Origin of the sequence: Nonomuraea sp. NPDC050733 (genome assembly GCF_040654215.1) — a bacterium.
GTDB lineage: Bacteria > Actinomycetota > Actinomycetes > Streptosporangiales > Streptosporangiaceae > Nonomuraea.
This window is the reverse complement of the sequence record NZ_JBFAHO010000003.1, coordinates 384,522-564,518: the sequence shown is the minus strand read 5'-3', so window position 1 is coordinate 564,518 and position 179,997 is coordinate 384,522. Positions and strand designations below refer to the sequence as shown.

At 71.0% G+C, this 179,997-nt stretch carries 189 protein-coding genes, 1 tRNA gene, 2 pseudogenes and 1 riboswitch (1 of these 193 cut by a window edge); of the genes and pseudogenes, 115 read left to right on the top strand and 77 right to left on the bottom strand.

The window, feature by feature from the left end; translation table 11 throughout:
- Positions 1–423 precede the first annotated feature (423 nt).
- Positions 424–993, bottom strand: a complete 570-nt coding sequence (locus tag AB0H64_RS09520) for a helix-turn-helix domain-containing protein (protein WP_357622126.1) — start codon at positions 991–993, stop codon at positions 424–426.
- A gap of 134 nt (positions 994–1,127) precedes the next feature.
- On the opposite strand from AB0H64_RS09520, the gene AB0H64_RS09515 reads away from it, so the two are divergent.
- The 4 genes from AB0H64_RS09515 (at position 1,128) to AB0H64_RS09500 (ending at position 5,600) form a co-directional block, all read left to right on the top strand.
- Complete coding sequence (locus AB0H64_RS09515; protein ID WP_357622123.1) at positions 1,128–2,039, top strand: alpha/beta hydrolase; 912 nt, start codon at positions 1,128–1,130, stop codon at positions 2,037–2,039.
- Positions 2,040–3,568: 1,529 nt separating this feature from the next.
- Positions 3,569–3,937 (top strand): hypothetical protein, encoded by a 369-nt coding sequence (locus AB0H64_RS09510; RefSeq protein ID WP_357622120.1) that lies wholly within the window; start codon positions 3,569–3,571, stop codon positions 3,935–3,937.
- Positions 3,934–4,959, top strand: a complete 1,026-nt coding sequence (locus AB0H64_RS09505; RefSeq protein ID WP_357622118.1) for a D-alanine--D-alanine ligase — start codon at positions 3,934–3,936, stop codon at positions 4,957–4,959. Before AB0H64_RS09510 ends, AB0H64_RS09505 begins: the two co-directional genes overlap by 4 nt.
- Positions 4,923–5,600 (top strand): M15 family metallopeptidase, encoded by a 678-nt coding sequence (locus AB0H64_RS09500; RefSeq protein WP_357622115.1) that lies wholly within the window; start codon positions 4,923–4,925, stop codon positions 5,598–5,600. The genes AB0H64_RS09505 and AB0H64_RS09500 overlap by 37 nt, the downstream gene beginning before the upstream one ends.
- A gap of 263 nt (positions 5,601–5,863) precedes the next feature.
- Here AB0H64_RS09500 and AB0H64_RS09495 read toward each other — a convergent pair whose 3' ends face one another.
- Positions 5,864–6,502: a helix-turn-helix domain-containing protein gene (locus tag AB0H64_RS09495; RefSeq protein WP_357622113.1), complete on the bottom strand. Its 639-nt coding sequence runs from the start codon at positions 6,500–6,502 to the stop codon at positions 5,864–5,866.
- 59 nt (positions 6,503–6,561) lie between these two features.
- Here AB0H64_RS09495 and AB0H64_RS09490 point away from each other — a divergent pair, with 59 nt between their 5' ends.
- Positions 6,562–7,230: a class I SAM-dependent methyltransferase gene (locus AB0H64_RS09490; protein ID WP_357622109.1), complete on the top strand. Its 669-nt coding sequence runs from the start codon at positions 6,562–6,564 to the stop codon at positions 7,228–7,230.
- Between the two features lie 321 nt (positions 7,231–7,551).
- Here the strand turns inward: AB0H64_RS09490 and AB0H64_RS09485 are convergent.
- Positions 7,552–7,625: transfer RNA gene (locus AB0H64_RS09485), tRNA-Pro, on the bottom strand.
- A 90-nt stretch (positions 7,626–7,715) separates the two neighbouring features.
- Positions 7,716–8,579: a metallophosphoesterase gene (locus AB0H64_RS09480; protein ID WP_357622180.1), complete on the bottom strand. Its 864-nt coding sequence runs from the start codon at positions 8,577–8,579 to the stop codon at positions 7,716–7,718.
- An 89-nt stretch (positions 8,580–8,668) separates the two neighbouring features.
- Between AB0H64_RS09480 and AB0H64_RS09475 the strand changes: the two genes are divergently transcribed.
- Positions 8,669–9,127, top strand: a complete 459-nt coding sequence (locus tag AB0H64_RS09475) for a GatB/YqeY domain-containing protein (RefSeq protein WP_357622106.1) — start codon at positions 8,669–8,671, stop codon at positions 9,125–9,127.
- A 151-nt stretch (positions 9,128–9,278) separates the two neighbouring features.
- On the opposite strand, the gene AB0H64_RS09470 is transcribed toward AB0H64_RS09475, so the two are convergent.
- Complete coding sequence (locus AB0H64_RS09470) at positions 9,279–11,534, bottom strand: transglycosylase domain-containing protein (protein WP_357622103.1); 2,256 nt, start codon at positions 11,532–11,534, stop codon at positions 9,279–9,281.
- A 278-nt stretch (positions 11,535–11,812) separates the two neighbouring features.
- Here AB0H64_RS09470 and AB0H64_RS09465 point away from each other — a divergent pair, with 278 nt between their 5' ends.
- Positions 11,813–12,109 (top strand): WhiB family transcriptional regulator, encoded by a 297-nt coding sequence (locus tag AB0H64_RS09465; protein ID WP_148036282.1) that lies wholly within the window; start codon positions 11,813–11,815, stop codon positions 12,107–12,109.
- Between the two features lie 39 nt (positions 12,110–12,148).
- On the opposite strand, the gene AB0H64_RS09460 is transcribed toward AB0H64_RS09465, so the two are convergent.
- A complete protein-coding gene (locus tag AB0H64_RS09460; RefSeq protein WP_357622100.1) occupies positions 12,149–13,297 on the bottom strand; it encodes an ArsA family ATPase in 1,149 nt (382 codons plus the stop codon).
- Positions 13,294–14,295, bottom strand: a complete 1,002-nt coding sequence (locus AB0H64_RS09455) for an ArsA-related P-loop ATPase (protein WP_357622098.1) — start codon at positions 14,293–14,295, stop codon at positions 13,294–13,296. The genes AB0H64_RS09460 and AB0H64_RS09455 overlap by 4 nt, the downstream gene beginning before the upstream one ends.
- A gap of 117 nt (positions 14,296–14,412) precedes the next feature.
- Between AB0H64_RS09455 and AB0H64_RS09450 the strand changes: the two genes are divergently transcribed.
- The 4 genes from AB0H64_RS09450 to AB0H64_RS09435 all read left to right on the top strand — a co-directional run bounded on the left by AB0H64_RS09450 (position 14,413) and on the right by AB0H64_RS09435 (position 16,698).
- Positions 14,413–14,568 (top strand): DUF4177 domain-containing protein, encoded by a 156-nt coding sequence (locus AB0H64_RS09450; RefSeq protein ID WP_217708645.1) that lies wholly within the window; start codon positions 14,413–14,415, stop codon positions 14,566–14,568.
- On the top strand, positions 14,565–15,023 hold the full coding sequence (locus tag AB0H64_RS09445; protein ID WP_357622093.1) for a RidA family protein: 459 nt from the start codon (positions 14,565–14,567) through the stop codon (positions 15,021–15,023). The genes AB0H64_RS09450 and AB0H64_RS09445 overlap by 4 nt, the downstream gene beginning before the upstream one ends.
- Before the next feature lie 74 nt (positions 15,024–15,097).
- Positions 15,098–15,910 (top strand): NUDIX hydrolase, encoded by an 813-nt coding sequence (locus tag AB0H64_RS09440; protein WP_357622091.1) that lies wholly within the window; start codon positions 15,098–15,100, stop codon positions 15,908–15,910.
- Positions 15,907–16,698 (top strand): MBL fold metallo-hydrolase, encoded by a 792-nt coding sequence (locus tag AB0H64_RS09435; RefSeq protein WP_357622087.1) that lies wholly within the window; start codon positions 15,907–15,909, stop codon positions 16,696–16,698. Before AB0H64_RS09440 ends, AB0H64_RS09435 begins: the two co-directional genes overlap by 4 nt.
- On the opposite strand, the gene AB0H64_RS09430 is transcribed toward AB0H64_RS09435, so the two are convergent.
- Positions 16,680–17,411, bottom strand: a complete 732-nt coding sequence (locus AB0H64_RS09430; protein WP_357622084.1) for a Crp/Fnr family transcriptional regulator — start codon at positions 17,409–17,411, stop codon at positions 16,680–16,682. The two genes, AB0H64_RS09435 and AB0H64_RS09430, sit on opposite strands and share 19 nt — an antisense overlap.
- Before the next feature lie 11 nt (positions 17,412–17,422).
- Between AB0H64_RS09430 and nth the strand changes: the two genes are divergently transcribed.
- Positions 17,423–18,124 (top strand): endonuclease III, encoded by a 702-nt coding sequence (gene nth, locus AB0H64_RS09425; protein WP_357622080.1) that lies wholly within the window; start codon positions 17,423–17,425, stop codon positions 18,122–18,124.
- Between the two features lie 86 nt (positions 18,125–18,210).
- Positions 18,211–18,849, top strand: coding sequence for a CoA pyrophosphatase (locus AB0H64_RS09420; protein WP_357622077.1), 639 nt, complete (start codon positions 18,211–18,213; stop codon positions 18,847–18,849).
- A gap of 22 nt (positions 18,850–18,871) precedes the next feature.
- Here AB0H64_RS09420 and AB0H64_RS09415 read toward each other — a convergent pair whose 3' ends face one another.
- Complete coding sequence (locus tag AB0H64_RS09415) at positions 18,872–19,390, bottom strand: HEAT repeat domain-containing protein (protein WP_357622074.1); 519 nt, start codon at positions 19,388–19,390, stop codon at positions 18,872–18,874.
- 81 nt (positions 19,391–19,471) lie between these two features.
- On the opposite strand from AB0H64_RS09415, the gene AB0H64_RS09410 reads away from it, so the two are divergent.
- Positions 19,472–20,662: a MarP family serine protease gene (locus AB0H64_RS09410; RefSeq protein ID WP_357622071.1), complete on the top strand. Its 1,191-nt coding sequence runs from the start codon at positions 19,472–19,474 to the stop codon at positions 20,660–20,662.
- A 4-nt stretch (positions 20,663–20,666) separates the two neighbouring features.
- Here AB0H64_RS09410 and AB0H64_RS09405 read toward each other — a convergent pair whose 3' ends face one another.
- From AB0H64_RS09405 to acs, 4 genes are all read right to left on the bottom strand, one after another.
- Complete coding sequence (locus AB0H64_RS09405) at positions 20,667–21,119, bottom strand: DUF309 domain-containing protein (protein ID WP_357622068.1); 453 nt, start codon at positions 21,117–21,119, stop codon at positions 20,667–20,669.
- Positions 21,116–22,036, bottom strand: a complete 921-nt coding sequence (locus AB0H64_RS09400; RefSeq protein ID WP_357622065.1) for an alpha/beta hydrolase — start codon at positions 22,034–22,036, stop codon at positions 21,116–21,118. The genes AB0H64_RS09405 and AB0H64_RS09400 overlap by 4 nt, the downstream gene beginning before the upstream one ends.
- Entirely contained in the window at positions 22,026–22,496 is a 471-nt protein-coding gene (locus tag AB0H64_RS09395) for a phage holin family protein (protein WP_357622062.1), read from the bottom strand. The genes AB0H64_RS09400 and AB0H64_RS09395 overlap by 11 nt, the downstream gene beginning before the upstream one ends.
- Positions 22,497–22,862: 366 nt before the next feature.
- A complete protein-coding gene (gene acs / locus AB0H64_RS09390) occupies positions 22,863–24,836 on the bottom strand; it encodes an acetate--CoA ligase (RefSeq protein WP_357622059.1) in 1,974 nt (657 codons plus the stop codon).
- A gap of 424 nt (positions 24,837–25,260) precedes the next feature.
- Here acs and AB0H64_RS09385 point away from each other — a divergent pair, with 424 nt between their 5' ends.
- From AB0H64_RS09385 to AB0H64_RS09365, 5 genes are all read left to right on the top strand, one after another.
- The gene (locus AB0H64_RS09385) at positions 25,261–26,055 is read left to right on the top strand and encodes an oxidoreductase (RefSeq protein ID WP_357622056.1); all 795 of its coding nucleotides are present in this window, start codon (positions 25,261–25,263) and stop codon (positions 26,053–26,055) included.
- 968 nt (positions 26,056–27,023) lie between these two features.
- Positions 27,024–28,064 carry a septum site-determining protein Ssd gene (ssd, locus tag AB0H64_RS09380; RefSeq protein ID WP_357622053.1) on the top strand — a complete coding sequence of 347 codons (1,041 nt, stop codon included), beginning with the start codon at positions 27,024–27,026 and terminating at the stop codon, positions 28,062–28,064.
- 258 nt (positions 28,065–28,322) lie between these two features.
- Positions 28,323–29,492 carry a TadA family conjugal transfer-associated ATPase gene (locus AB0H64_RS09375; RefSeq protein WP_357622050.1) on the top strand — a complete coding sequence of 390 codons (1,170 nt, stop codon included), beginning with the start codon at positions 28,323–28,325 and terminating at the stop codon, positions 29,490–29,492.
- Positions 29,493–29,645: 153 nt separating this feature from the next.
- Positions 29,646–30,353, top strand: coding sequence for a type II secretion system F family protein (locus AB0H64_RS09370; RefSeq protein ID WP_357622047.1), 708 nt, complete (start codon positions 29,646–29,648; stop codon positions 30,351–30,353).
- Between the two features lie 692 nt (positions 30,354–31,045).
- On the top strand, positions 31,046–31,567 hold the full coding sequence (locus AB0H64_RS09365; RefSeq protein ID WP_357622044.1) for a type II secretion system F family protein: 522 nt from the start codon (positions 31,046–31,048) through the stop codon (positions 31,565–31,567).
- Positions 31,568–31,671: 104 nt separating this feature from the next.
- On the opposite strand, the gene AB0H64_RS09360 is transcribed toward AB0H64_RS09365, so the two are convergent.
- On the bottom strand, positions 31,672–32,637 hold the full coding sequence (locus tag AB0H64_RS09360; RefSeq protein ID WP_357622041.1) for a LysR family transcriptional regulator: 966 nt from the start codon (positions 32,635–32,637) through the stop codon (positions 31,672–31,674).
- A 123-nt stretch (positions 32,638–32,760) separates the two neighbouring features.
- Here AB0H64_RS09360 and AB0H64_RS09355 point away from each other — a divergent pair, with 123 nt between their 5' ends.
- Positions 32,761–34,008, top strand: a complete 1,248-nt coding sequence (locus AB0H64_RS09355; RefSeq protein ID WP_357622038.1) for an MFS transporter — start codon at positions 32,761–32,763, stop codon at positions 34,006–34,008.
- Positions 34,009–34,416: 408 nt separating this feature from the next.
- Here the strand turns inward: AB0H64_RS09355 and AB0H64_RS09350 are convergent, their stop codons facing one another.
- Positions 34,417–35,148: an alpha/beta hydrolase gene (locus AB0H64_RS09350; protein WP_357622035.1), complete on the bottom strand. Its 732-nt coding sequence runs from the start codon at positions 35,146–35,148 to the stop codon at positions 34,417–34,419.
- 487 nt (positions 35,149–35,635) lie between these two features.
- On the opposite strand from AB0H64_RS09350, the gene AB0H64_RS09345 reads away from it, so the two are divergent.
- From AB0H64_RS09345 to AB0H64_RS09335, 3 genes are all read left to right on the top strand, one after another.
- Positions 35,636–35,926, top strand: coding sequence for a DUF4244 domain-containing protein (locus tag AB0H64_RS09345; protein WP_357622032.1), 291 nt, complete (start codon positions 35,636–35,638; stop codon positions 35,924–35,926).
- A 56-nt stretch (positions 35,927–35,982) separates the two neighbouring features.
- On the top strand, positions 35,983–36,303 hold the full coding sequence (locus AB0H64_RS09340; RefSeq protein ID WP_357622029.1) for a TadE family type IV pilus minor pilin: 321 nt from the start codon (positions 35,983–35,985) through the stop codon (positions 36,301–36,303).
- A gap of 159 nt (positions 36,304–36,462) precedes the next feature.
- Entirely contained in the window at positions 36,463–37,206 is a 744-nt protein-coding gene (locus tag AB0H64_RS09335) for an Rv3654c family TadE-like protein (RefSeq protein WP_357622026.1), read from the top strand.
- Between the two features lie 194 nt (positions 37,207–37,400).
- Here AB0H64_RS09335 and AB0H64_RS09330 read toward each other — a convergent pair whose 3' ends face one another.
- Entirely contained in the window at positions 37,401–40,001 is a 2,601-nt protein-coding gene (locus tag AB0H64_RS09330) for a DEAD/DEAH box helicase (protein ID WP_357622024.1), read from the bottom strand.
- A gap of 409 nt (positions 40,002–40,410) precedes the next feature.
- Here AB0H64_RS09330 and AB0H64_RS09325 point away from each other — a divergent pair, with 409 nt between their 5' ends.
- The 5 genes from AB0H64_RS09325 (at position 40,411) to AB0H64_RS09305 (ending at position 47,651) form a co-directional block, all read left to right on the top strand.
- On the top strand, positions 40,411–40,761 hold the full coding sequence (locus AB0H64_RS09325) for an STAS domain-containing protein (protein ID WP_101786510.1): 351 nt from the start codon (positions 40,411–40,413) through the stop codon (positions 40,759–40,761).
- Positions 40,762–41,193, top strand: coding sequence for an ATP-binding protein (locus AB0H64_RS09320; RefSeq protein WP_357622020.1), 432 nt, complete (start codon positions 40,762–40,764; stop codon positions 41,191–41,193).
- A gap of 918 nt (positions 41,194–42,111) precedes the next feature.
- The gene (locus tag AB0H64_RS09315) at positions 42,112–44,394 is read left to right on the top strand and encodes a sodium-translocating pyrophosphatase (RefSeq protein ID WP_357622017.1); all 2,283 of its coding nucleotides are present in this window, start codon (positions 42,112–42,114) and stop codon (positions 44,392–44,394) included.
- A gap of 502 nt (positions 44,395–44,896) precedes the next feature.
- A complete protein-coding gene (locus AB0H64_RS09310; RefSeq protein ID WP_355434142.1) occupies positions 44,897–45,364 on the top strand; it encodes a histidine phosphatase family protein in 468 nt (155 codons plus the stop codon).
- Positions 45,365–45,422: 58 nt separating this feature from the next.
- Positions 45,423–47,651, top strand: coding sequence for an FUSC family protein (locus AB0H64_RS09305; RefSeq protein WP_357622014.1), 2,229 nt, complete (start codon positions 45,423–45,425; stop codon positions 47,649–47,651).
- A gap of 79 nt (positions 47,652–47,730) precedes the next feature.
- On the opposite strand, the gene serB is transcribed toward AB0H64_RS09305, so the two are convergent.
- From serB to AB0H64_RS09290, 3 genes are all read right to left on the bottom strand, one after another.
- Complete coding sequence (serB, locus tag AB0H64_RS09300) at positions 47,731–48,948, bottom strand: phosphoserine phosphatase SerB (RefSeq protein ID WP_357622011.1); 1,218 nt, start codon at positions 48,946–48,948, stop codon at positions 47,731–47,733.
- 88 nt (positions 48,949–49,036) lie between these two features.
- Complete coding sequence (locus AB0H64_RS09295; RefSeq protein WP_357622009.1) at positions 49,037–50,047, bottom strand: S-adenosylmethionine:tRNA ribosyltransferase-isomerase; 1,011 nt, start codon at positions 50,045–50,047, stop codon at positions 49,037–49,039.
- Positions 50,044–50,700, bottom strand: a complete 657-nt coding sequence (locus AB0H64_RS09290) for an SDR family oxidoreductase (RefSeq protein ID WP_357622006.1) — start codon at positions 50,698–50,700, stop codon at positions 50,044–50,046. Before AB0H64_RS09290 ends, AB0H64_RS09295 begins: the two co-directional genes overlap by 4 nt.
- 123 nt (positions 50,701–50,823) lie before the next feature.
- Here AB0H64_RS09290 and AB0H64_RS09285 point away from each other — a divergent pair, with 123 nt between their 5' ends.
- Together AB0H64_RS09285 and AB0H64_RS09280 are read left to right on the top strand one after the other, a co-directional pair.
- On the top strand, positions 50,824–51,939 hold the full coding sequence (locus tag AB0H64_RS09285; protein ID WP_357622003.1) for a GAF domain-containing sensor histidine kinase: 1,116 nt from the start codon (positions 50,824–50,826) through the stop codon (positions 51,937–51,939).
- Positions 51,936–52,574 (top strand): response regulator transcription factor, encoded by a 639-nt coding sequence (locus tag AB0H64_RS09280; protein WP_357622001.1) that lies wholly within the window; start codon positions 51,936–51,938, stop codon positions 52,572–52,574. The genes AB0H64_RS09285 and AB0H64_RS09280 overlap by 4 nt, the downstream gene beginning before the upstream one ends.
- A gap of 31 nt (positions 52,575–52,605) precedes the next feature.
- Here AB0H64_RS09280 and AB0H64_RS09275 read toward each other — a convergent pair whose 3' ends face one another.
- Entirely contained in the window at positions 52,606–53,328 is a 723-nt protein-coding gene (locus tag AB0H64_RS09275; protein ID WP_357621998.1) for a hypothetical protein, read from the bottom strand.
- A 68-nt stretch (positions 53,329–53,396) separates the two neighbouring features.
- Between AB0H64_RS09275 and AB0H64_RS09270 the strand changes: the two genes are divergently transcribed.
- Genes AB0H64_RS09270 through AB0H64_RS09260 form a run of 3 tightly spaced genes read left to right on the top strand, consistent with a single transcriptional unit; the run spans position 53,397 to position 55,271 of the window.
- Positions 53,397–54,185, top strand: coding sequence for an ABC transporter ATP-binding protein (locus AB0H64_RS09270; RefSeq protein WP_310707308.1), 789 nt, complete (start codon positions 53,397–53,399; stop codon positions 54,183–54,185).
- Positions 54,186–54,236: 51 nt separating this feature from the next.
- Positions 54,237–54,992 carry a sulfite exporter TauE/SafE family protein gene (locus tag AB0H64_RS09265; RefSeq protein ID WP_310707307.1) on the top strand — a complete coding sequence of 252 codons (756 nt, stop codon included), beginning with the start codon at positions 54,237–54,239 and terminating at the stop codon, positions 54,990–54,992.
- Between the two features lie 30 nt (positions 54,993–55,022).
- Positions 55,023–55,271: a hypothetical protein gene (locus AB0H64_RS09260; protein ID WP_357621994.1), complete on the top strand. Its 249-nt coding sequence runs from the start codon at positions 55,023–55,025 to the stop codon at positions 55,269–55,271.
- 41 nt (positions 55,272–55,312) lie between these two features.
- Here the strand turns inward: AB0H64_RS09260 and AB0H64_RS09255 are convergent, their stop codons facing one another.
- The 6 genes from AB0H64_RS09255 to AB0H64_RS09230 all read right to left on the bottom strand — a co-directional run bounded on the left by AB0H64_RS09255 (position 55,313) and on the right by AB0H64_RS09230 (position 60,929).
- Positions 55,313–56,152, bottom strand: coding sequence for an NAD(P)H-binding protein (locus AB0H64_RS09255; protein WP_357621991.1), 840 nt, complete (start codon positions 56,150–56,152; stop codon positions 55,313–55,315).
- Positions 56,153–56,181: 29 nt separating this feature from the next.
- A complete protein-coding gene (locus tag AB0H64_RS09250; RefSeq protein ID WP_357621988.1) occupies positions 56,182–57,060 on the bottom strand; it encodes a Rieske 2Fe-2S domain-containing protein in 879 nt (292 codons plus the stop codon).
- Between the two features lie 63 nt (positions 57,061–57,123).
- The gene (locus AB0H64_RS09245) at positions 57,124–57,735 is read right to left on the bottom strand and encodes an HD domain-containing protein (RefSeq protein WP_310707303.1); all 612 of its coding nucleotides are present in this window, start codon (positions 57,733–57,735) and stop codon (positions 57,124–57,126) included.
- A gap of 1 nt (position 57,736) precedes the next feature.
- Entirely contained in the window at positions 57,737–59,926 is a 2,190-nt protein-coding gene (locus AB0H64_RS09240) for a molybdopterin-dependent oxidoreductase (RefSeq protein ID WP_357621986.1), read from the bottom strand.
- A gap of 137 nt (positions 59,927–60,063) precedes the next feature.
- Positions 60,064–60,717 carry a hypothetical protein gene (locus tag AB0H64_RS09235; protein ID WP_357621983.1) on the bottom strand — a complete coding sequence of 218 codons (654 nt, stop codon included), beginning with the start codon at positions 60,715–60,717 and terminating at the stop codon, positions 60,064–60,066.
- On the bottom strand, positions 60,714–60,929 hold the full coding sequence (locus tag AB0H64_RS09230; protein WP_357621981.1) for a hypothetical protein: 216 nt from the start codon (positions 60,927–60,929) through the stop codon (positions 60,714–60,716). Before AB0H64_RS09230 ends, AB0H64_RS09235 begins: the two co-directional genes overlap by 4 nt.
- Positions 60,930–61,595: 666 nt before the next feature.
- On the opposite strand from AB0H64_RS09230, the gene AB0H64_RS09225 reads away from it, so the two are divergent.
- Together AB0H64_RS09225 and AB0H64_RS09220 are read left to right on the top strand one after the other, a co-directional pair.
- A complete protein-coding gene (locus AB0H64_RS09225; protein WP_357621979.1) occupies positions 61,596–62,459 on the top strand; it encodes a helix-turn-helix transcriptional regulator in 864 nt (287 codons plus the stop codon).
- A gap of 43 nt (positions 62,460–62,502) precedes the next feature.
- Positions 62,503–62,727 carry a DUF397 domain-containing protein gene (locus tag AB0H64_RS09220; protein ID WP_357621976.1) on the top strand — a complete coding sequence of 75 codons (225 nt, stop codon included), beginning with the start codon at positions 62,503–62,505 and terminating at the stop codon, positions 62,725–62,727.
- A 106-nt stretch (positions 62,728–62,833) separates the two neighbouring features.
- On the opposite strand, the gene AB0H64_RS09215 is transcribed toward AB0H64_RS09220, so the two are convergent.
- Positions 62,834–64,240, bottom strand: a complete 1,407-nt coding sequence (locus tag AB0H64_RS09215) for an MFS transporter (protein ID WP_357621974.1) — start codon at positions 64,238–64,240, stop codon at positions 62,834–62,836.
- A 101-nt stretch (positions 64,241–64,341) separates the two neighbouring features.
- On the opposite strand from AB0H64_RS09215, the gene AB0H64_RS09210 reads away from it, so the two are divergent.
- The 4 genes from AB0H64_RS09210 (at position 64,342) to AB0H64_RS09195 (ending at position 68,904) form a co-directional block, all read left to right on the top strand.
- Positions 64,342–65,166, top strand: a complete 825-nt coding sequence (locus AB0H64_RS09210) for a helix-turn-helix transcriptional regulator (RefSeq protein WP_357621971.1) — start codon at positions 64,342–64,344, stop codon at positions 65,164–65,166.
- 92 nt (positions 65,167–65,258) lie between these two features.
- Complete coding sequence (locus AB0H64_RS09205) at positions 65,259–66,350, top strand: CapA family protein (RefSeq protein ID WP_357621968.1); 1,092 nt, start codon at positions 65,259–65,261, stop codon at positions 66,348–66,350.
- 28 nt (positions 66,351–66,378) lie between these two features.
- On the top strand, positions 66,379–68,190 hold the full coding sequence (locus AB0H64_RS09200) for an SDR family oxidoreductase (RefSeq protein ID WP_357621965.1): 1,812 nt from the start codon (positions 66,379–66,381) through the stop codon (positions 68,188–68,190).
- 69 nt (positions 68,191–68,259) lie between these two features.
- A complete protein-coding gene (locus AB0H64_RS09195) occupies positions 68,260–68,904 on the top strand; it encodes a TetR family transcriptional regulator (protein WP_357622177.1) in 645 nt (214 codons plus the stop codon).
- A gap of 39 nt (positions 68,905–68,943) precedes the next feature.
- Here AB0H64_RS09195 and AB0H64_RS09190 read toward each other — a convergent pair whose 3' ends face one another.
- Positions 68,944–69,342 carry a hypothetical protein gene (locus AB0H64_RS09190; protein WP_357621962.1) on the bottom strand — a complete coding sequence of 133 codons (399 nt, stop codon included), beginning with the start codon at positions 69,340–69,342 and terminating at the stop codon, positions 68,944–68,946.
- A gap of 163 nt (positions 69,343–69,505) precedes the next feature.
- Between AB0H64_RS09190 and AB0H64_RS09185 the strand changes: the two genes are divergently transcribed.
- Positions 69,506–70,036: a hypothetical protein gene (locus tag AB0H64_RS09185; RefSeq protein WP_310707291.1), complete on the top strand. Its 531-nt coding sequence runs from the start codon at positions 69,506–69,508 to the stop codon at positions 70,034–70,036.
- A gap of 105 nt (positions 70,037–70,141) precedes the next feature.
- Here the strand turns inward: AB0H64_RS09185 and tenA are convergent, their stop codons facing one another.
- The 8 genes and pseudogenes from tenA to AB0H64_RS09145 form a co-directional block, all read right to left on the bottom strand.
- Positions 70,142–70,852: a thiaminase II gene (gene tenA, locus AB0H64_RS09180; RefSeq protein ID WP_357621959.1), complete on the bottom strand. Its 711-nt coding sequence runs from the start codon at positions 70,850–70,852 to the stop codon at positions 70,142–70,144.
- A riboswitch (TPP riboswitch) is annotated at positions 70,844–70,939 on the bottom strand. It overlaps the preceding gene by 9 nt.
- Positions 70,940–70,953: 14 nt before the next feature.
- On the bottom strand, positions 70,954–71,541 hold the full coding sequence (locus AB0H64_RS09175) for a hypothetical protein (RefSeq protein ID WP_357621957.1): 588 nt from the start codon (positions 71,539–71,541) through the stop codon (positions 70,954–70,956).
- Between the two features lie 223 nt (positions 71,542–71,764).
- Positions 71,765–74,335 carry an ATP-dependent chaperone ClpB gene (clpB, locus tag AB0H64_RS09170; RefSeq protein ID WP_357621954.1) on the bottom strand — a complete coding sequence of 857 codons (2,571 nt, stop codon included), beginning with the start codon at positions 74,333–74,335 and terminating at the stop codon, positions 71,765–71,767.
- A 60-nt stretch (positions 74,336–74,395) separates the two neighbouring features.
- Positions 74,396–74,692: pseudogene (locus AB0H64_RS09165) on the bottom strand (helix-turn-helix transcriptional regulator); the annotation flags it as partial.
- Between the two features lie 3 nt (positions 74,693–74,695).
- Positions 74,696–75,883 carry a molecular chaperone DnaJ gene (gene dnaJ / locus AB0H64_RS09160; protein WP_357621952.1) on the bottom strand — a complete coding sequence of 396 codons (1,188 nt, stop codon included), beginning with the start codon at positions 75,881–75,883 and terminating at the stop codon, positions 74,696–74,698.
- Positions 75,884–75,926: 43 nt separating this feature from the next.
- Positions 75,927–76,553: a nucleotide exchange factor GrpE gene (grpE, locus tag AB0H64_RS09155; protein ID WP_357621949.1), complete on the bottom strand. Its 627-nt coding sequence runs from the start codon at positions 76,551–76,553 to the stop codon at positions 75,927–75,929.
- On the bottom strand, positions 76,553–78,430 hold the full coding sequence (gene dnaK, locus AB0H64_RS09150; protein WP_357621947.1) for a molecular chaperone DnaK: 1,878 nt from the start codon (positions 78,428–78,430) through the stop codon (positions 76,553–76,555). Before dnaK ends, grpE begins: the two co-directional genes overlap by 1 nt.
- A gap of 194 nt (positions 78,431–78,624) precedes the next feature.
- Positions 78,625–79,089 (bottom strand): hypothetical protein, encoded by a 465-nt coding sequence (locus AB0H64_RS09145; protein WP_357621944.1) that lies wholly within the window; start codon positions 79,087–79,089, stop codon positions 78,625–78,627.
- A 389-nt stretch (positions 79,090–79,478) separates the two neighbouring features.
- On the opposite strand from AB0H64_RS09145, the gene AB0H64_RS09140 reads away from it, so the two are divergent.
- From AB0H64_RS09140 to AB0H64_RS09120, 5 genes are all read left to right on the top strand, one after another.
- Positions 79,479–80,369 (top strand): proline dehydrogenase family protein, encoded by an 891-nt coding sequence (locus AB0H64_RS09140; RefSeq protein ID WP_357621942.1) that lies wholly within the window; start codon positions 79,479–79,481, stop codon positions 80,367–80,369.
- A 95-nt stretch (positions 80,370–80,464) separates the two neighbouring features.
- Entirely contained in the window at positions 80,465–81,259 is a 795-nt protein-coding gene (gene proC, locus AB0H64_RS09135; RefSeq protein WP_357621939.1) for a pyrroline-5-carboxylate reductase, read from the top strand.
- 259 nt (positions 81,260–81,518) lie between these two features.
- Positions 81,519–82,886 (top strand): HlyD family efflux transporter periplasmic adaptor subunit, encoded by a 1,368-nt coding sequence (locus tag AB0H64_RS09130; protein ID WP_357621937.1) that lies wholly within the window; start codon positions 81,519–81,521, stop codon positions 82,884–82,886.
- A 109-nt stretch (positions 82,887–82,995) separates the two neighbouring features.
- Positions 82,996–83,718 carry an ABC transporter ATP-binding protein gene (locus tag AB0H64_RS09125; RefSeq protein WP_357621934.1) on the top strand — a complete coding sequence of 241 codons (723 nt, stop codon included), beginning with the start codon at positions 82,996–82,998 and terminating at the stop codon, positions 83,716–83,718.
- A complete protein-coding gene (locus AB0H64_RS09120) occupies positions 83,705–84,889 on the top strand; it encodes an ABC transporter permease (protein ID WP_357621931.1) in 1,185 nt (394 codons plus the stop codon). The genes AB0H64_RS09125 and AB0H64_RS09120 overlap by 14 nt, the downstream gene beginning before the upstream one ends.
- 84 nt (positions 84,890–84,973) lie before the next feature.
- Here AB0H64_RS09120 and AB0H64_RS09115 read toward each other — a convergent pair whose 3' ends face one another.
- The 4 genes from AB0H64_RS09115 to AB0H64_RS09100 form a co-directional block, all read right to left on the bottom strand.
- Positions 84,974–85,714 carry an ABC transporter permease subunit gene (locus AB0H64_RS09115; protein WP_357621928.1) on the bottom strand — a complete coding sequence of 247 codons (741 nt, stop codon included), beginning with the start codon at positions 85,712–85,714 and terminating at the stop codon, positions 84,974–84,976.
- Entirely contained in the window at positions 85,711–86,601 is an 891-nt protein-coding gene (locus tag AB0H64_RS09110) for an ABC transporter ATP-binding protein (protein ID WP_357621925.1), read from the bottom strand. Before AB0H64_RS09110 ends, AB0H64_RS09115 begins: the two co-directional genes overlap by 4 nt.
- A gap of 80 nt (positions 86,602–86,681) precedes the next feature.
- Entirely contained in the window at positions 86,682–87,341 is a 660-nt protein-coding gene (locus AB0H64_RS09105) for a response regulator transcription factor (RefSeq protein WP_357621923.1), read from the bottom strand.
- Positions 87,338–88,495 carry a histidine kinase gene (locus AB0H64_RS09100; RefSeq protein ID WP_357621920.1) on the bottom strand — a complete coding sequence of 386 codons (1,158 nt, stop codon included), beginning with the start codon at positions 88,493–88,495 and terminating at the stop codon, positions 87,338–87,340. Before AB0H64_RS09100 ends, AB0H64_RS09105 begins: the two co-directional genes overlap by 4 nt.
- A gap of 146 nt (positions 88,496–88,641) precedes the next feature.
- On the opposite strand from AB0H64_RS09100, the gene AB0H64_RS09095 reads away from it, so the two are divergent.
- The 9 genes from AB0H64_RS09095 to AB0H64_RS09055 all read left to right on the top strand — a co-directional run bounded on the left by AB0H64_RS09095 (position 88,642) and on the right by AB0H64_RS09055 (position 95,894).
- A complete protein-coding gene (locus tag AB0H64_RS09095) occupies positions 88,642–89,805 on the top strand; it encodes an acetoin utilization protein AcuC (RefSeq protein ID WP_357621918.1) in 1,164 nt (387 codons plus the stop codon).
- Positions 89,806–89,830: 25 nt separating this feature from the next.
- A complete protein-coding gene (locus AB0H64_RS09090; RefSeq protein ID WP_357621915.1) occupies positions 89,831–90,613 on the top strand; it encodes a phosphatase in 783 nt (260 codons plus the stop codon).
- A gap of 311 nt (positions 90,614–90,924) precedes the next feature.
- The gene (locus tag AB0H64_RS09085) at positions 90,925–91,131 is read left to right on the top strand and encodes a helix-turn-helix domain-containing protein (RefSeq protein ID WP_310707275.1); all 207 of its coding nucleotides are present in this window, start codon (positions 90,925–90,927) and stop codon (positions 91,129–91,131) included.
- A 185-nt stretch (positions 91,132–91,316) separates the two neighbouring features.
- Positions 91,317–91,415 carry an AURKAIP1/COX24 domain-containing protein gene (locus tag AB0H64_RS09080; RefSeq protein ID WP_018654693.1) on the top strand — a complete coding sequence of 33 codons (99 nt, stop codon included), beginning with the start codon at positions 91,317–91,319 and terminating at the stop codon, positions 91,413–91,415.
- 24 nt (positions 91,416–91,439) lie between these two features.
- A complete protein-coding gene (locus AB0H64_RS09075; protein ID WP_357621912.1) occupies positions 91,440–92,435 on the top strand; it encodes an NAD-dependent epimerase/dehydratase family protein in 996 nt (331 codons plus the stop codon).
- 26 nt (positions 92,436–92,461) lie between these two features.
- Positions 92,462–93,340 carry a lysophospholipid acyltransferase family protein gene (locus tag AB0H64_RS09070; RefSeq protein WP_357622175.1) on the top strand — a complete coding sequence of 293 codons (879 nt, stop codon included), beginning with the start codon at positions 92,462–92,464 and terminating at the stop codon, positions 93,338–93,340.
- A gap of 100 nt (positions 93,341–93,440) precedes the next feature.
- Complete coding sequence (locus tag AB0H64_RS09065; RefSeq protein ID WP_357621909.1) at positions 93,441–94,235, top strand: SDR family NAD(P)-dependent oxidoreductase; 795 nt, start codon at positions 93,441–93,443, stop codon at positions 94,233–94,235.
- A gap of 79 nt (positions 94,236–94,314) precedes the next feature.
- The gene (locus tag AB0H64_RS09060) at positions 94,315–94,899 is read left to right on the top strand and encodes an RNA polymerase sigma factor (RefSeq protein ID WP_357621907.1); all 585 of its coding nucleotides are present in this window, start codon (positions 94,315–94,317) and stop codon (positions 94,897–94,899) included.
- 2 nt (positions 94,900–94,901) lie between these two features.
- Entirely contained in the window at positions 94,902–95,894 is a 993-nt protein-coding gene (locus tag AB0H64_RS09055) for an LCP family protein (RefSeq protein WP_357621904.1), read from the top strand.
- A 7-nt stretch (positions 95,895–95,901) separates the two neighbouring features.
- Here AB0H64_RS09055 and AB0H64_RS09050 read toward each other — a convergent pair whose 3' ends face one another.
- The 3 genes from AB0H64_RS09050 to AB0H64_RS09040 form a co-directional block, all read right to left on the bottom strand.
- Positions 95,902–96,777: an HAD-IB family hydrolase gene (locus AB0H64_RS09050; RefSeq protein WP_357621902.1), complete on the bottom strand. Its 876-nt coding sequence runs from the start codon at positions 96,775–96,777 to the stop codon at positions 95,902–95,904.
- A 10-nt stretch (positions 96,778–96,787) separates the two neighbouring features.
- Complete coding sequence (locus AB0H64_RS09045) at positions 96,788–97,453, bottom strand: DUF5667 domain-containing protein (RefSeq protein WP_357621899.1); 666 nt, start codon at positions 97,451–97,453, stop codon at positions 96,788–96,790.
- A gap of 71 nt (positions 97,454–97,524) precedes the next feature.
- Positions 97,525–98,163, bottom strand: coding sequence for a sigma-70 family RNA polymerase sigma factor (locus tag AB0H64_RS09040; protein WP_357621897.1), 639 nt, complete (start codon positions 98,161–98,163; stop codon positions 97,525–97,527).
- Positions 98,164–98,341: 178 nt separating this feature from the next.
- Here AB0H64_RS09040 and AB0H64_RS09035 point away from each other — a divergent pair, with 178 nt between their 5' ends.
- Positions 98,342–100,042: an antibiotic biosynthesis monooxygenase gene (locus AB0H64_RS09035; RefSeq protein ID WP_357621894.1), complete on the top strand. Its 1,701-nt coding sequence runs from the start codon at positions 98,342–98,344 to the stop codon at positions 100,040–100,042.
- A gap of 15 nt (positions 100,043–100,057) precedes the next feature.
- On the opposite strand, the gene AB0H64_RS09030 is transcribed toward AB0H64_RS09035, so the two are convergent.
- Positions 100,058–100,291 carry a glutaredoxin family protein gene (locus AB0H64_RS09030; RefSeq protein ID WP_357621891.1) on the bottom strand — a complete coding sequence of 78 codons (234 nt, stop codon included), beginning with the start codon at positions 100,289–100,291 and terminating at the stop codon, positions 100,058–100,060.
- 122 nt (positions 100,292–100,413) lie between these two features.
- Between AB0H64_RS09030 and AB0H64_RS09025 the strand changes: the two genes are divergently transcribed.
- From AB0H64_RS09025 to AB0H64_RS09000, 6 genes are all read left to right on the top strand, one after another.
- Positions 100,414–101,091 (top strand): redox-sensing transcriptional repressor Rex, encoded by a 678-nt coding sequence (locus tag AB0H64_RS09025; RefSeq protein WP_310707265.1) that lies wholly within the window; start codon positions 100,414–100,416, stop codon positions 101,089–101,091.
- Positions 101,088–102,344 (top strand): glutamyl-tRNA reductase, encoded by a 1,257-nt coding sequence (locus AB0H64_RS09020; RefSeq protein ID WP_357621888.1) that lies wholly within the window; start codon positions 101,088–101,090, stop codon positions 102,342–102,344. The genes AB0H64_RS09025 and AB0H64_RS09020 overlap by 4 nt, the downstream gene beginning before the upstream one ends.
- A complete protein-coding gene (gene hemC, locus AB0H64_RS09015; protein WP_357621885.1) occupies positions 102,341–103,246 on the top strand; it encodes a hydroxymethylbilane synthase in 906 nt (301 codons plus the stop codon). Before AB0H64_RS09020 ends, hemC begins: the two co-directional genes overlap by 4 nt.
- Positions 103,243–104,796, top strand: a complete 1,554-nt coding sequence (locus AB0H64_RS09010; RefSeq protein WP_357621883.1) for a bifunctional uroporphyrinogen-III C-methyltransferase/uroporphyrinogen-III synthase — start codon at positions 103,243–103,245, stop codon at positions 104,794–104,796. Before hemC ends, AB0H64_RS09010 begins: the two co-directional genes overlap by 4 nt.
- Positions 104,793–105,776, top strand: a complete 984-nt coding sequence (hemB, locus tag AB0H64_RS09005) for a porphobilinogen synthase (RefSeq protein ID WP_357621880.1) — start codon at positions 104,793–104,795, stop codon at positions 105,774–105,776. Before AB0H64_RS09010 ends, hemB begins: the two co-directional genes overlap by 4 nt.
- A gap of 137 nt (positions 105,777–105,913) precedes the next feature.
- Positions 105,914–106,543 carry a bifunctional DNA primase/polymerase gene (locus tag AB0H64_RS09000; RefSeq protein ID WP_357621877.1) on the top strand — a complete coding sequence of 210 codons (630 nt, stop codon included), beginning with the start codon at positions 105,914–105,916 and terminating at the stop codon, positions 106,541–106,543.
- Positions 106,544–106,555: 12 nt separating this feature from the next.
- On the opposite strand, the gene AB0H64_RS08995 is transcribed toward AB0H64_RS09000, so the two are convergent.
- The 7 genes from AB0H64_RS08995 to AB0H64_RS08965 are packed head-to-tail and all read right to left on the bottom strand — an operon-like array spanning position 106,556 to position 112,532.
- Entirely contained in the window at positions 106,556–107,734 is a 1,179-nt protein-coding gene (locus AB0H64_RS08995) for an ABC transporter permease (RefSeq protein ID WP_357621874.1), read from the bottom strand.
- Positions 107,734–108,408, bottom strand: coding sequence for an ABC transporter ATP-binding protein (locus AB0H64_RS08990; RefSeq protein WP_357621871.1), 675 nt, complete (start codon positions 108,406–108,408; stop codon positions 107,734–107,736). Before AB0H64_RS08990 ends, AB0H64_RS08995 begins: the two co-directional genes overlap by 1 nt.
- Positions 108,401–110,146, bottom strand: a complete 1,746-nt coding sequence (locus AB0H64_RS08985; protein WP_357621868.1) for a peptidoglycan-binding protein — start codon at positions 110,144–110,146, stop codon at positions 108,401–108,403. The genes AB0H64_RS08990 and AB0H64_RS08985 overlap by 8 nt, the downstream gene beginning before the upstream one ends.
- A 7-nt stretch (positions 110,147–110,153) precedes the next feature.
- On the bottom strand, positions 110,154–110,369 hold the full coding sequence (locus AB0H64_RS08980; RefSeq protein WP_357621865.1) for a hypothetical protein: 216 nt from the start codon (positions 110,367–110,369) through the stop codon (positions 110,154–110,156).
- A 33-nt stretch (positions 110,370–110,402) separates the two neighbouring features.
- On the bottom strand, positions 110,403–111,287 hold the full coding sequence (locus AB0H64_RS08975) for a hypothetical protein (protein ID WP_357621863.1): 885 nt from the start codon (positions 111,285–111,287) through the stop codon (positions 110,403–110,405).
- Positions 111,284–111,607, bottom strand: coding sequence for a PadR family transcriptional regulator (locus AB0H64_RS08970; protein WP_310707254.1), 324 nt, complete (start codon positions 111,605–111,607; stop codon positions 111,284–111,286). The genes AB0H64_RS08975 and AB0H64_RS08970 overlap by 4 nt, the downstream gene beginning before the upstream one ends.
- Positions 111,608–111,656: 49 nt before the next feature.
- Positions 111,657–112,532, bottom strand: a complete 876-nt coding sequence (locus tag AB0H64_RS08965) for a CPBP family intramembrane glutamic endopeptidase (RefSeq protein WP_357621860.1) — start codon at positions 112,530–112,532, stop codon at positions 111,657–111,659.
- 118 nt (positions 112,533–112,650) lie between these two features.
- On the opposite strand from AB0H64_RS08965, the gene hemL reads away from it, so the two are divergent.
- Complete coding sequence (gene hemL / locus AB0H64_RS08960; RefSeq protein WP_357621858.1) at positions 112,651–113,940, top strand: glutamate-1-semialdehyde 2,1-aminomutase; 1,290 nt, start codon at positions 112,651–112,653, stop codon at positions 113,938–113,940.
- An 83-nt stretch (positions 113,941–114,023) separates the two neighbouring features.
- Here the strand turns inward: hemL and AB0H64_RS08955 are convergent, their stop codons facing one another.
- Complete coding sequence (locus AB0H64_RS08955) at positions 114,024–114,800, bottom strand: neutral zinc metallopeptidase (RefSeq protein ID WP_357621856.1); 777 nt, start codon at positions 114,798–114,800, stop codon at positions 114,024–114,026.
- A gap of 349 nt (positions 114,801–115,149) precedes the next feature.
- On the opposite strand from AB0H64_RS08955, the gene AB0H64_RS08950 reads away from it, so the two are divergent.
- Both AB0H64_RS08950 and AB0H64_RS08945 read left to right on the top strand, forming a co-directional pair.
- The gene (locus AB0H64_RS08950) at positions 115,150–115,518 is read left to right on the top strand and encodes a DUF4267 domain-containing protein (RefSeq protein ID WP_357621853.1); all 369 of its coding nucleotides are present in this window, start codon (positions 115,150–115,152) and stop codon (positions 115,516–115,518) included.
- Positions 115,519–115,553: 35 nt separating this feature from the next.
- A complete protein-coding gene (locus tag AB0H64_RS08945) occupies positions 115,554–116,051 on the top strand; it encodes a cupin domain-containing protein (protein ID WP_357621851.1) in 498 nt (165 codons plus the stop codon).
- Between the two features lie 39 nt (positions 116,052–116,090).
- Here the strand turns inward: AB0H64_RS08945 and AB0H64_RS08940 are convergent, their stop codons facing one another.
- Positions 116,091–116,993, bottom strand: coding sequence for an EamA family transporter (locus AB0H64_RS08940; protein WP_357621848.1), 903 nt, complete (start codon positions 116,991–116,993; stop codon positions 116,091–116,093).
- Between the two features lie 183 nt (positions 116,994–117,176).
- Between AB0H64_RS08940 and AB0H64_RS08935 the strand changes: the two genes are divergently transcribed.
- From AB0H64_RS08935 to ccsA, 6 genes are all read left to right on the top strand, one after another.
- Positions 117,177–118,097, top strand: coding sequence for a LysR family transcriptional regulator (locus tag AB0H64_RS08935; RefSeq protein ID WP_357621845.1), 921 nt, complete (start codon positions 117,177–117,179; stop codon positions 118,095–118,097).
- 57 nt (positions 118,098–118,154) lie between these two features.
- Complete coding sequence (locus tag AB0H64_RS08930) at positions 118,155–118,796, top strand: histidine phosphatase family protein (RefSeq protein ID WP_357621843.1); 642 nt, start codon at positions 118,155–118,157, stop codon at positions 118,794–118,796.
- A gap of 90 nt (positions 118,797–118,886) precedes the next feature.
- Positions 118,887–119,480 (top strand): TlpA disulfide reductase family protein, encoded by a 594-nt coding sequence (locus AB0H64_RS08925; protein WP_357621840.1) that lies wholly within the window; start codon positions 118,887–118,889, stop codon positions 119,478–119,480.
- Entirely contained in the window at positions 119,473–120,195 is a 723-nt protein-coding gene (locus AB0H64_RS08920; protein ID WP_357621837.1) for a cytochrome c biogenesis protein CcdA, read from the top strand. Before AB0H64_RS08925 ends, AB0H64_RS08920 begins: the two co-directional genes overlap by 8 nt.
- Positions 120,195–121,775: a cytochrome c biogenesis protein ResB gene (locus AB0H64_RS08915; RefSeq protein ID WP_357621835.1), complete on the top strand. Its 1,581-nt coding sequence runs from the start codon at positions 120,195–120,197 to the stop codon at positions 121,773–121,775. Before AB0H64_RS08920 ends, AB0H64_RS08915 begins: the two co-directional genes overlap by 1 nt.
- Positions 121,765–122,706 (top strand): cytochrome c biogenesis protein CcsA, encoded by a 942-nt coding sequence (ccsA, locus tag AB0H64_RS08910; RefSeq protein ID WP_357621832.1) that lies wholly within the window; start codon positions 121,765–121,767, stop codon positions 122,704–122,706. Before AB0H64_RS08915 ends, ccsA begins: the two co-directional genes overlap by 11 nt.
- 119 nt (positions 122,707–122,825) lie before the next feature.
- Here the strand turns inward: ccsA and AB0H64_RS08905 are convergent, their stop codons facing one another.
- Positions 122,826–123,131: a PLD nuclease N-terminal domain-containing protein gene (locus AB0H64_RS08905; RefSeq protein WP_357621829.1), complete on the bottom strand. Its 306-nt coding sequence runs from the start codon at positions 123,129–123,131 to the stop codon at positions 122,826–122,828.
- A 185-nt stretch (positions 123,132–123,316) separates the two neighbouring features.
- Here AB0H64_RS08905 and AB0H64_RS08900 point away from each other — a divergent pair, with 185 nt between their 5' ends.
- Positions 123,317–124,354 (top strand): hypothetical protein, encoded by a 1,038-nt coding sequence (locus tag AB0H64_RS08900; RefSeq protein ID WP_357621827.1) that lies wholly within the window; start codon positions 123,317–123,319, stop codon positions 124,352–124,354.
- 10 nt (positions 124,355–124,364) lie between these two features.
- Positions 124,365–124,685, top strand: a complete 321-nt coding sequence (locus tag AB0H64_RS08895) for a hypothetical protein (RefSeq protein ID WP_357621825.1) — start codon at positions 124,365–124,367, stop codon at positions 124,683–124,685.
- A 136-nt stretch (positions 124,686–124,821) separates the two neighbouring features.
- Here AB0H64_RS08895 and AB0H64_RS08890 read toward each other — a convergent pair whose 3' ends face one another.
- Positions 124,822–125,043: a BldC family transcriptional regulator gene (locus AB0H64_RS08890; protein ID WP_026214226.1), complete on the bottom strand. Its 222-nt coding sequence runs from the start codon at positions 125,041–125,043 to the stop codon at positions 124,822–124,824.
- Between the two features lie 255 nt (positions 125,044–125,298).
- On the opposite strand from AB0H64_RS08890, the gene AB0H64_RS08885 reads away from it, so the two are divergent.
- Complete coding sequence (locus AB0H64_RS08885; RefSeq protein WP_357621822.1) at positions 125,299–125,517, top strand: DUF4229 domain-containing protein; 219 nt, start codon at positions 125,299–125,301, stop codon at positions 125,515–125,517.
- On the opposite strand, the gene AB0H64_RS08880 is transcribed toward AB0H64_RS08885, so the two are convergent.
- The gene (locus AB0H64_RS08880) at positions 125,514–126,722 is read right to left on the bottom strand and encodes a hypothetical protein (protein WP_357621819.1); all 1,209 of its coding nucleotides are present in this window, start codon (positions 126,720–126,722) and stop codon (positions 125,514–125,516) included. The genes AB0H64_RS08885 and AB0H64_RS08880 overlap by 4 nt on opposite strands.
- Before the next feature lie 77 nt (positions 126,723–126,799).
- On the opposite strand from AB0H64_RS08880, the gene AB0H64_RS08875 reads away from it, so the two are divergent.
- From AB0H64_RS08875 to AB0H64_RS08795, 17 genes are all read left to right on the top strand, one after another.
- Positions 126,800–127,516: a demethylmenaquinone methyltransferase gene (locus AB0H64_RS08875; protein ID WP_357621816.1), complete on the top strand. Its 717-nt coding sequence runs from the start codon at positions 126,800–126,802 to the stop codon at positions 127,514–127,516.
- Between the two features lie 207 nt (positions 127,517–127,723).
- On the top strand, positions 127,724–128,986 hold the full coding sequence (locus tag AB0H64_RS08870) for a geranylgeranyl reductase family protein (RefSeq protein ID WP_357621814.1): 1,263 nt from the start codon (positions 127,724–127,726) through the stop codon (positions 128,984–128,986).
- Between the two features lie 76 nt (positions 128,987–129,062).
- The gene (locus AB0H64_RS08865) at positions 129,063–129,458 is read left to right on the top strand and encodes an NADH-quinone oxidoreductase subunit A (protein WP_310707233.1); all 396 of its coding nucleotides are present in this window, start codon (positions 129,063–129,065) and stop codon (positions 129,456–129,458) included.
- Positions 129,459–129,460: 2 nt separating this feature from the next.
- On the top strand, positions 129,461–130,012 hold the full coding sequence (locus AB0H64_RS08860) for an NADH-quinone oxidoreductase subunit B (protein WP_175591133.1): 552 nt from the start codon (positions 129,461–129,463) through the stop codon (positions 130,010–130,012).
- 86 nt (positions 130,013–130,098) lie between these two features.
- Complete coding sequence (locus tag AB0H64_RS08855; RefSeq protein WP_310707527.1) at positions 130,099–130,704, top strand: NADH-quinone oxidoreductase subunit C; 606 nt, start codon at positions 130,099–130,101, stop codon at positions 130,702–130,704.
- Complete coding sequence (locus AB0H64_RS08850; RefSeq protein WP_357621810.1) at positions 130,701–132,029, top strand: NADH-quinone oxidoreductase subunit D; 1,329 nt, start codon at positions 130,701–130,703, stop codon at positions 132,027–132,029. Before AB0H64_RS08855 ends, AB0H64_RS08850 begins: the two co-directional genes overlap by 4 nt.
- Positions 132,026–132,682: an NADH-quinone oxidoreductase subunit NuoE gene (gene nuoE / locus AB0H64_RS08845; RefSeq protein WP_357621807.1), complete on the top strand. Its 657-nt coding sequence runs from the start codon at positions 132,026–132,028 to the stop codon at positions 132,680–132,682. The genes AB0H64_RS08850 and nuoE overlap by 4 nt, the downstream gene beginning before the upstream one ends.
- A complete protein-coding gene (nuoF, locus tag AB0H64_RS08840) occupies positions 132,679–133,968 on the top strand; it encodes an NADH-quinone oxidoreductase subunit NuoF (protein ID WP_357621804.1) in 1,290 nt (429 codons plus the stop codon). The genes nuoE and nuoF overlap by 4 nt, the downstream gene beginning before the upstream one ends.
- The gene (locus AB0H64_RS08835) at positions 133,965–136,352 is read left to right on the top strand and encodes an NADH-quinone oxidoreductase subunit G (protein ID WP_357621802.1); all 2,388 of its coding nucleotides are present in this window, start codon (positions 133,965–133,967) and stop codon (positions 136,350–136,352) included. The genes nuoF and AB0H64_RS08835 overlap by 4 nt, the downstream gene beginning before the upstream one ends.
- On the top strand, positions 136,349–137,650 hold the full coding sequence (gene nuoH / locus AB0H64_RS08830; protein WP_357621800.1) for an NADH-quinone oxidoreductase subunit NuoH: 1,302 nt from the start codon (positions 136,349–136,351) through the stop codon (positions 137,648–137,650). Before AB0H64_RS08835 ends, nuoH begins: the two co-directional genes overlap by 4 nt.
- Positions 137,637–138,152 carry an NADH-quinone oxidoreductase subunit NuoI gene (gene nuoI / locus AB0H64_RS08825; protein ID WP_357621797.1) on the top strand — a complete coding sequence of 172 codons (516 nt, stop codon included), beginning with the start codon at positions 137,637–137,639 and terminating at the stop codon, positions 138,150–138,152. Before nuoH ends, nuoI begins: the two co-directional genes overlap by 14 nt.
- The gene (locus AB0H64_RS08820; protein WP_357621795.1) at positions 138,145–138,903 is read left to right on the top strand and encodes an NADH-quinone oxidoreductase subunit J; all 759 of its coding nucleotides are present in this window, start codon (positions 138,145–138,147) and stop codon (positions 138,901–138,903) included. The genes nuoI and AB0H64_RS08820 overlap by 8 nt, the downstream gene beginning before the upstream one ends.
- A complete protein-coding gene (gene nuoK, locus AB0H64_RS08815) occupies positions 138,900–139,196 on the top strand; it encodes an NADH-quinone oxidoreductase subunit NuoK (RefSeq protein ID WP_310707225.1) in 297 nt (98 codons plus the stop codon). The genes AB0H64_RS08820 and nuoK overlap by 4 nt, the downstream gene beginning before the upstream one ends.
- 10 nt (positions 139,197–139,206) lie before the next feature.
- Entirely contained in the window at positions 139,207–141,114 is a 1,908-nt protein-coding gene (gene nuoL / locus AB0H64_RS08810; RefSeq protein WP_357621792.1) for an NADH-quinone oxidoreductase subunit L, read from the top strand.
- Positions 141,114–142,679 (top strand): NADH-quinone oxidoreductase subunit M, encoded by a 1,566-nt coding sequence (locus AB0H64_RS08805; RefSeq protein WP_357621789.1) that lies wholly within the window; start codon positions 141,114–141,116, stop codon positions 142,677–142,679. Before nuoL ends, AB0H64_RS08805 begins: the two co-directional genes overlap by 1 nt.
- Before the next feature lie 8 nt (positions 142,680–142,687).
- Positions 142,688–144,262 carry an NADH-quinone oxidoreductase subunit NuoN gene (gene nuoN / locus AB0H64_RS08800; RefSeq protein WP_357622173.1) on the top strand — a complete coding sequence of 525 codons (1,575 nt, stop codon included), beginning with the start codon at positions 142,688–142,690 and terminating at the stop codon, positions 144,260–144,262.
- Between the two features lie 11 nt (positions 144,263–144,273).
- Complete coding sequence (locus AB0H64_RS08795; protein WP_357621786.1) at positions 144,274–145,263, top strand: polyprenyl synthetase family protein; 990 nt, start codon at positions 144,274–144,276, stop codon at positions 145,261–145,263.
- Here AB0H64_RS08795 and rarD read toward each other — a convergent pair.
- Entirely contained in the window at positions 145,239–146,174 is a 936-nt protein-coding gene (rarD, locus tag AB0H64_RS08790) for an EamA family transporter RarD (protein ID WP_357621783.1), read from the bottom strand. The genes AB0H64_RS08795 and rarD overlap by 25 nt on opposite strands.
- A gap of 120 nt (positions 146,175–146,294) precedes the next feature.
- Between rarD and msrA the strand changes: the two genes are divergently transcribed.
- From msrA to AB0H64_RS08745, 9 genes and pseudogenes are all read left to right on the top strand, one after another.
- Positions 146,295–146,957: a peptide-methionine (S)-S-oxide reductase MsrA gene (gene msrA, locus AB0H64_RS08785; protein WP_357621781.1), complete on the top strand. Its 663-nt coding sequence runs from the start codon at positions 146,295–146,297 to the stop codon at positions 146,955–146,957.
- Positions 146,958–147,013: 56 nt separating this feature from the next.
- Positions 147,014–147,322 carry a type II toxin-antitoxin system prevent-host-death family antitoxin gene (locus tag AB0H64_RS08780; protein WP_357621779.1) on the top strand — a complete coding sequence of 103 codons (309 nt, stop codon included), beginning with the start codon at positions 147,014–147,016 and terminating at the stop codon, positions 147,320–147,322.
- Positions 147,323–147,325: 3 nt separating this feature from the next.
- On the top strand, positions 147,326–147,844 hold the full coding sequence (locus tag AB0H64_RS08775; protein ID WP_357621776.1) for a type II toxin-antitoxin system RelE/ParE family toxin: 519 nt from the start codon (positions 147,326–147,328) through the stop codon (positions 147,842–147,844).
- Positions 147,845–147,865: 21 nt separating this feature from the next.
- Positions 147,866–147,973, top strand: a pseudogene (locus tag AB0H64_RS08770) (peptide-methionine (S)-S-oxide reductase); the annotation flags it as partial.
- 73 nt (positions 147,974–148,046) lie between these two features.
- Complete coding sequence (locus tag AB0H64_RS08765; RefSeq protein WP_357621774.1) at positions 148,047–148,358, top strand: hypothetical protein; 312 nt, start codon at positions 148,047–148,049, stop codon at positions 148,356–148,358.
- Positions 148,334–148,750 carry a PIN domain-containing protein gene (locus AB0H64_RS08760; protein ID WP_357621771.1) on the top strand — a complete coding sequence of 139 codons (417 nt, stop codon included), beginning with the start codon at positions 148,334–148,336 and terminating at the stop codon, positions 148,748–148,750. The genes AB0H64_RS08765 and AB0H64_RS08760 overlap by 25 nt, the downstream gene beginning before the upstream one ends.
- Before the next feature lie 183 nt (positions 148,751–148,933).
- Positions 148,934–149,290 carry a type II toxin-antitoxin system RelE/ParE family toxin gene (locus AB0H64_RS08755; RefSeq protein ID WP_357621768.1) on the top strand — a complete coding sequence of 119 codons (357 nt, stop codon included), beginning with the start codon at positions 148,934–148,936 and terminating at the stop codon, positions 149,288–149,290.
- Positions 149,287–149,586 (top strand): helix-turn-helix transcriptional regulator, encoded by a 300-nt coding sequence (locus tag AB0H64_RS08750; protein ID WP_357621766.1) that lies wholly within the window; start codon positions 149,287–149,289, stop codon positions 149,584–149,586. Before AB0H64_RS08755 ends, AB0H64_RS08750 begins: the two co-directional genes overlap by 4 nt.
- 55 nt (positions 149,587–149,641) lie before the next feature.
- The gene (locus AB0H64_RS08745) at positions 149,642–150,574 is read left to right on the top strand and encodes a GNAT family N-acetyltransferase (RefSeq protein ID WP_357621763.1); all 933 of its coding nucleotides are present in this window, start codon (positions 149,642–149,644) and stop codon (positions 150,572–150,574) included.
- Positions 150,575–150,962: 388 nt separating this feature from the next.
- On the opposite strand, the gene AB0H64_RS08740 is transcribed toward AB0H64_RS08745, so the two are convergent.
- From AB0H64_RS08740 to AB0H64_RS08725, 4 genes are all read right to left on the bottom strand, one after another.
- Entirely contained in the window at positions 150,963–152,036 is a 1,074-nt protein-coding gene (locus AB0H64_RS08740; protein ID WP_357621761.1) for an FAD-dependent oxidoreductase, read from the bottom strand.
- Between the two features lie 26 nt (positions 152,037–152,062).
- Positions 152,063–153,454 carry a cytochrome b N-terminal domain-containing protein gene (locus tag AB0H64_RS08735; protein WP_357621758.1) on the bottom strand — a complete coding sequence of 464 codons (1,392 nt, stop codon included), beginning with the start codon at positions 153,452–153,454 and terminating at the stop codon, positions 152,063–152,065.
- 107 nt (positions 153,455–153,561) lie between these two features.
- The gene (locus AB0H64_RS08730; RefSeq protein WP_357621756.1) at positions 153,562–154,716 is read right to left on the bottom strand and encodes a methyltransferase; all 1,155 of its coding nucleotides are present in this window, start codon (positions 154,714–154,716) and stop codon (positions 153,562–153,564) included.
- A gap of 63 nt (positions 154,717–154,779) precedes the next feature.
- Positions 154,780–155,208: a nuclear transport factor 2 family protein gene (locus AB0H64_RS08725; protein ID WP_357621753.1), complete on the bottom strand. Its 429-nt coding sequence runs from the start codon at positions 155,206–155,208 to the stop codon at positions 154,780–154,782.
- Between the two features lie 172 nt (positions 155,209–155,380).
- Here AB0H64_RS08725 and AB0H64_RS08720 point away from each other — a divergent pair, with 172 nt between their 5' ends.
- The 3 genes from AB0H64_RS08720 to AB0H64_RS08710 all read left to right on the top strand — a co-directional run bounded on the left by AB0H64_RS08720 (position 155,381) and on the right by AB0H64_RS08710 (position 157,906).
- Positions 155,381–156,271 (top strand): LysR family transcriptional regulator, encoded by an 891-nt coding sequence (locus tag AB0H64_RS08720; protein WP_357621750.1) that lies wholly within the window; start codon positions 155,381–155,383, stop codon positions 156,269–156,271.
- Positions 156,272–156,401: 130 nt separating this feature from the next.
- A complete protein-coding gene (locus AB0H64_RS08715) occupies positions 156,402–156,905 on the top strand; it encodes an RNA polymerase sigma factor (RefSeq protein ID WP_357621747.1) in 504 nt (167 codons plus the stop codon).
- On the top strand, positions 156,902–157,906 hold the full coding sequence (locus AB0H64_RS08710) for a hypothetical protein (RefSeq protein ID WP_357621745.1): 1,005 nt from the start codon (positions 156,902–156,904) through the stop codon (positions 157,904–157,906). Before AB0H64_RS08715 ends, AB0H64_RS08710 begins: the two co-directional genes overlap by 4 nt.
- Before the next feature lie 69 nt (positions 157,907–157,975).
- Here the strand turns inward: AB0H64_RS08710 and AB0H64_RS08705 are convergent, their stop codons facing one another.
- From AB0H64_RS08705 to AB0H64_RS08685, 5 genes are all read right to left on the bottom strand, one after another.
- Positions 157,976–158,290, bottom strand: coding sequence for a YbaB/EbfC family nucleoid-associated protein (locus AB0H64_RS08705; protein ID WP_357621742.1), 315 nt, complete (start codon positions 158,288–158,290; stop codon positions 157,976–157,978).
- Between the two features lie 3 nt (positions 158,291–158,293).
- Entirely contained in the window at positions 158,294–158,689 is a 396-nt protein-coding gene (locus AB0H64_RS08700; RefSeq protein ID WP_357621740.1) for a YbaB/EbfC family nucleoid-associated protein, read from the bottom strand.
- A complete protein-coding gene (locus AB0H64_RS08695; RefSeq protein ID WP_357621738.1) occupies positions 158,686–159,537 on the bottom strand; it encodes a hypothetical protein in 852 nt (283 codons plus the stop codon). The genes AB0H64_RS08700 and AB0H64_RS08695 overlap by 4 nt, the downstream gene beginning before the upstream one ends.
- Before the next feature lie 10 nt (positions 159,538–159,547).
- Complete coding sequence (locus tag AB0H64_RS08690) at positions 159,548–159,985, bottom strand: hypothetical protein (protein ID WP_357621736.1); 438 nt, start codon at positions 159,983–159,985, stop codon at positions 159,548–159,550.
- Between the two features lie 243 nt (positions 159,986–160,228).
- Positions 160,229–161,074 carry a phosphotransferase gene (locus AB0H64_RS08685; protein WP_357621734.1) on the bottom strand — a complete coding sequence of 282 codons (846 nt, stop codon included), beginning with the start codon at positions 161,072–161,074 and terminating at the stop codon, positions 160,229–160,231.
- A 182-nt stretch (positions 161,075–161,256) separates the two neighbouring features.
- Between AB0H64_RS08685 and AB0H64_RS08680 the strand changes: the two genes are divergently transcribed.
- The 4 genes from AB0H64_RS08680 to katG all read left to right on the top strand — a co-directional run bounded on the left by AB0H64_RS08680 (position 161,257) and on the right by katG (position 165,542).
- Positions 161,257–161,847 (top strand): TetR/AcrR family transcriptional regulator, encoded by a 591-nt coding sequence (locus AB0H64_RS08680; protein ID WP_357621731.1) that lies wholly within the window; start codon positions 161,257–161,259, stop codon positions 161,845–161,847.
- Positions 161,848–161,896: 49 nt separating this feature from the next.
- Complete coding sequence (locus AB0H64_RS08675) at positions 161,897–162,568, top strand: Pr6Pr family membrane protein (protein WP_357621729.1); 672 nt, start codon at positions 161,897–161,899, stop codon at positions 162,566–162,568.
- A 271-nt stretch (positions 162,569–162,839) separates the two neighbouring features.
- On the top strand, positions 162,840–163,277 hold the full coding sequence (locus tag AB0H64_RS08670) for a Fur family transcriptional regulator (RefSeq protein ID WP_357621726.1): 438 nt from the start codon (positions 162,840–162,842) through the stop codon (positions 163,275–163,277).
- Between the two features lie 33 nt (positions 163,278–163,310).
- Positions 163,311–165,542: a catalase/peroxidase HPI gene (gene katG / locus AB0H64_RS08665; protein ID WP_357621723.1), complete on the top strand. Its 2,232-nt coding sequence runs from the start codon at positions 163,311–163,313 to the stop codon at positions 165,540–165,542.
- 66 nt (positions 165,543–165,608) lie between these two features.
- Here the strand turns inward: katG and AB0H64_RS08660 are convergent, their stop codons facing one another.
- Positions 165,609–166,565 (bottom strand): hypothetical protein, encoded by a 957-nt coding sequence (locus AB0H64_RS08660; RefSeq protein WP_357621721.1) that lies wholly within the window; start codon positions 166,563–166,565, stop codon positions 165,609–165,611.
- Positions 166,566–166,651: 86 nt separating this feature from the next.
- Positions 166,652–167,041 carry a hypothetical protein gene (locus AB0H64_RS08655; protein ID WP_357621718.1) on the bottom strand — a complete coding sequence of 130 codons (390 nt, stop codon included), beginning with the start codon at positions 167,039–167,041 and terminating at the stop codon, positions 166,652–166,654.
- 6 nt (positions 167,042–167,047) lie between these two features.
- Here AB0H64_RS08655 and AB0H64_RS08650 point away from each other — a divergent pair, with 6 nt between their 5' ends.
- Positions 167,048–167,194 (top strand): hypothetical protein, encoded by a 147-nt coding sequence (locus AB0H64_RS08650; protein ID WP_357621715.1) that lies wholly within the window; start codon positions 167,048–167,050, stop codon positions 167,192–167,194.
- Between the two features lie 156 nt (positions 167,195–167,350).
- Here AB0H64_RS08650 and AB0H64_RS08645 read toward each other — a convergent pair whose 3' ends face one another.
- Entirely contained in the window at positions 167,351–167,845 is a 495-nt protein-coding gene (locus AB0H64_RS08645; RefSeq protein ID WP_357621713.1) for a MarR family transcriptional regulator, read from the bottom strand.
- A gap of 68 nt (positions 167,846–167,913) precedes the next feature.
- Between AB0H64_RS08645 and AB0H64_RS08640 the strand changes: the two genes are divergently transcribed.
- Complete coding sequence (locus AB0H64_RS08640; protein ID WP_357621710.1) at positions 167,914–168,528, top strand: TIGR03086 family metal-binding protein; 615 nt, start codon at positions 167,914–167,916, stop codon at positions 168,526–168,528.
- A gap of 5 nt (positions 168,529–168,533) precedes the next feature.
- Here AB0H64_RS08640 and AB0H64_RS08635 read toward each other — a convergent pair whose 3' ends face one another.
- The 6 genes from AB0H64_RS08635 to AB0H64_RS08610 all read right to left on the bottom strand — a co-directional run bounded on the left by AB0H64_RS08635 (position 168,534) and on the right by AB0H64_RS08610 (position 172,342).
- The gene (locus tag AB0H64_RS08635) at positions 168,534–168,869 is read right to left on the bottom strand and encodes a hypothetical protein (protein ID WP_357621707.1); all 336 of its coding nucleotides are present in this window, start codon (positions 168,867–168,869) and stop codon (positions 168,534–168,536) included.
- Between the two features lie 53 nt (positions 168,870–168,922).
- Complete coding sequence (locus AB0H64_RS08630) at positions 168,923–169,387, bottom strand: nuclear transport factor 2 family protein (RefSeq protein WP_357621704.1); 465 nt, start codon at positions 169,385–169,387, stop codon at positions 168,923–168,925.
- 52 nt (positions 169,388–169,439) lie between these two features.
- On the bottom strand, positions 169,440–169,796 hold the full coding sequence (locus tag AB0H64_RS08625; protein WP_357621700.1) for a VOC family protein: 357 nt from the start codon (positions 169,794–169,796) through the stop codon (positions 169,440–169,442).
- A gap of 21 nt (positions 169,797–169,817) precedes the next feature.
- A complete protein-coding gene (locus tag AB0H64_RS08620) occupies positions 169,818–170,546 on the bottom strand; it encodes a TMEM175 family protein (protein ID WP_357621697.1) in 729 nt (242 codons plus the stop codon).
- Between the two features lie 52 nt (positions 170,547–170,598).
- Positions 170,599–171,648, bottom strand: a complete 1,050-nt coding sequence (locus AB0H64_RS08615) for an ion channel (protein WP_357621695.1) — start codon at positions 171,646–171,648, stop codon at positions 170,599–170,601.
- Between the two features lie 115 nt (positions 171,649–171,763).
- The gene (locus AB0H64_RS08610; protein WP_357621692.1) at positions 171,764–172,342 is read right to left on the bottom strand and encodes a helix-turn-helix domain-containing protein; all 579 of its coding nucleotides are present in this window, start codon (positions 172,340–172,342) and stop codon (positions 171,764–171,766) included.
- A gap of 80 nt (positions 172,343–172,422) precedes the next feature.
- On the opposite strand from AB0H64_RS08610, the gene AB0H64_RS08605 reads away from it, so the two are divergent.
- Positions 172,423–173,865 (top strand): prolyl oligopeptidase family serine peptidase, encoded by a 1,443-nt coding sequence (locus AB0H64_RS08605; protein ID WP_357621689.1) that lies wholly within the window; start codon positions 172,423–172,425, stop codon positions 173,863–173,865.
- A 17-nt stretch (positions 173,866–173,882) separates the two neighbouring features.
- Here AB0H64_RS08605 and AB0H64_RS08600 read toward each other — a convergent pair whose 3' ends face one another.
- Entirely contained in the window at positions 173,883–174,875 is a 993-nt protein-coding gene (locus AB0H64_RS08600; RefSeq protein WP_357621686.1) for a hypothetical protein, read from the bottom strand.
- Between the two features lie 116 nt (positions 174,876–174,991).
- Here AB0H64_RS08600 and AB0H64_RS08595 point away from each other — a divergent pair, with 116 nt between their 5' ends.
- The 6 genes from AB0H64_RS08595 to AB0H64_RS08570 all read left to right on the top strand — a co-directional run bounded on the left by AB0H64_RS08595 (position 174,992) and on the right by AB0H64_RS08570 (position 178,319).
- Positions 174,992–175,348, top strand: coding sequence for an MmcQ/YjbR family DNA-binding protein (locus AB0H64_RS08595; protein WP_357621684.1), 357 nt, complete (start codon positions 174,992–174,994; stop codon positions 175,346–175,348).
- Positions 175,349–175,358: 10 nt separating this feature from the next.
- On the top strand, positions 175,359–175,850 hold the full coding sequence (locus AB0H64_RS08590) for a GNAT family protein (protein ID WP_357621681.1): 492 nt from the start codon (positions 175,359–175,361) through the stop codon (positions 175,848–175,850).
- Positions 175,851–175,917: 67 nt separating this feature from the next.
- Positions 175,918–176,295, top strand: coding sequence for a hypothetical protein (locus AB0H64_RS08585; RefSeq protein ID WP_357621678.1), 378 nt, complete (start codon positions 175,918–175,920; stop codon positions 176,293–176,295).
- 53 nt (positions 176,296–176,348) lie between these two features.
- Positions 176,349–177,266, top strand: a complete 918-nt coding sequence (locus tag AB0H64_RS08580) for an EamA family transporter (RefSeq protein ID WP_357621676.1) — start codon at positions 176,349–176,351, stop codon at positions 177,264–177,266.
- Positions 177,263–177,913, top strand: a complete 651-nt coding sequence (locus tag AB0H64_RS08575; RefSeq protein ID WP_357621673.1) for a GntR family transcriptional regulator — start codon at positions 177,263–177,265, stop codon at positions 177,911–177,913. The genes AB0H64_RS08580 and AB0H64_RS08575 overlap by 4 nt, the downstream gene beginning before the upstream one ends.
- A 55-nt stretch (positions 177,914–177,968) precedes the next feature.
- Positions 177,969–178,319 carry a hypothetical protein gene (locus tag AB0H64_RS08570; protein WP_357621670.1) on the top strand — a complete coding sequence of 117 codons (351 nt, stop codon included), beginning with the start codon at positions 177,969–177,971 and terminating at the stop codon, positions 178,317–178,319.
- Here AB0H64_RS08570 and AB0H64_RS08565 read toward each other — a convergent pair.
- A protein-coding gene (locus AB0H64_RS08565; RefSeq protein ID WP_357621668.1) for a protein kinase crosses the window boundary here: on the bottom strand, positions 178,316–179,997 show its end. Its footprint extends 1,861 nt past the window's final position; only the last 1,682 of its 3,543 coding nucleotides appear in the window; the start codon falls outside the window, past its right edge; its stop codon occupies positions 178,316–178,318. The two genes, AB0H64_RS08570 and AB0H64_RS08565, sit on opposite strands and share 4 nt — an antisense overlap.

Below are 179,997 nucleotides of genomic sequence, written 5' to 3'. Positions count from 1 at the left end.
GCCTGGCCGTACCGGCCGAACAGGTCGCCCTGCGCCCGGAGACCGCCGACATCTACGGGGTCAAGAGCCTCCCGGTCACCTGGGACGTGTGACCGCGAGACAGCCACACCGGGACGCGTACGGCCGCCCGGCCACCGCTGTGGTCGCTCGTCCCTCCCGCGCCGCACCACCCTGCCGATGGCGGCGATCGCCTCCCGCCGGCGGATCTGCTCGGCGATCCGTTGCGGCGCGCCACTGGCCGGCACCTCGATTTCGCTGCCGCTGGTCAACGGCGCGCCCATCAAGTAAGAGCAAGATCGACATTCACGTGTCGTCCCGAGCTCGGCACCGTTCCCCAGGCCCTCGCCGGCGCCGGTCGCCCCACCCTGTTCACTCAGAGGGCCGCTGAGCGAGACTTTTCGTTCGCAGGCTGGTCCCCCCGGCTCAGTGATGGTCGTCGGCCTGCTGGTCTGCCCCGTGCTGAGGTGGCTCCTCCGTCGGGAACAGGATGATGCTCAAAAGGTGGGGGCTGCGGCCGGGCGCGGGTTTGTTGCCTGCCCTGGAGGCCAGGACGTCGCGTAGCTCGTCGACCATCTCGGCGAGCTCGCCTGAGGTGAGCCAGATGGTGCCCTGCCGGTAGCCGACGGAGTCGGCGGTCGGGTCGGCTCCGTCCCGGTCGAGGTAGGCGTTGAACTCGGCGTGCAGGGCGGCCATGGCTGCGGCGAACCCATGACGGTGCTCGTCCAGGGACATCGAAGCGGCCATGCCGGCGTCGATCCCCGCGCGCTCGCGACGCAGCCGGTAGTGGCGTTCGACGGCACCGTGCACACGCTGCTCGTCGACGACGTCCAGAACTCCCGCCTCGGCCAGCAGGCCGACATGCCGGTACACCGTGGTCTTGGGGACGTCGGGCAGGCCGGCGCACAGGTCGGATGTGGTGTGGGTACGACCGCCGGACATGGCGTGCACGATGCGAAGCCGGACCGGGTGCAGGAGCAGATCAAGGGTGTCCACGGTTCCTACGATCCCATATCTGGTACCTTTCCTAAAATTGGAAATGCAGGCGCCAGCGGCCTGGCGATGGGCGCGACCCCGAAAGGCGCACTCTTGCCTCCGCCAAGTCGGCGCCGACAGCGAAGGAGCCAGCGATGCAACGTCAGGCAGCCGAGGCGACGCCGTCGGTAGGACGGCACTACCAGGTCAGGGATCGGAAACTGTTCCTCCACCGTTCGGGCAGCGGGGACCCGGCGGTGGTGTTCCTGCCCGGGGCCGGCTCATCCGGAATGGACGGCTTCATCGTTCAACAGCGGGCCGCTGAACTCACCACGAGCGTGCTCTACGACCGGGCCGGAACGGGGTGGAGCGACCGGGCCGAGCTGCCACGCACCTCCACCCAGGTCACCGACGAGCTGCGCGAACTGCTGCGGATCGCCGGCGTGCCCGCTCCCTACCTGCTGGTCGGTCATTCTCTCGGCGGCCTCTACGCACGCCACTATGCGCAGCGTTTCCCCGACGAGGTGGCGGGGTTGGTCCTTGTGGAGCCCGAGCACGAGGACTACGACTCCTACATGCCCAAGGAACTGAACGAGCTGTATCAGACATGGGACCCCGACGAGGCGGTGCCTGACGAGTTGCCCGACGAAATCATCGAGTTCTATCGCGGCCTGTTCGCGCGGGAGCTGGCCGACTGGCCGCAAGAGATCCGCGAGCCGCTGATCGAACGTCACGTCAGCCCGGAATGGCTGAAGATCGGCGGCCAGGAGGCGGCCAACCGGTACCAACTCCATGACGAGGTACGCAACGCGGGAGCGATGCCCGACGTCCCGCTGATCGTGCTCACCGCCACGGCGATCGACCCCTTCAAAGAAGCGGTCACCCAGGGCATACCCACATCGCTCCTCCACGAGGAGGCCGAAGCGAAAACGCGGCTCTACACCGCGCTGGCCAAATCGGTTACTCACGGCGAGAACCGCGTTATCGACAACGCCGGCCACCTCACCGTCATATTCCGGCGTCCCGACGCCGTTCTCCAAGCGATCCAAGACCTACTCGGCAGCTGATCAGGACAGCGCCTCCACGGCGGTCACGAGATCTCGATGGTGAGGATCTTGTGGCCGTACCGCCCCTCGCCCTTGACGTGCAGCTCGGTCTCGAACTCCGAGGCGTCCGGCACCGACACCTCCACGAACATGATGGGCTCGGCGCTCCGTAGTCGGTGGTATATCCACTGTTCGCACAGCTTCTCGTTGTACTCCGCCTGGTCGCGCCTGTCGGGTTCGTTGGCGATCAGGTGGATCTCCCCGGACGCCGAGGCTTTTCCACGCGTCCATCCCCGCGCTCTCGCCCTCGCCGCCGGCCACGACCTGCACCTCGACCACGCCACGACCAGTCACGTGGACCAGACGCTACGCCCAGACGACCTGGTCGTGGCCGTCTGCGACACCGCCCACGAGCAGCTCGCCGACCTCGACCGGCTGCACCGGTCCATCCCCCACCCGGTTCCCACCGCACGCGCGCCGGGGGTCAGCGTGACCGGCTACACACCCGCGCCAGTCCTGTACGGCGGGCGCGTTGAGCTGCGATTACAGCAGCCCACGGCCCCCTTCTGGCGTATGCCGGCCGCTCCGCTCGTAGGACGTGCCGCATGCCTCGGCCGTTCGGCTCAGTCCCAGGTTGCGGAAGATCTTCGGGCAACCCATGGAGCGGGCCAAGCGTATGGATGGTCGTGACTTCGAATCCATGGACCAATCGAATGATGTTCGAGACCGCGCCGGCCCGGCGGCCGCTCCCCATGGGGGCCAACTGGCACGCCAGGGCGCTGTCGACTTCCACCCGTCTCTGGCGGTTCGGGCAGGGTGTCCGTGACCGAGCCGGCGATGGGGCTCTCCCGGTCGCGTGCCCGACCGGCTCTCGGCCGCCGGCCTGGTCGAACTCGACTGGAAAGAGGCGCAGCGTGGACGGCTGCCGCGCTGCTGCCGGCTGACCGATGACGGCGCGCCACGGCGCTCGGGGGAGAGGCCGTATCGCCAGCGTGCTGTCTCATCCTCGCGGGTCGTGCGGGACCTGCCCGGCGGGTCCGGGACCGCGCCCCTGATTTCCAAGGCCCCTGATTTCCAAGGCCGGGGAAACGCCGGGATAGGCGGCAAGGCGATCGGGTTTCCGGGTCATCTTCGCCGACCCCGGAAAACGAGATCCACGCGCCCTCCCCGCATGTCGACCGAGAAACTCAGCAACGACCAACTATGGGCTCAGACCACTTGAGAATTAAAAAAGGCTCAGTAGAGGTTCTCAAAATTTCTGACTTCGACAACTTCGACGGACGTGTGCAACGCGTATCCCGGTCATCGGGGCGCGCGGTCGCCCCCGACCTCGACGCCAGGCCCACCGCTGACGCCGCGGTCGTCGTCGCGTCGACCGGTCCGCTGCGCGGTACCGGAAGGGCGTTCGTCCACAGGGACGGCGCCCGGGTTCCAGGACCCGGGGGAGTGGTGAAGTCCGCGGCGAAGCGATGCGCCGCAGTTGTGACGGCGGACGACTTGGTGGCCATGTGCGGGGCCGGAGGATGACGTTTTCCGTTCCGATCGTTCTCGTGAGCGCGATTCCCTCATTACGAGTAACGCCCTTCCGCATCGTCGAGATCGTCACGACGGCGCAGGTGATCCAGCGGAAAGGCGAGCTGGCCGATGGCGTTCACCTCGCCCTTGTGGATCCCGGTCTGACACCCGGCGACGACGACATCATTTCCGCTCTCCATCTGCGCAATGCCGGGAAAACGGCGGTGGTGGGCAATCCCGAACTCGTTTCCGGCGACCTCGTCGAGCCGATCCATGCGTACATGGCGTCCTGTCGGTCCGCCGCGACGCCTGTTCGGACAGAGGTCCTGCTCATGGAGGACGCGCTGCCGCTGTACGGCGACATAGGCCGAATCGTGGAAGCTTTCGAAAGGCAGACAAGATGATGGACCTGTTTCCCAAGCCCCTGCGCGTCGCGCTGCTCCTCGGCGGCGCGAGCGCCGAACGTGACGTGTCGATGGCCTCCGCGGCGGAGGTCATTCCAGCCCTGCGCGGGCGCGGCCACAGCGTTGACGTCTTCGACACCGTCAAGGGCAGGCTCGGTCCTGCCGACGAGGCGCGTGTGTTGACGGCGAGGGTGGGAAGCGCGCCGCCCGACCTGGCTCTGCGACCCGTCGCGGGTATGGTGCCCCGACTGGTGGAAGAACTGCTGGGCGCGGACGTGGTCTTCCTCGCCCTGCACGGCGGAGCGGGGGAGAACGGGGTCGTCCAGGCGATCCTGGACTCGGTGGGGCTGCGCTACACCGGCAGCGGCCACCTCGCCAGCGCCATGGCCATGGACAAGCACCTCAGCAAGCGACTGTTCCGCGCAGCGGCCGTACCCACTCCGGACTGGGTGCTGCTGGAACCGGACGACGATCCTGACAGCATCCCCTTCGAGATCACCCCCAGCAGCCCGGTGATCGTCAAACCGAACGCACAGGGCTCCACCATCGGCCTGACCCTGGTGGAGAAGCCGCAGACCCTGCACGACGCCGTGAGAACCGCACGGATGCACGACACCGACGTGCTCGTCGAGCGCTTCGTAGCCGGACGGGAGTTCGTCGTCGGCATCCTCGACGGAAGACCGCTTGCCGTGGGGGAGATCAAGCTGCGCGACAAGGCGATCTTCGACTACGAGGCCAAGTACCAGGTGGGTGGCGCCCTGGAGATCTTCCCGGCCGACATCTCCGCGGCATTGACGGCCGAACTGCAGGAACTGGCGGTGCGGGCTCACGAGAGCCTCAAAGTGGGCTCCTACAGCCGCGTGGACTTCCGGCAGGACGAGGAGGGGCGCCTCTGGTGCCTGGAGGTGAACACGTTGCCCGGCCTGACCGCCACCAGCCTCTTCCCCCAGTCGGCGCAGGCAGCGGGGATCACGTTTCCCGAACTGTGCGAGCGTATCTGCCGATCGGCGTCGGGCGGGTGACGGCCGTCGAGTTCGAGCACGTCGCCATCAGGGAGAACGGGGATCCCCTGGTGGATCTGCGTTCCTACCCCTTCGATCTGTGCCCCTCCTATTTTCGCCGGGGCCTGTCACCGACCAGCGCGATGCGCCTGCGTCGCACGGTCGCCGACATGCTGGTCGGCATTCAGCGCGACCTGGCTCCGCTGACCTTCAGGATCTGGGACGGTCACCGGCCGCGGTCAGTGCAGAGCGCCATCTATCAGCACTACCTCGCGGATCTTCGAGTCGCGTACCCGGAGAAGGAAGAGGCCGAACTGAGGAAGGAGGCGGAGATCTTCGTCACCGAGCCGGCAGACCCGCGACGCGTCCCTCCGCACGCCACCGGCGGCGCGGTGGATCTGACGCTCCTGGACAGGGCCGGCCACGAGCTCGACATGGGGACGGCCTTCGATCACTTCGGCCCCGAGTCGGCGGCCCTCTATTTCGAGGAGCGCGCTGGAAGTCCCGGGATCAGGGACAACCGGCGGAGGTTACGGGACGCCATGATCGGGGCGGGCTTCCGCTGTGATGCCGACGAGTGGTGGCATTTCGACTTCGGCAACCAGATCTGGGCGGCGCACTACAAGGAGCCCGAAGCCTTCTACGGCGAGATCGACCACTGAGCTCTTTCCACCCTGACGCCGCTGGTCACGGCTGGTTTGCGCAGAGCGGTGACGGATGAGAGGAGCCTCCCATGCGAACAGCAGTCGGCCAAGATCCGATGCTCCGACCGGGAGTCTCGTCGAGGGTGGAACCGGCGTTGCCGATGGCCCACACGGCGCCGGGGAATATCCGATCGTGCACGGCCCGGTCGAGCAGCCGAGTGTCGGCCGGGTGGTCGGTCACCCAGCATTGAGGGCTGGAGGACGATCGTGGCGTCCGTCGCTCAGCCGGGATCGGCGCAGAGTTGGGAGGTCAAGGTGGTGCGGGCCCACTCTTCCCACGTGTCCGGTGACCAGCCGCGGTCGCGGACGAAGATCAGGTAGAGCTGCGGGCTGAGCAGGCCGAACAGCAGGTCTGCCGTCATCTCGATGGAGAGGCCGGGACGGGCGTCGGGCTTGCCGATCAGGGCTTCGGCCGCTGCGTGCTGCACGGTGTAACGCGGGTCGGGGCCGTCCGGCCATTGCGCGGCGATCTCGGGGTCGGTGGCCGCGGCAGCCGCGATCAGCGGGACGATCGGGGCGACCCGGCCTAGGATCTCGCGGGTGCCGTGGACGTGCGCGCGCAGCTGCCCGGCTGCGGTGGGTTCGGCGCAGGCGGCGCGAAACCATTCACGATCCATGGTGGCGACCGGCTGGGTATCCCCGGCGATGGACGTGTCGACGACGTCCTTGAACAGCGTGCGCTTGTTGTGGAAGACGAAGTAGACCGTCTGGACGGCCACGCCCGCCCGGTCCGCTACTTCCTGCAGGCTCGTCGCCCCGTAGCCCTGCGCGACGAACAGCTCGCGAGCCGCCTCGACGATCTTCTTGTGCGTGAGGCGTGAGCGCTCGGCTCGCTTGTCCGGCCGCTTGACTCTGTCCATATTGTAAGTGTATCTCTAAAGCACGTCACTAGAGTGTAACTCTATATTTGGAGGGGACGATGGACCAGTCCAGCACCACCCAGAGACCCGACCTGGACCAGACCACAACGCAGGGAGCCGAGGAAGAGGAGCTCGTCCACCGCGCGCTGGAGGGTTACTACCGCGCCGGCAAGGCGCCGTGGGACACCGGCGTGACGCCGCCCGAACTGGTCGCCTTGGTAGAGGGGCACGGCGCGCTGCCGCCCGGCCGCGCCCTCGAACTCGGCTGCGGCACGGGGACCAACGCCACCTTCCTCGCACGGCACGGCTGGGAGGTGACAGGCGTCGACCTGATCGACATCGCCGTCGGTCAGGCCAGAGAGAAGGCCGAGGCGGCGAGAGTGGCGGTACGCCTGCTGCACGGAGACGCCACCCGCCTCGACGAGCTGGACGTGCCCGGCCCCTTCGACCTGTTCTTCGACCTGAGCTGCTACTGCGGGATCCCGCTGCATCGCCGTGATGCCTACGCCGCCGGGCTCACCCTCCGTGCCGCGCCGGGAGCGCGGTTGCTGATGTTCGGGTACGGCCCCGAGCCGCTCGGCAATCCGATCTCCGAGGTCACGTCGTGGGCGGCGGGCGTCACAGCCGATGAACTCCGCGCCAGGTTCTCCGGCTGGGAACTGCTCGACGTCACACCGGGCACCAACTCGGTGCCGACCTTCTGGTTCACGCTGCGCCGCGACGCCTAGCAATCTTCGGTCGCGAGTTTCTGCAGGTGGTCTGTGGCAAGTTTCACGCCGCCCGAGCAAGCTGCTGTGTGCACCTGTGTGCGGCTGCGTTGCCACGGTCCACCACAGGGGCGAGTGCCGCCCCAGGCCTTTGCAGCACTGTTATCGCCCAGGTCGGCCATGTGGCGGGGTCCGACGTCTGAACGCGTCTCTGTCGGCCACTCCTCCAACGTGGAGATCAAGGTGCCGGAAACCCAAGGATGGCGTTCATGCGGACGGTCAAATGATCAAGGGCCTAGCTCTCAATCCTGAGAACTAGGCCCTTCACCTGCGGCAACTATGTCGGGGTGGCGGGATTTGAACCCACGACCTCTTCGTCCCGAACGAAGCGCGCTGCCAAGCTGCGCTACACCCCGGTGCACGCCGTCTTGCGCGTGCTTGGAAAGTCTAGCGGACTTCGCGGGTACTTGTGACGCCGTCGCCGCCGGAGCCCCGAGGGCGGTGGGTCAGCGGCGCGGGACGAGGGTGAGCAGGGAAGCCTCCGGGAAGCAGGCGAAGCGGGCCGGGGCGTACGGCGAGGTGCCCAGACCGGCCGAGACGTGCAGCCAGGCCGAGTCGTGCCGGCTCAGACCCTTGACGCGGGCCCGGTCGATGCCGCAGTTGGTGACCAGCGCGCCGTAGAAGGGGACGCAGAGCTGGCCGCCGTGCGTGTGGCCGGCCAGCAGGAGCTGGTAGCCGTCGGCGGCGAAGCGGGTCATGTTGCGCGGCTCCGGCGAGTGCATGACGCCGAGCCGCAGGTCGGCGTCGGCCGGGGCCGGGCCCGCCACCCGGTCGTAGCGGTCGAGGTCGATGTGGGAGTCGTGGATGCCCGCCACCGCCACGTCGAGGTCGCCGACCTTGATCCGGGCCGTGGTGTTGTTCATGTCGAGCCAGCCCTCGGCGGCCATGCCGGCGCCCAGCTCCTCCCACGGCAGCGACGGGATGTGCTGCCTGCGGTCGTTCTTGGAGGTGCGCCACAGGTAGCGGACCGGGTTCTTCGGCTTCGGCGCGTACAGGTCGTTGGAGCCGTAGACGAACAGGCCCGGGCGCGACAGCAGCGGCTCCAGGGCGTGCAGCAGGGCGGGGACCGCGTCGGGGTGGGCGATCGAGTCGCCGGTGTTGACGACGAGGTCCGGCTCCAGCGACCCGAGCGAGCGCACCCAGTTGATGAGCATGTCGCGGCGCGGCGTCAGGTGGAGGTCCGACAGGTGGAGAATGCGCACCGGTCGCCGGCCGCGCTCCAGGACCGGCACGTCGAAGCGGCGCAGCCGGAACCAGTTGCGCTCGACGACGGAGGCGTAGCCCAGCCCGGCAAGGCCGAGACCGAGCATGGACAGGGGCACAGCGACGGCTTTCCTCACGTACTCATGATGCCCGACAACGGGCACGTGCTGTCCGGCCAGACGGCAAGATGGACGTCATGAGCGCATTGAAGGACAAGCTGAAGGCCGATCTGACGGCCTCGTTGAAGAGCCGGGACGAGGTACGTCTCCGGACGGTTCGGATGGCCCTGGCCGCGGTGAACGTCGAGGAGGTCGCCGGCAAGGAGGCCAGGGAGCTCTCCGACGACGAGGTCGTCAAGGTGCTGACCAAGGAGGCCAAGAAGCGGCGCGAGGCGGCGGAGGCATTCCGCGGCGCGGGGCGGACCGAGCAGGCCGACGCCGAGCTGGCCGAGATGGCGGTGCTGGAGGAGTACCTGCCCGCGCAGCTCAGCGACGAGGAGCTCCAGGCGCTCGTCGCGGAGGCCGTCGCGGAGACCGGCGCGGCCGGTCCGCAGGCGATGGGGCAGGTCATGAAGGCGGTCAACCCGAAGGTGGCCGGGCGGGCCGAGGGCGGCCGCGTGGCCGCCGCGGTCCGCGCCCGCCTGGCTTCCCAGTAGCGCAGGGGCCCCCAGCCTCGGGCCCGCTGAAGCAGAGGCCCGCTGAAGCAAAGGCCCGCCGGCAGTGGCTCGGTGAAGCAGTGGCTCGGTGAACGCGAGAGGCCTCCGCGCGGGTGCGGAGGCCTCTGGTGAGATCAGTGTGGCGCCGGGGTCAGTGTCTGCGCCGCAGCTGGTCCTCGGTGATGGTGATCGGGCCCGTCGTGGTGTCGGTCGCCGGGCCGGTCTCGCCGCCGCGGCCCCGCCGCCGGCCGTTGCCCTGGTCGCCATGGTCGTCGGGGTTGTCGAGCTGGGTGCGCAGCTGGTCGAAGGGGTCCGTCGGCCCCTCGTCCTCCTGCTTCTTCTTGGGCTTGGGCGCGCAGTTCTCGCCGCAGCCGCCGAACCGCTCCTGGTTGACCGGGGTGAACTCGGGCGCCTCGACGCCCTTGAGCGCCCCCAGCATGGCCTGCTTCCAGATGCGGCCGGAGATCGTGGCGCCGTACACGTACGAGTAGGGCCGCCCGCCGATGGTGACGCCGATCAGCTTGTGCTTGAACGCGCCGCGCAGGTCGCCGAGGCTGACCGCGCTGGCCAGGTTCGGCGTGTAGCCGGCGAACCAGGCGGCGGTGTAGTCGTCCGTGGTGCCGGTCTTGCCGGCGGCGTCACGGCCGATGCCGCCGACCTCCTGCATCGTGCCCTTGGTGAACACGCCCGACAGGATGCCGCTGACGGCGTCGGCGACCTCCGGGTCCATGACCTTGGAGCACTTCGACTTGAACTGCTTGGCCTTGCCGTACCGGTCGGTGATCTCGGTGATGGCGAGCGGCTTGCAGTACTGGCCGCGCGAGGCGAAGACGGCGTAGCTGTTGGCCACCGTGACCGGGTCGACCTCGTTGATGCCGAGGGTGAACGTCTCGTACTCGCCGAGCTTGCCGCCGTCGGCGCGCTTGAGGCCGAGCCGCTTGGCCAGCTCGACCACCTTGCACAGGCCGACCCGCTCCTCCAGCTTGAGGAAGAACGTGTTGACCGAGCCCCAGGTCCCGGTCTGCAGGGTCTTGAAGCCGCCGCCGCCTTCGCTGGAGTTGTGCACCTCGTGGCTGGGGTCGCCGACCCGGTTGCCCTTGCAGTCGCGGAACGCGCCGTAGCTCGGAGCGCTGTAGCCGGCCGGCGACGGGAAGCCGTCGCCGTACTTGTAGCCCTCCTCCAGCGCCGCGGCCAGCGTGTACGCCTTGGCGGTCGAGCCCTGCTGGAAGCCGACGCCGCCGCCGTGCTTGGCGTCGGCGACGATGTTGTAGCTGACCTCGTTCTTCTTCTTGTTCCCGCCGAACTTGCGTGAGGCGGCCATGGCCTTGATCTCGCCCGTGCCCGGCACGATCATCGCCTGCGAGGCGGCCGGCTTGTCCTTGGTGCTGACGTACTGCTTGATCGCCTTCTCGGCGGCCGCCTGCATCTTCGGGTCGATCGTGGTCTTGATCTTGAGGCCGCCGCGCTGGAGCAGCTTCAGGCGCTCCTGCGGGGTCTTGCCGAAGCTCTCGTTGTTCAGGATCTCGTTCTGGACGTAGAGGCAGAAGTACGGGTACTTGCTCTCCTCGCAGCCGCCCGGGGCCGCGATGCCCTTGTAGCCGAGCTTCTTGGTCTTGGCCTCGGCGGCCTCCTGCGGCGTGATCTTGCCGAGCTGGGCCATCCGGTCGAGCACCGTGTTGCGCCGGTCGATGAGCGCCTTCTGGGCCTTCTTGCCGACGCTCGGGTCGGTGCGCGCCGGGTTCTGCACGGCGCCGGCCAGGGTGGCGGCCTGGACGAGGTTGAGCTCGGAGGCGGGCTTGTCGAAGAACCTCCTGGCCGCGGCCTGGACGCCGTGGGCGCCGGCGCCGAAGTACGCGATGTTGAGGTACTTCTCCAGGATCTGGTTCTTGGAGTACTTCTTCTCCATCGCCATCGCGTAGCGCAGCTCGTTGAGCTTGCGCGACACGGTCGGGGCGATGGCCGCCTGCTGCTCCTCGGGCGTCTCGGCCGCGTTGACCAGCACCTGCTTGACGTACTGCTGGGTGATCGACGAGCCGCCCTGGGTGACGCCGCCGGTCGTCATGTTCTTGACCAGCGCGCGTGCGGTGCCCTCGACGTCGATGGGGCCGTGCTGGTAGAAGCGGAAGTCCTCGATCGAGATCAGCGCCGTCTGCATGATCGGCGCGACCTTGTCCAGCGACACCGACTGGCGGTTCTCGAAGTAGAACTGGGCGATCTGCTTGCCGTTGGTGTCGTGCAGGGTGGTGCGCTCGGGCAGCGGAGGCTCCTCGAGGTTCTCCGGCTTGAGGTTGATCTCCTTCATCGCCGTGTTCGCGGTGACGCCCGCGCCACCCACCGCCGGCAGCGCGATGGCTGCCGCCAGCACGCCCGCGGCCGCACCGGCGGCTATCAGGCGCACGATGTTCACGAACGGCGAGGAATGATCTTTACCCTGAGCTTGCACAGCATCCAGGGTACGTCGAAAGGGTGACCTTATCGGTAACTCGACCCCATTTCGCCTTGACTGACGGGGGTGACTAGTCATTCCCGGTCAACGGAGCGGCGAGAAATTGGTCCTCTGGGGTCTGTCGGCCCGAACGTCTAGTTGCGTACGTTCTCCTCTGCGGCAACTGAATACGGAGGCTCGGCGCCCGCGCCCGTCGGCCCCAAATGACGACTGACCACCTAAGGGGAGTGGGGTCGAAAATGTGGATCACGGATTGGACCTCCCGTGCCGCCTGTCGTGGTGCGGACCCGGACGCGCTGTTCGTCCAGGGTGCCGCCCAGAACAGGGCCAAGCTGATCTGCCGAGGATGCCCGGTCCGTACCGAATGCCTCGCCGATGCGCTGGACAACCGCATCGAGTTCGGGGTGTGGGGCGGTATGACCGAGCGGGAACGCCGGGCACTGCTACGGCGACGGCCTGATGTGGACTCGTGGCGAGAGCTGCTCGAGTCCGCCAAGGAAGAGTACGAACGCACCAATGAGCTGATCGCGGGCTGAGCTGCCCAGAGTACGGCCGGCGTACCACGCCGGCCGTACTCATGCGCTCGCCAGGAGCTCTCCGATCTGGCGCAGACCCGTGAGATCGTGGACGTCCTCGGACATGGCGCGGACCTGGACGACCGGCACCGTGGGATGCGCGGAGACGAAGTGCTCCTGCTCCCGGTGCTCGCGGGCCACGAGTTGCATCCTGCCGGTGTGCAGCCGCAGTACGGCGGCGGTCAGCTCGTGCTCGCCACGCGACTCCAGGTCCTCGGCCGCGGCGGCGCTGCGGGCCGCGGACAGGCCGTTCGCGGGCGCGTCGTGGACCCGGTTCACCACCAGGCCGGCGAGGGGCATGCGCTCCTCGGCGAGCCGCTCCACGAAGTACGACGCCTCGCGCATCGCGTCGCGCTCGGGCGCCGCCACCACCAGGAACGCGGTGCCGGGCGCCTGCAGCAGCTTGTACGTCAGCTCGGCGCGCTGCCGGAAGCCGCCGAAGACGGCGTCGAGCGCCGAGACGAACGTCTGCAGGTCCTTGAGCACCTGCGCGCCGAGCAGCTTGGTCATGGCCCCGGCCACCAGCCCGAACCCGGCGTTGAGCAGCTTGAACGCGCTGCGCCCGCCGGCCTTGGCCGGGGCGGTCAGCAGCCGGATGAACCTGCCGTCGAGGAACCTGCCGAGCCGTTCGGGCGCGTCCAGGAAGTCGAGCGCGGAGCGGGACGGCGGCGTGTCCACGATGATCAGGTCCCACTCGTCGGAGCGGCGGAGCTGACCGAGCTTCTCCATCGCCATGTACTCCTGCGTGCCGGAGAAGCTGGACGACAGCGACTGGTAGAAGGGGTTGGACAGGATCTGCCGGGCGCGCTCCGGGTCGGCGTGCGCCTCGATGATCTCGTCGAACGTCCGCTTCATGTCGAGCATCATGGCGTAGAGCTGGCCGCCGCCCTCGGGCGAGCTGACCAGCCGGGGCGTGTTGTCCAGCTCGGTGAGCCCCATCGACTGGGCCAGCCGCCTGGCCGGGTCGACCGTGAGCACGACCGCGCACCGGCCCCGCTCGGCGGCGCGCAGCCCCAGGGCGGCGGCCGTGGTGGTCTTGCCCACGCCGCCGGCGCCGCAGCAGACGATGATCCGGGTGCCGGGGTCGTCGATGATCGCGTCGATGTCGAGGGGGGCGGGCTTGGCGGGGCCCCTCTTCACGTCCTTCACGCTGCTCCCTGGGTGCGGATGCTCTCGGCCAGCTCGTACAGGCCGGCCAGGTCGACGCCGTCGGCGAGCAGCGGCAGGTCGTAGCTCGGCAGCGCCACCTCGGCCAGTGACGCGCGCTCGTCGTGTTCGAGCGCGGCGCGATGGGCGTACTCGACGACCTCGTCGGCCAGGGCCTCGGCCACGGACGCGGCGTCGGCTCCGTCGGCCAGCCCGGCCGCCTTGAGGCCCAGCGTCAGCTCGGCGACGTCGAATCTGCCCTTGACAGCCTTGTCAAGGGCGGTCCGGGGGAGCTGGGACTCGCGCACCATGTTGATGAAGACGCCCCCGGCGGGCAGGCCGGCCTCCCGCAGCTCGGCGACGCCGTCGAGCGTCTCCTGCACGGGCATCTCCTCCAGCAGGGTGACGAAGTGGACCGCCGTCTCCGGGGACTTCACGACACCGCTGACCAGGTCGGAGTGGTTCTTGATCGGCCCGACCTTGGCCAGGCCCGCCACCTCCTGGGTGACGTTCAGGAACCGGGTGATGCGGCCCGTCGGCGGGGCGTCCAGCACGACCGCGTCGTACACCCGCTTGCCGTTCTTCCCGCGCCTGCGCACGGCCTCGCTGGTCTTGCCCGTGACGAGCACGTCGCGGAAGCCTGGGGCGACGGTGGTGGCGAAGTCGACGACGCCCATCTTGGTCAGCGCCCGGCCGGCCCGGCGCATCCCGTAGAACATCTCCATGTACTCGAGCATGGCCTCCTCGGGGTCGACGGACAGCGCGTAGACATCGCCCCCCGAGGGGGCGACGGCGATCTTGCGCTCCTCGTACGGCAGGGGCGGCAGATCGAAGATCTGCGCGATGCCCTGACGGCCCTCGACCTCGACCAGCAGCACCTTACGGCCACCGGAGGCGAGGGCGAGAGCGAGGGCCGCGGCGACCGTGGTCTTGCCGGTGCCGCCCTTGCCGGTGACGACGTGCAGCCGCACGCCGTCCCAATCGGTGTCCCGAGACTCCACGATTCGAGGCTACCGAACGGTCATTTGCGGCCGGCCCACGACCACCGTTTGAGATTGCTCACACTGTGGTGCGCCGCGTTCAGCGGTGCACCACAGGCAGCCCCTAGGGTGACCCCCATGAAGAAATGGGAGTACCTCACCGCGCCGGTGCTGATCCACAACACCAAGATGATCCTGGACAACTTCGGAGCCGACGGCTGGGAGCTGGTCCAGATCGTGCAGGGCGCCTCGCCGGAGCAGCTCGTCGCCTACTTCAAGAGGGAGAAGCAGTGACCCCGGAGCAGAAGATCGTCGATCTCGGGCTGACGTTGCCCGAGGTGGTGCCGCCGCTGGCCGCGTACGTGCCGGCGGTGCGCACCGGTGACCTCGTCTACACCTCGGGTCAGGTGCCCATGGTCGAGGGCAAGCTGGCGCGCACCGGCAAGCTGGGCGCGGAGCTGACCGTGGACGAGGGCCGGGAGCTGGCCCGGATCTGCGCGCTCAACGCGCTGGCCGCGCTGAAGTCCGAGGTGGGTGAGCTGTCGTCGGTCGTCCGCGTCGTGAAGGTGGTCGTGTTCGTGGCCGGCGACCCGGGGTTCACCGAGCAGCCGCAGGTGGCCAACGGCGCGAGCGAGCTGCTGGCCGAGGTGCTCGGCGAGGCGGGCAGGCACGCGCGCAGCGCCGTCGGTGTGGCGTCGCTGCCGCTGGACGCGCCGGTCGAGGTGGAGCTGATCGCCGAGGTCTCCTGACACCCGAGGATCGCCACAGACCTCCCGAATACGGATATGTCACGATGACCGAGTGATGTTGTGAAGGAGGTCATGTGACTGGTCTGCCGCTTCCGAGCGACCTCGCCGCGCGCGCCAGGGACGTCCTGTCGGGTCGCGTCGCCCCCGCGCCGGCACGCGACTCCGCCACCGTGGTCGTCCTGCGTGAGGGACGGGACGGCGCCGAGGTCTACCTGCTGCGGCGGAAGTCCACGATGGCCTTCGCGGCGGGCGCGCACGTCTTCCCCGGCGGCACCGTCGACCCGCGCGACACCGACCAGGCCGTCGCCTGGGCCGGGCCGTCCACCGCGGAGTGGGGGCGGCTGCTCGGCGCGGACGAGGCGGTCGCGCGGGGGCTGGTGTGCGCGGCCGTACGGGAGACGTTCGAGGAGTGCGGGGTGCTGCTGGCCGGGCCCGACGAGGGCTCCGTGGTGGCCGACACCACCGGCGACGACTGGGAGGCCGACCGGCTCGCGCTCGTGGACCGGAGCCTGGCCTTCGCCGACTTCCTGGCCCGGCGCGGCCTCGTGCTCCGGTCCGACCTGCTCAAGCCGTGGGCGCACTGGATCACCCCGGAGATCGAGCCGCGGCGCTTCGACACCCGGTTCTTCGTCGCCGTGCTCCCCGAGGGGCAGCGCGCCCGCGACGTGGGCGGCGAGGCGGACCACGCCACGTGGCGGCGCCCGGACGAGGCCCTCGACCTGGCCCGCAGCGGGACGATCTTCCTCATGCCGCCCACGTACCGCACGCTGAGCGAGCTGGCCGCCCACCACGGCGTGGACGCCGTGCTGGCCGCCCCGCGCGAGATCGTCACGATCATGCCGCGGGTCGTGGAGGTCGGCGGCGAGCTGCGGCTGGTGGTCGCGTGAGCGGCCTGCGCATCCCGATCGGCACGCCTGACGGCTCCCGCACCGAGCACGCCGAGAACCTCCTCGCCCCCAACCCGTCGGCCATGACCCTCGACGGCACCAACACGTGGGTCGTCGGCGGCCCCGACGAGGTGATCGTCGTGGACCCGGGCCCGGACGACGAAGGGCACCTGAGCCGGGTCCGGGAAAGCCTGGGGGAGCGCCGGGTCAGCGAGATCCTGCTGACCCACGGCCACGTCGACCACAGCGGCGGCGCCAGGAGCTTCGCCGGCATGGTGAACGCCCCCGTACGGGCCCTGGACCCGCGTCACCGGCTGGGCGGTGAGGGACTGGCCGACGGAGACGTGGTGAGCGCGGGCGGCGTGGAGCTCCACGTGTACGGCACGCCGGGGCACTCGTTCGACTCGCTCTGCTTCTGGTTGCCGGCCGACCGGGCGATGCTCACCGGCGACACCGTGCTCGGAAGGGGCACCACCGTCATCGCCCAGGACGGCGGCCTGACCGACTACCTGCGCAGCCTCGACCGCCTCAGGGCGGCAGCCGAGAGCCTGGAGGCACAGGCGCTGCTGCCCGGCCACGGCCCGGTGCTGCCCGACCCGATCGCGGCGCTCGACGGCTACATCGCGCACCGGCGGCAGCGCCTCGACCAGATCAGGGCGGCCATGGCGCAGGGCGCGCGCACACCGCGCGACATCGTCGCGCTCGTGTACGCGGACGTGGACCGGTCGCTCTGGCCCGCCGCCGAGATGTCGGTACGGGCCCAGCTCGACTACCTGGAGCGGTTGTAGAGCCGGTCCATGTCGAGGATGACCACGGCCTTGGCCTCGATGCGCAGCCAGCCGCGCTGCGCGAAGTCGGCCAGGGCCTTGTTGACGGTCTCGCGGGAGGCGCCGACGAGCTGGGCCAGCTCCTCCTGGGTGAGGTCGTGGTGGACGCGCAGGCCGTCCTCGGCCTTGGTGCCGAACCGCTCGGCGAGGTCGAGCAGCTGCTTGGCCACCCGTCCGGGCACGTCGGTGAACACCAGGTCGGCCAGCACGTCGTTGGTGCGGCGCAGCCGCTGGGCCAGGGCGCGCAGCAGATGGAGCGCCACCTCCGGCCGGCCGGTCAGCCAGGGCCGCAGGTCGTCGTGGCCGAGCCCGGCCAGCCGCACGTCGGTCAGGGCGGTGGCGCTGGCCGTACGCGGGCGGGGGTCGAACAGCGACAGCTCCCCGAACATCTCACTGGGGCCGAGCACGCTCAGCAGGTTCTCGCGGCCGTCCGGGGACTGGCGCGAAAGCTTGATCTTGCCTTCGAGCACGACGTAGAGCCGGTCACCCGTCTCGCCCTCGTGGAAGAGCGTCTGTCCCTTCGACAGCTGGACCTCGGTGATGCTCGTCCGCAGCGCCGCGGCGCTCTCGCGGTCGAGCGCGGCGAACAGGGGGGCCTTGCCCAGCACATCTTCGGTGTTCACTCTGCCTCCTCTGCTGCCATTGTGACGCACCCCACTGAAGGTGCCGCACATAGGCTAGGGGAATGCCCCAAGAGTCAAGGCTCGCCCTTGTCCGTCGCGCCCGCAGGATGAATCGCGTCCTTGCGGAAACCTATCCCGACGCACACTGCGAGCTCGACTTCGGTACCCCGCTCGAACTGCTGGTAGCGACGATCCTGTCCGCTCAGTGCACGGACAAACGGGTCAACATGGTGACTCCTATCCTCTTTGCGAAGTATCCCACTGTGGAGGACTACGCCGCAGCGGACCCGTCCGAGATGGAGGAGATCATCCGCTCGACCGGGTTCTTCCGGGCCAAGACCAACAGCATCATCGGCATGGCCCGCACCGTGTCCGAGCGCTACGGCGGCGAGGTGCCCGGCAAGCTCAAGGACCTCGTCACGCTGCCCGGCGTCGGCCGCAAGACCGCCAACGTGGTGCTCGGCAACGCGTTCGGCGTCCCCGGCCTGACCGTGGACACCCACTTCCAGCGGCTCGTGCGCCGCTTCGGGTGGACCGACGAGACCGACCCGGTCAAGATCGAGCACTTCGTGGGGGAGCTGATCCCCAAACGGGAGTGGACGGTGTTCTCCCACCGGCTGATCTGGCACGGTCGCCGCATCTGCCACGCCCGCCGGCCCGCCTGCGGCGTGTGCCCGCTCGCCGCGCTCTGCCCGTCGTACGGCACCGGCCCGACCGACGCCGGGCAGGCCGCCAAGCTCGTCCGCCCCGGCCCCTTCTCGTGACCGGCTCCTCCTCCGCCGCCGGGCAGCCCGGCGGCGCGAAGCCCCGCGCCGGGAAGCCCGGCGGCGGCCGGCGTGTTGGAGAAGGCGTGATCGTGGTCCCCGACTGGCTCGACAGACTGGCCGCGCAGGCCGTACGGATTCCTGTGCCCGAAGGGCTGCGCCCGCCTGAACGAGGTGGTCGGCGTGCCGCGGTGCTGCTGCTCTTCGGCGAGGGCCCGCTCGGCCCCGACGTGCTGCTCATCCAGCGCAGCACGCGTGGCCGCAGGCACGCGGGCCAGCCCGCCTTCCCCGGCGGTGGCGTCGACCCCGACGACGGCGGGCCGGTCCAGGCGGCCCTGCGCGAGGCCGCCGAGGAGACCGGCCTCGAACCCGCCGGCGTCACCGTGCTGTGCTCCATGCCCGACCTGTACGTATGGCGCAGCGACAACCGCGTCACCCCCGTCGTCGGCTGGTGGCACGAGCCCTCGGCCGTCCACGCCGCCTCGCCCGACGAGGTGGACTCCGTGGAGCGGGTGCCGATCGCCGAGCTGGTCGACGCGGACAACCGGTTCACGCTGCGGCATCCGAGCGGCTTCGCCGGGCCGGCGTTCCGGGTGCGGGGGATGCTGGTGTGGGGGTTCACCGCGATGGTGCTGGACGTGGTGCTGCGCGAGGCCGGGCTGGAGCGGCCGTGGGACCGCGACCGGGTGGAGCCCATGCCCCCGGACGTCCTCGCGCGCGGCTGACCCGTCTGGGTTCGTCCGGTGGTTACGGCTCGTCGCCGCTCGCCAGGGCCAGGCCCATCGCGGCCCAGGCCGCCACGTCGGCGTCGCCGTCCGCCGCGAGCATCCGCAGCGCGTCCAGCCCCGCCTGGTCCGGCGGGTCGCCCAGGACGTGCTGGAGCGCGTACGCGGCGCCGTACCGCACCCTGGCGTCGGGGTGAGCGGTGAGGCCGATCACCGACGACAGCGAGCGCGGGTCGGCGAGGTGGCCGAAGGCGATGAGCACCGAGTAGAGCAGCATCGGGTCGTCCTCGACGGCCGCCAGACGGCGCAGCACCGGCAGGGCCCGGTCCACGAACGGCCGCAGCATGCCCATGACGTCGACGCCCAGCAGGCGCTCCTTCAGCGAGCCGGACTCGCACAGCCGCCTGGCCTCGACGAACGACTCCAGGTCGCTCCGCTGCCACAGCTCGGAGATCACGTGCCAGCGCAGCGGCCCGTCGGGATCGGCGTCGCGCAGAGCCGTCTCGACCAGGCTGCGGACGGTCCCGTCCAGCGGCGGCATAGCGCTCAAGGTAGTCAGGAGACGACGCTGCGCTCCGGCAAGACGTGCACACTTGACCCTATCGCTGGTTACCTTTGAAGCGTGCGCGGTGATCTGCTCGACCTCATCCTGATCGGCCTTGTGATCGCCTTTGGCGTGTCGGGTTACCGGCAGGGGTTCATCATCGGCGTCATGAGCTTCGTGGGGTTCATCGGCGGGGCCGTGCTCGGGGTGTTCATCGCGCCCCCGATCTCCAAGGCCGTGGTCGACGGCGACACCCCGCAGGCGCTGCTCGCGATCGTGATCGTGTTCCTGTCGGCGACGATCGGCCAGTTCGCCTCCTCCACGATCGGCGCCGTCGTGCGCAGCCACGTCACCTGGGAGCCCGCCAAGGTGGCCGACGCGGTCGGCGGCACGTTCGCCAGCGCCCTGTCGGTGCTGGTGATCGCCTGGCTGATCGGGTCGCTGGTCGTCTCCACGTCGTTCTCGCTGCTGGTCGAGCAGGTCAAGCAGTCCATGCTGCTGAGCACCGTGGACGAGGCCATCCCGCAGGCCGCGCGCAACTGGCAGCAGCCGTTCAAGAAGTTCATCGACCGCTCGGAGTTCCCGCCCGTCTTCGACGCGATCGGCGCCGGCCAGATCATCGACGTGCCGCCCGCGCCGCGCAGCATCCTCAAGGGCGCCGCGCTCGGCCGGGCGCAGCGGGCCATCGTCAAGGTGCAGGGCAACGCCGAGAGCTGCAACAAGCACATCGAGGGCACCGGCTTCGTCTACGCCAGGGACCGGATCATGACCAACGCGCACGTCGTCGCCGGCGTGACGCGGGACCTGACCGTCATCGACTCCGCCAACCAGCGCCACGACGCGACCGTGGTGCGCTACAACCCGAAGCGCGACATCGCCATCCTGTACGTGCCCGGCCTCGGCCTGCCGCAGCTCACCTTCGAGGGCGAGGCCGACAAGGGCGACAACGCCATCATCGCCGGGTTCCCCAAGGGGCAGGGCTTCACCGCCGAGCCGGCCCGCATCCGCAGCCGCCTCGAAGCCGAGGGGCCCGACATCTACCGCGCCAGCAACGTCACCCGGCAGGTCTACGCGATCCGCGGCAAGGTGCTGCCGGGCAACTCGGGCGGGCCGCTGCTCACGGTCGACGGCAAGGTGTACGGCGTGATCTTCGCCGCCGCGGTCAGCCAGGAGGACACCGGCTACGTGCTGACCGCCGGCGAGGTCCGGCCCGACGCCGACCAGGGCCGCAACGACACCTCGCCCGCCGGCACCCAGGAGTGCGACTGAGGCGTCAGCCCGCTGCGGGCAGCTCGCCCAGGATGAGCTTGATCGCCTGATCGGGGTCGCTGTCAGGGCTCAGGGAGCAGGCACCCCGGCCCACCGCGTCGTACGGCTCGCCGTACGACTGCACCCGGGCCGCGCCCCGCTCGAACAGGGTCAGGGCGCCGCGGCCGTTGCCGCGCTGGAGGTGCGTCAGGCCCACGCAGATCTGCGCCAGCCCCTGCCACAGCTCCCGCTCCTCCTCGGGGGCGCACTTCCAGCGGCCCTCGAACACCTCGTGGGCGTTGAACGGCAGGCCCTCGCGCAGGAAGCGGCGGCCGTCGGCCAGCGCCTGCTCGGTCGTGGGGGCGTAGTCGTCGGGCACGCGCGGCATGCCGCCGGACGAGCCGTGCGGCAGCGGCCTGCCGTAGGCGTCGCGCGGCCGGGCGTTGCGCGGCCTGCCCTCGGGATCGCGATCTCTCATCGGTCGGGCTCCGGATCCGACAGCCAGCCGGTCAGCTCGGCGTCGAACAGGTCGGGGGTTTCCTCGTGGGGGAAGTGGCCGGCGCCTTCGAGCAGCCTCCACCGGTAGGGGGCGGCCACGTAGCGGCTCGATCCCTGGGCGGTGCGCGGCAGGAGGCACGTGTCGAGCGCGCCGTGGATCTGCAGGGTGGGCGCCTCGATCTCGGTGCGCATCACCCGGGCGTAGCGCCGCCCGTCGGGGCGTAGCTGCGAGCGGCCGAACCACCGGTGGTACTCCAGCGCGCAGTGGGCGACGGTCGGGATGCCGAACGCCTCGCGGTAGACGCGGGCGGTCTCGGCGTCGGGCCAGCCCGGCCGGGACCACTCGTCGAGCAGCCGCCCGACCATGGCCGCGCTGTTGCGGGTCAGCCGGTGCTCCGGCAGGAAGGGCAGTTGGAAGCCGAGGCGGTGGCTGCTCGCCCGGAGCTGGCCGAGCGGGTCGGTGAGCAGGGCGCCGCGCAGCCGTACGGGATGGGGGGCGGAGACGGTCACCAGGCGGCGCACGCACTTGGCGTCGAGCACGGCCATCGTCCACGCGAGCAGCCCGCCCCAGTCGTGGCCGACCACGACCGCGCCCGTCTCACCCAGCGCCCGGATCAGGCCCGTCGCGTCGGCCGCCAGCGTCGGCAGGTCGTAGCCGCGCGGCGGCTTGTCGCTGCCCCCGTAGCCGCGCAGGTCCACCGCGACCGCCCGGTAGCCGGCCGCCGGCAGCGACCGGAGCTGGTGCCGCCACGTCCACCAGAACTGCGGGAACCCGTGCAGCAACAGCACCAGAGGCCCCTCGCCCGCCTCCACGACGTGGAAGCGCGTGCCGCCCGCGTGGACCTGCCGGTGCTTCCAGGGACCGTCGATGTGGACGGCCGACTCGTCAGGTGCCATCGCGGCTCACCGGCTCCCGGTGCAGCCCCACCTGGCCCGCCGACGGCCCCGTCGCGACCGCCGGTACGGCCGCCTCCTCCTCCGGCGAGGCGATCTCCTTGAGGTCCTTGATCGAGCGGGCGGTCCGCTTCATCCCGGCCAGCCCTTTGAGCCGGCGGACGCCGATGAAGACCAGCAGTGCCGCGACCAGCAGGTAGAAGACGGTCACAATGAGGAAGGACAGCCAGTCGGGCAGCCAGTGGGACAGCGCGTACGCGATCGTGAACGAGGCGAGGATCAGGCACAGGTGCGCCATGAACGCGGCGGCGGCGAACAGCCCGCCGGCCGTGCCCACCCGCTTGGCGTCGAACCTGAACTCGGCCTTGGCCAGCTCGATCTCGGATCGGACCAGGGTCGAGATGTGATTGCTCGCCTGGGCGACCAGCGAGCCCAGGGATTCTTCCTCGGGAGTCTGCGGCATGAACGTCTCCTATCGAGGCCTGGTGGCCGTGTCAAACATCATCCAGCGGTTTGCGCCGGTTGTGGACCCATACGTGCCGCGTGCGGGTCCGTATGGGAAGCGCCGCTCGCGTACCACTATGTGCCCGGCGGTGGCGTCACTCGGCCGGTGCAGCCGGCCGGGTGAACCCGCTGGTGACGGTTCTTACCCAATCGGAGAAGATAACGCCGAGGGCGGGGCGGGGCTTGGGCGGGGCTCTTCCCGGGACGGGCGAAGCCTCTTCCAGGGCCGGGCTCCTCCCGGGGGCGGGCCGGGACGCGGCAAGGGCCGCCGATCGCACGAAATTTCGGGATCAGCGGCCCTTTGGGAGGTTTGCGGCCTTTTGGGCTAGTCCTCAGTCTTGGCGCTGGGCAGCTTCTCGGAGATGAGGTTCATCACCGTGCTGTCGGCCAGGGTGGTGACGTCGCCGATGCTGCGGTTCTCGGCCACGTCACGCAGCAGCCGCCGCATGATCTTGCCGGAGCGGGTCTTCGGCAGCTCCGGCACGACCAGGATCTGACGCGGCTTGGCGATCGGGCCGAGCGTCTTCGACACGTGGGCGCGCAGGTCGGCGGCGATGTCGTCGCCCTCCTCGGCGCCGCCCCGCAGGATCACGAACGACACGATGGCCTGCCCCGTCACCGGGTCGGTCGCGCCCACCACCGCGGCCTCGGCCACCTTCGGGTGACTGACCAGCGCGCTCTCCACCTCGGTGGTGGAGATGTTGTGGCCGGAGACGAGCATGACGTCGTCGACGCGGCCGAGCAGCCACAGGTCGCCGTCCTCGTCCTTCTTCGCGCCGTCGCCGGGGAAGTACATGCCCTCGAACCGGCTCCAGTACGTGTCGATGTAGCGCTGGTCGTCGCCCCAGATCGTGCGCAGCATCGCCGGCCACGGCTCACGGACGACGAGGAACCCGCCGCCGCCGTTCGGGACGCTGTTGCCCTGGTCGTCGACCACGTCCGCGACGATGCCCGGCAGCGGGCGCATCGCGGCCCCCGGCTTGCCGTGGGTCACGCCGGGCAGCGGGCTGATCATGATGGCGCCGGTCTCGGTCTGCCACCAGGTGTCGACCACGGGGCAACGCTCGTGGCCGATGTGCTCGCGGTACCAGACGTACGCCTCGGGGTTGATCGGCTCACCGACGGAGCCGAGGATGCGCAGGCTGGACATGTCGAACTTGGCGGGGATGTCGTCCCCCCACTTCATGAACGTCCGGATGGCCGTCGGCGCGGTGTAGAGCAGCGTGACCTTGTACTTCTGGACGATCTCCCAGAACCGGCCGCGGTGCGGGGTGTCGGGAGTGCCCTCGTAGATCACGCTCGTGGCGCCGTTGGCCAGCGGGCCGTACACGATGTAGGAGTGGCCGGTCACCCAGCCGATGTCGGCGGTGCACCAGTAGATGTCGCTCTCGGGCTTGAGGTCGAACACCGCGTGGTGCGTCCAGGCCGTCTGCGTCAGGTATCCGCCCGTGGTGTGCAGGATGCCCTTCGGCCGTCCGGTCGTGCCGCTGGTGTAGAGGATGTAGAGCGGGTGCTCGGAGTCGTGCGCCTCCGGCGTGTGCTGCTCGCTCTGCCGCTCCACCACGTCGTGCCACCACACGTCGCGCTCGTTGACGGCGACGTCCTGCCCGGTACGGCGTACCACCAGAACATGCTCGACCTGCGGGCACTCGGCGACGGCCTCGTCCACGGTCGGCTTCAGCGCGCTCGGCGCGCCACGGCGGTAGCCGCCGTCGGAGGTGATGACCAGCTTGGCGTCGGCGTCGTCGATGCGGCTCTTCAGCGCGGTGGCGGAGAAGCCGCCGAACACCACCGAGTGGATCGCGCCGATCCGCGCGCACGCGAGCATCGCGATCGGCAGCTCGGGGATCATCGGCATGTAGATGGCCACCCGGTCACCCTTGCCGACGCCCAGCTCCAGCAGCGCGTTGGCCGCCTTGGAGACCTCCCGCTGGAGGTCGGCGTAGGTCAGGACACGGGTGTCGCCCTCGGGCTCGCCCTCCCAGTAGTAGGCGACCTTGTCACCGCGGCCCTCCTCCACGTGACGGTCCACGCAGTTGTAGGCGACGTTCAGCTCACCGCCGATGAACCACTTGGCGAAAGGCGGGTTCCACTCCAGCGTCGTGTCCCAGCGCTTGCCCCAGGCCAGCCTGCCGGCGGCGCCCTCCCAGAAGGCAAGACGGTCGGCGGCGGCCTCGCCGTAGGCCGCCTCGGTCACGTTCGCGGCGGCCGCGAGCTCGGCTGGGGGCGCGAACCGGCGATTCTCCTGGAGGAGGTTCGACAGCGCCTGCGGCTCGGTGCCAGGGGTCTCCGGGGCCACCTCGTGCTCCTTCTATGGCCAGGTTGTTGGGTCGTATCCCACTTCACCAGCTCATAGGGGGCGCACACAAGAGGTCTAGACAGGTCTGTACCTGGCGGCTGGACCGGTCGGCCTTTTATCCAGATTGGCCGGACAAAAGCTATTGAAATGTTGCCGCATCGAAATGGAACAAAGCTGGAACGGGCCAAATGGCGGTGTCGGTGAGGGCTTTATGGGGCCCCGGGGGCGGGGTCGTACGGTCCGGCGCCATGCCGCGCGCCGACCGGGGGCCGCACCGGTCCGACGGTCACTCCGCGCTGCCGCCTCCTTCCGGCGGTCACTCCGCGCTGCCGTTCCCCTTGACTCCGCGACAGCTTCCCTGGCTCCTCGAAACAGGGCAGATGGCCGGTCGGGCCAGTAGTACTCACGGGTAAGGTCTGGTTCCGTGAGTGACCCACTGGCCGTCATCGCGCGGCTCCCCGGCGTCCCTGAGGCGGTGGAGGAGGCTCGGCGGGCCGTCGACCTGCTGTACCGGCACCGTGTCCTGCGACGCGCCAGCCCGGCGGTCTCCGCGGAGTCTTCGCTGCGCGGCGCGCGGGCGTCGGCGGCCATCGAGGGCGTGGACGTACCGCTCGACGCGCTGCGGCGGGACGAGGTGCACGACCCGGTCGTCCAGGGGGCGCTGCGCGCGTCGGCCGAGATGGGCCGCCTCGGCCCCACCTGGCGCAAGGCTCCCCGGCAGGTCCTGGCCCGGCTCCACACGGCGGCCGCCGCCGGCCTGGCCGACCCCGCGCACCTCGGCCGCCCGCGCACGGACTCCCCGGACCAGGAGTCGGAGACCCCCGACCCGCTCGGCCTGGGCCCCGCGCCGGGCGCCAAGGAGACCGGTGCGCGGATGGAGGCCCTGTTCGAGCTGCTGGGGACGCCGACGAAGGCGCCCGCGCTCGTGCTGGCCGCCGTGGTGCACGCCGAGCTCGGGGTCGTGCGGCCGTTCGGTGTCGCGGACGGCGTGGTGGCCCGCGCGGCCGAACGGCTCACGCTGGTGGAGTACGGGCTGGACCCGAAGTCGCTGGCGGCCGTCGAGGTGGGGCACCTGGAGCTGCCGTACGCGGACGGGCTGCGCGCCTACCTGACGGGCACGGGCGAGGGTGTGGCGCAGTGGGTACGACAGTGTGCCTCCGCGGTGACCCTTGGGGTGCGGGAAGCGACCGCCATCTGCGAGGCGCTCCAGCGCGGCTGAGCACGACCGGCGTAATTCCGGACATAGCGGACGGCGTCCCGATATGAGACGCCGTCTGCCGATACGTCACACAGGGTTACCAAGCGTGCACCTCTGTTCGTCGGACGGGTCAAGCCCGCCTCGACGCGCCTCCCGCGGCTGGTCGCGCGTGGGTGCCCTGCTGACGCACCCGGACAAGTGGTCCGTGTCACCTTTGTACGTCGGATTCGCCCTGATGGGAACCCCTTGGAACAAGACCTTTGCCGAGTCGGGGAAGACCTCTCCATGGACGGGCGCACACTGTTCGGTTGCCGCCCCGTGACCATCACTTAGAGTGACGTCCTTTATGTGATCGTTATGCTTGCGGGAAAAAACTTGGCGAAAATGCGAGTTTGCTCCTCGACGTAACTCGAGTTGATCGGGCAGCATACGGTGGTATCGCAGAAACTGGAGTGACTGTGCACGGGATTGCTTTGCGACTCCCTTGCCATGCTCCGGTCATGTGATGAAAGCTTTCTTCTGAAACGGGACCGGCTCTACCCCCCCGGAGCCGGACCGATCAGGCGACCCCCGCTCTCCCCCCCGGCGGGGGTCGCCCCTTTTCCCTCGTCTTCCTCGTCGCCCTCCACCGGCAGCCCGCCTCAACCGTCCGGCTGCCCACTCACGGAGCGCCCGAGACGCCCGCTCACGGAACGCCGGGTCATCGGCTGACGGAGCGCCCGAGACGCCCGCTGCGGAATGCCGGGACAGCCGCTCGCCCCGCTCCGCCCCGGCAGGCCCGCCAGGCTGTCCCGTCCCGGCCGTCCCGCCCTGCCGCACCGCGCCTACCGCGCAGACCCACAGCCGCGCGCCCCTGCCGATCGGCGGCTGCGGCGAAAGTTGTCCACAGCCGCCCCAGTAACCCACCGCCATCCACAGAATCCCGTTCGGTCCAACTAGACACCCACCCACGACAGCAAGGTGGACCTCCCGAGCCCAGGGAGGCCCAGATGCACCGCCCGCTGGTCATCACCGAGGATCACGACCTCCTCGACGACCTCGTCCGCATAGCAGCCGCAGCCGGCGCACAACTGGACGTCGCCCACACCCCCACCCATGCCAGGCCGTTGTGGAACCTCGCCTCGCTGGTGGCTGTCGGAGACGACCTGGCCGACTCGGTGGCCGCGGCCGCGCCCCCCGCCAGAGATCGCGTCCTGCTGGTCGTCCGAGAGCCTGACGACCCGGACAACTGGCGCAAGTGCGTCGCGGTGGGGGCTCAGGCTGTAGTGGCGCTGCCGTCGGGGGAGCGCCGTCTGGTGGAGGAGTTCGCCGACGCCATGGAGCCGGAGCCGCGCGCCGGCATCGTGCTGTGCGTGATCGGCGGCCGGGGAGGGGCCGGTGCGAGTGTCCTGTCCTCCTGCCTGGCGCTCAAAGCCTCCCAGGAGCAGTTGCGCACGCTCCTGATCGACGCCGATCCGCTGGGCGGCGGCATAGACGCCCTGCTCGGCCACGAGGAGTCGGGAGGCGCCCGTTGGGGGGACCTGGTCGCCCGTGAGGGCCGGGTCAGCTCAACGGCCCTCCAGACGGCCCTACCGGCGTTCGGAGAGCTCAGTGTGCTCTCGTTCCCGCGTCACGAGGTGCAGCCCATCCCCGCGCAGGCGATGCGCTCGGTCCTCGAAGCCGGCCACCGAGGCTTCGACCTCGTCGTCGTGGACCTGCCCCGCCACGTCGACCCGGCCGCCGCCGAGGCCCTGGCCAGGGCGAGCACCACGTTCCTGGTGGTCACCGCGGACGTGCGCGGCGTCCTGGCCGCCGCCCAGGTGCTCGCGGAAACCACCCATCACACCGCGGACGTCCGCGCCGTCGTCCGCCCCGGCGTCCTGGACGAGGAGGCCATCACCACCTCACTCCACATCCCCTTGGCCGGGCGACTCCCCGACCAGCCCCGCCTGACCACCACCCTCAACCAAGGCGAGCTCCCGAAGCTCGGTCACCGCACCCCCCTGGGCGCCGCGTGCGCCTCCCTCCTCCGCGACCTCCTCCCCACCTGAGCCGCCCCACCAGAAGCCACCCACCAGGAACGACGAACGGCATAGCCGGCGAGTCCCTCAAGCCCGACCAGAACAGGCACGTCCCACGGCACGCACGTACGACGGCGCGAACATCCGACGGCACACACACGCACACACGCGCGACGGCAAGGCACGTCCGACGGCGCGACGGCACGCACATACGACGGCACGCACATACGACGGCACGGACGTCCGATGGCGCGCACGCATACACGACGGCAACCCCAGGGAGAGAAGATGACCGCCACCAACCCCACCGTGTCCCCCGAACTGGTCGAAGCCGTGCGGGTGCGCCTGGCACGCACAGGCGTCGAGCCCAGCGCCGCGCAGGTCGCCGTGGCTCTCCGGGCGGAGAAGTCCGTGTACGGCGACGCCGAGATCCTGGCGGTGGCCCGCGCCCTCTGCGCGGACCTCATCGGCGCTGGCCCGCTGGAGCCGCTGCTGGCCGAGCCCGACGTCACCGACGTCCTGGTCAACGGCCCGCGAGAGGTGTGGGTCGACGCGGGCCAAGGGCTGCGCCGCACCTCGGTCGCCTTCACCGACGACAGCGCGGTGCGACGGCTGGCCCAGCGGCTGGCCGCCGCGGCGGGCAGGCGACTGGACGACGCCTCGCCGTACGTGGACGCCCGACTCGCCGGAGGCGTCCGCCTGCACGCCGTCCTGCCTCCGGTGGCTCCGGGCGGCACCTGCCTCTCGCTGCGCCTCCCACCCAAACGCACGTTCACGCTGGTGGACCTCGTGGACGCGCGGACCATACCACCCGCGGCGGTCCCGGTGCTGACGTCGATGGTGTCGGGCAGGCTGGCGTTCCTGGTGACGGGCGGGACGGGTACGGGCAAGACCACCCTGCTCTCGGCCCTGCTGTCGCTGGCCGACCCCCGTGAGCGTCTCCTCCTCGTGGAGGACTCGGCCGAGCTGCGCCCCCTGCACCCTCATGTCGTCCGTCTCGAGTCGCGCCCCGCCAACCTGGAGGGAGCAGGAGGCGTCGGACTGCGCGATCTCGTACGGCAAGCGCTGCGCATGCGCCCGGACAGGGTCGTCGTGGGAGAGGTGCGAGGCGCGGAGATGGTCGACCTGCTGGCAGCGCTCAACACGGGTCACGAGGGCGGCTGCGGCACGTTGCACGCCAACACCGCGGCGGACGTGCCGCCACGCCTGGAGGCGCTCGGCTGCGCCGCCGGACTCACCCGGGAGGCCGTGCACAGCCAGCTCGCCGCCGCGCTCGACGTGGTGGTGCACCTGACGCGCGGACGCACGGACGGCCGCCGCCGCGTGGCGGAGATCTGCCTCCTGTCCCGCACTCCGGCGGGCTTCGTGGAAGCGGTCCCGGCTCTGAGCTTCGACGCACACGGCCGCTCCCACTTCGGTCCCGGCTACGACGCCCTCGCAGCAAGAACACCGTCATGAGGCATGCGAGGCATGCGCCCCGGGCACCAGGGCCGGGCGCCGAGCTGCGTCCAGCTCGGCGCCACCAGCAGAAACAGCGATCAACCCCACACGGGACGACAGAACAACGGAGTGACACCGCGGCATGCGACGAGCAGCAGGCAGGAGAAGGCGATGACGGCGTTCACTGCCGCGATGTTCACGACCCTCGCCATCTGGCTGTGGACAGGCCCCGACATCGCGGTGGCACGACTGCGCCGCATGACCTCGCCTGAACGGTCGTTCCCGTGGCAGTCCCTACGACGGCTGGCGGCGCGCCCCAGCCCGGCCCGCCGAGCCGACGCCTGGCGCCGGGTCACGATCGAGCTGTGCCAGTCCCTGACGGCTGAACTCACGGCCGGCCGCACCCCGGGCGAGGCGCTGACGAGAGCCCTCGAAGCCGTGGACTTCCCCGACGCTGACGCCATACGGCCAGTCGCGGCGGCGGCCCGAGACGGCGGGGACGTGTCGAGCGCCCTTGTGGCGGCTGCGCCGACTCAAGGAGGGGAGGGCCTGCGCCGCCTGGCCGCGTGCTGGGAGGTCAGCATGACGGCGGGAGCCGGCCTCGCCGCGCTGGTGGAGCGGGTCGGAGGCACGTTACGCACAGCCCAGGTCCACCGGCAGGACGTCGCCGCCCAGCTCGCCGGCCCGCGTACGACGGCCAGGATGCTCGCCGCCCTCCCGGCCCTCGGCCTCCTCATGGCCGCCGCGCTGGACATGCATCCGCTGGACTTCCTGTTCGGCAGCCTTCCCGGGCTCGCCTGCCTCATGGCGGGCATCGCCCTTGACGCCTGCGGTCTGTGGTGGACCCACCGCATGGCCCTACGAGCCCAGGCTTCATGAAGACCGGTCCGTACCAGTGCGACGCCCGGGCCCCTACATAAATCAGCTCACAGACTGCACGCCATCATCAGAACCATGTAGACACGGCCCGCGCGAGGACGACGGACAGCGCGTCAGCAAGATCGATCACGTACGGAGCATGCACGTGACGCCACGCCAGGACCACCCGACCACGTGACCCGCCTCCGATCTGCGCATGTCTCCCGGAGCGCCCCGACGCCGACGGCCATCCACTCAACCGGACCGCAGAACACGCCACCCCACCCACTCAAGGCAGCCATCCCCCGAACCGACAGCGGACCAACGAATCGGACCAACAAATGCTCGCCCTCCTATCGGCACTCTGTGCCGGCCTCTCCACGTGGCTGTGCATGTCACCGACCACCCCCGCTGCGCGGCTGGCCAAGCTACGCCCCAGGCCCGGCACCTCCACAGCAGCAGCACCGACACCGCCAGATGCAGCCGGAGCACCAAGGCCCCTGAATGCGGACGATCCAGGGACGGACAGAACGCCGACGCCCTCGCCCTCGCAAACGGACGCGCACCACAAACCAGGCCACCATGAAGAGCCCTTCCCAGCCTGGCTGGCCCCGGCCCGAGCAACAGCTCGCCCTCTCGACCGGCGCACCGTGATCACCTCGGCGGCAGCGGGCGGCATCGCCACCCTCATGATCGGTGGCGTCCCAGGAGTCGTGGCAGGCCTGCTCACCATGCCCACGGTGGCCTTCGCGCTGCGAAGAAGGCAGGCCCCGGCCACCCGGCGCATTCGTGAACGGATCATCGCCGACCTGCCGTTCGCCGCCGACCTGATGGCCGCCTGCCTCAGCGCCGGCCGCCCCGTCGGCGCAGCGACCGAGATCGCCGCGAACGCGGTCGCAGGCCCCCTCGGCCAACGCCTCTCCTGGGTCAGCAGCCAGCTCCGCCTCGGCGCCGACCCGGAGCCGACATGGGCTCACCTCGCCAGGGACCCGTCCACGGGCCAACTGGCGCGCGCCATGAGCCGTGCCGCGCAGAGCGGCGCACCGGTCGCGGACGTCCTCATGCGCGTAGCCGACGATGCCCGCGAGGCCGCCCGGGCGACGTCGGTCGCGGCGGCCCGAAGCGTCGGTGTCAAGGCGGTGGCACCACTCGGCCTGTGCTTCCTGCCGGCCTTCGTCCTGCTCGGCATCATCCCCGTGATAGCCGGCCTGGCATCGACCATCGTGCTTCCCTGAACCACCTCACCGCTCCGGCCTTCCCGCTTTCCACGACTTTCCGCACCAGCGGTTTCTTCGTCCCACGGTTCGTCATGCCGGCAGCGCGCCGTTGGAGGCGACTCTCAACGCCGGGTGTGTGGAACGTCCCCACCGTTACGGCGCGGCGTTGCCCAAGAGGGTAGCCAGGCTGTCTCGGGCAGAGTTGCCAGGCTTCCGAAGTAGTCGAGGATCGCCCGAAGTCCAGGGTGTGGATTCGTTCTGGGGAAGATGAGCGATTGCGGATAGGCGATCGTAGGGTTCACGACCGGGATGCGGCGTAGGTCGTAGCTCGTCGGCCAGACGAGGCGGTCTCGGGACCCGACGAGGGTGGCCACGTCCGCGGATTCCGCGAGGGTGTCGAGAAGCGCCTCGACGCCGAAGTTCGGGCCCGCCCCGTCGATGCGGAGGTCGAAGGCAGTGGCGAGCTGGTCGTAGAACTCTGCCCATTCGCTCCGTGGTGCGATACCCGGCACCCAGATCCGATGCTGGCGCAGCTGGGCTGGTGTCAGCGTCCGCGCGGAGGCAAGCGGATGTCTCGGGCCCACGAGGAGCTCCAGAGGGAAGTCGAGTACATGGATCATCTCGACGTCGCTGGGCAGCGTGGCCGGGTCGGTGACGGTGCGGAACGAGGCGTCGATATCGCCCGCTCGGATGGCGGCAACCGCCACGCGTGGGTCGCTGGCCTTCAAGGTCACCACGTCGAGGTCGGTGTCGGGATGCGACCGCCAATAGTCGTGGAGGACGATGGCCTGTCCGCTCCGAAAGCCGAGGACGTCGATCCGCAGAGCCCGTGAGTTCGGCCTGATCGCGGCGATGGCGCGCTCGACATCCGCGACGATGCTCCGTGCGTGCGGGAGGAGCGCCTGGCCGTCCAGCGTCAGTTCGACCCCTCGGGCGGTACGGGTGAACAGGCGGACCTCCAGCTCGCGCTCCAGAGCCGCGATCCGCTTCGAGACGGCCTGCTGTGTCACGCCCAGCTCGTCGGCCACATGTTGAAACTGGCCGAGCTCGGCCGCCCGGACGAACGTTCGCACCGCTTCCGTGTCCATCGCTTCAGCATATTCATGCCCAACCAATAGTTGTGGCTCGCCGAGAGTCGGTTGTTTGATGGCACGCCAAAAGGGCTGGTGTGATTCGGGCAGCCAAACATTCGGTTGTCGCAAAGGAGTCACGTGCGCGTGAAATTGGGGCCCGGCTTCGGGTGGCTGTGGTCGGCCTACGCCGTCAGCACATACGGCACGTGGATCGCTTTCGGGGCCTTCTCGCTCATCGCGGTTCGGGTCCTGCATTCGTCGGCCTTCGCCGTCTCGCTCCTCGACGCCGCCGGACTTGCGGTCGCGGCGATCGTCGCCGTCCCGCTCGGGCCGTGGGTCGAGCATCGGGCCAAGCGCCCGGTGATGATCGGGATGGACCTGGTCCGCTTCCTCGCCATGGCGAGCGTCCCGATCACGTACCTCCTGGGCTTACTGACCTACGGCCAGCTGCTTGTCGTGTCGGTCCTCGCCGGAACCGCGAGCATCGCCGTCACCGCCGCCTCCGGCGCCTACATGAAACACCTCGTCCGCAGCGACCACCTCCTCGTCGCGAACGGCAGATTCGAGGGCACGGCGTGGGTGGCGACCGCGGCGGGACCGCCTCTGGGCGGGGCACTCATCGGGCTTCTCGGCCCGATGATCACGGTCGCGGCGGACGCCTTCAGCTACCTGCTGTCCGCGCTCGGAGTGCTCCGCATCCGTGGAGGCGACGTCGCGGCACCTCGCGACCCGGCCACCAGGTTGCGTGGAGCCGACCTTCTCAACGGCTGGCGGTTCATCCTCCACGACCGCGTACTGCGAGGTCTGTTCTTCAACTCCGCGACCGTCGGCGGTCTGATCATGGCCACCGTCCCGCTCCTGTCCATCCTCCTGCTGGGCCAGTACCACTTCCCGGCCTGGCAATACGGCCTCGCCTTCGGGGTCCCCGCCATCGGCGGCTTCGTCGGCGCCCGCCTCTCCGCGCGCCTCGTCGCCCGCCACGGCCGGCACCGGGTCATGATCGTCTCCGGCTGGCTGCGATCTCTCTTCCCGCTCGGCCTCGCCCTCACCCAACCGGGCATCCCCGGACTTCTCACGGTCATCGTCGTCGAGGGCCTGCTGATCACCTGCATGGGCGTCTTCAACCCCATCTACGCGACAGAACGTCTACAACGCACTCCTGTTGATCACACCGCGCAAGTGCTCACCGCATGGAGCATCAGCAGCAAACTCGCTCAGGCCGCCCTCATGGCGATCTGGGGCGTCCTCGCGACACTCACCAGCCCGCTCACCGCGATCACCATCTCCGGCGTTCTCCTGCTTGCCACCCCGCTCTTGCTGCCCAAGGGAACACACATGCCTGAACCCGCGGTTGCCGCGCCGGCCGAGGACGTCCGGTCGGCATGACGCATCACAACGCCCCGCCCAGCCCCGGAGGACGACGTCGGCCGGTCGAGAGACGTCGCACCCGCCCGCAGCAGGAGATGGGCACCTCGCATCACCGCTTCCAAGTGACTGAATCGCTACCGCCGCCATGGCGAGCTCGGGCTGCTCGATCGCTCTTGGTCAGACCCAGGCCCGGGTGCCACCGGCCGGGTCGTCCCGAGGCCGTGATCACTTCCACTATGGTTCGCACGGTTCTGAACCTGCCCTCCTGACACGATCCGCGGCAGACACGCCCCTCGTCTTCGCCGATCTGCCGCACGTGCACTTGCCCGGCTATGCCGAACGGCCTGCCGCGAACGCGCCGGCCGGGAACGGATCACGACCGGCGCGGTCGAGGACTACAGCGGACTACAGAGGACTTGGCGGGTATCAGCCGAGATGCCGAGCGAAGAAGCGCAGCGAGCTGTCCGTCTCGAACCATGGCAGATCTCCGTGATTGCCCGGGTTGGCGTGCAGCGTCTTCTCGGCTGAACCGAAAGCGTCGAACAACGCCAGGCTCTGGGCCCGCAGTACAAGCGCATCGTCCCACTGGACGAGAAACTGCATCGGCACGGTGACCCGCGAGGCGGTCCCGGCCAGCTCGGGCGACCCGAGCAGGCCCAGTACCGCGGCGCGGACCCGGGGTTCTGCGGCGACGAGCGGGACACCGAGCCCGCAGCCCATCGACATGCCCCAATAGCCCACCGGGCCCTCGCCGACATGGTCGAGTGCTTGGAGCGCGGTCAGGACCGCCTGCCATTCCGCGACGGTCTGCCCGGCCAGGAGAGTGTGCATGGCGACCACCAGCGCGGCCGTGTCCTCTCCGGCGGCCATACGGGCCCGGTTCTCGGTTGCGATCCGGGTGAATTCCTCGTCCTTCGGCCGCTCACCGTGATGGGGTACGTCGATCGCGGCGACCGCGAAACCGCCCTCAGCGACGAAGTGGTGCGCGCGGGCAAGGACGCCGGGGGCCTTCTTGTGTTGCCCGCCGCCGTGTCCCATCAGGATCAGGGGCCGAGGGCCGAGGGCGTCTTCCGGCGTCCACAGCACACCGGGGATCTCGCCGAGGGTGAAGAGCTGTTCTGTGACGCCGTCCGACGACGTCTGGGAAGTGAAGCGCAAAGCGTTGCAAGCCTTTCGGGATGCCTCCTGCGGGCGCTCCCTAGACCCTGCAAGGGAGGGAGCCCCGACCTGTCACAGCGTTGATCGGTCTCACCTCCTCAGGTTCGCAGCGGTGCACGTCGCCGCAGAACGTATCACGAAGGGCATCACTCGCGTCACGTCAGGGACGCGCCACCAAGTGCGCATGTCGCAGCGACCTTCAGAGTTCTGAGCGGCCCCAGGCCGGTGCCATCACCCGTCTCCTCCCAAAGGAGTCACGGGCCCACTCCACAACCCTGCATCCCCGGCCCCACCACAGCGTCCTCACTCCGGCCTCAACTGCGCAGATCGTTCAGATCTCCCCGCCCGCAATCGGCACGCATCCACAGGGAACCCCGCCCACTCCGCCCTATCCACAGAACGCCATTCGGCGCAACGGCCACCCGTCCCTCCCCGCGACGCTTGGTCCGCAACGCCGGATCGCCCCGGCACCGAGCCACCTGGAGGCATGATGCGCGACCCCATTACCTTCCGAGAGACCACCGTCACGGCGACCGCGGAATCCCCCACCACTCCTCCGGCGGGCGCGGAAGAGCGCCGCCGTGCCGGGCGGTGGATCGCCACGTGGGCGCGCTACGCGGTGGCCAACCGCGACCGAGGCATGTCCACAGCCGAATACGCCGTTGGCACCATCGCGGCCTGCGCTTTCGCGGCGTTGCTGTTCAAGGTGGTGAGCAGCCCGGAGGTCCAGGAGATGCTCAAGGCACTCATCGACCGCGCCCTCAAGACCACCACATGACCTTGACCCGGAGGTCCACCGCGTGGCGTGCCGGGCCATCAGGGTCCAGAGGTTCGGTGACCGCCGAGACGGCCGCCGTCCTCCCCGCTCTGATGGTCGTGCTGGCCGCCGCTCTGTGGACTGTCCAGGCCGTCGGAGCCCAGCTCGAATGCGTGGACGCGGCCCGCGTGGGAGCGCGGGCCGCCGCCCGCGGGGAGCCCTTGGACCAGGTACGCGAAGTGGTCAGGTCGGCGACTCGGTCGGACGCCCAGGTGGAGGTGAGCCGAGGCCCGGAACGTACACACGTGAAGGTCGCGGTGGATGTGCGGCCGGCGTGGGGTGCGGCCTTCCCCGCGATACGTGTGTCGGCCTCCGCCTCGGCTGCCACCGAGAGCTGAAACCAGCGAGCCGGCACAAGCCGGCATTCCAGAAGCCGGGCAAAGCAACCGCACACCTCCCTGCCCCGACACATAACCGAGACCGGCACATTGCCACCACCGCGAAAAAGCGAGTCCGCGAGGAGGGCGAAGCACCTGAACAACGCGAAGCGCGCGGAGATGGCGGAGCACGCGAAGAACGCGAAGCACGGGAACAACGCGAAGAACACGGAGATGGCACATGAGGTGAATGAGGTGGATGGCGTGAACGACCCCGATGACACGAAGGGCGCGAAGCACGCGAAGAACAGGCGAGAAGCAGGAGACGACCGGCGAACACGCATCGGCCCTACAGAGGCTGGAGACCGGAGATCCACGAGCGCAAGCCATCGACACCAGCACCTCACCGAGAGACCAGTGTCCGACGTAGCCGACATGACCGGCGTAACAGACGCAACTGAGAGACGTAATCGAGAAGGGTCTGACGTGTCGTCCACCGTTCTTCCAGACCGACGCCCTCAAGGACGCGACCGGGGCTCGGCGACCTTGTGGGGCATCGCGCTCATGGGGATCTTGATGGTGGTCGCCGTGGCGCTGGCCACCGTGGCGTCCGCGCGAGTGGCCCGTCACCGCGTCAACGCCGCGGCGGACCTGAGTGCTCTGGCGGCGGCACGGCTGGCGATCACGGACCCGGACGAGGCGTGCCGAGTAGCGGCCGCCGTGGCAGCAGAGAACGGCACGAAGCTAGTCAGATGCCAAGTGAGCGACGAGATCGCCGACGTCTGGACATCCCTTGCGGCCCGGTACCCGTTCGCGGGAAGCCGATCACTGACGGGTCGCTCCCGTGCGGGCCCGCGACCTGCCGGCCAGCCCGTTGACCAGGCCTCAGGCGATGACTGGGACGGTTCATCCCCAGCCAGGTGAGCGCGACGAACCCTGATCGGATCTCCGGCCGACCTCCACGCCCCGGACCCTCGCGATCAAGAGGAACATCGGCACGATCAGTGACTTCACGAAGACCCACCACCAGTGACTTCACGAAGACTCATCACCGGTATCACGCATCAGAACCCCCCGCGCGGACCGCTTCCGGCCGCCCGTGTCGAACAACCCCGTGGTCAGTTCGGCGACGTGCCCAGGAGGGTGTCGAGGAGGCGGATGGCGCCGCGCTTGTCCAGGGGTTCGTTGCCGTTGCCGCACTTGGGGGACTGGATGCACGAGGGACAGCCGCGTTCGCATTCGCAGGAGGCGATCGCCTCACGCGTCGCCGTCAGCCAGTCGGCTGCCCGGGAGTACCCGCGCTCGGCAAAGCCCGCGCCTCCTTCGTGGCCGTCGTACACGAACACGGTCAGCAGGCCCGTGTCGGGGTGCAGCTCGGTGGAGACGCCGCCGATGTCCCAGCGGTCGCAGGTGGCGAACAGGGGCAGCAGTCCGATGGAGGCGTGCTCAGCGGCGTGGGCGGCGCCGCCGAGGTCGATGCCGTCCTCGGCCAGCCGTACCAGCTCCGAGCCGGGGAGCGTCCACCACACCGCCCTGGTGCGGAGGGTGCGCGGCGGGAGGTCGAGGGGCTCGTCGCCGAGCATCTCGCCGGACTGGAGACGTCGTTTGAGGTACGAGACGACCTGCCGGGTCACCTCGACCTCGCCGAAGTGGAGTTCGCCCCGTCCCAGGGCGTGCGAGCGAAGGGAGGACAGTACGGAGATCTCGGTGACATCCCGGGCGAACGTTGTGTAGTCCGGCTCGCTGCTGCTGACCAGAGCCACCCCGGCTTCGAGGTCGAGCAGTTCGACCAGGAACGTCTCGCCCTGGTGCAGATACACCGCGCCCGTGTGAACGGTGGTGTGCGCCGACGGCTCGTCCACGCTGCCGAGGAGGCGGCCGGTGGACGACTCGACCACCTGGATCGGGGCGCCGCCCGAGCCTCTGATGTCGGCCAGGTCGGTTGCCCTCTCGCGCCGGGTCCAGAACCACCCGGTGGGGCGCCGCCGCAGGAGGCCCTGGGTCACCAGGTCGTCGAGGAGTTCCGGCGCTGTGGGACCGAAGATCGGCAGGTCGTCCTCGCTCAGCGGGATCTCCGCGGCCGCGGCGCAGAGATGCGGGCCGAGGACGTACGGGTTGTCGGGGTCGAGCACGATCGCCTCGACGGGCCGGCCGAAGAGCGCGTCCGGATGGTGCACCAGGTACGTGTCGAGCGGGTCGTCCCGGGCGATGAGGACGGCCAGCGCGTCCTGGCCGTCGCGTCCGGCTCGGCCCGCCTGCTGCCAGAGGGAGGCGCGGGTACCGGGCCAGCCGGCGATCAGTACGGCATCCAGCCCGGAGACGTCGACGCCGAGTTCGAGGGCGTTCGTGGTGGCCAGACCCATGAGGGAGCCCGAGCGGAGCGCCTTCTCCAGCTGGCGACGGTCCTCGGCGAGGTAGCCGGCCCGGTAGGCGGCCACCTTGTCCGGGAGACCGGCCGAGTCGGACGCGTCGTCGGGGAGCGGCCAGGAACCCGGCGGGAGGGAGGTGGGGGCATCCGCGGGGTCTTGCTGGTCGGGGAGCTCGTTGTGCAGGTGGCGAGGGCTCACGGGGTGGTGGCTGGCTGGGAGGTCACCCTGCGCGGTCATGGGATGCGGGGTGTCGGGGTGGACGTGCTGCCAGGTGGTGGTGGGTTGCCGGGTATCGGGGCGGAGGTGCCACTGAGCGGGCGTGGGATGCGGTCTGTCGGACTGGATGTGGTGCGGGGCGGGCGTGGGTTGCTGACTGTCGGGCTGGATGTGCTGCTGGGTGGTGTTGGGTTGATGGGTGTCGGGATGAATGTTCTGTTGCGTGGAGGTGGACTGCTGGCCATCGGGGTGCAGGTGCCGCTGAGTGTCGGTTCGCTGCTGGGAGTTGGGGTGCTGGTGTGGCTCAACGGGAGCCGGGAGTTGGGCGTCGGTGTGGTCGGTGTGGTCGGTGGGGTACACGGTTGAGGGGCGGGGGCGGTGGGCGTGGGCGGAGAGGGAGAAGGCGACGTCGGCGAGCTTGGCGCGGGCCGTCAGCGCGACCGTCTCAGCGCCGCGCCGCGAGCGGACGAAGGCCAGTGTCCGGACGTCGGCCAGGACCAGGTCGGCCAGCAGGTCGGCAGTCTCGGCCGTCGCCGTGCGCCGCACCGGAGCGCCGCCCTCGCCGCGCAGCTCCGTCAGCGGCGGCTCCCACAGGGCGAACGTGGTCGCGCCCTTGGGGGAGGCGTCCTCGGTCACCTCGTCCATCTCCAGCCCCGTCAGCCGTCTGGCGAACGTCCCCGGCTCGCTGGCCGTCGCCGAGGCCAGCAGGAACACCGGGTGCGACCCGTACCGGGCGCAGACGCGCCGCAGGCGGCGCAGGATCTGGGCCACGTGCGAGCCGAACACCCCCCGATAGCCGTGGCACTCGTCCACCACCACGAGGCGGAGCCGGCGGAAGAACGAGGACCACTGGGCGTGCCGAGGAAGGATGCTGCGATGCAGCATGTCCGGGTTCGTCAGGACATAGTTCGCGTGCTGGCGCACCCATGTCCGTTCCTCGAACGGAGTGTCACCGTCGAACGTCGCCGCGCGCACCTGCGCGATGTGCAGCTCCCGCAGCCCGCGGAGCTGGTCGGCGGCCAGGGCCTTGGTCGGCGTCAGATACAGGACCGTGCCTCCGTCGAGACAGGAGGCGACCGCCGGGGCCAGGTACGCCAGCGACTTGCCCGAGGCCGTACCCGTGGAAATGATCACGTTTCGGCCACGATAGGCCAGGTCGGCGGCTTCGTACTGATGGGGCCACATGCCGGTGATGCCGCGGTTCGCCAAGCGCGTAACCAGGAGTTCCGGCGCCCATTTCGGCCATCTGGCTTGACCGGCCTGACGTGCTGGAACATGCTCCACATGGGTGACGCGCTCGTGACGTGCGGGAACGCCGAGCAGGTGCCGCAGGAGTGGACCTGGCCGGTGTGGGGAGGAAGCGGTGGAAGTCACTGTTTCCAGTCTGCATCCGTGGGCAAAGTCGTCGGGAATCGTGATTTCGTGTAGACACAAGCGAGACGCATGGTTGAATGCCGCGCGTCAGGGTCGGTCGGCCGGGCGGCTAAGCTCCGGACGACCAGGCTCATAAGGGTACTTTCGCAGGCGAGGCGCTGGAGGATCTGTGGATCTGAAGTTGGATCACCGCACCGAAGACGGACTCACCATCGTTGAGGTCGAGGGTGAGATCGATGTCTACACCGCGCCGAGATTGCGTGAGCTCCTCATCGATCTGGTGAACAAGGGTAACTTCCACCTTCTCGTGAACATGGAGAAGGTTGACTTCCTGGACTCGACCGGCCTTGGTGTGCTGGTCGGGGGGCTCAAGCGGGTTCGGGCGCACGACGGCTCGTTGGAGCTGGTCTGCACGCAGGAGCGCATTCTCAAGATCTTCCGGATCACCGGTCTGACCAAGGTCTTCGGGATCTACGCTTCTGTCGACGAAGCCAAGGAAGCTCACGGCAAAGACAAGTAGATGGCCACTGTCGAGCTGACGTTCAGTGCCCTCCCCGCACACGTGCGGACCGCCCGGCTGGTGGCCACGGCGATCGCCCGGCGCACCGGCGTGGAGGAGTCGCTCCTGGACGAGGTCAGGCTCGCCGTGGGTGAAGCGTGCTCTCGGGCGGTGGAGGCCCATCGTGCCCACTGCCCGGGCGAGCCCATCCGCATCGAGCTACGTGACGACTCCGGACGTTTCGAGGTAACAGTAAGCGACCAGGCCCCCAGCGACGAGATCAAGCCGGAGCAACCCCTGGATCTGGGGATGCTCTCCGACCCGTTCACGACGGGTTTCGGCATCGCGGTCATCGCGGGCCTGGCCGACGATGTCGAGGTCTTTCCCAGTCCCAAGGGCATGCGCATCCGCATGAGCTGGCCCGCCGCCCCCAACGGCCGCCTTCCCGTGTAGATCCCCTTTCTGTTCTGGCGCTTGCGCGGCTCCCGGCGCGTGCGCGGCGACCCGTTGACGACGGCCGCCAAGCACGTCCGGGGCGCGTGGTGAGTGTCGCGCCGCTGGGTGTTTGGTGCCGTCCGTGGCTGTGCGTGCGTTTCCGCGTGACATCCATCCTTTACGGCAAGGCACGGTGGGCCCCACCCGCCGACCGGGGCCGGCCTCTGTCCAGGGGCACGCTCCTCCAGCGGCGCAGGCCGACCGCCGCGACGCGCGCACCGAACCCGAGGCTTCGATGTGCCGTGGCCCCGAGGCTTCCGCGCACCGAACCCGAGGCTTCCATGTGCCGTGGTCCGATGGCTTCCATGCGCCGTAGTCCCGAGACCTCCATGTGCCGTGGCCCGTTGACTTCCACATGCCGCGGTCCGGTGGCATCCACGTGCCGCGGCCCTGAGGGGTGCCGGCAGATCATCGTCCCCTGGGCTTCGTCCGCCCTGCTCTCCGAGCATGCCGACAATTCATGGCCCCGGGACCCTCTGTACGCCTGTCCCACCTGTGCCGTGACGACCGGCCGGCGCAGGCATCCACGGTGTGGCCACAGGGAGAGCCGGTGGTCAGGAGGCCTACGGGGCTGGTGGGTCTTTCGGGCGTGTCGTTATCTCGTGTTGTCAGGGCCGTAAACCGCCGGAAATTTGCCTTGTCAGATCCCAAATCGCCCCGCTGTCAGCGGTTTACTGGACGCGCGCACAATTAACCGGCTGCAGAGCCTTCATATCCTGGCAGACGCTGCGTAGACTCCCGGCACCGGCCAAGGTGATCCGGCGAAACTGCGGACTCAACCGGAAGCGGCACCCACAACCCGGATGGTGCCGCACCGCCAGCCGACGTTCGCAGCACCGCCCGGGCAGGACGACCGGTCTTGCCGAGGAGAACCCGATGTTTAGGCACGTGCTGGCCGCCGAGCCAGCGTCCAATCTGGCCCTGAACGGTAACAATCTCACCATCGTGATCGTGGTCGCCGCGGTCGCACTGATCGCTCTGGCCGTCGCCGGCGGCCTGGTGCGCGAGGTGTTGCGCGCTGACCAGGGTACCGAGCGCATGCAGGACATCGCCCGGGCCGTGCAGGAAGGCGCTGCCGCCTATCTGGCACGGCAGTTCCGCACGCTGGCGATCTTCGTCGTCGTGATTCCGTTCCTGCTGCTTCTGCTGCCGGGCGAGACCGATGTCCGCATCGGTCGCTCCATCTTCTTCGTGGTCGGCGCGGTGTTCTCCGCGTTGACCGGGTTCATGGGCATGTGGCTGGCCGTGCGCGGAAACGTGCGCGTGGCCGCCGCGGCCCGCGACACGGGCGAGAAGCGCGCCATGCGCATCGCCTTCCGCACCGGCGGCGTGGCGGGCATGTTCACCGTCGGGCTCGGCCTGCTGGGCGCGGCCGTCGTCGTCTTCCTCTACCAGGGGGACGCGCCGGGCGTGCTCGAAGGGTTCGGCTTCGGCGCGGCGCTGCTCGCCATGTTCATGCGTGTCGGCGGCGGCATCTTCACCAAGGCCGCCGACGTCGGCGCCGACCTGGTCGGCAAGGTCGAGCAGGGCATCCCGGAGGACGACCCGCGCAACGCCGCGACCATCGCCGACAACGTGGGAGACAACGTCGGTGACTGCGCCGGCATGGCCGCCGACCTGTTCGAGTCGTACGCGGTCATGCTGGTCGCCAGCCTGATCCTCGGCAAGGTGGCCTTCGGCGAGCAGGGACTGATCTTCCCGCTCATCGTCCCGATGATCGGGGTGGTCACCGCCATCATCGGCATCTTCGTGACCGGCATGCGCGACCGCGACCGCAACGGCATGTCCGCCATCAACCGCAGCTTCTTCATCTCCGCCGCCATCTCCGCGGTGCTGGTCGCGGCAGCCGCGTTCTGGTACCTGCCGGACAGCTTCAGCGGCCTGAGCGGCTCGGCCGTGAAGTCCGACGCGGACCCGAGGCTGATCGCCATCGGCGCGGTGCTCATCGGCCTGGTCCTGGCCAGCGCCATCCAGCTCCTGACCGGCTACTTCACCGAGACGAACCGCCGCCCGGTCCGGGAGATCGGTGAGAGCTCGGCCACCGGCCCCGCCACCGTCATCCTGGCCGGCATCAGCGTCGGCCTGGAGTCGGCGGTCTACTCGGCGCTGATCATCGCGGGCGCGGTATACGGCGCGTTCCTGCTGGGCTTCGGGAACGTGACGATCGCGCTGTTCGCGGTGGCGCTGGCCGGCACCGGCCTGCTCACCACGGTCGGCGTCATCGTGTCCATGGACACCTTCGGCCCGGTCTCCGACAACGCGCAGGGCATCGCCGAGATGTCCGGGGACGTCGAGGGCGAGGGCGCGCGGGTCCTGACCAGCCTCGACGCCGTCGGCAACACCACCAAGGCCATCACCAAGGGCATCGCGATCGCCACGGCCGTGCTCGCGGCGACCGCGCTGTTCGGCGCGTTCCGCACGGCGGTGGAGTCGCAGCTCGCGCAGGCCACCTCGTTCAGCCTCAGCATCGACCAGCCGAACGTACTGGTCGGTCTCATCATCGGCGCGGCTGTGGTGTTCCTCTTCGCCGGCCTGGCGATCATGGCGGTCGGGCGGGCCGCGATGCGCGTGGTGTTCGAGGTGCGCGACCAGTTCCGCAACAACCCGGGCATCATGGACGGCTCCGTGAAGCCCGAGTACGGGCGCGTGGTCGACATCTGCACCCGTGACTCGCTGCGCGAGCTGGCCACTCCGGGGCTGCTGGCGGTCATGACGCCGATCGCGGTTGGCTTCGCGCTCGGGTACGCGCCGCTGGGCGCGTTCCTGGCCGGAGCGATCGCCTGCGGCACGCTGATGGCGGTGTTCCTGGCCAACTCCGGTGGCGCCTGGGACAACGCGAAGAAGCTGGTCGAGGACGGCCACTACGGCGGCAAGGGCTCCGAGGCCCACGCCGCGACCGTCATCGGTGACACGGTGGGCGACCCGTTCAAGGACACCGCCGGTCCGGCCATCAACCCGCTGATCAAGGTGATGAACCTCGTCGCCCTGCTGGTGGCGCCCGCCGTGGTGCTGTACGCGGGCAACACCGTGCTGCGGGTCGGGGTCACGGTGTTCGCAGTGGGAGTGGTGGTCGTGGCCATCGTCGTCTCCAAGCGGCGCTCGGTCACCAGCGAGCCGGCCAACAACAACAACCGGGAGCACACCCCGGTCGCGTCGTAGGCCGACGCCCTCGCAGTCCGCACGTGCCCGTCCTTCCCGATGTGGGGAGGGCGGGCGCTCGCGTTTCGGGACGAAGGCTTCGCGTCTTCGACGGCGTCGGGGGGAAAGAGACGGTTGCGGCGGTCTCGGGTGAGGGGCGGCTGCGGCGGCCCCGGATGGGGGGCGGCTATGGGGGCTCGGGCGGGGCGGGTGTGATGGTCGCACGGTGGCGAGCGGGTGTGGTGGTCGCACCGGGGGGCCCGGGTGTGTGGGTCACATGGTGGCGGCGGTGTGGGGGCGCATGGAGGAGCGGGTGGCGCATGGCGGAGAGGCGGGGGTGTGGTGGGGGGCCGAGTGATCGGACCCCTTCGGGACACCTGACTGCCCCGGTGGGAAACTGTGCGGATGGACGACAAGCGGCCCACCGGTGGAAAGACGCTGGCCCTCATCCTGCTCGCGATGCTCGTCATTCTGGCCGTCATCGTGGCCATGGGCATGTGGGCGTCGAGGGGGGTGTGATCGGATGCCCACGCTGATCGTGCTCCGCCACGCCAAGGCCGCGCAGGTGCCCGGCCTGAGTGACCGCGAGCGGCCGCTGACCGAACGGGGCGAGCGGGACGCCGGCCGCGCCGGTGACGAGGTGCGGGACATGGGGCTCGTCCCCGACCTGGTCCTGTGCTCGCCGGCCGAGCGCACCAGGCGCACCGCCGAGCTGGCGTTCCCCGACGTCGAGGTGAGCTACGAGCGCGATATCTACGAGGCTTACCCGGACGAGCTGCTGGAGTTGGTCAGGAGGACCGGCCCGGAGGTGGGCACGCTCGTCCTGTGCGGGCACAACCCCGGGGTGCACGAGCTGGCGCTCGGGCTGGCGGGCGGAGACTACGGGTTCCGGCCAGGGTCGTTCGCGGTGATCCGGACGGGTTCCTCCTGGGTAGACCTGTGCCCAGGGGAGGGACACCTGGTCTCGCGCTGGGATCCCAAGGAACACTGACCGGATCCCGGGGAACACCGACCAGATCTGAAGGAAACACCGACCAGGGGCGACACGCATGCGGGGGGCCGCCGGAGCGTTGCGTGACGGGTTCGCGCTGCCGGCGCGCCCGCCGTGGAAGTACGGGTTGCTGTGCGGGGTGGCCGTGGCGTGGCCGTTGTTCGCCGGCGTGGCCGCGGGACTGCCGCACAGCGGTGCGTTCGTGGCGCTCGGCGCCTACCTGACCGCGTTCGGCGACACATACGGCAAGCCGTACGCGCAGCGGGCCTGGAACCTGGTGGTCAAGCTGGTCCTGGTGGCGGCCGGAGCGTGGCTGGGGCTGTTCCTGGCGCCGTACCCCTGGTGGGGGGCCGTGGCGATCGGCCTGGTGGCGGCGGCCGGGCGGTGGAAGCTCGTCGGGACGCCGCCCGCGATCGCGGCGATCGTCGCCTTCTACCTGCACGGGCCGGTCGGGCCGGCGGGGCCGCTGGAGATGGCGCTGGGCGGCGCGGTGTTCCTGCTGCTGGCGATGGCGCCGTGGCCGGTGCGGCGGCTGGACCCGCTGCGCGACGCGCTCGGCGGGGCACGGGAGGCGCTGGCGTCGCTGCTCGACGGCGTCGACCTGGACGAGGAGGCGTGGAGCCGGCTCCGGGAGCGCGCCTCGAAGGCGCTGGAGGGGGCGGCCACGGCGTCGGCCTCGTTCCACGCGGGTGAGGACACCACGCGCTCCGCCGACGCGTACGTGCGGATGCTGCTGCGCGTCTTCGCCGAGACGGTCGCGCTGCGCCGGCTGCGCGTGGAGGCCGCGGCGGACCGGCGGGAGATCGACGAGGTCGTACGGGCCATGACCGTGGCGCTGCGGACGAGGGCGCCGCAGGACGTGCAGGCGGCACTGGACGCGGCGGCGCGCTTCGGCGAGCACGCGGGCGAGGTGCGGTCCGGCTCCGGCGCCGACCCGGCGTCGTTGCGGCGGGTCGCGGTGCTGGGACAGGTGCGGCGCTGCCTCGACCGGCTCGTGGTGGCGGTGCGCGGGATCGGGGTGTTCGCCGCGCGGGGGATCCGGGCGCCGGCCATGCCGCCGAGGGTCTTGTGGCGGCCCGTGGTGTGGAAGCCCGTGGTGTGGCGGCCCGTCTGGCGGGGCGGTGCGGGCCGCTGGCGGCCGGCGAGCCTGGAGAGGGCGTGGCGGCGGGGATGGCGTGGGGCGCGGCGGCGGGTGTCCCGCGTGATCCGGACGGCGTGGCGGGCGCTGAGGGCCGGTGGGGTGGCCGAGCACTCGGGGCGGCTGGGCATCGCGGTGACCGTGGCGATGGCGCTCGTGATCGGCACGCACGAGGTGTACGGCAAGTGGTTCGTGATCACGGTGTTGCTGGCCCTGCGGTCCACGTACGGCGACACGGTGGAGCGGGTGGTCCTGCGGGTGGCGGGCACCGTGCTGGGGGCGGCCGTCGCCGCGCTGATCCTGGCGGCGGTCCCGGGGCCGTACACGATCGCGGTCACCGTGCTGGTGTTCGCCACGGCCGGGTACGCGCTGCGCGAGGTGAGCTACGGGTACTGGATGGTGTTCGCGACGCCGCTGGCCATGATGCTGGCCGACTTCTCGACCCGGCTCGACTGGCGGGCGGCCGGGGCCCGGCTGCTGCTGACCGTGGCGGGCGGTCTGCTGGCGCTGGCGGCGGCGCGGCTGCTGTGGCCGCGCGGTGAGGGCGGACGGCTGCGCGGCCGGACCGCCGGGCTGCTGGAGGAGCACGCGTCGCTGGTGGACACGCTGGCCGAGCGGGACCTCGACGCCGTGCTGGCGCGGGTGGACGCGGCGGGTCAGGCGGCCGACGAGCTGACCGCGTCACTGGACAAGCTGGGCAAGGAGCCGGGCGGGCGGGTCCCGCCGGAGCTGCGCGAGGCGGTGACGGCGGCCCGGAGGCTGCGGGACGACGCGCTGGTGGTGGCGTCCGTGCTGCGCGGCTCGCAGGTGGGCTCCGACGCCACCGTCGCGGTGCTGGACGCGGTGGCGGACCGGCTGGCGGCCGTGGCGGAGACCGTGCGCACCCGGGAGCCCGCCCCGGAGGCCGACGAGCTGGAGGCGCGGCTGGCCGAGCTGGCCGGGGAGGTCAGCTCCCTCATGGAGGAGGCCGTGGCGAAGGAGGCGGCCGAGGGCGTGGCGGCGGAGGAGGCGTCCGCGGTGCGCCGCCAGCTCCGGCTGACCGTGACGGCCCACCCGGCGCTGCGCTCCCTCTGCTCCGACGCCCTCGAACTCGCCCGTAAGACCACAGAAGCCCTCGAACCGGCCCGCGAGAACCCGGTCACCGCCTGAGAGCAGCCGCCACCACCCGGAAGAAGCCCGAAGAAGCCCCGAAGAAGCCTGGAAGAGCCGCTGCCCCTGAACGGAGAGGTCAGCGGCTGAGTGCGGTGTCCTCGGCGTCGGCCGCCTCGACCTCGTCCCGGGAGATGCCGAGCAGGTACAGGATCGAGTCCAGGTACGGCGTGTTGACCGTCGTGTCGGCCGCCTGCCGCAGCACCGGCTTGGCGTTGAAGGCGATGCCCAGTCCGGCCGCCGCGATCATGTCCAGGTCGTTGGCGCCGTCGCCGATGGCCACGGTCTGGCTGATCGGCAGCCCGGCCTCCCGCGCGAACCGTTCGAGCGCCCTGGCCTTGCCCGGCCGGTCGACGATCTCGCCCGCGACCCGGCCGGTGAGCCGGCCGTCCACGATCTCCAGGAGGTTGGCGGCGGAGTAGTCGATGCCGAGGTCCTCGACGAGCGCGTCGGTGATCTGGGTGAAGCCGCCGCTGACGATGGCGAAGCGGTAGTCGAGCCGCTTGAGCGTGCGGACGAGCGTGCGCGCGCCGGGCGTGAGCACGACCTCCTTGCGCACCAGCTCCAGCACGTCGGCCGGCAGCCCTTCGAGCAGGGCGACCCGGCGGCGCAGCGACTCGGCGAAGTCCAGCTCGCCGCGCATGGCCTCCTCGGTGACCCGGGCCACCTCGTCCAGGCAGCCGGCGTGGGCCGCGAGCAGCTCGATGACCTCGCCCTGGATGAGGGTGGAGTCGACGTCCATGACGATCAGCCGCTTGGCCCGCCGGGACAGTCCCGTGCGCTGCACGGCCACGTCGACCTGCTGGGCGGCGGCCTCGGCGGCCAGCTCGACCCGCAGCGCGTCGGGGTCGGCGCCGGAGACGGACAGCTCGATGCAGGTGACGGGCCACTGGGCGAGGCGCTCGATGCGGTCGATGTTGGCGCCCGCGGCGGCGATGCGGCCCGCGATGCCGGCGATCGCGGCCGGCTGGAGGGTGGCGCCGAGCACGCTGACCGACAGCCGGCCGCGGCGGCGCTTCTCCTTGGCCTGGGAGCCGGTGGAGAGCTCCACCTCCATGCCGAGGTCCTCGCCGATGCGCTCCACGGAGGTCCACAGGGCGCCCAGGGTGCTGCCCGTGCCGGTGGACGGCCCGCCCGCGTAGGCGACGAGCACGCCGAGGGTGAGCCGCCCCCGGATGACGACCTGCTCGATGTCGGAGACGGTGACCGGGAAGTTCGACAGCACGGAGAAGAGCCGGGAGGTGACGCCGGGCCGGTCCGGGCCGTTCAGGGTGATCAGGAGGGTCCGCTGGTCCACATCGAGTCACGCTACTGTGCCCGGCGGGATGGTCGCGGACCAGGGTGGGTGTTCATGACCCGGATCACGCCGCGGGCGGGCCCGTCGTTCATTCTGCGAGCAGCAGGTGGGTGTCGCCGAACTCGTGCCACAGGTATCCCTCCCACAGCGCCGCCTCGTACGCCCGGGTCAGCGGGCCGGTGCCCGCGATGGCGGTCAGCATCATGAGGTGGCTGGACCGGGGCTCGTGCAGGCCCGTGAGGAGGCCGGTGACGGCGCGCACCCCGGTCTCGGGCGTGACGACGTGGCTGGTCCAGCCCGCGGCGGCGGCCACCTGCCCGTCCGCGTCCACGGCCGTCTCCAGGGCGCGTACCACGGTGGTGCCGGCCGCCACGACCCGGCCGCCGTTCCGCCGGGTGAGGTTGACCAGCCGCGCGGTGGGCGCCGGCACCTCGTACCTCTCGGCGTAGGGCGGCTCGTCCTTCTCGGGTGAGGCGACGCCGGTGTGCAGCGTGACGGGCGCGATGTGCACGCCGCGCGACACCAGCGCCGTCACCAGGGCGGCGCTGAACGGCCGGCCCGCGCTGGGCATCTCGGCGCTGCCCGGCACGGTGGCGAACACGGTCTGGTAGGCGTCGATCGGCCAGTCCCTGGCCACGTAGGAGTAGCGGATCGGCGTCCCGTGCTCGCGCAGGTACGCCTCCACGTCCCGGTCGAGTCGGGCCCGCCACAGCCGTGGCGTCTCCCGGCCGAGCAGCCGCAGCGTGGCCCCGCCGGGCAGCGGCAGCCACTCGCCGGCCTCCCCTCCGGCGTACGGCTCGGAGGCGGCGCTCGTACGGCGGCGCAGCTCGACCAGCCACGTGCCGTCCTCGCGGGCGGTGGAGAAGTGGACGGCGAGCCGGTCGAGCCGGACGGCGGCGGGCAGCGTCGCCGAGTTGTTGACCACGACGAGGTCGCCGGGCGCGAGAAGCGCGGGCAGGTCCGTGAACCGGTGGTGCGCGGGCTGCTCGTCGCCGCGGGAGACGAGCAGGCGGACCCCGTCGCGGGGCAGCCCCCTGGCCTCGGGCGGCTCGTGCGCGGACAGGGCGTCGGGGAGGGCGAAGTCCAGCGCGGCGGTCATTGCAGGCTCACCCGCCCGGCGGCGGGCCGGGCCTTGACGAGGTCGTGGAGGGCGGCGGCGACCTTCGCGGGGTCGGCGGCGCCGGCGGCCTCCTGCTCGCCCACGGCGTCGGCGAGCATCCGGGTGTTCATCTCGCCGGGGTCCACCCACCAGACCGCGACCTCGTCCTCCTCCGCGGCCAGCACGTTCGAGAGCTGCTCCAGCGCGGCCTTGGTGGCGCCGTAGCCGCCCCAGCCGGGGTAGGCGCCCGTGGCGGCGTCGGAGGTGACGTTGACGATCGCGCCGCGCCGCCGGCGCAGCGCGGGCAGCGTGGCCTGGACGAGCGCGAGCGGCGCGGTCACGTTGGTCTCCAGCAGCGCCTTGAACGCCTCCAGCGGGTACGACGCCAGCGGCGGCAACGGCGTGACGCCGAGGTCACTGGCGTTGTTGACCAGCAGGTCCAGCTCCGGTACGGCCAGCGACAGCCGCTCGACGTGGGCCGGGTCGGTCACGTCGCCGGGGATGGCCGTGGCGCCCAGCTCGGCGGCGACCCGGTCGAGGTCGTCCCTGCCGCGGGCGGTGAGGACGAGGTCCCAGCCCGACTCCGCCAGCGACCGGGCGAGGGCGAGGCCGAGGCCGCGGGAGGCGCCGGTGATCAGTGCGGTGTTCGTCATGTCTCGACGGTAGGAAAACGGCGGCTCCGGGACATCGGACCTCGGACCCGTCCGCGTCTGGGCACTTCGTCCTAGGACCATTTCCGGCTCGGGAGCACGGGGCGGGGACCATAGAGTGTGTCCGTGACGTCGGACCGGGAGGAGATCCTGCAAGCGGTGAGCTCCGCCGTGCTCGCGGTCACCCGGCACCTGTCGGTGCGCGAGGTGCTCCAGGTCATCGTCCGCTCGGCGCAGCGGCTGCTCGACGCCCGCTACGCCGCGCTCGGGGTGCCCGACGAGGACGGCTCGTTCGCCGAGTTCGTCGCCGAGGGGCTGACCGACAAGCAGTGGGACGCGATCGGCCCGCTCCCGCGCCAGCACGGCATGCTCGGCGCGATGCTCCGCGAAGGCGACCCGGTGCGGCTGCCCGACCTGCGGGACGACCCGAGGTTCGAGTGGTGGCCGAAGGCGCATCCGGTGATGAAGGACTTCCTCGGCATGCCGATCCGCGACGGCGACGAGGTGCTCGGCATCGTCTTCCTGGCCAACAAGCGCACGCCCGGCGGCTTCACGGAGGCCGACGAGGAGCTGCTGACGATGTTCGCGGCGCACGCGGCGATCGCGCTGACCAACGCCCGGCTGTACGAGCGCGGACGCGAGCTGGCCATGCTGGAGGAGCGCAACCGGGTGGCCCGGGAGCTGCACGACGCGGTCACGCAGAAGCTGTTCTCGCTGCGGCTGACGGCGCAGGCCGCGGTGACTCTGCTGGAGAAGGCGCCCGACAAGGCGGCGGCCGAGCTGGACCGGGTGCAGCGGCTGGCCGGCGAGGCGCTGGCCGAGCTGCGCGCGGTGATCGTGGAGCTGCGCCCGGCCGAGCTGGACCGCCACGGCCTGGCCGAGACGCTGCGCAAGCATGTGCGCCTGCTGGACCGGCTGCATCCGGCGCGGGTGGCGTTCGACTGCGACGAGCCGCCGCCGCTCGGCTCCGCCGTGGAGGTCGCGCTGCTCAGGGTGGCCCAGGAGGCGCTGCACAACGCGCTGCGCCACTCGGGCGCGTCCGAGGTGTCGGTACGGCTCGGCCATGCGGGCGGCCGGCTGACCCTGTCGGTGACGGACGACGGCGACGGCTTCGAGCAGGGCGGCTCGCGCGGGCTCGGGCTGGTGTCGATGCGGGAGCGGGCGGAGTCCGTGGGCGGGGTGATGACCGTGGATTCGGCGCCGGGCCGGGGCACGACGGTCCGCGTGGAGGTGGGCGTGTGATCCGGGTGCTGATCGTCGACGATCATCCGGTGGTGCGGCAGGGGCTGCGCACCTTCCTCGACCTGCAGGACGACATCACGGTCGTGGGGGAGGCGGGTGACGGGGCGCGGGGGGTCGAGCTGGCCGCGGAGCTGGCCCCGCACGTGATGCTGCTCGACCTGCGGATGCCGGTCCTGGACGGGCTGGGGGCGCTGGAGCGGCTGGCCGGGTCGCCCGTCCGGGTGCTGGTGCTCACGTCGGTGAGCGACCGGTCGGACGTGGCGCCGGCGATGCGGGCCGGCGCGGCCGGGTTCCTCTACAAGGACGTGGACCCGTCGGCGCTGGCGCAGGCCGTGCGGGCGGTGCACGGAGGGCAGGTGCTGCTGGCACCCGAGGCGGCCGAGGCCGTCCTGAGCGCCGGCAGCTCGGGCCCGGACGGGAGCTCGGGCGGCGTGCCGGGGCCGGCGCCGCTGACCGAGCGGGAGCGTGAGGTGCTCGCGCTGATCGCGGCGGGCCGGTCCAACCGGGAGATCGCCCGGAGCCTGGCCGTGGCGGAGAAGACGGTCAAGACCCATGTGTCGAACGTGCTGATGAAGCTGGGCGTCCAGGACCGCACCCAGGCCGCCCTGTACGCCGTCCGCCACGGCCTGGCCTGATCCCCGGCGCGCCCGGCTCGATCCCGGCGCGTCAGTGGCGGTCGGGGGAGGGCTCCAGGATGGCGTGGCAGGAGGCCACGAGCGCCCGCCGTACGGCACGGTCCAGCTCGCGCAGCGCGGCGTCGCGGACGGCGACCTGCCCGGAGGTGAGCCCCCGCTCCCCGGCCAGCCGCAGCACGGTCGCGAGCCGGGCGGCCAGCGCGGAGACGCGGTGCGCCCGCGCAGGGTAGCCGGGGGCCAGGTCGCCGCCCGCGGCGCCCAGCCGCTCCGGACGGCCGGCCAGGGGCCCGTCGACGGAGTCCAGCGACTCGGTGGCCGCGCGGATCGCGGCCGACAGCTCCTGCTCGGCCTCCGCCAGCGACGGCAGGTCGTGGCGCACGGGCCCCGCCTCGTACACCGACAGCCGCACGCCTGCGTACGACGACCCGCGCCGGTCGGGTGAGGGCACCAGGCCGAGGCGCCGGTCGGACAGCACGGCGATGGCCGCCTGCCCCGCCTCGACGGCGGCCGCGTTGAACTCCGGCGGCCCGGACAGCCCGAGCGGGTCGCCGGGCGCGGGCAGGGCGAGCCGCAGCTCACTCAGGCCGTCGCGGCGCAGGACGGCGAGGTGCTCGCGCAGCGGAACCTCTCCCACGACGGTGGGTCCGCCGGCGCTCTCCACCCGGTCGGCGGCCTCGTCCAGGCCGACGTGGCCGGCGAGCCAGGCGTTGCCCCACACGACAAGAACCCGGCAGACAGGTGATTCAGGGTGCACCGGTCCACGATATGCGCTCGCCCTGCAATAGGTTTGTCCCGAGCGTTCTCCTAAGGAGGGATCCGAGGATGGGTGGTCAGGTGCTGCGGCTCCAGGACGTCGCCGTCAGGCGCGACGGAGCGGCCCTGCTGCGCGGCATCGACTGGACGGTCAACGAGGACGAGCGTTGGGTCGTCATCGGGCCGAACGGCGCGGGCAAGACCACGTTGCTGCAGGTGGCGGCCACGCTGTTGTTCCCGACCGAGGGCGTGGTCGAGGTGCTGGGCGAGCGGCTGGGTCAGACGGACGTGTTCGACCTCCGGCCGCGCATCGGGCTGGCGAGCTCCGCGCTGGCCGAGCGCATCCCGCCGGAGGAGAAGGTCATCGACCTCGTGCTCACGGCCTCGTACGGGATCATGGGCCGCTGGACGGAGGAGTACGACTCCAACGACGTGACCCGGGCGGTGGAGCTCATCGACATGCTGGGGGCGGCGCACCTGATCCGCCGCCGGTTCGGCACCCTGTCCGAGGGGGAGCGCAAGCGGGTGCAGATCGCCCGCGCGCTGATGCCCGACCCGGAGATGCTGCTGCTCGACGAGCCCGCCGCCGGCCTCGACCTGGGCGGCCGGGAGGACCTGGTGCGCCGGCTCTCGGTGCTGGCCCACGACTACCGCTCGCCCACGCTGGCGCTGGTCACGCACCACGTGGAGGAGGTGCCGCCGGGGTTCACGCACGGGCTGCTGCTGCGCAACGGCTCGGTGGTGGCGCAGGGCTCGCTCGACGACGTGATGACGGCCGACAACCTGTCGCGGACCTTCGGCGTGCCGCTGACGCTCGACCGCAGCGCCGACGGCCGCTGGTACGCGCGGGCGCTCTGACCTGGCACCCCCGCAGGCCCATGCCGGATCGGGCCCTCTAGGCTCGGGCGGGTGATGTTCTGGGAGGGGGTCGCGGTGTGCGCGGCCGGTGTCGCGGCCGGAGCGATCAACGCGGTCGTCGGGTCCGGGTCGCTCATCACCTTCCCGACCCTCGTGGCCGTGGGCGTCGATCCCGTGGTCGCGAACGTGTCCAACAACATCGGCCTCGTCCCCGGCTCCTTCACCGGCGCCTACGGCTACCGCCAGGAGCTCAAGGGCCAGCGCGAGCGGCTGCTGCGGCTGGCCCCGGCCTCCTGCCTGGGCTCGCTCATCGGCGGAATTCTGCTGCTGTTCCTCGACCCGGCCGTGTTCCACGTCGTGGTGCCGGTGCTGATCGGCCTGGCCTGCGTGCTGGTCGTGGTGCAGCCCAAGCTCAACGGCTGGCTGGCGGCGCGGCGCGAGGACGCCCATCCGCACGGCGGGGTGGCGCTCTGGCTGGGCGTGTTCGGCGCGGGCCTGTACGGCGGCTACTTCGGCGCGGCGCAGGGCGTGCTGCTGATCGGCCTGCTCGGCAGCTTCCTCGACGACGGCATCCAGCGGGTCAACGCCGCCAAGAACGTGCTCTCGCTGATCGTCAACGCGACCGCGGCCGTCCTGTTCTTCTTCATCGCCGACATCGACTGGTGGGCGGTGCTGGCCGTCGCGCTGGGCGCCACGGCCGGCGGGTTCCTGGGGGCCCGGATCGGGCGGCGCATCCCGGCTCCGGTGCTGCGCGGCATCATCGTGGTGGTGGGGATCGCGGCGATTATCAAACTAGTGTACGGATAAATTCCAGACTTTCTGGGTATAAATCCGTACATGAAGGGTGATCGGGTGGAGATCGTCATCGACGCGGGCGGCACCCCGCGAACCTACGAAGTGATCGCCACCCGCGCGGGCCGCCGCGTCGAGGTGGCCACGCGCCGGGGCCTGGTCGAGGTCAGCGAGGTGACGCGCGGCGGCACGGCCGTACGGACCGCGCGGTTCATGTCCAGCCGCATCCTCGCCCTGGTGGAGCACCCCGCCGACGAGAACTCCCACGGCGGCGGCGCGCGGGACGACGACTGAGGACGGGGCGCGGCCCGGCCCGCGCCCCGGCCGTACGGGCCTCAACGGAAGTCGGCGGCGTGGTCCTCCGCCCACTGGCGGAACGTCAGCGCGGGCCGTCCCAGCAGCCGCTCCACCGTGTCCGTGACCGTCTCGGGCGACGTCACGAACGACTCCCAGCCCCGCAGCGCCCCCTCCACGAAGCCCGGGTCACCCCACGAGGCCAGCAGCAGCTCGCGCGCCTCCTGCGGCGGCATGTCCTCCCAGCGCACCTCGCGCCCGACCGCCTCGCCGATGACGCGCACCTGCTCGGCCTGCGTCAGCCGCTCCGGCCCGGTGATCACGTAGGCCGCCCCGGCGTGGCCCCCGGAGGTGAGCACATGCGTGCCGACCGCCGCGATGTCCTTCTCGTGGATGAGCGACCTGGAGGCCGCCCCGAACGGCCAGCGCACCACGCCCTGCCGGATCTGCTCGGCCCACCCGAGGGTGTTGACGGCGAACCCGCTCGGCCGCAGGAACGTCCACGTCATCCCGGTCCGCCGGATGAGCCGCTCGACCCGCTGGTGGAAGATCGTCGGCTCGTCGTCGTCGCCGGCCCCCGGCACGTCGGCCGACAGGTAGACCACGCGGCGGGCGTGCTTGGCGACGGCCTCCACCACCGGCTCGGCCGTCTCGGCGGCGAAGCCGGGCCAGATCAGGAAGACGGCGTCCACGCCGCGCAGCGCCGGCTCCAGCGTCTCGGGGGCGGTCAGGTCGCCGCGTGCGGCCTGGACGCCCTCGGGCAGCGTGGCACGGGAGGGATCACGGACCAGTGCCCGCACCGGGATTCCGGCCTCCGCGAGCTGGGAGACGACGTGTCTGCCGACGTTGCCGGTCGCACCGGTCACGAGGATGTCGTTCATGCCTCCGACCGTAGAACCTCAACCAAGGTTCATATCAATCCCGGCCGTACCTGGAGGATGCCGTCCTTGCGGACCCGTGTCTCGAACGCGGGGGCCGGCGCAGTGGCGGGGCCGTGCCGCACCGAGCCGTCCTCCAGCCGGAACGTGCTGCCGTGCCAGGGGCAGACCACGCACGCCTCGCCGTCCTCCGTGACCAGCCGGCCCTGGTGGAGCGGGCCCGCCAGGTGGGGGCAGCGGTCGGCGAGCACGGTGACGCCCTCGCCCTGCCGCAGCACGAAGAGCTGGATGTAGCCGAGCCGCCGGGCCACCGGCCTGCCGTCGGGCAGGTCGCTGAGCCGGCACAGGTCGTGCCAGCCGAGCGGCACCAGGTGGGCCACCTGCGGCGCGTGGTTCGCGCCGGCCGCCTGCCGGTAGGCCATGTGGCCGCCCAGGTAGGCGCCGATGCTGCCCACGCCGAGCCCGGCCCAGGACAGCATGCGGCCGGCCCGTTCGCGGCCGGACAGGCGGGTCGCCAGCGAGGCGGTGAACAGGCCGAGCGCCGTCACGTTCGACAGCATGTGCACGAAGCCGACGCGCTGCTGCTCCCGGTGGAGTGAGGACCAGTCGGTGAGTCCGGCGGCGGCCGTGGGAAGGGCGTTGCCGATGCCGACGGCCAGCAGCAGCCGTGCGGCGCGGGGATCGATGGTGGTGAGGTCGAGCACACCGGCCGACGCCCAGCAGCCCAGGCTCACCGTCGCCATCGGCGGGTGCAGGGGCTTGCCGGTGGGGACGCCGTGGAGCACGTCCCGCAACAGGCCCGGCCGGATCCGGTCACGTACGGCCTTGGCGAGTCGCTGGATCGGCTTGTCCATGGCCTTGGACTTCTCCAGCCGGTCGGCCAGGTCCAGCGGTCCCCCCAAAACGCGCATCTGCCTACGTCTCGGTCGTACTATCTCTTTCACGACAAGTCCCCTACCCCACGCGTGAGGGCATCACTCGGACAGGTGGCCTCTCGCGACGGACAGCTCGACCAGCTCCATGGCGTACGCGCCCAGCGACGGCGAGCCGTCCTCGATCAGCCGCACCTTCTCCTTGACCTGCGACGCGGTGACGCGGAACAGCGGCCAGGTGCCGCCCTCGGTGTTGTGGTTGGCCAAAATCGGCGCGAAGCGGTCCAGCGCCTTGGCGAATCTCGCCTCCGGCGTCTCCCGCGCCTCGAACTCCTCCCACAGCGCGCGCATCGACGCCGCCTGGTCCGCGGGCAGCAGCGCGAAGATCCGCTCGGCCGCGGCCCGCTCGGCCTCGACCTGCGCGGCCACCGCCACCGGGTCGTAGATGAACGTGTCCCCGGCGTCGATCTCCACGAGGTCGTGCACGAGGAGCATGGCCACGACCCGCTGGATGTCGGTCCCCGGTGGGGCGTGCTCGGCGAAGACGAGGGCCAGCATGCCTACGTACCAGGAGTGCTCGGCGTCGTTCTCCCGCCGCGAGCCGTCCATCAACAGGTTGCGGCGGATGACCCGCTTCAACTTGTCGATCTCGACGGCGAAGGCGATCTGGGCGGTCAGGCGGTCCTCATCTGGTGCGATAGTCACGCGCGACACCTTAATGTGCGGTGATCACCCCGGTTGGCAAAATCGTGACCGGCACCCCGTTGAACACGGCATTTCCGGACGGAACATCGATCGCCGTTTCGTCCGTCAGGGAGTTCACGCTCACCCCGGCGTGCTCGGCGGCCACCGCCTGGGTGCTGCCCGCGTGACCCCAGCCGTGGGGCAGCGACACCACGCCCGGCATGATCGCCTCGGTCGGCTCCAGCGGCACCGTGACCTCGCCCTTCGCCGAGCGCACCACGGCGACGCCGTCCAGGCCGAGCCGGGCCACGTCGGCCGGGTTGATCTGCAGCGTGCAGGTGTTGCTGCCGCCGACGAGCGGCGCGACGTTGTGCATCCAGCTGTTGTTGGAGCGCAGGTGCCGGCGGCCGATCAGCACGATCTCCGGCGGCTCCTCCTCCAGCCGGCCGCGCAGCCGCTCGACGTCCGCCATGAGCTGCGGCGGGGCCAGCTCCACCACCCCGGACGCCGTCCTGAGCACCTCGCCGAGACGGGGCTCCAGCGGCCCGAGGTCCAGCCCGTGCGGGTGGTCGAGCAGCTTGCGCAGCGACAGGTCGCCCTTGCCCGCCCACTCGCCGTACGGGCCGAGCCGCAGCATCACGTCGAGCCTGCGCTCGGCGCCCGTCCCGCCGTCCAGCTCCGCCCGCAGCTCGGCCGGGTCGCGGCCCTGCACCGCCGACCCCGGCGTCTCCACCGCCTTGGCCAGCATCCCGCCGATGACGAACTCGTCGAGGTCGCCCTCCAGGCCCGAGGCGATCTGGGCGAGCCGGGAGAGGATCAGCGCCTCCGACGGCCGGTCGTCCAGCGGCAGCGCCGGCGGGGAGTACCGCGCGTAGTTGCGCACGGCCAGGCCGAGCAGCATGAAGTCGTAGTGGCCCGACTGCAGCACGCGGGGCGGCGGCAGGATCACGTGCGCATGCCTGGTGGTCTCGTTGAGGTACGGGTCGACGCTCACCATGAAGTCGAGCCCGGCGAGGGCCGCGTCGAGCCGGTCCCCGTGGGGCGCCGACAGCACCGGGTTGCCGGCCACGGTCACCAGCAGCCGGACCTGTCCCTCGCCGGGCGTCTCGATCTCGTCGGCGAGCGTCGCCACCGGCAGCTCGCCGTTCGCCTCGGGCAGGCCGCGGACGCGGCTCCTCCAGCGTCCGACCGTGTACGCCCGGCGCCGCCCCGGCGACTCAGTGGCAGCCTTGGGGAACATGGCGCCGCCCGGCCGGTCGAGGTTGCCGGTCAACACGTTGAGCACGTCCACCAGCCACTGGGCCAGCGTGCCGAACTCGGCCGTGCAGGTGCCGAGCCTGGCGTACACCGCGGCGGTCGGGGCCGCGGCCAGCTCCCTGGCCAGCCGTACGACGACGTCCGCGGGCACGCCCGTGCGGCGGGACACCACCTCGGGCGGGAAGTGCTTGGCCGCCTCCCGCACCTCGTCCAGGCCGTCGACCGGCGCCGCGACCCGCGTCAGGTCCTCCGCGAACAGCGTGTGGACCAGGCCGAACAGCAGGTAGGCGTCGGTGCCGGGCCGGACGGGCACGTGCTCGTCGGCCAGCGCGGCCGTACGGGTGCGGCGCGGGTCGACCACCACGAGCCTGCCGCCCCGGGCGCGCAGCGCCTTGAGCCGGCCCGGGAAGTCCGGCGCGGTGCACAGGGAGCCGTTGGACTCCAGCGGGTTCGCGCCCAGCATCAGCAGGAAGTCGGTGCGGTCCAGGTCGGGCACCGGGATGGCCATCGGGTGGCCGAACATCAGGCCGCTGGCCACGTGCTTCGGCATCTGGTCGGCGGTGCTGGCGCTGAAGACGTTGCGGGTGCCGAGCGCCTTGACCAGCGGCCCGCCGTACAGGGAGCCGGCCATGCTGTGGACGACCGGGTTGCCCAGATAGACGCCGAGGGCCTGCCGCCCGTACGTCTCGACGACCCGGTCGATGTTCGCCTTGACCAGGGCGAACGCCTCGTCCCAGCCGGCCTCGCGCCACAGGTCGCCCTCGCGGATCAGCGGCTTGCGCAGCCGGTCGAGGTCCTCGTCCAGGCGGCCCAGGCTGGCGCCCTTGGGACAGATGAAGCCCCGGCTGAACGGGTCGTCCTTGTCGCCTCGGACCCCGGTGACGTGCCCTCCGTCGTCGAGGGTCAGGGTCAGGCCGCACACGGCCTCGCACAGGGGACAGGTCCGGTGGACGGTCGCCGTCATCGCCACTCCTGGGTTCGTGGATTGAACTCATCTTGGCTCGTGCCGCCCGGCGGGGGAAGCCCCGGAGCCCCCGCACTGTCTCCGGGGCTTCGGCCAGGGAACGCCCGGCGCGGTGGGCGCTCCCTGGGGTCACCCGGTCAGGCCGCCGTCAGGGCCCGCTCGCGGTGGCGGAGATCAGGCGGCTCCTCGAGGTCCGGGCGCAGCGAGATCCAGGCGCGCCTGCCGTACAGGCGGTCCAGCCCCGGCGACAGGGCGCCCGGCAGCTCCTCGCGCCGCACCACCTCCACCACCACGAGCTGCGCCCGCCTGCGGTGCCGGTAGACGTTGGCGCTGCGCGCCCAGCACGCCGCGGCGATCTCCTCCGCGTACGCCTCGAACTCCGCGGCGCTGATGCCGGCCCTCGTCAGGATCAGTGCCTTCTCGCCCGTGCGCGTCGGCGTGATCCACAGCACCAGCGGGATCCTGCCGGAGCGGGTGTGCATGGTCGTCTCCAGGCAGGTGCGCTGGAGACGGTGCCGGGAGACGACGCACCAGAAGTGCGCCACCACCCAGTTGCGACCCGTCCGGGTGACCGCCGGCGCGGAGATCGCGCCGGCCGTCAGGGCGAACGGCGTCCAGTGGCCAACCCGCGCCGCCCCCAGCAGCATGAACGTGACCAGACCGGCCAGCGCGAGCAGCAGCAGCTCAGCGCGCCAGCGCCACAGCCGGGCCAGGGGGGCGCTCCGGCCCGCGCCGGGCAGGTCCTCGTTGGCCGGGTAGATCTGGTTCCGGGGGTTGCGCGGCATGCTCACGACACCTCCTCGGCCACCTTGGCGGGAAGCTTGAGCTGGTCGAACCGGGGATCGCGGTAGACGCGGCAGCCGAACCCGGCACGCTTCACGGCCCAGCCTCGCCGGTAGGCGAACTCGTCCGGCTCCATGCAGATCTCGCGGTCGGCCCAGGCGATGAGTTCCCGGATCCGGGACTTGATTCGCTTGAGTCCCTTGGTACCTTGTGAGTACATAGAAGACCCCTTTCGCGGCATTACTTGAGGTGGCTTCTTACGCCGGACTGCAGGCTGGTGACCACGTCGTCGCAGGGTGGCAGCCCATATGCGGCGATTCGGTGACCGGCCTCGGTCCGGCTTTTCGGTGCTCCCCTGACCTGTGCTCGTGTGAGCGGCGCTCGTGGCGGATGATCGGGCGGAGCTGCTGCGGTCGCGGCTTGCGTTCAGCTGAATGCGTGGTCCTTCCGGCAAACGGCCTCCCTGGCGTAGATCTGCGTATCCGGGACGGCGCCGTTGCCGGTGGTGCGGCCCGCGTGACCGCGCGTGATCGCGAGGGAAGATCCCTGAGCGCCGGGCCGTGTGACGTTCATCCCGGCCTCCCTGTGCGCTCGGTGTCCCTCCAGGCCTTGATGGTCTCTCCGGCCTTCTTTGCCTGCAAGAGCTTGCGCAAGAGAAGATTTCAATTTCTTCGCACCTTGCCGGATGAATTGCCGTGCAAGTTGCACTGCAACGTGCTGTCATGGTGTTGACGAGGGGAGTTCCATGCTCATCGGTGTGTCTTCCGATGGCTTTCCCGCCGTGACGCGTGCAACTTGCAGTGTAAGATTGGGCAGACGGTTCACCGTCCTGGCTTCCAAACGACCCCTCCCGGCTACACCTTCCTTCCGATGAGGAGAGTGGACGGTGTCATCGCAACAGGGCAGCCCGACTGTCCGCAGGCTCAGGCTCGGCCAGGAGCTCCGCCTCCTCCGTGAGCGTCACAAGCTCACCGGTGCCGCGGCCGCCAGGGAGCTCGGCTGGTCACCCAGCAAGGTCAGCCGCATCGAGGCCGCCAAGACCATGCCCAGTGCCGAGGACATCGAGTCCATGGCCAAGCTCTACCGCGTGGCCGAGGCCAAGCTTGACGAACTCTTCGGCCTGTTGCGAGATGCGGATCAACGGGGGTGGTGGGAAGATTACGAAGACTCCCTGCCCGGGGAGTACACAAGATTCCTCGGGCTGGAGGCGGAGGCCGTGTGCCAGCGCAACTGGGAACCCCAGATCGTGCCGGGCCTTCTGCAAACCGAGGACTATGCGCGCGAAGTCATCTCGGCGCCTCGTAGCATCGTCCGCATCACTCATAGTGGTGTGCGGAGCCGGGTGGAGGCGCGCATGGATCGGCAGCAGCGCGTCCTGCACCGGCCCGAGCCGCCGGATGCGCGTTTCGTGTTGGACGAATCAGTCCTGATGCGCAAGTTCGGCGATCCCTCGGTCATGCAGGCGCAGATGGAGCATCTTCTGGAGGCTTCACTGCTACCGCACGTCAGCATTCGCGTTCTCACCATGGAATCGCTGCACCCGGTCAACACGGGAGGATTCGTACATCTCAAGTTCGCGGGCTTCGATGACGTCGTCTACCTGGAGCAACTTTACGCGGGTAGCTTCGTCGAAGACCTCGGACGGGTCGCCGGATACGAGGCGGCTTTCGAGTACTTGGGCGCGGAAGCGCTCGATGAGGATGAATCCCGTGTGCTCATCCAGCGAAAAGCCATGCTGTGGCGAAATTAGCACAAGAAGGGCAATGGCGCCCTTTTGCCCATATGGGGAGATAATGCAGATCAACATAAGCTCGGCGGCCTGGCAGAAGAGCACCTTCTGCAACGGCTCGAGCGCCTGTGTGGAAGTCGCCCCCCTGGCCGACGGCAACGTCGCGCTGCGGGACAGCAAGACCGACGACGGTCCGGTGCTGGTCTTCACACCGGAAGAGTGGGACGCCTTCACCGCGGGCGTCCGCGACGGTCAGTTCGACCTGACGGCGCTCGGCGCCGGCACGTGAACGGCGACTCCGGCGAGTAGAGCCGGGGCCTCCCGCTGTCGAGGCTCCCGGACACGCGAACGGCCCATGCCCCGTCGACCGGGGCGTGGGCCGTTTCGCGTGCGGGTCAGGACAGGACGGCCGCCACGCGCCGCCGTACGAGGAAGAGGGAGCTGATCCCGGCCAGGACGGCCAGTGCCGCGAGGGCGATCGCCGTGGACATGGAGGCCGAGGCCTGGCCCTGGAGCGAGACGAACAGCGTGCCGACCGTCGAGACGCCGATCACCTGGCCGAGCTGCATGACGGTCAGCAGCGCGCCGCTGGCGTCCGCCGCGTACTCGTCGGCCACCTGCTCGGTCGCCAGGTTCGTGACGGCGACCTGCACGCCGAGGCCGGCGCCGATGAGGGCGCTCATGGCCGCGTACGGCAGTCCGCCCGCCGCCGCGAGCCCCAGGCCGACGTACGCGGGCGCGGCCACCACGTACCCGAACGGCACCAACCGGCGCTGCAACCGCGCGGGCAGGCGCGGCCAGCCGAGCCCGACCAGCGCGAACGCGAGCGCGCACGGCACCATCATCATGCCGGAGGCCAGCGGCGTCAGGTGCAGCTCGCCCTGGAGGTGCAGGGCCGAGGTGAACAGGAACGCGCCCCAGGTCGCCGGTCCGAGCAGCAGCACGCCCAGCCCGGGCCGCATGCCCGGCGCCCGCAGCACCGCCGCGTCCACCAACGGCCGGCCGCCCCGCCCGGTCACCCATCGCTCGACCTGGACGAACACCACGAACATCACCACGCTGAGCGCCATGGAGACCCAGCCCCACACCGGCCAGCCCAGGTCCCTGCCCAGCACCAGCGGCACGATCAACAGCAGCACGGCGGCCGACAACGTGGCCAGGCCCAGCGGGTCGAGCCCGGCCCGCCCGCCGCCGCCGTCGTCGGCGGGCAGCACCTTCACACCCGCGGCCAGCAGCAACGCCGCGATCGGCACCATCACCAGGAACACGATCCGCCAGCCCGCGCCGAGCCCCAGCAGGATGCCGCCCAGCGCCTGGCCGACGACGATGCCGCCGCTGATCACCGCCGACCACAGGCCGAGCGCCCGTCCCCGGGCCGCACCCTGGTAATTGCGCTGGATGAGCGTCATCACCTGAGGCATCATCATCGCCGCGCCGGCGCCCTGGACCAGACGGAAGGCGACCAGCCAGCCCGTCGAGGGGGCCAGCCCCGCGCCCAGCGTGGTGACCCCGAACACGGCCAGGCCGCCGAGGAAGGCGTTGCGGTAGCCGAACAGGTCGCCCAGCCTGGCACCGGTGATCAACAGGACGGCATAGACAATGGTGTAACCGGCCACGATCATCTGCAGGCCCGCGCCGGAGGAGTGCAGGTCGGCCCGGATGGTGGGGGTGGCCACGTTGACGATGTTGACGTTGAGGATGGCCAGGAACTGCCCCACCAGGATGACCGTGAGGAGCAGCCCGCCGGCCCGGGTCCTTTCCGGCTGTGCGGCCAGAGAGGGGGAAACGGCTGTTTGGGTCATGATCCCATGATGGGGGCAATCCGATACCAGTAACGAGAGCCTCTTTATACTGGTACTGGCAGCACCTGGATCATCGTTGCCCGGCGGCCCATAGTGGAGACATGACGATGGCGGAGACCAAGCGGAGCGATCTGGCGGCGTTCCTGCGCACGAGGCGCGAGCGGATCACCCCGGAGATGGTGCGCCTCGCCCCGGGCCCGCGCAGGCGCACGCCCGGCCTGCGGCGCGAGGAGGTCGCGCAGCTCGCCGGCGTGGGCGTCACCTGGTACACGTGGCTGGAGCAGGGCCGCCCCATCAACGCCAGCACCCAGGTGCTCGACGCCATCGCCCGCACGCTCCGGCTCGACAACGCCGAGTGGCAGCACCTCTACCGGCTGGCCGGACACACCACCGGCGTGCCGAACGACGACACCACGCGCGTCACCCCGCAGCTCCAGGCCATCCTCGACCAGCTCAGTCCGATGCCCGCCTGCCTGGCCAACAGCCGCAGCGACGTGCTCGCCTGGAACCCCGCCTACGCCGCGCTGTTCCCCGAGGTCGTCAGCGCGCCCGACGGCGAGCGCAACACCCTCTGGCAGAGCTGCGTGCGGCCGCTGGCCTGCGTGCTGGTCAACCGCGACAAGGAGCTGGCCCGCGCGGTGGCCGTCTTCCGCGGCGCCTACAGCCGTCACGCCGACGACCCGTGCTGGCAGGACTTCGTACGCCGGCTCAGCCGGGAGAGCCCGGAGTTCGCCCGCCTGTGGGCGCGCCAGGACGTGGCCGAGCCGGGGCCGCGCGAGAAGATCTTCAAGCACGCCGAGATGGGCCGGCTGCGCTTCAGCACGGCGAGCTTCAACTCCTCGGCGGAGCCCGAGACCCGGATGATCATCTACACCCCGGTGGACGACGTCAGCCGCGAGGCCGTCACCCGGCTCATGTCCCGCTGACCCGGTCTTCTCCACCTGACCGGCGCACGCCGGTCCGCCACCCATGGCATGCTCGTTGGCTGAATGTCAGGAACGAGCAGAAGTGGCGACAAATGAGACTCCCCCGTCGTGCCGCCGCGGCCGTGGCCGTCGCCGCCGCCCTCACCGCCTCCACCGCGTGCGCCGCGGACGAGCCCGACCCCCAGCCCAGCGCCCAGAGCAAGAAGGCCCTCGACAAGCCCGCCGCGGCGGACTCCACGCCGTCGCCGGAGCGCCGGCCGTTCACGATCTCCTTCGGCGGCGACGTGCACTTCGAGGGCGTGCTGCGCCCCCGCCTGAACAACCCGCGTACCACCCTCGGGCCGATCGGGTCCGTCCTGCGCCGCGCCGACCTGGCCATGGTCAACCTGGAGACGGCCATCACCACCGGCGGCACCCCCGCGCCGGGCAAGCAGTTCACCTTCCGGGCGCCCGCCAGCGCCTTCGCCGCGCTCAAGGCCGCCGGGGTGGACGTGGTGTCCATGGCCAACAACCACGGCATGGACTACATGGAGACCGGTCTGTCCGACTCGCTCGCGGCCATCAAGAAGTCCAGGTTCCCCGTGGTGGGGATCGGCGCGAACGACACCGAGGCGTACCGGCCGTTCCGCAAGGTCGTCAACGGCAACCGCGTGTCGGTCATCGGGGCCACGCAGGTGCTCGACGCCGAGTTCGTCAACGCCTGGACGGCGACGCCCGGCAAGGGCGGGCTCGCCTCGGCCAAGAACGAGGACCGCCTGCTCCGGGCCGTACGGCAGGCCCGCAAGAGCTCCGACACCGTGATCGTCCACCTGCACTGGGGCACCGAGATGCAGAAGTGCCCGAACCCGGCGCAGCTCTCCCTGGCCCCCAAGCTGGTCAAGGCCGGCGCGGACGTGGTGGTCGGCGGCCACGCGCACATCCTGCTCGGTGCCGGCTACCTGGGCAGCTCCTACATCAGCTACGGCCTGGGCAACTTCGTCTTCTACAACTCCACTCCGGGCACGACCGGCCGGACCGGGGTGCTGACGCTCACGATCAACGGGCGCAAGGTGCTCAAGGACCAGTGGACCCCGGCCACCATCCAGGGCGGCATCCCGGTGCCGATGACCGGCGCCGCCAGGACGCAGGCGGTGGCCGACTGGAGGGCGCTGCGCTCCTGCACGGGCCTGTCCACCCGCCCCTGACGGGCGTTTGCGGGCGGCGTGGCCGGTCATGTCATCTGGCGGGACCGGCGACGTGGAGGAGGCCGCGATGCGGTGGGTGGAGTCCGGTGACGTACGGCTGTGGACGGTCGAGGAGGGCGACCCGGCCCACCCGACGATCCTGCTCGTCCACGGCTATCCCGACACCCACCGCGTCTGGGACGAGGTCGCCGGGCTGCTGCGCGACCGCTTCCACGTGGTGCGCTACGACGTGCGCGGCGCGGGCCGCTCCACCGCGCCGGCCGACGACGCGGACTACACCTTCGACCACCTCGCGGGCGACCTCGCGGCGGTGCTCGACGCGATCAGCAAGCCCGCCGTCCACCTCGTCGGCCACGACTGGGGCTCGCTCCAGGGCTGGGACGCGGTGAGCAGGCCCGGCATCCGGGAGCGGGTGGCGTCGTTCACCAGCTTCGGCGGGCCGGGGCTGGCCCAGGCCGGCCGGTTCATGCGGGAGGGCAGCCCCGCGGAGGTCGCCTCGCAGCTCGCACGGTCCTGGTACATCGCCGCGTTCCAGACCCCGGCGCTGCCGGAGACGGCGTGGCGGACGTTCATGCCGGCGGTGCTGGAGCGGAGCATGCGGGTCCGCGACGGCATCGAGCCGCGCGCCGGGCACCCCGCGGACACGCTGTCGAAGGACGCGGCCAACGGGCTGTGGATGTACCGCCGCAACATCGGCCCCGGACTGCGGCCCCGCCACACCGCGCCGCACGGCGATCCGGTGGTGAACGTGCCGGTGCAGCTCATCGAGGCCACCCGTGACCCGTTCGTCTCGCCGGCGCTGCTGGCCTCGCTCGGGCGGTGGGCGCCGAGGCTCTGGCATCGCAGGATCGTGGCGGGGCACTGGGCGCAGCGCGGCCGGCCGGACGTGGTGGCCAGGATGATCGCCGAGTTCGCCGCGCACGTGGACGGCGCCGAGGCCCCGCCGGGCCTGCGCCGCGCCCGGGGCACGCGCCGCCCGCGGAGAGGGGAGGCCTTCGCGGGGCGGCTGGCGGTCGTCACCGGCGCGGGCAGCGGGATCGGCCGCGCCACCGCCCGCGCCTTCGCCGCCCACGGGGCCGAGGTGGTCTGCGCCGACGTGGACGAGGCGGCGGCGGCCCGCACGGCCGCCGGCATCGCCAAGGACCTCGGCGGCACAGCCCACGCTCAGCAGGTCGACGTCGCCGACGCCGCCCGGATGGAGAGCTTCGCCCAGCAGGTCCGGGCCGAGTACGGCGTCCCGGACATCGTGGTCAACAACGCCGGCATCCTCGTCGCCGGGGCCTTCCTCGACCACTCCGTGGAGGACTGGCGGCGCATGATCGACGTCAACCTGTGGGGCGTGGTCCACGGCTGCCGGCTGTTCGCGGCGCAGATGGTCGAACGCGGCGAAGGCGGCCACATCGTCAACGTCGCCTCGCTGGCCGCGTTCGCGCCCACGATGCTGCTGCCCGCGTACTCGACGGTCAAGGCGGCGGTGAAGACGCTCAGCGACTGCCTGCGGGCCGAGCTGGCCGGGCAGGGCATCGGGGTCAGCGCGATCTGCCCCGGTTTCGTCTCCACGAACATCGCCCGTCACGCCACGTACGTCGGCACCGACCTCCGCGACATCTCGGTGACGGCGCTGGAGCGGCGCGGCTACCCGCCGGAGCGCGTCGCCGCGCACATCCTGCGGGCCGTCCACCGCAACCAGGCCGTCGTCCCGGTCAACGCCGAGGGCAAGCTCGGGTACGCCCTGTCACGCCTCTCGCCCGGCGCCACCCGGGCGCTGGCCCGGCTCTCCGGCACGGCCCGCCGCCTCGGCCACCGGCCGAACTCTCACGAGACCCACCTGGAGCCGTGAGAAATCCACTGATTGCCAGATAACGATCGTGTCCTTGGGGGAAAGATGGAACTCGTGCTGTCACCCCAGATGGACGAATGCGTGCAACCCCAGCCGTTACGGCGACGGCCGGCGCAGCGCCGCAGCGCGCGCCGGGTCGAGCGGATGCTCGACGCCTGCGCCGAGCTGCTCGACGAGATCGGCTACGAGTCGCTCTCCACCACCCGCATCGCCGACCGGGCCGGGGTCGCGATCGGGTCGGTCTACCAGTTCTTCCCCGACAAGCGGGCCATCACCCAGGAGCTGACCCGGCGCAACGTCGAGCAGTTCGTCTCCAGGGTCGGCCGCAGATTCCTGGAGGAGGACTACGTCGGCTGGTGGGAGGCCGTCGACGCGATCATCGACGAGTACGTCGACATGCACCGGACCGTTCGGGGCTTCAGAAGCCTGCACTTCGGCGACGTGGTCGACCTCAACCTCCTCGACTCCGACTCCGACAACAACACGGTGATCGCCGGACGGCTGCGCGGGCTGCTGCTCCAGGAGTTCGGCCTGGCCGACAGCCATGAGCTGGACGTGGCGGTCCTGGTGGCGGTCGAGGCGGGGGACGCGGTGCTCAAGCTCGCCTTCCGCCGCGACCCGAACGGCGAGCCGGAGATCATCGCGGCGGCCAAGCAGCTCATCCGCGGCTTCCTGTCCCGCCAGCTCCGCTCCTGGACTCCGCAGACGGCCTGACTCCGCGGACGGCCTGACTCCGCGGACTCGTCCGGAGGGTCAGTCGTTCAGGCGCAGGCGCTGGAGGAGCCAGCCGAGCGCCGGGTGCGACTGCTCGGCCTTGGGCGCCGGCGGGCGCGTGTCGGGGGCCGGCGGGCGCACCTCGCCGGCCTGGGGCGCCTGAGGAGGCGCCACGCGTTGCCGGGGCGCGGGGACGCGCCCCTCGCGCTCCCTGGCCGTCCGAGTGCCGTCACAGGGCGCCGGGAGCGCCACCGGCCACGCCTCGCGGTCCTCGCGCGCCTCCCGGGCGTTCAGCCGGGTCTCGATCGCGTGGAGTTCGCGCTCGGCCGATTCGACGGCGGCGAGCCGGCCGGAAAGGTATCCGGCCGCACCCGGAACCAGGGCCGAAAGCGCCACGGCACAGGAGAGTGTGAAGGTCGTCTGCTTGGAGATGCCCATCGCAGCCCTCCTCCTCGCCGGTGCGCGCGACGGCTATATGCCCTACGGCCTGCGAAGACACGCCGGAAGCGGGCATCCTTTGACATGACCTTGCCGAAGTCGTGCCGGATCGGCGATGTGCATTGCCGGGGCAAACCGGCAAGTGGCTCGGTAGTCTCGCGGTGTGGCGCATGTGACCCGTGAGCACCTTGATCGCCTGCTCGAGCAGGCTCTGCTGGCCGACGACCACAGCTCCCTTGCCAGGCGGCTGTACGACGTCGCGCTCGGTTATTCCTCGGGCGACGTCTCCAGGGCGTCCATCCTGGTCCTCGCGGCCGAGGAATGGCGCTCGGCCGGGCAGCCCGCCCGGGCCCTGGAGTGCTTCCAGCGCGCGGTGGAGGACGGCGGTGAGTCGCTCATCGACCCACGCGCCGGCATCGCCGACACGCTCTTCGAGCTCGACCGTCCCGCTGAGGCGAGGGAGGTCATCGAGGCGATCCGCGCGGAGGGCGGGATCACCACGGCGACCTCCCACACGATCGCCGAGACGCTCGTCGCCTACGGCGACCTGCCGGCCGGGCTCGAATGGGTGACCCAGGCCGTGCTGGCCAGTGACGAGGACGACCCGGAGCACGTGGCGCTGCTGCGCACGCGCTACCGCATCCGGGTCGACCTGGGCCTCCCCGAGGACGAGCTCGACGCCCTGGTGTCCTGAGCCGGGCTCTCCCGGGCCGGGCGTCCTGTCCGGCCCGGGGTGCGCCCCGAGGGGCGCTCGCTGCCGTCGGCATGCCCGGAATCAGGCCGTACGGCTGATCCGGGGTCAGCGGGCGGCCGTGGCCTCCGCGCCGGTCGCCAGCCACTGGCCGGTGGGCCACGTCTCCAGCCGCCACGCGCTGTCCCAGAACATCCACTCGTACTCCGTCGCCCGGCAGAACGCCTCGGCCATGGCCCGGCGGGTGGCGGGGTCGGCGGTCCCGGCCAGCCGGTCGGCGATGGCACGCACCTGCGTCACCGAGGCGGCGAACGACGGGTCGGAGTAGGTGGAGATCCACGCCTGGTACGGGTGGCCGGACCGGCCGGCCGTGCGCTCCAGCAAGGCCGTTCCGACGTCCTGGTAGACCCAGAAGCACGGCAGCACCGCGGCGACCAGCACGGGAAGGGGCGCGCTGAGAGCCGTCGCCTGGAGGTACGACGCGTAGGCCAGGCACGTCGGCGAGGTGCCGATGCCGGCCACGTCCGCTGGGCTCAGTCCGAACCCGTCGAGGTAGCCGGTGTGCAGGGCGCGCTCGACGGCCAGCGCCGTGTGCGCGCTCTGGGCGAAGAACATGGCGTCCGCGGGCTCGTCGGCGCGCGCCGACGCCGTCGCCAGCACCTTCGCGTACGCCGCCAGGTAGCGGGCGTCCTGCACCAGGTAGAAGGTGAACCGGTCGCGGCTCAGCGTGCCGTCGCCGAGGGCGGTGTTGAACGGGTGCCGGTGGATGGCGTCGAGCAGCGTGGCGGTGTGCGCCCGGACCTCTTCGCAGAACGACAACGTCGACGTCCCTTCGCTAGTGCGAACTAGATCAGGTTCGACGGGTGTGATCTCAGCCCGGCTCTCCGGGCACCCCGCGTCACGGTCCACCGTAACAGGGATCATCCCAGCGGCAGGCTCGGGAGGAGGGTGCCGACGTCGCCGAGCGAGGTGACGCCGGGCTCCGCGACGCGGGAGGCCCCGTTGCGCGGGCCCTCCGCGTGCGTGGCGGCGGCCGGGCGGCTCGGTGCGCGGTCCGGCGCCTCGTGCGCGTGCTGACGGCGGACGGACGGCTCCGGGGCCCCTGAGACGGGCACCCCGCCGAACGTCCGGACGGGCCGGGCCGGAGCCGCCGGCAGGCCGGGCAGGTCGGGCGCGGCGGCCATCGTGGACACGTCGGACAGGCCCGAGGGGTTGCGCACGCCCGGAGGCAGGACGGGCACGCCCGCGGCCGTGGCCGTCATGTCGGGGGCGACCATCGGGGAGCCGGCACCCCGGGGGCCGGTGAGGCCGAGGCGCTCCGCCGTCCGCGCCGCGACCGCGGAGGCGCTCTCCTCGCCGGCCGCCCCGCCCTCGTCCCCGGCCGGGACGGGGGCGGCAGTGAAGGCGAGGGCGGGAGGCGGCGCCGCGATGATCCAGATGACGCCGGCGCTCAGCGTGGCCGCCGCGACGGCCCGAAAGCCGGGATAGGACCGGGATGACACTGACACTGGACGTCCCCCTCGTCGGTACGGATGCCCGGGCGGACGCCGGGCGGGTCTCGGACGAAGGCCGAAGCTAGCCAGGGAAGCGGTGCGCCGGGGCGGGCTTGGCCGAACGGTGGACCAGCCCTTACCGGGGAGCGGGCCGCGACACGCACCCGGGTACGCGAAAGCCCCGGGAAGCCGGCCGGAAAGGCCGGGCCCCGGGGCTTGTCGCCGGTACGTCGCCGCGTCAGGCGCGCTTGACGGTCAGCTCGTCGTCGCCGAGGTCGACCAGCACCTTGTCGCCGTCCACGATCTCGCCCGACAGCACCGCCTTGGCGAGCTTGTCGCCGATCGCCGACTGCACCAGCCGGCGCAGCGGACGCGCGCCGTACAGCGGGTCGTAGCCGGTGAGCGACAGCCACTCGCGGGCCGCCGGAGTGACGTCCAGGGTCAGCCTGCGGTCCGCCAGCCGCCTCGCCAGCCGGTCGACCTGGAGGTCGACGATCTGGGCCAGCTCCTCCGAGCCGAGCGCGTCGAACAGGATCACGTCGTCGAGCCGGTTCAGGAACTCCGGCTTGAAGGCGCCGCGGACGGCGCTCATCACGGCCTCGCGCTTGGCGTCGCCCTCCAGCGTCGGGTCCACCAGGAACTGGGAGCCCAGGTTGGAGGTGAGGATCAGGATCGTGTTGCGGAAGTCGACCGTGCGGCCCTGCCCGTCGGTGAGCCGCCCGTCGTCCAGCACCTGGAGCAGGATGTCGAAGACCTCGGGGTGGGCCTTCTCCACCTCGTCCAGCAGCACCACGGTGTACGGCCTGCGCCGCACGGCCTCGGTGAGCTGGCCGCCCTCCTCGTAGCCGACGTAGCCGGGAGGGGCGCCGACGAGCCGGGCGACGCTGTGCTTCTCGGAGTACTCGCTCATGTCGATGCGGGTCATCGCCCGCTCGTCGTCGAACAGGAACTCCGCCAGCGCCTTGGCCAGCTCGGTCTTGCCCACGCCCGTCGGGCCGAGGAACAGGAACGAGCCGGTCGGCCGGTCGGGGTCGGCGATGCCGGCCCGGCTGCGCCGGACGGCGTCGGACACGGCGCGTACGGCCTGCTGCTGGCCGACCAGGCGCCTGCCCAGCTCGTCCTCCATGCGCAGCAGCTTGGTCGTCTCGGCCTCCATCAGGCGGCCGGCCGGGATGCCCGTCCAGGACGAGATGACCTCGGCGATGTCGTCGGGGCCGACCTCCTCCTTGACCATGGCGTCGTCGGGCTGGGCGGCCTCGGACGCCTCCCGCAGCGCCTGCTCCAGCCTCGGCACCTCGGCGTACATGAGCCGGGACGCCGCCTCGAAGTCGCCGTCGCGCTGTGCCCGCTCCGCCGCGCCGCGCGCCTCGTCGAGCTGCTTCTTCAGCTCGCCGACCTTGTTGAGGCCGGCCTTCTCGCGCTCCCAGCGCCCGACGAGGGAGTTGAGCTCCTCCTGGCGGTCGGCCAGCTCCTTGCGCAGCCGCTCCAGCCGGTGGAGGGAGGCGTCGTCGGTCTCCTTGGAGAGGGCCAGCTCCTCCATCTTCATGCGGTCGACGTTGCGCTGGAGCTGGTCGATCTCCACGGGACGGGAGTCGATCTCCATGCGCAGCCGCGAGGCGGCCTCGTCGACCAGGTCGATGGCCTTGTCCGGCAGGAACCGGCTGGTGATGTAGCGGTCGGACAGGGCGGCGGCGGCCACCAGCGCGCTGTCGGCGATCTGCACCTGGTGGTGGGCCTCGTAGCGGCCCTTCAGCCCGCGCAGGATCGCGATGGTGTCCTCGACCGTCGGCTCGCCGACGTACACCTGCTGGAAGCGGCGCTCCAGCGCCGGGTCCTTCTCGATGCGCTCGCGGTACTCGTCGAGCGTCGTCGCGCCGATCATGCGCAGCTCGCCGCGGGCCAGCATGGGCTTGAGCATGTTGCCCGCGTCCATCGCGCCCTCGGCGGCGCCCGCGCCGACGACCGTGTGCAGCTCGTCGATGAAGGTGACGATCTGGCCGTTGCTCTCCTTGATCTCGGACAGCACGGCCTTCAGCCGCTCCTCGAACTCGCCGCGGTACTTGGCTCCGGCCACCATCGCGCCCAGGTCGAGCGAGATGAGCCGCTTGTTGCGCAGCGACTCGGGCACGTCGCCCGCCACGATCCGCTGGGCCAGGCCCTCGACGACGGCGGTCTTGCCGACGCCGGGCTCGCCGATCAGCACCGGGTTGTTCTTGGTGCGCCGGGACAGCACCTGCACCACGCGGCGGATCTCGGAGTCACGGCCGATGACCGGGTCGAGCCGGCCCGCGCGGGCGCGCTCGGTCAGGTCGACGCCGTACTTCTCCAGCGCCTGGTAGGTGTCCTCGGGCGTCTCGCTGGTGACGCGGGCGTGGCCGCGCACCTTCTCGAACGCGTCCAGCAGCGCCTGCGGCGTGGCCCCCTGCCCCTTGAGCAGCTCGGCCACCTGGCCGCCGTCGGTGGCCAGGCCCACGAGCAGGTGCTCGGTGGAGACGTACTCGTCCTCCAGCCGCTTGGCGCGCTGCGCCGCGGTGTTGATGACGGTGAGAAGCTGGCGCGAGCTCGTCGGCGCGCTCACGGTGGAGCCCTGCGCCGTGGGCAGCGCCGCGAGCTGCTCCTCCGCCTTGGCGCGCACGGACTTCCAGTCGGCGCCCACGGCCTCCAGCAGCGGGACCGCGGTGCCGCCCGTCTGGCCGAGCAGCGTGGTCAGCAGGTGGGCCGGTGAGATCTCCGGGTGACCCTCGGCGGCGGCGCGCCGCATGGCCCCCGAAAGAGCCTCCTGGCTCTTCTGAGTGAGCTTGTAGTCCATCTTGTTCTAGGCCCCCGGTGGCAGCTCGTAGCGGATCAGCGCCTTGACCATCTGCATCTCGGCGCGCAGGCGGTGAACCTCCTCGCGCAGCCGCAACGCCTCGTTCTCCAGCTCCAGGATCCGTTTGATGCCGGCGAGGTTGATGCCCTCCTCCTGGGAGAGCCGCTGCACCTCGCGGAGCTGGAGGATGTCGCGCGTCGAGTAGAGGCGGCCGCGCCCCGCCGTACGTCCGGGGCTGACCAGCCCCAGCCGGTCGTACTGCCGCAGCGTCTGCGGGTGCAGCCCCGAGAGCTGCGCGGCCACCGAGATCACGTAGACGGGCGTGTCGTCTGAGAGATCGAAATAGTTGGCGTCCATCGGCTACTCGCTTCTGGCTCTCTGAATGAGATCAGCTCGCGGGTCGTCACCCGCCGTCGCGGTGCCGAACTCCGTCAGGAGCTCGCGCGACTTGTCGTCGAGGCTCTGCGGGACGACCACCTCCACCGTGGCGAGCAGATCGCCCTTCGTGCCGTCCTTGCGGGCGGCGCCCCTGCCGCGGACGCGGAAGGTGCGGCCGTTCGGGGTGCCCGGCGGGATGCGGAGCGTGACCGGCATCCCCTTGAGGATGGGCACCTTGATCTCGGCGCCCAGCGCGGCCTCCGTGAACGTCACCGGCACGGTGATCGTCAGGTTGTCGCCCGAGCGGCCGAAGACCGCGTGCGGCTTGACGTGGGTGAGGATGTACAGGTCGCCCGCGGGTCCCGCGTTCTCGCCCGGCGCGCCCTTGCCCTTGAGCCGGACCCGCTGGCCGTCGGCCACCCCCGCGGGAATGCGCGCCTGGATGGTGCGCGTGCTCTTGGCCCGGCCGCTGCCGTCGCACACGGGGCACGGGTCGTCCACGAGCAGGCCGCGGCCCTTGCAGTCGCGGCACGGCTCGGAGAAGGCGAAGTTGCCCAGGTTGCGGCTGGCCGCGCCGGTGCCCTCGCAGGTGGGACAGACCCGCGGGGTCGTGCCCGCCTTGGCTCCCGTGCCGCTGCACGCGGCGCAGGCGGCCGAGCTGGTGAGCCGGAGGGACACCGTGGTGCCCTCGACCGCCTCCGTGAACGTGAGCGTGACCTCGGACTCGATGTCCTGACCGCGGCGGGGCCGGGTGGTGCTGGTGGTGCGGGTCGCACCACCACCGCCCGTGCGGTTGAACAGCCCGCCGAACAGGTCACCGAGCCGCTCTCCGGCGCCGTGGCCGCCTTGGGGGCCGGCCGTGCCGCCGAAGAGGTCGCCGAAGTCGAACGGGAACCCGCCACCGCCGCCGGGCCGCTGGGCGCCGACACCGGAGCCGAACAGCGTCCGCGCCTCGTCGTACTCCTTGCGGCGCTTGCCGTCGGACAGGACGTCGTACGCCTCGGAGACCTCCTTGAACTTGGTCTCCTTGGCGGTGTCGCCCTGGTTGGTGTCGGGGTGGTACTGCCTGGCCAGCTTCCGGTACGCCTTCTTGATCTCATCGGCGGTGGCGGACTTGGGCACACCAAGGACGGCGTAGTAGTCCTTCTCCAGGTAGTCCTTGGTGCTCATCTACAGCCCTTCGTCCTTGTTCGTGGAGTTGTCGTCGCCGGAGTCAGTCGCCGGAGTCGGCGGGGTCGCCGGACGCCGGGGGGGCGTCCTCGGGCTCGGCCACGGCCACCCGGGCCGGGCGCAGCACCCGCTCGCCCATCCGGTAGCCGGACTGCAGGACCTCGACCGCGGTCGGCTCGGTCACGTCCGGCGAGTAGCTGTGCATGAGCGCCTCGTGGACCATCGGGTCGAACGGCTCGCCCTTCTGGCCGAACGCGCTCAGCCCGAGCTTGGTGACCGCCGCCTCCAGGGACTCCGCCACCTTCGCGAAGCCACCCGTCAGCTCGCCGTGGTCGCGGGCCCGGCCGATGTCGTCGAGCACGGGCAGCAACTCCATGAGCGCTCCCGCGACGGCCTGCTCGCGCACCGCGACGCGGTCACGCTCGACGCGCCTGCGGTAGTTGGTGTACTCGGCCTGGAGCCGCTGGAGGTCGGCGGTCCGCTCGGCGAGCTGGGCCTCCAGCTCGCCGCCGGTCGTCGCCCCGGCCTGGTCGGGGGCCGGCGCCTGCTCGGAACGGGCCTCGGCCCCGCCCTCCGAGCTGACGCGTGGCAGCCCCGTCTCCGGGTCGATCTTGCGGTTGTCACGGATCACCGGCTCACCGTGCTCGTGCCCGTTGTCACGCGGCGGCATCACTGGTCCTTCTTCGGCTGGTCGTCGTCAACGATCTCGGCCTCGACCACGTCGTCGTCGGCCTTCTGCTGCTGCTGGCCGTCGCCGGGCGCGGCCCCCTGCGGGGCGCCCTCGCCGCCGGCCTGCTGCTGGCTCTGAGCGTAGATCGCCGAGCCCATCTTCTGGCTGACGGTGGCGAGCTTCTCGGCGGAGGTGCGGATCGTGTCGGTGTCCGTGCCCTCCAGGGCCTTCTTCAGCTCGCCGAGCGCGTCGTTGACCTCGGTCTTGATGTCGCCCGGGACCTTGTCGTCGTTCTCGCGGAGGAACTTCTCCGTCTGGTAGGCGAGCCCGTCCGCGTTGTTGCGGACCTCGGCCTCCTCGCGGCGCTTCTTGTCCTCCTCGGCGTACGACTCGGCCTCGCGCATCATCCGCTCGATGTCGTCCTTCGGCAGCGCGGAGCCGCCGGTGATCGTCATCGACTGCTCCTTGCCCGTGCCCAGGTCCTTGGCGGAGACGTTGACGATGCCGTTGGCGTCGATGTCGAAGGTGACCTCGATCTGCGGGATGCCGCGCGGCGCCGGGGCGATGCCGGTCAGCTCGAACGTGGCGAGCTTCTTGTTGTACGAGGCGATCTCGCGCTCACCCTGGAACACCTGGATCTGCACCGACGGCTGGTTGTCCTCGGCCGTGGTGAAGACCTCGGAGCGCTTGGTGGGGATCGTGGTGTTGCGCTCGATGATCTTGGTGAAGATGCCGCCCTTGGTCTCGATGCCCAGCGACAGCGGGGTCACGTCGAGCAGCAGGACGTCCTTGACCTCGCCCTTGAGCACGCCGGCCTGCAGGGCGGCGCCGATGGCGACGACCTCGTCCGGGTTGACCCCCTTGTTGGGCTCCTTGCCGCCGGTCAGCTCCCTGACCAGGTCGGTGACCGCGGGCATGCGGGTCGAGCCGCCGACGAGCACCACGTGGGCGATGTCGGAGACCTTGATGCCGGCGTCCTTGATGACCTGGTGGAACGGGCCCTTGGTCCGCTCGAGCAGGTCGGCGGTCAGCCGCTGGAACTCGGCGCGGGTCAGCTTCTCGTCGAGGTGCAGCGGGCCCTCGGAGGAGGCCGTGATGTAGGGCAGGTTGATGCTGGTCTCGGACTGGCTGGACAGCTCGATCTTCGCCTTCTCCGCGGCCTCGCGCAGGCGCTGCAGAGCCATCTTGTCCTTGGACAGATCGACGCCGTGGGCGTTCTGGAAGCGCTTGACGAGCTCGTCGACGACGCGCTGGTCCCAGTCGTCGCCACCGAGGTGGTTGTCACCGGAGGTGGCCTTCACCTCGACGAAGCCGTGGCCGTCCTCCTGGCCGACGTCGAGCAGGGACACGTCGAAGGTGCCGCCGCCGAGGTCGAAGACCAGGATCGTCTGGTCCTGCTCCTTGTCGAGCCCGTACGCGAGGGCCGCGGCGGTGGGCTCGTTGATGATGCGCAGCACGTTGAGGCCCGCGACCGTGCCGGCCTCCTTGGTGGCCTGCCGCTGGGCGTCGTTGAAGTACGCGGGGACGGTGACCACCGCGTCGGTGATCTTCTCGCCCAGGTACGCCTCGGCGTCCTGCTTGAGCTTCTGCAGGACGAAGGCGCTGATCTGCTGCGGGGAGAACTTCTTGCCGTCGATCTCCTGGGACCAGTTGGTGCCCATCTCGCGCTTGACGGAGCGGATGGTGCGGTCCACGTTGGTGACGGCCTGGCGCTTGGCGACCTCGCCGACCAGGACTTCGCCGTTCTTCGCGAAGGCGACCACGGACGGCGTGGTCCGCGAGCCCTGCGCGTTGGCGATGACGGTGGGCTCACCGCCCTCGAGGATCGAGACGACGGAGTTGGTCGTCCCAAGGTCGATACCTACCGCACGTGCCATGAGTACGTCCTTGTGGTCAAAGTTGAGTCGGTCAGACTCAAGCTACGAATGCCGGGAGGCTTTGTCAAACGACTTGAGCCTACTGGACTCAACCTAGATGACTCGCCCGGCATTCCGACAGAACGCACATTCCTCCAAGAAAGTGCCCCGGCACGGATGTCCGTACCGGGGCGGGGGCGGCCTGGCCGCCGGGGTCAGTGCTTGGCGCCGTCCACGATCTTGCGCTTGCCGAGCGGGGCCTTGAGCTTGACCGTCGTGGTCTTCTCGATGGCGATCAGGATGCACGCCACGTTCTTCGCCTTGGGGGAGGCGCCCTCGTACAGGGTGACGGTCACGGTCTTCGCGGTCTCCTTGACCTTGACCCGGTCCAGCACCGTGCAGGGCTCCACGCCCGACGACCACACGAGCCGGACCTTGCGGCCCTTGGAGAGGGCCTGGGCCTTCAGCCAGGGGACCTTGCGCACGTTCACCGCGTCGCCCGTGGGCTTGACCGGCCGGGGGCCCTTGGGCGGGGTCGTCGCCGCGGGGACGGAGACGGAGCTGTGCGGAGCGGGAGAGGCTGTCTGCCCTCCGGAGGGCGGGCCGGCCTGCCCGGCGGGCGTCGCCGTGCCGCATCCCATCGCGAGCACGACACATCCAGCCAGCAGAGTCGCTTTCATCGAATCCCCCTGCGCGTAGAGACCCCCGGATCCAGCCGTGGGGAAAGTCGCGGCACGGTGCCGCGCACTTCGGTGATGCGTTCGCCGTCCGGCGGTGAGAACCGAGCCGCCGGACCTGCCGCCGGGCCGGCGGTATGTGACGCCTGTGGAGGCCGTGCGGGACCCCGACGTGGGTTCGTCCCGGGGGCGGCCGCCTGTGAAGACGGAAGGTCCGGCGCGCGAGGGTCGGCAGCCCCTGGCCTCAGCCGTGGGGAGGAAGTCAACGTCCGCATACCCGTACGACGGACGGCGCGCCCGCGCGGTTCAGGACGCGCCGGGCGACCCCTGGGGGCGCATTCCGGTGGACGGCGTCCGCCGCGGGGCGGGGGCGTCCGGCTAGGGTTGGGGACGTGCTTCGTCAGGTGCTGCTCGCAGCCTCCAGGAGCGACCGCGTCGAGCGGGTCGTGTCCACCTCGCCGCTGACCAGGGACGTGGTCAGCCGCTACGTCGCCGGCGACGTGCGGGACGTCGTCTCCGAGCTCACCCGCGAGGGTCTGCTCGTCAGCGCCGACCACCTGGGCGAGGAGGTCGGCGACCCGGCCCAGGCCGAGCGCGAGGTGCGGGCCTACCTGGCCCTGCTCACCCAGCTGCCCGAGGGCGCCGACGTGTCCGTCAAGCTCACCGCGCTGGGCCTGCGCCTGTCGGAGCAGCTCGCACTCGACAACGCCGCCACGATCTGCGAGCACGCCGCCGCCCGCGGCATCACGGTCACCCTCGACGCCGAGGAGCACGACACGATCGGCAAGCTCCACTCGGTGCACGCCACCCTGCTCAAGGAGCACCCCACGGTCGGCGTGGTCGTCCAGTCGTACCTTCCCGGCGCCCAGGAGCGCTGCGCCAGGCTGACCGAGTCCGAGGGCGTCCGGGTGCGGCTGTGCAAGGGCGCCTACAGCGCGCCGGGAGCCCTCACCGCGCCGGCCGACATCGACCGCGCGTACGTGCGGTGCCTCAAGGTCCTCATGGCCGGCGCCGGCTATCCCATGGTCGCCACGCACGACCCCCGGCTGGTGGAGATCGCCTCGGCGCTCGCCGTGCTGCACGGCCGTGACCACTCCGGGTTCGAGTTCCAGATGCTGTACGGCGTGCGGCCTCGCGAGCAGGACCGGCTGGCCCGGCTCGGCGCCCAGATGCGCGTCTACGTGCCGTACGGCTCCGACTGGTACCCCTACCTGATGCGCCGACTGGCCGAGCGCCCCCGCAACCTCGCCTTCTTCCTGCGCTCCCTGCTCGGCCGCCGCTGAGCGGTCCTCTCCGGTCGCCGCTGAGGCGGTGACCTGGCGTGAGGGCGGCCGGCGGGGCGTGGGGCGCCCGGTAGGCTGCTGGCGGGAGGTGCGACGTGATCGCGATTCTGGGCACCGGCAAGATGGGCGAGGCCCTGCTGTCCGGGCTGTTGCGGGCGGGGCGCCAGCCGGACGACATCGTGGCCACCACGCGCAGGCCCGAGCGGGCGCGCGTGCTGCGCGAGACGTACGGCGTGCGGACGCTGTCCAACTCCGAGGCGGCCAAGGTCGCCGAGACGCTCGTCTTGGCCGTCAAGCCGCAGGACATGGCCACACTGCTGGCCGAGATCGCCCCCTACGTCCCGGCCGACCGGCTGGTGATCACCGCGGCGGCCGGCATCACCACCGCGTTCGTCGAGCAGCGGCTCGGCGTCGAGGTGCCGGTGGTGCGCGTCATGTCCAACACGCCGATCCGCTTCGATGAGGCGATGAGCGTCATCTCGGCCGGTGCCCACGCGGGCGAGGAGCACCTGCGGCACACCGAGGACCTGCTCAAGCCGGTCGGCAAGGTGCTGCGCATCCCCGAGGCGCAGCAGGACGCCGCGACCGCCCTGTCGGGCTCCGGGCCCGCCTACTTCTTCTACCTGGTCGAGGCCATGGTCGACGCGGGCATCCTGCTCGGCATGCCGCGGGCCGCCGCGCTCGACATGGTGACCCAGTCCATCGTGGGCGCGGCCGTGATGCTGCGTGACTCCGGCGAGCACCCGGTGATCCTGCGCGAGGCCGTGACCTCGCCGGGCGGCACCACCATCGCCGCGATTGCCGAGCTCGAACGGCACAGCGTGCGGGCCGCGTTCCTGGCCGCCATCGAGGCCGCCCGCGACCGCGGCCGCGAGCTGGCCTCCGGCTGACACCCCCGCGACCCGGGTCCCCGGCTGACACCGCCGCGGGCCCGGCCGCCGCGCACCCAGCGGCCGACCAGGCCTCCGCGCACCGGCCGACCAGGCCTCCGCGCACCGGCCGACCGGGCCCGGTGCCTGCCGTCCAGTCGCGGACCCTTGCGGACCCGGTCCGGCCTGTCGTGGGGCAGGGGTGCAGGTCCGTGCCGGTGGTGGGGTGATGCCGGGAGGGCGGCGGTGACCCGGCAACCCCTGTCCCTACGATGGATCGGTGACGATCCGTCGCGGTATCCCCCCGCTGCTCGTCCTTCTCGCGCTGGCCGGTTGCACCTCGGAGCAGCCCCCGGGCGTCGAGCTCGCCGCCGTGGCCCGCGCCCCGGTCACGGAGGTCGTCGAGGCCCCCGCCACCGTCGGCGCGCGTGCCACTGCCACACTGCGCGCCCCCGCCCAGGGCACGGTCGCCAAGCTGTACGTACGCGAGGGCGACCACGTCCGCAAGGGCGAGCTGCTCGCCCGCATCAGCTCCCCACAGGCGGAGGAGCAGCTCAAGCAGGCCCGCCAGGCCGCCAAGCTCGCCTCTCCCGCCGCCCCCCGCCTGGCGAGCCCCCGGGTGCGCCTCGCCTCGCTCGACACCGGCGCGTTCGACGCCACGATCGGCAAGCACTTCGCCAGGGCCCGCAAGGAGGCGCGCAAGGTACGCGACGCCCAGGCCCGCAAGCAGCTTCTCGGCGCCATCGACCTGGCCGAGGCGCAGCACCGGGCGCAGACCCGGGCCCTGGCCTCGATCACCGCGCAGCTCAACCGCTCGATCAACAGCGTGATGTCGGGCGTCACGAGCGGGTTCAGCGGGCTGGCCGGCTCCATGGCGTCCCTCCAGGCGGCCTCACGCTCCCAGGCCAGGGCCGCGGTCAGGGCCGCCGAGTCCACGGTGGCCTCGCTCACCGTCAGGGCGCCGTTCGCCGGGGTCGTGACGCTGGGCCGGGCCTCTGGCGGCGGCGGCTCCGGCGGGCTGGACGGGCTGCTCAGCCAGATTCCCGGCGGCGGCCGGCAGCTCCCGTCGCTGCCGTCCACGGGCTCGGGCGGCGGCGGGGCGCCCGTGGCGACCGGCGTGCCCGTGTCGGCCGGCGACTCGATCGTCACCGTCACCGACGTGTCGAAGCTGACCCTGTCCGCCGACATCGACGAGACCGACGTCCTGCTCGTCAAGAGGGGCACCAAGGCCACGGTCGAGCTCGACGCCGTCCCGGGCGCCGGCTACACCGGCCGCGTCACCGGCGTCGGCGTCACGCCCAAGGAGGGCACGACGGGCGGCGTCAGCTACCCGGTGCAGCTCGCGCTCGGTCCCGGGACGTTCGACGACGGGGCCGAGGCCCCCACTCCCAAGCCCGGCATGAGCGCCGTGGCGCGGCTGACGGTGCGCGAGTCGCCGTCGGCCGTCTCGGTCCCGGCGTCCGCGATCGTCTCCAGCGGGCGCGAGAGCGTCGTCTGGGCGGTCCGTGGCGGCGTCGCGGAGCGCCGCGTGGTCAAGCTCGGCGCCCAGGGAGAGGCGGCCGTGGAGGTGCTCAGCGGACTGTCGGTGGGCGAGCGGGTCGTCGTGAAGGGCGCCGACTCCGTACGGCCGGGCCGGCGCCTGCCATGATCCCCGTGAAACACATGGCTCCCGCCACTGTGCAGCGCTTGGCTCCCGCCACTGTGCAGCGCATGGCCCCCGGCGAGGGCATGGTTCCCGTGATGTTCGCGGGCGCGACATGACGGCCGCCATCGAGGCCGTGGACCTCACCCGCCGTTACGACCTCGACGGCGTGTCCGTCGAGGCCCTGCGGGGCGTGTCGCTGCGGATCGGGCAGGGGGAGTTCGCGGCCATCGTCGGCCCGTCGGGGTCCGGCAAGTCGACGCTCATGCACCTGCTCGGCTGCCTCGACCGGCCCACTTCCGGCGTGCTCCGCATCAACGGGGTGGAGATGTCCGGCTTGTCGGACACGCAACTGGCGGAGCTGCGCAACCAGACCATCGGCTTCGTCTTCCAGTCCTTCCATCTGCTGGCCAGGACCACGGCGATCGACAACGTCGCGCTGCCCCTGGTCTACCGGGGCGTCGGCCGGGCCGAGCGGCGGGAGCGGGCCAGGTCGGCGCTGGAGTCGGTCGGCCTCGGCCACCGGATGGGCCACCGGCCGTCGCAGATGTCCGGCGGCGAGCAGCAGCGGGTGGCCATCGCCCGGGCGCTGGTCGGCGAGCCCAAGGTGCTGCTGGCCGACGAGCCCACCGGCAACCTCGACACCCGCAACGGCACCGAGGTCATGGCCATCCTGGACCGGCTCAACGCCGAGCGTGGGGTCGCCGTGGTGCTGGTCACCCACGAGCAGGAGGTCGCCGCGCACGCCCGCCGCCAGATCCACGTACGCGACGGGCGCATCGAGCTGGACACCGGCGCCGGCGGCGACCCGGAGAGGGGGAGCCGTGAGGGGGAGTGAGGCGTTCGTCATGGCGCTGGAGGCGCTGCGGGTCAACCGGCTGCGCAGCGCCCTGACCATGCTGGGCGTCATCATCGGCGTGCTCGCCGTCGTCATCCTCGTCTCGGTCGGCACGGGCGCGAAGGACGCGGTGGAGAAGCAGATCTCCGGCCTCGGCACCAACATCATCCTGGTGGTGCCCGGCCAGCTCACCGTGGGCGCCGCCCCGACGCAGAGCAGGCTGAGCCTGGCCGACGTGGCCTACGTGCGGCGGGTGGTCGGTGACCCGGCCAAGGTGACGGTGTCGCTCCAGTCGGGGGAGACCGTGCGGGTGGGCCGTACGGAGGCGTTCGTCACGATCGTCGGCACCGACCAGAACCTCACGAACGTCTTCCAGCGGCCCCTGTCCAGGGGCCGCCACCTCAGTGAGACCGACGTGGACACGCGGCGCAGGGTGGCCGTGCTCGGCTCCGAGGTGGCGGCGCGGATGTTCGGCGACGTGGACCCGGTGGGGCGGCAGGTCTCGATCGCCGGGGCCCGGTTCCGGGTGGTCGGCGTGTACACCGAGATCGGGCAGACGTTCGGGCTCTCCCGCGACCAGGAGGTGCACGTGCCGGTGACGACGGCGCAGCGCATGCTGGGCGTCGACCGGGTCAACGGGCTGGCCGTCGGCGCCTCGGGGCCGGACGAGATCGAGCCGCTGCAGAGCAGGGTGGTGGCCGCGCTGACCGAGCGGTATCCGGGGGAGAAGTTCTCCGCCGTCACCCAGACCCAGCTCCTCGGCACGATCGGCAGCGTGCTCGGCATGCTGACCGGCGTCCTGGCGGCGATCGCCGGGGTCTCGCTGCTGGTGGGCGGGGTCGGCGTGTCCAACATCATGCTGGTCAGCGTGCGGGAGCGGACCAAGGAGATCGGGCTGCGCAAGGCGCTCGGGGCCCGGCACCGCGACGTGCTGGCCCAGTTCCTCATCGAGGCGGTGCTGCTGACCACGATCGGCGGGGTCATCGGCATCGTGCTGGGCGTGGGCGGGGCGGTGGCGATCAGGTCGTTCACGGAGGTGCCGGCCTCGATCACCTGGTGGTCGATCGCGCTGGCGTTCGGGGTGTCGGCCGTGGTGGGGGTGTTCTTCGGCGTGGCGCCGGCGCGGAGGGCGGGGCGGCTGGACCCCGTGGTCGCCCTCCGCGCCGAGTAGGCGCCTGAGGCCGAGCGCGCCGAGTAGGCGCCTGAGGCCGAGCGCGCCGAGTAGGCGCCTGAGGCCGAGCGGGCCGTCCGGCGGTCAGGCGTCGCGGCGGTGCATCAGGACGGCCGCGACGGTCAGCGTGACGCCGATCCAGCCGAGGTAGACGGCGAACCCGCTCCACGCGCTCAGGGAGCCGGTGCCCTTGCCGGACACGACCAGCAAGCCGGCGTTCGTGGTGAAGTATTCGGCCACGGTCCGGCCCCACCCGCCCGGAAGCTGAGTCGCCAACGTGGGCAGCACCATGATCAGCGCGATGGCGGATACGATCGCGCCCGGCGTGTGCCTGATCAGCGTGCCCAGTCCCAGCCCGAACAATCCGCAGGCGGTCAGGTAGAGACCGGACCCGAGCGCCGCCCGCGCCACTTCGCCCATCTCGATCGACGGCGGCCGGCAGATCGCCAGGCCGACCCCGATCGCGCCGGCCGACGCGACCGTGCAGACGACCAGCGAGATCGCGGCGAACGTCGTGATCTTGCCGGTCAGCAGGCTGATGCGCCTGGGCACGGCCATGAGCGAGGTGCGGATGGCCCCGGTGCGGTACTCGCTGGAGATCACCAGCACACCCAGGGCGGCCATGGACAGCGACGCCAGCATGATGCCGGACAGGCTCAGCCCGATCGCCTGCTCGCCCGGGATCGGTCCGCCGGCCGTGTTCCTGGTCGAGGCGCTGATCAGAGCGGACAGGCCCAGCAGCAGTACGGCGGTGACCACCAGGGTCCACACCGTCGAGCGGACCGACCGGATCTTGGTCCATTCGGAGCGGATGATGTCGATCATGACGAGTACTCCAGGCTGTCCTTGGTGAGCTCCATGTACGCCGCCTCCAGCGAGGGCTGCACGTGGGTCAGCTCCTCCAGCGGCAGACCGGCGCGTGCGGTGAGGGCTCCGATCTCCAGCGGCGACATCGCCGTCACGCGCAGGTGGTCGGCGTACAGGCTGCCGACCTTGACCAGCTCGGCCACCTCGGCCAGGCGCGGCGAGCGCACCCGCACGTACGCCTGGGAGCTGCGGCCGATGAACTCCGTCATGCTCGTGTCGGCGATCAGCCGGCCCCTGCCGATCACGACGAGGTGGTCGGCGGTCTGCGCCATCTCGCTCATGAGGTGGCTGGAGACGAACACCGTGCGCCCCTCGGCGGCCAGGTCGCGCATGAGCGTGCGGATCCACAGGATGCCGTCGGGGTCGAGCCCGTTGACCGGCTCGTCGAAGACGAGGATCTCGGGGTCGCCGAGGAGCGCGGCGGCGATGCCGAGCCGCTGCGACATGCCGAGGGAGAAGCCGCCGACGCGCCTCCTGGCGACCTCGCGCAGGCCGACGGTCTCCAGCACCTCACCGACCCTGCTCGCGGGGATGGCGTTGGCCTGTGCGATGGCCAGCAGGTGGTCGCGCGCGCTGCGTCCGCCGTGCACGGCCTTGGCGTCGAGCAGCGCGCCCACCTTGCGCAGCGGGTGCCGCAGCTCCCGGTACGGCGTGCCGTCCACGAGCACCGAGCCGCCGGTGGGGCGGTCGAGGCCGAGGATCATGCGCATGGTCGTGGACTTGCCGGCGCCGTTCGGCCCGAGGAAGCCGGTCACGTGGCCGGGTCTGACGTCGAAGGAGAGGCCGGCCACGGCGGCGGTCCGGCCGTAGCTCTTGGTCAGGTTCGTCGCGCTTATCGCGGTCATGTGTCCAGCGTGGCCGCGCGGCGGCGCGCGGACCTCCTGCCGGAGGACCGTTCGCGGGCGGGGCCTCTGGGAGCGCGGTCCTACTCTCCTGGGGTGATCACCCCTGACTCGTAGGCCGCGATCACCGCCTGGGCCCGGTCCCTGACGCCGAGCTTGCCGAACAGGCTCGTCACGTGGTTCTTCACGGTCGAGGGGGAGACGCCCAGCTCGGCGGCGATCTCGCCGTTGGAGCGGCCCCGGCCGATCAGTACGAGGATCTCGCGCTCCCGCTCGGTCAGCCCGGTCAGGGTGGAGCGCCGGTCCGGGCGGCGGGGGCGCGCGGCCCGGACGAACGTGCCGATGAGGCGGGTCAGCAGTCTCGGCGCCACGGCCGACTCGCCCCGGTGGACCACGCGCACGCCCTCCACCAGCTCCTCCGGTGAGACGTCCTTGGGCAGGAACCCGTTGGCGCCGGCCCGCAGCGCGGCCACCACGTTCTCGTCGAGGTCGAACGTGCTGAGCGCCAGCACCCGCACGCCGGGCAGCTCGGCCGTGATGAGCTCGGTGGCGCGCACCCCGTCGAGGCCCGGCATGTGCAGGTCCATCAGCACCACGTCGGGGCGGAGCCGCCTGCTCCGCTCGACCGCCTCCTCGCCGTGGGCCGCCTCGCCGACGACGGTCATGTCCGGCTGGGCGTCGAGCATGAGCCGGAAGCCCTTGCGCACCAGCGCGTGGTCGTCCGCCAGCAACACCGTGATCATTCCTGCTCCAGGGGGATCTCCAGGGGGATGCGCGCGTGCACCCGGAAGCCGCCCTCCGGCCGGTGGCCCGCGCGCAACTCGCCGCCGCACAGCGCCACGCGCTCGGCCATGCCGCCGAGCCCGAACCCGGGCGGCCTGTCCGTCTGCGCGCCGGCCGCGCCGTCGTCGAGGGCCTCCACCTCTACCGCGTCCGGCTCGTACGCGAGCAGCACCCGGGCCCGCGCGCCCGGCGCGTGCTTGCGGGTGTTGGTCAGCGCCTCCTGGACGATGCGGTAGACGGCGTGGTCCACGGCCGCCGGGAGGGGCACGGCCGTGCCGGTCACGGTGAGCTCGGCGGGCAGCCCGGCGGTGCGGGCCTCATCGACCAGCGCGGGCAGGCGGTCAGCTCCGACGCCCGTGGCGGCGTCGGAGCCGTCGCCGTCGCCGGCCCGCAGGACGTACAGGAGCTGGCGCATCTCGGCGAGCGCCTGCCGGGCGGTGCCCTCGGCGCTCGACAGGGCGTCGCGGGTGACGTCGTGGCCCGGCGGGAGCGTCGCGCGGGCGCCGCCGACCAGGGCGTTGATGACGCTGAGGTGGTGGGCGACGACGTCGTGCAGCTCGCGGGCGATGCGCCGGCGCTCGGCGCGGACCGCGGCCTCCGCCGCCTCCGTCTGGTCGCGCTCCCTCAGCTGGGCGCGGACGCGGACGAACTGCCCCACTCCCATGGGCGCGAAGAACAGGAAAGCGGTGGGCAGCACGGCGCTCGGCCCGTCCACGGCGATCGCGACGGCGACGTTGTAGACGATCGTGGCCGCGGTGGTGACGAGGACGGCCGGCCTGCCCCCGGTGTAGCGGCCGACGCTGTACAGGGCGATCACCGTGGACGCGCTGGCGCCCTCGATGACGCCGGTCGCCAGACCCGTCAGGTCGAGCACGGCGACCAGGGCGGTGGCGGCGACCGGGTGGCGGCGCCGCACGAGGAGGGGGACCGTGGTGACCATGAAGTGGGCGGCGCCCGCGGCCGCGTCGCGATCACCCTGCAGGACCACCGCGACCAGGCCTAGACAGGCCGCGGCGACGAGCGCGAGCACCAGTGCGGCGTCGAGGACGGGCGGCCGCCTGAGGAAGCGCCACACGGCCGCGACGCGCCGGACCGCCGGCCGGGGGAGAGCCATGACCCGACCTTATTGGGGCTTATGCATGGGTATGCGGACTCGTGTCCGGGCGGCTGTGTTGCACCTTGATCAACGGATGCCACCGCGTGGGCGGCACCCGTTGACGCTGCGGTAACGTCGCCCCAAGGCGAGGAAACGGGAGAGCTATGAGTCGGACAGTACGGGTCATCTGGGACGACGCTCTCACCACATACAACTTCGGTCCGAGCCATCCGCTCGCGCCCGTCCGGATCGAGCTGACGATGGCGCTGGCCCGCGAGCTCGGCGTGCTCGACAAGGTGGAGGTGGCCGGGTGCGAGCCCGCCGGTGACGACGAGCTGGCCATGGTCCACGACCGCGGCTACATCCAGGCGGTCAAGCGGGTGTCGGCCACCGGCGCGCCCGACCTGTCGGCAGGGCTGGGCACGGCCGACAACCCCGCCTTCGCGGGCGTCCACGAGGCGTCCGCGCTCATCGCCGGCGCCTCGCTGGCGGCCGCCCGCGCGGTCTGGGAGGGCACGGCGGAGCACGCGGTCAACGTGGCCGGCGGCCTGCACCACGCGATGGCCGCCACGGCCAGCGGCTTCTGCGTCTACAACGACCCGGCGCTGGCCATCGCCTGGCTGCTGAGGCAGGGCGCCACCCGCGTCGCGTACGTGGACGTCGACGTCCACCACGGCGACGGCGTCCAGGCGGCCTTCTACGACGACCCTCGCGTGCTGACGATCAGCCTGCACGAGAGCCCGCACACCCTCTTCCCCGGCACCGGCTTCGCCGAGGAGACCGGCGCCGAGGGCACGGCGGTCAACGTGGCGCTCCCGGCGGGCTGCGGCGACACGGGCTGGCTGCGGGCGTTCGACGCGGTCGTGCCGCCGCTGCTGCGCGAGTTCCGGCCGGAGGTCCTCGTCACCCAGCACGGCTGCGACAGCCACGCCCTCGACCCGCTGGCCAACCTCATGCTCAGCGTCGACGGGCAGCGCACCGCCTACGCCGCGCTGCACCGCCTGGCCCACGAGACGGCGGGCGGCCGGTGGATCGTCACCGGCGGCGGCGGATACGAGCTGGTCCAGGTGGTGCCGCGGGCGTGGACGCACCTGATCGCCGAGGCGGCGGGGCACCCGATCGACCCCGCCACGCCGACCGGCGAGCAGTGGCGGCGCCTGGCCCGGGAGCGCACGGGGGAGACTCCGCCGCTTACCATGACAGACGGTCGCAATCCGGAATTTAGCCCCATATCTGGTGGTTATGACCCAGGAGACCCCATCGACCGTGCGATCATGGCGACCCGCAAAGCGGTCTTCCCCCTGCACGGCCTCGATCCCATGCCCTGAGCCCCTGTCCTGACGAGGAAGAGCAGTGCTGAGCCGCGACGAACTCCGCGAGCATCTGGTGCGCACCCGCATCGCCGGCGATGTCGCGACCCCCCGCGAGAACAACCTCGACCACTACAGCTCGCTGGCCAACGGCGACCCGTACTACCTGCTGGGTCTGACCAGTGACCAGCCCTGGGCGTTCAGGGACGTCCTGGAGCTGATGGCCAAGTCCGCGGGCGTGGTCGCCGACCCGGGCCACCGCTGGGGGCAGGACACGATCGACCCCGACCTCACGATCGACGCGCTCGACGCCATGGCCGAGCGCATCGCGACGGCGCTGTCGCACGGGAGCCCGCGGCTGCTGTTCGCCACCGGCCACCCCACGGGCCTGCTGGCCGTCCACCTGCCGCTGGCCCGCTTCGCCGCCGAGCGTGGCGCGACGCTGCTGACGCCCGCCGAGGGCTGGACGTACTCCGGGTCGGGCTTCGGCCGGCCGCGCCGGCTGCGCTACCTCGACGACGTGGCGATGCTCGACGACAAGGGCGGCTTCGTCCACACCCACGACGCGGCCCCGATGGAGTGGATGCTCGCCGAGCTCGGCGACAACCCGCCGGACCTCGTCATCGCCGACCACGGCTGGGCCGGCGCCGCCGGTCAGGCGGGGGTGCCCACGGTGGCCTTCGCCGACAGCAACGACCCCGGCCTGTTCGTCGGCGAGGCCGAGGGCAAGATCGACGTGGTGGTCCCACTCGATGACAACGTGCTACCGCGCTATTACGCGCCGCTGACCGAGCGGCTCGTCACTCTGGTCTCACGAGCCCTCTGAGTTCGATTCGGCCCTTCCGATACGGTCTTTTCGCGCCTGCATTCCAAGAGGCTCGCTGTCCCTTTGCCAACTTTTGGCACACACTGGGCGACTCTATGAGTGGCAAGTTGGACGGTTCCAAGGTCCAGGCGAGGCGCTCGGCAACGGTGCTGGCCAGCGATTTCGCTGGTCTGGCTGACATGCGGCTCCGTGAACTGAGAAACTAGGGGGTTTGCCGACTCGGAGTCGCGACTTACGCTGACAGCAGTACACGTGCGTGAGCAATGGCACCAGTGGGGATAACCCGGAAACACGTGCGGAAGAGGCGTCCGATGGGTGCAGGCAGCGAAAGACCTCTCAGCGAGGTGAAGTTCCTGACTGTGGCAGAAGTGGCCACGGTCATGCGGGTGTCCAAGATGACCGTGTACCGCCTGGTGCACTCCGGCGAGCTGCCGGCCATCCGAGTAGGCCGGTCCTTCAGAGTGCCCGAGCAGGCGGTCCACGACTATCTGCGGGAGGCCTACATCGAGGCAGGCTGATGCTGGAGTAGCGGTGTGGGGCACGCCGTGATCACACCGCGAATGCCGACGCGGGAGAGGCCTGGCCGGCGCCACGCGGCCGGGCTTCTACCCCCCTTGGGGCGATCTACCGTGGATCGCCGGTAGTGTATGAGCCGGTGTGCGCTCGCACATCGTTCAGACTTGCTACCAGCACTGGGGGTCCCGTGGGCTCTGTGATCAAGAAGCGCCGCAAGCGGATGGCCAAGAAGAAGCACCGCAAGCTGCTCAAGAAGACGCGCATCCAGCGGCGTAACAAGAAGTAAGACACACGCAGCTGCGAGGCGCTGATGACCCACACCGTGCTCGTCACCGGGGTCTCGCGCCATATCGGCGCCCGGGTGGCGAGCGTCCTGGCGGCAGACCCGGACATCAGCCGTGTCATCGGAGTCGACACCGTGCCGCCCCCCTCCCTCACGCGGGACGGCGGCATCTCCCTCGGCCGGACGGAGTTCGTCCGGGTGGATCTGCGCAGCCCCGACATCGCCCAGGTGATCGCGGCCGCTGACATCGACACCGTCGTGCACATGAGCCTGGTGAGCGCTCCCTCGCGCACCACCGGCCGGGCGCTGATGAAGGAGCACAACGTCATCGGCGCCATGCAACTGCTCGGCGCGTGCCAGCGGTCCGCCACCGTGCGGCGTGTCGTGGTGCGCTCCACCACGGCCGTCTACGGGTCGTCGCCCCGGGATCCCGCGGTGTTCACCGAGGACCTGGAACCCCACGACGGCCCGGTCCACGGCTACGCCAAGGACGCCGCCGAGGTCGAGGGCTACGTGCGCGGTTTCGCGCGCCGTCGCCCCGACATCACGGTGTCGCTGCTGCGTTTCGCCAACTTCATGGGTCCGGGCGTCGACTCGCCGCTGACCCGCTACTTCACCCAGCCGGTGCTGCCGACGGTGTTCGGCTTCGACCCGCGGCTGCAGTTCGTCCACGAGGACGACGCGGTCGAGGTGCTGCGCCGGATGGCGACGGAGGACCACCCCGGCACGTTCAACGTGGCCGGGGCGGGCGTGCTGCTGCTGTCGCAGTGCGCGCGCCGCGCGGGCCGGGCGTCGATGCCGCTGCTGGCGCCGGCCTTCCGCATGCTGGGCGACGCGGCCCGCCGGGCCGGGCTGGTCGACTACTCGCCCGAGCAGGTGCGCCTGATGAGCCACGGCCGCGTGGTCGACTGCTCCCGGCTGGAGGCGGAGCTCGGCTGGAAGCCCAAGTTCACGACCGGCGCGGCGTTCGACGACTACCTGCGGTCGCGAGGGCTTCGCCCGCTCGGAGGTGTCCGCGGGTGAGCGTTTCGGACGACGAGGACGCGCGGGTGATCCCGATCACCTCGGCTCCCTCCTACGACCAGTCAGAACGGGCCGATCCGCTCGCGCAGGCGCTGGCCTTCCTGCGCCGTCGGATCACCGGCGAGTACGAGGTGGACGAGTTCGGCTACGACCCCGAGCTCACCGACAAGGTGATGCTGGAGCTGATCAGGCCCCTGTACCGCCACTGGTTCCGGGTCGAGACCGTCGAGCTGAAGAATGTGCCCGCCGAGGGCGGGGCGCTCGTCGCCGCCAACCACTCCGGCACGCTGCCGCTCGACGCGCTCATGATGCAGGTGGCGCTGCACGACGAGGCGAACCGGCCGCTGCGCCTGCTCGGCGCCGACCTGGTTTACCAGCTGCCCGTGCTCGGGCACCTGTCGCGCAAGACCGGCCACACCCTGGCCTGCCCCGAGGACGCCGACCGGCTGCTGCGCAAGGGCGAGCTCGTCGGGGTGTTCCCCGAGGGGTTCAAGGGCGTGGGCAAGCCCTACTCCGACCGCTACAAGCTGCAGCGGTTCGGCAGGGGCGGCTTCGTGGCCTCCGCGATCCGGGCGGGCGTGCCGATCGTGCCCACCGCCATCGTGGGGGCCGAGGAGATCTACCCGAAGATCGGCGACCTGCCGACGCTGGCGCGGCTGCTCGGGCTGCCCTACCTGCCGATCACGCCGTTCTTCCCGCTGCTGGGGCCGCTCGGGCTGGTGCCGCTGCCGTCGAAGTGGATGATCGAGTTCGGCGAGCCGATCCGCACCGACGAGTACGAGCCGTCGGCCGCCGACGACCCCATGGTGGTCTTCGAGCTGACCGACCACGTGCGCGAGGTCATCCAGCAGATGCTCACCGAGCTGAGGCTGCGCCGCGGCCACGCGTTCCCGCCGTTCCTCTGAGCCGGCGACCGATCGAGCCGGCAACCGATCGAGCCCGCAACCGACGGCGCCGGGCCGGTGTTCTCCAGTCGTAAGTGACACCGACTTCGAGGGAACACCTGTGGACCTCCAGCTTTCCGGCCGCGTGGCCGTCGTCACCGGCGCGTCCAAGGGCATCGGCCTGGCCATCGCCCGCACCCTGCACGAGGAGGGCGCCCACGTCGTGGCCGTCTCCCGGACCCGTACCGGAGACCTGCCCGACAAGGTGGTCCACGTGGCCGCCGACCTGATGGACCCGCAGGCGCCCGCCCGGGTCGTGGCCGCCGCCGTCGAGGAGTTCGGCGGCGTGGACATCCTCGTCAACAACGCCGGCGGCCCGCCGCCCGGCGTCACGCTGCCGCGCGTCGGCTTCCTGGCGCCCGACGACGCCGCCTGGCGGGAGATGTTCGAGTTCAACCTGTTCGCCGTGGTCCGGATGATCCGTGCGGCCGTGCCGGTCATGCTGGAGCGCGGCGGCGGGGCGATCGTCAACGTCTCCTCCACCATGGGCAAGCAGCCGTCGGCGATGAACGTCGACTACGGCGCCGCCAAGTCGGCGCTCGACCACGTGGGCAAGGCCCTGTCCGAGGAGTACGGCCCGCAGGGCATCCGGGTCAACACGGTGCTGCCCGGCGCCGTGCTCACCGACTGGTGGACCAAGGAGGGCGGCGCGGCCGACGTCATCGCCGGGATGGCCGGCGCCGACAAGGAGAGCGTCATCTCCACGGTGGCCCCCCAGATGATGAGGATGGTCACCGGTCGCCTGGTCCACCCGCAGGAGATCGCCGACGCGGTGGCGCTGCTGGTGTCCCCGCGTTCCGGCAGCACGACGGGCGCCGAGCTCGCGGTCGACGGCGGCTTCCTCAAGGAGCTGTGACCCGGCTCCCGGCGTCGTGAACCCGGAAGGCGGGTTGTGGCGAGACATCTGCGACCTACTTCCCCGCAGAAGGGCGGAGATGATCACCCAACCCGCCACCAGGGGGCCTGACGCCGACCTCGTCAGCGCCTCCTGGACCCAGCCGGAGGCGTTCGCCGAGCTGTTCGACCGCTACTCCGCCATGCTCTACCGGTACGTCTCCAAGCGCCTCGGCCCCGAGCCGGCCGAGGACCTCGTCGGCGAGACGTTCCTGGTCGCCTTCTCCCGCAGGAAGAGCTACGACCTGGCCTACGCCGACGCCAGGCCGTGGCTCTTCGGCATTCTGACCAAGCTGATCTCCCGTCACCACCGCAGCGAGGCGGCCCGATACCGGGCCCTGCTGCGGGCGCCCGTCGAGGACCGGGTGGACTCGCCCGCCGACCGGGTCGCGGCCGGCGTCACCGCGCGGGCGTCGCGGCCCGACCTGGTCAGAGCGCTGGCGGCGCTGCCCGCGAAGGACCGCGACGTGCTGCTGCTCATCGCCTGGGGCGATCTCTCGTACGAGGAGACCGCGCAGGCTCTCGGCATCCCGATCGGCACCGTGCGCTCCCGCCTCAACAGGGGGAGGCGGAAGGTACGCGCCGCGCTGGGCGACACGAACCCGCTGCTCGACGAGGAGGCGTGACGATGGACGACATGAAGCTGCTCCGCGACCTCGGCGCGGCGCTGGAGCACGAGCCGCCCGCGACGCTGGCGCGGCAGCGCAACCGCCTGACCCAGGCCCGACCGCGCCGCCGGCGGATCAGCCTGCTCCTGACCGGGCTGGCCGCGGTCGCCACGGCCGCCGCGGTCGCCGTGCCCACGCTGGTGCTCCGCGGCCACCAGACCGTGCCCCCGCCGGCAGGCGCCCGGCCGGCGAAGGTGACCGGCGCGCTGAACGTGCTGCTCGTCGGCACCGACGGCAAGGCCGGCTCCGAGCGGTTCCAGGCGCAGAAGGGGTCGCGCACCGACACGATGATCCTGCTGCATCTGCCCGCCGACCGGAAGAAGATCATCGGGGTCAGCTTCCCGAGGGACTCCATGGTCCGGATCCCGGCGTGCGGGGACCGGCCGGCCCGCCGAGACATGATCAACTCCGCCTTCAGCACCGGCGGGCTGACGTGCGTGGTCGAGACCGTCGAGACGCTGACGAAGGTGCGGATCGACCACATGGCCGAGGTGGACTTCGACGCGTTCAAGGACGTCGTGGACGCCCTCGGCGGCGTCGAGGTCACCCTGCGGGAGCCGGTGGACGACAAGGCGTCCAAGTTGAAGCTGCCCGCCGGGAAGAGCATCGTGAACGGCGAGCAGGCCCTGGCCTACGCCAGGCTGCGCCGCTACGGCGACGGCTCCGACCTCCAGCGGATCAAGCGCCAGCAGGTTCTGGTGACCGCCATGCTGGCCAAGGCCCGCAAGACGCTCGACGATCCCGCGAAGGTCCGCGCCTTCCTGGCCGCCGCCACCAAGTCGGTCAAGACGGACGAGGGGCTGGACCTGGAGACCATGGTGGGCATCGCGAGCAGCGTGGAGAAGAGCCGGCCGACGCTCGTCACCGTGCCCTGGCAGCCCGACCCGAAGGACCCCAACCGGATCGTCTGGAAGCAGCCGGAGGCGAATCAGCTCTTCGAGACGCTCAGGTAGCCGTGTCCTACAGGTGGTGGCGGTAGTGCCTGCGCAGCGCGATGCCCGCGGCGACGCCGCCCGCCACCGCCCCCACGCCTGCGGCGATGGGCAGCGCGGTCAGCGTCGCCTTGCGGCCGGTGCGGAAGTCCTTGACCTGCCAGCCGACCTTCTTGGCGTGCTCGCGCAGCTCCGTGTCGGGGTTGATGGCCACCGCCCGGCCGACCAGCGACAGCATGGGCAGGTCGTTGGCCGAGTCGCTGTAGGCGGTGCACCGGGTGAGGTCGAGACCCTCGCGGCGGGCCAGCGCCCGCACCGCCTCGGCCTTGGCCGGGCCGTGGAGCAGGTCGCCGACCAGCCGCCCGGTGTAGACGCTGTCGGCGGTCTCGGCGACGGTGCCGAGCGCGCCGGTCAGGCCGAGCCGCTGGGCGATCACCCTGGCCAGCTCGACGGGGGTGGCCGTCACCAGCCAGACGCGCTGGCCCGCGTCGAGGTGGCTCTGCGCCAGCGCGCGGGTGCCGCCCCAGATGCGGTCGGCCATCACCTCGTCGTAGATCTCCTCGCCGAGGCGTACGACGTCGTCGACCTTGGCGCCCGCGACGAAGGCGAGGGCGGTCTCGCGGGCCACGGCGATGTGCTCGGGGTTCTCGTTGCCGCGCAGGCGGAACACCGCCTGGCCGACGGCGAACTTGAACAGGTCGGACGTCGTGAACATGCCGCGCGTCGCGAGCCCCCGGGCGAAGTGGTAGATCGAGGCGCCGCGCATCATCGTGTTGTCGACGTCGAAGAAGGCCGCCGCCTCCAGGTCGGGATCGGCCGGGGGAGTCGTCACGGCGGCCGCCGCCGCGGCCTCGCCGGCGAGCTCCGGTTCCACCTCGTGCCGTCGTCGGATAAGCCGCCACATGCCGTTCAGCTTACCCAGGCGGGGCAACGAGTCCTTCGATGTAGTCGAGGTATCCGGTGGCCTTGTCGTGATCGTCGTCGGCCATGTGCTCCAGCATGGGCTCGACCATGTCGCGCTGGTCCTTGGCGAACGTCTTGATCTTCGGAGAGCGGGGGCGGACGCGTTCGAGCCTGCTGATGCCGGAGCGGGTGGACTCCTCCATGTCCCTGAGCGCCCTGGTGACCAGGGCGTCGTCGGCCGAGGAGCCGAGCAGTTCGGACACCTCCTCCGCCCTGGCCTTGGCCGAGTCGAGCTCGCGCTCGGCGCGCTCGACGTCGTCGCCGCTGAGCCGTACGAGGGTGCTCTCGGCCGCGCGCTTGAGCGGGTAGAGAGTGTCCCCGGGCACCGACCGGTACGTCGAGAAGGCGGACAGCATCATGCCCGCCGCCAGGCTCAGCGTGGCGAGTTGCGACAGCCACGGCCGCGCCCGCCGGCGCCGCCGGGCGGAGCCGGAGCCCTGGGCGTGCCGCTGCGCGCCGGCAGGGGCGCCCGTGGCAGGAGCGGAGGCGCGGGCGGCGAGGAGCTCGTCACGCAGCCTGTGGCGGAACTCGTCGCTCGGCCCGCCGCCGAGCGGGAGCTCCCGCAGCTCGGTGAGGTGACCCAGCACGCGCTCGCGCGATCTGCGCGACCTACCCATGACAGCTCCCTGACGTCCCCCGAAGAAGTTCCAGTCGTGACAAATGCCTAACGAAGTGACGCGATGGGAGGTTACGCAAGGTCATGACGGAGGGCCCGCGCCAGAGCCTTGATCGCCCGGAACTGCAGGGCTTTGATCGCTCCACTCTTCTTACCCATGATCAACGCCGTCTCCGCCAGCGACAGACCGTGCAGGAACCGGAGCACCACGCACTCCTGCTGCTCCGGTCCGAGATCGCGCACCGCGCGCAGCACCCGGTCGTTGATGATGGCGGTGACCACGGCGTTCTCCGGGATGTGCGCCCCGTCGAGCGGGACGTCGATCACCTCTCCCGTCGGGATCTCCAGCCGGTAGCGGCCCGACTTGAAGTGGTCGGTCACCAGGTTGCGGGCGATGGTCACGAGCCAGGCGCCGAAATCACGTCCCTGCCAGGTGTAGTCGGCGATGCGGCGTAACGCGCGCAGGAAGGTCTCGCTGGTCAGGTCCTCGGCGAGCGGGTGGGAGCCCACCCGGAAGTAGATGTAACGGTAGACCAGCTCTACGTAACGGTCATAGAGCGTGCCAAAGGCATCCGTGTCACCAGTCTTGGCGCGCAGCACCAGCAGGCGTAGGTCGTCGGGGAGCTCCTCGCGTACGGCGAGCTCGGACGTCCGGGCGGCGCCGGAGACCGCTGGTGAGAGCAGCCCGGCGAACGGCCACGAGTCAGGCATCCGGTATCCCTACGGGTAAGGGGTGCGGCGTGCTCGAACACTCTAGAAATCAACTGCAAAATCCACAATCCAGGTGCAGCAGGCATGACTTGCCGTAATCGGCGGATACCGTGTGGACCGACCCGTTCCCTCTTCGGCTACCGGCTGGGAGGCATAGTCCGGCAGCATTGGAGTCACCATGGAGATCCTTGTTGCTGTCATAGCCTTCGCCGGCGCGCTCCTCGCCGCGATCGCCACGGGCGCCCTCGTCCGCCGGTTGCGTGAGGAGACCGAGGGCTGGCTGATCGCGTGGACCGTCGCGGCGGTCGCGCTCTGCCTCTCACTCGCCGGGATCGGCGTCGGCTACCTGATGGGGTTCGGCACCGTCACCTTCAAGCTCTACCAGCTCACCGGGTCGCTGCTGGCGCCGCTCTGGCTCGCCATCGGCCTGGTCCAGTTGCTGGCCGAGAAGGTGCCCCCGAAGTTCGCCGCCTGGCTGTTCGGCATCGCGTTCACGATCGTGGCGGGCGTCATCCTCCTCGTCGACCCGATCATCGGCGACGAGATGACCAAGGTGCTGCCCGCGGGCGGCGCGCACTGGGGGCTCATCCCCAACGGGCTGCTCATCGGCGCGCACGCGGTCGTGGCGGCGCTCCTCCTGGGCGCGCTGGTGGTGGCCGCGCTGCGCTGGCGCAACGGCGACGAGTACGACACCGACAACCTCCACGCGGTGCTGGTCGTCGTGCCGTCCGCGCTGGCGGTCCTGGGGGCGATGCGCTTCGCCGTGCCGGGATTCTTCACGGCCGCGCTGCTCGTGGTGGCCGCCGCCGGCATCTGGTACTGCGTGCTGCGTCCGCTGGCCCCGTACGAGGACGACGACGAGGACGACTTCGACGACGCCGACGGCGGTCGCGACGGCCGCGGCCGGGGCGCCGGTGGGCGCGACCTGGACTCCGGCCGGGCCGAGGGCGGGCGCGCGGGCGGCCGCCGGGCGGCCTCCCGCCACGGCGGCGAGCCGGCCCTGGACGCCCCGCCCGGCGTGCGGCCCGAGCCCCTGGGCTCGGGGACGGCCGGGGCGGCCACGGGCGCCATGGCGGCCTCCAGAGCCGAGGCGCCGCCCACACAGCCGTCCCGGCGACCGGCGGGCCTGGGCGACCTGGTCGCCGAGTACCGCGCGGGCGACCGCGACCCCGGCTACGCGGCCCGCATGGGCCCCTCACCCGAGCAGGGCCCCTCGACCGGCTACATCATGAACGGCCGGCACGGCCCCCAGGACACAGGCTTCGGCGACCCGCAGGACCGCGGCTTCGGGAGCCGTCCCGACGAGTTCGGGCGTCCCCGTGACGACCTCAGGGACCCCCGCGGTGACCGCAGGGACCCGCTCGCCGACTTCGGCGGTGATTTCGGCGGCGACCTCGGCCTGCCGCCGTCCGGCCCCGAGACCGGCGCGCTCTACTCCGGCGCCGAGCTGTTCGGCGGCTCACACGCCGCCCAGAGCCCCCAGCGCCACGCGCAGTCCCAACCCCAGCCCCAGGCGCAGGCACAGCCGCAGCCCGGCTCAGGCAAGCCCTCGCCGAGCATCTACGGCCTCCTGACTGTCTTCACGCTCATGGACGGCTCGGGCGAGGCGTTCGACCGGCTCGCCGACCAGACCGTCGAGGCCGTGCGCCGCGGCGAGCCCGACACGCTCGTCTACGCCTGCCACGCCGTCAAGTCGGCCCCGCTGCAGCGCATCGTCTACGAGCTGTACCGCGACGAGGTCGCCTACCGCGACCACCAGCGCCAGCCGCACGTGGAGCGGTTCGTCAACGACCGCCAGGCCATGGTGCTGGCCACCAACGTCATCGAGCTCAACGTCAACGCCGCGAAGGTGGTGCCGCTCCCCACGGCCATGTTCTGACGGCTCCGGGCCGGGTCAGGAGAGCGCGGCGCGCAGGCGGTCCTCCGAGACGCGCCAGAAGTCGTGCTGCGTCCCGTCGACGAGTGTGACGGGAATCATCTCGCCGTATTTCTCCCTGAGGTCGGGCGAGGAGTCGATGTCGACCTCCTCCCACGGCACGCCCAGCTCCGCCGCCACTCGCGCGACGACCTCGCGGGCGTCGTCGCAGAGATGACATCCGGGCCTGCCCAGCAACGTGATGCGATGCATGGCTCCCACCGTAGCGTCACAGACCATCTGACTTTGTGCATCGGTTCACAAAGGGATTAACCTGAAAGGCGGTTCGTTCCACTCACGCGGCCCACGCCGCCCGTTCCCTGGAGCTCTGGCACGTGAAGAGCCCGTCCCAACCCCGTGACCGCGGCATCCCCGACGCCACGGTGGCCCGGCTTCCGTTGTACCTGCGGGCGCTGCACGGGATGGCGGAGCGGGCGATCGCGACCGTGAGCTCCGAGGACCTCGCCGTGGCCGCCGGGGTGAACTCGGCCAAGCTCCGCAAGGACCTCTCCCACCTCGGCTCGTACGGCACGCGCGGCGTGGGCTACGACGTCGAGTACCTCGTCTACCAGATCTCCCGGGAGCTCGGCCTGACGCAGGACTGGGCCGTGGCCATCGTCGGAGTCGGTAACCTCGGCCGTGCGCTCGCCAACTACGGCGGCTTCGTGTCCAGGGGTTTCCGCGTCGCGGCCCTGATCGACGCCGACCCCGAAGTGGTGGGCGACGACATCGCGGGGTTGAATGTTGAACACATCGACGAGCTGGAAGCCGTCATCAAGAGACGTGGAGTCTCGATCGTGGTTCTGGCGACACCGGCTGCGGCTGCTCAGGAAGTGTGCGACCGTGTCGTGGCGGTGGGGGTGACCAGCATTCTCAACTTCGCGCCCGTCGTCCTGTCAGTGCCGGATGGCGTCGATGTCCGTAAAGTCGACCTATCAATTGAATTGCAGATCCTTGCGTTCCATGAGCAACGCAAAGCTGGGGGGCCGCTGATGGCCGTGGACAGCCAGTGAGTGTTCTGGCGATCGGACTCAGCCACCGGACAGCGCCGGTGGCCATGCTGGAGCGCGTCTCGCTCACAGGCGACGCGCTCGTCAAGCTCCTGCACGACGTGCAGCAGGACACCTCGGTGGCGGAGGCCATGGTGGTCTCGACCTGCAACAGGGTCGAGGTCTACACCACGGTCGACCGCTTCCACGCCGCCGTCACCTCGGTGTGCGACCTGCTGAGCGTCCACACGGGCGTAGCCCCGGAGGAGCTCACGCCGCACCTGTACGTCCACTACGAGGAGCGTGCCGTCGAGCACCTCTTCTCGGTGGTGTGCGGCCTCGACTCGATGGTGGTGGGCGAGGGCCAGATCCTCGGCCAGGTCCGCCAGGCGCTCAAGCTGGCCCAGAAGCAGGGCACGGTCGGCGCCGTACTCAACGAGCTGACCCAGCACGCGCTGCGGGTCGGCAAGCGCGCGCACACCGACACCGGCATCGACAAGGCCGGCGCCTCCCTGGTGAGCGCGGGCCTGGCGCTGGCCGGCGAGCTGCCCGGCCGGCGGGCCCTGGTGGTGGGCGCGGGCTCGATGAGCTCGCTGGCCGCCACCACGCTGGCCCGCGCCGGCGTCACCGACATCGTCGTCGCCAACCGCACGTTCGAGCGCGGCCGGCGGCTGGCCGAGTCGGTCGGCGGCAGGGCGGTGGAGTTCTCCGCGGTTCCCCGAGAGCTGCCGGAGGCCGACATCGTCATCACCTGCATCGGCGCCGGCCACCACGTGATCACGCCGGGCATGCTGACCCGCGGCGCGTTCCTGCTGGACCTGGCGCTGCCCCACGACATCGACCCCGCCGTGCGCTCCGTGCCCGGCGTCACGCTGGTCGACCTGGAGACCATCCAGGAGTCCGGCATCGGGTCCCGCGAGGGCGACGCGGTGCGGTCGGTACGTGAGCTCGTCTCCCAAGAGCTCACCGCCTACCTCGACGCGGAGCGGGCCGCCAAGGTCACCCCGACCGTGGTGGCGCTGCGGGGCAAGGCCGCCAACGTGGTCGAGGCCGAGCTGGGCCGCCTCATGATGCGCATCCCCGGGCTCGACGACAAGACCCGCGACGAGGTCGCCCTGACCGTGCAGCGCGTCGTCGACAAGCTCCTCCACGAGCCGACCGTGCGTGTCAAGCAGCTCGCCACCTCGCCAGGAGGCGATCATTATGCGGAAGCTCTCCGGGAGCTGTTCGATCTCGATCCCAAGATGCCCGAGGCCGTGAGGGAGGTGGACCTGTGACGTTGCGACTGGGAACCCGGCGCAGCCTGATGGCGACCACGCAGTCGCAGATGGTGGCCGACGCCTACACCGAGCGCACCGGCAGGCCCGTCGAGCTCGTGGGCGTCACCACGTTCGGCGACGTCAGCAAGGCCCACCTCGCGCAGCTCGGCGGCACGGGCGTGTTCGTCAGCGCGCTGCGCGACAAGCTCATGGAAGGCGAGATCGACTTCGCCGTCCACTCGCTGAAGGACCTGCCCACCAAGCAGGACCCGGCGGTGACGCTGGCCGCGATCCCCGCCCGGCACGACCACCGTGACGCGCTGGTCGGCCGGGTCCGCTTCGCCGACCTGGCGCCCGGCGCCAGGGTCGGCACCGGCTCGCCGCGCCGCGTCGCCATGCTGCGCGCCATGCGGCCCGACCTCGACTACGTCCCGATCCGCGGCAACGCCGACACCCGGATCGGCAAGGTCACCTCCGGCGAGCTCGACGCCGTCGTGCTCGCCGCGGCCGGCCTCACCAGGATCCGCAGGACCTCGGAGATCTCCCAGATCTTCGAGGTCGAGGAGCTGATGCCGGCCCCCGGCCAGGGCGCCCTCGCCGTGGAGTGCCTGGCCGACCGGGCCGACCTGATCGACTTCCTCGCCGTCCTCGACGACCCGCGCACCCGCTCCGCCGTGACGGCCGAGCGGGAGGTGCTGGCCGCCCTGGAAGCGGGCTGCTCGGCTCCCGTGGGTGCTTTCGCCCACGATGACGGGCAGACTCTCAACCTGACCGCTTCGGTCGTCGCCATCGACGGCCTCCGGGCGGTCCGCAAGTCCACCGCCGGCTCTCCCTCGGAGGCCGTGTATCTCGCCCGCAATCTCGCGGACGAGATGATCTCCGAGGGGGCCGACAGATTGATGGGGGAGCATTCCCATTGAGCCCCGATAGTCCAGCCTCCGGCTTCGTCGCCTTCGTCGGCGCGGGCCCCGGCGATCCCAACCTGCTCACGCTCCGCGGCGCAGAGCTGCTCGGCAAGGCCGACCTGGTCGTGCTCGACGAAGACCAGTTCGGCCCGTTGCTGCGCCACTGCCGCGAAGGCGTCGAGGTGGTCGAGGTGGCCTCGGGCGACCTCGTCACGCACGCCAAGGCGGGCCGGTTCGTCGTGCGCTTGTGCGAGGGCGATCCGATGCTGTTCTCCTCGGTCGCCGAGGAGGTCGCCGCGTGCTCCGCGGCGGAGGTGGACTTCGAGATCGTCCCCGGAGTTCCGCCCGCGACCGCCGTGCTCACCTACGCGGGCATCCCGCCGGCGGCCTCGGTGCCGGAGTTCCGGATCGTGGACGCCGCCGAGGACCAGGACTGGTCTTCCCACGCGGCCTGCCCCGGCACCCTGGTGATCTACAACGGCATCGGCGAGGCCGTGCCCATCGCCAAGGCGCTGATCGCCGGCGGCAAGCCCGACTCCACGCCCGTGGCGGTCAGCAGTGCCGGCACCACCACGGAGCAGTACACCGTGGTCTCCACGCTGGGTCGGCTCCAACCCGACCTCAAGCACGCCGGCTTCACCGAGCCCGCGCTCATCGTCGTGGGCGAGGCCGTCGGGCTGCGCGACAAGCTGTCGTGGTTCGAGACCAAGCCGCTGTTCGGCTGGCGGGTGCTCGTGCCGCGTACCAAGGAGCAGTCCAGGAGCCTGTCGGAGCAGCTCGTCTCCTACGGCGCGGTGCCCGAGGAGGTGCCGACCATCTCGGTCGAGCCGCCCCGCACGCCGCAGCAGATGGACCGCGCCATCAAGGGCCTGGTCACCGGCCGCTACGAGTGGGTGGCCTTCACCAGCGCCAACGCCGTCAAGGCGGTGCGCGAGAAGTTCGAGGAGTACGGGCTCGACGCGCGTGCCTTCGCCGGGCTCAAGGTGGCCGCCGTGGGCGACGCCACCTCGCGGGCGCTGGTCGAGTTCGGGGTCAAGCCGGATCTGCTGCCCTCGGGCGAGCAGTCGTCGGAGGGCCTGGTGGCCGAGTGGCCGCCGTACGACTCCATGCTCGACCCGATCAACCGGGTGCTGCTGCCGCGCGCCGACATCTCCACCGACACGCTCGTGGCCGGACTGACCGAGCTGGGCTGGGAGTGCGACGACGTGACCGCGTACCGGACCGTGCGGGCCGCGCCGCCGCCCGCGCCGATCCGCGAGGCGATCAAGGGCGGCGGGTTCGACGCCGTGCTGTTCACGTCGTCGTCCACGGTGCGCAACCTCGTCGGCATCGCCGGCAAGCCGCACAACGTCACGGTCATCGCGGTCATCGGGCCGCAGACCGCGAGCACCGCCGAGGAGTTCGGGCTGCGCGTCGACGTGATGGCCGACAAGCCGTCGGCGTCCGCCCTCGCGGCCGCGCTGGCCGAGTACGGAGCCAAGCAGCGTCAGGCCGCCCTGGGCGCCGGTGAGACGCCCCGGCGGCCGTCCCAGAACCGCAGAGGAGCCAGGAGGAGAGCCAAGTGAGTGCCGAGTACCCGACAGCCCGCCCCCGCAGGCTGCGGCGCACCTCCGCCCTGCGGCGGATGGTGGCCGGCACCAGGCTGCACCCGGCCGATCTGATCCTGCCGCTGTTCGTCAAGGAGGGCATCGAGGAGCCGGTGCCGGTGGCGTCGATGCCGGGCGTGTTCCAGCACACCCGCGACTCGCTGCGCAAGGCCGTCCACGAGGCGGCCGAGGCAGGGGTGGGCGGCGTGATCCTGTTCGGCATCCCGGCCGTCAAGGACGCGCGCGGCTCGGCCGCCGACGACCCCGACGGCATCCTGCAGGTGGCGCTGCGCGACGTCACGGCCGACATTGGCGACGCCCTCGTGGTGATGGCCGACACGTGCCTCGACGAGTTCACCGACCACGGCCACTGCGGTGTCCTCACCGACTCCGGCGACGTCGACAACGACGCGACGCTGGAGCGCTACGCCTCCGTCGCCGTCGCCCAGGCGCGCGCCGGGTCCCAGATGGTCGCGCCGAGCGGCATGATGGACGGGCAGGTGGGCGCCATCCGCGCGGCGCTCGACGCCGACGGGTTCACCGGCCTGCCGATCCTGGCCTACTCCGCGAAGTACGCCTCGTCGTTCTTCGGGCCGTTCCGTGACGCCGCCGAGTGCGCTCCGCAGTTCGGTGACCGCAGCACCCACCAGCAGGACCCCGCGGGGCCGCTGGAGGAGGCGCTGCGCGAGGTGCGTCTCGACCTGGCCGAGGGGGCCGACGCCGTCATGGTCAAGCCCGCCCTGGCCTACCTGGACGTCATCAGGCGCTTCCGCGACGAGGTGGACGTGCCCGTGGCCGCCTACCAGGTGAGCGGCGAGTACGCGATGGTCGAGGCGGCCGCGGCCAACGGCTGGATCGACCGCGACCGCATGATCATGGAATCGCTGGTGTCGATCAAGCGCGCCGGCGCCGACCTGATCCTGACCTACTGGGCGACCGAGGTGGCGCGCCGTCTCTAACGTGGGGTTTTCCGTCGTGTCCTGTGGCCGGTGCGATAAACTGTGACAACTAGTGCTGGTGTGTCCCGCGTGAGCCCTTGTCGAGAAGCCGGGCCTGGAGCCGGGATCCCTTCAAGCACGACGCGACGGGAGACACCATGGTGGGGGCACCGCTGACTCGGCGTACCAGAAAACGGTCGATGCCGTCCCGGATCGACTCGGTCCTCGGCTACGCGGCCCTGGGGTGGCCGAGCGTGCCGGGCGCCTACCCCCTGCGGGAGGGCGCCCGGGCGTGTTCGTGCGACCGCGTCGGCTGTCCCGACCCCGGCGCGCATCCGCTCTCGCCCGCCTGGCACCTCCAGGCCACGACGGACACCGCCCGGCTCACCCGCTGGTGGCAGCTTGAGCCCGAGGCCAACGTGATCCTGCCCACCGGACGCGTGTTCGACGTCTTCGACGTACCGCTCGCGACGGGCCTCACGGCCCTGTCCCGCATCGACGACGCGCAAGCGCACTCGGGCCCGGTCGCCGCGAACGGCGACCGGGTCCTGTTCTATGTGGCCACCCGCGGCAACCCGGACGACGAGGACGAGTGGTGGTCCTGCCACCTCGACTGCGACCCGGCCACCATCGACGACACGCCGGGCCTGCGCTGGCACTGCCGCGACAGCTACGTCCTGGCCCCGCCGTCCACGCTGCCGGACGGCCGGGCCGTCTCCTGGCTGCGCCCGCCCGACGGCCGTCCGCTGCCCGACCCGCTGCGCGTGCTGGAGTGGCTGGCCGACTGACCCGGCCGGCCTTTACCTGAGCGCGTCCACCGGCTCCATCCGGGCCGCCCGCAGCGCGGGGTAGAGCCCGGCCAGCAGGCCCACCAGGGCGCCCGCCACCGGCGCCGCGACCGCCAGCCGTACGTCCAGGAGCGGCGTCCACCTCTTGGCCGCCGAGACGGCGACGACGGTGACCACGCCCGCGCTCGCCCCGATGACGCCGCCGGTCAGCCCGGTCAGCGTCGACTCCAGCAGGAACTGGGCCGCGATGTGCCGCCGGGCCGCGCCGAGCGAGCGGCGCAGGCCGATCTCGGCGACCCGCTCCATGACGGTGACGAGCGTGACGTTGGCGATGCCGACCGCGCCGACGAGCAGCGAGACCAGGCCGAGGATGAGGAAGAGCGCGTTCACGTCCTCCTGCGCCTTGTCCCTGGCCCTGGTCGGGCTGGGCGGCGCGACGACCTGGAGCATGTCGCCGTCGCCCGGGCTGAGCGCGGCCGGGGCCTGCCGGGCGATGAGCTCCGCGGCGCCCAGGTCGGTGTTGACCAGCACCCTCGACACGTCGCGCAGCCCGAACCGGCGGCCCGCGGTGGGCGGCACGATCACGGCGGTGCTCAGGTTCCGCTCGCGGCGCAGGTCGCCGAGGACACCGACGACCGTGTAGGCGTGCCCGTCGATGAAGATCGCGGGAGCGCGGTCGAGCCGGGTGACGCCGAGCATCCTGGCCGCCTGGTCGCCGATCACCGCGACCCTGTCGCCGCGTGCGATGTGCCCGGCGTCGTAGAACCTGCCCCGCACCACCCGGCCGCGCACCGCCTCCGGCAGCCCGGGGGACGCCGCCAGCACGGTCAGGCTCTGCGTGGTGACCCTGGCAGGGTCCACGAGGTCGTTGGAGCGTACGGACCGGTTGGCGCCGTCCTTGTCCTCGGCCAGCGCGGCGGCGGAGACCACGCCGCGCAGCCGGGTCAGCCGGTCGATCGCGTCCCACTCCACCAGGGGCACCTGCCCGGAGTCCGGCACCTCGATCGTGATGGCCGTGGCCACCAGCTCGTCGAAGCGGCCGACGATCTGGTTGCCCGCGGTGGCGGCCACGCCGAGCGTCACGACCAGCGTGGTGATGCCCAGCACGGTGCCGAGCGTGGTGAGCGCCGAGCGCACGGGCCTGGCGAGCATGCCGGCGACGGCCTCGCCGATCAGGTCGCGGACGTCCATCACTCCTCCACGAGGATGCCGTCGGTGATCCGGACCCGGCGCCCGGCCCGCTCGCTGACCTCCTGCTCGTGCGTGATCACCACGATCGTCAGGCCCTCCGCCCGCAGCTCGTCGAACAGGTCCAGCACGGCCTCGGTGTTGCGGCTGTCGAGGTTGCCCGTCGGCTCGTCGCACAGCAGCAGCGACGGCTCGGCCATGAGGGCCCTGGCGATGGCCGTGCGCTGGCGCTCGCCCCCGGACAGGCGACCGGGCGGGAAGTCCACCCGGTGCCCGAGCCCGACGCGCTCCAGCGCCGCCAGGGCCCGGTCTCGCCGGCCGTCGCGCGGCCGCCCGGTGTAGATCTCGGCGAGCATGACGTTCTCCAGGACGCTGCGGTGGGCGAGCAGGTGGAACGACTGGAAGACGAAGCCGATGCGCTCGCCACGCAGCCGGGTCCGGTGCTTCTCGCGCAGCGTCGTTGTCTCCGTGCCGTCCAGCCGGTAGTGGCCCGAGGTGGGCCGGTCGAGCAGACCCAGCACGTTGAGCAGCGTGGACTTGCCCGACCCGGACGGGCCGACGATCGCCAGGTAGTCACCCCGGCCCACCCGGAGCCAGACGTGCGACAGGGCGCGGACGGGAGGCTGGGAGGGGAAGTCCCGGCACACGTCCGCGAGCTCGATGACGGGCTCAGGCAACGCCGATCACCACCCGGTCGCCCTCCTTGAGCGTTCCGGTGACCTCGACGTTCCCGTCGGCGGTCAGGCCCGTGCGCACCTCCACGTCCTTCGTCCTGTCGGTGGCGTACTCGACGCGCACCCGGGCCTTGCCGTCGGCGGAGGTGACCACGGCGGCCACCGGCACGACGAGCACCGGGTCCTCGGTCGCGCCCACCGTCACCCTGGCCGTCACCGCGGCGCCCGCCAGGGCCTTGAGACCCTTCGAGGAGCCCGGCGTGACCACGATCGGCTGCGATCCGGCGGGCGGCGCCACCTTGCCCGGCAGCTTGGCCTTCTCGCCGAACGCGGTGAGCGTCGCCGGGTACGTCCTGCCCGTGTCGAGCTCGATGGTCGCCCGCATGCCCTCGCGCAGCAGCTCCGTCTCGGCGGCCTCGACCGAGCCCGTCACCATGAACGACGAGCCGGTCACCGTGGCGACCTCGTTCTCGACCGTCTGCCCGGCCCTGACCGCGGTCTTGCGCACCCGGGCGGGCAGTTTGGGCAGGAACACCACCTCGCCGGGCGGCACGGTGACGCCGTAGGCGCGCGCGTACACGGCCAGCATGGACCGGGCCGCGGCCAGGTCCTTCCCGGCGTTCGCCACCTTGAGCCGGGTCGGCGAGAGCTGCCTGGCCTGGCGCAGCGCCTGCTCAGCCGTGACCACCGCCTCCTGCGCGACGCGCACGGCCTTGCGCAGCTCCCTCACCTTCGCCGTGCGCCCCTCCCTCGCCTCGTCGAGGGCGCGCTCGCGGGTCTCGCGGGCCGCCGCCAGGTCGGCGCGGGCGTTGGCGACCTTCATCTCCAGCAGGCTCGTGCCGGTGCTCTGCTGAGGCGTGGGGGCGGGTGCGGACGTCGTGGACGCCGTGGGGGTGGCCTCGGGTGCGCCGGTGGGCCGCACCCTGGCGGCTTCGAGCGCCTGCTCCGCTTCGAGCAGCCGCTCCTCGGCCGCCCGCTCGGCCGCGTCGGCGGCGGCCAGCTTGGCGTCGTCCTCCGGCGTCAGCTCCCGTGCCTGGGCCTCCTCCAGGGCGGTCCGCGCCGTCTTGAGGTCGGCTCTGGCGTTGGTGAGCCTGACCTTCAGGGGCAGCACGTCCCGCCCCTGGTCGAGCGTCTTCTTCTCGGTCGCGAGGGTCTCCTGGGCCGTCTGTACGGCCTTGCGCAGCGTGTCGTACGTCTGCCGGTCGGCCAGCGTCGGCTGCTGGGCCTCGTAGCCCCTCTTCTCGTACAGTCTGGTGACGGCGGCGATCGTGGCCCGGTCGAAGACGCCCGAGACCGGGACCTTGTGCCCGAGCCTGCGCAGCGCCCGCTGCAACTGCTCGACGTCGTCCCCCTTCGTGCCGGGCGCCATCGTGCGGTGCATGGGCACGGACCCGCGCAGCGCGAACACCGGCCGGCCGTTGACCTCCATCAGCACCCCGCCCTCGGCCAGCCGGCCCTGCCGGGGCGCCCGGGTGACCCGCTGGAGCTCGGCCGTGCCGCCGACCACTCCGGCGAGGCTGACCGGCAGCGGCGAGCCGTACTCCAGGGTGCCGCTGACCACGACGGTGCTGACGAGCTTGCGGCGCTCGACGGCGGCGGTGACGAGCGAGGGGCTGGGGGCGGCGCGCCGGGCCGCCTCGTCGGCGGGGGAGCGCAACCGGGTGCTCACCGCCCAACCGGCGCCGGCGACGACCACGACGCCGGTGAGGACGCCGGCGAGGAGCTTGCGAGGGGACTTCACGGGCGTGTCACGTGCCGTACTGGTGGATGATCTGCTGCATGACCGTCGCCTGCTTCGGCATGTGGGCCCGGTAGAAGTCCTTGCCGGTCTGAGCGTCGTAGACGTCCGTCTCGGACTTCGACGGCGTGGGGCGGGCGCTTTCGGCGGCGCCCCCGCAGCCGCCGAGGACCGCCAGTGCGGCCATGCCGAGCATGGCGAGACCCGGACGGGATCGTGTGAGCATGGCGAGGACCGTACTACGTTGAACGAAGTATGGTCAATCCAGGCAATGCCTCCGCTGCCGGTACGGGGCGAGGGCGGAGACCAGGGTCAGCAGGACCAGCAGGCCCCAGTACGCCGTGTGCTGCCTGGTCAGCCCGTTCAGGTGCAGGATCAGCTCGCCGGAGGCGACCGGCAGGTAGAGGCCCGCGGCCAGCGCCCAGCGCAGGTCGCGGGCCAGGTACGCGCCCGTCGCGGCCAGCCCGAACGCCGCCAGCTCCACGACCACCCGGCTCAGGCTGAGCGGGACCGTGTTGTCCTCCGGCAGCCACTGCGGTCCCGCCCAGGCGACGGCCACGACCGCGGCCCACCACCACCATGACCTCGCCCGCGGCGGTTGCCCGCGCCAGGCGAGCACCACGAGCCCGGACAGCGCGACCGCGTATCCCGCTCCCACCACGAACGGGCTGCTCCACGCGAACAGGCCCCCGTCGGTGAGCCACGACGGGGAGACCGGCAGCAGGGTGAGGTCGAACACCGGCCGGCCGCCCGCGATCGCGACCGCCTTGACGGCGGCGACGCCGGTGAGCGGGATCGCCGCGCGCACCCGTCCCCGCAGGGTCGCCAGCAGCGCCAGCGCCGACAGCAGCGTCCACACCGGCAGAGAGCCCGCGTACGGCAGCAGCGCCGCCAGGTTGGCGGCGGACACGGCCGTGACGCCCAGGTGCAGGCCGTCCGCCCACGCGCTGCCCGTCGCCTGGTGGACGATCCGGCTGCGGAGGCCGCCCAGGATCAGCCCCCACGCCTCCCTGGGCACCGGGAGCGAGCGGCCGGGGGCGGCGGACTCCAGGAGGACGTCGAGCAACTCGTCGCCGTGGGCCGTGCGGTACTGCCTGGGATAGGCGAGCAGCAGCCTGCGGTAGCGCCGTTCGAGCGCCGTCATGCGCCGGACGGCCGCAGCACGAGGGACGCGGCCGCCTGCATGCGCCTCGCCTCGGCCTCCACGAGCGCCTGGCCCTCGTCGGTGATCCTGAAGTAGCGCCGGTTGCGGCCGTTGACCGTCTCCTCGCGGTCCACCGTGATCACGCCGCGCTCGTTGAGGCGTTCCAGGATGCCGTACAGGGTGCCGACCGAGGGCTGGACCCTGCCCCCCGACAGATCCTTGATCGACTTGCTGATGGCGTGTCCGTGCAGCGGGCCGCCGCGCAGGGCGGCGAGCACGAAGTACATCGGCTCGCTGACTTCCGAGGTTCCTCTGGGCATGAGGGGACGTTAATCCGTGGAACGTAGCGTCGGCAACGCCACGAGCGGGTCAGCGGCCGAGCAGCATCGGCACGTACACCAGGTTGACCAGCGTGTGGATCAGGATGACCGCCCAGATGTTGCGGTAGCGCGCCCACAGGTAGCCCTGCATGAGCCCGAACATGCCCTGGTAGGCGACGATGCCCGCCACGCCGAGCGCGGGCGCCGCGGCGGGGATGTGGGTGGTGTGCATGAACGCGAACAGCAGCGACGACGCCATGACGGCCGGCCACCGGCCGTACAACGCCTCCAGCCGGGTCTGCAGCCAGCCCCGGTAGAAGATCTCCTCCAGCACGCTCGCGGTGAGCAGCGTGACGAGTGAGGCCACGGCCAGGGTGACCGGGTCGGGCAGGTCCTGGCTCAGGGGCACGGCGAGCGGACTGACCTGCGCCAGGAGGAACCACGCGACGACCGCGGGCAGTGGGGCGAGCCAGGTGACCGGCGCGGGGATCGCCCTGGCCCTCGGGCCGTCGCCGCGGGTGACCCGGAGGACGAGCAGGGGGAGGACGAGCAGCACCAGTACCTTGACCGGCGGATACAGCAGGCCCGTGCCGCCGCGCGTGATCGGGGCCACGCAGGCGAAGACCACCGCCGCGGCCACGAGCGCCCACGCCTCCTTGAGCAGTCGCTCCCTGGGCAGTCCGGCCAGTGGCGCCGGCGGCTGCCTCCCGGGCGGCACCAGGCGGGCCAGCGCCATCGCGGCGAGCGGCGGCAGCGCGGCGCCCCACAGGGACAGCTCGGAGGCGCCGGGGTCGGCGGAGGCGGTCACGCCGTGACCGGTCACGATCAGCCAGGCGTACGCGGTGGCGAACGCCGCCAGGGCAAGGCCGGTGAACATGCCGGTGAAGAGGCTGGTGGGCGTCTGGCGAGGAGCGGACGTGGTCACACGGGTGATCGTCCCGCACGCGGTGGCGGATGTCCTCCTCTCGCCGACCGATCATGTCTACATATTTCGGGGTACGGTGCCGCGGGCACCACCGCCCCCCGCGGCTAACCTGGAGCGCGTGAGCCGTACACAGAAGTCCGAGGACCTGTTCAACCGCGCCCGCGCCCTCGTGCCGGGAGGCGTCAACTCGCCGGTCCGCGCGTTCGGCGCGGTCGGCGGGACCCCGCGATTCATGGCGTCCGGCGAGGGCCCCTACGTCACCGACGTCGACGGCAACCGCTACGTGGACCTCGTCTGCTCCTGGGGGCCGATGATCCTCGGCCACCGCCATCCGGCCGTCGTCGAGGCGGTCACGGAGGCGGTCTCGCACGGCTTCGGGTACGGCGCCGCCACCGAGGGCGAGGTCGAGCTGGCCGAGGAGATCGTCGGCCGGGTCGGCCCGGTCGAGCGCGTCCGCCTGGTCAGCTCCGGCACCGAGGCGACGATGAGCGCGGTGCGCCTGGCCCGCGGCTTCACCGGCCGCTCCAAGATCATCAAGTTCGCGGGCTGCTACCACGGGCACGTCGACGCGCTGCTCGCCTCGGCCGGCTCGGGCGTCGTGACGTTCGGGCTGCCGGACACACCGGGCGTCACGGGGGCGTCGGCCGCCGACACCATCGTGCTGCCGTACAACGACATCGAGGCGGTGGAGGCGGCGTTCGCGGCGGCCGAGATCGCCTGCGTCATCACCGAGGCGTGCCCCGCCAACATGGGCGTCGTCCCGCCGCGCGACGGCTTCAACGCGCGGCTGCGCGAGCTGTGCACCGCCCACGGGGCGCTGCTCATCGCCGACGAGGTCCTCACCGGCTTCCGCGTCTCTCCCGCCGGCTGGTACGGCCTGGACCCGGTCGAGGCCGACCTGATGACGTTCGGGAAGGTCATGGGCGGCGGGCTGCCGGCGGCGGCCTTCGGCGGCCGGGCCGACGTCATGGCCCACCTCGCGCCCGAGGGGCCCGTCTACCAGGCGGGCACGCTGTCGGGCAACCCGCTGGCCGTCGCCGCCGGCCTGGCCACGCTGCGCCTCCTGGACGAGGCCGTCTACGCCAGGGTCGACGCCGCGGCCCTGGAGGTCGGCCGGGCGGCCTCGGAGGCGCTGGCCGCCGAGGGCGTGCCGCACCGGCTGCAGCGGGCCGGCAACCTGTTCTCGATCTTCTTCACCGACGCCGACGTGACGGACTTCGACCAGGCCCGCACCCAGGACGTCGCCGCCTACCGCGCCTTCTTCCACGCGATGCTGGACCAGGGGGTCTACCTGCCGCCGTCGGCGTACGAGGCGTGGTTCCTGTCGGCGTCGCACGACGAGGAGGCCGTGGGCCGGGTGGCCGAGGCCCTGCCGATCGCCGCCAAGGCCGCCGCCGCGGCCCGCTAGACGGACTGCCGCCCGCCCGCCCGTCGCTTCACGCGCCGGTGGGCGGCGGAGGCCGGCGCCGCCACGAGAGCGGCGCGGGCCGGTCAGGAGACCTTGGAGCTCGGGGACGTCCAGGTGTTGCACGCCTGCGGTGAGGCGGCTCGGAAGCCCTTGTCCAGCCAGGCGGCCATGTTGCGGCCCTTGCCGTGGTCGGCGGCCTTGGTCCACTCGTCGCCGCTCTGCCGCGTCACGTACAGGAGCTCCTTCCAGTCGGCCTCCGTGCGGTCCAGGGACGCCCAGACGCTGCCGACGAACGCGCCGCCCAGGCACTCCGCCTGGAGCTCGTAGCGCCGGATCTGCTCGTTCAGCTCTTTCTTCCCCTTGTACGGGTAGCGGTCGAACGCCGCGTCCATACCGGTGATGTTCTGAATATGGTGGCCGTATTCATGCGCGGCCACCTGGAACAGGAACAGGTCCCAGGGATCGTCGAGGGTGTCGTCATCGAGGAGGACGACGAAGCGCCGCTCGGCGCCGCAGTATGTCGCCGCGGTGTACTTGCCCCAGGCGTGCCCGCAGTATCGCCGCGGCTTGGTGATGAAACCGACCCTGGCTTTCCTGAACGGCAGGCCGGCGCGCTCGAAATGAGCCCCCCAGGAGGTGTTGAGGCAGCTCAGCACCGTCGTGAGGTACCGCTTGGCGGAGGGGACGTCGTTGCGCTTGACGTCCGGCTCGCGGCACTCGCCAGGTTCGAGGTCGCCGGTGGCGTACAGCTTGTTCTTGGTGAGGTCCGGGTCCCTGATGGGGTAAACGGATGCCTGGGCCGTTCCGGAGAGCAGAAGGGAGAAAAGCGCGCATGCCACAACAAGGGGGGTTAAACGCATGAAGGGCATCTTAGGGTCAGATGACCTTGATTGCCGACCATATTTGCGAAGGCGGCTGTCGGCGAATGAATGGCTGCCTAACCCGTAAAGGGCATTTGTTGCCGGCCGCGCCCGCGCGGGGTCTCAGCGGGTGAAACGGCTCAGGAAGAGGGCGATCCGCTGGGGGTGCCGCTCACGGGGCAGCCTGCCGCCCCGCGTGAGCGTCGCCAACCCGTGCAGGCCGCTCGCGCTCTCGGCGCGTCCGAATCGACATGTCTCGCTCCTAGCACCGCTAGAGATTCTGTCCACGCTCTGATAGTGTCGATCTCGTTGCTAGCGCCGCTAGTAAATGTATCGAACGGAGATCGTCGTGCTCACCCCCATCGCCTACGGGCTCGCTGTCGTCCTCGACCTGTTCATCCTTTTCATCGGGGCCCGCTTCCTCCTGCAGCCCCAGGCCGCCGCCGCGGGTTACGGCGTCCCGGCCAAGGACGGCGACTCCGCCTACCTGACGATCAAGGGCATGCGTGACGCCACCTACGGCCTCGTGGGTCTGGCCCTGCTGGTCTTCGTGGGAGTCCGCGCCGAGGCGTGGTTCATGCTCGTCGTCGCGATCATGCCCTTCGCGGACACCGTCATCGTGCTCCGCCACGGCGGCACCAAGGCGGTGGCCTTCGGCATCCACTTCGCCACCGCCGTGGTCGTGCTGATCAGCGCCGTCCTGCTCTTCCTCGTCTGAGTCGCAACCCCCTACGCCACGCAAGGAGTCCCCAGATGTCTCTCGTCGTCCCGAGCTTCAGCGAGTCCGTGATCGTCCGCTCCGCCGAGGCCGAGGTGATCGGTCGGGCCCCGACCACCATCCGCCTGCTGGCCGACAGCGGCTCCACCGGCGGCGCGCTGTCCACCCAGCGCGTCACGCTGACCGACGGCGCCGACGGCGCCAAGCCGCACCACCACGCCGGATCGGCCGAGCTGTTCTACGTGCTGGACGGCACCGCCCAGCTCCTGTCCGGCGAGCAGGTCGTGACGGCCGAGCGCGGTGACCTGGTCGTCGTGCCGCCGAACGTCGCGCACGCCTTCGCCGCCGCGCCGGGTGAGGACGCGGACCTGCTCATCGTCATCACGCCGGGCGTCGAGCGGTTCGAGTACTTCCGCCACCTGGAGCGCATCGCGTACGGCAAGGTGCCGCCGGAGAGCCTGCTGGACGTCCAGGAGCTCTACGACACCTACTTCAGGACCAGCGAGATCTGGGACCGTGCCCGTACGGCATGACCCCGCCGCGGGACCCCGGCCGGCTCGGCCGAGCGGGGGTCAGGGGCGAGGCGCCGGTGTCCGCGACGCGGAGGGCGCCGGCGACAGGGAGACGTGCCCACGGGAACGGGGGCGGCTCCCCGCGTACAGGACGCCCGCCACGATAAGCGCCCCGGCCGTCAGCTTGGGCCACGACAGCGGCTCGCCCGTCAGCAGGGCCGCGGACGACAGCCCGAAGACGGGCACGAGCAGTGTGTACGGCGCGACGGCCGAGGCGTCGTAGCGGCGCAGCAGGTAGCCCCACACGCCGAACCCGCCCAGCGTGGACACGAAGGCGACGTACGCCAGGGACAGCCAGCCCTCCGCCGGGACGGCGAGGCGCGGTGGGCCCTCCACGAGGAGGGACAGCGCGAGCAGCGGGGGCGCCGACAGGGCGCTCACCCACACCATGAACCGCAGCGAGTCGGGCGGCGCGGCCTTGCGCTGGATGACGTTGCCGAGGCCCCAGGCCGCCGCGGCCGCCACGCACAGGGCGAAGGCGCCGGCGGGCCCCGAGAGGCCGAAGTCGAAGGCGACCAGGGCGAGCCCGGCGAAGGCCACGGCCAGGCCGGTCGTGCGCCGCGCGGTGAGCCGCTCGCCCAGCATCAGCACCGCGAAGATCACAGTGAAGACCACCTGGGCCTGCAGGACCAGGGAGGTCAAGCCGGCGGGCATCCCGGCCCGCATGCCCATGAGCAGCAGGCCGAACTGCCCGACCCCGATCGCCGCGGCGACGCCGGCGACCCAGCGCCATGGCACCTGGGGCCGCCCCACGAGGAGCAGGGCGGGGAACCCGGCCAGGGCGAACCTGAGCCCGGCGTACAGCAGCGGCGGGAAGTGATGCAGGCCCACCTGCATCACCACGAAGTTGACACCCCATACGGCCGCGAGGCCGATGGCGAGCGCCAGGTGACGCGGGGTCACGCAGAGCGCGGCTTCTGGTAGCGGACGCGCTGCTCCCTGGCCTGCTCGGCCAGGGTCTGGAGGTAGGAGAACGAGGGGGCGGACTGCTTCTTCTGCTTAAGGATTCGCATGCATATATTTTCCAACGCTACAGAGTGAAGGACAAGCGAGACTTCCTACGCTAAACCCTTTAGGCTGGCTTACATGTTGGACCTGAACCGGCTCAAGGCTCTGCACGCCGTCCACGTCTACGGATCGGTGGGCGCGGCGGCCGAGGCCCTCATGGTCACGCCCTCGGCGGTGTCCCAGCAGATCGCCAAGCTCGAACGCGAGACCGGCGCCCGCCTGGTGGAGCGCAACGGCCGGGGGGTGCGGCTCACCGACGCCGCGGGCCTGCTGGCCGAGCACGCCGAGCGCATCCTCGCCCTCGTGGAGACCGCCGAGGCCGACTTCGAGGCGCTGCGCGGCGCGGTCGTCGGCCGCCTGCACATGGGGGCCTTCCCCACGGCGACCCGCGGCCTCATGCCCGGCGCGCTCACGGGGCTGCGCGCCCGCCACCCCGACCTCCACGTCGTGCTCAACGAGCGCGAGCCCGAGCGCGTGGTGCGCGAGGTGGCGCGGGGCGAGCTGGACCTCGGCGTCATCCAGGACTGGATGAACCGCCCGATGGCCATCCCCGACGGGCTGTCCAAGGCGACGCTGCTCGACGACATCGCCGACGTGGTGCTGCCCAGCGGCCACCCGCTCGCGGGCAGCAAGGAGATCGAGCTGGCCGCGCTGAGCGGAGAGCAGTGGATCAGCTCCTCGCCCGGCACTGTCTGCCACGACTGGCTCGTCTTCACACTGCGCAGCGCCGACCTGGAGCCGGACATCTCATGCATGGCCGACGAGTACCCGACGCAGATGGCCCTCGTCGCGGCCGGCCTCGGGTGCGCGATCATCCCCAGGCTGGGCAGGGACCTCGTGCCCCAGGGGGCCACCGTCGTGCCGCTGCGGCCCCGGCAGTCGCGGCGGATCTACGCGATCTGGCGCACGGACGCGGCCCGCCGCCCCGCCATCAGGGCCGCGGTCGAGGCCCTGAGCCACGCCAGCCGCACCCACGAGAACGCCTGGGCCACCGTCTGAAACGCCGGGAACCACGCTGCCGGCGTCGAGGGTGGAGCGGATAGGCTGTCGCTCATCATGGCTGAAACCACCGTCGTCCACCTGATGCGTCACGGCGAGGTGCACAACCCCAACGGCATCCTCTACGGCCGGCTCCCCGGATACCACCTGTCCGACACCGGCCGGCTGATGGCCGAGACCGTCGCCAAGGCGGTGGCCTCACGTGACATCGTCGCCCTCTACTGCTCCCCGCTGGAGCGCGCCCAGGAGACCGTGGCGCCCCTGGCGGCGACCCTCGGCCTGGAGGTCACGACCGACGACCGGCTGATCGAGGCCGCCAACCTGCTCGAAGGCCGCATGGTCGGGCAGGGGCTGACGATCTTCCGCAACCCGCGCAACTACCGCTACTTCTGGAACCCCATGCGCCCGTCCTGGGGCGAGCCGTACCCCGTGATCATCAAGCGGATGCGCTCGATCGTGGAGGAGGCCAGGGACGCGGCGCGCGGCCATGAGGCGGTCCTGGTGAGCCACCAGCTCCCCATCTGGGCGATCCGGATGGCGGCCGAGGGCCGCCGCAGGCTCTGGCACGACCCGCGGCGCAGGCAGTGCGCGCTGGCCAGCCTCACCACGTTCACCTTCGAGGGCAACCGCCTGGTCAGCGTCGGCTACAGCGAGCCGGCCGGCTCGCTCGTCAAGGGGCCGACGATCCCGGGGGCCTGATCCTCCCGCGGCGCCCCCAGCGTCCGGGGCGGCCGGTCCCGCCGGTAGAGTTGCAAGCTCTACCGGTTGTAGTGCAAGGAGATCTTCCCCGTGCGCGCGAAGTCCGTCTCCATCGGTCCCGCCGGCTCGCTCGCCCTCCTGGCCGTCCTGGCCGTCACGGCGACGGGCTGCGCCGGCAGCCAGAACGGGCAGCCCCAGGCGGGCGACACGCGCTTCGTCGCCGGCGACGGCACGATGCAGGTGTTCGCCGCGGCCGAGCGCAAGGCCGCCCCCGCGATCGAGGGGAAGACGCTCGACGGCGGCACCGCCTCCCTCGCCGCGCACAAGGGCAAGGTCGTGGTGCTCAACTTCTGGGCCTCCTGGTGCGGGCCCTGCCGGGCCGAGGCGCCGGTGCTCAAGGACGTCGCCGCCAAGACCAAGGGCTCGGGCGTCGAGTTCGTCGGCATCGACTTCAAGGACCGCCAGGCCGACGCGCTGGCCTTCGAGCGCACCGAGCAGACCGGCTACCCGAGCATCTTCGACCAGCCGGGCAAGGTGGCGCTGGCCTTCCAGGGCACGGTCCCGCCCGCCGCCATCCCGTCCACGCTGGTGATCGACGAGCAGGGCCGCATCGCCGCCCGCGCGCTCGGCGCCGTGCGCTACCAGGATCTGATGGACACCGTGACCAAGGTCCGCGATGAGTGACGTCGTCGCCTCCGGCTCGCTGCTGCTGGCCGTGCCGATCGCGGTCCTCGCGGGGGTCGTGTCGTTCCTGTCGCCGTGCGTGCTGCCGCTGGTGCCGGGTTACCTGTCGTACGTGACCGGCATGAGCGCCGACCCGAAGCGGGGGCGGCTCGTGCTGGGCACGGCCCTGTTCGTGGCCGGGTTCGCGGTGGTGTTCGTCGCCGGGGGAGCGCTGTTCGGCGGGCTCGGCTCGATGATGATGGTCAACGCCGACGTCATCACGCGGGTGCTCGGCGTCGTCACGATCCTGCTCGGGCTGGCCTTCCTGGGCGTGCTGCCCGGGCTCATGCGCGACGTGCGCATCCACCGGATGCCGGCCGCGGGGCTGGCCGGCGCGCCGCTGCTCGGGGTGGTGTTCGGGCTGGGCTGGACGCCGTGCATCGGCCCGACGCTGGCCGTGGTGCTGGCGCTCGGGCTCAACGAGGGCAGCGCGTCCCGGGGCGCCCTGCTCGCCGTGGCGTACGCGCTGGGGCTGGGGCTGCCGTTCGTGGCCGCCGCCCTGGCCTACAGCAAGGCGCTGCGCACGTTCCGCGCCGTCCGCCGGCACAGCCGGCTGATCACCCGGATCGGCGGCGGCATGATGGTCGCCGTCGGACTGCTGCTCGTGACCGGCCTGTGGGGAGAGATGATCGCAAGCATGCAGGGGCTCGTCGGCGGGTTCAGGCCGGTGATCTGATGGCGGTCAAGGAGCTGGAGAAGGAGCAGGCGCCGCGGCCCGCGGGCTTCGGCGCGCTGGGCTGGGCGCGCTGGGCCTGGCGCACGCTCACCTCCATGAAGACGGCCCTCATCCTGCTGTTCCTGTTCGCGCTGGCCTCGGTGCCCGGCTCGCTGGTGCCGCAGCGCGGCGTCGAGCCCGACAAGGTCGCGCGGCTCTTCCAGCAGAGCCCGGCCCTGGCCGAGTGGTACGACCGCTTCCAGCTCTTCGACGTCTTCACCTCGGTGTGGTTCGCCGCGATCTACCTGCTGCTGTTCACCTCGCTGGTGGGCTGCATCATCCCGCGCACCGCCACCTACTTCCGGGAGGTGCGCCGCCGGCCGCCCGCCGCGCCGCGCAACCTGGCGCGGCTGCCGCACCACGCCGCCTTCGCCGGCGACCTGACGGTCGAGGAGGCCGCCCGGCGGCTGCGCGCCCGCCGCTTCCGGGTCGACACCGGCGACGGGTGGGTGGCCGCCGAGAAGGGCTACCTGCGGGAGACGGGCAACCTGCTCTTCCACATCTCGCTGCTCGGTCTGCTCGTGGCGGTCGGCATGGGCTCCCTGTACGGCTACCGGGGCAACGTGCTCGTCGTCGAGGGCGACGGCTTCGCCAACACCGTCGCCAACTACGACCGGTTCATCCCGGGCCGCGAGGTGTCGGCCGAGTCGCTGGAGCCGTTCTCGTTCGAGCTCAAGGATTTCAAGGCCACCTACCAGGTCCAGGGCGACAAGCGCGGCCAGGAGCTCGACTACTCGGCGTACCTGCGGGTCAACGACTCGCCGACGGCGCCGGCGCGCGACTACGAGCTGAAGGTCAACGAGCCGCTGGAGATCAACGGCACGCAGACGTACCTCATCGGGCACGGCTACGCGCCCGTGTTCAAGGTCACCGACGGACAGGGGCAGGTCGCCTTCGACGGGCCGGTGCCCTGCCTCATCGAGCACAAGCCCACTCTCACCTCGGGCTGCGTGGTCAAGGCGCCCGACGCCCGGCCCGGGCAGCTCGGCTTCCTGCTGAGGTTCCTGCCGACGAGCGTGCCGCTGACCGACGGCACCTACGCCTCCGCCTTCCCCGGCGAGCTCCAGCCCGAGGTGCAGGTGCTCGGCGCGTTCACCGGCGACTTCGGGGTGCGCTCCGGCCGCCCCCAGTCGGTGTACCAGCTGGCGCCGCCGGATCTCATGAAGAAGCTGAAGCCGCTGGTCATGGGCACCTCCGTGCCGAAGCCGCTGCCCGTGGGCCAGTCGCTCGACCTGCCGAAGGGCGCCGGCAAGCTGGAGTTCACCGGGGTCAGGGAATGGATCACCCTCCAGGTCGCGTACGACCCCGGCCGGGTGCCCGCGCTGCTGGCCGCCGCCCTCGCGACGGTCTCCATCGCGGCGTCGCTGACGATCCGCCGTCGCAGGGTGTGGGTGCGGATCGGCGGCAAGGACGGCGCCGGCGAGAAGGGCACGGTCGAGGTGGGCGGCTTGACCCGCACCGAGGGCTCCGCCGCGGGCTTCGCCGAGGAGTTCGACGACATCGTGAAGGTTCTATCTGCTGGAGACAAGGATGTCCGCTGACCGACTGGCCGAGGTGAGCGACCTCTTCGTCGTCGCCGCGGTGCTGCTCTACCTCTTCTCCATGGTCGGCTTCGCGCTGGAGCTGGCCTTCGGGCGGGCCCGGGCCGACGCTCCGGCCGCCCGCGCCAAGGTGCCCGTCACCGTGGGCGGCGGGGACACCGGCGACGCTGACGCGGCCGTGCCCGCCGGGGTGGAGTCGCCGAGCTGGGCGCCCAAGGCGGGCGTCGCCGCGCTCGCGCTGGGCTGGCTGGGCTGGGCGGCCAATCTCGCCGCCATCGTCACCCGCGGCCTGTCCGTGGACCGGTGGCCGTGGGGCAACATGTACGAGTTCGTGGTGGCGATCTGCTTCGCCGCGGTGACCACGTTCCTCGCCATCCAGTTCCGGCAGAACGCGCGCTTCCTCGGCGCGTTCGTCATGGTGACGGCGACGCTGGGGCTCGGCTTCGCGGTCAAGGTCCTCTACACGGCCGCGGGCCCGGTGGTGCCGGCGCTCAACTCGTACTGGGTGGCCATCCACGTCACGGCGGCGATCCTGGCGAGCGGCCTGTTCATCCTCGCGGGCGTCGCGGGCATCCTCTACCTGGTGCGCGGCGACGGCCTGTCACGGCTGCCGTCGCGGGCCGACCTGGAGCGGGTGGCGCACCGGGTGATCGTCCTGGCGTTCCCGGTGTGGACGTTCGCCGTCATCGCCGGCGCGCTGTGGGCCGACAAGGCGTGGGGCCGCTACTGGGGCTGGGACCCCAAGGAGGTCTGGGCGTTCATCACCTGGGTCGCCTACGCCGCCTACCTGCACGCGCGGGTCACGGCGGGCTGGCGCGGCCGGGCGGCGACGATCGTGCAGCTCATCGCCTTCGCCTGCCTGCTGTTCAACCTCATCGGCGTGAACATCTTCATCAGCGGGCTGCACAGCTACGCCGACGTGAGCTCATGAGCTCGTGAGCCGGAGGGGCGAGCGGGAGGGGGGTGCCGTCGCTTCGCGGGGGCGCCGGGTCGGCCCGTCAGCCGGCCGGCTGACGAGTCAGCCAGCCGATCGCTGAGCCGGTCAGCCGGTCAGTCGTCGCCGCGCATGCGGCGGTCGAGCTCGCGCAGGAACTCGGGGTCGTCGTCGGGGCCCTTGGGGATGGGGGCGGGGGCCGCGTCGGGCCGCCGCCGGGGCGCCCGCTCCGCCGTACGCGCGCCCTGGGGGCGGCCGAGCAGCATCCAGAACAGCCCGCCCGCGAAGGGCACCAGCACGACGATCAGCAGCCAGAGGGTCTTGGGGACGTTCCTGACCTCCTCCTCGGGGGTGGTGATGAGGTCGAACAGCGAATAGAGCCAGAAGGCCAGCAGCGCCAGGCCGATTACGACACCTGCCATGCCCGAACTGTAAGCCATCTGCGACGTGATCGTGTCAGCCACATGCACCATTTCGGGTGACTCGCGATGATCCGCGTCGTACCGTGGAACAGATTCAGCGGAGCCCCTCGCCGGCCGGCGCCCTACGGCCGTCCGGCGGCTCGCGCGGGCGCCACGGCGTGGAGAGGTGCGCGTGGAGAGGTGCGATGGCCTTTTCTAACGACAAGGGCCGCCATCGGCGGGGTCGTTGGTGGCGGCGTGGCTCGTACCTCTTCTCCCGGCGCAGCGAGGCGCCCCCAAACGCCGACCGCTCCTTCTGGGCCTACGGCGCCCCGTCCCTCCGTCGCCCGGACCGCCCGGTACAGGAGTCGCCACGCGAGCCCGCCCGCGGGACGGAGGGCCGCTCCTTACGTGACCGGCTGGAGCGGGACCGGCTGGAGCGTGACAGGGCGGCCCGCGAGTCGCACCGGGCGCCGCCTGGGCACGGCGAGACGCCCCGCCTGTGGGAGCGGCGGCGCAGGTGGGAGGCGCCCGAGCAGTTACCGGCCGCCGTGGTGGAGCGCCCCCAGTACACCTGGTACGACTTCGAGCTCGACGACCTGCCGCCCCGAGCCCAGCCGAACCGGCCCGACGCCCCGTCCCTGGACGACGGGCTGCGTCACTGCGGCAGGCTGGAGGCGGTCCTGCACCGCCAGTGGGACGCCCGGCTCGGCCCGCCGACGCCGGAGGTGATCCGGGCCGTGGAGAGCCTCGCCAGGCTCCCGGAACGGCTCAAGGACCTGCTGGCCGATGGCCTGGAGGGCATCTACGTGGGCCCCGGCGGGGTCCCGGACCTCGACGACATGGGCTACCTGCGCGGCGCCCCGCTGCCCTCGGGCCGCGCCACCTGGGACATCTGCGCCGGCGCGTACGGCGACCGGAAGATCGTGGTGGGGGACCGGCCGTCGCCGACGCCGGACGTGATGATGCACGAGGTGGGTCACGCCATCGACGACATCGACTCCACGTACGGTGACTGGGTGTCCGACTCGCCGGAGTTCGTGGCCCTGTACGAGAAGGCCACGCCGCTGCTGGCCTCGGCCTTCCACCGGCAGGGGGGCGGCCTCGGCCGCAAGGAGTTCTTCGCCGACGCCTTCGCCGCGATCGCCTCGCGGCAGCGTCCGGCGCTCGTCGACATGCTGAACGGCGACACGCGGATGGCGCTCGACGTCATGCTGTTCTTCAACCGGCGCTACGGAATCTAGGTGATCAGCCATGTACGTCATCCGGCTCGCTGACGGGACCCTGCGCGTGCCGCGGACCCTGACCAGCGAAGACGGGCGCCTCATCGCGAACGCGTACGTGGACCTCGAACCCGGCGACCCCGACTACGACCGATGGCTGCCCGAGTCGCTGACCGAGGAGGAGCTGGCCGAGCGGCGCGGCAGGTGGCAGGCGGGCAACGACGAGTTGGAGCGGGAGTTCCTGGCGTACCGGGGGGAGCAGCTCGGGGCCGAGAACGCGGGGCGGGCCCGGGCGGAGCAACTCGGGGCGGAGAACGCGGGGCGGTCCTGGGTGGAGCAGGAGGAGACCTAGCCGCCCGGCCGATGGCCGGGGAACGTCCTGACAGGCGCCAGCCACGGTCAGCGGTTGGCGCCCGGCGTGCCGTACCTATCCAGAACGGCATCCCGCCGCGGTGATCCTGGCGCGCAGGATCACCGAAGACGGAACGTCAGACGCGCGGGGACTCGCCTGCCGGCCGATCGGCCGTAAGGACGTCCTCGCCTCGGAGAAGGGCGTGCACTTCCGACTCGCGGAAGCGCCGGTGCCCTCCGGGGGTGCGGATACTGCTGATGCGGCCTGCCGCAGCCCAGCGTGTAACCGTCTTTGGGTCTACCCGGAAGAGGGCGGCAACCTCTCCTGGGGTCAGCAGACGCTCGCTGCTACTCTCCACCAATCTCTCCCCCTCGCATCCCGCTTCCTGCCAGCGGGCGGACAGGTAACAAGTGTGTCGAGCGAAGCCTGATTTATCCGTGGTTTTCGACAAAGATCACGGGTTGTTATCAGCTGACTGCCCGATTGTTATATGATAGAGCCTCTTTGGGGCTCTCGTGGGTGTTTCTTTACGAAACTCCCTGACTGGGAACAGTAGCAGCGCTCGCGCTGGATGCGAAGAGCGACCGCACTAGCCGGCGAGTAACCTCGACGTGTGCGTCCCGTTCTCGTTTACACCGCGTCGCGGATCGGTCTCTTTATCGTGACCATGGGTCTGCTTGCCCTGCTCGGCCTGCATAACATCTTCTTGCTGCTGCTGGCGTCTTTCTTTGTCAGCGGCTTCGCGAGCCTGGTGGTGCTGTCCAAGCAGCGAGACGCCATGAGCACGCGCCTGGCCAACAAGATCGACCGGCCGAAGCCGAGCGACGACTAGGGCAGGGGGAACATGCCAATCCGGGCATGGTACTCCCGTCCGAGTCTCGTCGTGTCGCTACCAACCAGTAGTCCGCCGGGGTGGGCCAGAAACGCCTTCACCCCGATGCCGCGCTCCCGCCCGGGATTCCAACTGAGCGCCTTACCTGTCATCGGGTGAATGGCCGCGATCCCCTCACGGGGCACCGCGCCCGGTCCGGCCGTGTCGTGGCCGCCGGGATTGTTCATCCAGCGCTGATGGCCGCCCACGTAGACGGCCGCCCCGGTCACCGACACCGCGTAGAGCGAGTCGCCGCCGGTGCTGTTGACCCAGGTGGGCCGCACCTCGGAGGCCGTCGCGTACGTCTCGAACCGGGCGGCCGAGTCGCACAGCCGGCCGCTGCGCGGTCCTCCCGTGGTGACGACCACGAAGTAGCGGCCGTCCGGTGAGACGTCGAGCCCGCGCACGTACGAGGGGAACGCGCGCATGCACGCGGGCGCGTACGCGGTGGTCCGCCAGGGCGCGACCCGGGCCGTGGGGCCGGTGACGTCGATCAGCCCGAGCTGGGGCCGTGAGCGCCCGCCCAGGGTGGTGAAGCTGCCGTCGACCACCAACCGGTCGGCCGTCGCGGCCAGCGCGGTGACCTTCACCTTGGGCGTCAGCGGAGCCCCGGGTGTGATCGCGAAGCGCGGGTCGGCCGCCCCGGTGACGGCGTCCAGCCGGGCCAGCGCCGTGCGGGGCGCGGTGAAGTCGCCTCCGGCGTACACCTGGGAGCCGCGCCGGGCCAGCGTGGTCACCATGCCGCCCGTGATCCGCGGCGCGAAGCCCGGCACCGCGGCCCCGTCGGCCAGCCTGAGCCGCGTCAGCGGCCCCACGGGCGCCCCGTCGACCTCGGGGAAGTCGCCGCCCACGTAGACCGTGCCGTCGTCGCCGGCGGCCAGGGCGTGGACGGGGCCGTCGACCTCCGGCGCGAAGCCGGGCAGGATCCGCCCGGTGGCCAGGTCGTAGGCGAACAGGTTGTCGCGCGCCACCGTGCCGGACCGGTCGGCGCCGGAGACCTCGGTGAACGAGCCCCCCACCACGACGGTGCCGCCGACCAGCGCGATCGCGTTCACGATGCCGTCGAGGACGTGCGGTGTGGTGTCGACCGGGTCGGCCGACACCACCCGGGCCTGCGGGACGGGGGCGGTCGCGAGGAGCGCTGCGAGTGTGACTCGGGAAAACATTCGCCAAGTATTAGCAGACTCTTCGTGGTCATACGCTTACTTTCCGTTGATTGTCGTGGTGGCCATAGGCTTGGCCCATGACGCGCGCTCAGTTGGACAAGCAGCCGGACGAGGTCGCCGCGATGTTCGATCGCACCGCCCGGCGCTACGACCTCGTGAACGATGTGCTCACGCTCGGCCAGGTGCGCCTGTGGCGCAAGGCCGTCGCCCATGCCGTCGACGCGGGGCCCGGCGAGCTGGTCCTCGACCTCGGGGCCGGCACGGGCACCTCGACCGACACCTTCACCACGCTGGGAGCGCGCGCGATCGCGTGCGACTTCTCGCTGGGCATGCTCAGCACCGGCGTGCGCAGGCGCGGCGGCAACGCGCTGAGCGGGCCGGGCGTGCCGTTCGTCGCGGGCGACGCGATGCGGCTGCCCTTCGCCGACGACTCCTTCGACGCGGTGACCATCTCGGTGGCGCTGCGCAACGTCCACGACACCGCCCAGGCGCTGCGCGAGATGCTGCGGGTCACCAGGCCGGGCGGGCGTCTGGTCGTGCTGGAGTTCTCCCGCGTGACGTTGCCGGCCTTCGATCTCGTCTACCGCCAGTATCTGATGCGGCTTCTTCCCGTGGTGGCCCGCGTCTTCGGGTCCAACGGCGCCTCCTACGACTACCTCGCCGAGTCGATCAGGGACTGGCCCGACCAGGCGACCCTGGCCCGCACGATGCAGGGGGCCGGCTGGGGGCGGGTGGCCTGGCGCAACCTCGACCTGGGCATCGTGGCCATCCATCGGGGGTTCAAACCGGCCTGAGCCGGGTCCACGATGCGGGACGCGCCGGGACGGGGATGAGCGAAATTCGCTTCCGGCGACGGTTTGGTCAAAGCGGCAGGCCCCGACTGCCACTATGTACCGGAAAAGCGTTAGACTGCGGGCCGACAAGTTTGTGAAGGGGTTCACAAAGGAACGAAGGCGCCAGACACCCCGAGGCCTTCGAGCGTGTAGGACAGGAACAGTCCAGTGACCGTGCCCACAGCCAGAAAGCCTGACGACGATGCCGATGTCATCGTCGTCGGCGCCGGTCCCGCCGGTTCCGCCACCGCTTTCCACCTCGCGCGGGCCGGGCTCGACGTGCTGGTCCTGGAGAAGACCACCTTCCCCCGGGAGAAGGTCTGCGGCGACGGGCTGACGCCCCGCGCGGTCAAGCAGCTGATGAACATGGGCATCGACATCGACGCCCCCGGCTGGGTGCGGAACAAGGGCCTGCGGGTCGTCGGCGGCGGCCTGCGCTTCGAGCTCGACTGGCCGCAGCTGGAGCGCTTCCCCGACTTCGGCCTCGTGCGCACCCGCCAGGACTTCGACCAGATCGTCGCCGCCAACGCCGTCAAGGCCGGGGCGCGGCTGATGGAGGGCGTCAACGTCACCGGCCCGGTCCTCGACGACCGCAGTGGCCACGTGGTCGGGGTGACCACCAAGGACGGCGCGACCTACCGGTCCCGGATCGTGGTGGCCGCCGACGGCAACAGCACCCGGCTGGCTCTCGGCATGGGGCTGCACAAGCGCGAGGACCGCCCGATGGGCGTGGCCGTGCGCACCTACTTCACCAGCCCCCGCCACGACGACGACTACCTGGAGACCTGGCTGGAGCTCTGGGACGACCAGACGCTGCTGCCCGGCTACGGCTGGGTGTTCGGCGTCGGCGACGGCACCGCCAACGTCGGCCTCGGGCTGCTCAACACCAGCGCCCAGTTCAAGAACATCGACTACCGCGACCTGCTCAAGCGGTGGTGCAGGGCGATGCCCGCCGAGTGGGGCTTCACCGAGGAGAACATGACGGCCCCCATCCGCGGCGCCGCGCTCCCCATGGCCTTCAACCGGCAGCCCCACTACACGCGCGGCCTCGTCCTGGTCGGCGACTCCGGCGGCGCGATCAACCCGTTCAACGGCGAGGGCATCGCGTACGCCATGGAGACCGGCGAGATCGCGGCCGAGGTCATCGAGCGGGCCCTGCGCAGGGACACGACGCCGGCCCAGCGCGAGCGCACCCTGCGCACCTATCCTGACGTGCTGAAGGACGCCTACGGCGGGTACTTCACCCTTGGCCGGTGGTTCGTCGAGGCCATCGGCAAGCCCGGCGTCATGAGCTTCGGCACCCGCCATGGTCTGCCGCACCCGAGGCTGATGCGCTTCGCGCTCAAACTCCTTGGTAATCTCACCGACCGGCGGGGCAATGCGTCAGACAAGATCATCAACGCACTCTCGAAGGTCGCGCCGCCAGCATGAATCCCGCACACACCCGGCACATCCATAGACCAGGCTGCGCGCCCGCGCGCGCGGCGACTCCAGAGGAGGCGTAGCGATGGACCTTTACGTGCCCATCCTGGTGCTCGCCGTTCTCGCGGGGGGCTTCGCGATCTTCTCGGTCGCCATCGCTCCCTTCACCGGACCCAAGCGCTGGAACCGCGCCAAGCTTGACGCCTACGAATGCGGCATCGAGCCGACGCCCCAGCCGGTCGGTGGCGGACGGTTCCCGCTCAAGTACATGGTGACCGCGATGCTCTTCATCGTGTTCGACATCGAGATCATCTTCCTCTACCCGTGGGCCGTGTCGTTCGCCCCGCTGCACGGCGACGACGGCCGCGTGCTCGCCTCGGGCCTCGGCATCTTCGCGCTGGTCGAGATGCTGCTGTTCATCGTCACCGTGCTCGCGGCCTACGCGTACGTGTGGCGCCGCAAGGGTCTGGACTGGGACTGAAAATGGGACTTGAAGAGAAACTCCCCAGCGGCTTCATCCTCAGCACGGTCGAGCAGGCCGCGGGATGGGCGCGCAAGAACTCCGTGTGGCCGGCCACCTTCGGTCTCGCCTGCTGCGCCATCGAGCTGATGGCCACCGGCGGCCCCCACTACGACCTGGCGCGCTTCGGCATGGAGCGCGCTTCGGCGTCTCCGCGCCAGGCCGACCTGATGATCGTCGCGGGCCGGGTGTCGCAGAAGATGGCCCCGGTGCTGCGGCAGATCTACGACCAGATGGCCGAGCCGAAGTGGGTCATCGCGATGGGCGTGTGCGCCTCCAGCGGCGGCATGTTCAACAACTACGCGATCGTGCAGGGCGTCGACCACGTCGTGCCGGTCGACATCTACCTGCCGGGCTGCCCGCCGCGGCCGGAGATGCTGATCGACGCGATCGTCAAGCTACACGACAAGATCCAGAACATGAAGTTCGGCGCGCACCGCGCCAAGCAGATCGACGAGCTCGAACTGCGGGCCCTGCGCCAGCTTCCGCTGATCGACCAGGGGGCTGCCAAGTGACCTCCCCAGACAACCTCCCTGAGGTCCCCGGGGCCGAGGTCCCGGCGGCTCCGGAGGTGCCCGAGGCGCCGGTCGCCCGGCGCGGCATGTTCGGCACGTCCGACTCGGGTGACACCTCCGGCTACGGCGGCCTGGTGGTGCGGCGGGCGCCGCAGCTTTCCACGCCCCGCCCGTACGGAAGCTACTTTGACGAGATCGTCGACACCCTGGCCCTCGACGATGCCATCGAGCGCGTGGTCGTCGACCGGGGCGAGCTGACCCTGCACGTCAAGCGTGAGCGCCTCGTCGAGGTCTGCCAGAAGCTGCGCGACGACCCGGCCCTGCGCTTCGAGCTGTCGCTCGGCGTGTCCGGCGTCCACTACCCGCACCTGGCGGGCGAGGAGCTGCACGCCGTCCTGCACCTGTGCTCGATCACGCACAACCGGCGCGTCCGGGTCGAGGTGAGCTGCCCCGACTCCGACCCGCACATCCCCTCGACGGTCGGCGTCTACCCGGGCCACGACTGGCACGAGCGTGAGACGTACGACTTCTTCGGCATCGTCTTCGACGGCCACCCCGCGCTGACCCGGATCATGATGCCGGACGACTGGGACGGACACCCGCAGCGCAAGGACTACCCGCTCGGCGGCATCCCGGTCGAGTACCGGGGCGCCACGGTGCCTTCGCCGGACCACAGGAGGGCATACTCGTGACCACTGGCTACGACGAGGCGACCGAGGGCAAGGTCTACTCGGTCTCCGGCGCCGACTGGGACGAGATCGTCACCGCCGGGGTGCGCGACTCCGACACCGAGCGCCTGGTCGTCAACATGGGCCCGCAGCACCCGTCCACGCACGGCGTGCTCCGCCTGGTCCTGACCCTCGACGGTGAGACGGTCACCGAGGCGCGCGGCGTCATCGGCTACCTCCACACCGGCATCGAGAAGAACATGGAATACCGGACGTGGACCCAGGGCACCACGTTCGTCACCCGCATGGACTACCTGTCGCCGATCTTCAACGAGACGGCGTACTGCCTGGGCGTGGAGAAGCTCCTCGGCATCGAGGACCGCATCCCGGACCGGGCCCAGGCCATCCGGGTCATGATGATGGAGCTCAACCGCATCTCCTCGCACCTGGTCGCGATGGGCACGTTCGGCATGGAGCTGGGCGCGACCACGCCGTTCCTCTTCGGCTACCGCGACCGCGAGATGATCATGGATCTCTTCGAGTACATCACCGGTCTGCGGATGAACCACGCCTACATCCGCCCCGGCGGCGTGAGCGTGGACCTGCCCGCGGGCGCGGTCGACAAGGTCGGCGAGTTCCTCAAGGAGATGCCCAAGCGGATCAAGGACATCCGCAAGCTCCTCGACGCCAACCCGGTCTACCTCAGCCGCACCCGCGACGTCGCCTACCTCGACCTGACCGGCTGCATGGCCCTCGGCATCACCGGGCCGATCCTGCGCGCCGCCGGCCTGCCGTGGGACCTGCGCAAGTCGCAGCCCTACTGCGGGTACGAGACCTACGAGTTCGAGGTGGCCACCGAGCGCGGCGCCGACGTGTACTCCCGCTACCTCGTGCGCATGCGCGAGATGGAGGAGTCGCTCAAGATCGTCGAGCAGGCCCTCGACCGCATCGCCGGCCCGCTCAAGGGCGACCCCGTGATGATCGAGGACAAGAAGATCGGCTGGCCCGCGCAGCTCGCGCTCGGCCCCGACGGCTTCGGCAACTCGCCCGATCACATCGCGCACATCATGGGCAGCTCCATGGAGGCCCTCATCCACCACTTCAAGCTGGTGACCGAGGGCTTCCGGGTGCCGGCCGGCCAGGCGTACGCCTCGATCGAGTCGCCGAAGGGCGAACTCGGCGCCCACGTGGTCAGCGACGGGGGCACCCGCCCCTACCGCGTGCACTTCCGCGAGCCGTCCTTCTGCAACCTGCAGGGCTTCCCCGCGATGGCGGAGGGCGGCCAGATCGCCGACGTCATCGCCGCGGTGGCTTCTATCGACCCCGTCATGGGAGGTGTGGACCGGTGACATACGCACCGGAAATCCGTGAGCGTCTCGAACGGGACGCCAAGGAGATCATCGGCCGCTACCCCAAGGCGCGCTCCGCCCTGCTGCCGCTGCTCCACCTGGTGCAGTCGGAGGACGGCTACGTCTCCGACGCCGGCCAGGAGTTCTGCGCGGAGATGCTGGGACTCAGCAAGGCCGAGGTCGTCGGCGTCTCCACCTTCTACACCATGTACAAGCGCAGGCCCGCCGGCGACTACCACGTCGGCGTGTGCATCAACTCGCTGTGCGCGGTCATGGGCGGCGACCAGATCTGGGAGGAGCTGAGCGAGCACGTCGGCGTCGGTCACGAGGAGACCACGTCCGACGGCAAGGTCTCGCTGGAGCGCCTGGAGTGCAACGCCGCCTGCGACTTCGCCCCGGTCATGATGGTCAACTGGGAGTTCTTCGACAACCAGACGCCCGACTCGGCCAAGCAGCTCGTGGACGACCTGCGTGACGGCAAGGACGTGCGGCCGACCCGGGGCCCGAAGAAGCTGTGCACCTTCAAGGAGGCCTCGCGCGTGCTCGCCGGCCTGCCCGACGACCTCGCGGGCGAGGGCCCGTCGGCCGCCGGCGCCTCGCTGGAGGGCCTGAAGGTCGCCAAGGCCAACGGATGGAAGGCCCCAGAGGCATGAGCGTCACCCTGACTCCCGTCCTGACCGCCAACTGGGACCGTCCCGACTCCTTCACCCTCGACGGCTACGGGCCGTACGAGGCGGCCAAGAAGGCGCTCGGCATGGACCCCGACGCGGTCATCCAGGCCGTCAAGGACTCCGGCCTGCGCGGCCGCGGCGGCGCCGGCTTCCCGACCGGCATGAAGTGGGGCTTCATCCCGCAGGGCGACGGCAAGCCGCACTACCTCGTCGTCAACGCCGACGAGTCGGAGCCGGGCACCTGCAAGGACATCCCGCTCATGATGGCCAACCCGCACTCGCTGGTCGAGGGCGTCATCATCACGGCCTACGCCATCCGCGCCAACCACGCCTTCATCTACGTGCGCGGCGAGGTGCTGCACGTCATCCGCCGGCTGCACGCGGCCGTGCGCGAGGCGTACGAGAAGGGCTACCTGGGCGCCGACATCTTCGGCTCCGGCTACGACCTGGAGCTCGTCGTGCACAGCGGCGCCGGGGCGTACATCTGCGGCGAGGAGACGGCGCTGCTCGACTCGCTCGAAGGCTTCCGGGGTCAACCTCGACTCAAGCCTCCGTTCCCGGCCGTGGCGGGCCTGTACGCCTCGCCTACTGTCGTGAACAACGTGGAGTCCGTGGCGAGTGTTCCCTCGATCATCGCCAACGGGGCCGACTGGTTCGCCGGGATGGGCACCGAGAAGTCCAAGGGCTTCGGCATCTTCTCGCTGAGCGGCCACGTCACCCGGCCCGGCCAGTACGAGGCGCCGCTGGGCATCACCCTGCGGGAGCTGCTCGACATGGCGGGCGGCATCCGCCAGGGGCACCAGATCAAGTTCTGGACCCCCGGCGGCTCGTCCACGCCGATCTTCACCGACGAGCACCTGGACGTGCCGCTCGACTTCGAGGCGGTCGGCGCCAAGGGCTCCATGCTCGGCACCCGCGCGCTGCAGATCTTCGACGAGACCACCTGCGTGGTCCGCACCGTGCTGCGCTGGACCGAGTTCTACGCCCACGAGTCGTGCGGCAAGTGCACGCCGTGCCGCGAAGGCACCTACTGGCTCAAGCAGGTGCTCAAGCGGCTCGAAGCCGGACAGGGCACCGAGGACGACCTGGTCACGATCACCGACATCGCCGACAACATCCTGGGCCGCTCCTTCTGCGCCCTCGGAGACGGCGCGACCAGCCCGATCCACTCCTCGGTGAAGTACTTCCGCGACGAGTACCTCAAGCACTTCGAGGTCGGCGGCTGCCCGTTCGACGCGAAGAAGTCCACTCTCTGGGGTGACCAGTGACAACAACCGCCGTAGAGACCACCCTGGTGACCCTGTCGATCGACGGGTTCCAGGTCAGCGTCCCCAAGGGCACCCTGATCATCAGGGCGGCCGAGCTGCTGGGCATCCAGATCCCGCGCTTCTGCGACCACCCGCTGCTCGACCCCGCGGCCAACTGCCGCCAGTGCCTCGTGGACATCCCCGACGCGGGCAACGGCCGCGGCTTCCCCAAGCCGCAGCCGTCGTGCGCGATCGAGGTCGCCGAGGGCATGGTGGTGCAGACCCAGCTCACCTCGCCGGTCGCCGAGAAGGCGCAGCGCGCGGCGATGGAGTTCCTGCTGCTCAACCACCCGCTGGACTGCCCGGTCTGCGACAAGGGCGGCGAGTGCCCCCTGCAGAACCAGGCCATGTCCAACGGTCAGGGCGAGTCCCGCTTCCACGAGCACAAGCGGACCTTCCCCAAGCCGCTGCCGCTGTCCACGCAGGTGCTGCTCGACCGTGAGCGGTGCGTCCAGTGCGCCCGCTGCATCCGCTTCTCCGACCAGATCGCCGGCGACCCGTTCATCGAGTTCTTCGAGCGCGGCGCCAAGGAGCAGGTGGGCGTCGCCGACGGCGCGCCGTTCCAGTCCTACTTCTCCGGCAACACCGTGCAGATCTGCCCGGTCGGCGCGCTGACCGGCGCCGCCTACCGGTTCCGGGCGCGGCCGTTCGACCTGGTCTCCACGCCGAGCGCGTGCGAGCACTGCGCGTCCGGCTGCTCGCTGCGCACCGACCACCGGCGCGGCCGGGTCACCCGCCGCCTCGCCGGCAACGACCCGCAGGTCAACGAGGAGTGGAACTGCGACAAGGGCCGCTGGGCGTTCACCTACGCCACGCAGCCCGACCGCCTCAAGACCCCGCTGGTCCGCAACGAGGAGGGCGTGCTCGTGCCCGCCTCGTGGCCGGAGGCGCTGAGCGTCGCCGCCCAGGGCCTGGCCGCCGCCCGCGGCAGGGCCGGCGTCCTCGTCGGCGGGCGCGTCACGGTCGAGGAGGCGTACGGCTACTCCAAGTTCGCCCGCGTCGCCCTCGGCACCAACGACGTCGACTTCCGCGCCCGGCCGCACTCCGCCGAGGAGGCGGCGTTCCTGGCCCACGCGGTCGCCGGACGGGGCATCGAGATCTCCTACGCCGACCTGGAGAGCGCGCCCGGCGTGCTGCTCGTCGGGTTCGAGCCCGAGGAGGAGTCGCCGATCGTCTTCCTGCGCCTGCGCAAGGCGTGGATGAAGCGCGGCCTCAAGGTCACCGCCATCGCGCCGTTCGCCACCCCGGGCCTGGCCAAGATGGGCGGCACGCTCATCCGCACCGCCCCGGGCGGCGAGGCCGACGCGATCGGCGACCTGGTCGGCAGCCTCCCCGAGGGCACGGTCGTGCTCGCCGGTGAGCGGCTCGCCACCGTCCCGGGCGCCCTGTCGGCCCTCGTCCGGCTCAGCGCCGCCTCCGGCGCCCGGCTGGCCTGGGTGCCGCGCCGGGCCGGTGAGCGCGGCGCCGTCGAGGCGGGCGCGCTGCCCAACCTGCTGCCGATCGGCCGGCCGGTCGAGGACGAGAGCGCCAGGGCGGAGATCGCCAGGGCGTGGAACGTCTCCTCGCTGCCCGCCGTCCCCGGCCGCGACACGGCCGGCATCCTGGCCGCCGCCGCGCAGGGCGACCTCGACGCGCTCGTCGTCGCCGGGGTCGACCCCTACGACCTGGCCGACCCGGCCGCCGCGCTGGACGCCCTGGAGCGCACGCCGTTCATCGTCAGCCTGGAGATCCGCGCCAGCGCGGTCACCGACCGGGCCGACGTCGTCCTGCCGGTCGCCGCCGTGCAGGAGAAGGGCGGCACGTTCGTCAACTGGGAGGGCCGCGGACGCACGTTCGAGGCGCCGCTCAAGGTGCCCGGCCTGCAGAGCGAGCTGGTCGTCCTCGGCAACCTCGCCGACCGCATGGACGTGCACCTCGGCCTGCCGGACGCCAAGACCGTCCGGCGCGAGCTGAGCGCCATCGGCGCCTGGCGCGGCACCCGCGTCGCCGCCCCCGGAGTCTCCACCCGCCCGCAGGCCGCCCCGGCGGCCGGCCAGGCGGTGCTGGCGACCTGGCACCTGCTGCTGGACGAAGGCCGGCTGCAGGACGGCGAGCCCTACCTCGCGGGCACCGCCCGCGCCGCCGAGGCGCTGGTCTCGGAGAGCACGGCGGCGGAGATCGGCGTCGTGGACGGCGACAAGCTCGTCGTCGGCGGCCCCGGCCCGAACCCGGTCACGCTGCCGGTCCGCGTCGCGGACCTGCCCGACCGCGTGATCTGGGTGCCGGCGAACTCCGGCGGCTGCTCGGTCACCCGCGACCTGCGCGCGGTGGCCGGCGACATCGTCACCATCGGGAGCGCCTCATGAACCACGTTCTCGCGGCCGATCCGACCCTCGCCGACTTCGGCAAGGACCCGCTCTGGATCACCATCATCAAGGCCGTGCTGCTCTTCGTCTTCCTGATGCTGGGCGTCCTGTTCGGCGTCTGGTTCGAGCGCAAGCTCATCTCGCGGATGCAGAACCGCTACGGCCCCAACCGGGCCGGCAAGTTCGGTCTGCTCCAGTCCGTGGCCGACGGCCTGAAGATGGGCCTGAAGGAGGACCTCTTCCCGCGGACCGTGGACAAGGTGCTCTACCTGCTGGCCCCGGTCATCATGGTGGTCCCGGCGTTCCTGGCCTTCTCGATCGTGCCCATCGGGCCGGTGGTCAACCTGTTCGGCGTGCAGACGCCGCTGCAGCTCGTGGACCTGCCGGTGGCCGTGCTGTTCATGCTGGCCATGGGCGCCATCTCGGTCTACGGCGTGGTGCTCGCCGGCTGGTCGTCCCGCTCGCCGTACGCGCTGCTCGGCGGCCTGCGGTCGGCGGCGCAGGTGGTCTCGTACGAGATCGCGATGGGCCTGTCCTTCGTGGGCGTCTTCCTGTTCGCCGGGACGCTGTCCACCTCGGAGATCGTCAAGGCGCAGGAGCAGACCTGGTACGCGGTCCTGCTGATCCCGTCGTTCCTCGTCTACGTGGTCTGCATGTTCGGCGAGGCCGCCCGCATCCCGTTCGACCTGCCCGAGGGTGAGGGCGAGCTGGTCGGCGGCTTCCAGACCGAGTACTCCTCCTCCCTGAAGTTCGCCCTGATCATGATGGGCGAGTACCTTCACACGTTCACCGCCTCCGGCATCGCGGTGACGCTGTTCCTCGGCGGCTGGCGGGCGCCCTGGCCCATCTCCCTCTGGGAGGGGGCCAACCAGGGCTGGTGGCCGGTCCTGTGGTTCTTCATCAAGTTCGTGCTCACGTTCTGCTTCATCGTGTGGGTGCGGGCCTCCCTGCCGCGCGTGCGCTACGACCAGCTCATGTCCCTGGGCTGGAAGGTGCTGATCCCGGTCAACCTGGCCTGGATCCTCATCGTCGCGGCGGTCCGCAACGTGGTGGTCAACAAGGACACCTCGATGCTGTCCATCGGGCTCGGCGTGGTCATCGTCATCGGGGCCATCGCCATCTGGCTCCGGTTCGACACCGTCAACCAGCGGCGCAGGGAAGCGAAGAAGGCCCAGGTCGAGGCCGAGTTCGAGGAGCTGACCAGCGACCCGGCGGCAGGTGGCTTCCCGGTGCCGCCGCTCGATCTGCCGCACTACCACGGGGTGCAGCACAAGGAGATTCCCAGTGGGACTAACTGATTGGCTGAACCCCGTCAAGGGCTTCGGGGTCACCTTCCACACGATGTTCAAGAAGCCCGTCACGGTCAACTACCCGGAGGTGAAGCGGCCGACGGCTCCGCGCTTCCACGGCCGCCACCAGCTCAACCGGTGGCCCGACGGCCTGGAGAAGTGCGTCGGCTGCGAGCTGTGCGCCTGGGCGTGTCCGGCCGACGCCATCTTCGTCGAAGGCGCGGACAACACCGACGAGGAGCGCTTCTCCCCGGGCGAGCGTTACGGGCGCACGTACCAGATCAACTACCTGCGCTGCATCCTGTGCGGTCTCTGCATCGAGGCGTGCCCCACGCGGGCGCTCACGATGACCAACGAGTACGAGCTGGCCGACACCAGCCGCGAGAGCCTCATCTACACCAAGGAGATGCTCCTCGCGCCGCTCACGCCCGGCATGGAGCAGCCGCCGCACCCCATGCGGCTCGGCGAGACCGAAGAGGACTACTACCGGCTGGGACGGACCAATGGGTGAGACCATCACGTTCTGGGTGCTCGCCGTCGTATCCGTCGGCGCGGCGCTCGGCATGGTCTTCAACCGGAAGGCCGTCTACTCCGCGCTGATGCTCGGCACCGTGATGCTCTGCCTGGCCGTGCTGTACGCCGTGCAGGACGCGCCGTTCCTGGCCGCGGTGCAGATCATCGTCTACACCGGCGCCGTCATGATGCTGTTCCTGTTCGTGCTCATGCTGGTCGGCGTCGACTCGTCCGACTCGCTGGTCGAGACGATCAAGGGTCAGCGGTTCTGGGCGGCGATCGCGGCCATCGGGTTCGCCGTGCTGGTGATCCTGGCCTTCGGCAACGCGGTCTTCGCGCCGCAGGCGGGCCTGGAGGGCGCGGTCGGCACGGCCGGCTACATCCGGTCGCTGGCACTGCTGCTGTTCACCAAGTACGTGTTCGCGTTCGAGATCACCTCGGCGCTGCTGATCACCGCGGCGCTCGGCGCGATGGTGCTGGCGCACCGCGAGCGGCTCACCGAGAAGGCCACGCAGAAGGACCTGTCCCGGGCGCGCTTCCGCGGCGACCGGCCGTCGCCGCTGCCGGGCCCCGGCACGTACGCGCGCAACAACGCCATCGACATGCCGGCGCTGCTGCCCGACGGGACCGTCGCGGGGGACTCGGTCAACCGCTACATCGCGCGCTACGACGTCGAGGAGGGCCACCTCCCCGACGACCCGCGCCTGGCCGAGGCCATCCAGCACAAGGCCGAGGAGGACTCCAAGTGACCACGCACTACCTGGTCCTCTCGGGCCTGCTGTTCGCCATCGGCGCGATGGGCGTGCTCATCCGGCGCAACGCGATCGTGGTGTTCATGTGCGTCGAGCTCATGCTCAACGCCTGCAACCTCGCGTTCGTCACCTTCGCCCGCCAGAACGGCAACCTCGAAGGCCAGATCATCGCGTTCTTCGTGATGGTGGTGGCCGCGGCCGAGGTCGTCGTCGGCCTGGCAATCATCGTGACGATCTTCCGAACCCGCAGGTCCGCGTCCGTTGACGACGCCAACCTGCTGAAGTACTAAGAGGTGACTGGTGGAATCTCCCGCTGAGATCGTCCAGCACACCACCGGCGGCGTGATCGGCGTCTCGTGGCTCATGATCGCCTTCCCGCTCCTGGGCGCGGCGATCCTGCTGATCCTCGGGCGCAAGACCGACCGGTGGGGCCATCTGCTGGGCGTGGCCATGTCCCTCGCCTCGTTCGTCGTGGCGGTGCTGGCGTTCTTCGACATGATCGGCCTGCCGGCCGAGCAACGGCGTCAGGCCGTGCACCTGTACGAGTTCATCCCCGGCATGGTCGACATGGGGCTGCTCATCGACCCGCTGTCGATCAGCTTCGCGCTGCTGATCACGGGTGTCGGATCGCTGATCCACATCTACTCGATCGGCTACATGTCGCACGACACCGACCGGCGCCGGTTCTTCGCGTACCTGAACCTGTTCGTCTCCGCGATGCTCCTGCTGGTGCTGGCCGACAACTACGTCGGCCTGTTCATCGGCTGGGAGGGCGTGGGCCTGGCCTCGTACCTGCTGATCGGCTTCTGGCAGTTCAAGCCGTCGGCCGCGGTCGCCGCCAAGAAGGCGTTCGTCGTCAACCGCGTCGGTGACTTCGGGCTGCTCGTCGGCATGTTCATCATCTGGACCGCGACCGGCACGTTCGCCTTCGGTGACCTGACCGAGAAGGTCGGCAGCATGTCGCAGGGCACGCTCACCGCGGTCGGCCTGCTGCTGCTCCTCGGCGCGTGCGGCAAGTCGGCGCAGCTCCCGCTGCAGTCCTGGCTGCTCGACGCGATGGAGGGCCCGACCCCGGTCTCGGCCCTCATCCACGCCGCCACCATGGTCACCGCCGGCGTCTACCTGGTCGTCCGCTCGGGCGCGTTCTTCTTCCCCGAGGGGTCGGCGCAGGCGCTGGCCGTCGCGATCGTCGGCGCGGCCACGCTGCTCGCCGGCGCGATCATCGGTTGCGCGAAGGACGACATCAAGAAGGGCCTGGCCGGCTCGACGATGTCGCAGATCGGCTACATGATGCTCGGCGCGGGCCTCGGCCCGGCGGGCTACGCCTTCGCCATCGGCCACCTGATCACGCACGGCTTCTTCAAGGCCGACATGTTCCTCGGCGCCGGCTCGGTCATGCACGGCATGAACGACGAGGTGGACATGCGAAAGTACGGCGGGCTGCGCAAGTACATGCCCGTCACCTTCGTCACGTTCATCATCGGCTACCTGGCGATCATCGGGTTCCCGCTGCTGTCCGGCTACTTCACCAAGGACGGCATCATCGAGACGGCCGTGGAGCACAACCAGGTGCTCGGCTGGCTGGCCGTGGCCGGTGCGGGCATCACGGGCTTCTACATGTCCCGGATGATCTTCATGACGTTCTTCGGCGAGAAGCGGTGGGCGGACGACGCGCACCCGCACGAGTCGCCGGCCGTCATGACGTGGCCGCTGATCATCCTGTCGATCGGCTCGATCTTCCTCGGTGGCTACCTCATCCTGAGCAACAGGCTGATGCTGTGGCTCGCGCCCGCGGTCGGGCGTCCCGAAGAGCTGCCCACGTTCCACTTCGCCAGTGTTCCCGGCCTCGCCACGCTGGCGCTGGTGGCGGTCGGTGCCGCGTTCGCCTGGGTGCGGTACGGCCGGGCCGAGGTGCCCGCCGTCCAGCCGCGCGGCTCGTTCCTCACCACGTTCGCCCGGCGTGACCTGTACGGTGACGCGCTCAACGAGTCGCTGTTCATGCGGCCCGGTCAGTGGCTCACCCGGATCGCGGTGTTCTTCGACAACCGCGGCATCGACGGAGTCGTCAACGGGCTGGCCGCGGGCATCGGCGGGACCTCGGGCCGCCTGCGGCGGATCCAGACGGGCTTCGCCAGAACGTACGCGTTGTCCATCCTGATCGGTGCCGCCCTGCTGACCGGCGCCCTGCTCCTCGTTGGGAACATCTGATGTCGTCACTCTGGCTCCCCATACTCCTGGCGGTGCCCGTGCTGGGGGCCGTCGTGGTGGCCCTGCTGCCCAAGGGCGCCGACCAGGTCGCCAAGCAGGTCACGCTGGCGGTCTCGCTGGTCGTGCTGGCGCTGACGCTGGTCATGGCGTTCCAGTTCCCGTCGGCCAAGGGCGAGCGGTTCAAGTTCGCCGCGGTCTACGACTGGATCCCCAGCTTCGGCGTCCACTTCGGGGTCGGCGTCGACGGCATCGCGCTGGTGCTCATCGTGCTGTCCGCGGTGCTGGTGCCGATCGTGGTGCTGGCCTCGTGGCACGACGCCGACGGTGTCCGCTCCGCCGACGGCACGCTGATCACGCCCAAGCGGTCGGTCAAGACGTACTTCTCGCTGCTGCTCGTCCTCGAGGCGATGATGATCGGCGTCTTCGCGGCGACCGACATCTTCCTGTTCTATGTGTTCTTCGAGGCCATGCTCATCCCGATGTACTTCATGATCGGGTCGTACGGCGGGGCGCAGCGGTCGTACGCGGCCGTCAAGTTCCTGCTCTACTCGCTGTTCGGCGGCCTGCTCATGCTGGTCGCCGTCATCGGGCTGTACGTGGTCGCGGGCAAGAGCACGTTCATGTTCCCCGAGCTCGTCGGCGCCATCCAGGACCCGGCGACGCAGAAGTGGCTGTTCGCCGGCTTCTTCATCGCCTTCGCCATCAAGGCGCCGCTGTGGCCGGTCCACACCTGGCTGCCCGACGCCGCCGCCCAGGCCCCGGCCGGCGCGGCCGTGCTGCTCGTGGGCGTGCTGGACAAGGTGGGTACGTTCGGGATGCTCCGCTTCTGCCTGGAGCTGTTCCCCGACGCGGCCAAGGCGTTCACGATGCCGATCGTGGTGCTCGCGGTCATCAGCATCATCTACGGCGCGATCGTGGCGATCGGGCAGAGCGACATGAAGCGGCTCATCGCCTACACGTCGATCTCGCACTTCGGCTTCATCGTGATGGGCGTGTTCGCCATGTCGCAGGTCGCCCAGTCGGGCGCCACGCTGTACATGGTCAACCACGGCTTCTCGACCGGCGCGCTGTTCCTGGCCGCCGGGTTCCTCATCGCCCGGCGCGGCTCGCCGCACATCGCCGACTACGGCGGCGTGCAGAAGGTGGCTCCGCTGCTCGCCGGCTTCTTCCTGATCGCCGGTCTGGCCGGGCTGTCGCTGCCGGGACTGTCGTCCTTCGTCAGCGAGTTCATGGTCATGACCGGCACGTACTCCAGCTCGGCCCACGGGTCCGGGGCGCTGACCGTCGCGGCCGTCGTCTCGGCGGTGGCGGTCATCCTGGCGGCCGTCTACATCCTGTGGATGGTGCAGCGGACGCTCAACGGGCCGACCGCCGAGCCGGTCAAGGCGTTCAAGGACCTGAACGTGCGCGAGATCGTCGTGCTCGCGCCGCTGGTCGCGCTGATCATCGGCTTCGGCTTCTTCCCCAAGCCGCTGCTCGACGTGATCAACCCGGCGGTGACCCAGACGCTGGTCAACGTCAAGGTGGACAACCCGGCTATCGCTGAGAAGGGGGCCGGTCAGTGAGTGACATCATGCAGGCGCCGACGATCGAGTACGGCACGCTGGCGCCGATGCTGCTGGTCTTCGGCGCGGCGGTGCTCGGCGTGCTCGTGGAGGCGTTCGCGCCCCGCTACCTGCGCAAGGTGATGCAGGTACCGCTCACGCTGATCTCCCTGGGCGGTGCGTTCGCCCTGGTGCTCGTCCAGGTGATCATGCGTGGCACGCCCAGCGCGGCGGTGGCCATGGGTGCGGTCGCGGTCGACGGGCCTTCGCTGTTCATCTGGGGCGTCATCCTCGTCCTGTCGTTCGTGTGCGTGCTGCTCGTCAACGACGAGGGCCACTTCGTCGCCTCGGCGGCGGCGGTGCCCGGCAGCTCCGACGAGGAGGAGGCCGAGGCCGGCGGCGGCGGTCACACCGAGATCTACCCGCTGCTGCTGTTCGCGGTGGGCGGCATGATGCTGTTCCCCGCCGCCCACGACCTGCTGACCATGTTCGTCGGCCTCGAGGTCATGTCGCTGCCGCTGTACCTGCTGTGCGGCCTGGCCCGCCGGCGTCGCCTGCTGTCGCAGGAGGCGTCGATGAAGTACTTCCTGCTGGGCGCGTTCTCCTCGGCGTTCTTCCTGTACGGCACGGCCATGCTCTACGGCTACGCCGGCACCGTGTCGCTGCCGGGCATCAACAAGGCCCTGGCCGGTGGCTCGCTGCTCGACCCGCTGCTGCTGATCGGGTTCGCGATGCTGGGCGTCGGCCTGCTGTTCAAGATCGGCGCGGCGCCGTTCCAGGCGTGGAAGCCGGACGTCTACCAGGGCGCGCCGACCCCCATCACCGCCCTCATGGCCTCGGGCACGCTGGTCGCGGCCATGGGCGCCGTACTGCGGGTGTTCTGGGTCGGCCTGGGCAACCTCGACTGGAACTGGCGCCCGGTCGTGTGGGCCGTCGCGGCCCTCACCATGATCGTGGGTGCGGTGCTGGCGATCACGCAGACCGACATCAAGCGGATGCTGGCCTACTCCTCGATCGCGCACGCCGGGTTCCTGCTCATCGGCGTCATGGCCACGTTCGACAAGAGCCAGCAGAACTCCGGCTCGCTGTCGGCCATCCTGTTCTACCTGCTGGTCTACAGCTTCACGACGGTCGGCGCGTTCGCGGTCGTCACGATGATCCGGGACCCCGGAGGCGAGGCGGGTCACCTGTCGCGCTGGGCGGGCCTGGGCAAGCGGTCGCCGCTGCTGGCGGGCATCTTCGCCTTCTTCCTGCTCGCCTTCGCCGGCATCCCGCTGACGAGCGGCTTCTTCGGGAAGTACGCGGTGTTCGCGGCGGCCCTGGCCAGCGGCTCGGAGCGGGGCGACTCCATGGGCGGCTGGATGACCGGGCTGGTCGTGCTGGGCGTCGTCGCCTCGGCGGTGGCCGCGTTCTTCTACGTCCGCGTCATCGTGCTGATGTTCTTCAGCGAGCCCGCGGCCGACGGCCCGTCGATCGCCCAGCCGAGTATGGGCACCGTGGCCGTCATCGCCGTGGCGGTGCTCGTTACGGTAGGAGTCGGGATCTTCCCGCAGCCCATGCTGGACGTGGCCAACGAGGCCGCGGCCAACCTGTTCATCCGATAAGGGGATATGCCATGTCCGCGCCTCCCGTTGTTGACCTTCCCATTGAGGACGAGCGGCTGGCGCAGGACGTGGCCACCGGCCTGGCCGCCGTGGAGAAGCTCCTGCGCTCGTCGGTGGAGAGCGAGGACGCCTTCGTCACGGAGGCGTCCAAGCACCTCATCGAGGCGGGCGGCAAGCGCTTCCGCACGCTGATGGTGCTGCTGGCGGCCCAGTTCGGCGACCCGTCGGCGCCGGGTGTCGTGCCCGGCGCCGTGGTCATCGAGCTGACCCATCTGGGGTCGCTCTACCACGACGACGTCATGGACGAGGCCCCGGTCCGCCGGGGCTCCCCGTCGGCCAACGCCCGGTGGGACAACACCGTGGCCATCCTCACGGGCGACTACCTGTTCGCCCAGGCGTCCGACATCCTGGCCGATCTCGGGCCGGAGCTGATCCGCATCCAGGCGCAGACGTTCTCGCGGCTCGTGCAGGGACAGATCCGCGAGACGATCGGGCCGCGCGGCGACGACGATCCCGTCGCGCACTACATCAGCGTCCTGGCCGACAAGACCGGCTCGCTGATCGCCGCCTCCGGCCGCTTCGGCGCGCTGCTGTCGGGCGCGCCCGCCGACGTGGAGGAGCGGCTCAGCCGGGCCTGCGAGGCGATCGGCGTGGCCTGGCAGCTCGGCGACGACCTGCTGGACGTGGCCTCCACCTCCACCGAGTCCGGCAAGACCCCCGGCACCGACCTGCGCGAGGGCGTCCACACACTGCCCGTCCTGTACGCGCTCGCCTCCGGCACGCCGTCGCGGCTGATGGAGCTGCTGTCCGGCCCGGTGGCCGAGGCGGACGTGGAGGAGGCGCTGACGCTGCTGCGGGAGCACCCGGCGATGGCGCGGGCCCGGGACGAGCTGGTGGCCTGGGTGGACCGGGCCCGCGACGACATCTCCGCCCTGCCGGACATCCCGGCCAAGGCCGCGTTCATGGCGCTGTGCGACTACGTGGTGGAGCGCTCCGGCTGAGCCGTGACGGGCCGCGCCTCCCGGTTGCGGATGTGGGTGGCGCGGGCCGTACGGATGCTGTCGTAGGTGAAGACGGCCAGCGCCAGCCACACGACAGAGAAGCCGATCCAGCGGCTGGCCGGCATCGTCTCCTTCGCGACCAGCACCCCGCACAGGAACTGCAGCACCGGCGCGATGTACTGGAGCAGGCCGATCGTGCTGAGCGGCACCCTGATCGCGGCGGCCGTGAAGCACAGCAGCGGCACGGCGGTGATGAGCCCCGCGCCGACCAGCAGCAGCGCGTGCCCCCCGCCGGTGTGCCCGAACGTCGCCTGCCCGGCCGCCTCCAGGTACACGAGGTAGCCCAGGGCCGGCAGCAGCAGCACCAGGGTCTCGACGGTCAGACTCTCGGCCGCGCCCACGTTCGCGTGCTTCTTGATCAGCCCGTACACGCCGAACGAGACGGCGAGCGTGAGCGCGATCCAGGGCAGCCGGCCGTAGTCGAGGGTCAGCACGAGGACGGCCAGCGCGCCGAACCCCACGGCCACCCACTGCAGCGGCCGCAGCCGCTCACGCAGCAGCACCACCCCGAACAGCACGCTGACCAGTGGGTTGATGAAGTAGCCGAGAGCGCTCTCGACGACGTGGTGGGTGTTGACGGCGTAGATGTAGACGCCCCAGTTGACCGTGACGATCGCGGCGGCGAGGGCGAGGAGACCGAGCTTGCGCGGCTGGCGGACCATCGTCGTGATCCACGACCAGTGACGGCGGACCGCGAGCACCGCCACGACCGCGACCAGCGACCAGACGATGCGGTGGGCGAGGATCTCGACGGCTCCGGAGGGCTTGAGGAGAGGCCAGTAGAGGGGGAAGAGCCCCCACATCGTGTAGGCGGCGACTCCGAACAGCACACCGCGGCGAACGTCAGGCATGTCCCCCATATTCGTGCCTTACCACGCTTAAACACAAATGTGTATCGCTATGCGGGACTATGTAGCGGCCCTTAAGCGTTAGGCGTTCTGTATCGTAGGCAGAGTCTGCGGAGGTGCACCATGGGTTGGTTGTTCGGCGGCAACAAGACGAGCATGGTCCGGCCGGAGGACGCCCTGCCGGGGCGCCCGGAGGAGATGCCGGTCCCGGCCCGGCACGCGGTCCTCGACGCCCCGATCGCCCCGCCGTACCCGCAGGGCGCACAGGTCGCCGACTTCGGCCTCGGCTGCTTCTGGGGTGCCGAGCGCAAGTTCTGGCAGACGCCCGGCGTCATCACCACGGCCGTCGGCTACCAGGGCGGCTACACGCCCAACCCGACGTACGAGGAGGTCTGCAGCGGCCGCACGGGCCACACGGAGGCCGTCAGGGTCGTGTACGACCCGTCGAAGGTGTCGTACGAGGACCTGCTGAAGGTCTTCTGGGAGGCCCACGACCCGACCCAGGGCATGCGCCAGGGCAACGACGTCGGCACGCAGTACCGCTCGGCCATCTACTACCACTCGCCGGAGCAGCGCAGGGCGGCGGAGGGGTCGCGGGAGTCGTACCAGAAGGTGCTGTCGGAGGCGGGGTACGGGGACATCACGACGGAGCTGGCCGAGGCGGGCCCGTTCTTCCTCGCGGAGGAGTACCACCAGCAATACCTTTTCAAGAACCCGGGAGGCTACTGCGGCATCGGCGGGACCGGAGTCGCGTGTCCAGTGGGCCTGACATCCGGCGACGCGTGAGCCGATGCGCTGCCATAGGCGCTGCGGTTCTGTATAGAAAGATGTACAGTTGATGCATGACCGTTCTGCACGATGCTACTGAGCTGAGCGTCACGGAGGCGGCCCAGCGAGGCGTTGCCCGCCTGGTGGCTGATGCCGAGCGGGGGGCCGATCTGGTGGTCACCCGTCGGCATCAACCAGTGGCGGCCGTGGTGAGTATTCGTCGGCTCAATGAGCTGGAGGAGGCGGCGGCTGATCTGCGTGATCTGGCGCTGGTGCTCGCCCGTTCGGTCACGGACACGGGGGAACGGGTCTCACTCGATGAGGTGCTTGCCGCTTTCGGGCATACTCGCGAGTCGCTGTCCGCCATCCCGGACGATGAGTGAATCGTGTCGGACGTCGTCTTCACGGCGCCGGCAGTCGACGACCTCCGGCGTATTGGCCCAGACGCGGCACCCAAGGTACTCAAGAAGATCCTTCTCCTGCTGGACAACCCTGAAGCTGGTTACCCACTTGGCGGAGAACTGACCGGTTTCCGGAAGCTGGTGGTCGGTGGCAACACCTGGCGTGTCGTCTACCGCATCACTGAGGACAAGTCGGTGGAGATCTGCGAGGTGTGGGCTGTCGGCGAACGTGCCGACGCGGAAGTGTACGCGGAGGCGACGGCGAGGGTCCGCGAGGCGGGTGCAGGCCGTCCCGAGATCGTCCAGCTCGGTCAGGTGATCGAACGCCTCGGCACGTTGGCCGATCACATGCGGGTGGAGAAGGCACCTCCCAGGGAACCGGTTCCAGACTGGCTCGCGGACCGGTTGATCTACACGGTCGGGATGGCGCGTGAGGTCGTTGCCGCTCTTGACCTTCAAGAGGCAGTCGACATGTGGGCTGAGTACCGGTCCAAGCCACATTAGGTCGTGCAGCTATTGCCTGAAGCCAAGCGCTACCACCAGCAGTCCCTTTTCAAGAACCCCGGAGGCTACTGCGGCATCGGTGGCACCGGAGTCTCCTGTCCGGTCGGCCTGACATCCGGCGACGCGTAGGGCATGCGTAGTGACCGGTCCTTGCGCAGAGCGAGGACCGGCATTTTGCTACTTCGAGTAGTAAACTGAGCCCATGAGCATGCCAGAGCGGGACTTCGCCCCGGGAGACGGCCCGGCCGCCAAGGTCAGTGTGTCTCTGAGGGCGGGCAACATTCGTGCTGTCCGAGAGCGGGTCGGGGCCCGCGGGTTTTCCGCCTACGTTGATGCCGCTGTGGAGCGCCAGATCGAGCGGGATCTCCTGGAGGAGGCCCTGCAGGCGAACGAGGCCGCTGCTGGGCCGATCCCGCAGTCCTTGCGTGATGAGGCGGCGGAATTGTTCCGCCGCGTCAAGTCCGCGCCCGAACTCCAGGAGGAGGACGGGTGGCGCGCGCACGAAGCCGGTTGAGCGCCGGCACCGTCGTTCTCGATTGCGAGGGGCTCGTGCGGTGGTGCGAGGCCGACCAGCGGGTGACGGCGTTCGTGCGGGAGGCGCAGGACAACGACTTTCGGGTTGTGGTCAGCGCCATAACACCGATCGAGGCGCAAGACGTCCGCGTCAAAGGCGATCGTCTCAGGTGGTATCTGTCCCGGCTGAAGATCGAGCCGGTGACCGAGGACATCTCCTCGCGAGCGATCGAGCTTCTTCGAGATGCCCGCCTGCACGGTCACAAGTACGCCATCGACGCTGTGGTCGCGGCCACCGCACTGCGCTCGGTGCGCCCTGTCATCGTTCTGACGTCTGACCAGGACGACATGAGCAGACTGTGCGGGAAGGCAGTGCAGGTGGTCGCTGTCTGAGGCTGCTGAGTACGGAGCGGGAGCCCGGGCTCCACTCATGCGGCTCCCGCCATCTGGTGGGCGTGAGCTGTATTCGTTGATATCGCTTCCTCTGTCCTCCTCGCCGAAGTCGCTCCTTCGGCAGGCGGCTGTGTTCGGTCGAAAGCAGAGTGCGATGGACGTGCGGCTCATAGCATCAACGCTATGGGCTGGGGTACCGTAGAACTGGAACCGGAAGTTCAGAAGTGGCTTGAAGGTCTACCTGCGGCATCGTTCGCGAGAGTGGCTTTCTATGTTGATCTGCTTGCGGCGGAAGGGCCCTTGCTGGGGGAGCCCTACACCGAGCAGCTTGACGGCAAGCTACGTGAGCTCCGGTTTCACCTTGACGAGTTCGCCGTGCGTATCACCTACTGGATCGCACCTCATCGCCGGATCGTGCTCTTGACTGTGTTTCACAAGACGCGGATGCGTGATGATCGTGAGGTTGAGCGGGGCCGGCGAGCCATGCGTCGCTGTGTCGAACTGGCGCACACCGTCGACGAGGAAGAAGAAACAGCATGAGCGGGCAGGGGAGCTGGCGAGAACTCAGAGATCGGCGGATGACCGAGCCGGGTGCGGCTGAGGCATATGAGGCCACACGTCTCGCCTACGAACTGGGTAAGACGGTCCGGGAGATGCGTGAGGGGCGAGGCTGGAGTCAGAACGACCTGGCTCGTGCGGCAGGCATGACACAGTCGGCTGTGGCGCGGTTCGAGGCGGGCGGGACCATTCCCACGTTGCCGGTTCTGGAGCGTCTGGCGCATGCCCTGGACGCGGATGTCGAGGTTCGCCTGAGGCCACGGGCTCCCGCTGCTTGAGCTGAGGTGGGATATTTGTCTACGAGTTGGACAAAAGGTTCGCTAACCTCTGCAGGTGATTTCCTACCGTGCGATCGTTCCCGCGGAGCTCGACCGTGTGACCGCGTGGGTCGTGACCGAGCCCGTCGGCTGGATCCCCGCCGACCGTTACCTCGCTGAACTGGCCGAGAACATGTACCGGCCGGAGTGGACGTGGATCGCCGAGGTCGGCGACCGGGTCGTGGGACGGGCGCTGTGGTGGGGGCCGAGGGACAGCGCGTATCCGGTCGCGCTCGACTGCCTCGACGTGGATCCCGCGGTGGGTGAGCGCACCGCGGTCGCCGCCGAACTGATCAGGGCCGCGTTGGCAGGGTTCCCGCGGCCGGTGCAGTACGCGATCAAGGCAGCGGGCGGCTGGCGTGAGGATCCGGCCATCTCGGCGGCCGTGGAATGGCGGCGGGCGGCAGCGCACGCGGCCGGCCTCACCCAGGAGGTGGAGCGGCTGCAGTTCGAGTGGGCGCCGGCCGACGGGGTGCCCCCGGCGGCCGGGGCGCTGCGGTTCGCCGAGGCGTCCGACGAGGAGTTCCTGGCGGTGTTCACGAGAATCGCCGAGGGCAGCCTGGACTTCCAGACCCGAACGAGCGTGGCGGCCATGGGCGTGGACGCGGCCGCGCGCGAAGAGATGGACTTCTATCTCGGAGCGCCGGGCAAGCGGGAGTGGTGGCGGATCGCCTATACGCACGAGGGCGAGGTGGCGGGCATGGCGATCCCCTCGGCGACGCCGTACAACGTGAACGTGGGGTATCTCGGGGTGGTCCCGGAGTTCCGGGGGCGCGGATACGTGGACGAGGTGCTCGCCGAGATCACCCGCATGCACGCGGCCAACGGAGAGTCGCGCATCACCGCCACCACCGACGTGGGCAACGGGCCGATGGCGGCCGCTTTCCTGCGCGCCGGATACCGCAACACGGAGATCCGGATCAACCTCTCCAACGACCTCCGGTCCTAAGGATTTGTTGCCGGGGGCGGAGCGCCACCTACGGGGTCGAGGACCCAGGAACAGCCGTTGGCGCTGAGAATGAACTTACCTGAGCTGTGATGTTCACCTTCAGCATGTCACCGCTCTACCAGCAGGTCTCCGGCCATGGATGATGCGGTGGATGGTGGAGCGGATGTTGGCGCTCTTGGTCTCCAAGAGGCTGTCGACGCGGGTCCGCATCTCCTTCGACGCCACCGGTACAGCCGAGCTGACCGTCGGCGGGCCGTCGGACGAGCCGGTGGAGCCGATCGACGACTATCGGCTGAAGGTGCTGCGGGCGAGCCGTCGCACCACGGTGTACCCGTACGAGCAGCTGCCGGCGGGCCATAGCAGCGTGGCCACGATCGTCAAGCCCGACTCATGCCACACTCAGAGGCTGCTCCGATGCACGGACCAGGTCCACGATGGAGTCGCGGATCCTGTACCGGTACGGCTGGCGCGAGCCGTACCCGAGGGAGGCCGCGACGTTGCCGGCCGCCAACCTGCCTTGGCGCAGGGCATGCTGCCCGCTCATCGGGGTGATCTTGCCGGGCCTGGTGAGGTCGGGGACGGCGGCCACGTCGCCGCAGGCGTAGATCTCCGGATGGCCGGGCACGGTGAGGTGCTCGTCCACCCTGATCCTGCCCTGCTCGGCCGCCAGCCCGAGGTTGGTCACGAGCGGATCGGGGCGGACCCCGAAGCTCCACACGATCGTGCGGGTGGGGATGAACGCGCCGTCGGTGAGCCGTAGCCCCCCGGAGGTGATCTGGCCGAGCGAGGTCTGCGTCCGAACCTCCACTCCCCGCGACCGCAGCATTCGGACGGTGGCGCTGGACACGCGGTGCCGCATGTCAGGCAGCAGCCATTCGGCGGGATCGGCCAGGATCCAGCGGATCGGCTGCTCGCGCAACCGCGGGTCGCGGCAGGCGATCGACTGGGACAGCGACTGCCCGGCCGAGGCCACCGCCGTGCCCGCGTATCCCGCGCCGAGTACGACGAACGTGCAGTGCGCGGCGCGTTCGAAGGGATCGGTGCTCGCGGCGGCGAGGGAAACCTGCCGGTGGATGTGATCGCGCAGATGGAGGGCCTGGTCGACGTTGTGGAAGCCGAAGCTGTGCGCCGAGACCGCGGAGACCTGGGCGACTTCACTGACGCCTCCCGCTGCGATGATCAGCCGGTCGTAGTCCAGCACGCCGCCGTCGTGAAGCACGCGCTGGGCGTGGGCGTCGATATGAGTGACCGTGCCGAGCACCAACCGCACCCCCGGCAGCGTCTCGGCCAGCGACACGCTGACCCGATCCGGGCTGAGGACGCCCGTCATCACCTGCGGGAGCAGCTCTGGACGCAGTGTCATGCCGCTCCGGTTGACCAGCACGATCTCGGCGCCGTCTCCCAGCTTGCTCGACAGGGTACGCGCCGCCTCATGCCCGGCGACCCCAGCTCCTAAGATCACAACCTGTGGCCTGTTCGGTGTCATCGTCATCTCCCTGAGGTGATCGCCGGTTCCCGGCTCTCCTGCTGCGCCGGCGCCAGTCGTTCGTGGAACCCGCCGTCGGTGGAGCGCGTGATGATCCCGGTCTCCACTCCGTGCTCGGCCACGTGGCGATCCGTCTGCTGAAGCGCGAGGCAGATCCACCGGGTGATGACGAAGGCGACGACGGGGCCGATGACCACGGCGAGCCTGAAGAAGATCGTCACAGCATCGACGGTCATGTGGAACTGGTGGGCGAGCTGGTCGTTGGCCGCGGCTGCCCACAGCAGACCGTAGAACGTGACGCCGGCGACGGCGATGGCTGTCTTCACCGGCGTCTCACGTGGCCGATCGAGCAGGTCATGTGCGAGCGCCTCGCGTGCCATGCGTCTCGTGGTCTTGGGCCGGCCCAGCGCGTCGCGGCGGCTGCGTCGCGAGAGGAGGAAGCGCTCGGCCATCGGGTAGGCGGCCAGGGCGGTGAAGAAGACCCCGGGTACCACCAGTGTGGGGACGAGGGCCGTGAGGTTGAGCGTGTGGTCCCCTATGGTGAGTTCCCAGCCGGGCATGATCCGCAGGGCGCCGTCGAGGAACCCCATGTACCAGTCGGGAACCGAGCCCGCCGAGATCTGCGTCGGCTTGGCAGGGCCGTACAGCCATATGGGGGCAATCTGGAAACCGAACCCGAGAATGATCAGCATGCCGATCGTCGCGAGCGCCATCGTGGGGCGTACGCTCCGCCGCGCCGGCAACGAGGCGATGAACCGGGAGTGGCCGTGCCGCCGCACCAGCAGCTCACGGGCGATCAACATCGCGGCCATGACGACCGGGATCAGCAGGTGTGCCCCGTACATGACCGGAATGACCCTGTCGCCGGGAAAGTCCGGGCCGAACAGCAGCGACATCGCCCAGGCGCCCACCACGGGGATGGACTGCACGACCGACATGATCAGCCACAGGCTCCCACCCGACAGCATGTCGTCAGGCAGGGCGTTGCCGGTTTCGCCCGCGGCCATGCCCAGCGCCAGCAGCGTCACCCAGATCAGCCACTGTCCGGTGCGCGGGCGGCGGAGCGCGCCGGTGAGGAACATGCGCAGCAACTGCAGGACGACGGCCGCCACGAAGACGAGCGCCGCCCAGTGGTGGACCTGGCGGATGAGCAGGCCGCCGCGCACCTCCAGGCTCAGGTGCATGGTCGAGTCGAAGGCCTTACTGACGAAGAGTCCGCGCAGCGGGCCGTACGAGCCGTCATAGGTCACCTGGGACATGCTGGGGTCGTAGAACACCATCAGCACCGCCCCGGTCGCCGCCAGAACCACGAACGACCAGATGGCGATTTCCGCGAACATGAACGACCAGTGGGAGAACTGGAACGAGCGGCGTCTGACCGACAACGAACGCATTTGGGCCCCCTATCCTTGCCTACTCCTATGACGGAATCGGGCCGGGGGTTGTGACAGCGATGAGGCGTCGGTGGCGGTGATTCGCGTCACCACCACGTGGAGCGCGGTCAGCGCTTGACGGCTCGCAGGACGACGAACTTGCGGTCGCTCGCGGCGACCTCGCAGTTGCCGAACAGCCGGCGCAGCTTCACGTGGTAGCCGAGGTGCCGGTTGGCGACCACCCACAGCTCGCCGCCGCGGCGCAGTGCCGCGCGTGACCCGTTGAACATGCGCCAAGCCGTGGCGTCGGTCCTCGCGCGGTGCGTGTGGAACGGCGGGTTGGTCAGGACCAGGTCCACCGTGCCCGCCGGTAGGCCGGACATGCCGTCGGCCGCCAGGTACGTCGCGATGTCGTCCGCGTCCACGTTCGCCCTGAACGTCGCCTCCGCCGAAGCGAGCGCCTGGTAGGACTCGTCGATGAACGTCACCTTGGCGTCACGGTCGGTCAATGACGCGGCGAGCCCGATCACCCCGTTGCCGCAGCCCAGGTCCACGACCTGCGCATGCCCCCGGAGCGGCGGCAGGTTCTGCAGGAAGAACCGGGTGCCGATGTCGAGGCGTTCGGCGCAGAAGGTACCCGCGTGGTTGGTGACGGTGAGTCCTGAGACCGCTCCGATGCCGGTGGGCAGCGCGTAGCTGCGCGGCCATGGGCTGGCGCTGCGGGGCAGCCCGGGGTCGGGTGAGCAGAAGATGAGCCGCGCCTTCTTCGCCGCGAGGGACGTCCTGGTCGGCCCGAGAATACGTTCGAACAGCTGTAGGGTCGAGGTGTGGATCTCGGTGACCATTCCCGCGCCGACGACCACGGTGCCCGCGTGCACGTGCGGCGCCAGACGGTGCAGCTGATCCTCAAGGAGCGAGAGCCCTTTGGGCACCCGGATCAGCAACACGTCGATCCGGGGAGGTGGCGCGTCCATCGTCGTGCACAGCCGTACCGCGTCCTCGGCGACCCCGTTGCGGCTCAGGTTCGCCCGGGTCGCCTGCTGGGTGAGGTAGGAGTCGGTGATCTGTACGGGGCGATGGTCGGCGAGTGCGGTGACCAGAGCACCCCAGCGGTCGCCCAGCACGACCACGGTGCCCGACAGGTCGGTCGGTTCGCCGTCGATGCCCGCGAGATGCCGCAGCAGGTACTCGTCGGCGGCGTCCCACGCGCGTAGCGGATCGCGGGGATCTTCGGGGAAGCGGGTGAGAGCGTACTCGCCTCGCGACGTGCTCAAATGGTTCATCGCGCCTCAGGCTAGCGAGTCTCGCGTCCGTCATGCCATCGAGGATGGACGTCTCCGGCTGTGTCAGCCCAGGCGGTCGGGGAGGGGGGCCAGGGGGTAGTTGCTCCATACGAAGGCGTCCATCTGGTGCTGGTCGGCGGACAGATTGACCACTTTGTCGACCTTGCCGTCGGCGTTGAAGTGCCACACCAGCGCCCACAGGGTGTCGACCTTGCCGATGCCCTCGGTGGTCCAGCCGCGGTGGACGTCCACGACGTACTCCTCGTTGGCCTCGAGGAACATCGGATCGGCCTGGAAGCCGGACTTGGCGAGCTGGGTGAAGAACGCGACCACCTCCTCCACCCCGTGCTTGACGCCCGAGAGGGGGTGGTGTCCGGGGATCGTCCACTGGACGTCCTCGGCGAGTACCTGCGCGATGCCGTCCAGGTCGTCGGCCGCGTACGCGGTGAAGAAGCGCCCGATGGCCTCGATCTTCGGGTCTTGGGTGATCATCAGTCCTCCGTGGTCTGATCTATGGGGGTGGGTGGCGGCGCGGAGACGTTCCGGCCACATCCGCATGGTTCGGCTAGATTTGTCGTGGTGGCGACCATCTCAGACCCGCTGATCTGTATCAATGCGTGATCGGGGAAGGCTCGTTTAGTCGGGCTCAACGACGGGGGCGGCGGTGCTGGAACGGCAGGAGATCCAGGTTTTCCTGGTACTCGCCGACGAGTTGCACTTCGGCCGGACGGCCGAGCGACTGAGGCTCACCCCGGGCCGCGTCAGCCAGACGATCAAGAAGATGGAGCGCCTGGTCGGTGCGCCGCTGTTCGAGCGCACCAGCCGCCAGGTCCGCCTGACACCTCTCGGCAGGCAGCTCGCCGAAGGGCTGAGGCCGCACGTGGACGGCATCCAGAATGCGCTCCAGCGGGCGATCGACGCGGGACACGGCGTCAGCGGCGTCCTGCGGGTGGGCTTCCTCGGTGCGATCGCCGGCCAGCTCCTGCTCAAGGCGGTGAGCGTGTTCGCCGACCGTCATCCCGACTGCGCGGTGCACATCCATGAGACGCACTGGCACGACACCGTCTCCCGGCTCCTCGGCGGTGACATCGATGTCCAGTTCACCGACGTCCTGTTCGCCAGCCAGCCCGGCCTGACCGCCGGCCCCGTGCTGCTGTCGGAGTCGCGCATGGTCGCGGTGCCGGCCGGCCACGTCCTGGCCGGGATGGAGTCAGTGCCGATGGCGGCGCTCGCCGAGCATCCCCTGATCCAGGGACCGCGCGATGCCCCGCAGGCGTTCGAGGTCGACCGGACGCCGCGTCGCACCCCGGACGGCAGGCCCATCCCGGAGGGCCCTCAGGCCGCGAGTTTCGGTGAGGCACTCACCCTCATCGCGGCCGGCAAGGGCGTCTACCTCGTCGGGGAGCATGCCGCACGGTTCTACCCACGGCCCGACATCGCCTACGTCCTCGTGCACGACGCCCCGCCCATCCGCTGGGCGCCCATCTGGCTGGCGGCCAACTCCAGTGGGCGCGTGCGTGAGTTCGTCCGCGCGGCGAGTGCCGGCGCTCAGTGAGGGAGGGGACCATGCCGCCCCCTCGGCGCATCTCCTGACCGGACCGGCACTGGCCCGAGCACCCGTGGCCGAGCGCGACAACCTCTCAAGATTTCCTGGAAGAATCGCGCGCCGGCGGGCAAACAGGAGTGTGATCACTGCTCCGGACGTCTTCGAGGCCGTCTTCGAAGCCCACTACGAGGAGATCTGGCGCTACATCGGCCGCAGGCTGGACCTCGACGTGGCCGAGGACCTGGCGGCGGAGACGTTCCTCATCGCCTTCAGGCAGCGCGACCGCTTCGACGCGGCCGCAGGCGGGGTAAGGCCGTGGCTGTACGGCATCGCCACCAACCTCATCGGCAGGCATCGCCGCGCCGAGGTGCGTAGATACCGCGCCATGGCCAGGACGGGGCCGCCACCTGACGACGAAGGTCACGATCAGCGGATCGTGGACAGGATCAGCGCGAGCGTGACGGTCGACCGGCTGGCGGGGGCGCTGGCGCGGCTGTCGCAGGGCGAGCGCGACGTGGTGCTGCTCGTCGCGTACGCCGGACTGAGGTACGACGAGGTGGCGGCGGCGCTCGGAATCGCCTCGGGGACGGTCGCGTCCCGGTTGAACAGGGCCAGGGCCAAGCTGCGTGAGGGGTTGGGATGAACGAGTTCCAGGTCATCGACTCGGTGATGCCCGATGTGCCGTCCCCATCGGCCGGCCAACTGGCGGCGGCGCGGGCGCGGATACGCGCGGCCGCACCGGTTCCCGCTGTGGCCGGTTCACGGGTGGGCAGGAGGCCGTGGACGGGCATGGCGCTCGTGGCGGCGGCGGTCGCGCTCGTGATCGGCGCGGTGGCGACACTCGTGCCCCGGCCCGCGGTGGAGCCTGCCGCGGTGACGCCCATGCAGAAGCTGGAGGCCGCGGCCGCCAGGCTGGCGGCGACACCGGAGGCGAAGGGTCGCTTCTGGCGACGGGACACCGAGCAGGTCATGCGGACGAACAACGGGAACGGCTACCAGGTCGAGGAGCGGGCCATGGAGGTGCTCGCCCTCGGGCCCTACCGCGAGGTCTACGGCTGGTACGAGCCGATGTCGTCGAAGCCGTACACGGCCGAGGGCCTGAAGGCGTGGCGACGGGACGGCTCACCCAAGCTGTGCCCGGCGCGGGGGTGCGACAAGAACATGCCCGCGTACTCCTCGACACCTCTGAAGTCGGCGCTGAAGCTCGCGGAGGGGTTGACGCCGACGCTGACGGAGCTGCGGAACCTCCCCAAGGCGCCGGCGGCGCTCAGGACGCGGCTGCTGGAGAGTTATGACCCCCAGGTGGCCGCTGAGCGAGAGCAATGGCTCGCGGGGGCCGCCTTGCGGCTGGCCGGCTCACCGGCGACGCCCGGCACCAGGGCTGCGGCCTACCTTCTCCTGGCGAAGGCGCCGGGCATCGAGGTGGTCGAGGGCGTTCCCGGCACGTTCGGGCTCGGCGGGCTGGCCCTCCAGTCCAGGGTAAGTCAGCTGGTGATCGACCCCAGGACCGGGCAGCTGCTCGGGAGGCAGTGGCTGGCTCCCGACGGCGTCGCGTGGAACGCCGAGATCGTCAGGAAGGCGGGCTGGAGCGATGTGCGGCCGGTGCCGCCTCCCGGGTGCCGGCGCTGTACGGCCCGGCTCTAGAACACCGGACCGTGGCGCGGCATGTCCAGGCTTGGGCGGATCACCGGCCTGCGGCGTCGTGCGGAACGACTACACGATCTTGCCCGGGGCGGCGAACAGGTCCGCGAACAGCGTGTCCCTGGAGGCCCTCGCGGCCTCCTCGGCCGCCGTGATCGCCGTGAGAATGGCGTCGGCCAGGCCCGTCGCGTCCAGCCTTCTCCGGCTCCGTGGCGAGATCTCCAGTCGCACGAGGGTGCCGAGCGCGTCGGTGACGGCGGCGATCCCGCCGTCGTCGGCCCGGCCGGAGAACTCGGCGGCGCTCCACTCCTCCACCCTCGCCTCCGCTCGGGCGGCGGCGGCGATCAGCGCCTCCAGCCGCGCCTCCGCCTCCTCCAGCTCCTCCATCGCTCACTCTCCTCGCAGCACGTTGTGGATGTAACCCTGGAGCGGGTCGGCGGCATCTGCGCCCACGGTGCCCTGCGTCCGGCCTGTGAGGTCCTGGACGACCTCGGTAAGCCGCTCTCCCATCGCGAGGTGAGCCGCGGCGATCGCCTCCTGGACGGCCTGCGCGAGCTGGATGTGGTCGAGGCCGCGCAGGCCGCGCGGGTCGATCGAAAGCCCGCGCAGGCGCCCGCTGCCGGTCACCTCGGCACGGACCACCCCAGACGGGTCGATGCCCGACAGTCGTTCCTCCTCCAGCCCGTCCAGAGCCCCGGTCAGGGCTTGGGCCCAGTCATCCGCCTCACGCAGCAGGCGGGGGAGATCGTCCGGCCCGCCCCCGGCCAACGCCTCGACGTTTCTCATGAGGCGCCCTTGGATGCGGGGATCCAGTACTCATCCAGCAGGGTGGGGTCCTCGATCGCGGGAGTGAGGTGGAGGTCGCGCGCCCCCAGCGCCGGGTCGCCGGACCGGTAGAAGGCGCCCCTCAGGTCGTTGAGCTTGAGCTCCAGCTTGTTGAGGTCACTCTCGTAGGAGTTGTACACGTCGGCGAACTGCTTGACCAGGTTGCCGGACGCGCTCATGAAGAGCCCGACCTGGGTCATCAGGGCGACCCTGCCGACCGGGTGCGCGCTCATGGTGGCCACGGCGCGCAGGATAGGGGCGGAGGTGGCATAGAGCCCGAACACCGACAAGTCGTACTCCAGCACCTCCTTGTACTGGCCGTGCATCGTGCTGCTCATCGCGCCTGAGATCTTGCCGAGCTGGCCGTAGAGGCCGTTGACGTTGAACCGGATGTACTGCTGGAGGGTCTGGACCGCCTGGCCGGTCCAGTTGGGGGTGATGTCGTCGAAGAAGGACCGCCACAGGTCCGACCGGCTGCCCTCCAACCGCCCGGCCATGTCCTTCCACTGCTCGCGCCGGTCGTAGAAGAGGAACGGATTGCCCAGGTTGAGGGTGGCCGCGACGTCCAGCGCGAGCGCGGCCACGCCGAGTCCCGAGACCGCCATCGCGGCCCGGTTGCTCTGGCGCAGCGGGTTCAACTCCGTGATCAGCCGCTTGTAGAAGCCGGGGTCGGTACGCGTCTTGGGGGCGACCGTGACGGTCCGCTGCACGGTGCCGCGGGCGTCGGTGACGTGGAGCTGCTGGTCGGCCGTGGGCGCGGTCTGGCCTGGCAGGATCAGCTTCGGCGGTTCGCCGGAGGGAACCGTCATCGCGAACTCCTCACGTGGGTGTGCTGTTCTGGTCGGCGGCGGCGTAGTTGTCGGCGGCTCTGGAGACCTTGCCGCTGTCGGTGCGCAGCACCTCGGCGAGGATGCCGGCGCTGTCCTCCCACGTGTCGGTGACGGTGTTGAACCGGCCGACGAACATCAGCCCGACTATGGGCACCCCGGCCATGGGGATCAGGTTCCAGCCCTCGAAGCGTGGCGTCCACTGCCTGACGGTTTCCACGCCGGTGGCGGAGCTGTCCATGGTGCCGGCGAACTTCCGCACGTACCGCTCATGCTCGGTGTAGCCGTCCCGGGCGCCACCGGGGTCGTCCGGTGCCGGCGCGTACCTGGCTGACACGGCCTGCGCGGGCTGCGTCCGCAGACTCTGCGGGAGGCAACTGGGCGGCGGGCAGGCGGGGGCATGCGAGCACGGGCTCACGAGCGTCGCCATGGTGGCAGGGCCGGATGCCGAGACGGTCGGCGAACTGACCGTGGATGACGGTTGATCGGTTAACACGCGATCTTTGTATCATCACCCGTTCCGCGTCGCCGGAGGCGACCACGGGCGGCCGCGCGAACCGTGACCCGGGCGCCCGGGCCCCCTCGGCCCAGCGCACGATCGCGCTGTCCAGCGACTCCGGCGACCTGGAGGTCATGACACCCTGATGGCGCCGCGAACCCGGCGCGTCTCATGTCAGCCGGCGTGCTGCTCCAGCCAGGCGACGGTGTGCCGCACGTAGCTTTCGACATGCGCCAGCGGCCGGCCGGAGAGTTCGAGAACCGCGACCAGGTGGTCGACGCCGAAGGTCCTTTCCCAGACACAGGCTCGGTGGTAGGTCTCGGCGTCGACGGCCTGGCGGAGGTTGTCCCAGCCGTGCCACGCCATGAAGGCGGCGTCGATCGCGGGATCGAACAGGTGGGCCCGATCCCAGTCCAGGACACCGATCAGCTTGCCGTTCTCGCTCCAATGGATGTTGGACCCGACCAGATCGCCGTGGACGAGCGAGTCGGGGACGGGTTCGAGGGCCAGCGCCTCCTCCAGGCGTCTCCGGCCCTCGCCACGCCACTTCGCCGGGAAGAGGGGGATGACCTCCTCAGCCAAGATCGACGCCCAGTTGTCGCTGCCGTGGTGCTCGCGTGGCGCGGGCAGGACGGCGCGCAGCTCGGGGGTGACGGGCAACTCCCGTACGGCCCTCAGCAGCTCGCCGATCCTGCCAGGATCGCCCTCGCCCTCCCCCAGCCCGGCACCGTCGATCCATGACACGGCGACAGCCGCTCGATCCCCGAACATCCTCACCGGCGTCAGCGGCTCGGGGACGGCGAACGGCGGCCCGGCGGCGGCGATCAGGCGCAGCACCTCGGTGCGGCGCGGCAGGGCCTCGGCGCCCGCGGGGCGCCGGCTGACGCGCACGGCCGCGACACCGGGAAGCAGGACGACGTCGTGAATCCCACCCCGGGCCAGCCGCGCCGCGTCGAGGGGGGCTCCCGGGAGGAGCGCGTCAGCCATCTCCAGCAGGTCGTCGGGTACGTGCCCACGCATACATCGGCTACTTTCTGCGGTAGGGACGCGGTGCCGCCTGACACATGCGGCCACCACAAATCATAGAAACGCCGACGTCCCGCGCTGATCGCCGGCCGCAGCTCTCGATGGCAGTGCGCTGGTTGAGATGGCGACAATATTTCTATCATGGACATGATGCCTAGCATTGCTATGCTGATGCCATGTCCGCCATCACCGAACGCCGCGAACGTGAACGCGCCCAGCGCCATCAGCTGATCATCACGGCCGCCCGCGAACTGGCCGAGGCCGAGGGGTGGGAGGCGGTGACCACGCGAAGGCTGGCTGAGCGCGTCGAGTACAGCCAGCCCGTGCTCTACAGCCACTTCGACGGCAAGGACGCCATCCTGCGCGCCGTCGCCATCGAAGGCTTCGGTGAGCTCGCGGCCCGCCTGCGCCGTGCCCGGCTGGCCGACCCCGAGCCGCCGCGGACGCTGCACGCCGTCTGCCGCGCCTACCTGGAGTTCGCGACCGAGCAGCCCGCCCTCTACCAGGCCATGTTCGTCCTGCCGACCGAGGTGAAGTTCGCGCACGCCGAGACGCCGCCCCCGCTGCGCGCCGCTTTCGACGAGTTCGTGAGCTGCTTCGGCTCGGACAACCCGCGACGCGAGCTGTTCGCCGAAGTCACCTGGAGCGCGTTGCACGGCATGGCCGCCCTGTCGGACAGCGGCCGCATCCCCCCGGACGGCCAAGCGGAGCGGCTCGACTTCCTCGTCAGCCGGATCGCCGGCACGCCGGGCGGATCGGCCGGCTGACGACCCGCGAGGCCGGTGAACCGGCGGTCGGGTGGGCGCGGGATGTGCCATGGTGATCTTTATGGTCTGGGCGACGATGTTCCGTTCGGTGCTGATCGCGGCCGGGGTGACCGGCATGGTCTATACGTGGATCGCCCTGGCCGACCCGCTGAACCCGCTCGTGCTGTTCACCGTACAGAGCAATCTGCTGCTCGCCGGCTACTGCTTCTGGCGGGTGGTGAGCAGGCGGCGGCCCTCCCTCGAGGTCAAGGGGGCGGTGACGCTCTACATCGTGATCACCGGGCTGATCTGGCACTTCCTGCGCATGCGCGGGGCCAACCCCTTCGAGCGCCTGTCCCACTCCGGTCTCGGTCTCGGCAACTTCCTCCTCCACTACGTGACACCGGTCATGGCCGTGATCGACTGGCTGTTCTTCGACCGGAACGCCGCCCGGCCGAGATGGGCGGCCGCCTTCGTGTGGCTGGCCTATCCGGTGGCGTATCTGGTGTTCGCGCTGGTGCGGGGCGCGCTGCTGCCCGCACAGGCGTGGAAGAGATACCCCTATCCGTTCCTGGACGTGGACAAGTACGGCTATGGCGGGGTCTCGCTCATGGCGGTGGCGCTGGCCGTCTGCTTCGCCCTGCTCGGCTGCGGGCTCATCGCCCTGCACCGCCTGGCCGACCGTGCCGATACGGCCGCCGCCTCCGTGCTCTCGTCCCCAGCCGGAGCCGCAGACCGATAGGTCGAGGGTCAGGCCGCGGGTCTGCGGGCGGCGAAGCGCTCGATCATGCCGGGTTCGAAACGGTCGTGCCGTTCGACGGTCAGCCCGCAGCACCCGGATCGGCCGTGGGGCGCGCAGTCCTGTGCTGTTTGCCGGGTCTTTGCCCATGGTCACGACACGCCCTTCCGGCGAGCGAAACCCGTAGCCCCACAGCGGTTCCACGTGCGCGGCGCCAGACTTGAACTGTTCCTTACCTTGTATCGTTCGTGTTTATGGCGATATGTTTGGCACCATGACCGCACCCAGGACACCGACCACCGCCGAGGAGCTGCGCGGTGCAGGCCTGCGGGTGACGGCCGCCCGAGTCGCGCTGCTCGACACCGTTCGGGACGGCGATCACCTCGACGTCGAGGCGATCGCCTCCGGGGTGCGCGATCGCGTGGGCCACATCTCTCTCCAAGCCGTGTACGAGGCCCTCAACGCGCTCACCGCGGCGGGACTCGTACGCCGCATCGAGCCTGCCGGGAGCCCGGCCCGGTTCGAGCGACGCGTCGGCGACAACCACCACCACGTGGTGTGCCGGTCGTGCGGCGCCGTCGGCGACGTCGACTGCGCGGTCGGCCATGCGCCCTGCCTGACCGCGTCCGACGACCACGGCTTCTCGATCGAGGAGGCCGAGGTCATCTACTGGGGCCTGTGCCCCGGCTGTTCCACTTCCCGCAGTTCCTGAGCACCGTGATCCGCGTAGCCCGGAAGGATTCCCATGTCCGAGAACCATGATGCAATCGTCACCGACCCGAAGACGGAGGGCGGAGGCGGCTGCCCGGTCCCGCACGGGCGCGCCCTGCACCCGACCCAGGGCGGCGGCAACCGTCAGTGGTGGCCTGAGCGGCTCAACCTGAAGATCCTCGCCAAGAACCCCGCCGTGGCCAACCCCCTCGGCGGCGACTTCGACTACGCCGAGGCGTTCAAGAGCCTCGACCTCCCGGCCGTGAAGCGGGACATCGCCGAGGTGCTGACCACCTCGCAGGACTGGTGGCCGGCCGACTTCGGCCACTACGGCCCGTTCATGGTCCGGATGGCGTGGCACAGCGCGGGCACGTACCGGATCAGCGACGGCCGCGGCGGAGCCGGCGCCGGCCAGCAGCGCTTCGCGCCCCTCAACAGCTGGCCCGACAACGGCAACCTCGACAAGGCCCGCCGCCTGCTGTGGCCGGTCAAGAAGAAGTACGGCCGGAACCTCTCGTGGGCCGACCTGTTGATCCTCGCCGGCAACGTGGCGCTGGAGTCGATGGGCTTCAAGACGTTCGGCTACGCCGGCGGTCGCGCGGACGTGTGGGAGCCCGACGAGGACGTCTACTGGGGTCCCGAGACCACCTGGCTCGGCGATGAGCGCTACAGCGGCGACCGGGAGCTCGAGAACCCGCTCGGCGCGGTGCAGATGGGCCTCATCTACGTCAACCCGGAGGGCCCGAACGGCAACCCGGACCCGCTGGCCGCGGCCCGCGACATCCGTGAGACGTTCCGCCGGATGGCGATGAACGACGAGGAGACGGTCGCCCTGATCGCGGGCGGTCACACCTTCGGCAAGACCCACGGCGCCGGCCCGGCGGACCACGTCGGCGCCGACCCCGAGGCCGCCTCGATCGAGGAGCAGGGCCTGGGCTGGAGGAGCACCTTCGGCACCGGCAAGGGCGGCGACACGATCACCAGCGGCCTTGAGGGCATCTGGACCAACACCCCGATCACCTGGGACAACAGCTTCTTCGAGATCCTCTTCGGCTACGAGTGGGAGCTGTTCAAGAGCCCCGCCGGCGCGCACCAGTGGAGGCCCAAGGACGGCGCCGGGGCCGGCACCGTTCCCGACGCCCACGACCCGTCGAAGACCCACGCCCCGACGATGCTGACGACCGACCTCTCGCTCCGCGTCGACCCGATCTACGAGCAGATCTCGCGGCGCTTCCTGGAGAACCCCGACGAGTTCGCGGACGCGTTCGCGCGGGCGTGGTTCAAGCTGACCCACCGCGACATGGGGCCGGTCGCCCGCTACCTCGGCCCGGAGGTCCCGGCCGAGACGCTGCTGTGGCAGGACCCGCTTCCCCCGGTGACGCACGAGCTCGTCGACGCCCAGGACGTCGCCTACCTCAAGGGTCAGGTCCTCGCCTCGGGCCTGTCGGTGTCCCAGCTCGTGTCCACCGCGTGGGCGTCGGCCTCGTCGTTCCGCGGCAGCGACAAGCGCGGCGGCGCCAACGGCGCCCGCATCCGCCTCCAGCCGCAGAGCGGGTGGGAGGTCAACGACCCCGACCAGCTGGCGACGGTGCTGCGCACCCTGGAAGGGATCAAGGACGCCTTCGACGCCGCGCAGACCGGCGGCAAGAAGGTCTCGCTCGCCGACCTGATCGTGCTGGCCGGTGCCGCGGGCGTCGAGCAGGCCGCCAAGGACGCCGGTTTCGACGTCCAGGTGCCGTTCACGCCGGGCCGCGTGGACGCCTCGCAGGAGCAGACCGACGTGGAGTCGTTCGCCGCTCTGGAGCCGACCGCCGACGGGTTCCGCAACTACCTCGGCAAGGGCAACCGGCTGCCGGCCGAGTACCTGCTGCTCGACCGGGCGAACCTGCTGACCCTGAGCGCCCCCGAGATGACCGTCCTCCTCGGCGGTCTCCGCGTCCTGGGCGCGAACCACCAGCAGTCGTCGCTCGGCGTCCTCACCACGACCCCCGGCGCTCTGACGAACGACTTCTTCGTCAACCTGCTCGACCTGGGCACGGTGTGGAAGGCGACCTCCGAGGACCAGAGCACGTTCGAGGGTCGCGACACCGCCACGGGCGAGGTCAAGTGGACCGGCAGCCGCGCCGACCTGGTCTTCGGGTCGAACTCCGAGCTGCGCGCGATCGCCGAGGTCTACGCGAGCGACGATGCGAAGGAGAAGTTCGTGAACGACTTCGTCGCGGCGTGGGACAAGGTCATGAACCTGGACCGGTTCGACCTGGTCTGACCCGTCTGATCGATGTCCAGGCCGGCCCCGTACGGGCCGGCCTGGACATCGCCGTATGAGCGGAGGTCAGCGGCCACTGCCCGCCACGAGGCCGGAGTACGAGGCGACCACCTTGACCTGGTCCGGCTCGGCCTTCTTCGGCGGGATGTGGGCCGCCACCTGGAACAGGTCGGTGACCTCCATGTACGTGTAGTACTTGTCGCGCAGGAAGCCGCTGTCCTTCTGGAGGACGTAGTTGCGCTGCGGGCTCGGCCGTACGTCGTAGCGGATGGTGCGCTCGATCGTGGTGAAGGTCAGTGCCCCGCCGTCGCTGGTGCGCAGCGTGTACGTCGGGTAGCGGGTGGCCGGGCGGGCCTTGGTGGTGATGTGCGCGTACGGGTTCATCCGCAGGCGGGTCTTCGCGGCGCTGGTGGTGAGGTTGTCGGCGGCGAAGAGGCTCTTGTCGGCGGCGGTGCCCCTGCCGGCCAGGTGGGAGGCGTACTTCCTCGCGAAATCGGCCGGTGACATCATCAGGCCGGTCCCGTCAGCGGGGCCGACCTCCTTGGCGAGGCCCGCGGCGTTCACGGAGATCGCCGGCAGTTGCTCGGCGGTGGTGCCCTCGAAGGTGTCGGGGGAGTACATCTGCCGCCAGCCGTCCCCCTGCCGGGCGAAGAGCAGGTACGTCGGCTCCTTCGCGGTCGTCGGCTTGCGCTGCCAGTGCGCCGTGGCCAGGAACCAGGGCTTCTGCGCGGCGGCCGGCGCCTGGAAGACGGGCTTCGTGTAGCCGAACGGCTTGGACTTGGTGGTCTTGTACAGGATGCGGCTGGAGGCGTAGCTCGCCTTGTCAATGGTGAAGCTGGAGCCGCCTTCGTACTCCGCCAGGAGCTTGGCGCTCCGGGCCTTGTTGGCGGCGTTGTTGCGTTTCACGTAGTCGGCGAGGACCGAGGCGGCCTCCTGGTCCGAGACGGCGCGAGCGGGCGTCGGGGAACTGCTCGCACTCGGTGTGCCCGGGGTGCCGGCCGCGGGGCCCGCCTTTGCGCCCATGCCCGGGAGGGCGGAGCATGCTGTGAGCAGACACCCTGCCATGACGCCACTGATCGTCCAGCCGTACCTTCGCACTTTCCGTACCTCTAACCACTACGGGACCAAAGGGCCTCAAGGTAGCAGCAGTGATGCCGGGCACCGGCCGCGGGCAGCCACGAGTGCCGCGCGATCTCCACGACCAACCCCAGAGAAGCGGTGTCCGTGACGGCCGCCCAGAGGATCGCGGCCACCGCGTGGCCGGCCTCGTCCGTGGTGAGCCCGTCCAGATCCCACTCGATCAGGGTCGTGCCGCCGGTGACGGAGATCGTGGTCAGGACGTCGGTGTCGGCGTTCAGCCACAGTTGCAGGGTGAACGGCGGGGAACCGGCTGCCTGGCGGCAGTCGCGCCGGAGGGCGTCGAAGGAGGACTCGCTGGGACCCCCGACCTGCTCGGCAAGCTGGCTACCTCGCGTGACGCCGCCCGCGACGACCGGCACGCCGCGATGGCCCGCGGCTACTTCAAGCTGCTGTCGGAGTGCGGCCTGCTCCGCGCCGACATGGACGCCGACGAGGTCGGCTACGCCTACCAGGCGACATTCGAGGGCTTCCTGCAGGGCGAGGCGAGTGCCCCGGCTGAGGGCCTGGAGTAGCGGGCGGACCTGCTGGCGCGCACCGTCCGGCAGGCGTTCGAGAGCGAGCCGGCCACCCCGGACGGCGCCCTGCGGGACCTCGCCGCCGCCGTCGTCGCCCTGCTCACCGACCTCATCGACGCCGACCGCGCCGAGTCCGGCATCCCCCGGTCCTGACTAACGGGATCTTCGGGGGCGGCGGGCGCCGTTCCCGACGATCTCCTCGCGGGGCAGTGCGGACAGCGTCTGGAGCGCGCGCAGGAAGGCGTCGCGGTCCTCGGCGGGCAGGCGCGCCAGGAGCCGGTCCTCCTGCCGCTGGATGCCCGCCTGGGCGGCGTCGCGGACGCGCCGGCCTTCGGCGGTGAGCGACAGCAGGTGTGTACGCCGGTCGGCCGGGTCGGCCCGCCGCTCGATGAGCCCGCGCTCCTGCAGGCCGTCGAGCACGCCGATGATGCGGGTCTTGTCCGCCCCGATGGCCTGGGCCAGCGCGCTCTGGCTCCGTACCGGCTGCCTGCTCAGTGCGAGCAGGACCACGTACGCCCACATGGACAGGCCGTGCGCCCGCAGGACCGGCAGCTCGGCCGCGACCAGGGCGCGGCTCAGGGGCGCCATCATCGCCGCGAGGTCGGGACGTCCGGCCGCCGTCTCCTCAGGGGCCCTGCTCTCCGCCATGCCCCAACGATATGCCGTCGTTTAATATGTGCATGGACTTATAGTAGGCACATGCTTATGATTGCGCCATGACGACTTCCGATGCCACCCGTATCACCGCCCTGAACAGGCGCGCGGTCGAGATCAGCGTCGAGGTGGTGTCCCGGGTGACCGTGGCCGACCTCGACCGGCCCACGCCCTGCGCCGAGTGGACGCTGGGCGACCTGCTCGCCCACATGACGGCCCAGCACCGCGGCTTCGCGGCCGCGGCCCGAGGTCATGGCGCGGACCTCGCGGTGTGGGAGGTCCGCCCCTTCCCCGGCGGCGGCGACCCGTCGGCGGAGTACGCCGAGGCCGCGCGCGACGTCCTCGCCGCGTTCGCCGAGGAGGGTGTGCTGGAGCGGGAGTTCGACCTTCCCGAGTTCGGCCCCGGCGCGGTGTTCCCCGGCGCGCGGGCCATCGGCTTCCATCTCATCGACTACGTGGTGCACGGCTGGGACGTGGCCCGGTCGCTGGGCCGGCCGTACGAGCTGGAGGCGGAGCTGGCCGAGCCGGCGCTGCGCGTCGCCCGCGCGGTCCCCGACGGGGCCAACCGGCTGGCGCCGGGGGCGGCGTTCCGGCCGGGCCTGCCGGTGAAGGACGACGCCGAGCCCCTGGAGCAGATCCTCACGCTCCTCGGCCGCTCACCGTCCTGGCCCGCCTGACCGTCTCAACTCGCGGCGTGTTCCTCCGTCGGGGCCAGCCACGGCAGGTCGGCCGCGCGGTAGAGCACCACGATCAGGGCCACGACGGCGACGAACCAGGCGATGGGCGTGACAAAGCCCAGGTCGGCGTGGCCGAAGCCGGACAGGACGCCGAGGACTCCCAGGCTGACCACGGCCCAGCGGAGCACGTCGAGGCGAGCGGCGGTGGAGATCTCGCCCTGGGGCCGGAGCCGCCGGATGATCGCGTCGACGGTCAGCCAGACGGCGAACAAGGCGCCGGCCTCGGCTGGTCGAAGCAGGGCCCCTTCCTGGTCCAGGACGCTCTGAACGAGCGTGTCCACTATCTCGACCTGGCGACGGGCAGGCTCTGGAGGAAACGCGGCAAGGCCCTCGGTTAGACCCGCGAGGCGGGAGTGCAGGCCCGGGTGATGGCCGACGGGTCCCAGTAGAAGGGGCGGCATTCGAGCATGCGCCCGTCCCGTACCCGGATGAGCTGCAGGATCTCCGTCTCCACGTCCTGGCCCGTGGCCCGGGCACGGAACCGCACCCGGTTGCGCACCACGACCGTGTCCCCGTCGCCCCAGTGCTCCTGCTCCAGGAACTCCATCGACTCCCAGACGTCGCTGAAGGCCGCCAGGAAGCGCTCCATGCCGTCATGGCCGCGCCACGTCCCCGTCCCCGTGAAGGGCAGGCCTGGCGCCTGGTGCAGGACGACCTCGGGGTCCAGGTGGGCGGCGACCTCGTCGTAGCGGGCCCTGCCGTACCCGCCGGCCGCCACGTAGGCGGTCTCCGCGGCGTAGAAGCGCTCCATCACCGCCCAGGCGTCGTCGCTGGTCACATCGTCAGCCGAAAGCGTCATGGGCGCCATCCTCACAGGGGCGCGGGCTCCCGGCTGGCGGGATTCGGACGCGTCATGGGCCGAGGGGCTCCAGGAACTCCAGGCGGTTGCCGTGCGGGTCCTCGCTGTAGAAGCGCCGCATGCCGGGGAAGTCGTCGTCGAACGTGACCGGGTACCCGGCCCGGCGCAGGCGGGCGGCCCACTCGTCCAGGCCGGACACGAGCAGGCCGGGGTGGGCCTTGCGGGCCGGGCGGAAGTCGGTCTCGACGCCGAGGTGCAGCTCGATGCCGTGGCCCCGGAACCAGCAGCCGCCACGTGCCGCCAGGACCGGGGGCTTGGGGAGCTCGGTCAGGCCGAGGACGCCCTGGTAGAAGTCGCGCAGCGCCTGCTCGCTTCCGGGCGGGCAGGCGAGCTGGACGTGGTGGATCATGTCGCTCCCTTCGGGGGAGTGTCAGGCCGTACCGGCCGGCTCCGGGATGAGGCGGCGGCCGACGCGGACGGCGGCCACCGCCACCACCGGCGTCAGCAGCCAGAGCAGCGGCACGTTGTCCATCACCCACGTCAGAGCCGCCGTGAGCAGCCAGAACCCGCCGACCGCCCACAGGGAGACCGCGAAGACCCGGAGCCGACGTATGTCCGTGCCGGGCTTGATGGGGCCGCGCAGGGCCGAGGTGATCAAACCGGCCTGGCACAGCAGCAGGACCGCCTCGGAGCCGGCGAAGAGGGTGACGGACAGCGGGTTGGCGGAGTTGTCGCCGACGAGCGCGGTCGGGTACGGCAGCAGGGCCACGAAGATCAGCATCGGCAGGTGGAGGAGCATCATGCCGCGCGACAGGTACGTGATCCGGTCGAACAGCCGGTGGTGCTGCCGCCAGGCCGTCCACAACATCATGAACGCGATGACGAACGCCAGGAACGTCCCGGAATGCTCGGTGAGGTACCGCCAGAGCTCGGCGGCCATGGCCAGCCGGTCCCCGTGCGGCTCCGCCGCCTCGCCCTCGGGGCGCGGGAGCTCGATGGCGAGCAGCGTCATGGCGATGGCGAAGACCGCGTCGGTGAACATCCCCACGCGCTCGTGCGTCAGGCCCGCCTGCGGAGCGGCCTCCTGAGAGTCCGGGCCGCCGTGCGGGCTCGGAACGCCGTGCACGGTGTGCGTGCCGGATGGGTCGTCGATGGCCACGTATCCTCCGCCGGGGGGTTACCTGAAAAGGTGCAGATCGGGCCGATCATACTCATCTCTCCGTACGCGTTCCCTCCGCGTGCAGGGCGGTGGCGAGTTCCTCCGCGGTGAGGCGGTGAGAGCCCACGTAGTACAGCACGGAGCCGGCCGGCAGCTCGGTCTGCCAGTCGGGGTTCACCAGCAGCTCGTCACCGGTCCGGGCGGCGAGCAGGGTGGCGCCGCACCGGCGGCCGAGCGAGATCTGGCAGAGGTCCACCAGCACCGGCCCGAAGGACTCGGGCAGCCGCACGGAGTACGTCTCGGCGTCGCCGTGTGTCATGAGCTGCGTGTAGACCTCGCTGATGCCCGGGTCGCGCAGCTCCTCGGTGATCATGTACGGGCTGTGCCACTGGACGCAGCGCAGCGTCTCCCGGACGTACCGGAGCTGCCGGACCCGCCCGATGTCCCGCAGCGCGACGACGAGGTGCGCCCCATGGGCGACGTGGTCGGCGGTGATCGCGATCGCCAGCGCCTCGTTGTCGTCGCGCGCGTCCACGAGCACGCTGTACGCCCGGTCGACGCCGGCCCGGCGCAGCACGCCGTCGTCGGTGAGGTCGCCGCGCACGAACGTCACCTCGCGGTCCGGCATCGGGTGCGTCGGGACGTCGTCCCACGTGCACAGCACGATGCGGCTCGAACCGTCGGCCGTCAGCTCGTCCACCATCTGCTCGGTACGGCCGGGGGTGTAGCCGAGCAGCACGATGTGGCCGGACATGTCCACGGTGACGGCACCTCGCATCCTTCGTCCCTTGGCCCGTTCCAGCGCCGCCGCGAACCTGGTGAAGACGGTCGTCAGGGTCGCGATGCCGCCGGCGATGACGTACACGCCGACCGCGTGGCCGCCGGCCGTCTCCGGGTACAGGTCGCCGTAGCCCACGGTCGAGGCGGTGACGACGAAGTACCACCAGTAGTTGGCCGGCGCCACGATCTCGCTGCCCGCCGGCTCCGCGAGCGCCATCAGCGGCCAGCTCGTCAGGAACACCGCCGCGAAGACGAGCACCGGCGTCCACCAGGGCCCGAGCATGCCGAGCCGGGCCAGCAGGCGGGCCAGGAAGAGGGGCACGCTTGTCCTCCCGCCTGACGCCGCCTGTACTGCGGTCACCATAACTGGACAAACACCACAAAGCAGCCCCCAGCCTCGGTGGCATCACTGGCTCCTGCACGCGGCGCAGTGGGATCTACTCGGGGTCGTCGGCGGGGAAGGCGTAGAGGCGGAGGTACATGGGGCGGGCGCCGGGTGGGGCGTCGGTCCGGGGATGGCTGTGCTCGAGCAGGAGCCGCATGTACGCCTCGAAGAACGCCTCGAACTCCTCGTCCGTCATCCAGCCCAGCCCCCGTGACGACTTCACGCGCTCCGGGTCGCGCTCGTACAGGTGGGGGAGACCTTTCAGGAGGCGCAGGTCCTCCTCCAGGCCGAGGCGGTGGAACTCGGCCAGGATCGGGCGGTCCTCCGGCGCCAGCCGGTCGGGCGTGGGCAGGCGCATGTCGCGCGGCGCCGGGGCCTTGCGCCACCAGCGCTCCCTGCCGGTCGAGCGCTCCGGGATCTCCTCGATGAAGCCGTACTTCTCCAGCTGACGCAGGTGGTAGCTGGTCGTGCCGGTCTTGGCGCCGAGCAGCTCGCCGAGCGTGGTGGAGGTGGCCGGGCCGTGGACGCCGAGGTGGCGCAGCATGAGGCGGCGCATGGGGTGGGCCAGGGCTTTGAGCCGGGCCGGGTCGTCGAGGAGGAAGGACTCGGGGGTCGCGGCCTCATCCGTCATGAGGACGAGTCTAGTCCTGCAGAGGGATTTCTGCCGAGAACTGTTTGCCGAGAACTCTCTGCAAAGTACTGTCGGCAGACATGAGAAGAGTTCTGGTGGCCGGCCTGGTCGCCCTCCTGTGGTGTCTGCTGACCGCCGCTCCGGGCGCGTCGGCGGCTGCCGTACGTGACGACGAGCCCACACCGGCCGTGCCCGGGGACCTGAAGGCGGTGGAGGTGAGCTTCCGCGGCGACGGGGGGCTGGTCATGCACGGCACCGTCCTGTCGCCCGCCAAGGGCGGCGATGGCCGGCCGGGAATCGTGCTGGTTCACGGAGCCGGTACGGGGACGCCGCGGACCAAGCTCATGGGCGAGGCCGTCGAGTTCGCCCGCAGGGGGCTGTCGGTGCTGGTCTACGACAAGCGGTCCGTGGGTTACTCGCTGTTCGAGCGCTCGTACGCGCAGCTCGCCCGGGACGCGCTGGGGGGCGTTGCGGAGCTGCGCCGGCAGCCGGGCGTCGATCCGGCGAAGGTGGGTGTCTGGGGGCTCAGCGAGGGCGGCTGGGTGGCGCCGATGGCCGCCGCCCGCTCCAGGGACGTCGCGTTCGTCGTGGTCGTCGGCGGCAACAGCCAGCAGCCGCTGGTCCAGCAGGCGTGGGCGGTGCACGCGGGCATGAGGGCCGCCGGGATGTCGGGACGGCTGGTGGACGGCACGGAGCCCGATCTGTACCGGGTGCTGGCCGACGGCGACCTGTTCCCCGAGCCGTACTACGACCCGGCCGCGACCATCGCCGCGGTGCGTCAGCCGGTGCTCGCCGTCTGGGGCGTCCACGACCTGCTGACCCCGGCCCGGGAGAGCGCGCGGGGCTTCGCCGAGGCGCTGCGGCGCGGCGGCAACGACCACTTCACGGTCCGGTACTTCGCCGGCGCCGACCACGCCGCCCACCTGACCCCCGACCGCGGTGTCACCCGGCTGCCCGAGCTGGCCCCCGGCTACGCGGACCTGGTCGGTTCCTGGGTGGCCGACGCGACCTCCGGCCGGGCGCCCGCCACGAGCTCGTCGGGTCCGGAGCCGGTGCAGGCCGTGCCGACCGTGCCGGTCCCGCCGGTGGACTGGTGGGAGTCGGCCGACGTGCAGCTCGCGGCGCTGGTGGTGATGCTGGTGGCGTTCGCCGGGTATCCGGTGGTGGCGCTGGTCCGGCGGGTCCGGGGACGAACCGGCACGCCGGTGGGCGCGGCGCCGCGGGTGCTCGGCGCGGGCGGGCTGACCGTGGTGCTCGGGTCGTTCGGGTACCTGATGTACGCGGTGATGACGGGGGCCAAGCTGGCGAGCCCGGGGCCGCTCCTGGCGGGCCGGCCGGTGGTGTGGCTGGCGCTCCAGGCGCTGGCGGTGGCCTGTGTGGTGGCCGCCGCCGTCACCGGGCTGGCGTGGTGGCGACGGCGCGGGGCCGTCGCGGGAGGCGAGCGGGTCCGGCTGGCGGTGCTGCTGGCCGGTGGCCTGGTGCTGGTTCCGTGGGGGCTGTACTGGGGGCTGCTGCTGCCGTGACGCGCGGGCCGCGCACGTCATCGGGTGGCGGCGACCGGTGTGCGGGCCGGCGCGCGGCGCGACGCGGTGAAGAGGACCCCGGCGGCGGCCAGCGCCACCGCCCCGAGCAGGGTCGCGGCAGCGGTCAGCGTCGTCGCGTCCGGGCTGGTCAGCGGCTGGCCGCGCTGCGCCTGCCAGACCAGCAGCCAGGTGAGCCCGCCGTACCCGATGGCCGCCACGACGACCAGCGCCGTCCGGACGGTGACGTCGCGCAGGACGGTCACCCGGCGGGCGAGCAGGCGCAGGCCCACCGCGACCAGCGGCAGCGCCTGGAGGGCGTGCAGGCCGACGAAGTGGCCCACCCGCAGGTCGCCGGCCTCCGTCTCCCAGCCGGTCAGGGGCATCCCGGCGCCCGCGTCGGGCCCGCCCACGCTGTGCGCGCCGATCGTGGCCAGCTTGAGGCCGGCGTCCAGGGCCTGGGCCTGCTCCGGGGTCGGGGCGGTCATGAGGTAGCCGACGGACATGCCGGCCAGGGACACGGCGATCCCGAGCGGCACCGCCCAGGCCATCGGCCGGTCCAGGGTCCGCTTCTGCAGCAGCAGGAACACGCCCATGGCGAACGTCATCAGCCAGCCCAGGTACGCCGCCCCGCCCATGACGGCGAAGACGGTCGAGTCGAGACCGGTCTCGAAGTTGAAGTGGCTGCGCACCCCGCGCCCCGCCTGGAACGTGATGGCCGAGATCTCCGGCAGCACGAACCCGGCGGCGGCCACCGTGCCGAGCCACCACAGGGTCCGCCGCCACCGCCGGGCCTGGCCGATCATCCAGGACAGCGTCCCGGCGTACAGGGCGAACGACAGCGCGAACTTGAACGGCTTGAGCCAGACCGGCTCGCCCAGCACGGTCCGCCCGTCGACGGCCAGTCCGGCGGCGGCGGCCAGCGCGAGGACGGCCATGGCGGCGGCACAGAGGGCGAGCGGGAGGTGGACGCCGGGCGTCCCGCCCGGACGGCGGGTGAAGGGGTTCGTCATGCCCTCTACCCTGCCGACCTGGGGAAACGCGGACCAGAGAGTGGATCACCTGTCCGATGTGATCTCGTCATGAACCGGACACCCGTTCTGTCGGTGGCGGCTGGTACACAGGGGCCATGGGTGTGAGCGTCGAAGAGTTCCTCAAGCTGGTGGAGGGTCTGCCCGAGGTCCGCGTGGACCGCATGGCCACCTGGGTCAGCCTCAAGGTCCGGGGCAAGGGCTTCGGCTACCTGTGGGAGGAGACCGAGACCGTGGGCGTCAAGGCGACCGTCGAGGAGCAGATCGCGCTGGTGACCGAGCGGCCCGAGGTGTTCGAGCCGCAGTTCACCGCGGGGCGGTTCGGGTGGGTGGTGATCCGGCTGGACCGGATCGACTACGACGAGCTGTTCGAGCTGGTCGCCGAGGCGTGGTGCCTGACCGCACCCAAGCAGCTCGTGACGGCCTTCGAGGACGCCCACCAGATCGGGCGATAATCTGGCATAGATGCTGATAACGAACATCCGGCTGCGCGAGTGGCGCGAGGACGACGCGCCCGCCGTGCTGGCCGCCTTCCAGGATCCCGACCTGTCCCGGCAGGCGCCCTGGCCGGTCGTGACGGTGCGGGACGCGCTCGGGTGGATCGCGGCGTGGGACGGGGTGGGGCACGCGTTCGCGGTGACGCTCGACGGGCGCGTCGTCGGCAACGTGGCCGTCGCCCGCATCGACGACCACGCCAACGGCTGGGTCTCCTACTGGACGGTGCGCGAGGCGCGCGGCCGGGGCGTCGCGTCGGCGGCGGTGGAGGAGCTGGCGCGGTGGGCGTTCCGGGAGCGGGGGCTCTTCCGGCTGGAGCTGGGGCACCGCGTCGACAACCCCGCCTCGTGCCGGGTGGCGACCAAGGCCGGCTTCCTCGCCGAGGGGATCGAGCGGGGCAAGCTCCGGTACGACGGGGTCCGCTACGACGTCGAGCGCCACGCGCGCCTGGCCACCGACTGAGACAGCCGGGACAGATGCGGCGGAAGGCGGCTGGCGGGTGGTCCTGAGGGTGATCTACCCTCGTGGGGTGGACAGCGAGAGCCTGGCGGCGGCCGGTCTGCTGGCGGCCATGAGCCGGGCGGCGGTGAGCCTCGCCGAGTTACGTCACCCCTTCGTCCGCAGCGAGCCCTTCTCCTACTTCTTCCCGCCCGCCGGCGCCCGAGCGGGCACCGCGTTCACGCTGCCCGACGGCCGCGAGGTGAGCTTCACGGTCTCCATCGCCGCCGACGACGGGGCGTTCCGGGTGGACGGCGCCGCCTCGGTCGAGGACGAGGCGCTGCTCACCCTGTCGCCCCGTACGGCGGAGAGCATCGGCGACGGCGTCGCCGTCCTGGACGACTACGCGGCCGAGCTGGTCTCCTGCGCCGCCCGTCTCATCGACCGGCTCCTGGACGAGCTCGTGTGACTCCCGGCTGATCCGACTGGACGAGATTGTCTGATTGTCAGACAATGGCTCGTATGAAGAACGGACCTCTGGCGGTCGTGGGCGCCTCCGTGCTCTGGGGCACGGCCGGCACCGCGGGCCTGCTCGTCTCCGCCGACTCGGTCGCCCTGGCCGCGGCCCGCCTGGTCATCGGCGGCGCCGCCCTCGCACTCTTCGCGGGCAAGGGCGTGCGGCGGGCCGTGCGCCCCGGCACGCTGCTCGCCGCCGCCGCGGTGGCCGCGTACCAGCTCTGCTTCTTCGCGGCGGTCGGCCGCACGGGCGTGGCCGTCGGCACGGTGGTGGCGATCGGCAGCGGGCCGGTGTTCACCGGGCTGCTGTCGTGGGCGCTGCACCGCGAACGGCCGAGCGGGCGCTGGGCCGTGGCCACGGCGGCGGCGATCGCCGGGTGCGCCGCACTGATCGTCGGCGGCGGCGCGGAAGCCGGCGGGCACGGCGGCCAGATGGTGTCCGGGGTGCTGATCGCGCTGCTGGGCGGCCTGCTCTACGCCTTCTACGCCGTCACCGCGGCCCGCGCCATCTCCGGGGGCGCGCCGTCCGGTGCGGTGATGGGCGTGCTCTTCGGCGGCGCGGCTGTGATCATGCTGCCGGTGCTGCTCTGGCGCGGCGCGGAGTGGCTCGCCGAGCCGCGCGCCCTGCTCGCCGCCCTCTACCTGGGACTCGCCTCCACCGGGCTGTCCTACTTCCTGTACGGCAGGGGCCTGCGCACCACGCCGGTGGCCACGGCCGCCACACTGGCCCTGGCCGAGCCCGCGGTCGCCGCCCTGCTCGGCCTCGTGGTGCTGCACGAGCGGCTGACCCCGGTGTCGGTGGCGGGACTCGCCCTGCTGGCGGTCAGCCTGGTCGTCGTGGCCCTTCCCGAGCGGTCGTCCGCGCCAGGACCGGCCGAGCCGGCCGTACCCGAGAGGGCCGGGGCGTTAGAGTCTCAGCCGTGACGTCGCCCCTCAGACCCGTCTCCGCCGTCGACGCCCTGGCCGGCGAGCTGCGCCGCCGGGTGCTGTCCGGTGAGATCACGCCGGGCACGCCGCTGCCCGAGCAGGAGATCGCCGCCGCCTACGGCGTGGCCAGGCCCACGGTCCGCGAGGCGCTGGCCGCGCTCGTCCACGAGGGCCTGCTGCGCCGCGAGCGCAACCGCAGCGCGTACGTCCCCGAGGTGACACTGGCGGACCTCGACGACCTCATGTACGTGCGCCGCCCGCTGGAGGACCTGATGGCCACGGCCGTGGCCGGGCGGCGGGTCCCGGAGGCCGACGCGGCGCTGGCCCGCATGGACACGCTGCCCGCCGCGGCGCCCTGGTCCGACACCGTGGCCGAGCACATGGCGCTGCACGAGGCGCTGATCGTGGCCGTGGGCAGCCCGCGCCTGGAGCGCCTGTACGGCGCGCTGGCCGCGGAGACCCGGCTCGGGCTGGTCCGGCTGCGCGAGGTCTACGAGGACCGCGAGGTGCTCGTGCGCGAGCACCGGGAGCTGCTGGACACGATCGCGGACGGCCCGGTGGAGGCGGCACGGGCCGCGGTGGCCGCCCATCTCGGGCACGCGTGGGGCGGCGATCCCGCCGGACGAGGAGCTTCCCGAAGCTGAGGCGAGGGGCGCGAGCCCTTGCGGTACGCCCCTCCGACTCGCGAGAATCGCGGCCATGCACGGCAACGCGATGCCGGACTCCTACGTGTACGTCACGGAAGAGGGTGTGACCCGTCACTACGCCGACGGAAGCGTCGAAGCCCTCGCCTGGGAGGACGTCGTCGAGGTCCGCGTCGCCGCCGAGACGGACGCCGAGGTCCTGTACATCCTGCTCGGCCGCGACGGCGAGGGCTGCGTGGTGCCGAGGTCGGCCACCGACGCGACCTTCCTCGCCCGCCTGCGTTACCTGCCGGACTTCGACCTGGAGCGGCTCCAGCACGCCGGCGAGTCGGCGCGGGACGGGGCCGTGGTCGTCTGGCGCAGCCCCGACCCGCCGTCTGTGCTGCCGGACCTGGAATACGACTAGTCGTCCCCGCACACGGAGACGGGATCGACGTCGGGAAGGTTGGCCGTCCACTCCTGCTCGGTCAGGGTGCGTCCGAAGCGGGCGCACAGGGCCTCGGCCACGGCCGGGGACGCGACGGGATACTCGTGCCGCAGGTCGACCTGGTCGAAGGTGATCAGGCGGGTGCCGTCGGAGGTGAAGGACACCCGCTGGACGTTGCCGCGGTCGTCGTCCAGAACCGCGCCGACGTACTGCCCGCGCGCCAGGTCGTAGAGGCGGACCTTGCCGTCGCCGCCCACGAGGGCGGCCAGGTCCTCCTTCGGTGACACGGCGAGCGGCGCCGTCGGGCTGCCGGAGGTGCCGCTGATGACCGTCCGGGGCGAGCCCTCGCGGTTCCAGACCGCGATGCGGCCACGGTTGTCCGCGGTGACGAGCTCCCCGGACCGGGTGAACGCGCCGTACACCAGGCTGGTGGTGCGGCCGCCGGCCCGCAAGACCGGGCCGGCGGGCTTGCCGGTGGCGGTGTCCAGCAGACGGGGCTCCTGCGCCAGCACGGCCAGCCGGGTCCCGTCGGGGCTGAAGGCGACATCGGTCAGTCTGGTCAGCTTGGCCGACCACAGCGCGCGGCCCGCCTTCCAGTCCCACAACTGGAGCGTGGACTTCGTCGAGTCGTCCGAGAGGGAGAGCTGCACCGCGACCTTGCTGCCGTCGGGGCTGAAGCCCAGCAGGAACCCCTCGCCGACGTCGCTCAGGGTGAGCCGTTTGATCTCCTTCCGGGTGGCGGTGTCGTGAATCCGCAGGCGGGTCGTGTTCGCGACGTCGCCGGCCCCGGCCTCGGAGATCTCGAAGCTGCTCAGCGCGATCATCCTGCCGTCGGGGCTGAAGGCCGCGCCGGTGAGGTTGAACTGGCCGTCGATCCCGCCGCGCAGCAGCAGGTCCTGCCCCTTGGCGCTCCGGACGTAGGCGTTGTAGCCCCGTTCACCGCCGCGGTTCTCCACACTCAGCGTGCCGTCCGGGCTGATCGCCATCGTGGTGGCCTCGGGGTCGGCCGGGCCGGTGAGCGCCGAGATGCCGAGGGAGAAGACGCGGTCCTCGCTGAGGTAGCGGAGCACCTTCCCGCCGGGGTCGAATCTCGGCTGCGGCGACATCGCCTCGGCCGCCCACTCGGTGATGTCGGAGGCGGAGCCGACGGTGAGCGTGGTCAGGAGCGTTCCGTCGCCCCAGAGCTGGATCTGCTTCTCCGTCGCCGAGGCGAGCAGCCTGTCGTCGGCACTGAGGACCACGCGTCCCTGATTCCAGCTGGCGGGGCCGATGTCGATCACCGCGGTGGTCGTGAAGTTCTCCCGGTCCGCCAGATCGGTCGCACCGAGCCGCCAGCCCGGCAGCACCTCCAGCAGCCAGCCCTTCCTGGTGACCGCCAGGGGGTCGGGGCAGTACTTGCACGGCTCCTGCGCCGGTCTGGTGCCGGTGAGCTTCAGACTGGGCAGCGCGAATCTGCCGATCGTCTTGTCGTCGCGGTACCGCATGAAGATCGCCGACCCGTCGGGCGTCATCGCGCCGTTCCAGAAACCGGGGACCTTCGCGTTCCGGCCGGTCCGCAGGTCCCAGAACATGTCGCCGGAACCGTCCCGGCGCACCATGACGTAGCGGTCGACCGTGCCGAACCTGACGGCGGCCCGGTCGGACTCGTCACCGCCGA

What these genes read in the sequence shown, in the direction of transcription:
- AB0H64_RS08915 (WP_357621835.1), top strand. Translation starts at nt 120,195, where the DNA reads ATGGCGGTCAAGGAGCTGGAGAAGGAGCAGGCGCCGCGGCCCGCGGGC.
- AB0H64_RS09040 (WP_357621897.1), bottom strand. Translation starts at nt 98,163, where the DNA reads ATGCCTGACTCGTGGCCGTTCGCCGGGCTGCTCTCACCAGCGGTCTCC.
- AB0H64_RS09370 (WP_357622047.1), top strand. Translation starts at nt 29,646, where the DNA reads ATGACGGCGTTCACTGCCGCGATGTTCACGACCCTCGCCATCTGGCTG.
- AB0H64_RS08595 (WP_357621684.1), top strand. Translation starts at nt 174,992, where the DNA reads ATGGGTGTGAGCGTCGAAGAGTTCCTCAAGCTGGTGGAGGGTCTGCCC.
- grpE (WP_357621949.1), bottom strand. Translation starts at nt 76,553, where the DNA reads ATGCCGCCGCGTGACAACGGGCACGAGCACGGTGAGCCGGTGATCCGT.
- AB0H64_RS09045 (WP_357621899.1), bottom strand. Translation starts at nt 97,453, where the DNA reads ATGGGTAGGTCGCGCAGATCGCGCGAGCGCGTGCTGGGTCACCTCACC.
- AB0H64_RS08920 (WP_357621837.1), top strand. Translation starts at nt 119,473, where the DNA reads ATGAGTGACGTCGTCGCCTCCGGCTCGCTGCTGCTGGCCGTGCCGATC.
- AB0H64_RS09125 (WP_357621934.1), top strand. Translation starts at nt 82,996, where the DNA reads ATGACGGCCGCCATCGAGGCCGTGGACCTCACCCGCCGTTACGACCTC.
- AB0H64_RS09250 (WP_357621988.1), bottom strand. Translation starts at nt 57,060, where the DNA reads ATGCGCGTTTTGGGGGGACCGCTGGACCTGGCCGACCGGCTGGAGAAG.
- clpB (WP_357621954.1), bottom strand. Translation starts at nt 74,335, where the DNA reads ATGGACTACAAGCTCACTCAGAAGAGCCAGGAGGCTCTTTCGGGGGCC.
- AB0H64_RS09305 (WP_357622014.1), top strand. Translation starts at nt 45,423, where the DNA reads ATGCGGGGGGCCGCCGGAGCGTTGCGTGACGGGTTCGCGCTGCCGGCG.
- AB0H64_RS08805 (WP_357621789.1), top strand. Translation starts at nt 141,114, where the DNA reads ATGTCGTCACTCTGGCTCCCCATACTCCTGGCGGTGCCCGTGCTGGGG.
- AB0H64_RS09000 (WP_357621877.1), top strand. Translation starts at nt 105,914, where the DNA reads ATGGTGGGGGCACCGCTGACTCGGCGTACCAGAAAACGGTCGATGCCG.
- AB0H64_RS09210 (WP_357621971.1), top strand. Translation starts at nt 64,342, where the DNA reads ATGACGATGGCGGAGACCAAGCGGAGCGATCTGGCGGCGTTCCTGCGC.
- AB0H64_RS09055 (WP_357621904.1), top strand. Translation starts at nt 94,902, where the DNA reads ATGGACGACATGAAGCTGCTCCGCGACCTCGGCGCGGCGCTGGAGCAC.
- AB0H64_RS08855 (WP_310707527.1), top strand. Translation starts at nt 130,099, where the DNA reads ATGTTCGGCACGTCCGACTCGGGTGACACCTCCGGCTACGGCGGCCTG.
- AB0H64_RS09190 (WP_357621962.1), bottom strand. Translation starts at nt 69,342, where the DNA reads ATGGGCATCTCCAAGCAGACGACCTTCACACTCTCCTGTGCCGTGGCG.
- AB0H64_RS08570 (WP_357621670.1), top strand. Translation starts at nt 177,969, where the DNA reads ATGCACGGCAACGCGATGCCGGACTCCTACGTGTACGTCACGGAAGAG.
- AB0H64_RS08690 (WP_357621736.1), bottom strand. Translation starts at nt 159,985, where the DNA reads ATGGCGACGCTCGTGAGCCCGTGCTCGCATGCCCCCGCCTGCCCGCCG.
- AB0H64_RS09475 (WP_357622106.1), top strand. Translation starts at nt 8,669, where the DNA reads ATGAGCGCATTGAAGGACAAGCTGAAGGCCGATCTGACGGCCTCGTTG.
- msrA (WP_357621781.1), top strand. Translation starts at nt 146,295, where the DNA reads ATGGGTTGGTTGTTCGGCGGCAACAAGACGAGCATGGTCCGGCCGGAG.
- AB0H64_RS09030 (WP_357621891.1), bottom strand. Translation starts at nt 100,291, where the DNA reads ATGCATCGCATCACGTTGCTGGGCAGGCCCGGATGTCATCTCTGCGAC.
- nuoH (WP_357621800.1), top strand. Translation starts at nt 136,349, where the DNA reads ATGAACCACGTTCTCGCGGCCGATCCGACCCTCGCCGACTTCGGCAAG.
- AB0H64_RS08675 (WP_357621729.1), top strand. Translation starts at nt 161,897, where the DNA reads ATGGTGATCTTTATGGTCTGGGCGACGATGTTCCGTTCGGTGCTGATC.
- AB0H64_RS09310 (WP_355434142.1), top strand. Translation starts at nt 44,897, where the DNA reads ATGCCCACGCTGATCGTGCTCCGCCACGCCAAGGCCGCGCAGGTGCCC.
- AB0H64_RS09075 (WP_357621912.1), top strand. Translation starts at nt 91,440, where the DNA reads ATGACCCACACCGTGCTCGTCACCGGGGTCTCGCGCCATATCGGCGCC.
- AB0H64_RS08995 (WP_357621874.1), bottom strand. Translation starts at nt 107,734, where the DNA reads ATGGACGTCCGCGACCTGATCGGCGAGGCCGTCGCCGGCATGCTCGCC.
- AB0H64_RS08935 (WP_357621845.1), top strand. Translation starts at nt 117,177, where the DNA reads ATGTTGGACCTGAACCGGCTCAAGGCTCTGCACGCCGTCCACGTCTAC.
- AB0H64_RS08725 (WP_357621753.1), bottom strand. Translation starts at nt 155,208, where the DNA reads ATGATCACCCAAGACCCGAAGATCGAGGCCATCGGGCGCTTCTTCACC.
- AB0H64_RS08695 (WP_357621738.1), bottom strand. Translation starts at nt 159,537, where the DNA reads ATGACGGTTCCCTCCGGCGAACCGCCGAAGCTGATCCTGCCAGGCCAG.
- AB0H64_RS09450 (WP_217708645.1), top strand. Translation starts at nt 14,413, where the DNA reads ATGAAGAAATGGGAGTACCTCACCGCGCCGGTGCTGATCCACAACACC.
- AB0H64_RS09295 (WP_357622009.1), bottom strand. Translation starts at nt 50,047, where the DNA reads ATGACCGCCGCGCTGGACTTCGCCCTCCCCGACGCCCTGTCCGCGCAC.
- ccsA (WP_357621832.1), top strand. Translation starts at nt 121,765, where the DNA reads ATGTCCGCTGACCGACTGGCCGAGGTGAGCGACCTCTTCGTCGTCGCC.
- AB0H64_RS09035 (WP_357621894.1), top strand. Translation starts at nt 98,342, where the DNA reads ATGGAGATCCTTGTTGCTGTCATAGCCTTCGCCGGCGCGCTCCTCGCC.
- AB0H64_RS08685 (WP_357621734.1), bottom strand. Translation starts at nt 161,074, where the DNA reads ATGCGTGGGCACGTACCCGACGACCTGCTGGAGATGGCTGACGCGCTC.
- AB0H64_RS09240 (WP_357621986.1), bottom strand. Translation starts at nt 59,926, where the DNA reads ATGACGGCGACCGTCCACCGGACCTGTCCCCTGTGCGAGGCCGTGTGC.
- AB0H64_RS09145 (WP_357621944.1), bottom strand. Translation starts at nt 79,089, where the DNA reads ATGAAAGCGACTCTGCTGGCTGGATGTGTCGTGCTCGCGATGGGATGC.
- AB0H64_RS09320 (WP_357622020.1), top strand. Translation starts at nt 40,762, where the DNA reads ATGGCCACTGTCGAGCTGACGTTCAGTGCCCTCCCCGCACACGTGCGG.
- AB0H64_RS08610 (WP_357621692.1), bottom strand. Translation starts at nt 172,342, where the DNA reads ATGACGGATGAGGCCGCGACCCCCGAGTCCTTCCTCCTCGACGACCCG.
- AB0H64_RS08650 (WP_357621715.1), top strand. Translation starts at nt 167,048, where the DNA reads ATGGCCCGCGGCTACTTCAAGCTGCTGTCGGAGTGCGGCCTGCTCCGC.
- AB0H64_RS08590 (WP_357621681.1), top strand. Translation starts at nt 175,359, where the DNA reads ATGCTGATAACGAACATCCGGCTGCGCGAGTGGCGCGAGGACGACGCG.
- rarD (WP_357621783.1), bottom strand. Translation starts at nt 146,174, where the DNA reads ATGCCTGACGTTCGCCGCGGTGTGCTGTTCGGAGTCGCCGCCTACACG.
- AB0H64_RS08865 (WP_310707233.1), top strand. Translation starts at nt 129,063, where the DNA reads ATGGACCTTTACGTGCCCATCCTGGTGCTCGCCGTTCTCGCGGGGGGC.
- nth (WP_357622080.1), top strand. Translation starts at nt 17,423, where the DNA reads ATGCCCCAAGAGTCAAGGCTCGCCCTTGTCCGTCGCGCCCGCAGGATG.
- AB0H64_RS08795 (WP_357621786.1), top strand. Translation starts at nt 144,274, where the DNA reads ATGTCCGCGCCTCCCGTTGTTGACCTTCCCATTGAGGACGAGCGGCTG.
- AB0H64_RS09315 (WP_357622017.1), top strand. Translation starts at nt 42,112, where the DNA reads ATGTTTAGGCACGTGCTGGCCGCCGAGCCAGCGTCCAATCTGGCCCTG.
- AB0H64_RS08600 (WP_357621686.1), bottom strand. Translation starts at nt 174,875, where the DNA reads ATGACGAACCCCTTCACCCGCCGTCCGGGCGGGACGCCCGGCGTCCAC.
- ssd (WP_357622053.1), top strand. Translation starts at nt 27,024, where the DNA reads ATGCACCGCCCGCTGGTCATCACCGAGGATCACGACCTCCTCGACGAC.
- AB0H64_RS08680 (WP_357621731.1), top strand. Translation starts at nt 161,257, where the DNA reads ATGTCCGCCATCACCGAACGCCGCGAACGTGAACGCGCCCAGCGCCAT.
- AB0H64_RS09215 (WP_357621974.1), bottom strand. Translation starts at nt 64,240, where the DNA reads ATGACCCAAACAGCCGTTTCCCCCTCTCTGGCCGCACAGCCGGAAAGG.
- AB0H64_RS08755 (WP_357621768.1), top strand. Translation starts at nt 148,934, where the DNA reads ATGGGCTGGGGTACCGTAGAACTGGAACCGGAAGTTCAGAAGTGGCTT.
- AB0H64_RS08905 (WP_357621829.1), bottom strand. Translation starts at nt 123,131, where the DNA reads ATGGCAGGTGTCGTAATCGGCCTGGCGCTGCTGGCCTTCTGGCTCTAT.
- AB0H64_RS08700 (WP_357621740.1), bottom strand. Translation starts at nt 158,689, where the DNA reads ATGAGAAACGTCGAGGCGTTGGCCGGGGGCGGGCCGGACGATCTCCCC.
- nuoN (WP_357622173.1), top strand. Translation starts at nt 142,688, where the DNA reads ATGCAGGCGCCGACGATCGAGTACGGCACGCTGGCGCCGATGCTGCTG.
- AB0H64_RS09270 (WP_310707308.1), top strand. Translation starts at nt 53,397, where the DNA reads ATGGGTGGTCAGGTGCTGCGGCTCCAGGACGTCGCCGTCAGGCGCGAC.
- AB0H64_RS09260 (WP_357621994.1), top strand. Translation starts at nt 55,023, where the DNA reads ATGAAGGGTGATCGGGTGGAGATCGTCATCGACGCGGGCGGCACCCCG.
- AB0H64_RS08630 (WP_357621704.1), bottom strand. Translation starts at nt 169,387, where the DNA reads ATGACGCTTTCGGCTGACGATGTGACCAGCGACGACGCCTGGGCGGTG.
- AB0H64_RS08980 (WP_357621865.1), bottom strand. Translation starts at nt 110,369, where the DNA reads ATGCTCACACGATCCCGTCCGGGTCTCGCCATGCTCGGCATGGCCGCA.
- AB0H64_RS09095 (WP_357621918.1), top strand. Translation starts at nt 88,642, where the DNA reads ATGAGTCGGACAGTACGGGTCATCTGGGACGACGCTCTCACCACATAC.
- AB0H64_RS08820 (WP_357621795.1), top strand. Translation starts at nt 138,145, where the DNA reads ATGGGTGAGACCATCACGTTCTGGGTGCTCGCCGTCGTATCCGTCGGC.
- AB0H64_RS09395 (WP_357622062.1), bottom strand. Translation starts at nt 22,496, where the DNA reads ATGCCGCAGACTCCCGAGGAAGAATCCCTGGGCTCGCTGGTCGCCCAG.
- AB0H64_RS09200 (WP_357621965.1), top strand. Translation starts at nt 66,379, where the DNA reads ATGTCATCTGGCGGGACCGGCGACGTGGAGGAGGCCGCGATGCGGTGG.
- AB0H64_RS08670 (WP_357621726.1), top strand. Translation starts at nt 162,840, where the DNA reads ATGACCGCACCCAGGACACCGACCACCGCCGAGGAGCTGCGCGGTGCA.
- AB0H64_RS09115 (WP_357621928.1), bottom strand. Translation starts at nt 85,714, where the DNA reads ATGATCGACATCATCCGCTCCGAATGGACCAAGATCCGGTCGGTCCGC.
- AB0H64_RS09255 (WP_357621991.1), bottom strand. Translation starts at nt 56,152, where the DNA reads ATGAACGACATCCTCGTGACCGGTGCGACCGGCAACGTCGGCAGACAC.
- AB0H64_RS09110 (WP_357621925.1), bottom strand. Translation starts at nt 86,601, where the DNA reads ATGACCGCGATAAGCGCGACGAACCTGACCAAGAGCTACGGCCGGACC.
- AB0H64_RS08750 (WP_357621766.1), top strand. Translation starts at nt 149,287, where the DNA reads ATGAGCGGGCAGGGGAGCTGGCGAGAACTCAGAGATCGGCGGATGACC.
- AB0H64_RS09465 (WP_148036282.1), top strand. Translation starts at nt 11,813, where the DNA reads ATGTGGATCACGGATTGGACCTCCCGTGCCGCCTGTCGTGGTGCGGAC.
- AB0H64_RS09360 (WP_357622041.1), bottom strand. Translation starts at nt 32,637, where the DNA reads ATGGACACGGAAGCGGTGCGAACGTTCGTCCGGGCGGCCGAGCTCGGC.
- AB0H64_RS08895 (WP_357621825.1), top strand. Translation starts at nt 124,365, where the DNA reads ATGTACGTCATCCGGCTCGCTGACGGGACCCTGCGCGTGCCGCGGACC.
- AB0H64_RS08880 (WP_357621819.1), bottom strand. Translation starts at nt 126,722, where the DNA reads ATGTTTTCCCGAGTCACACTCGCAGCGCTCCTCGCGACCGCCCCCGTC.
- AB0H64_RS08625 (WP_357621700.1), bottom strand. Translation starts at nt 169,796, where the DNA reads ATGATCCACCACGTCCAGCTCGCCTGCCCGCCCGGAAGCGAGCAGGCG.
- AB0H64_RS09085 (WP_310707275.1), top strand. Translation starts at nt 90,925, where the DNA reads ATGGGTGCAGGCAGCGAAAGACCTCTCAGCGAGGTGAAGTTCCTGACT.
- AB0H64_RS08945 (WP_357621851.1), top strand. Translation starts at nt 115,554, where the DNA reads ATGTCTCTCGTCGTCCCGAGCTTCAGCGAGTCCGTGATCGTCCGCTCC.
- AB0H64_RS09105 (WP_357621923.1), bottom strand. Translation starts at nt 87,341, where the DNA reads ATGATCACGGTGTTGCTGGCGGACGACCACGCGCTGGTGCGCAAGGGC.
- AB0H64_RS08955 (WP_357621856.1), bottom strand. Translation starts at nt 114,800, where the DNA reads ATGCGTTTAACCCCCCTTGTTGTGGCATGCGCGCTTTTCTCCCTTCTG.
- AB0H64_RS09230 (WP_357621981.1), bottom strand. Translation starts at nt 60,929, where the DNA reads ATGTACTCACAAGGTACCAAGGGACTCAAGCGAATCAAGTCCCGGATC.
- AB0H64_RS09515 (WP_357622123.1), top strand. Translation starts at nt 1,128, where the DNA reads ATGCAACGTCAGGCAGCCGAGGCGACGCCGTCGGTAGGACGGCACTAC.
- AB0H64_RS09480 (WP_357622180.1), bottom strand. Translation starts at nt 8,579, where the DNA reads ATGCTCGGTCTCGGCCTTGCCGGGCTGGGCTACGCCTCCGTCGTCGAG.
- AB0H64_RS08735 (WP_357621758.1), bottom strand. Translation starts at nt 153,454, where the DNA reads ATGCGTTCGTTGTCGGTCAGACGCCGCTCGTTCCAGTTCTCCCACTGG.
- AB0H64_RS08780 (WP_357621779.1), top strand. Translation starts at nt 147,014, where the DNA reads ATGACCGTTCTGCACGATGCTACTGAGCTGAGCGTCACGGAGGCGGCC.
- AB0H64_RS08975 (WP_357621863.1), bottom strand. Translation starts at nt 111,287, where the DNA reads ATGACGGCGCTCGAACGGCGCTACCGCAGGCTGCTGCTCGCCTATCCC.
- AB0H64_RS09100 (WP_357621920.1), bottom strand. Translation starts at nt 88,495, where the DNA reads ATGGCTCTCCCCCGGCCGGCGGTCCGGCGCGTCGCGGCCGTGTGGCGC.
- AB0H64_RS09335 (WP_357622026.1), top strand. Translation starts at nt 36,463, where the DNA reads ATGGCGGAGCACGCGAAGAACGCGAAGCACGGGAACAACGCGAAGAAC.
- AB0H64_RS08765 (WP_357621774.1), top strand. Translation starts at nt 148,047, where the DNA reads ATGAGCATGCCAGAGCGGGACTTCGCCCCGGGAGACGGCCCGGCCGCC.
- AB0H64_RS09205 (WP_357621968.1), top strand. Translation starts at nt 65,259, where the DNA reads ATGAGACTCCCCCGTCGTGCCGCCGCGGCCGTGGCCGTCGCCGCCGCC.
- AB0H64_RS08580 (WP_357621676.1), top strand. Translation starts at nt 176,349, where the DNA reads ATGAAGAACGGACCTCTGGCGGTCGTGGGCGCCTCCGTGCTCTGGGGC.
- AB0H64_RS08930 (WP_357621843.1), top strand. Translation starts at nt 118,155, where the DNA reads ATGGCTGAAACCACCGTCGTCCACCTGATGCGTCACGGCGAGGTGCAC.
- AB0H64_RS09050 (WP_357621902.1), bottom strand. Translation starts at nt 96,777, where the DNA reads ATGTGGCGGCTTATCCGACGACGGCACGAGGTGGAACCGGAGCTCGCC.
- AB0H64_RS09400 (WP_357622065.1), bottom strand. Translation starts at nt 22,036, where the DNA reads ATGGCACCTGACGAGTCGGCCGTCCACATCGACGGTCCCTGGAAGCAC.
- AB0H64_RS09415 (WP_357622074.1), bottom strand. Translation starts at nt 19,390, where the DNA reads ATGCCGCCGCTGGACGGGACCGTCCGCAGCCTGGTCGAGACGGCTCTG.
- AB0H64_RS09405 (WP_357622068.1), bottom strand. Translation starts at nt 21,119, where the DNA reads ATGAGAGATCGCGATCCCGAGGGCAGGCCGCGCAACGCCCGGCCGCGC.
- AB0H64_RS08860 (WP_175591133.1), top strand. Translation starts at nt 129,461, where the DNA reads ATGGGACTTGAAGAGAAACTCCCCAGCGGCTTCATCCTCAGCACGGTC.
- AB0H64_RS09505 (WP_357622118.1), top strand. Translation starts at nt 3,934, where the DNA reads ATGATGGACCTGTTTCCCAAGCCCCTGCGCGTCGCGCTGCTCCTCGGC.
- AB0H64_RS08900 (WP_357621827.1), top strand. Translation starts at nt 123,317, where the DNA reads ATGGCCTTTTCTAACGACAAGGGCCGCCATCGGCGGGGTCGTTGGTGG.
- AB0H64_RS09195 (WP_357622177.1), top strand. Translation starts at nt 68,260, where the DNA reads ATGGACGAATGCGTGCAACCCCAGCCGTTACGGCGACGGCCGGCGCAG.
- AB0H64_RS08640 (WP_357621710.1), top strand. Translation starts at nt 167,914, where the DNA reads ATGACGACTTCCGATGCCACCCGTATCACCGCCCTGAACAGGCGCGCG.
- AB0H64_RS09430 (WP_357622084.1), bottom strand. Translation starts at nt 17,411, where the DNA reads ATGTGCGGCACCTTCAGTGGGGTGCGTCACAATGGCAGCAGAGGAGGC.
- AB0H64_RS08705 (WP_357621742.1), bottom strand. Translation starts at nt 158,290, where the DNA reads ATGGAGGAGCTGGAGGAGGCGGAGGCGCGGCTGGAGGCGCTGATCGCC.
- dnaK (WP_357621947.1), bottom strand. Translation starts at nt 78,430, where the DNA reads ATGGCACGTGCGGTAGGTATCGACCTTGGGACGACCAACTCCGTCGTC.
- AB0H64_RS09495 (WP_357622113.1), bottom strand. Translation starts at nt 6,502, where the DNA reads ATGGACAGAGTCAAGCGGCCGGACAAGCGAGCCGAGCGCTCACGCCTC.
- AB0H64_RS09220 (WP_357621976.1), top strand. Translation starts at nt 62,503, where the DNA reads ATGCAGATCAACATAAGCTCGGCGGCCTGGCAGAAGAGCACCTTCTGC.
- nuoF (WP_357621804.1), top strand. Translation starts at nt 132,679, where the DNA reads ATGAGCGTCACCCTGACTCCCGTCCTGACCGCCAACTGGGACCGTCCC.
- AB0H64_RS09345 (WP_357622032.1), top strand. Translation starts at nt 35,636, where the DNA reads ATGATGCGCGACCCCATTACCTTCCGAGAGACCACCGTCACGGCGACC.
- AB0H64_RS08645 (WP_357621713.1), bottom strand. Translation starts at nt 167,845, where the DNA reads ATGGCGGAGAGCAGGGCCCCTGAGGAGACGGCGGCCGGACGTCCCGAC.
- katG (WP_357621723.1), top strand. Translation starts at nt 163,311, where the DNA reads ATGTCCGAGAACCATGATGCAATCGTCACCGACCCGAAGACGGAGGGC.
- AB0H64_RS09490 (WP_357622109.1), top strand. Translation starts at nt 6,562, where the DNA reads ATGGACCAGTCCAGCACCACCCAGAGACCCGACCTGGACCAGACCACA.
- AB0H64_RS08660 (WP_357621721.1), bottom strand. Translation starts at nt 166,565, where the DNA reads ATGGGCGCAAAGGCGGGCCCCGCGGCCGGCACCCCGGGCACACCGAGT.
- AB0H64_RS08875 (WP_357621816.1), top strand. Translation starts at nt 126,800, where the DNA reads ATGACGCGCGCTCAGTTGGACAAGCAGCCGGACGAGGTCGCCGCGATG.
- AB0H64_RS09060 (WP_357621907.1), top strand. Translation starts at nt 94,315, where the DNA reads ATGATCACCCAACCCGCCACCAGGGGGCCTGACGCCGACCTCGTCAGC.
- dnaJ (WP_357621952.1), bottom strand. Translation starts at nt 75,883, where the DNA reads ATGAGCACCAAGGACTACCTGGAGAAGGACTACTACGCCGTCCTTGGT.
- AB0H64_RS09290 (WP_357622006.1), bottom strand. Translation starts at nt 50,700, where the DNA reads ATGACGAACACCGCACTGATCACCGGCGCCTCCCGCGGCCTCGGCCTC.
- AB0H64_RS09375 (WP_357622050.1), top strand. Translation starts at nt 28,323, where the DNA reads ATGACCGCCACCAACCCCACCGTGTCCCCCGAACTGGTCGAAGCCGTG.
- AB0H64_RS08710 (WP_357621745.1), top strand. Translation starts at nt 156,902, where the DNA reads ATGAACGAGTTCCAGGTCATCGACTCGGTGATGCCCGATGTGCCGTCC.
- AB0H64_RS08730 (WP_357621756.1), bottom strand. Translation starts at nt 154,716, where the DNA reads ATGAACCATTTGAGCACGTCGCGAGGCGAGTACGCTCTCACCCGCTTC.
- AB0H64_RS08970 (WP_310707254.1), bottom strand. Translation starts at nt 111,607, where the DNA reads ATGCCCAGAGGAACCTCGGAAGTCAGCGAGCCGATGTACTTCGTGCTC.
- AB0H64_RS08605 (WP_357621689.1), top strand. Translation starts at nt 172,423, where the DNA reads ATGAGAAGAGTTCTGGTGGCCGGCCTGGTCGCCCTCCTGTGGTGTCTG.